Here is a 229021-nt window from a genome sequence, read left to right on the forward strand (position 1 = left end):
CACCTCGCCGTCGAGGGCGCACGCCTGATCGCGGCCGGGGAGGCGGACCGCGGGATCTTCGTGTGCGGCACAGGGATGGGCGTGGCGATCGCCGCCAACAAGGTGCCGGGGGTCAGGGCCAGCACCGCGCACGACTCCTACTCGGTTGAGCGTCTGGTGAAGTCCAACAACGGCCAGGTGCTGTGTCTCGGGGAGCGGGTCATCGGACGCGAGTTGGCGTTGAAGTTGGTGTCGGAGTTCCTCGGCCACGTCTTCGACCCGGAGTCGCCGTCCAACGCGAAGGTGCACGTCATCGAGGCCTACGAAGAGGAAGAGAAGGAGTCATGACCGCGACGCACGACGTCCGGCGCGATTTCGGCCTGCCCATCGCGCCCAGCAGGGGCCGGTGGCGGCCGCTGGGGATCCGCGACGTCGACATCACGGGCGGATTCTGGGCTGACCGGCAGTCGCTGAATGCCTTCACGCGAGGTTGTAGCCGCCGTAGGCGTTGTAGGACTGCCACGTGGTGGTGGAGGCCTGGAAGAACACCTCTGAGGTGCTGGCGTCGTCACGCACGATGAAGGGGATGTGGCTGGCGAGATCTCCGCCAACGTCCTCGCGGGTGGGCCGGGCGATGTAGATGCCGGACACTGCGTCGGCCGGCACCGCCCACGACGCCGATGGGCTCCAGTTCCCACAGTCGAGCAGGTTTTCGGGGGCGGGTTCGGCCAGCTGGCATTCGGGCTGGTTGACCAGGGTGGGGTTGTCGAGGGTGGCCACCTTCCGGGCACCGTCCCCGTCGTACCAGCCCAGCCGGTAGATGTCGATGCGGTAGTCGGTGGAGGGCGTGTCGATCTTGAAGCCGACGGTGCCGCCCACGTTGACGCTGATGTCGGTGGCGAAGCCCTAGATGGTGTCTGACCCGTACCCGTCGACGTCCCACTCAGTGGCGGGACTGCCGGGGAGTTGGTTCTCCGCGACGATCTGGTCGCCCGGCGCAGCCACCACCGGGCTCGGCGGGGCCGCCCAGAGCTGGGCCATCAGCACGGTGGCGATTCCAATCGCGATCCTGCGGCTGTGCCGTACGGGACGAGGATGTGTGGGCGTTGACATCGGTGTCTCCCTCAGAGGTGCCCCGCGTTTGCGAACCTTCACCGCAGGTCAGCCGGGAGCGCAATCATGACACAGGAAACTCGTGTTTTGGGTTGGAGTGAAAGTATTTTTCTCCCGTGAAATGGCTGTGGCTAGCGATGGAAGTGGAACGTGCCCTGTCAGTGGCGCATTGCCGGGGTTTCAGGAGAAGCAAACTACCGCGTCGTGGTTTCTTGGCTCAGGCCGCGGGAGGGTCAGATGACGGCGACTGCCGGGCCGCGGGATCCCTAGGATGGTCCGGTACCCCTTCGAGAGTGAGGCGCCATCCATGGCCACGACCATCCATCTGCGGGCCGACGGTGTCTCGCTCGTGCTGACCACCGACGGCGGGCTGCCTGAAGTAAGGCACTGGGGGACCGACATCGGCGAGGTCACGGCAGCGGATATGCAGGCCATGCTCGGCGCCGCCGGCTACGCGGCCGAGCACAACGCCATCCTGGCGCCGCTGCGCGTCGGGCTGGTACCGGAGGCGCGTTATGGCTGGATGGGCACGCCCGGACTGGTCGGCTCCCGGGACGGCCGCGCGTGGACGCCGGCCTGGGAACTCACGTCGATCACCTTGGCCGGCGCCGACGTGGAAGACGGCTTCACTGCAGCCGGCCCCGGCGCGGTGGTTTTCACCGCCACGGCACCGGACGCGGAGTTGACGCTGACACTGCGGGTAGAACTACTGCCTGAGGGGCTCGTCCGGGCACAGGCCACCGTCGGCAACACCGGTGAGGACGCCTTCACCGTCGACCAGCTCAATCTCGCGCTGCCCATCCCCAACCGCGCCGCTGAGGTGCTCGATTTCGGCGGCCGTTGGGCGTCCGAACGAGTGCCCCAGCGCTTCGACCTCACCATCGGCACCCACCGCCGGGAAGGGCGCCGCGGGCGCACCGGGCACGACGCCGCCTACATCCTGCACGTGGGCGAGCGTGGTTTCGGCTACGACGGCGGCGAGATCTGGGCCGTCCACACCGCCTGGAGCGGCAACCACGTCCATTACGTCGAGCGCGTCATGCCGGGCGTCCAGGTGGTGGGCGGCGGCGAACTGCTGCTGCCCGGCGAGGGTCGCCTCACGGCGGGGGAGAGCTACACGTCTCCCTGGGTCTACTTCAACCACGCGGCCGGTCTCGATGCGCAGGCCTGGCGCTTCCACCGGTACCTCCGTTCGCTCCCGGTCCATCCGGACAGCCCCCGGCCGGTCACCCTCAACTCGTGGGAGGCCGTCTACTTCAACCACGACGCCGGGCACCTGCGGCGGCTCGTCGACCGGGCCGCCGACGTCGGCGTCGAGCGCTTCGTCCTCGACGACGGCTGGTTCGGTGCCAGGCGCGACGACACCGCGGGCCTCGGCGACTGGGTGGTCAGCGCCGACGCCTACCCCGAAGGGCTCCATCCCCTGGTGGACCACGTGCGGGAACGCGGCATGCAGTTCGGCCTCTGGTTCGAGCCGGAGATGGTCAACCCGGATTCCGACGTGGCGCGTGCCCATCCCGAGTGGATCCTCCAGCCCGCGGGTCGCCTCCCCGGTCAGTGGCGCAACCAGCAGGTGCTGAACCTCGCCGTCGACGACGCCTACCGCCACGTCCGTGACCAGGTCTCGGCCGTCCTCGCCGAGTACGCGGTCGACTACGTGAAGTGGGACCACAACCGCGATCTCGTCGACGCAGGCTCGGCCGTGGACGCCGGGCGGCCGGGCGTCTCCGCGCAGACCCGCGCGTTCTACCGACTGCTCGACGAACTGCGGGAACTGCATCCGGACACGGAGTTTGAGTCGTGCAGCTCCGGCGGCGCCCGCATCGACCTCGAGGTGCTGCAGCGCGTCGAGCGGGTCTGGGTCTCCGACAACATCGATCCCCACTCGCGCCAGCGCATGCTCTGGTGGACCGGCCAACTCCTGCCGCTCGAACTGATGGGCAGCCACATCGCGTCCGGCCAGTCACACACCACGGGCCGCAGCCACAGCATCGAGTTCCGCGCCGCTACCGCGCTCTTCGGCCACCTGGGTATCGAATGGGACCTCACGCAGGCCACCGGGGAGGAGCTCGGGGCGCTGCAGCTCATCATCGGCTTCTACAAGCAGGTACGTGAACTGCTCCACACCGGCCGCCTGGTCCGCGTCGACATGGGCAGCCCCCACCTCTTCCTGAAGGGTGTGGTCACCCCGGCGCGGGCGCTGTTCTCCCTCGCCGTGATCGACGAGCCGATGATGCCGGAGCTCGGCGAGATCCGGCTCCCAGGGCTGGAGCCGGACTCCCGGTACACGGTGTCCCTGGCCGGGCTGGGCCACGAGCTGGGCGTCATGACGGGCCGCCAGTTGGCGAGCGTCGGCATCCGGCTGGCCGGCCGCTTCCCCGAGGTGGCACTGCTGATCGACGTCGAGCGGGTGTGAGGGAGCCCACCGCACTGTGGGGGGACAGGGCGATGGGCTCGTTCAGGGAGAGGTGCCTCAGGCACCCACGACGCGGGTCGCGCCCGCGAACGGCATGGAGTTGAGGGAGGCCACCCGAACGCCGGTGCTCGGGTTGGCCGCGTCGACGATCTGTCCGTTGCCGATGTAGATGCCCACGTGGCTGATCGGACTGTAGTAGAACACCAGGTCGCCCGGCTGGAGTTCACTCTTGGCCACCCGCTTCCCCACGGAGATCTGCGCACTCGAGGTGCGCGGAAGCGTCACGCCCACCTGCTGGTAGGCCCAGGAGGTCAGGCCGGAGCAGTCGAACGTGGACGGACCCGCGTTCCCGTACCGGTAGGCGGAGCCCACCTTGGTCAGCGCCGCCTTGGCCGCCTGCTGGCCGACGGTGACGTCGGGGAGGGGTTTCTCGACGGGCACCCAGCTGAGCGCCGGGGCCGGAGCCGGAATCCTGGTCACCGCGGGCACGCTCGCCGTGGAGAACTGCACGATGTTGTTGATGACCCAGGCCTTCGCTGAGGTGTAGGTGCCCGTGGCCGTCTCGATGGTGGTGGTCACAGCGTAGGAGCGGCAGGCCCCGCGTCCGGTGGCGGCGGTGTCACACTCGGTCTTCCAGCGGCGGCCGTCCTTGCCCACCCAGTCGCCGGCGTTGGCGAGCGGGTTGCTGCCCCAGGAGGCGCGGTCTGACGGGAGGTAGGTGAGCGTGTTGAAGACCCAGCCGTCGTGCGTGACGAACCGGCCCTGGTGGTTCACGACGCTCGTGGCCCAGATGTCGGTGCTGCATCGCACGACCTCCGGGGAATACATTTCACAGTTGGTGCGCCAGTAGCGGCCGTTGACCAGGTGGTGACCGGGCTGCGTGTAGACGCTGCCGCCGGCCGCCTGTGCGTCGCCTCCGTAGGCCACGCTCAGCGTCACGGCCATGACGGCCGCGACCAGGAGGTGGATCGCTCGCTTCAACATATGGGGGGTGCCTTCCGAATGAGTGACCCGGAGATATTAGGCACCCGAACCTGAGAAATCCAAATCTGGTTCTCAGGAACATCTGTTTCATCGAAGAAGTAGCTGCTCGTCAGAGCCTGTTCAACTGGCTTTCACTGAAGAACTCTCAGGACTGCGTTCAGCACGAGGGGTTTCGCGCATCACTGCTGAGTGGCCCCGTCCCCGGCGTACGATGTCACATGGAGTCCTACTGGTTTGCAACTCACCCTCCGAAGACTGATTTCACCGCTGCGTTCAGCGCCGGCGCCCACTACGACGTCGTCGTCGCCGGGGCCGGTCTCACCGGCCTCACCACCGCACTCCTCCTCGCCCGCACCGGGCTGACGGTCGCCGTCGTGGAAGCACGCAGCGTCGGGGCCGTCACCACCGGAAACACCACGGCGAAACTGTCCCTGCTGCAGGGCTTGTCCCTCAGCGGCATCCGTTCACATCAGAGTGAGAAGGTGCTACGCGCCTACGTCGAGGGTCAGCGCGAAGGCCAGGCGTGGCTGGTGCGCTTCCTGGAGACCGAGGGCGTCGAGTTCCAACGCCGCACGGCCTACACCTACGCCACCACCTCCGACGGCGCGGGCAAACTGCGCAAGGAACTGGAGGCCTGTCAGGCCGCCGGCCTGGAGGAGGTCGTCTGGACGGACCAGACCGAGCTCCCGTTCGCCACCACCGGAGCCCTCACGATGCTGGACCAGGCGCAGATCCACCCCCTCACCGTCCTCGACGCACTCGCGGGTCAACTGCTCGCCCACAACGGCGTCGTGTTCGAGAACACGCGGTTGCTGAACGCTGAGGGCGATTCACCAGTGAGGGTCACCACCAACCGCGGTGAACTGACGGCCGGCCGGGTGGTGCTGGCCACCGGCACCCCGCAGCTCGACAGGGGCGGCTACTTCGCCAAGCTGGTGCCCTCGCGCTCCTACGCCACCGCGCACCGCGTCTCGAGCGGGCAGATCCCGCAGGGCATGTACCTCAGCGCCGACAGCCCCACCCACTCGCTGCGCACCCTCGACGACGGCCCGGAGCAGCTTCTGATGGTGGGCGGTCATGGCCACACCGTCGGCCGCGCAGATTCGGAGGCGGCCGCGCTGCAGAGCCTCGTCGCTTGGGCCGACTCGGTCTTCCCCGGCGTGGAGATGACCCACTCCTGGTCAGCACAGGATTACACCACCGTGGACCGGGTGCCGTATGTGGGGAAGCTGCCCGGCGGGCACGGCGACATCTTCGTGGCCACCGGCTACAACAAGTGGGGCATGACCAACGCTGTGGCGGCCGCGCTGAACCTGAGCGCCCAACTGCTGGGCGGTTCCATGCCCTGGGCAGAGACGCTCACGGACCGCGGCACCTCCGCCAGCGCCGTCGGCGAGGCGCTGAGCGCCAACGTGAAGGTGGCCGGGCACCTCGCCAAGGACTGGCTCCGCGGCGAACTCAGCTCGCTGCCCGACGACCCGCCCGCCGAGGGCAAGGGCGTCGTGGGCCGGCTGGACGGGAAGCCTGTGGCGGCCAGCACCGTCGGTGGTGTCACCTGCCGGGTCTCCGGGGTGTGCACGCACCTGGGGGGCGTCGTGCGTTGGAACGACGCGGAGAAGTCCTGGGACTGCCCCCTGCACGGGTCGAGGTTCGCGGCAGACGGCACCGTGCTCGAGGGCCCCGCGCTGAAGGACCTGGGGAAGGCCTAGGCTTCGCCCGGCTCCGCGCGGGGCGCTGCGCGCATCTTTTCGGCGGACGGCACGACGGGCACCTCGACAGCTTCGGGGTGTCCGTTCTCGTCGTGGCCCTTCCCGAACGGGAGGAGGTGCATGATCGCCACGAGGATGGCGCCGGCGATGATGCCGATGACTGCAGAGAAGAAGGTGTTGATCAGCCAGCCGAGGAGGCCCCCGCCGACGGCCGCCTCGAGGTCGTGCACGAAGTTGTAGATGGGGTGGAACCCGAGGTCGTGCATGCCGACGAGCAGGATGTGGCCGCCCACCCACAGCATCGCGGCGATCCCGACGGTGGACAGCACGCTGAGCACCACCGGCATGGCCTTGACCAGGCCCTCTCCGAGGCGCTTCGAGTTGGGCTTCGCGGCGAGGTGGAGGCCCAGGTCGTCCATCTTGACGATGATGGCCACCACGCCGTACACCAGCACGGTGATGGCCAGCGCCACCGCCACCATGGAGGCGGCGCGCATCCAGAAGCCGAGATCCGTCACCTCGTTGAGTGAGATCACCATGATCTCCGCCGACAGGATGAAGTCGGTGCGGATGGCCCCGCTGACCATCGTCTTCTCGTGGTCGGCGCCCTTGACCAGCGCCGGGGCCTTCTTCGCCTTGGAGTGGCCGGTCACCGATTCCCAGATCTTCTCCACGCCCTCGTAGGAGAGGTAGAGGCCGCCCAGCATCAGCAGCGGTGTCAGGGCCCAGTTCGCGAACTGGCTGAGCAACAGGATGGCGGGGAGGATGAAGACCAGCTTGTTGACGATGGAGCCCTTGGCGATCCGCCAGATCACCGGCAGTTCCCGATCAGGGGAGAAGCCCTGGACGTAGCGGGGGGTGACCGCCGTGTCGTCGACCACGACGCCCACCGCTTTGCTCGACGCCTTGGCGGCGGCCGCGGCCACGTCGTCGACGGAGGCGGCCGCAGCACGCGCGATCGCGGCGATGTCGTCCAGGAGGGCTGCGAGTCCGCCGGCCATGGGTGCTCCTACTTTCGGGGTCAGTGACACCGCATTCTAGGCGGGTCAGTGTGTCAGCAGCGAGATCCAGCGCTGCAGGGTGGGCTCGAGGCGGCCGTGGATGCGTAAGGTGGCGACGTCGTCGCCGCGGGTGCTGCCGTCGTTGGCGATGATGACCTCCTTGCCCTCGCGGGCGGCCCGGCGGGCGAACCGAAGGCCGCTCATCACGGTGAGGCTGGAGCCCAGCACGAGCAGCACGTCGGACTCGTCGAGCAGCGCGTGGGCGGCGGCCACGGTGTCGCGGTGGGCGTTCTCGCCGAAGAAGACGACGTCCGGCTTCAGCATGCCGCCGCAGGCCGGGCACCCCGGGTAGACGAAGTCCTGGGTGCGGTCCACCTCGGCGTCGCCGTCCGGGGCGGCCGCCGCGTCGGAGGCGAGTTGCTCGAGGTGGGCGGCGAACGAGGGGTTGAGCTGGAGGAACCGCTGCTGCAGCTCGTGGCGGCTGATCTGCCGTCCGCACTCGAGGCAGAGGACCTGCGCAAGGTTGCCGTGCAGGTCGAGGACGGGGTGCGAGCCGGCTTTCTGGTGCAGGCCGTCGACGTTCTGCGTCACCACCCCGGTGAGCGGGGTGAGCCGGCCCATCCGGGTGAGCAGATGGTGTGCCTCGTTGGGCTCCGCTGAGGCGAACGAATGCCAGCCGACGGTGGAGCGCGCCCAGTAGCGACGCCTGCTGAGATCTGAGCCCACGAATTCCTGGAACATCATGGGGGAGCGGGACACCGCGTCGCGGCCGCGGTAATCCGGCAACCCGGATGCGGTGGACATGCCCGCCCCCGTCAGCACCATGGTGGGACGCCCGCGGAACAGGTCCACGGCGGCCCGCAGGTCGTCGTCGTGCGACTGGCGCCCGAAGCTCCCCGTGCCCGGGCCCCAGGCGCCCGTGTTCGGGAGCACGACGGGACCGTCAACCGCGGTGCGGAACCAGCCACCCACATCGCGAGGAGTCATGGCTCAACGATAGTGGCCGACCCGCAACGTGCGGGCCGGCCACCATGGCTCAGAGTGGCGTCGGTTGACGTCACAGGGGGTTGCGGTCGTCAGAACGCACGTCCTCCACGGAGCGCTGCGTCTGACCCTTCACCTCATCGACGGCGTGCTGGGCATCGTCCTTCACGTGGCCGGTGCCCTCCTGAGCCGCCTCCTTCACGGAGTCGGCGGCCAGCTGCGCGGACGGTTTCAGGTTGTCCATGGCGTCCTGCGCCATCACCTTCGCCTCGTCCATGAGCGGCTGGGCCTTCTCCTTGGCCTGGCTGGCGAGCTCCTGCTCCGTGCGGCTGGACGGGATCAGCCCGCCGATGAGCGCGCCCAGCCCGAAGGCGATCAGCCCCGCGGAGATGGGGTTGCCCTGCGTGGAGCGCCGCACCTTGTGCGGGGCCTCCTGCACCTTGTGCGTGGCGTCGTCGACGGCGTGGGCCATCGTGTCGCGGGCGTCACCCACGCGGTCCTTGGCGTCGCCCATCATGCCCTCGTCGTACGGGTCGTAGGGAGAGCCGAACACGCGCTCCTTGAGGCCGCGGGCGCTGCCCTTGACCTTGTCCATCTGGCGCTGCGCCACCCGTGTCGGGTTGGCGGAGTCTGCCAGTGCGTTCACGTTGTTGCTGAGGTCGGTGCGGGTCCGCTCGATGTCGCGACGGATCTCTTCGGGGTTGTCTGTCATCGGTTCTTCTCCTCATGGCCGGTTGCGGCGGCGGGAATCTTGCTGACGGTCTCAGTGGTCTTCGGCAGACCCTTCATCTTGGTGAACTCGGACTTGCCGGTCATGGCCAGGATGAGGGCGATCACGAGATAGATCACGCCCACGATCAGGCCGGACCAACCCAGTGCCGGCTCCGCGTAGCTGCCGATGAGGATGGCGATGCCCCACCACGCGGCCAGCGACAGGAACAACAGACCGAGGTAGCCGGTGACGGCGGCACCCGAGAAGAAGCCTGCGCCCTTCCCGGCGCGGGTCGCCGACTGCTTGAGTTCGACCTTGGCCAGTTCCACTTCCTGACGGATCAGGGTCGAGGCGTTGTCCAGCGCGTCGCTGGCGATCTCGCCCAACGACCGCGGGTCCGCGTCTCGGCGGTACTGGCCGGCTTCGTCAAAGGCTGTCGCGGGCGCGTGGTCACCAGGCTGCGGAGCGATGTCGTCCGCATGGTGCACGCGCTGCGCCTGTTCGGGGGTGTGACTCATAGGTTCCCCTGCCACGGGTTGGGCTGCGCCCCCGGCCCGGTGGACAGGGTTGGGGGCACTTCGCGGCCGTAATCGGACGTCAGGGGCGTCTCGGCCGGAGTGGTCAGGGCATAGCCCTGGGCGTCACTGCGCGGATAGTAGCCGCTGGTGTCGCTGGCGAGCCGGGGCACGTCGTCATCCGAAGCCGCGTCCTTGAGTCCGCGGGAAAGGCGTCCGACGACGAGGCCGGCCCCGGCCGCGATGGCCAGGAACGTCCACGGGTTGCGCGACGCGTAGCGGCGCACGCTCGTCATGACCTGGTCGGGATCGTTCTCCCGGAGCCACGACGAGGCACGGCGTCCCCAGTCGTGCGCGTCACCCGCGAAGTGGGTGATCGGGCCGTCGGTCTGGGTGTTCGCCGACATCACACCGAGTTCCTCGGTGAGCGCGTCGACCGTGTCGGCCAGCTTGGCCTGGAGCGTGTTCGCCTGGGACCGGAGTTCACCGACACCCTCGTCAAGAAGGCGTCTGCCCTGGAACTTGGCCTCCTGGGCGACCTGCCCTGCTTCGAACTTGGCGGTGTCGAGGACGTCGCGCCCGGCTTCCGCGGCCGTGTCCTTGACGTCGCGGGCAGGGCCCTTCAACGAGTCTGCGGCCTGTTCGGTACGTCCTGGCGTTGTGGCGTCGGCGTCGAACCCGCGGTACCCGGAGTCAACCGGGACCTGGGGCTCGGTGGGGCGAGGCTCGAAATCGTGGGAGGACATAGGTGGGACTCCTCTCGTAGTGGTGCGCGGCTGAAGAGCCGTACAACGACGCTAGTTCGCTGGGGCTTCGACTGACAGGCCCCTAAAGGTGTGAATTCAGGGGTGGGGTGGGAGTAAAATCGCGCCCGCCTCTTCTCACCAAGTCGGCCCGATGCAGATATCTCCCAAGGGGTCGTCTATTTTTCTCCTATGAGTGCTGAGACAACCAGGCCCAGGAAGTTCTCCTTCGGGCTGCTGCCCCAGATCGTCGCCGCCATCGTGCTCGGCGTGCTGCTGGGCACCGTGCTGCCTGACTGGGTGACGCGCATCTTCGTGACGTTCAACGGACTGTTCGGACAGTTCCTCGGATTCGCCATCCCGCTGATCATTCTCGGCCTCATCGCCCCCGCGATCGCCGATCTCGGCCGCGGTGCCGGTAAGTGGCTGGCGATCACGGCCGGTCTGGCCTACCTCTCCACCATTCTCGCCGGCCTGATGGGCTACGGCGCCTCCATGCTGGTGCTGCCCAGGGTGCTGCCGGCCGACGGCGCGCAGTCCCTCACCAACCCGGAGGAGTCACTGCTCGCTCCCTTCTTCGAGCTGCCCATCCCGCCGCTCTTCGGCGTGACCACGGCCGTCGTGCTCGCCTTCGTGGTGGGCATCGCGCTCACCGTCGTGGAGGGCGGCGCACTGCTGCGCGGTTTCCGCGAACTGCGTGACCTGGTCAACTGGGTGATCGCCAAGATCATCATCCCGCTGCTGCCCATCTACATCTTCGGCATTTTCCTCAACATGACGCAGGGCGGCCAGGTGGCCACCGTCATCGTCACGTTCCTCGGCGTCGTGGTGTTCGTGTTCATCCTCACCTGGATCATGCTCGTGCTGCAGTTCCTGGTGGCCGGCGCCGTCGTCGGCCGCAACCCCTTCCGGATGCTGCTCAATATGCTGCCCGCGTACGCGACCGCCCTGGGCACCTCCTCGTCGGCCGCCACCATCCCGGTGACGCTGCGCTCCACGCTGAAGAACGGCGTGTCCCAGCCGGTGGCGGCCTTCGCCGTGCCGCTGTGCGCCACCATCCACCTGGCCGGCTCCATGATCAAGATCACCTGCTTCTCGATCGCCGTCATGATGCTGTCCGGCAGCGCCATCCAGCCCGGTCTGATGATCGCGTTCATCTTCATGCTCGGCGTCATGATGGTGGCAGCACCCGGCGTGCCGGGTGGCGCGATCATGACGGCTGTCGGCCTGCTGTCGTCGATGCTGGGCTTCACCGACGCCCAGGTCGGCCTCATGATCGCCACCTACATCGCCATCGACTCGTTCGGCACCGCCACCAACGTCACGGGCGACGGCGCCATCGCCGCCATCATCGACAAGTGGGTCCGCTCCTCCAAGAGCCAGGAACAGCTCGCCGACGAGTCGGCGGCCAAGGCGGACGCCGAGGCGGTAGACGCGCTGGCCAGCTGAGCCTGACGCCGACGGCGAACGTCGCTTCCGTCAATCCGCCGGTGTGGTGAGATGGAGCCATGACGACACACGTTGATTTCTGGTTCGACCCCGTCTGCCCCTGGGCCTGGATGACCTCCCGCTGGATGCTCGAGGTGGAGAAGGTCCGTGACGTGAAGACCACCTTCCACGTCATGAGCCTCTCCGTCCTCAACGACGGTCGCGACCTACCTTCCGATTACCAGGAGCTCATGGACAAGGCCTGGGTGTCGGCTCGCGCGGCGCTGCTCGTGGAACAGCGCCACGGCTCTGAGAAGCTGCTCGAGTTCTACACGGAGATCGGCACCCGCTTCCACCTCAACGATGAGGAGCGCTCCCCAGAAACCGTCAGGGCGGCGCTCGCCGCCGTCGGGGCTGACGCCGACATCGTCGACATCGCCCAGACCCGCGACATCGACGACGACCTGCGCCGTTCGCACCACGAGGGCATGGACCCGGTGGGCGACGAGGTGGGCACCCCGGTGCTGCGCGTCAACGGCATGAGCCTGTTCGGCCCGGTCATCTCGCCCGCGCCGAAGGGCGAGGAGGCGGGGGACCTGTTCGACGGTTTCGTGAAGGTCACCGCCTACCCCGGGTTCTTCGAACTGAAGCGCACCCGCACCGTCGGGCCCATCTTCGACTGAACCCGGGCCCGTTAGGGGCGACCCCGGAGTCGGCGGGCACAACCGCGTCACTATCTTATGGTTCATGACTTCGGTTCTCGTCGGGTACGCCACCCGCACCGCCTCCGCCCGCGACGTCGCACTCACCGTCGCAGATGTCCTTCGTGAGGGCGGCCACGACGTGCGCGTGGCCGACCTCAAGGACAAGCCCGCCGTCGACGGGGCCGGTCTCGTGATCTTCGGCAGTGGCATCAACGCCAACAACTGGTACTCCGAGGCAACGACGTGGGCCGCCTCCCATGCCGAGGCCCTGAAAGGCACCAGGGTGGCGGTGTTCAACACCTGCCTCAGCGCCCAGCACCCGGCCGCGCGTGACCAGTCCCTTGCGTACAACGCGCCGATGGTGGAACTGACGGGTGCGGAGGCCAGCGAGTCTTTCGCGGGGCGTTACGTCCCCGGGAAGGTGGGCTTCTTCCGCCGCCTGTTGATGAAGTCGATGAAGCACGGCGAGCAGGACCACTTCGACCCCGCCGCCGTGCGGGCCTGGGCGGTGACGCTCACCCCCTAGCCGCGGCGTCGAGGAACGCTGCCCAGCCCTCCGTCGTGCTGAGGCGTTGCGTGATGCCGAACTCCTGCTGCAGGGCGCGGGCGGCGTCGCGGGTGGTGGCGTCGAAGTCGCCGTGGTCGGGCACGTCCCGGCCGAAGACCCAGCGCAGCACGCCCTGCACGAGCGTCACGTGCGTGCGGGAGCCCTCGTTGAAGCCGAACGGTTCGTAGCCGCTGACGCCGTTGTCGACGTGGATGTGATTGTGGTGCTGCTCGTTGTAGCGGTAGGTGAGCGTGTAGTTGAAGTGCTTCGCCAACGACGCCGCCAACCGCCAGTACAGGCCGAGCCTCGTCGGGTCCTCCCCGTAGCGGTCGTAGCGGCAGGAGACCTCGGTGCCGTCCTCATGGGTGAGGACGCCGAAGTCGAACGCCCGGCCCGCGGCGTGCCAGGACCCGCACTTGTCGACGTGGGCACCGTAGGTGGACACCGCCGCCAGCGCGCCGAGCCCGCTGACCGCCACCCAGTCGTCGGCCCAGCCCTGCAGCTGCTCGACGAACCGCGGGTCCGCGTTGAAGCTCTGCGGGGTGCCGGTGATCTCGTAGCGCAGGGGCGCTCCGCCGAGCGTGTCGAAGGCGGTCAGCGACTCAGGCGAGCGGCAGGCCACCGGCCCGTCCAGGGGCACGTCGAAGCCGGGGTCGAACCGCCCGCACGCGGCCAAGGGCAGCACCGCGGCGCCGAGGAGCAGCGCGCGGCGGGATGTCATGGCAGCCAGCGTAGATCCGGCGCCAAGCCCCCGCCATCCGCCGGAAGTGCCGGCCGACCCTGACGTGCCTCAGGTGGCCCGTCGCGCCACGCGGAACCACCGGTAACCGTAGCCGTCGAGCGCCACCTCCAACGCGCCGCCCTCGTGGTGGATCACGGCCTCGCCGTCCAGCAGGTCCTCCACCACGTCGTCGTCCCCGAACACGTCCGTGAGGGAGACGACGGTGCCGTCGGAGGAGAAGTTGTGGAGAGCCACGACGGAGGAGTCGTCCAACTGCAGGCGGTGCGCAAGCACGGAGGGGGTATTGTGCTCCAGCACGCTGAAGTCGCCCCAGCCCATCTCGGGCCGCCGTCGACACACGCCGATCAGGGTGCGGATGAAGGACCACAGCGAGCTGGGATCGTGCTCCTGGTCTGCGACGTTGACGTGGTCGGGGCCGAAGCCGTCCGCCACGGGCCGCTGGATGAGCTTGCCGGGGGGAGCGCTGGAGAAACCTCCGTTGCGGCCGCTGTCCCACTGCATGGGCGTGCGCACGGACATGCGCCCCTCGGCCGAGAGGTCCTCGCCCATGCCGATCTCCTCGCCGTAGTACAGCGTGGGGGAGCCGGGCAGCGAGAACATCAGCGAGTAGGCCATCCGGACGCGGCGGGGGTCTCCGGCGAACATGGGTGGGAGCCGGCGCTTGAGGCCGCGGTTGTAGACCTGCATCTCCTCCTCGGGGCCGAAGGCCTCGAAGACCTCCTGGCGCTCTTGGTCAGTGAGCTTGTCGAGGGTGAGTTCGTCGTGGTTGCGCAGGAACGTGGCCCACTGGCAGGTGGGGTGGATCTCGGGGCGGTCCAACAGCGCCTTGATGAGCGGCGCCGGGTCCTCGCGGGCGAAGGACAGGTAGCAGGCCTGCATGGCGATGAAGTCGAACATCATGTGGAGCTCGTCGCCGCGGTCCTCACCGAAGTACTTCAGCTGCTCCTCGTGCGGCACGTTGACCTCGCCGAGCAGCATGGCGTCGCCCTTGCGGCGGCCCAGGAAGTCGCGGATGCCGCGGATCACGTCGTGCGGGTCCGTGTACTGGGTGGGCGTCGTCGTGGTCTCGGAGTTCTGCAGCAGGAAGGGCACGGCGTCGACGCGGAAGCCGTCGATGCCCAGTTCCAGCCAGAAGCCGACGGTGCGCAGGAGCTCGTCCATCACCTTCGGGTTGGCCACGTTGAGGTCCGGCTGGTGGCTGTAGAAGTGGTGGAGGTACCAGGTGCCGGTGCGCTCGTCCTTCGTCCAGATGCCGTCCTCCTCGCCGGGAAACACGACTTCGGCCGACGTGTCGCCCGGGTCGTCGTCACGCCAGATGTAGTAGTCGCGGAACTTGTTGGTGGTGCTCCGACGCGACGCGACGAACCAGGGGTGCTGGTCCGAGGTGTGGTTGATGATGAGGTCTGCGATGACCCGGATGCCGCGGCTGTGGGCGGTGCGGATGACCTCCAGCAACTCGCCGTGATTGCCCAGGCGTGGGTCGACGCCGTAGAAGTCCTTGATGTCGTAGCCGTCGTCGCGGTCCGGGCTGGGGTAGAACGGCATCAGCCACAGGGTGTTGACCCCGAGTTGGGCGAGGTAGTCGATGCGCTGGGAGAGCCCGGCGAGGTCGCCCACGCCGTCACCGTCGCTGTCCAGATAGGTCTCGATGTCCAGGCAGTAGATGATGGCGCTCTTCCACCACAGGTCGCTCGTATCGGTAATCCTCATGGGTCCATCGAAGCCAGGTCAGGCGAACTCTGGCAAGACCCGTGAGCCGAACTCCTCGATGAAAGGCTGCTGGTGCTGGCCCACGAAGTGGAGGTAGATGTCGTCGAATCCGAGTGCTGCGTACTCCTGAATCCAGGCCACGTGCTGGGCCGGGTCGTCGGAGATGCGCACCGCACGGCGGACCTCGTCGACGGTGATGTGGGACGCCGCCACGTCGAAACCCTCCACGGTGGCGATGTCCCAGGTCAGGGGTGCGCCCACCGCGTTGCCCGCCCACTGCTCGTGGGCGATGTGCTCCGCCCTCTCCAAGCTGGGGGCCCAGCTGAGGTGCAGCTGGAGCGCGAGTCGGCCCCTCCCGCCGGCGCCCCGGTAGGCGTCGATGACCCGGCGGAGGGAGTCGTGGTCCTGGTTCACCGTGATGAGGCCGTCGGCCCACTGCGCGATGCGCGCGGCCGATTCAGCCGAGACGGCCGGGCCGATGAGCAGCGGCCGTTCCTCAGGCCGGTCCCAGATGCGCGCGCAGTTCACGGTGACCAGGCCGTCGTGGGAGACCTCCTCACCGTCGAGCAGGCGGCTGATGATGCCGACGCATTCGTCGAGGCGTTGTTCGCGAACCTCCTTGCGCGGCCAGACGTCGCCGGTGATGTTCTCGTTCATCGCCTCGCCGCTGGCGAGCGCCGTCCAGAAGCGGCCCGGGAACATGGACGCCAACGTGCCGATCTTCTGCGCCATGACGGCCGGGTGGTAGCGCTGGCCCGGGGCGGTGACGCAGCCGAACGTGAGCCCGGTGGTGGCGAGCGCCGCGCCCAGCCAGCTCCACGTGTAGCCGGAGTGGCCCTGCGCCGTGGACCACGGCACGAAGTGGTCTGAGCACATGGCCATCTGGAACCCGGCCTGTTCTGCGAGTTGAACGTCGGTCAGGAGCTGGCCGGGGGCGATCTGCTCGTGGGAGGCGTGGAAGCCGAGTCGCGTCATGGCCTCTAGTCCAGCCCATCCGGGGCCAGGGCGCAACGGTTTCGGCTACTTCAGGAGTGCCTCGCGGAGGGTGTCGAGGCCCACGGAGCCGAGGTCCAGGGCCCTGCGGTGGAACGACTTCACGTCGAACGCGTCGCCTCCCCGGGCCGCTGCCTCGTCGCGCGCCTGCTCCCACAGCCGCTGGCCCACCTTGTAGGACGGCGCCTGTCCGGGCCAGCCGAGGTAGCGGTCCAGTTCGAAGCGCAGGAACTCTTCGGCCATGTTGGCGTTGGCCTTGAAGAACTCCCAGGCCTTGGGCTCGTTCCAGGTGCCGCCGCCCCATTCCTCCGGCGCTTCCTTGCCCAGGTGGACGCCGATGTCGAGGACGACGCGGGCAGCGCGCATGCGCTGGGCGTCGAGCATGCCCATCCGGTCTCCGGGGTCGTCGAGGTAGCCGAGGTCCGCCATCAGGCGCTCCGCGTAGAGGGCCCAGCCCTCGCCGTGACCCGAGACCCAGCACGCGAGCCGGCGCCAGTGGTTGAGGAGCGCGGAGCGGTAGATCGTCTGGCCCAGCTGGAGGTGATGGCCCGGGACGCCCTCGTGGTAGACGGTGGTCTTCTCGCGCCAGGTGCCGAAGCGCTCGACGCCCTCGGGCACCGACCACCACATGCGGCCGGGGCGGGAGAAGTCGTCGGAGGGGGCGGTGTAGTAGATGGCACCGGTGTTGCTGGGGGCGATCATGCACTCAAGCCGGCGCACCGGGGCGGGGATGTCGAAGTGGACGTCCGCCAGTTCGGCGACCGCCTGGTCCGAGGTCTCCTGCATCCAGCGCTGGAGGGCGTCCACGCCGTGGAGCTGGCGGTTGACGTCGTCGTCGAGGCGCGCCATGGCCTCCTCCGGTGAGGTGCCCTCGCCGTAGAGCTGGAGGGCGACGTCGTCCTGCTCGGCGACGATGCGGTGGAGCTCTTCGCGGCCCCACTCGTAGGTCTCGTCGAGGTCGACGCGGGCGCCCAGGAAGTAGCGCGAGAACCGCTCGTAGCGCTCCCGGCCCACGGCGTCGTCCTTCGGGGCGCGGGGGGCGAGCTCACGCAGCGCCTCGGCGAGCCGGCCGTAGGCCCCGCGGGCGACATCAGCGCTACGGAGCAGCGAGGCGGAGGCGGCGTCCGGCACCTGCGCGCCCTCGGCGAAACGGGTCCAGAAAGAACCGCCGCCGGCGAGCTCCTCTGCCTGCTTGACGCCCAGCTCGATCTGGCGGAGCGCAGGGAACGGGCCGTCGGCGTGGGTAGCCGCGTGGCGGAGCGATTCGATGTAGCCGTCCACCGCTGTCGGCACGGTGGCCATGCGCTGGTCGATGACCTCCCACTGTTCGAGGGTGTCCGTGGGCATCAGGTCGAAGATGTCGCGGATGCCCTGCAGCGGCGAGGCGAGGTTGTTGAGCGTGGCGTAGCTCTCGCCGGCGTCGTGGAGTTCGAGTTCGAGGCCGAGCCGCTCGTTCATGGCGGCGGCGGTGACCTCGTCGATCGCATCCTGCGGGGCGGTCTGACGCACCTTCGCGAGCGTGGCGCGCGTGGCGTCGGCGAGGGCGTCGAGGCCGGCCGGGGAGAAATCATCGAGGAGATGGTCCTGGCCGGGGATGCCCCAGTTCGTCGCGGCGATGGGGGAGAGCTTGGCCAAGGTCTCGACGTAGTCGTCGGCGATCTGGTCCAGGGGCGAGCTTGGTCGCGCGGGCGTTTCTGTCATGGATCCGACGCTAGCACCGGCCTCTGACCGCCCGGCGGGGGATCCTCACGGCTCAGGCGTCGGTGAGCATGTCCTTGACGAGCGGGACCACCTCGGTGCCGTAGAGCTCGATGGAGCGCAGGATCGCCTCGTGGGAGAGACGGCCGGCGGACACCTTGAGCTGGTAGCGGGTGGCGTCGAGTGCCTTCATGCCGTCGGCGATCTTGCGGGCCACGGTCTCCGGAGAACCCACCGCCATGGAGCCGTGGGCGGCCTCGTGCTCGAAGTGTTCCCGGCCCATCTGGCCCCAACCGCGCTCACCGCCGATGCGGCGGCTCTGCTCGAGCCACGCGGGGTAGAGCTGCTCCAGAGCCTCCTCGTCCGTCGGCGCCACGTGACCGTACGTGTGGTAGCCCACGGGCTGCGGCGCCTTACCCAGTTCCTCGAGGGCCCGACGGTGCAGTTCGGCGAACGGCGCGAACCGGGCGGTGGGACCGCCGATGATGGCCAGCATGAGCGGCAGGCCGTGCGACGCGGCACGCACCACGGACTGGGGGCTGCCTCCCACGGCGACCCACGTCTTGAGCGGCCCGTCGGCCAGGGTGGGGAAGAGCTCGACGTCCTTGAGGTTCTGGGTGAGCTTGCCCTGCCACGTGTTGATGCCGCCTTGGACGAGTTGGGCGAAGAGGGCGAGCTTCTCCTCGAAGAGCTCCTCGTAGTCGGCCAGATTGTAGCCGAACAGGGGGAACGACTCGGTGAAGGAACCGCGCCCCACCACGATCTCGGCCCGGCCGGAGCTGATGGCGTCCAGGGTGGCGAAGCGCTCGAACACGCGCACCGGGTCGTCGGAACTGAGGACCGTGACGGCGGAGGCCAGCTTGATGTGCTGGGTGCGGGCGGCGATGGCCGCGAGCACCATCTCCGGCGAGGACACGGCGAAGTCGTCGCGGTGGTGCTCGCCGATGCCGATGGCGTCCAGGCCCACCTGGTCGGCGAGGATCCCCTCATCGACGACGTTGCGCACGACCTGGTCGTGCGGCAGCAGCGTGCCGTCGGGCGCTGCGGTGACGTCGCCGAAGGTGTCGATGCCGAATTCAAGCGTTTCGAGGTCCATGCCCACTCCAACAATGTTTAGGGTTCAACTATTCCCGGAGTCTAGCCGATCAAGCGCCGGTGACCTTGGTGGGCACCCTGGACTCCTTTAGACTCGGCGCTGGCGACCCGCCCCGGACGACGGATCAGTACCCGGTGAAGACAAGACTGGCCCCCTCGCGTGAGGGCAGTGCAGAAGGAGTTGTGTCTTCATGGATTGGGTCATCCTGCTCGCCTCCGGTGTGATGGAGGCCGTCTGGGCCACCGCGCTCGGCCGCTCGAACGGGCTCCGGCGCCCCCTGCCCACCATGGTCTTCGTGGTGGCGTCGGTCCTCAGTCTCATTGGCCTCGGGGTGGCGCTCGACACGCTGCCGACGGGCACGGCCTATGCCGTCTGGACCGCCACCGGCGCTTCGCTCACCGTGATCTGGGCGATGGCCACGGGCGCGGAGCCGGCCAACGTCAAGAAGGTCCTCCTGCTGGTGGGCATCGTGACGTGCGTCGTGGGCCTGAAGGTGGTGGCGTGATGCGGCTGCCGCAGTCCTGGGCCTGGCCCGTCCTCCTGGTCAGCGCCGTCCTCGAGGCGGTGTGGGCCAACGCGCTGTCGGCTAGCGAGGGTTTCGCGAGGCTCGGGCCCACCGTCGTGTTCCTCGTGGCGGTGGCACTGTCCACTGTCGGCCTCGGGTTGGCGATGAAACACATCCCTACGGGGACGGCCTATGCGGTGTGGACCAGCCTCGGGGCGGTGCTCACCGTGACCTACGCCACCCTGACCGGCCAGGAGGAGATGTCCTGGCTGAAGGCGCTGTTCCTGGCCGGCATCGTCGCGTGCGTGGTGGGCCTGAAGCGGATGGATCGGGACAGCCCTCACTGAGGAGATCCTCGCCGCCGGCCGATGGGCACTGCGCCGGGCTGGCATTCTTGGAAGCCCAGTCACTGAGAAGGCACCCATGAAGCGACGCACGTTCCTCACTGTTGCCGCAGGCAGCACCGTGGTCTCGTGCGCGCCCGGCTCCCATCAGGAACCGACTGCCAGCTCCCAGCCTGTTGCCGTCGCGGACCCTGACATCGCGTCGCTCGGCGACGTCACGTTGACCGTGTGGGACCAGGAGGTCCGCGGGGGTCAGAACGCCACGATGGAGGCCTTGAACCAGGGCTTCCAGGACGCGTTCCCCAACGTGACGATCCGGCGACTGTCGCAGTCCTTCGACGACCTCCGCAAGCAGGTCACACTCGCGCTCTCCGGCAACGATGTGCCCGACGTGATGCAGGTCAACAACGCCCGGGCCGACATGGGGGCCTTCGTCCGTGCGGGTCAGATCCTCGACCTCTCCGGGTTCGCGGCCGCCTACGGCTGGGACGACCGGTTCGCCGGCTCGGTGCTGGGCAAGATGCGCTACTCACCGGATGCGGTCAGTTTCGGGGAGGGGAACCTCTACGGAGTGCCGCAGACGGGGGAGATCGTCGGGTTGTACTACCGGCAGGCGACCCTGGACAGGCTCGGCGGCGAGGCCCCCGGAACGTGGGAGGGCTACTTCGCCCTGCTCGACGCGGCGCGCGGCGACGGGCTGCAGCCGATGGTGCTCGGCAACCTGGACAAGTGGCCCGCCCTCCATGTGTTCGGGCCGCTCCAGGCCGCCTACGTGCCCACGGACGACATCATCAAGCTCGGCATGGGCAACTCGGGGGCCAGTTGGACCAGCGCCGCGAACCTCGAGGCGCTCACGAAGTTCGCCGCCTGGGGTGCGGAGGACTACCTGGGTGACTCTCCCAACGGCACGGACTACGACTCGGCCTGGCTCCACTTCGCCGAGGGCAAGGCGGCCTTCCTGCCGGCCGGGAGTTGGCTCGCCACCGACCTGCAGGATGCCGTGGGCGAGGGACTGCGCTTCATGGCTCCGCCCATGGGCCTCGACGGTGCGCTGGCCACCACCGGGGGTACCGGCATCCCGTGGTCCATCCCGTCGAGGGCGGCCCATCCGGAGGTCGCGGCCGCCTATCTGGACTTCATCACCAACGAAGGGGCCATGGAGACGGTCGCGGCCAACGGCGGGCTCCCCGTGCTGCGGGCAGGCGAGCTGGCGCCGGAGACCGGGGTGCTGCACGACGTCTTCGTGGAATTTGAGGCCGTGTCGCAGCGGGGCACGCTGTTGCCCTATCTGGACTACGCGACGCCCAGCTTCGGCGACACCGCGGGCGCGGCGTTCCAGGAACTGATCGGCGGCCAGAAGGACCCCGAAGCGGTGGCCGAGGTGCTCCAGGCCGACTACGCGGCCTTCGTCAGCTGAACAGAGCCGTGATCAGGGGCGCCGCGGTGGTGCCGCCGCTGTCGCCGACCTCCACGAACGCCGACACCGCCACCTTGTCGTTGTAGGCGATCATCCACGCGTGCGTCTGCTGGTTGCCCGTCGGTCCCCACTGGGCGGTGCCCGTCTTGGCGCCGATCATCTTGCCCTTCAGGGACTGCGCGGTGCCGGTGTCCACCGTCGCCTTCATCATGGCCTGGAGGCTCTGCGCCTCGGCGGCCGCCAGCGGAGCGGCCGTCGGCGACGCCTGGTGGCCCTTGACCAGCCACGGCACGACGGTGCGGCCGGCGCCCACGGAAGCGGCCACCGCCGCCATGCCCAACGGCGACATCGTGATCTGGCCCTGGCCGATCATCGACGCGGCCCGGTCGATCCGGTTGCTCGGCGCCACTGTGCCGAAGTTCGACGTGAACCCGGCGTCGTAATCGGTGCCCACGCCCAGCGAACCGGCGGCAGCGGCCAGCTGGTCCGAGGTGACGGTGTCTGCGCCCGCGACGAACGCCGTGTTGCACGAGTACTTGAAGGCATCCGTGAGCGTGATGGCGCCGGTGTGGCTGTAGCCGGTGTAGTTACCGAAGGTGTAGGTGTCGATGGCGAGCGTGGGCGGGCACTGCACCGTCGACGACGGCGACAGCCCGTGCCGCAGCATCGCCAGCGACGAGACGACCTTGAACGTGGAACCGGGAGCGAACTTGCCGAACGTGGCGTGCGGATAGGTGCCACCCGACGGCGACTGGGCCGCCGCGAGCAACCCACCGTCGGCCAGGTTGATCACCACGAGCGACGCGAGACCGGGCTGCGCCGCGAGGACCGCTTCGGCCTTTGTCTGCAGGTCACGGTCCATGCTGAGGTCGATGCCTTCGCTGACGGATTCGTCCTGGAGGAACAGCGGGCGAGGTTCCATGGGGGTGGGCGACGGCGACGCGCCCTCCTCCGCCGCCCTGGACACCAGGTCCACCCGGATCAGGGGCACTCCGCGGAGCTGCTCGTCGTAGCGCAGCTGCAGGCCGGAGATGCCCACGCGGTCGTTGACGGTGAGCTTGCCGCCGGACTTCTCGATCATCTCCGCGGTGGGTTCCCCGATCGCGCCCAGGATGGGCGCCGCGAACGTCGAGCTGGGGCCCAGCACCGCACGGATCTCGCGCACGTGCCGGCCCGGCACATCGGCGACCCCGGCGGGGATCTCCGACTGGGGCAGCGTCTTGGCGATCACGAACGCCCGCGGCCCGCCGCCCAGCACCTTGGCCGTGAAGGCCTCCGCGTCGGCGCCCAGGAGGGTGGCCAGCTGGGCGGCGGAGGTGGCCCATTCGGCTTCGGCCAGCGCGGCCTTGTCGATGCCCACCTCGTAGAGCGCGCGCTCCTCCACCAGCGCAAGGCCGGTGTTGTCGTTGATCGGCCCGCGCTTGGCCTCCTCCTGCGTGAAGCGCAACCGCGTCGACCCCGTCAGCTCAGGGTGCGCCAACGTCGGCGACCACTCAAGCACCCACTGGTCGTCGCGGAGCGTGAACGCGGCGGGCGTGGCGTAGGTCCAGCCGTCCACGCCGAGCGGGTACGTCACCGTCAAGGTGCCGACGGCGCCCTCACCCTGGTAGGTCAGCTCGCCCGGTTCGAACGTGGGGTAGATGCCATCCATGCCGGCGAAGATCGTTTCGAGTTCGGCCTGCGCCGCGGCGTTGCTGGCCGACATCGTGAGCTTGGAGACATCCCTGGCAGTCAGGGCCGCGGCCACTTCCGCCAGGACGGAATCTGCGGCCGGCACGTCACCGGCTGGGCTTGCGGCCGTCGGCGACTCCTGCGGCTGGGGCGAGTCACCGTCGGCGCCCGGGGCGCAGCCCGAGGCGAGTAGGACGGCGGTCAGTGCCGCGGCCAGTAGTCGACGCATCAGGGACCTCCTCTTCGGCGCCACCCCAGGCTACCCAAGGGTGACGACAGCCCTCGCAGAACGCGCGGTGGCTTCCGGCGTTTCCGGGCTGGCGGTGCCGGACGGTAGACTTGATGAGTCATCGACGTTGGCCCTGAAGGGTACCGATGGCAGAAACCCCGCTTTCTCGCCAGTCAGGAGCTTTTGCGTGTCGACAAACGTGCCCCTCTGGGTCTGGGCGATCACTCTGGTCGCCATTCTGGCCCTTCTCGCGTTCGACTTCTTCTTCCACGTGCGGCAGGCGCACGAACCCACCCTGCGTGAGGCCACCATCTGGTCGGCCTTCTACGTGGGGGTGGCGATCCTCTTCGGTGTCATCCTGCTGATCTTCGGTGGCACCACCATGGGCGTGGAGTACTTCTCCGGCTATCTGCTGGAAAAGGCGTTGTCAGTTGACAACCTCTTCGTCTTCCTGGTGATCATCTCCAGCTTCGCCGTGCCTCGCGCGGACCAGCAGAAGGTGCTGCTGTTCGGCATCGTCTTCGCGCTGATCGCCCGCTCGGCCTTCATCTTCGCCGGCAAGGCGATGATCGACAACTTCACCTGGACCTTCTACCTCTTCGGCCTGATCCTCATCGTGACGGCTGGCAAGCTGCTGGCGCCGGAGAAGGAAGACTCGGAGGCGGACAACTTCATCATCCGCCTCGCCAAGCGCTTCCTCCACACCACGGACCACTACGACGGCGACAGGCTCTTCACCATGGAGAACGGCCGCCGGGTCCTCACCCCCATGCTGCTCGTGATGGTGGCCATCGGCGGCACGGACATCCTGTTCGCGCTCGACTCCATCCCCGCCATCTACGCGGTCACCACCAACGTGTACATCGTGTTCGCCGCCACCGCGTTCTCGCTGATGGGTCTGCGTCAGCTGTACTTCCTGATCGACGGGCTCCTGGACCGCCTCGTCTACCTGAAGTACGGCCTGTCGATCATCCTCGGCTTCATCGGCGTCAAGCTGGTGCTCGAGGCGCTGCACACCAACGCGCTGTTCTTCATCAACGACGGTGAGCCTGTCAACGTGTTCACGTTCGACGCGTACACCTCACTGCCCGTCATCATCGGCGTGCTGACGCTCACGGTCGTGGCGTCGCTGGTCTCGCCCAAGGGCAAGCTCATGGCCGCCGTCCGCCGTGTGGACCGCCTGGCCCACGGCTACCTGAGCCACGACTACCAGGGCGAGCCGGGCGAGCGCACCGCCAAGTACGAGGAGATGCTGACAGCGCAGAACGCCCTCATGCGCTTCGACCGCGAGAAGGTCGAGGCCATGATGGAAGAGGTCGGTGCCAACTGGTCCGTCGAGAAGGCGGAGCGCGCGCACGCCGAGGCCGGCGACTACTGACGTGCAGCTGATCAGCGCCCTCAGGCGACTCTGGCGCCACGCAGCCTTCCGTCGGCTGCTGACCCTGCGGATCCTGAGCCAGGCTGCTGACGGCACACTCCAGGTGGGGATGGCCAGCTACATCCTGTTCTCCCCACAGTCGCAGGCCAGCGCCTGGGCGATCGCGGGGGTGCTGGCGCTCACCCTGCTGCCGTTCACCGTGATCGGCCCGTTCGTGTCGCCGCTGCTGGACCGCTGGTCGCGACGCAACGTCGCCCTCTACTCGGACCTCACCCGGGCGGTCCTCGCCGCCACCATCGGCGTGATCATCGCCACGGGGGCCACGACGGGGGGCTGGGCCGTCGTGCTGTTCGGCGCCCTGCTGGTCGCGATGAGCATCAACCGGTTCATGCTGGCCGGGCTGTCGGCCGGGCTGCAGCACACCGTCGAGCAGGACGAGTACCTCACGGCGTCGTCGATCGTGCCGACGGTGGGACCCATCGGGGTCGTCATCGGCGCGGTCGCCGGCTTCGCCGCCCGGTTCGCGCTCGGCGACGCGCTGGGGGCCAACAGGGCCGATGCCATGGTGTTCGGGTTGTCGGCGGTGATGTTCGTCGGCTCGGTGCTGGTGTGCCGCGGCTTCCACCGCGACGCCCTTGGCCCCGGCCCCGTTGACCCAGCCGCTGGCGGCGTGGGTTCCACCGCCGTCAGGCGTGGTTCGACCACGGAGGTGGTGGCTGGCCTGGCAGATGCCGCCCGCCATCTGCGCACCCGTCCCGTCGCGCTCCTGGCGCTGCTGTTGATGGCCGCCACACGGCTGCTGTTCGGCCTGCTCAGCGTCGCGGTCATCCTCGCCGCCAGGCACCTGTGGCACCCTTCGGGCCGCCCGGAACTGGCGCTCGCCGACCTGACGGTCTGGGGCCTGGCCACCGGCGCCGGCTTCATCCTGTCCGCACCCGTGGTGCCCGTCATGGTGCGGTGGCTGGGGCTGCGTCGCACCTCGACCGCGGTGCTCCTGCTCGGCACGGCCACCTCGGCGGCGTTGGCCATCAGCTCCGCGAAGCCCGTGGTCTTCGTGGCCAGCTTCTTCGTCGGCCTCGCCGTCCAGGCGTTCAAGGTCTGTGTGGACACCATCGTCCAGTCGCACGTGGAAGAGCAGTACAAGGGTCGCGTCTTCACCTTCTACGACATGCTCTTCAACGCCGCGTTCGTCACCGCTGGGGTCGTGGCGGCCTTCGTGCTGCCCACCACGGGGCTGTCGACGGCGGCCTTCGTCGGCATCGGGGTGGGGTACATGGTCTGCGCCGGCGTGCTGTTCGGCGCAGGGGCCCGTCTGGGGCACGCCACGTTCGAACGCGGCACGGAAGACCTCACCCGCGCGTCCTGAACGCCGGTGTCAGTCGGTCGCCTCGGCCCACAGCTCGCGGCGACGCGCGGCCTGCCGACGGTCCACCGCCCCCACCACGACGCAGGCCAGGGTGATCAACCCGACGAGCCACAACAGTTTGCGCATCATGGCCGCCAATCTACCCGCTTGGCCGCATCGGTGATGGTTCAATTTCTCCCAACTCTCTCGTTGCGTTAGAGTTCACGGGCCGATGATCGTCGGCGATCACCTCAGAAGGAGCAGTATGGCTGAGCCGAGTGCGTCGACCCCTGTGCAGGACCGCTTCCCTTACGTCCCCGAGGCCGGTGAACGCGAGACGTCGACCTGGGCTGCGCTTCGCACCCCGCGACGGCTCAAGGTGGAGGTGCTCGCGGGCCTGGTGGTTGCGCTGGCGCTCATTCCCGAGGCCATCTCCTTCTCGATCATCGCCGGTGTCGACCCGCGGGTTGGTCTCTTCTCGAGCTTCGTGATGGCAGTGACCATCGCGATCGTGGGTGGGCGCCCCGCCATGATCTCGGCGGCGACCGGCGCCATCGCGCTGGTGATTGCGCCCGTGGCCCGTGATTACGGGATGGACTACTTCATCGCCACCGTGATCCTCGCCGGTGTCCTTCAGATCGTCCTGTCGCTGATCGGTGTCTCGAAGCTCATGCGCTTCGTGCCGCGCATGGTGATGGTGGGCTTCGTCAACGCACTGGCCATCCTGATCTTCCTGGCTCAACTGCCCCAGCTGCTGGGGGTGCCGTGGCTCGTCTACCCGATGGTGGCGTTGGGCCTACTCATCATGATCCTGCTCCCTCGTGTGACCACCGCAGTGCCGGCGCCCCTGGTGGCCATCGTGGTGATCACGGTGCTGGTCGTCGCCTCCGGATGGGACCTGCCGTCGGTGTCGGACCAGGGCGAGCTCCCCAGTTCCCTGCCGGAGCTGTTCCTGCCCCAAGTGCCGCTGACGCTGGAGACCCTGCAGATCATCGGCCCCTACGCACTGGCCATGGCTCTCGTCGGCATCCTCGAATCACTCATGACGGCGAAGCTGGTCGACGGCATCACCGACACCCACTCCAACAAGACTCGTGAAGGCTGGGGCCAGGGTGTGGCCAACATCGCCTCCGGCTTCTTCGGCGGCATGGGTGGCTGCGCGATGATCGGGCAGACCATGATCAACGTCAAGGTGTCCGGGGCCCGTACCCGCATCTCCACGTTCCTCGCAGGCGTGTTCCTGCTGATCCTCGTCGTGGGATTCGGCCCCGCCGTCGGGATGATCCCCATGGCTGCGCTGGTCGCGGTGATGATCATGGTCTCAGTGGCCACCTTGGACTGGCACAGCGTCCGGCCTTCCACGCTGCGCCGGATGCCCCACAGCGAGAACATCGTCATGTTCGTCACCGTGGTCATTACAGTGGCGACCCACAACCTCGCTTATGGCGTCATCGCAGGCGTCAACATGGCGATCATCGTCTTCGCCCGGCGGGTGGCCAGGTTCGCCTCCGTCGAGAAGGTGACCGAGACGGATGTTGACGGTGACGGCACCGTCGACGTGCGCGTCTACAAGGTCACCGGCGAAATGTTCTTCGCCACGAGCAACGACCTCGTCTACCAGTTCGACTACGCGGGGGACCCTGAGCGGGTGGTCATCGACTTCTCCGAGAGCCATATCTGGGATGCGTCCACCGTCGCCGCGCTCGACGCCGTGCAGACGAAATATGCCCGCAAGGGAAAGACCGTCGAGATCATCGGGCTCAACCGCTCGTCGGCGGCCCGACTCGGCAGGCTCAGCGGCCAGCTGGGCGACGCGCACTGAGCGCGCTCGGGCACACTGGAGGGATGAATGCTCATGCCCCCTTCGTCCCGACGATGCAGATCGGCGCCGTTGCTGAACGCGTCGGCCTGTCCATCCGGACGCTGCGGCACTACCACGATGTTGACCTGGTGCGCCCCAGTGGCCGGAGCGAGGGGGGCTTCCGCCTCTACACCGAGAGCGACGTGGAACGGCTGCTCCTCATCAGGCGGATGAAGCCGCTCGGCTTCAGCCTGGAGGAAATGGGCCAACTGCTCACCACCGCCGACGAGCACCGCGTCCGGCCCACCGGTGACACCTCGGCCGCGCTGCGTGAGTTCCTGGAGGTCGCCTCCGCGCGGCGCCGGGAGTTGCTGGAGCAGGTGGGCAAGGCGGACGAGTTCATCGATCAGCTGCGCTCGCTCGGAGGCGATCTGTCGATTGACGGCCAGGCCTAGGCCGGGAGCCCTACCAGCCGCGGGCGATCCAGTCAGCGAGCTGCGGGCGCTCGGCCCCGATGGTGGTGGAGGTCCCGTGCCCGGTGTGGACCACCGTCTCGTCGGGGAGCGTGAAGAGCCGCTCGGAGATGGACCCGATGATCTGCTCGAAGCCGGAATAGCCCCAGCGCGTGGCGCCCGGGCCGCCCTCGAAGAGGGTGTCGCCGGTGAAGACGCAGCCGAGATCCTCCGCCACCAGAGACACCGCCCCGGGCGTGTGGCCCGGGGTGTGGCGCACCTCCAGCTCGGTCCCCGCGACGGCGAGGCGCTCGCCGTCGAGCAGCGGGCTGAAGTCGGCGCCCGGGTGCTCCTGGTCCCAGAGGAACCTGTCGGCCTCGTGGAGCCGGATGGGCGGGCTGCCCACCAGGGGTGCCAAGTCCAGCACCGCACCGATGTGGTCCCAGTGCCCGTGTGTCAGCACGATCTGCGTGACGCGCCGCCCGCCCACGAGTTCGACGACGGCCGACGCGTCGTGGGCCGGGTCGATGACGATGGCCTCGGTGCCGTCGCCCACCAGCCACACGTTGTTCTCGAAGCCCTGGCCGGAGGCGGTCACCAGATGTTCGACGCGGGCGCTCACGCCCCGGTCCCGATCGGCTCGACGAAGGCCTGCGAGGCGAGGGTGATGAGCCGCTTGGATTCCTCGTTGTAGCCGATCTGGCGGGGGGAGTAGTGCAGTGTCTCGAGGATCTCCAGCGCATCGGCGACAGGGACGGTGAACCGCACGCCGGCGCGGGCGGCGGCCTGCTCGGCGACCTCCAGGTACATGGGCAGCAGCCCGGCGCGGGTGGCGCGCAGCCGCTCGCCGAACTCGGGCACCCGCGCGGCCCGCAGCGACAGTTCCACCTCTGTGGCATGCAGTGCGGGGGACAGGTGCGCCACGTCGAGGATGGCGGTGACGATGCTATCCGCCGGGATCTCGTCGGGCATGGTGGCCAGCGCGTCCCGGATCCGGGCCGACGACTCCTCGGCCACGGTCTGGGCGATCTCGATGCAGAGGTCGTCCTTGCTGGAGAAGTTCGAGTAGAAGGCCCCGCGTGTGAAGCCGGCCGCCTCACACACCTGCTCGACGCTGGTGGCGTCAATGCCACGGGTGCCGAACTCGCTGATGCCGGCCTCGACGAGGCGGGCGCGCGTGGCCCGTCGTCGGGCTGTGTCCAAGACCGTCATGTTGCTCACTTTCGCGACGGGTACAGGAATGTATTGAAATCGGTACACCGATGTATCCTGATGCCGGTACACCAGAGGATAGGGCAATCTCATGTCAGCTTGGCTTTACGCCGTCGGCAAATGGTGCTTCCGGCGCCGCCTCACCGTGCTCGCCATCTGGCTGGCGGTCCTCCTGGGCCTGGGCGGCGCGGCCGCGGCCTGGTCAGGGAGCTTCAACAACGACTTCGACATCCCCTCCTCCAACTCCCAGGAGGCGTTGGAGAAGCTGAGGATGACGTTCCCGCAGGGTGCCGCCTTGTCGGCCATGGCGGTGATCGTGCTCCCCGAGGGCGAGTCGGTCGAGACCTACCGGCCCCAGATCGAGGACGCTGTCGCCAGCTTCGCCGCGCTCGACGAGGTGGAGGCCGACGGCGCCACCTCGCCCTGGAACGAGTTCGTGGACGGACTCGTCTCCGACGACGAACGCGCGGCGCTGATCCAGCTGAGCCTCGGGTTCTCCGGAGTGACCCCGACCGCCGACGACCTGGCGCCCATCACCGAGGTGGCCGACGCCCTGCAGACGGAGCTGCCGCCGGGCAGCGAGGTCGCGATGGGCGGCGAGGCCTACAACATCGAACTGCCCGCGCTGAGCCTCATCGAGATCATCGGCCTGGTGGTGGCCCTCATCGTCCTCACCGTGGTGCTGGGATCCCTCGTTGCTGCGGGACTGCCGCTGCTGACCGCCATCATGGGGGTCGGCATCACCACGGCGCTGATGTTCCTGCTGACGTCGGTCTTCGCCATCAACTCCACCACGCCCATCCTCTCCGTGATGCTCGGCCTCGCCGTCGGCATCGACTACGCCCTCTTCATCCTGTCGCGGCACCGCGACCAGTTGCGCCAGGGCCTCGAGCCGCAGGAGTCGGCCGGCCGCGCCGTCGGCACCTCCGGGTCGGCCGTCGTGTTCGCCGGTCTCACCGTCTTCATCGCGCTGCTCGGCCTGTCCGTCGCCAACATCCCGTTCCTCACCGTGATGGGCATCTTCGCTGCGCTCGGCGTGGCCCTGGCCGTCGCCGTCGCGCTGACCCTGCTGCCCGCGCTGATGGGGTTCATGGGCGAGAAGATGCGCCCCCGGGAACGCGCGCCGAAGGCCAGGAAGAAGTCCCGTTCCGGGACGGGTGCCTTCGCCTGGTGGGTGGGCGTCACCACCAAGCACCCGGTGGCCACCATCATCAGCGTCGTCGTGCTGCTCGGTGCGTTGACGATCCCGACGGTAGGGCTGCAGGTGTCGCTGCCCAACGCCGGCCAGCAGCGCGCGGAACAGCCCGCGCGGATCGCCTACGACCTCATGGCGGAGCACTTCGGCGAGGGCGTCAACGGCCCGCTCGTCGTGACCGCCGACATCATCGGCTCGACGGACCCCCTCGGCGTCATGGCCGACCTCAAGGCCGACATCGAGCGGATGGACGGCGTCGCCTCCGTGCCGCTGTCCACCCCCAACCCCAACGCCGACACGGGCCTCATCCAGGTGGTTCCCACCACCGGCCCGGACGACCCCGCGACCGCCGTCCTCGCCCGCGCGCTGATGGACCGACACGACGAGTGGCTGGCCGAGTACGACGTCAACACCAACGTCACCGGCATGACCGCCGTCCAGATCGACATCAGCGACAAGCTCACCCAGGCGCTGCTGCCGTTCGGGCTGCTGGTGGTCGGCCTGTCGCTGGTCCTCCTGGCCGCCGTGTTCCGCTCGGTGTGGGTGCCGGTGAAGGCGACGGTGGGCTACCTCCTCAGCGTCGGCGCGGCGTTCGGTGCCACCACTCTGGTGTTCAACCACGGCTGGCTGAAGGAGCTGGTCAACCTCGAGCGCGGCATGCCGGTCATCTCGTTCCTGCCCCTCCTGCTGATGGGCATCCTGTTCGGCCTCGCCATGGACTACGAGGTGTTCCTCGTCAGCCGGATCCGTGAGGAGTACGTGCACGGCAAGAGCGCGCTCGACGCCATCCGCAGCGGCTTCGTCGCCTCAGGGCCGGTCGTGGCCGCTGCGGCCGTGATCATGTTCGCCGTGTTCGCGTTCTTCGTCCCCGAAGGCATGGGGCCGATCAAATCGATCGCGTTCGCGCTGGCCGTGGGCGTCGCTGTGGACGCGTTCCTGGTCCGTATGACGCTGGTGCCGGCCGTGATGACGCTGCTCGGCGACCGCGCCTGGTGGCTGCCCGCGTGGCTGAACCGCCTGCTGCCCACCTTCGACGTGGAGGGCGAGGTGCTCTCCAAGGAGATGGCGCTCAAGGAATGGCCCGGCGACGGGTCGGCGCTGCACGCCGAAGACCTTGAGGTGGAGGGCATCGTCGAGCCCCTCACCCTGTGGCTGATGCCCGGCCAGGTGGCCGGTGTCGTCGGCCCCGTCGGCGCCCGCACCGGCGCCCTCCTGGCGCTGGGCGGCAGGCTCCAGACCACCGGTGGCCGAGCCCGGGTGGCCGGCGCGTTGCTGCCCGAAGGGGCAGGCCGGGCCCGCCGTCGGGTGACCTACCTCGACCTCGCCCATGTCGAGGACGTGGCCGCCGCGCTGGAGAGCACCCGTCCGGCCACCGTCGTGATCGTCGACTCCGTCGACGTGGTGACCCCGGGCGCCGCGCGGGACGCCCTCGACCAGCTCATCCAGAACACCCGTGCGCGGGGCGCCGTCCTCCTGGGCGCCGCCAGCGCGGAGCACCTCATCGACCTGACCCCCGACGGCGTGCTGAACGTCGCCACCCCCCTGCACGAGGAGACAAGGGCATGAGAAACACCCGCCCCACCCCTGCACAGATCGTCGCGATGGCCCTTGTGCCGCTGCTGGCCGCAGGCCTGATGCTGGGCCTGATCGGCCGTGGCGGCGAGAGCCGCATCGAGGCCGCCGTCGTGAATCTCGACCAGGCGGTCACCGTCGGCGACCAGTACATCCCCATGGGCCGCCAGCTCACGGCGGCCATGGTGGAGCGCGAAGGCGACAACATCAGTTGGACCCTCGCGGATGCGCCCAGCGCCACCGAGGGCCTCAGGTCCGGCCGGTTCTCCGCCGTCGTGACCATCCCGGAGAACTTCTCCGCCAACGCCACGTCCTGGTCCGAGAACGACGCGGCCAAGGCCGAGCAGGCTGGCATCCAGGTGGCGGTCAGCGACAACGCGCCGGTCACGGACGCCCAGGTGGCCGAGCAGATCGCCCGCATGGCCACCGACACCATCAACGCGCAGCTCACGGAGGGGTACCTCGACGGCATCTACGTGGGCTTCAACACCGTGGGCGAGCAGTTCGGCACCATCGTCGACGGCGTCTCCGAGTTGGAGGACGGCGCATCGCAGCTGTCCGACGGCGCGCAGCAGTCGGCCGACGGCGCCGCCCAGCTCAACGACGGCATGACGCTTCTCAAGGACAACGGCGGCAGGCTGGCCGACGGTGGCTCGCAGCTCGCGGAGGGCGTGGGTGACCTCGCCGTGGGCGTCGGCGCCCTGAACACAGGCGCCGGCCAGCTCGCCTCCGGTGCCGACCAGCTGGCCGACGGCGTGGACCAGTTCGCCGGTCAGGCGCCCCGCCTCGTCGACGGCGCCGAGCAGTTGGCAGACGGCGTCGAGCAGTTCTCCGGACAGACTCCGGCCCTCGTCGACGGCGTGACGCAACTGGCGGACCAGGGCGGGCAGTTGCTCGCCGGGCTCCCCGAGTTCGCCGAGGGTTCCGCCGCAGTGGTCGGCGGCGTCGACCAGCTCAGCGACGGCCTCAGCCAGATCATCACCGGCATCGAGAACCAGCCGGTCGACACCTCGGAGCTCGATCTGTTGGCCCAGGGCGCCCGCGCCACCGCCGACGGCGCTGCCGGGCTCAGCGGCGGCCTCACCCAGGCGGACCAGGCCCTGCAGGGCTACGCCTCCGGCGCCCTGCCCCTGCCCGCCGAGGTGGCCGCCGTGGCAGACCAGATCGCGCAGGCCTTCACGTGCCCCGTGGCGGATCCGGCGGCCACGTGCGAGATGCTCCGCCAGACGTTCGCGGCCGGCGCTGCCGCCGGCGTGCAGGGCGGGTTCCAGGCCGGCACCGGCGCCGGTTCGGCCGCGCTCAACACGCCAGACCCGCAGAGCGGGCTGTCGCTGGTGGGCGGCGCGGGACAACTCGCCGGCGGCGCCGACGCGCTGGCTGACGGGGTCGACACCCTTGTCGCCGAACTGCCGACGCAGACCGCCGAGCAGATGGCCGTCCTCAGCGGCGCCCTGACACAGGTGCGTGACGGCGCTGACCAGATCGTCAGCGAGGCCCAGCCCCTCGTCGACAACGCCCCCCTCATCTCGGACGGCGCCACCCAGCTCGGCGGCGGCCTCCAGCAGCTCAAGAGCCAGGTTGGCGCGCTGCCGGCCGGCGTCACTCAGTTGGCCGACGGCGCCCGCAGCCTGGCAGACGGCATCGCCCAACTCCCGGCCGGTGTCCAGCAGCTGCAGACCGGTGCCCGCGGCCTGGCCGACGGGGCCTCGGGCCTCGCCGGCGGCGTGGGGCAGCTCGACTCGGGCGCCCAGCAGCTGCAGACCGGCGCTGAAGAGTACGTCTCGGGCGTCGGCCAGTACACCACCGGCGTGCGCTCGGCAGCCGAGGGCACCGACGCGCTCAGCGGCGGGCTCAGCCAGCTGTCGTCCGGCGCCGGCCAGCTCTCTGACGGTCTCGAGCTGTTCAACACCGAGCTGACGAAGGGCGCCGAGGAGCTGCCCAGCTACTCGGCCGAGGACCGCAAGCAACTGTCCAGCGTCGCCGCGTCGCCGGTGGCCGAGGAGAAGGATTTGATCACGCCCACGGAGGTGGGTTCCACGGCGCTGCTGATCGTGGCCGGGCTGTGGCTCGGCGCCCTGGCGGCGTTCGCCTTCTGGCGTCCCGTGCCGCGCAACGTCGTCAGCTCTCGTGCAGCGAGCATCGTGCTCTGGGGCCGGACGGTGTGGCTGCCTCTGGTGCTCGTCGTCGGCCAAGGCCTCGTGCTGGGACTCATCGGTTCGGTCGTGCTGGGCCTGGGCGTGGGCACGGCCGCGGTCCTCGTGTTGCTGATGATGCTGTTGGGCGGTTCGTTCGCGTTGGTCAACCACGCCCTGGCCGGTTGGCTGGGCAACATCGGGCGGCTGATCTCGGGGCTGCTGCTCGCGGTGACGGTGGGCCTCGGCCTCTCCTCGGCCGTCGGCTGGCTCTCGCCGATCGGCGCGGTGTCGCCGCTCCAGAACGGTTTCGAGCTGGTCCGCACCCACATGGCGGACGGCACCGGCGAGGTGGGCCTGGCCTCCTTCGCGCTCCTGCTAGGCGTCGTCGCCCTCACCTTCTCGGTGACGGCGATCGCCGCCAAGCGTCGTCTGACCCCCGCGCAGTTCCGGGCGGCCCACGCCGGCTGATACTCCAACCCGGTGGGCGTACGGGCCCCCGCCACCGGCGGATCAACGGTGTGTGACGTGACCCGAACGGCTGGTTAACTTGGCAACGGTCTATGCCCGGAGGAGATGGCCATGGGTGACGCTGACAAGGCGTGGGAGCAGCTGATGAAGCGGGCCGCCGAGGGCGGTTTCGCCGGGCTGCGCGCAGATTCAGACGACGAGATCGACGACTCAGACCTGGGCGAAGCGCCCATCAACCCCAACTCCACCGGAGCCAAGGGCAAGAAAGGCGCCGGCGGCCAGGCGATGATGCCGCCCATGATGGGTGGCCCCGGCGGCGCGGGCCGCCCCGGCGCACCCGGTGGCGTGGCCCCCGGAGACATGGCGGGCGCCATGGGTGGCGGGATGATGCGAGGCGCCCCCGGCGCGGCCGGAGCCGGCATGCCCAGTGGTGCCACGTCCATGGGCGGCGGCCTCGCCGGAGGCGGCGCGGGCGCCCCCGCAATGGGCGGTGGGCCCGGTGGTCCGGGTGGCCCCATGGCAGCGGGCCTCGGCCCGGACGGGACCGGCCCCGGAGACCCCGGCCACGTCCTGCGGCCCGGTGACCCGGGCTATGTGCCCCGTCCGGGTGATCCGGGCTATGTTCCCGGCCCCGGGGAGCCTGGCTACGTGCCGGGGCCCGGGGAGCCCGGCTATTCTCCCCGCCCCGGGGAGTCCGGCTATTCTCCCCGCCCCGGGGAGTCCGGCTATTCGCTGCGTCCGGGTGATCCGGGCTACGTGCCGCGCCCGGGCGATGAGGGCTACGTGCCGCGTCCGGGGGATCAGGGCTACGTGCCGCGTCCGGGGGATCAGGGCTACGTGCCGCGTCCGGGCGATGAGGGCTACGTGCCGCGTCCCGGTGATCCGGGCTACGTCCCCCCGTCGCCGGGTTCAGAGGCCCCCTCGCCTTACCAGCCGCCTGGCTATCAACCACCCTCCTACCCGACGCCGTCATCGCCGCCCGCGTACCAGCAGCCCGGCGCCGAGGGTTCTGGGCAGTACACGTCACCCAGTTACCCGACGGGCCCAGGGTCGTACTCACCGTCGGGCGGTGGATCGGGCGGCGGCGGGAGCACCGGTGACTATCAGGTGGATCCGGCCCAGCTGGAGGCTGCAGCCCAGGAATGGGAGGAGCTGTCCGGCGAGATGGAGTCTGTGACGTCGACCCCCGTCCCCACCGAATTCGGTCTTGTGCCGGACCTCGGTGTGAACTCCCTGACGTCGTCCACCACTGACTGGTCCTCCGGGGCGGGCGGCGAGTACAACACGATCTCGGCGATGCTGCGGGCCTCGGCCAGCGACTACCGGGGCACGGAGCAGGCCAATGCCCAGCAGGCGAAGGGGATGATCTGATGATTCTGCCGATCGATCTCGTTGACGGGTTGTTCATCAAATTCGGCGGCCAGCCGAGCGGATTCACCTTGACCGAAGCGGAGGGCGTGGGGGCCCACCGGCTCGGGCCGGCCGCGGATGCGCTCAAGGCTGCCGTCGACGCCGCGGTGGAGGCGGATCGGAAGGACTCCGTGAACTGGTGGGACGAGTTCCTGTCGTTCGTGGAGCACGGCCTCTTCGGCTACCAGCAGGACCGCCGCGAGTTTGAGGCGAAGGGCGAGAAGATCATCCGGGATCTTCAGCGCGAGGTGGAGGCCGTTCGCGAGCAGATGACGGTCGTCCGAACGGAGGTGGGGCATGTCCCCGGCGACCTTGAGGCTGATGCGAGACGGTGGCGCACCAAAGCCGAACAGGTGTCACAGGTGCGCAGCAGGATCACCGCACTGCGACAGATCCCCGGTTGGATCAGCGGCGCCAGCAGCAGTTACACGGCGCGCAGCATCGTGCAGGACGGCGCGACGGAGGAACTGCGGGGGTTGGCCACCAGCATGGCCAATGCGATCAGCCAGCTCGCGCTGTTCAACCGGGCCCTCCTCCTCGTGATGGAGCGGGAGATCAAGGCCACCACCCAGGCTGTCCAGAGCCTGCAACCTGGCGCCAAGGGCTATCACTACCGACGGGTTGCCAACGCGCTCGATCTTCTGAGGGCGTTGCGGACGAACCTGCAGGACGCCCAGTTCGGACGCCCTGTCCGAGACAGCGCCGATGCGCTTGCCGGCAAGGTGACGGAATGCCTCTCGGCTCCTCAGCTGCTTGAGCCTGGCACGTGGCCCACAGGCGGTGGGCAGGCCTCTGTCCCGCCGGCCCCCACGGACTCGGTGCCGGATCCGGATGAGGCAGAATCACGGGTGGACGATCCGGCCGGCGCCCAGCAGCCCGGCGGAACCAACGACGGGGTGAAGAGGTAAGGAATGCGTGGAGCCGTTTCGATGGGATTGCGGTCCCTGGCCGCCTGCAGTGTCACGCTGTTGATCCTGAGCACCGGCTGCACCCCGGACGGCCCGGCACCCGCCAGCCCTGCAGGGACTGTGGAGGCGTCGACAGATGCTCCCTCGGCGACCCGGTCGTCCAGTGACCCGGCGGCCACTGGGTCGGTGCAGCTGGAGGAGTTGGGCGAAGACGATTACCCCACGACCGTCGGGGGTTTCACCCTGAACTGGCTGCTCGGACAGCCGGTGTACGACGCCGGAAAATCGGATCGGATCGTTGTAGCGCCCTGGGCATGGAGTGAGCGGGCGGCTGAGTGGAGCGAGGGCCTCGCGAATGGGCAGACAGAACTGCGCCCCGGTGTCTGGTGTTACGAGGCGAATGACGCGCAATGGTGCGTTGGGAACTCGGAGAGCGGTCGCCTCTTCCTCAACCGGGACATGTTTGACACCTTGACGCTGGAAGAACTCGCTGCCTGGACCGAGAGCTTCGTGGCGGAGGTTCCCTGACGTGACCGACTTCGACGACGACCTGGACCCGCTCGCGCCGCCACCCTACGGCGGCGATGAACCCGAGGAAGAGGCAATCGACGAATCTGACGGCGGGTTCTCAGACCGCGAAGGCATTGTGCGCCTCTGGTCTGAGCACGGCCGCCTCACCAAAGTGCGGCTTAGCCCCGTCTGGTTCCACAAGGTGCCGGACGCCGCGGCGTTGGAGGCCAGGTTCCGCGAGGCGCTGATGCTGTCGACCCTCCAGCTGGCGGTACCGCCAGAACCCGGCGCGGCTCCCGAAGAGCCCGAACTGCCCCGTGAAGTGCACGAGCGTCTGCGCGACCTGCCCGCGCTCAGCCGTCGGTCACTGGTGTTGTTCGACCGCGTCGGCCGGGATCTCGACGCGCGGCATGCCGCAGCCCTGGCTGCGACCAGGGAGACGGAACCAGGGGCGCCGGCCAGGGGCCGCTCGAAGGGCGTCACCGTCATCCTCAACGGCGACGGTGCGGCGGAACGCATCGTGTTCGATCCGAAGTGGCTCGACGATGCCCAGGTGGGGTCGATCTGTACCCACATCATGCTGGCGGCCGAACGGGCCTATGCACGCCACGATGAGGTCGAACGGGCGCCCTCTGGGCTGGATGAACTGGACCAGGAAAGAGACGTGTTGAGGACGGCCCTCCTCACCATGCTCAAACCCCGCGACAGTCGGCCCTGACAGGGCCATCTGCCTCTTCCCCATCGGCATCGACAGCGTTTCATCACGCAGTTATGTGCACCGGTGTCTAGCCGTTCTGCACAGGTGTGCATGGCTGTTGCAATGACGTGCAACTTGCTCTTTGCTGGGGTCAAACGCGTCTACGGAAGACGTCTATCTGACACTGCAGTCAGGAATGGAGAAATCATGGGAACCATCTTCCTCTCTGAGGCCGTCGGCTCGATGCTGCTGCTGCTACTCGGTGGTGGCGTGGTGGCAAACGCATTGCTCGCCAAGACGAAGGGCAACGGCCAGGGCTTCCTCTTCATCAACTGGGGCTGGGGTCTTGCGGTGTTCGCGGGCGTCCTCGCCTCCTACGCATCCGGTGGCCACATCAACCCCGCCGTCACCGTCGGCCTGCTCGTCAACGGCGCCGAGGAGATGGGTGGCGAACCCGTCTCCGTCGGCCTGGTGCTGGTGTACTTCGCCGGCCAGCTCGTCGGCGCCATGGCCGGCGCCGGCCTCGTGTGGCTGACGTACAAGCAGCACTTCGACACCGACACCGATCCCAACCTCAAGCTGGCCGTCTTCTCGACCGCACCTGAGATCCGCAACCCGATCTGGAACCTCATCACTGAGGCCATCGGCACCTTCGTGCTCGTGTTCGTCGTCATCGCGGCCGGCAAGTTCACCGAGGCGGGCGGCGAAGGCCCGGCCAACCTCGGCTGGCTCGGCGCCCTCGGCGTGGCACTGCTCGTCGTCGGTATCGGCATCAGCCTCGGTGGCCCCACCGGTTACGCCATCAACCCCACCCGTGACCTCGGCCCCCGCATCATGCACGCCATCCTGCCCATCCCCGGCAAGCGCGACTCCGACTGGAGCTACGCCTGGGTCCCGGTGGTCGGCCCCCTGATCGGTGGCGCCCTCGCGGGTCTGCTCGCGCTGGTCCTACTCCCGCCGGTCGCCTGATCGCATCCATCCACCCTCACTGACGAGAAGGACTGAAGACACATGACTGACAAGTACGTACTTGCCATCGACCAGGGCACGACGAGTTCCCGTGCCATCGTTTTCGACCACAAGGGCACCATCGTGTCGGTCGGCCAGAAGGAACACGAGCAGATCTTCCCCCGCGCCGGCTGGGTCGAGCACGACCCGCAGGAGATCTGGCGCAACGTGCGCACCGTCGTGGCGGAGGCACTGAGCCAGGCCGAGCTGAACCAGAAGGACATCGCGGCCGTCGGCATCACCAACCAGCGCGAGACCACCGTCGTGTGGGACAAGAACACCGGCGAGCCTGCCTACAACGCCATCGTGTGGCAGGACACCCGCACCGCGAAGATCGTCGACGAACTGGGCGGCGCCGAAGGCCAGAACAAGTACAAGGCCCGCGTCGGCCTGCCGCTTGCCACCTACTTCTGTGGACCCAAGGTGAAGTGGATCCTCGACAACGTCGACGGCGCCCGCGAACGTGCGGAGGCCGGTGACCTGATCATGGGCACCATGGATTCCTGGGTGCTGTGGAATATGACCGGTGGCACCGACGGCGGCGTGCACGTCACGGACGTCACCAACGCCTCCCGCACCATGCTGATGGACTTGAAGACCCTCAGCTGGGACGAGGAGATCGCGGCCGACATGACCATTCCCCTGTCGATGCTGCCCGAGATCCGCAGCTCCGCAGAGGTCTACGGCGAGGGCCGCGAGACGGGCATGCTGGCCGGCGTCCCGATCGCCGGCATCCTGGGCGACCAGCAGGCCGCCACGTTCGGCCAGGCCTGCTTCGAGGTGGGCATGGCGAAGAACACCTACGGCACCGGTAACTTTATGCTGATCAACACGGGCACCGAGGTCGTCCCGTCGGAGAACGGCCTGCTGACCACCGTCTGCTACAAGATCGGCGACAAGGACGCCATCTACGCCCTCGAGGGCTCGATCGCCGTGACCGGCTCGCTGGTTCAGTGGCTGCGCGACAACCTGGGCATCATCTCGTCGGCTCCCGAGATTGAGAAGCTGGCCGCCTCGGTCGAAGACAACGGCGGCGCGTACTTCGTGCCGGCGTTCTCCGGCCTGTTCGCCCCCTACTGGAAGTCCGACGCCCGCGGCGCGCTCGTCGGCCTCACCCGCTACGTGAACAAGGGCCACATCGCCCGCGCCGTCCTGGAGGCCACCGCCTACCAGACGCGCGAGGTGCTCGACGCCATGGAAGCAGACTCGGGCGTGAAGCTCGCAGAGCTCAAGGTGGACGGCGGCATGACGGCCAACGAAACCCTCATGCAGTTCCAGGCCGACATGCTCGGTGTCGACGTGGTGCGCCCCGTCGTCGCAGAGACCACGGCGCTGGGCGCTGCCTACGCGGCTGGGATCGCCGTCGGCTACTGGGAGGGCGAGCAGGACGTCATCGACAACTGGGCCGAGGACAAGCGCTGGACCCCGTCGATGGACGAAGCCGAGTGTGATCGCAAGTTCCGCCTGTGGAAGAAGGCCGTGACCCGCACGTTCGAGTGGGTCGACGAAGATGTGAAGGAGTGATCCTTCCGGCTGTGCTTTCATAGCTGGGTCCCGCTGCGTCGCAGGGCTTCCGTGAAGGAGGCCCTGCGACGTTGCATTTCCCCCGGCTCCCGGCCCCGGCGGCGGAGTGAAGTTGTGCACCAAGTCCGCTGCACAACTCAACAACGCCGCCCCCGGCCCACGTGGCACCGCATACCGGCTCGACGGCGGAGTGAAGTTGTGCACCAAGTCCGCTGCACAACTTCACTCTGCCCCCTCGGGAAGTAGCCTTGGCGCATGGCTGAGCCGGTGATCCTCAAGATCGATGGACCCTACGGCGAGCGGGAGCTGAAACTCTCTTCGCCAGACAAGGTGCTGTGGCCCGACGACGGGGCAGGCGCCGTGACCAAGCGCGGCCTCGCCGACTACCTGCTGGCCGTCTCCGACGCCTTCCTGCACCTGAACGGGCGCCGGCCGATGACGCTGCAGCGGTTCCCTGAGGGGATCGAGGGCGAGGAGTTCTTCTCCAAGCGGCCACCGAGGGGTGCGCCGGACTTCCTCCGCACCGTGATGTGCACCTACCCGTCGGGCCGACGGCACGAGCAGCTCCTCTTCGACGAGCCGGCGGACCTCGCCTGGGCCGCGCAGATGGGCACCATCACGTTCCACCCCTGGCCTGTGCGTGAGGACGACGTCGACAACCCCGACGAGCTGCGCATCGACCTCGACCCCCAGCCGGGGACCGACTTCAAGGACGCCGTCAAGGCCGCCCACGTGCTCCGCGAGGTGATGGCAGAGGTGGGCCTCAAGGCCTACGCCAAGACCTCCGGCAACCGCGGCGTGCACGTCTTCGCCCGCATCAGGCCCACCCACGAGTTCCAGCACGTGCGCCACGGCGTGATCGGCATCGCCCGCGAGCTCGAGCGCCGCATGCCGGTCCTGGTCACCACCAGCTGGTGGAAGGAGGAGCGCGGCCAGCGCGTCTTCGTCGACTTCAACCAGGCCAACCGCGACCGCACCATCGCCGCCGCCTACTCTCCGCGCCCCCTTCCCGGTGCCCCGGTGTCGATGCCGGTGCGCTGGGAGGACCTCGACGACGTGGAGCCGCGCCAGTTCACCGTCCACACGGCGCCGGGCATCGTGGCGGAGCGCGGCTGCGCCTGGGCCGACATCGACGACGAGGCGGGCACCATCGACGGCGCCCTGGCCCTGTGGGAGAAGGACCTCGAGCGGGGCCTGGGCGAGCTCAACTTCCCGCCCGACTACCCCAAGATGCCCGGCGAACCGCCTCGGGTGCCCCCGTCGAAGCGCCGCGAGGACAAGGCCGACGACGACTACCTCGCGCCCAAGGCCGAGCGCGACGCCGAGTGGGGCACCGCCGTCGTGCCGCCGTTCGGGCCGATGCTGGCCAAGCCGGTCAAGAAGCTGCCGAAGGGTGAGTACCTGTTCGAGCCCAAGTGGGACGGCTTCCGCTCGATCATCTGGCGCTCCGGCGACAACGTGGAGATCGGCAGCCGCAACGAGCGCCCGATGACCCGATACTTCCCTGAGCTGGTCGGGGCCATCATCGACAACTTCCCGGACCACTCGGTGATTGACGGTGAGATCATCATGATCGACCCCGAGACCGGGGACCGCCTCAACTTTGACGCCCTGCAGCAGCGCATCCATCCTGCCGCCTCGCGCATCGAGAAGCTGTCGAAGCTCATGCCCGCCAGCTTCGTCGCGTTCGACGTGCTGGCCCTCGGCATGGACAACTACACCGAGAAGCCGTTCAAGGAGCGCCGCAAGGCGCTGGAGAAGGCGCTGAAGAAGGCGAAGCCGCCGATCTACCTGACCCAGGCCACCAGCGACGAGCCGACCGCGATGGAGTGGTTCGAACAGTTCGAGGGTGCAGGCCTCGACGGCGTGATCGCCAAGCCGTTGGACGAGGTGTACCAGGAGGACAAGCGCGTCTTGTACAAGCTCAAGCACGAGCGCACCGCCGACTGCGTCGTGGCCGGCTACCGCCTCTACAAGGGCGAGACCGAAGCGGTCGGCTCGCTGCTGTTGGGCCTGTACACCGACGACGGGGTGCTCAACTCGGTGGGCGTGATCGGGTCGTTCCCGATGGAGCGGCGGCGTGAGCTGTTCGAGGAACTCCAGCCCCTCGTCGACGAATCCGATGCGCACCCATGGGCGGAGATCGCCGCTGCGCAGCGCACGCCGACCTCTGCGCAGCATTCGCGGTGGAACGCGAAGAAGGACCTGTCGTTCGTGCCGCTGCGGCCGGAACGGGTGGTGGAGGTGAAGTACGACCACATGGAGGGGGACCGGTTCCGGCACACGGCGCAGTTCGTGCGGTGGCGCGACGACCGGGAGCCGGAGTCGTGTACCTACGACCAGCTTGAGGAGCCGCTCAGCTACGACCTCGACAAGGTGCTCGGGGCCGGCTGACCTTCCCGGTTACTGCAACGTGACCTCGGCTACCTCGGCGCGGAACCCGCCCTCGACGGCCGGCAATTCAGTGAAGTACACCAGCACCCACTGGCTCTCCACAGGCTCCGGGAGGGTGATGGTGGCCGTGCCGTTGGCGGCCGGGTCTGCCCCGACGATCTCCCAGTCGGCCTCGGTGCGCATCGATGGGGTCTCGCCCTTCGGCACCCGGATCTCCACCGAGGTGGCGCCCACCAGCGTGAGGGTGACGCTGCTCACCGTGCGCGGCTCGCTCAGGTCCAGCACCAAGCCCACGCCGGGCTTCAGCCCGCCGAGTTTGGGGTTGCGGAGGTAGCGCATGGTCTGCCAGGTGGTGGCCGGGTCGCCGTCGATGACATTGGCGGCCCGGTCCGGCACTTCCTCGTTGTTGCCGCCGTCGGTCTCCGGGTCGAAGTCGGTCACCTCTGCCACGGTGATGGGCCCGGACGCGACGGTGTTCTCGCCGTTGCCGGGTGTCGTCTCGCCGGGCGAGACCGGAATGGCGCTGGTCCCGCCGGGGGTGGTGGGGTTCGCCGGCTGCGGATCGTTGCCGCCGAAGAGGCTGAAGACCAGTGCGATGGCGAGCCCGATGACGGCCAGCGCCAGCAGGATCCACCAGAGGCGACCGTTGCGGCTGGGGCGTGCGCCCTCCCCGACGGGCGCCTCGTCCTGGCGCGGCTCCCGGCCGAAGCCGAAGAGCGAGTCGTCGTCCGCCGCGACCGGGAGCGTCACGGTGGGTGGCGCGGCCACGGCGTCGTCGGAGCGGCGGATGACCTCCGTCTCGCGGAACAGGGCGGGGCGGGGCGGGACGTCGTCGAGGCCATGCCACGAGCGCACCCGCTGCTCCAGGTCCAGGGACGCGTCCGCGTTGCCGAGCACCTCGTCGAGGGCGGCGACGAGCTGGGAGGCGCTGAGGATGCGCGGGACGCTCAGGTCGCCGCGCTCCGTGAGCGTGGCGGAGCAGATCCGGTCGAGGGCGGGCGAAATGCCCACCTGCACCGTGTGGGCGGGGGCGGTCTCGCCGGCGATGATGGGGGCCGCCGGCAGGTCCCAGGCAGCCCCGCCAGGCCAGTGGCGCACCAGGGTGGCGTACAGCAGGCTGCCGAGGGCGACGACGTCGGCCCGCTCCCGCGTGGACCAGGCCGTGTCTTCCGCGTCGCCGCGGGCCAGCGTGGCCTCGATCCCGAAGCCCACCAGCCGCACCGCGCCGGAGGTGGTGATGATGACGTTGTCCGGGGTGATCTGCTCGTGGAACAGGCCCTGCGCATGCACGCCGACCAGCGCATCTGCCAGTTCGCGAACGATGTAGGCGGCCTCGATGGCGCTCAGCGGGCCCTTCGATAGCAGGTCCGTCAGCGAGCGCCCCACGGCGTACTCGGCCACCACGTATGCGCCGATGCCCTGGTCGCGGTCCACCGTCTCGTCCGCGTCGAGCACGCGCAGGAAGCGCGAATCGGTGGCGGCGGCGCCCTTGCGCGCGGCCCGGAGCAACTCGGGGCTGCGGGGGTCGCCGGGGGCGAGCACGTGCACGACGACATCGCGCGACAGCACCTGGTCGTGCGCCCGCCACGTCTCGGCGCCATGCCGCTCGGCGAGTTGCTGGACGAGCTCGTAGCGCGTGTTGAGCAGCGTGCCGACGCTGGCGATCTGCCCCCGCTGCTCCTCGCGGAAGAGGCCCTCCAGGTCCAGCGGACCGGTGGGGTCGTCGTCGATGTCGGGTTCGGGCCGACGGTCCATGGCGATGTCCTCATCTTCAGCTCCGGCGGCGACCTCGTTGTCGACGGGCCAGGCGGGGTGGGCATCGAACGTGCGCTGCACGATCGGTGGACGGTTACGGATGATGGTGGGCGGCCCCGAGTCGAAGTCGAGCGGGCCGGTGATGGCGGTCATGACGAGCGCCTCGTCGTCGCGGTCGTCCCTGTCATCACGGTCGCCGCGCGGCGCGTCCGTGGTGGGCTGGGCCGCGGGGGTGGCTGGGCCGCGGCGGCCGAAGCGGCTGCTCAGCAGGGTGGAGAGGCTGGTCAGCTCGCGCACCTTCAGCAGCTTGCCGATGGCGACGAAACTGCCGAGGATCAGCAGCCCGCCCAGCGCCAGCGCCACGACGTTGCCCAGGAACTGGGAATCGATCAGGCGGGTCAGCCAGCCGGCCAGGAAGTAGGCCGGCACGCCGCCGACGGCCGAGGCCAGCAGCAGCCGGAGGATGTGCATCCCGATGGCCCCGCCGTCGATGCCCGGCACCCGCCGCTTCAGCAGCCGCCAGGACACCAGCACGCCGGCCAGGTAGGCGACCGAGTAGGCCAGCGCGAGCGCGGTGGCCACCCACGAGGACGGCTCGTCCATCCAGGCCTGCGCGGCTGAGACCAGGCCGATGGCGCCCGCCATGTTCAGCCCCGCGATGAGGACCTGCACGAGGAACGGGGTGCGGGTGTCCTCCAGCGCGTAGAAGGTGCGCAGCGTCACGAACTGGACGGTGAACGGGATGAGCCCGAGAGCGAAAGCCATCAGGGCCCAGGCCACCAGGTCTGAGCTGGAGCGGCCGGCGCCCTGCCCGAAGAGGATCCCGGTGGTGGGTTGCGCCAGCGCGAGGAACACGACGGCGGCCGGGACGATCACGATCAGCGCGAGCCGCACCGTCTTCATGAACTCCTGGCTGACGCCTTCCGTGTCGCCTGAGGCCGCCAGGCGGGAGGCGCTGGGCAGCATGGCGGTGGCCAGCGACACCGTGATCAGCGAGTGGGGGAGGATCCACAGCAGGTGGGCGTTGGCGTAGGCGACGACGCCGGCGCCCTCGCCGGTGGCCGTGGCCGAGGTGGCGAGGCGTTGCACGACGACCAGCGCGAGCTGGTTCACGGCCACGAAGCCGATCGTCCACTTCGTGAGCGAGAAGGTGTGGCCGAGGCCGGTGCCCTTGAGGTCGAAGCGGGGCCTCAGCTTGAAGCCCACCTTCCTGACGTACGGCAGCAGCACGAGGGTCTGCACGGCGATCCCCGCCGTCGACCCGATGCCCAGCAGAAGGATCTGCGGTGTGGTGAACGCCTGGCTGTGGTCCTGCTGGTTGCCCCAGACCACCAGGTAGGTGCTGAGCACGACGATGGCCACCACGTTGTTGGCGATGGGGGCCCACATCATGGGGCCGAACTTGTCGCGTGCGTTGAGGATCTGGCCCAGCAGGAAGAACGCGCCGTAGAAGAAGATCTGGGGCAGCGTCAGGAACATCAGCGCGATGAGGGAGCCGTACTGCGCCGCGAGTCCGGGGTCGCGCCAGGAGCCGGAGGTGTAGATCCGGGCGACGATCGGCGCACCGATGGTGACCAGCACCGCGACGGCGGTGATGATCAGCATGAACGCCGTCATGATGCGGTTGGTGTAGGCCTCCCCGCCGTCCTCGTCCTTCTTGATGGCGCGCACGATCTGCGGCACGAGCACCGTGTTGAGGGCGCCGCCGGCGAAGAGGATGTAGAGGGAGTTGGGCACCATGTCCGCGAGGCCGTAGATGTCGGCCTGACGGGTGGCGGTACCGAGGATGAACGCGAGCAGGGCGACGCGGACGACGCCCAGGACGCGCGAGATCAGAGTCCCCGACGCCATCACCGCACTCGCGGAGACCAACCTCTTCGTACTGCTGACCTGACTCACTCGCTCCCCTTCGGCGGAAGGCCTTGATCCGCCCGCGCGCGTTCGCGGCGGACGGCGGCGATGCGCCACGCGGTGCCTCCCAGCACCACTGCACCCGATACGACGATGATGATCCAGCCGACGCGCCCAAGATCGGTGGCCGTGATTTCGATGGGCGGTCCCTCGGAGAGGACCTGGCCCTCTGCGGTCACCAACCGGGGCCGCACCAGGGCGACACCGTTGGCGGCGGCCTCCGGCGTGATCGTGATGGTGGCGGTGCCCCGTGCGGGCACCTCGACCGCCTTGACGCCCGGCACGCTGATGCGCTGCGGGGCGTCGGAACTGAACTCGACCCCGACGACGATGGGGATGTCCAGTTCGTTGCTGAGCGTGGCGGGGAACTCATTGACGCGCGCCCCCATCACGTAGTTGGCGGCGGCCCGCAGGGTGACGCGGGAGAGGTCCACCTCCGCCGGCGACGCGGCGTTGAGGTAGTCGACGGCGGCGGCCTCCGTCGGGAACCCCTTCGAGTAGACGGTGGCCCCCACGGCGGCCAGGTCGTAGGCCTCCGCGCTGGGGGTGAGGTCCGCCATCAGCGAGGCGTTGCCCGTCTGCTCATCCAGCGCCGCGACCAGTTCCTGGTAGGCCGCCGGCGTCTGGGCGTCGGCCCAGCGCAGCGGCTCCGCGGGGGTGGTGGTGGCGGGGACGTGCTCGCGGTAGGGCGCGAGCTCGTTGTCGATGGCGGCGGCCTCCGGGGTGTCGATCACGTACAACGGCGGGCGGGGCGCGAGCAGCTCGTCGGCGATCTTGCGGGCCAACTGCACGCCGGCCGGCAGGGCGGTGACCGCGCCCTGCGGGGCTGCGGTGAGCACGCGGGGCGGGCCGACGCTGGCGCCGGTGGCGTTGCGGATCACCACGGTGCTGAATTCGCCCAGTTTGCTGACCAGATCCGTGTTGGCGCCCTCGTCGAGGACGGCCACCGACGGCAGATCGAGGAGGTCCTGGGGCGTGGCCTCGCGCGCCCAGGCCAGCACACGCGGCAGCTGGCCGGTCGCGTCGACGCGTACCAGATCCGGGTTGGCGAACGGGAGACGCCACAGACGGCCGTCGTCGGCCAGGGCGTCGACCCGCTCGACCCAGCGCAGGGCCACCCCGTTGGCGGGTCGTGCCTCACCGGCGACCGTGTGCTCGGCGCTGAGCCACTGCACGGCCTGGTAGAGCGCCGGGTCCACGGCGCTGATGACGCCGGGTCGTTCGGCGGAGCTGAGGAGGGTCTCGAGGCGGCCGCTGAGCTGCTCCGTGAGCGAGTCGTCGAGGAACGAGCCGTCCGGCAGCCACGAGGGGGTGCCCGCCAACACCACGAGGGCGCTGGAGCCCACCGGCTGCTGCGTGGCGGGGGTGACGACCTGGGCGCGGCCGACCACCATGTTCTCGGCGTCGTCGGGAATGCCGCGCACCTGGACGCCCAGGAGGTAGACCGCGTCGTCGCGACCGAGGGGGACCTGCGAGGGGCCCTCGGCGACGAGCTCGGCGACGGTGGCGCGGACGGTGAAGTTGGCGCGCTCGCCGGGGCCGAACGGCTCGTCGCGGGTCAGGATGTCGAGGTTTCCGGCGGCCTCTTCGAACAACCGGTTGCCGACGGGCAGGTTCGCGGTGATGGAGGTCAGCTCATCGGTGGTGAGGATGGGCACCGGGGCGCGCCAGAAGTGCACGTTGACGTAGCGGATGGGGGTGGTGGAGACGTTCGTCAGCCGCCCCTGGATCTCGACGACCTGCTCGGGATTGTCCAGATTGAGCGTGGGGGTGGAGATGGAGGTGATCTCCACATCGAGGTATTCGGAGGCTGCGTTCGCCGTCGACGGGGTGCCGACGAGGCCCATCGCCAACAGCATCGCTGCCAGCAGGGCACGCAGCAACCGACCGACCATCACCGTCTCATGGTAGACGGGCCGCGGGAAGATTGAGTTGCGCGCGCTCCCGGAGGGCGGATCCGGCGCGGCCATCGACGTGCGCGGCGGCGGCCGCCAGGGCGTGCCGCAGCCACCGCCTCGGCTCATCCGAGGCGAGCCGGCCCCAGGCGAGGCCGGCCACGAAGGAGTCGCCTGCCATCACGGACTGGATGGGTCGCTCGACGGGCAGTGAGCCGTACTCCGCGGCTCCGTGCGGGTCCTGGACATAGGCCACACCGCGCGCGCCCAGCGACACCATCGGTAACCGAACCCCCGCGCGGCGGAGGACCTCCAGCGCGACGGCGACCCGATCCTCCTGCGGTGCGGCCGCGACCTCCGGGATGGCCAGGATCTCGTCGTCGTTGGGCTTGAAGGCCAGCACGCCTGGCACGTCGAGAGCGGCGACGAGGGCGTCCTTCTGCGCATCGACCACCACCTCCGCGCCGCGTTCCAGCACCGCGCGTGCCACGTCGGCCCACGTCGTGGCGGGCAGGCCGGTGGGGGTGGATCCGTTGAGGGTGACGATGTCGCCCGGCTGCACATCCGCCAGCAGGGCGTCGGCGAGGGGGCGGACGTCTGCCGGTCCGGAGAGGGTGAAGCCCTGCGCGACGAAGTGTGCCGCCACCTTCTCGCCCGCGGCGTCGATGAGGGTGAGGTTGTGCCTGGTCGCGCCCGGCACGGTGACGAGCCGGTGCGCGATTCCCTCCGCCGTGAGCCGGCCCGAGTAGTCCTTCTCATCATCGGTCCCGACGAGGGCGTAGGCGACCGTGGGCACGCCCAACGCGACGGCGGCCCGGGCGCAGCTGATGCCCTTCCCGGAGCAGACGCTGCTGAAGGCGTGCATCGGGGCGACGCCGCCCCAGACGGGGTCGCCGACGGTGAAGTAGTCGTCGTAGCCCGTGTTGAGGGTGACAGTGCGCAGAGTCCGCATGCCCACAACCTACTCACGGCAGGACATTGGCGTCGCAGGATTGCCTGCGTCGCCTGTCAGGCCGGCGCTGGGGCAGGGCAGCTGTCCGTCGTCGTAGAGTTCAGCTGTGCGCAGCATCATTCGGATCATGGCTACGGCCAGGGAATTGTGGCCCCTCTACGTCAGCATCGTCCTGGGGGCCATCCTGGTGTCGGCCACCGCGCTGCTCACGCCGTTCGTGATCGGCCGGGCCACCGACACCGTCGTCAGCATCGCCTCGGGCGACGGCGGTAACTGGACGGACCTCATCTGGTACGCCGTCGTGCTGCTGGTGATCGCGCTGGCCAACTCGCTGCTGACCAACATCGCCGGCTACTTCGGCGACCAGATGTCGGTGAAGCTGCGCGCCATCCTGTCGGGTCGCTACTTCCACAAGCTCCTGCGCCTGCCGCAGCGCTACTACGACAACGAACTGACCGGCAAGATCGTCAGCCGGCTGAACCGGTCCATCACCTCGATCACCGACTTCCTACAGACCTTCGCCAACAGCTTCTTCCCCACCGTCGTCACGTTGCTCGCGGTGCTGGTCATCACGGCGTTCTACTCGCCGTGGCTCTCGCTGCTGCTGATCATCATCTACCCGACGTTCGTGTGGCTGACCGCCATCACGTCGCGCCGGTGGATGGTGTGGGAGAAGCAGAAGAACGACCACTACGACATCGCCGGCGGCCGCTTCGCCGAGGTCATCGGCCAGATGCGCGTGGTCAAGTCCTTCGTCGCCGAGAAGCGCGAGCTCAAGGGGTTCAACGAGCACTACGACAACACGCTCACCCTCACGAGGTCCCAGTCGGCGTTCTGGCACCGGATGGACTTCTGGCGCCGGGCGGCGCTCGACCTGGTGTTCTTCGGCGTCTACGCCATCATCTTCGTGCAGGCGGCGCGCGGCGACTACACCGTGGGCGCGATGGTGCTGCTCATCCAGCTCACCGCCATGGCCCGCCAGCCCGTCACCTCCATGAGCTACTGGGTGGACCTCACCCAGCGCGCCGTGGTCGGGAGCGAGGAGTACTTCAACGTGATGGCGGAGATCGATGAGCCCAACAACGCGCTGGAGGCGGAACCCACCGCGGAGGTGAAGTGGACCGACGAGGACCCGGTCATCGCGTTCGACGACGTCGACTTCGGCTACGACGACGGTGACGGCGGCAGCGACAACCTGGTGCTGCGCGGCATCGACCTGGCCGTCAACCGCGGGGAACGCGTGGCCTTCGTCGGCGAATCCGGCGGCGGCAAGACCACGCTGGTCAACCTCATCATGAAGCTGTACCCGGCCACCCGGGGCGAGATCCGGGTGCATGGCCAGTCCGTCCGCGACGTGCCGACGGTGGCGCTGCGCAAGGCGATCGGCGTGGTCTTCCAGGACGCGAACCTGTTCAGCGGCACCATCCGCGAGAACATGGAGTACGGCCGCCCCGGAGCCACCGACCAGGAACTCACCGTCGCGGCGCAGCGGGCCAACGCGCTGGATTTCATCTCCCGCCTGCCCAACGGTTTCGACACCGAGATCGGCGAGCGGGGCATCAAGCTGTCCGGCGGCCAGAAGCAGCGGCTGTCCGTGGCGCGGGCGCTGCTGAAGGACGCCCCCATCCTGATCCTCGACGAGGCCACCAGCTCGCTCGACACCAAGGCCGAGCGGGCCGTCCAGGCCGGGCTCGAGCAACTCATGGTGGGCAGGACCACGCTGATCATCGCGCACCGCCTCTCCACCATCGCGTCGGTGGACCGCATCGTGACGCTCCGCGAGGGCCGCATCGACGAGGTGGGCTCTCCCGCCGAGTTGGCGCGCTCCGGAGGCATCTACGCAGAGCTCCTCGCGCTGCAGGGCTCGGAGAGCAAGGCGGACAAGGCACGCCTGCTCGCGTATGAGATCACGCAGTAAAACGCACCGGCGACTTCTGACTCAGCCCGTGGCGCCGGACCTGTCCAGCAGCGCGTCGATGTCGCGGATCACGATGCCCCGGCGGCCGTGGAGGCCGAGCACACCGTCGTCGACGAGCTTGCGCAACTGACGGCTGAGCGTCTCCGGAGTGGTACCCAGGTGCGAGGCCACGTCCTTCTTGGCCATCGGCAGTTCCACCTCTGCCCCCTCCGGAGTGGAGGTGGAGGGCAGATCCAGCAGGTAGCTGGCCAGGCGCGCGCCGACGTCGGTGCCGCTCATGGCGGCGAGCATGCGCTCGGCGTTGGCCAGCCGCTCTGACTGGACCTGCAACATCCGCACGGCGATGCCGGGATAGCGGGCCACCAGGGCGGCGAGGTCGTCGTTGTCGAAGGTGCACATCGACGCCTCGGTGTCGGCGTAGGCGTAGTGGGTGGGGCGACGGCCCAGGACGAAGGCGTCCTCCCCGAGCACGTCCCCCACGCTGAGCACCCGCACGACGTGTTCGCGGCCGCCCTCCGACAGGTGCACCACCCGGACCCGGCCGGAATGCACCACGAAGAGGCGGCGGCTGCGGTCCCCGGCGGCCACCACCTGGTCGCCGGCGTCGAAGTGCAGCGGTCGGGCGAACCCCGCCACCTCCAGCTGCTGGGTGTGGTCGAGGCCCTTGAAGATCGGCACGAGGGAAACGCAGGTATCGCCGGTTGACATGGCTCAAGTATGCACCTGCTCGGTCCGTTCCTGCTTGACGTAGGTCAAGGACTCGGTGGCGGTTCCGGCGTAGCTTCGACTCATCGGCAACAACGCCGGAATGAATAGAAGGAACCGACATGACCACGCAGACCACCACCCGCACCATCCTCCGCGCCGAGGGCTTCAGCTGCCCCTCCTGCGTCGCCAAGATCGAGAAGGCCGTCGGCCAGCTCCCCGGCGTCGCCCTCGTGAAGGTCCACTTCGCCTCCTCGCGGATCGAGGTCGACCACGACGTCGAGGCCACCAGCGTCGACGACCTGGTCGCCGCCGTCGCCAAGGTTGGCTACACCGCCCGTCCGTCGGCTTTCTGAGGGGTTAGGTAGCCATGCATGCCCGTCTTCATCGCTGGGCGATCCCCGCCGTTTCCGGCGCCCTGATCGTCGTGGCACTGGTCCTCGGCCAGGTCGCTCCGTCCGTCGGCGAGTACTTCATGCTCGCCGCGGCGGTGGTGGCCGGCGCCCCCGTCGTCAAGAAGGCCTGGCTCGCCCTGCGGGTCAAGGTCATCGGCATCGACCTGCTGGTGGCCGTCGCGGCCATCGGCGCGATCGCCATCGCCAACTACTGGGAGGCCGCAGCCGTCACGTTCCTCTTCGCGTTGGGTCACGCCCTCGAGAACGCCACCCTCGCCAAGACCCGCTCCGCGCTGGCCGAACTCGTCGCGCTGGCACCCACCACCGCCACGGTGATCCGCGACGGCGAGCAGGTCGAGGTGCCCGCCCATACCGTCGAAGTCGGTGAAACGGTCATCGTCAAGAACGGTGGGCGGGTACCCGTCGACGCCGACGTGGTCAGCGGCCAGGCCGCCGTCGACGAGGCCGCCATCACCGGCGAGTCCATCCCGGTCGAGAAGTCGGCCGGCTCAGAGGTGTACGCCGGCACCATCGTCGCCGACGGCTTCCTCACCCTCAGCGCCACCGGCGTGGGCGCCGACACCACCCTGGCCCGCATCGTCCACCGCGTCGAGGAGGCCCAGGACGCCAAGGCCCGCACCCAGCAGTTCATGGAGCGGTTCTCCAAGTGGTACACCCCCGGCATCATCGCGCTGGCCGTCGTCGTGGGGCTCCTCACGATGGACCTCGAACTGGCGCTCACCCTGCTCGTCATCGGCTGCCCCGGCGCGCTGGTGATCTCCGTGCCCGTCGCCCTCGTGGCCGGCATCGGCCGCGCGGCCCGCGACGGCATCCTCATCAAGGGTGGCGAGTTCCTCGAGACCGCGGCCAAGATCGACGTGGTGGCGCTGGACAAGACCGGCACCATCACCCGCGGCGAGCCGCGGCTCACCGACATCATGAGCCGGACTCTTGGCGACGATGAGGTCCTCCGGTGGGCCGCCCAGGCCGAGGCGGGCTCCGAGCATCCCCTCGCCGTGCCCGTCCTCGACGAGGCCCGCGAGCGCGGGATCACCGTCCCTGCCGTCCCGGAGCACGTCCGCTCCGTGCCCGGCCACGGCGTGGTCGCGATGGTGCAGGGCCGCGAGGTCGCCGTCGGCAACCTGGCGCTCATGGAGGAGATCGGCGCGGAGTTGAGCTTCGCCCGGTCTGTCGTCGAGGAGTTGTCGTCAGCTGGCCAGACGCCGCTGGTCGTCGCTCTGGACGGCAACGTGATCGGGGCGCTCGGGGTCGCCGACACCGTCCGCGAGGAGGCCGCCGAACTCGTCGCCTCCCTGCACGCCGCCGGCGTCAAGCGCGTCCTGATGCTCACCGGCGACAACCAGCGGGTCGCTGATTCCGTCGCCGCCCAGGTGGGGATCGACGACGCCCGCGCGTCGCTGCTGCCCGAGGACAAGCTGGAGGTCATCCGCCAGCTCCAGGCCGAGGGCCACACCGTGGCCATGGTGGGCGACGGCGTCAACGACGCCCCCGCGCTCGCGCTGGCCGACGTCGGCATCGCGATGGGCGCCGCCGGCTCGCCGGTGGCCGTGGAGACCGCCGACATCGCGCTGATGACGAGCCGCCTCAGCCGCATCCCGGACGCGATCTCGCTGGCCAAGCGCACGGCCGGGGTCATGCGGGCCAACATCGTCATCGCCCTGATCACGGTGGGCACCCTGCTGGCCGGCGTCCTGTTCGGTGGTGTCACCATGGCGATCGGCATGCTCGTCCACGAGGCGTCCGTGCTGGTGGTCATCATCAATGCGATGCGCCTCCTGCGCCGCAGGAGCAGCGCCTCGCAGCCCCGGCTGCGCTCCCGGGTGGGCGACCGGCAGCTCGCCACGGAGCGGAAGCCTGAGCTGGTTCGCTGAGGCTTCCTGTCGAACCTGTGCGGCGTCCTGCCGCACAGGTTCGATCTGCTTCTCCCCGAGCGGCCCACGCGTCGATAGCATCGATCGGCAACAGAGCTGAAGGGGATCCGCATGCCGTGGTTGGAGATCGTCGGGTGGCTGGGCTCCATCCTGGTGGTGTGGTCGCTGACGCTCGGGCGGGTGCTGCGGTTCCGCTGGATGAACCTCACCGGGTCCGTCATCGCGGCCGTCTACAACGGGATCATCGAGGTGTGGCCGTTCATGGCGATGAACGCCGTCATCGTGCTGATCAACATCTACTGGCTCAGCCGCCTCTACCGCGAGCGGCACGACGCCGCCGTCTACGAGGTGGTCCCGGTCAGCCCGAACGACGCGTACCTGGCGCGGGTGCTCAGCGTGCACGCCGACGACATCGCGGCCACCCACACGGGCTTCCGGCCCGAACTCCTCAACCGGGGGGACCGCCACGCCTGGTTGGTGGTGCGCGGCGACGAGACGGTCGGGGTCACCGTGGTGCGTGACGCCGGCAACGGTGAGGGCATCGTCGAACTGGACTGGGTCAGCCCCCGCTTCCGCGACTTCACCCCCGGCGAGTTCGTGCACCGTCGCTCCGGCATCTTCGAGGAACTCGGCCTGGAACGGGTGGTGGTGGAGCGACCGGAGAAGCACCTGACGGAGTACCTCAGCCGGGTGGGCTTCGCTCCCGAGGGCGACCGCTGGGTGCGCGACGTGTGACACCGTTGCGCCACGCAACGATTTCGGACTGGAGTGGGCCGGGCGTACATTGGGCGGTTGTGACCAAACAGCCAACCCCCTTTGAATTCGCGACCATCCGGTGGGCATATTTCGGTCTCGTGGTCGGCATGTTCAGCGCCTCGATCTCGCAGACGATCGTCGGCCCCGCCATCCCGCGCATCGTCGCAGACCTCGGCGGCCTCGCCTGGTATTCGTGGCTCTCCACGATCGTGATGCTGGTCAGCGCCGTGGTCACCCCCATCTCGGGCAAGCTGTCCGACATCTTCGGCCGCCGTCGCTTCTACATCATCGGTCTGCTGCTGTTCATGCTTGGCTCCGTGCTCTCCGGCATGGCGTTCAGCTTCTGGTTCCTCATCGTCGCCCGCACCGTCCAGGGCATCGGCATGGGCATCCTCATGCCGCTGTCGCAGACCATCCTCGGCGTGCTGATCCCGCCGCGGCAACGCGGCAAGTACCAGGGCTACATGGGTGCGGTCATGGGCGCGTCGCAGGTGGCCGGCCCGCTGCTGGGCGGCTGGATCACCGACGTGTCGAGCTGGCGGTGGCTGTTCTACATCTCGATGCCCGTGGGCCTGCTCGCGCTGCTGATCATCCTGCGGCACCTGCACATCCCCGAGGAATCGGTGCGCGGGAAGATCGACCACGCGGGCATCTCCACCATGACCATCGGTGTGTCGGCGGCGCTGCTGGGCATCAGCCTGGGCGGGCAGAACGGCTGGGGGGAGCCGCAGGTCATCGTGCTGCTGTTGGTGGGTGTCGTCTTCAGCGTCGCGTTCGTCTGGGTGGAGCACCGGGCCGAGGAGCCCATCGTGCCGATGCACCTGTTCCGCAACAAGATCTTCACGTTCTCCACGGTGGGCGCGTTCTTCATGAACATGGCCATGATGGCGGTGCTGATCTACGTCCCGGTCTACGCCCAGGGCGTGCTGGAGGTCTCCGCCACGGAATCGGGGCTCATCCTGATCCCGATGAACGTGGTGCTGTTCGCCATGGGCATCGTCGTGGGCCAGCTCACCAGCCGCACCGGTCGCTACAAGGAGTTCGCCGTCTCCGGCGCCGTGGTGCAGGTGATCGGCGCGCTGTTGATGTTGCGGCTTGGCGAGGATTCCAGCCGTCTGGAACTGGTGGCCTCCACCGCGGTGCTGGGCTTCGGCTACGGCATGGCGTTCCAGATCTACGTGCTCGCGGTGCAGAACGCGGTGCAGCGGCGCGACCTGGGGGTGGCCACCTCCGCCCTCCAGTTCTTCCGCAACATCGGCAACACGCTGGGCACTGCCATCGCCGGCACCATCATGACCACGCACCTCATGAGCGGCATCGAGGAGCGCCTGACCCCCGAGTTGGAGGCGCGGGTGCCCACTGGCGGCCTCAACCCCAACGCGGTGCTGCATCCCGTTGACGTGCTCTACCTGCCTGAACCGCTGGCCGACCTCCTCCGCTCATCGCTGGGCGACGCCATGCAGGCGGTGTTCCTCATCCTGCCCGTGCTCACGCTGCTGTCGCTGGTGGGAACGATGTTCATCAAGGCCGTCCCCTTGCGTGACACGCTCGCCCAGCCGGAGGAGCGCGGACGCGAACTGCTCGACGCCACCGCCATGTCGGCACCGGACCAGGAGCGCGTGCGGCTCACGCCTGAGGACTCCCACGCCCGGAGCAAGGAGCGCATCCTGGGCGCCCACCTCGTGCTGCTCGCGGAACAGGTGCGCGACGACAACCCCATCCTCCGCGACGCCGTGGCCGAGTTCGGCGGCGGCGACCTGGGCAGGGGCCTGCAGATGCTGCGCTCCACCGGCACGATGCTGCTGACCGAGGACCCGGACCTGATCGACGAGCACGAGGCGTTCGCCGTCGAGATGTCGAAGCGTGGCCGCAGGGAGCGGATGCTGAGCGAGCAGATGACGGCGCGCCTCGACGCGGTGGCCGAGTTGGTGGCCCACCGGCCGACGGGGGACGTGACGCGCCCGCGGATCGACACCGCCGAGGGCATCGACGGCGCCGGGTTGCGTCGGGCCGTGATGATGCTCGACAGCGCGCTGGTGGCGGATATCGCCACCCGCCGCTGGGACCGACCGTGAGCAATTGGATGGGGTCACGGCGCGACACGCCGCGCGAGTTCAGGGGGTGAGTGCAACAGATCTGAAGGGGATGTGTTGTGTCGGTCGCGGAGAAGCGTGGGGTTGCCCTTGCCGGGTTGGCTGAGGGGCTCAGTGCGCGAGAAGTCGCACGGGGGTTGGGTATCTCGCCTGGGATGGTGTGGAGGTGGGCCAAACTCGAGGGTGTGAAGTTGCAGCATGGGCGGCTCGGGGGTGTGCCCGAGCTGCGGCCGCGGGCGGCGCGGGAGCCGCGTCGGGTGCCCGAGGGGGACTGGGTCGATTGCAATGGCAGGCTGACTCAGGCGGGTCGGATGGTGATCGCGATCCGGCTGAGCGAGGGACGTGGTGACACGTGGATCGCTGCCGAGTTGGGGGTGGCCCGTTCGACGGTGTGGCGGGAGCGTCAACGCGGATCCGTTGAGGGTAAGTACCGGTGGCGTCCCGCGCAGACACGTGCCGACCAGGCCCGGAAACGGCCGAAGCCTGGGAAACTGGCCCCTGGTAGCGCGGTGCGTGCTGAGGTGGTCGAGCGGTTGAAGCGGCGTGATTCTCCCGAGCAGATCTCGGGCCGGTTGAAACTCGAATTCCCTGACCGGGAGGACATGTGGGTGAGTCACGAGACGATCTACCAGGCGCTCTACATCCAGACCGCCGGGTCACTGCGTCACGAATTGACGGTTGACAAGGCGTTACGTCAGGGCCGCAGCAAACGTCGACCGAGATCGAAGCTGCCTGCTAAACCCCGGGGCTGGATCGGGGAGGACGCGGTCCTGGCGAAACGTCCCGAGGAGGCTGACGACAAGCGGGTGCCAGGCCACTGGGAAGGTGACCTGATCATCGGGTCGGATCTACGCTCCGCGCTGGTCACCCTCGATGAGCGTCACACGAAGTACACGATGATGCGGCGGGTCTGTGTCCATGACACCTTCACCGTCACCGACATCCTCACGATCATGGCCCGAGAGTTACCCGCTTCGCTGTGGCGCTCGTTGACCTGGGACCAGGGCGTAGAGATGGCCGCCCATCACCGATTCACCGACGAGACCTCCTGCAAGGTGTACTTCTGTGATCCCCACTCCCCGTGGCAGCGTCCCACCAACGAAAACAGCAACGGACTCAAGCGTCAGTACTTCCCCAAGGGCACCGACTTCACCCGTGTCACCGACGCAGAAGTCGCCGCGGCCGAGTACGAACTCAACACCCGCCCCCGGAAGGGCTTGGATTACGAGACCCCTGCTGAGAAACTGGCCAAACTAGTTGGTGTTGCACCCACCGATTGAATCCGCCCCGGGAAATGCGGCCTGATCAGGCGGCGACCCCATCCAATTGCTCACGGATGGTCAGCGCGGCGACCCGCCCCGCCCGGGTGGCGCCGATCGTCGAGGCCGAAGGGCCGTAACCCACGAAGTGGATCCGGCCGTCGACGGCCGACGTGGTGAAGGTGTGCGGATCCCGTGGCGCGAGCAGTTCGATGCCGCCCTCCGGGGAGCGCAGCCGCATCGGCGCCAGGTGGCCGATGCTGGGCCGGAAGCCCGTGGCCCACAGCAGGACGTCGGCCGGCTGGAACGATCCGTCGGCGAAGCGCACGCCGTCGGGCTCGATGCGGGTGAACATGGGCCGACGGGCGGCGTAGACGCCCAGGTCGGCCGCCTTCTGCTCCTGAGGACGCAACATCAGGCCCGTCACGCTGACCACTGACTCCGGCGGCAGACCCCGCTTGACGCGCTCCTCGACGAGCGCGACGGCCTCGCGCCCGGCGTCGGGATCGAACTCGGTGCTGCGCCACACGGGCGGCCGGCGGGTGACCCAGGTGAGGTCCGCCCGCCCCGCGAGCTCGCCGAGGAACTGCACGGCCGAGGCGCCGCCGCCGACGACGACCACCTTCTTGCCCGCCAGCGCGGCCGGCCCGGGGTAGTGGGCGGTGTGGAACTGCTCGCCGCGGAAGGTGTCGGCACCGGGGTAGTACGGGATGAACGGCGTGTCCCAGGTGCCGGTGGCGTTGATCAGGGACCCGGCACGCCAGGTGCCGCGGGTGGTGTGGACCAGCAGGTCGCGGGTGCCGGGGTCCGACTCCACGCGGCTGACGCGCACCGGCCGCTGGACGGGCAGGTTGAAGCGCCGCTCGTAGTCAGCGAAGTATTCGGGCACCTCGACGTTGGCCCGGGCCGCGCTGTCCCAGGCCGGCACGTCGGTGCCCGGGAGGTCTGCAACGCCGTGCACGTCGAGCATGGTGAGCGAGTCCCAACGGTGCTGCCAGGCGCCTCCGGGTGCCGGGTTGGCGTCGAGGACGACGAAGTCGATGCCGAGGCGTTGCAGGTGGTGGGCCGCGGACAGCCCTGCCTGTCCGGCCCCGATCACGACGGTGTCGACGTTCATGTCAGGTACAACCATACTTGAACATTCAATATTCCGCGTCGGGGTGCGGGTCAAGGCAGAGTGAAGTCAAGGCAGAGTGAAGTTGTGCAGGAAGTCCGCTGCACAACTTCACTCTGCCTGAGCCTGGGCCTCGATGACCTCGAGGATCGCCGGGCGCAGCTCTGCGGGCGTGATCACGCGGTCCACGGAGCCCACCTCGACGGCCCGGTGGATGGAGTGCACACCGTCGAACTCGGCCGCGATCTCGGAGATCTTCTCGGCCCGCACCGCGGCCCGGGCGTCGGCGAGTTCCAGCTGCAGCGGGGCCCGGTCCTGCGGCGCCGCCTCCTGCAGGCGGTTCTCGAGCTCCCGGACCCGGGCGTCGGCCGCCGTGCGCTTCGCGACGTCGCCCGCGAAGACGACCGCCGCGGCAGGTGCGCCGCCCAGCACCGAGGCGTAGGAGCCCTCGATGGCCAGCACGGTCATGTTCTCGTTGAGTTGCTTGGAGAACACGACGAACGCGCCGCCGTGGTAGCGCGAGATCACCACGAAGACGATGGGTCCGTCGAAGTTGACGATGGCCCGGCCGATCTCCGCGCCGTACTCGAGCTGCAGGTTGCGCATCGACTCCGGCGAGCCGTCGAAGCCGGACAGGTTCGCCAGCACCACGAGCGGACGGTTGCCCGACGCGGCGTTGATGGCGCGGGCCGCCTTCTTCGACGAGCGCGGGAACAGCGTGCCGGCGGTGAAGGTGTCCGGGCCGTCGGTGGGCGGGAAGCCCGCGCGCAGGACCGGCTTGGACTCGATGCCCAGCACGCTCACCGAATGGCCGCCGATCCGGGCGTCCACCACGACGGCGGTCTCGGCGTCGGCCATCCCGGCCCAGCGCTCGACCCGCGGGTGGTCCTGGTCGCACACGGCGGCGATGACCGAGCGGATGTCGAACGGCTTCTTCCTGTCCGGGTTGTGCTCGCGGGAGAAGATCTGGCCCACCGTCGCGAAATCGGAGCCGTCGCACTGGTGGGGGAAGTCCGAGATGTCGCGGCTGCCCGGGTCTGAGGTTTCGGCCCGACGCGGCCCCGTCTCGCCGGGGGCGACGTAGGTGTGGTCGTAGTGCGACATCAGGATGCCCATGGCGGCGCCCAGGTTCGGCGCCCAGTACTGGGCCTGGCCGTTGGGGCCCATCACGCGGTCGTAGCCGCCGATGCCGAAGTTGTCCTCCGCGGAGACGCCGCCGGAGAAGTCCAGCGACTGCTTGCCGGTGAGCACCATCGCCGAATCCGGCGTCATGACGAGGATGCCCTTGGTGTGCATCAGCATGGTGGCCTCAGCGTTCCAGTACGGTTGGGCGCCCACGTTGATCCCGGCGACCACGACGTTGATCTCGCCGCCCGCCTGCGTGAACTCCACGATCCGGCGCAGCGCGGCGGCCACCCAGTCCATGTTCTCGGTGCCCGACTCCATGGAGATGCGGGCGCCGGAAGACAGCGTGAACCACTCGACGGGGACGCCCATCTCCTCGGCCAGGTTGATGGCGGCGATGATGCGTGCGCACTCGGGCTCGGCGACTGCGCCCAGACCCTTCGTCGGGTCGCCGGACAGCACGATGCGGGTCATGCCCTCCGGGTGCAGCGCGGTGAGGGTGGTGACGCGGGCGCAGATGATGCCGGCCTTGTTGCGGCCGGGCTCGCGGTCCACCTCCACCAGCCGACCGTCGGCGTCCAGGTCCAGCTCGACGAGGGAGCCGCCCTCGCCGGCCAGGCTGGCCGACAGTTCGTACGGGTACACCAGCCCGCGACGGCGTGCGCGGAGCACCTTGCCCGCGTAGTCGTCGAGGGGCTTGAGCGGCTCGGACGGCGGTGCCGTCACCGAGGTCGTGACCCCGGAGCCGGGCTTGGCGTGAAAGCGGACGGCCAGGGGCTGCAGCTCCTCGGCGCCCTCACCGTCGCGGGTCAGGAAGCGGGCGTGGCAGAGCACCTCTTCGATGCCGGCGCCGTCGGACAGCGGGGTGATGCGGTCCTGCAGGGGCTTGATGTCGTTGACGGTGAGGTCGACGGGCGGCCACACGTAGACCCACACGTGGTTCATGTCGAGCTTCGACCCGGCCGAGCCCCGTGCGGAGCGGGTGCGGCGGATCGCCTCGAGGCAGTTGGAGACCGCCCGCTCGGCGTGCGGCAGGCCGATGAGCCGGCCGGCGTCGTCGCGAACCACGCCGAGCTGGCGCACCTGGGCGATGGCCACCAGGCGGCGGTCGTCCGGGTTGGACTTGGCCACCGCTTCGTAGAGCAGCACATCCGCAGGGGCGGGGAGCCGCGTCGTGTCGAACTCGCGGAGGCGCCACAGGTCGAGGCGGCGGCCGGTCATGGGGTGGAGGGCGCGGACGTTGGTGTTCTCGCGGAGGGTGCGCACGCCGTCGATGTCGTCGAAGGTGAATGCGCGGTACTCGACGGTGCCGTCGGCCAGGCAGACGCCCACCGCCACACGCTGGGTGGCCGGATCCCAGGCCCAGGTGTTGAGGAGCTCGGCCAGCTCGACGCCGATGCCCTCTTCGTCGGGGGTCTCCGGCCAGGCGACGTAGAGCTCGGCCACAGCGTCGTAGCCTTCGGGGCGGGCCGCGAACTGCTCGTTGACCAGGCGCTCCAGGGCGCCGTCGGTCAGTTCGTCACGGGTGCCGACGGTGGTGACGAAGCGGCGGGGGCGCCCTTCGAGCAGGTAGTCGGCGATGACGACGGAGCGTCCGTCGACGGCGAAGCGGCGGATGTTGCTGAGGTCGTAGTCCGCGTAGTACTTCTGCAGTAGCACCTCCAGCATGGGTTCGTGGGCGGGCACGCCCTGCGCGAGCCTGGTGGCGAGGTAGTTCGCCGTCCACTCGTGCACGCCGGCGAGCTTGGCGACGCGCTCCTCGTAGTCGACGGCCTCAGGGTTGGCGACGAGCGCCTCCAGCTCGGCGCCGAAGCCGGCCAGGACGGAGGCCCGCTCAGCGTCGACCTGCGGTTGGTCGAACCAGCGGAACCTGACCGAGCGGGCCATGTCGCCGATGACGGGGAAGCGCAGCTGGGTGGCGCGCAGGAGGCGCTCGAGGTCGGCGCGGGCGGAGGCCGCCCTGTCGGCGTCGGGCGCGGGCTCGTCGATCCAGCGGTCGAGGATGCCCAACACGATGGGGACGTCGGCGGCCTGACGCTTCTGCGCCAGGAAGACGCGGAACACGGCCTGCTCCAGTGCGGGGAGGCGGTCCAGGGAGTCGACGCCGTAGTGGCTGAGCACGCGGCCGAGGCGATTGATGAACTGGCCGGGGAGGCCGGCGCGCTCCGCGTCGAGGGTGGTGAGGTAGCGGTGGAAGTGTTCGCGGTCCGAGTGGACGCGCAGTTCCGTGTTGTCCTGTTCGCCGACGGGGCGGTTGCGCGACAGCTCGGCGAGGTCGGCGAACAGCGCGATGAGTTCGATCTCGCCGGGGAGGGTGTCGATGCCCTGCGCGCGGGCCTCGTCGCGGGCGGCCAGGTAGGCCTTGAGCGTCTTGGCGGCCGGGTCGACGTCGTAGCCCATGAGGACGGCCGAGAGTTCGGCGCGCAGCTGCGCCAGCCGCGTGGCCGCGTCGACTTCCTGCGCCTCGGGGAGGTCGACGGCGTTGGTCTCGTCGACGGCCACGCCGCCGTTGCCGTTGCCGAGGGGCTCCAGGCGCACCAGCGGCGCCATCGACTCCACCTGCGAGCCGGTCATCACGTGCAGCTCCTTCACCCGGGCCGCGAACGGGGCGGGGATGACGGTCTCCATCTTCATGGACTCGAGCACGACGACAGGGGCGCCGGCCTCCACCTCGCTGCCGACGGACACGGGGGTGGCGACCACCAGGGCCGGGGCGGGGGAGCGGAGCACGCCGCCCTCGTCGCGGGAGACGCGGTGGGTGACGCCGTCGACCTCGATCAGGTGCACGGGGCCGTGCGTGGCCGTCACCAGGCGGAAGCGCTCTCCGTTGACGGTGATGCGGCCGTGTACCTCGTCGAGCTTCTCGACGGCGACATCCGCGGTGTTGCCGTCCACGGTCACGCGGTAGCGGCCGGGGCCGGTGGCGTAGGCGGTCACGGAGTGGACGACGCCGCGCAGCTTCAGGTCGACGGTGAGGCCGGACTTGTGTTGCGTCTGGGGGCGGCCGCCGTGGGCGGTGGTGAGCAGTCGCTCGGTCTCGACGTGGACGTTGTCGTCGTAGCCCTCGATGGCCGCGGCCACCAGCGCGATGCCGGCGTGCTCGTCGGCGACGAGGCCACCCTCGGCGCGCACCCGGTCGATCCAGCCGGTGTCCGCCCACGCGACGGCGGCGGCGCGCCGGCCGGAGGCCTCGGCGCCCGTGACCTCGGGCTGGGCGAGGAGTTCCAGGATGAAGCTCTTGTTGGTGGCGCCACCCTCGATGACGACGGTGGTCTCTGCCATGGCGCGGCGCAGGCGACCCAGCGCTTCGGTGCGGGTGCGGCCGTAGGCGATGATCTTGGCGATCATGGAGTCGAAGTCGGCGGGGATGGAGTCGCCCTCGGCGACGCCGGTGTCGACGCGGATGCCGGGCCCGGCGGGGAGGTCCAGGCGGGTGATGAGGCCGGGCGAGGGCGCGAAGTCGCGGTCAGGGTCCTCGGCGTTGAGGCGGGCCTCCACGGCGTGGCCGAACTCGACGGGCTTGCCTTCGAGCTTGTCGCCGGCGGCGATGCGGATCTGGGCCTTGACCAGGTCGAAGTCGTTGGTCTCCTCGGTGATGGGGTGCTCCACCTGGAGGCGGGTGTTCACCTCGAGGAACGCGAACTGACGCTCGCCCGGGTGGTAGAGGAATTCGACGGTGCCGGCGCCCTTGTACCCCACCGCGAGCGCGAGGCGTTCGGCGGAGGCCTTGATCTCGTCGTTCTGCTCGGGCGTCAGCAGCGGCGAGGCGGACTCCTCGATGACCTTCTGGTTGCGGCGCTGCACCGTGCAGTCGCGCACGCCGACGGCCCAGGCGGTGTCGCCGTCGGAGATGAGCTGCACCTCGACGTGGCGGGCGCCGGTGACGAGCTTCTCGAGGAAGACGACGCCGGAGCCGAAGGCGCGCTGCGCCTCGTCGCGGGTGCGCTGGTAGGCGTCGGCGAGGTCTTCGGCGGAGTCGACGCGACGGATGCCGCGGCCGCCACCGCCGGCGGTCGCCTTGAGCATGAGGGGATAGCCGACGGCGTCTGCGGCGGCCAGCGCGTCGTCGAGGGTGTCGACCCCGCCGCGCGACCACGGCGCCACGGGGACGCCGACCTCTTCGGCGATCAACTTCGAGCCGATCTTGTCGCCGAGTTTGCGCATGGCGTCGCCCGAGGGGCCGATGAACGTGATGCCGAGCGACTCGACGAGGTCCGCGAAGGCGGGGTCCTCGGCGACGAAGCCCCAGCCCACCCACACCGCGTCGGCGCGGGCCTCGGTCAGCACGCGGCCGAGCAGGTCGTGGTTCAGATAGGGGCGCTCCGACGCCGGCCCGAGCGGGTAGGCCTCGTCGGCCTCGCGGGCGAACATCGCCGAGCGCTCCGCGTCGGTGTAGAGCGCGACGGTGACGATGGGCTTCCGGTCCGGATGTTCCGCATTGAGATCGCGCACGGCGTGGATGAGCCGCATGGCGGCCTCTCCACGGTTGACGATGGCGATGCGTCGAAACATTCGAACCTCCTGGCACGACAACAGCCCCCGGTTGGGGGTTGGCGACAATCTGTCAGGTTAACGGCTCGTTTGGAAAACGACATGGCCATCTTGTCAGGGAATTTTCGGGCGCTCCACGCGCAAACCAAATCTCGACGCACAACTTTGTTCGAACCCGACAGCAGCGGCCGATGGGCATGGGGTATGGGGCCACCTCGTGCGGAGGCGTTCGAAGATCCCGCCGCACTTCACCTGGCTCACTCGGCCGCCCCGGGTCGGGCCCGGTAGCTGTCCTTCAGGCGGCCCCGCCCCCTCGGATCGGGGAGGAAACCGGTTGCCCGGCACCTGGCCCACCATGCGCGATGCCAGCGACTCGAGGCTGGACGTGCACGTCTACTTCTGCAACGACGCCCGCGGACACGCTCCCACGACGCCGTGCGACTGCTGAGCAGGCTCACACCTGAACAACCGGGGGACTTTGTCCAAGGTTTCGCCAATAAAGACCCGTTCGTGCCCTAGGCTTCCGACATCATGGCCTCGCGGTCATCCGCATCCCAGACGGAATCCAGGTGGTGGGCAGAGTGAGCCTCGTCAACAACAATCCCGATCTACAGCCGTCGAAAGCTGAACTGGTCATCTCCAAAGGATGGGTCCAGGGCATCGCCCTGGTCTTCGTCTTCGGTTTCTTCGTGATGGGCTTCCTCGCCTACCGCACCTACACCGACGGCATGCCCCTCCCGCAACAGGTGGTGAGCGAGTCAGGGGAGGTGGTGTTCACCGAAGAGGAGATCACCTCCGGTCAACAGATCTTCCTCCGACGGGGGCTCCAGCAGTACGGCTCCATCATGGGCCACGGCGCGTACCTCGGCCCCGACTACACGGCCGAGTACCTGCGCCTCTCCACCGAGCACGTCACCGAACAACTGCGTGACGGCGGCGTGCAGGATCCTTCGGCGGCCACCGTCGAGCACATGCGGGAGAACCGCTACGACGAGAGCACCGGCGTGCTGGTCTTCACTCCCGAGCAGATCAGCGCCTTCGAGATGCTCAAGCAGCACTACGCAGACTTCTTCGGCACCGATTCCACCAAGTACGGCTTGATCCCCTCGGCGATCACGGACCCGGACCAGATCCACGATCTCACCGCCTTCTTCGGCTGGACGGCCTGGGCCAGTTCCGCGGACCGCCCGGGGCACGACTACTCCTACTCGAACAACTGGCCGCCGGAGCCCCGCGTCGACAACCGCCCGACGGCGGACATCCTCGTCTGGTCGGCCATGTCGCTGATCGCACTGCTCGCGGGCCTCGGCGCACTGTTCGCCCTGTACGGCAGGTGGAGCAAGAAGATCGGCTGGCAGTCGAGCGAGACACCCACCTTGTCGTTCCTGCAGCCCGGCAAGGTGGGCATCACGAAGGCCCAGAAGGCCACCGGTTGGTTCTTCTTCGTCGTGTCACTGCTCTTCCTGGCGCAGGCGACACTCGGCGCCGCCGTCGAGCACTACCGCGCGGAGATCGACAGCTTCTTCGGTATCGACCTGGCCCGCATCCTCCCGTTCAACCTCGCCCGCACCTGGCACCTGCAGTTGTCGCTGCTGTGGACGGCCGCCGCCTTCCTGGCCGCCGCCATCTTCCTGGCACCGATCATCTCCGGCCGCGAACCGAAGCGTCAGCACTGGCTGGCCTACGGCCTCCTCGGCGCGCTCACCGTGGTGGTGCTCGGCATGCTGGGTGGCACGGCGATCAGCACGTTCGGCCCCGAATGGGCAGAGGGCTCGATCTTCTTCGACCAGCAGTGGGAGTATCTGGACCTGCCGAGGTTCTGGCAGATCCTGCTGGTGATCGGGCTCTTCATCTGGATCATCATCATCTACCGCGCCATCCGCTCGCGGCTGCGCTCCGAGTCGAAGTTCAACATGCCGTGGCTGTTCTTCTACTCGGGCCTGGCCATCCCGGCCTTCTACGCCGTCGGGCTCCTCGCCACCAACGGCACGCACCTCACCGTCGCCGAATTCTGGCGCTTCTGGGTGGTGCACCTGTGGGTGGAGGACTTCCTCGAGTTGTTCACCACCGTGATGGTTGCCTACATCTTCGTGATGCTGGGTGTGGTGCGGCGCAAGATCGCCATCCAGATCATCTTCCTCGACGTCATCCTCTACTCGCTCGGCGGCGTGATCGGCACCATGCACCACCTGTACTTCTCGGGCACCCCCGTGGAGCACATGGCGCTGGGCGCGTTCTTCTCCGCCCTCGAGGTCATTCCCCTGACGTTCCTGACGGTGGAGGCCTGGGCCTTCCTGCAGTTGGGTTCGAAGCAGGAGTCGCGCAGCAGCGCGCCCTTCCCGCACCGGTGGGCCGTCATGTTCCTGGTGGCCGTGGGCTTCTGGAACTTCGTGGGCGCCGGCGTGTTCGGCTTCCTGATCAACCTGCCGATCGTTTCGTACTACCAGATCGGAACCGCGCTCACGGCCAACCATGCGCACGGCTCGATGATGGGCGTCTACGGCATGCTCGCCGTCGGCATGGCGCTCTTCGCGCTGCGCTACATCATCAAGCCGGAGAAGTGGTCGGACCGGATGGCGAAGATCTCGTTCTGGTGCCTCAACATCGGCCTGGCCTGGATGGTGTTCGCGACGCTGCTGCCGCTGGGCGTGCTGCAGCTGTGGCACTCGGTCAACGAGGGCTACTACGAGGCCCGGACGCTGGGCTACATCGCCGAGCCCGGCAACGTCATCCTCGAATGGCTGCGCATGCCCGGTGACGTGGTGTTCCTCGTCGGCGGCATCCTGCCGTTCGTGTGGCTCGCCTGGTGCGGTATCCGCCACGCGATCCCCGCCACCGTCACCGTCATGGAGCCCGAGACGCTCTTCGTCATCGAGCACGACGAGGCCAAGGAGGACCGCACCGGTCTGCCGGTTCAGGCCGGCGTCGTCGCCGACGAGCTGCCGCCCAGCCGCAGTCGCTACGCCTCGGACAGGCGGGTTCCTCCCGAGAATGAGGACCTGTCATGATCGACATCGAGATCGCCGCCTGGCTGGGCGCGGGCTACGGGCTGGTGCTCCTGCTGGTCGCCTACGGCATCGACTCGTTCGCCAGGCGGGCGCAGAGCCGCACGCAGGACGACCGCAACGGCGGTTTCGTCTACCACAAGAGTCACGACGCGTGGCTCTGCCCGGAGGACCAGTGGCTGTACCCGCGGTCCTTCGACCCGGACAACCGCGTGATGCGCTACCGGGGCAGCCCGCTGGTCTGTAACTCGTGCCCCGTCAAGGACAGTTGCACCGAATCCGACGACGGGCGCGAGATGCGCCGGTCGGTGGACCCCTGGCCCTCGTCGGAATCCGCGCGTTTCCACCGCGGCATCGCCTGCTCCGTGACGGTGCTGGCTGTCGTGTGGCCGGCCGTGACGGCGCTGGTGGTGGAGAACTGGACCAGCCAGGTGCTGGCCCTCGTCGCCGCGGTGTTGATCGCCGCGGGGTCGGTGCCGCTCTGGCTCTTCCTGCGCCACACCCCGGCAGACCCCCTGGGCGCGGTCGTCAGGACCGCGGACCAGACCCAGCGGGACCGCGAGGCTGCGGCCGCAGCCCTGGCCCGCCAACGCAGCAGCTACGCATCAGACAGGAGAGCTGACCATGCCAACTGAGGTCGTTCTGGCAATTCTCGCGTTCCTCCTTGTGGTCGCGTTCCTCATCTCTTCCTTCCGGATCGTCCGGGAGTACGAACGGGTGGTGGCCTTCCGCATCGGGCGGTTGCGCGGCGCCCTCGGCCCCGGCCTGGTGTTCCGCCTGCCGTTCCTCGACAAGCTGGTCCGGGTGGACCTGCGGACGGTCACCCTGACCATTCCTCCGCAGGAGGTCATCACCAGGGACAACGTCACGGCCCGCGTCAACGCCGTGGTGATGTTCCGGGTGACAGATCCGGTGCTGTCGGTGATGTCCGTGGAGAACCACGCCGTCGCCACCTCGCAGTTCGCGCAGACGACGCTGCGCTCGGTCGTCGGCCGGGCGGAACTCGACACGCTGCTCGCCCACCGGGCAGACCTCAACGAGGACCTGGCCCACTCGATCGCCACTCAGACGAAGGAGTGGGGCGTCGAGGCGTCGGTGGTGGAGATCAAGGACGTGGAGATCCCGGAGATGATGCAGCGGGCGATGGCCCGGGAGGCCGAGGCCGAGCGCGAGCGTCGCGCCAAGGTGATCAGCGCCCGGGGCGAACTCCAGGCGTCGGTGGAACTGCGCGACGCCGCCCTCACGCTCAGCGAGGCGCCCGCCTCGCTCCAGCTCCGTTACCTGCAGACCCTGCTGGAACTCGGCGCGGACCAGAACTCCACCGTCGTCTTCCCGCTGCCGATGGACATCGTCGGCCCGCTCGTACAGGCCGTGAAGAAATTCAACGGAGACGACGACGCCACCCCGCCGGCCCGCAAGCCGGGCCTGGCCGTCGTCGACCGCCCCTTGGAAGGATGATCCCGATGACAGATCTCGATCCCGTCGTGACCGGGCGGCCCGTCCGCCTGGTGCCCACCGCGCCCGGCTTCTGGATGCTCACGCTCGGCGTGTGCATCGCCGCCCTGGCCCCGCTGCTCGGCTTCCTGCTCGGCGTCATGCGCCAGCGCCCGCAGGAGGACGTGCTTTTCAGCCCGCTCTACATCGGCCTGTTCGTCGGCGTACTCGTGGGCGGTGCTGGGGTGGTCCTGGCCGTCCTGGGCGGCATCCGCCTGTGGCGCCACCTGCGTCACGCTCGGAACCTCGAGGACGAAGCCACAGAAGCGGTAGCGTGAGCGCCGTGAGCATCCTCGACGACGCGGCCCAGGCGACCTCCGCGCCCCCCGCAACCCGGTTCCGTTCGAACGGCGCGCCGGACCGGTTCATGCGCCGTCTCCTCGGCGTGACCGAGGCGGACACGGCTTCGGGCGCCGGAGCGCACGCCGCGTTCCGCGTGTCCGTGATGTTCTCCGGGGTGCGCTGCCTGATCACCTACCTGCTGATCCCGGTGCTCGTGCCGGTGCTCAGCCTGGCGGGCTGGGTGGCGGCCCCCATCGGCATCGCCCTGTGCGTCTACGCGGTGGTCAACGGAATCGTCAGCATGAAGCGGTTCTGGCGCTCCGACCACCGTCAGCGCTGGATGTACACCGGCTTCATGGCGGTGGTGTTCGTGGTGCTGGGCGTGGCACTCGTATCTGATCTCAGCCGATTGGGAGGCATGTCGTGAGCACCGAGAACCGGGAACAGTTCGACGTCGAGAAGTACCAGGCGGAGCACAAGCAGCCCAGCGAGGCGGAGAGCGCCATCCTGACGATCCTGCTGTTCGTCTCCATGGTGGTCTTCGCCGTGGGCTGCACGATGTTCGGCTGGTTCCAGTAGGTCGCCGCAGGCGGGTGCTCCACGTTCACCTGCTCACGGCCAGATGTCGATCTCGCATCCCTTGTCGACGAGCGGCTTCAGCTGCGCCAGGTTGGAGATGGACGGGTTCCCGGCCAACCAGAGCTGCTGCAGCGACGTGAGGCCCTTCAGGGGGGCCACGTCCCCCAGGTAGTTCTCCCTCAGGTACAGCATCTCCAGCTTGGTCAACCCGGCGAGGGGGCTGATGTCGTCGATGAAGTTGTCGCTGAGGTTTAGCCACGTGAGTTTGGTCAGCCCGCGCAGTGGCGTCAGGTCGTCCACCGAGTTCGTCTCGAGGTTGACCTGGGTGAGGTTCGTCAGCCCGCGCAGCGGCGAGAGGTCCTGGATGTCGTAGTTGTGGCCCAGCCCGAGCGTCCACAGGTTTCGCATCCCCGCCACGGGGGAGAGGTCTGTGACGAGGTTGTCGCCGACGTCCAACGTCCAGAGGTTACGCCCGGCGAGGGGCCGGAGATCCTCGATGAGGTTGTCATAGGCCTTCAGGTGTTCGAGGTTGCGGACGCCGGCGAGCGGGGTCAGGTCGTCGACGAGGTTGTGGGTGATGTCCAGTTGGCTGAGCGTCGGGTGGTTGGCAAGAGGGCTCAGGTCGGTGATCTCGTTGTCCAGCAGCTGGAGCCCAGTCAGCCCGGCCAGCCGCTGGATACCCTCCAGGGTTTTCACCCCCTTGGCGTCGCAGATCACCATCGACGTTGAGCTGATGGCCCACTGCGCCTTGACGCAGGAGCGAAGAGCGGGGTCCTTGATGAAGTCGAACGTGGGCGCAGCGGGTTTCGGGGCGCTGAAACGGACCATGTTGTTCAGCAGCCACTGCGTGCGCCACTCGTAGCCGACGGCGGTCTTCGCGATGACGCTCGCCTCGATGTAGGAGCGGCACCCGCCCTGACCGGTCGCGGCGGTGTCGCACTCGGTGCGCCACTTTCGGCCGTCCGTAGAAGTCCACGTCGCGGTGCCGCCGACCTTCCCGTTGGCGGCGATCGGGTTGCCCGCCCACAGCGAACGCGGGGAGGCCTTGTAGGTGAGGTTGTTGAACGCCCAGCCGTTAACCGGAACGAACCGGCCGGCCTCGAACTTCACCACTGTCGCCTGGATCTCCGTGCGGCAACGCTCGGTGGAGGAATAGGGCTCGCAAGCGGTGTGCCAGACCCGGCCGTTCACGGTGTGCGTCCCGGGCGTGATGTAGACGTCGACGCTTGCCTTCGCCGGTGTTGAGCCCATCACGAGGCCCGCGGCGGCAAGAACGATGCTGGCCGTGAGTGCGCCGAGCCTACGTAACCCAGTGGTGGTGCTCATGGTCCCCCCTTGTGCGGAGTCCGACCGTCGAAGCCCGCGTGCGAGGTATTAGATCACGCCATGACTAGCGGTGGGAGCGCGGGGCGGCGAAGTGAACGACCGGCTGGGTAGCTGAGGGGCCCGTTGTCGCCTTGGGATAACGCGCCGATCTCGCTCCAGGAGCGAGATCGAGACGATTTCCCAAGGTGAGAATCCATCACCTGTTCAGCGCAGCGTCAGCGAGCGTGCCCGCTGCGCGACCCGCCCGTCGCCGAGTTCGCCCTGACGGGCCGGTCGGCCGCGGTAGGCCTCGATCAGGGCCGCCACCACCCGGGGGTCGGAGTCGATCTGGCTCACGCCCACCTGGAGTTGGGTCTTGTCGGTGGGGATCAGCAAGCGGGCGCCCTTGATCTCCGGCGCGCCGCTGAGCTGGGCCCACGGCACGCGGGTCTCCTTGCCCATGCTCGCGACGGTGGTTACATGGCTGGGTGAGAGCACCAGACCGGGCGGGTTCCGGTACGCGAACCAGCCGTCGGCGATGCCCCACCCGACGATCAGCGCCAGCATGACGGCGAAGCTCATGCCGCCGTCGTCCGTGAGGTAGCCGGTCAGGCGCAGGGTGATGTCGACGAGCACCACGATGCCGGCGAGGCCGGTCAGCAGCAGCGGAATGAGCCGCGACGACGGCGCCGGGCCGATCCGCGTCACGCCGTCGCCCAGCGAGAGGCGCAGGGTGCCCGAGCGACCGCGCCGGTTGAGGTACTGGGAGATGAGGATCGCCGAGAGCGCCAGGGTGATGGCCAGCGACGAGGTGACCAGCCAGGGCATCGCGTAGACGATGGCCAGCACCAGCGCCACGACCGCGAAGATCGGGAACAGGACGGTGCCCACCAACGCGGAACCGGGGAAGAGCGGCTCCTTCGGCGCATCGACTTCGATGACGGTGCGGGTCTCGTCCATGAGGTCCTCCGGGGTTGTGACTCCCTGCATCCTAGGGCCGCGCAGCGCGGGGGCAGACGCAGGACCGGCCCGCAGCGCGCTGGGGGACGCGCCGGGACCGGCCTGATCAGGGAGCGATGCGGGCTCAGTCGTCGTCGTGGTCGTCGTCCCGGTCGTCGTCCCGGTCATCGTCCCGGTCGTCGTCGTGGTCGTCGTCCCAGTCATCGTCGTCCCAGTCATCGTCGTGGTCGTCGTCCCGGTCATCGTCGTCGTTGTAGACCGGGGTGGAGGTGGTCTTCTTGACGGTGGCGGCCTTCGTCTTTGCGGGGGCGGCGACGGACGTCTTGGCCGGGGCGGGGGCCATGCCCGGAGCGGGGGTGGGCGAACTGTCGACGGTGGACGACAGCCCCTGCTCGTCGTCGCAGGTGTAATCGTTGTCGACGTCGTCGCACTGGTCTGTGCCGGTGATCACGATGGTCTCGGTGGCGGTTGGGGCGGGTGTGGTGGGGTCCGCGTCTGGGCTGGCGCATCGTCATCCACGTCGTCGTCATCGTCGTCATCGGTGGTCGGGGCCGGTGCCGGCCTGACCGGGGGCGCGGGCTTGACGGGCTGCGGAGCCACGGTCGTCCGGGTGGGCGCGGGAGTCGTCGTCGCGGGAGTCGTCGACGCCGTGGGGCGTCGGGCTGACCTCCGGTGTCGCAGTGGCCGCGTCGACGGTGGGGCTGGGCGTCGGCGAAGGGCTGGGAGTCGTCGTCGAGCTGCCCGGGGACGGCACGGCGGTGACCACGATGGCCGGCTCCGCCGGCGGTTGCGCGAGGGGCGCAGCGAGCGCGACCACCAGCCAGCCCACGAGCAGACCGGCCACGACGGCCGCGGCCACCAGCCCGGCCGTCACCCCGCGCTTCCTGTCCATGCACTTGCCTCCTGCCTCTAGTGAAGGGTGCCAGGATGAAGGGGAGCGGAACGGCAGATGAGAAGACTCTCATCTGCCGTTGTGGCTGCGGTCCTCAGCGGCTGCGGCTCAGAGCCCTTCGCGCTTCGGGATGGTGAGCACCAGGGGCTTGTTGACCTCGGCGAAGAAGTCGTTGCCCTTGTCGTCGACCACGATGAACGCCGGGAAGTCCTGCACGTCGATCTTCCAGATCGCCTCCATGCCGAGCTCTTCGTACTCGACGACCTCGACGTGCTTGATGCAGTCCTGTGCCAGCCGGGCGGCGGGGCCGCCGATCGAGCCCAGGTAGAAGCCGCCGTGCGTGTCGCATGCGTCGGTGACGGCCTGCGAGCGGTTGCCCTTGGCGAGCATCACCATCGAGCCGCCGGCGGCCTGGAACTGGTCGACGTAGGAGTCCATCCGCCCGGCGGTGGTGGGCCCGAACGAGCCCGACGCCATGCCGGTGGGGGTCTTCGCCGGACCGGCGTAGTAGACGGGGTGGTCCTTCAGGTACTGCGGCATCTCCTCGCCCGCGTCGAGGCGTTCCTTGATCTTGGCGTGGGCGATGTCGCGTGCGACGATCAGCGGGCCGGTCAGCGACAGGCGGGTCTTCACGGGGTGCTTGGACAGCTCGGCCAGCACGTCTGTCATGGGCCGGTTCAGGTCGATGCGCACGACGGCGCCCTTCCCCGTGCCGGTCACTCCGTCGGTCTCAGCGTCGAGATCCTCATCGACGTGGTCCGGCATGAAGCGGGCGGGTTCGGTCTCGAGCTGCTCGATGAACACGCCCTCAGGCGTGATCTTGCCGAGGCACTGCCGGTCGGCGGAGCACGACACCGCGATCGCCACTGGGAGCGACGCGCCGTGGCGCGGCAGGCGGATGACCCGCACGTCGTGGCAGAAGTACTTGCCGCCGAACTGGGCGCCGATGCCCATCTTGCGCGTGAGCTCCAGCACCTCCTGCTCGAGTTCGACGTCGCGGAAGCCGTGCGCTGAGATGGAGCCCGTCGTCGGGAGGGTGTCGAGGTACTTGGCGGAGGCGTACTTGGCGGTCTTCATCGCGAACTCGGCCGAGGTGCCGCCGACGACGATCGCCAGGTGGTACGGCGGGCAGGCCGCGGTGCCGAGCGAGCGCAGCTTCTCCTCGAGGAACTTCATCATCGAGTCGGGGTTCAGGATGGCCTTGGTCTCCTGGTAGAGGTAGCTCTTGTTCGCGGAGCCGCCACCTTTGGCCATGAAGAGGAACTTGTATCCGGTCTCGTGCCCGGGCGCGGTGTCGGCGTAGAGCTCGATCTGCGCGGGCAGGTTGCTGCCGGTGTTGCGCTCCTCCCACATGGTGATGGGCGCGTTCTGGGAGTAGCGCAGGTTCAGCTTGGTGTAGGCGTTGTAGACGCCCAGCGACAGCGGCTTCTCGTCGGTGCCCTCGGTCAGCACCTGCTGGCCACGCTTGCCCATGATGATCGCGGTGCCGGTGTCCTGGCACATGGGAAGGATGCCGCCGGCGGCGATGTTGGCGTTCTTGAGCAGGTCGAGCGCCACGAACTTGTCGTTGGCGGAGGCCTCCGGGTCGTCCATGATGGTGCGCAGCTGCTGCAGGTGGGCCGGTCGCAGGTAGTGCGCGATGTCGTGCATCGCCGTCTCTGCGAGCAGCGTCAGTGCTTCCGGGGCGACCTTCAGGAACTGGCGTCCCTCGGGTCCCTCGACCACCTCGACACCCTCATGGGTGAGGAGACGGTAGGGGGTGTCGTCGCCCCCGATGGGCAGCATGTCTGCGTAGCGAAACTCCGGCATCGGACCTCCTTGTAAAGCAATCGATTCAGTCTCCCACGCACGATTGCGTGGGTTAGCGTGGGGGCATGTTGTCACTGAGCGGGAAGCGTGCCCTCGTCACCGGCGCCAGCAAGGGCATCGGGTTCGCGACGGCGAAGTTGTTGCGCCACATGGGTGCCGAGGTGACCATCGCCGCGCGCACCGAAGAGGACCTGCGGGTGGCTGCTGACCAGATCGGCGCCCGCTGGGTGGTGGCGGACGTCTCCACGATCGACGGTGTGCGCGCCGCCGTCGAGGCCGCCGGGGAGGTCGACATCCTGGTGTCGAACGCCGGCGGACCCCCGCCCGGCCTGCCGTCGGAGGTCACCGACGAGGGGTGGCACGCGGGTTTCGAGACCACCTTCATGTCGACGGCCCGGCTCGTCGACGCGGTGCTGCCGGGCATGCGCTCCCACGGCTGGGGCAGGGTCATCGCGATCACGTCGCTGACGGTGGGTCGCCCGTCGCTGACGCTGCCGGTGAGCAACGCCATGCGGGCGGCGGTCACCAACCATCTGCGCACACTGGCGCTCGAGGTGGGCGCCGACGGGGTGACCTGCAACACGGTGGCGCCCGGGTACACGGCCACGGACCGGCTCAAGCGGCTGCACACTGATCCCGAGGCGGCGGACGAGATCCGGCACAAGATCCCGGCGCGTCGCTTCGGCGAGCCCGAGGAGGTCGCGGCGGCGGTGGCGTTCCTCGCCTCCGAGGAGGCGGCCTACATCACCGGCCAGGAGATCCTGGTCGACGGTGGCTACTCCATCTGACGGCGGGCGGATCGGCGAGTCTAGGCTGAGGGGATGGACGAGCACCTGACAGAGCGCCAGAAGGCAGCGCGCATCCGCGCGGAGCTGAACGCGAGCCACGCCCGCAATGAGGCCGCCCGCGCAAAGGTGCTCATCGACGAGTTCCTCGTCGCTGCCCGGGAACAAGGTCTGGCGCCCCGCCCGCTGAAGGCCGTCACGCTGGACGGGCACACCGTCAAGACGGACAAGACCGGCTGGTACCTGCGCACCAACCACTCCGTCGCCGTCGACACCGAGGGCAACTACTACTCGCTCACGGTTCCCGGAGGGTTGATGTCGCGGTTCACGGGCGTGAAGTTGCAGCCGCAGTTGGCGCCGCTGGTCATCGGCCGCGGCGGCCGCGACGGTGAGACGGGCGACCTCAAGGAGTTCCTCGCCTGGGTGCTCGACGGCCACATCCCGCAGGCCTGACCGCGCGTCGTCGCCCCGCCGTCGTCGCCCCGCCACCGCGCTGGGCAGAGTGAAGTTGTGCACCAAGTCCGCTGCACAACTCAACAACGCTTGGGTGGGTCCGGCAGCCCGTAAGCTCGACGGCGTGACGAAGCGGATCTGGTGGGGCACCTGGCCCGGCGCGCTGGCGCTCGGGCTCCTGTCGCTGCTGCTGGTGCTGCCCGGGGCGCTCGCCGGGCTGCTGACGCTGCTGATCCCTGACACGGGCGGCGCCGGCGTGGACTTCGCCGTGGAAGAGGTGCCGCTCTGGCACCGCGTCTTCGGGATCATCTCCCTCGCCGCGGCCGTGGTGTTGCCGTTCCTGACGGTGCGTTGGGCCCGCCGCACCTGGCTCGGCTACGTCCTGCTCGCGCTGGGCCTGAGCTTCGTCTTCGGCGCCATCGGGCTGGGTCTCTTCGGCGTTGTCTGACGCAGCCCGGCGTGAGGGACAATGGACGCATGGGTTTGCTGGATTTCCTGGGGAAGCGCTCCGACGACGGGCTGAGCATCGATGAGACGCTGCTGGCACTGAGCAGGGGTGCCGTCCTGATCGACGTGCGCACCAAGGTCGAATACGAGGCGGGTCACGCACCCGGCGCGCGCCCGGTGGACACCGGGGCCCTCCACGACAACCCGGTGGACGCCATCCACGGCGACGACCCGCTGGCGGAGCGCGATGCGGCCATCATTGTCATGTGCGACACGGGGCTGCGTTCCTCCTTCATGGCCGCCCTGCTCCGTGAGAAGGGCCTCCTGGCCGAATCCGTGAGCGGTGGGTTGCGCGCCTGGGCGAAGGACGGCAACCCCGTGCTGCCCGGTCCGTACCGGGGCCGGCGATGAAGCGGCTGGTGGGGCTCCTGGCCGGCGCGGCCGCGGGCACCCTCGTGTCCGCCGGGGCGGCGTCGTACCTGATGGGCCGGCGCGAGATCGTCCGCCACGTCAACGACTACCGCATCCACTGGGGCGAGTCCCGCGACGGCGGCGAGGACGCCCTGCGCTACGTGGCGCTCGGCGACTCCGCGGCCCAGGGCGTGGGGGCATCCCAGGTGGACCACGGCTATGTGCCGCGGATCGGGCGCAAGCTCGCCGAGGTGACCGGCCGCGAGGTGCTGATCACCAACCTGTCGGTGAGCGGCGCGACCAGCGCCGACGTCGTGCGCGACCAGCTGCCGCAGTTCCGCGACCTCCCCTTCACCCCGGATCTGGTGACCCTCGACATCGGCGGCAACGACGTCGTGTTCCCCGGCCATTCGCCCGCGTCCTTCGAGGCGAACATGGACGTGGTCCTCGCGGCGCTGCCGGAGGGTTCCTTCGTCGCCGACGTGCCGTGGTTCATGGTTCCGGTGTTGGGCCGCCAGTCGCAGAAGATGGCCGCCGTCGCGTCGATCCTCATCGAGCGCCACAAGCACCACCTGGTGCCGCTGCACCGCGCCACCCGCGAGGCGGGAACCTGGCGCTACCACCGCTACACCGCGGGGGACTGGTTCCACCCCAACGACCTCGGCTACGAGGGGTGGGCCGACGCCTACTGGACCGCCATCGAGGCCAGCGGGGTCGTCGAGAGGCTGCTGCCGACGGATTGAGCGGTCGTTCCCGCCGCGTCGGGCGGTTTGGGATCGGCAGCCCGCAGCCGGTAGTCTGGCTCCTTGGCTGACCCCAGGTCAGTTTTGCCCTCCTGCCGCGGGACAGACTCGCGGCCGTTAGTCCGAAGGAGGTGGGGCTGAAGCATGCGCAAGTACGAGGTTATGGTGCTCATCGACTCAGATGTCGACGAGCGTCAGGTCCCCGCGCTGGTCGAGAAGCATCTCGAAGTCATCACCAAGGGTGGTGGCACCGTCGACAACCAGGACATCTGGGGACGTCGTCGGCTCGCATACGACATCAACAAGAAGTCCGAGGCTATTTACGCCGTCCTGCAGGTGACTGCGGATCCGGCGACCGTTGCTGAGATGGATCGCCTGATGACCATCGACGAGCGGGTTGTGCGCACCAAGGTGCTGCGCCGCGAGGACTGAGTTTTCCACAGCAAAAATACTGAGTGGAAAATTGTCGGCGCCACCGGCCAAAGTGGTAGACAGATAGATTTTCACTCAGACCTCGACGGCAAGGCCCAGGCTGCGTCGTCACCAAGTCCGAACTTATCGGAGGCATCAGAAACATGGCAGGCGAAACCCAGATCACGGTGATCGGAAACCTCACCGCAGATCCCGAGCTCCGCTTCACGCCCAACGGCGCAGCGGTGGCCAACTTCAGGATTGCGTCGACACCCCGTGTGCTCGACCGTCAGTCCAACGAGTGGCGGGACGGCGAGGCGTTGTTCCTCAGCTGCTCCGTGTGGCGCCAGTACGCCGAGAATGTGGCCGAAACCCTTCGCAAGGGTATGCAGGTCATCATTCAGGGCCGTCTGAAGTCGCGTACGTATGACGACCGTGAGGGAGTCAAGCGCACCGTCTTCGAGATCGATGTCGACGAGGTCGGACCCACCCTCCGCTTCTCAACCGCAACCGTCACCCGCTCCGGCAGTGGTGGCGGCGGCGGTGGTGGCCAGTGGCAGGGTAACCAGGGTGGTGGCAACACCGGTGGTGGTCAGGGTAGCCCGCAGGGCGATCCGTGGGCCAGCTCCGGCAACGCCGGAGGCGGCAATCGCGGCGGGAATGACCCGTGGGCGCAGTCGCAGCCGGAAGAGCCCCCGTTCTGATCCATCGCTTATCTAGCTCCCATGGGCTAGCTGGCACATTCCGTCGCAAGACGGGCTTTCAGTAATAGAAGGAGAGCACCACAATGGCCGGTCCACAGCGCAAGTCTGTGAACAAGAAGAAGATCATGCCGGTGAAGACGACCCGCGTCGCCAACATCGACTACAAGGACATCAACACGCTCAAGAAGTTCATCTCTGAGCGTGGCAAGATCCGTGCCCGTCGCGTCACTGGCCTTTCGGTCCAGGACCAGCGCAAGATCGCCATCGCCGTGAAGAACGCGCGCGAAGTCGCTCTGCTGCCGTACGCGTCGACCGCCCGCTGATCGGAAGGGATGAAGACACCATGATGAAGCTCATTCTGACCAGCACCGTTGACAAGCTCGGCATCGCCGGCGACGTCGTCGAGGTCAAGGACGGCTACGGCCGTAACTTCCTCCTGCCTCAGGGCAGGGCCATCCGCTGGACCCGCGGAACCGAGAAGCAGATCGACGGCATCAAGCGGGCGCGCGACGCCCGTGAGGTGCGCGGCGTCGAGCACGCTCAGCAACTGCGCACGCAGCTCGAGGACCTCAAGGTCACCGTCGCTGCCCGCGCTTCGGAGGCGGGCCACCTGTTCGGTTCCGTCACCGCTGCTGACCTGGTTCAGGCCGTCAAGAAGGCCGGTGGCCCCACCGTCGACAAGCGCACCGCTTCGTTCCCGAAGCCGGTGAAGTCGGTCGGCAGCCACACCGCAGCCATCAAGCTGCACCAGGCCGTCACCGCGTACGTCCCGTTCGAGGTCGTCGCCCAGTGATCGTCTGATCGCAACCTGCAAGAGCCCCGGCTTCGGCCGGGGCTCTTGTCATTTCTTGGCTGAGTCAGTCGACGGGTGACTGGAGCCAGTCGTCAATCTCCGCCAGCCAGCGGCGCTTGTCGTCGGCCGGGGCGAAGCTGGCGTTGACCGACGAGCGCGCCAGCCTGGCCAGGGCCGCGTCGTCGAGTCCGTGGACCTCACGCGCTGTGACGTACTGGTCCGTGAGCCTGGACAGGAACAGCAGCGGGTCGTCGGCACCGAGAGCGATATCGGCCCCGGCGTCGAGGAGTGCGCGGAGGGGCACCTCGTCCGGCTCGCGGTAGACGCCCAGCTGTACGTTCGACGCCGGACACACTTCGAAGGTGATGCCCCGGTCGACCATCCGGCTCAGCAGATCGGGGTTCTCGACGGCGCGGACGCCGTGCCCGATGCGGGCTGGCTGCAGGTGCTCCACGACCTGCTCGAGGTGGTCCGCCCCGCGCAGCTCGCCGCCGTGCGGCACCCCCGGCAGGCCGGCGCGCCGGGCGATCCGGAACGCGCCCTCCCACTCGTGGGTGCGGCCCTCGCGCTCGTTGTTGTTGAGCCCGAACGCGCACACCTCCCCGGCGCCCTGGCCGGCGTGCCGCGCGGCGATCCGCGCGAGGGTGCGGGCGTCCAGCGGGTGCCGGATGCGCGAGGCGGCCACCACCACCCCGATCTGCACGCCGGAGCTGGCGGAGGCGAGCCGAGCCTCGTCGCACACGATCTCCAGCGCCTCCTGCAGCCCTCCGACGGAGGAGGCGTACGACGTGGGGTCCACCTGCAACTCCAGCCGGCGCGAGCCCTCGGCGGCGTCCTCAGCTGCGGCGTTGCGGACCACCGCGCGGAGCGCCTCCTCACCCCGGACGGCGGCGCGGGCCACGTCGTAGAGGTGTTGGAAGCGGTTCCAGCCCCGCCTGTCGTAGGGCACGTCCAGGGCTACGCCGTCGATGAGGGTGGGAGGCAGGTCCATGTCGCGGGCCTCCGCCAACTGCCGGAGGGCGGGCACACTCAGGGACCCGGTGAAGTGGAGATGCAGATGTGCCTTGGGCAGCGCGGCCAGATCCCGCGTCGGTTTCGGCTCCTGCAACATGTGCCGATGGTAGTGAATCAATCCCGTGGGGCAAAGACGCATCTCCGCCTGTAGCCTTGACGCTCATGAGCGCCCGATTCCTCACCACATGGCCGTGCCAGGACGCCTGCGGCACGATCAAGACCGACGAACTGGTCGAAGGCGCACCGGTCTACCGGTGCCCGGGGTGCGACACCACGTGGATCGAACTCAACGAGCGGACCGAGGTCGCCGCCCAGCCGGGGGCAGGGCTCCGTCCCGAGCAACACCGCTGACGGCGACGGACCCCAGCACGACCGGGTTGGCCTGATCAGAAGACGCCACTGACCGCCCCCGGCACGGGCAGCTTATGACCGGGTCTGGGTCGAACCCCTGACCTGGATCGTCGGCGCGGCCACTACTACCTCCCGTGGCTCTTCACCGCCCAGGAGGTCGAGCAGCAGAGTGGTGGCTTCCGCGCCCAGACCGGCCGGATCGTAGGCCAGCGAAGTGATCGGTGGGGAGGTCACCCGGCACAACGCGGAGTCCTCGAACGACACGATGGCCACGTCGTCCGGGATCCGCACGCCCATGGCATTGATCGCGCCAAGGCCGCCCAGCATCAGGCCCTCGTTGTCATAGATGATGGCCGTGGGTGGATTGTCGGCCATGAGTAACTGGTGCGTGATGGCCTGGCCGGCGTTGATGGTGCCCGGGTTGGTCTCGCTCCGCAAGGTCTCGATGCCCAGTTCCCGGCACGACTCGGCAAAGGCGGCGGACCGTTTGAGGGTGTGGATCAGGTTCGTGGGAGCCGGGATGTGCGTGACGCGCCGGTGCCCCTGAGCTGCGAGGTGGCCCACGATGAAGCGCATGGCCGCGGCGTCGTCGACACGTACGTTGGGCAGTTCGTTGCCAGGAAGCGAGCCGATCAACACGGCGGGCATCGTCAGTTCTTCCAGGATGGCCGGCCGGGGGTCGTCCATCACGGGGTCTGTGAGGATCACACCGTCGACACGGCGCTCGAAGTGCCAACGGCGGTAGGTTTCGAGTTCCTCCTCGGGGGAAACGATGAACTGGAGCACCAAGGCCAACCCGTGCGCGGTCAGCACTTCCTCGATCCCGGCTATGAGGTGCATCAGGAACCGCTCGCCCGTGGACTCACCAGTGGGTCGTGGCAGCACCATGCCAACTGCCTGCGCTCGCCCCGCGGACAGCGCCGCGGCGGCGACGCTCCGGTGCCAGCCGATCTCCTGGGCGACCTGCAGCACGCGGGCCCGCGTCGACTCGGAGACGCCTGGGCGGTTGTTCAGAGCAAACGAGACCGCGGTAGGCGAGACGCCCGCGATGCGGGAGATGTCCTTGATGGTCGGGCGGGGCATGTCCTCATCCTTCCATCGTTCACCCCCCGGAATGCGCACCGGCCGGTGGGAACGAAGAGACACGCAGCCGGAACGCGCATTATCGGCACCCCCGGTACGGTGAGGGTGACGAAGGGGGCTCGCCTGTGAGCGCAACCACTGGAAACCAGGACCCGGTCCAGCAGGACGGCGCCGATGCCACCGCGCCGTGGCGCTCGCTGGTCATCGGTGCCGCAGCGTTGCTGCTGGCGCTCCTGCCGCACCTGGCCATGGCGGTGAGTGAGGCCGTCCGTGGCGCCTCTGCGGGCGGGCCGTTCCGGCTGGCCTTGAACCTGTTCAGCTACTACAACTCGGTCTCGGTCGTCGTCATGGCCGCTGCCTTCACCGCGCTCGGCCTGAGGATCTGGCGCGCCAAGCGAGGGCCGGTCGCGGCTGGCCCGGCGGCGTTCGTCGCGACGGTGGGCATGGCCCTGCTCGTGGTGGTCAGCTTCGTCGACCTCTCCGGGAACGCCCTCAGCCCCAGCCCGCCAGCCGTGCTCGTGATGACCATCGCCGTCGTCGCCGCCTACTCCGGCTACGCGGTGCTGGCCTACTGGCTGCTCATGCGAGGCCCCATCGCCTTCACCGTCGGATTGGGTCTGCTCTACCTCCCGACGGTCTACTGGCTCACCGGGCTGATGTCCGCGGTGGTGGGCCAGGCGGGTTCAGCGGCCATCGTCTACGTGCCCTATGTGGTGGCCGCCGGCCTCGGCCTCGGGCTCGGCCTCCTCGGGTGGGACACTCCACGCCGGATCCTCGCCTGGCTCGCGGTGCTACTCATCGTCACCGTGGGCGTGGCCGGTCATGTCGTCCTCGACGCGGCGCTCACCACGGGGGGCTTCGAGCAGACGTGGGCGACGTTCTGGATTGTGCTGCAGGGCTCGCTCATTTCCGCGGGGATCGCCCTGATCGTGGGCGTCCTCGTGCGCCTCATCGACACCCGCCGCGGAGCCAGGTCCGCAGCTTCCGCCGGCTGAAGGCCACCGTCGACAGATTCGGGGGCCGGTGTGGATCATCCACACCGGCCCCCGTTCAGTTGCATTGCGTCAGACGGCAGCGAACCCGTTGGGGTTGTCGTGCTGCCAGCGGTAGGTGTCGGCGCAGGCGTCGGCCACGGTCTTCTCCGCGTGCCAGCCCAGTTCGTTGTGCGCCTTGTCGACGTTGGCGTAGCTCTCGGCGACATCGCCCGGGCGGCGGGCCACGATCTCGTACGGGATCTCCTGGCTGGCTGCGGCCTCGAACGCGTGCACGATCTCCAGAACCGAGGACGGTTGGCCGGTGCCGAGGTTCCAGACGTGGTAGCCGGTGTGGTCGCCGAGGTAGTTCAGCGCGGCGAGGTGACCGGCGGCCAGGTCGACCACGTGGATGTAGTCCCTGCGACCGGTGCCGTCCGGGGTAGCGTAGTCGTCGCCGAAGATCATCAGCTTCTCGCGGCGACCGGCGGCCACCTGCGCCACGAACGGCAGCAGGTTGTTCGGGATGCCCTTGGGGTCTTCGCCGATGCGGCCGGATTCGTGGGCACCGATGGGGTTGAAGTACCGCAGGATGGCCACCGAGAGCTCGGGGTTGGCGGCCGAGGCGTCCTCGAGGATCTGCTCGAGCATGTGCTTGGTGCGGCCGTACGGGTTGGTGGCGCCGGTGGGCGCGTCCTCGGTGAACGGGGGCTCCGACTCCTCGCCGTAGACGGTGGCGGAGCTGGAGAAGACGATGCGGTTGCAGCCGTGCTTGGCCATGGTCTCCACCAGCGTGATCGTGGAGCCGATGTTCTCGCGGTAGTACGTCAGCGGGATCTGTGTGGATTCGCCCACGGCCTTCCAGCCGGCGAAATGGATCACGGAATCGGGTCGGAAGTCGGCGAAGGCCTTGTCGAGAGCCGCCGCGTCGCGCACATTGGCCTCGACGAACTGGGCTTCGCGCCCGGCGAGGTCTGCGACGCGGCGCAGCGACTCCTCGGAGCTGTTGGACAGGTCGTCGACGACCAGGACGTCGTGACCATCCTGAAGAAGGGCAAGTGTGGTGTGGGAGCCGATGTAGCCGGCGCCACCGGTGACGAGCACGCGCATGGGTGGGGTTCCTCCTCGGGTTCAGCCCCAACTCTAGACCTGTGCAGCGGACGCTGAGCGGTGCGGGTCTCCGCTTGAGCGAATCGCTCAGCCCGCGTCAGCACTCGATGAAGGCGACCGCGAGGCCGCCCTCCGAGGTCTCCTTGTACTTGCTGAGCATGTCGCGCCCGGTATCGCGCATGGTGCGGATGGCCTGGTCGAGCGTCACGCGGTGCCGCCCGTCCCCGTTGAGCGCCAGCTGCGCCGCGTTGATGGCCTTGACCGACGCCATGGCGTTGCGTTCGATGCAGGGCACCTGCACCAGCCCGCCGATGGGGTCACAGGTCAGCCCGAGGTTGTGTTCGAGCCCGATCTCCGCTGCGTTCTCCACCTGGGCAGGCGAGCCGCCCATCACCTGGGCCAGGCCGGCGGCTGCCATCGCGCAAGCGGATCCAACCTCACCCTGGCACCCCACTTCGGCGCCGGAGATGGAGGCGTTCATCTTCAGCAGCACCCCGACGGCGGTGGCCGCCAGCAGGAAATCCACCACGTCCTCGTCCCGGGCGCCGGCCTGGAACTTCATGTAGTACTGCAGCACCGCGGGGATGATGCCGGCGGCGCCGTTCGTCGGTGCCGTCACGACGCAGCCGCCGGCCGCGTTCTCCTCGTTGACCGCCAGCGCGTAGAGGTTGACCCAGTCCATGGCTGAGAAGGTGCGGGTGATCAGGTTGGGGGCGTCGTCGCGGGAGACGAGGTGGCGGTACAGGTCCGGCGCCCGCCGCGGGACGCGCAGCCCGCCCGGGAGGAAGCCCTCCTGCAGCACGCCGCGCTCGATGCAGCCGCGCATGACGGACCAGATCTCCATCAGCGCGGCCCTGGTCTCCTCTTCCGGACGCCAGGCCAGTTCGTTGCGGGCCACCAACTCGGCGACATTCAGGTCGTGCAGCGAGCACAACGCCAGCAGCTCCTCCGAGGTGCTGAACGGGAACTCGACGGTGACGTCCGCCACCCCGGTCTCACCGGCCTCGGCCTGCGCCTCGTCGACGACGAACCCGCCGCCGATGGAGTAGAACGTGTTGGTCATCAGATCCGCACCGTCGTCGCCGAGGGCGGTGACCGTCAGGGCGTTCGGGTGCCAGGGTTTGGATTCGCGGTGGAACAGCAGATCGGTGGACCAGTCGAACGGCAGCCGGCGCTCCTTGAACATCAGTCCGTCGCCGTGCACCACGGCGTCCACGGCCGCCTTCATCTCGTCCGGATCAACCCGCTGGGGCTGGAATCCGAGCAGCCCGGCGACGACGGCGCGGTCCGTCCCGTGCCCCAGCCCCGTGGCCGCGAGCGAGCCGTAGAGGTCGACGCGGACCCTGGCCACGTCGTCGACCACGGGGCTGGCGAGGAGTTGGGTGCGGAAGAGCGCGCCGGCTCGCATGGGGCCCATCGTGTGGGACGACGAGGGACCCACCCCGATCTTGAACAGGTCAAGCGCGCTGATCGCCATGTACCGACGATACCCTCAGCGCGCGCCTCCGTAGGCGGGGCGGGACGGCAGGGTGGCGCGGATCCGGAGGGGACGACCCCGCTCGATGTGCAGCCGCAGCCCGTCGTGCACCATGAACCAGGCCAGCACCCCGATGACGGCCATGCCCGTGGCCAGGGAGGCCGCCAGCACCGACGCCCGGGGACCGAGCACCTCGCCGAGCCAGCCGATCAGCGGCGCACCCAGCGGGGTGCCGCCGGCGAAGATCGCGACGTAGACCGCCATGACGCGCCCGCGGTACTCAGGCGCGGTGGACAACTGGACCGCCGCGTTCGCCGTCGTCATCACCGTGAGGGCGAAGAAGCCCGAGGGGATCAGGAGCAGCGCGTAGACGGTGTAGTTGGGCGCGAACGTCAGGGCAAAGGTGCTCACCGCGAAGCCGGTCAGGGCCATCAGCACGGTGCGCAGCGACGGGTTCGCCCGCCGCGTGGCGCCGAGTGCCCCGGCGAGCGTGCCGATGGCCATGATCGTGCCGAGCAGGCCGAACTCGCGGGCTCCCGCGTGGAACACCTCTGTGGCCATGGTGGCGTTGAAGATCTGGAAGTTCATGCCGAACGTGCCCAGCATGAAGACCACCACCAGTAGCACGATGATGTCCGGCCGGCCGCCCAGGTACCGCAGGCCGTCCATGGCGGCGCCACGCGCCTTCACCATGGGCGCGGGGTGCAGTTCGTCTGCGCGCATCAACCCCAGCGAGGCGATGAAGGCGAAGAAGCTGAGCCCGTTGATCAGCAGCGTGGGACCCACGCCGACGGCGGCCACCAGGACGCCGGCCAGGCCGGGGCCGATGAGCCGCGCCCCGTTGAACGAGGTCGAGTTGAGCCCCACCGCATTGGGTAGCAGTGTGAGCGGCACCATCTCCGACACGAACGACTGCCGCGCGGGGTTGTCGAACGCGGTGATGGCACCGGTGATCAGCGCGAAGACGTAGACGTGCCAGAGCTGCACCGTGCCCGTCGCCACCAGGCCCCACAGGGCCAGCGCGGTGGCCGCGAGCGCCAGCTGTGAGATGACGAGCACCTTGCGCTTGTCGAAGCGGTCCACCACCGCCCCTGCGTAGGGGGCGAGCAGCGGAATGGCGAGGAACTGCAGCGCCGTGACGATGCCCAGCGCGGTGCTGGAGTTGTCCGTCAGCTCGGTCAGTACCAGCCAGTCCTGCCCGATGCGCTGGATCCAGGTGCCCAGGTTGCTGACCAGCGCCCCGACGAAGAAGAAGCGGTAGTTGCGCACCGCGAACGAGGCGAACGTGCGCCAGCGTGTGGTGATCTCAGGCATGCGACACCTCCAGAAGGAGGTCGGCGGCCTTCCTCAAGAGCGCCAGCTTGTCGTCGTCGAGGGAATCGATGTGGGTGAGCATCCAGAGGTCGCGGTGCGCGATCGTCTCCTGGACCACCTCGTCACCGGCCTTCGTCGAATGGATGAGCACCTGGCGCCCGTCGTGGGGGTGCGGCCGCTTCTCCACGAGGCCGCGCTCGCAGAGGGCGTTCAGCGTGCGGGTCATCGACGGCGTGCTGACGCGGTCGTCCTCTGCCAGCTGGGTGGGGGTCTGGGGGCCGACGCGATTGACGCGGGCCAACACCGAGAAGAGGTGGGGAGGCAGCTCGCTGGTGGACTCGAACCGGACACGGCGCGCGATGCGCTGGCAGGCGAGTCGGAGGTCGTTGGCGAGGGCGGGCTTATCGAGGGGCGCGGTCGCGGTGCCGGCCGAGGTGGAGGCGGTATTCGTCACGGGTTCCTTTCGTGGACCGGAAGTTACCCTAGCTCATTACCCCAGCTAATCAAAATATCGGGGATGGGGAGTCCACAGAATGAACGAACTGGCGGTCCCGCGCTCTTTTCGAGCGCGGAACCGCCAGCTGATGGTGCGGTGGAAGTGGCCGGCGTCAGGCCGACTTGTCCTCAGCATCCGGCGCGGGCTGGTGCGACCAGCTCGGCGGCTCGTCGCCGCCCGCCTCCTCGTCGGCCTCCGCTAAGGCGGCCGTCTCGTGGACGGTTCCCTGCGCATGGTGCGTGGGGGCGTAGACGACATAGAGCTGCAGGGGCTCCTGGCCCGTGTTCAGGACGTCGTGCCACGTGCCGGCGGGCACCTGGATGGACCAGCCGTCCTCGACCTCCTGCTCGAAGTCCAGGTTGTCCTTGGACGGGCCCATCACGCACTTGCCCTCACCCGCATCGATGCGCAGGAACTGGTCTGTCTCGGGGTGCATCTCCAGGCCGATGGATTCTCCCACCGGGATGGACATGAGGGTTACCTGGAAGTACTTCCCCGTCCAGGCGACCGTGCGGTAGTTGGTGTTTTCCCGCGTGGCGGTTTCGATGTCGAACGCGTTGGGCTGAGGCCCGTTGTCGGTGATCTTCATGATTTCCTCCTACCCGCACACATTAGCGGCGCCGGGTGACAGCCGGCGGCGGTGCGGGCGAAGACCACCCTTGGGGCTGGGGTCCACGCGCCCGTGCGCCGCCCGCAGCCACGTAGGCTGGAGAGATGAACCCGATCGCCAGCTTCCGGTCACTCCTGGGGCGCACCCTGCGTTCGCGGGTCGCGGGAGAAGACGCCGACGCCAAGGCCGCCCTCATCTGGGGCGCCGAGGGCGATCGGTGGCGCGGCCGCGACGACGTCATTTGGCACGTCAACGGCGACGCCGCGATGTACGCCGGCGGCATCAGGGCGCTGCTGCTGCAGGCGCTGCACCCGGCCGCCATGGCTGGGGTCGCCGGGCATTCCGGCTACCGCTCGGACCCGTGGGGTCGCCTCCAGCGCACCTCCGAGTTCATCGCGATGACCACTTACGGACCCATCCCGTCCGCCCAGGCGCTCATCGACCGGATCCGCACAGTGCACGAACGCGTCCGCGGCAAGACGGACGACGGCACGCCCTACCGGGCCTCGGACCCCCACCTGCTCGAGTGGGTCCACATCGCGGAGACACAGAGCTTCCTGGCCAGCTTCCAGCACTTCGGCGACCGGCGCCTCACCCAGCAGGAGACCGACGAATACGTCGCGCAGGCGGCCCCCGTCGGCGAGATGCTCGGCGCCGTCAGCCTGCCGCGAACGGAAGCTGAGTTGCTTGCCGCCATCGAGAAGTACCGGCCCGAGCTGCGCGCTTCTCCGCCCGCCCTCGACACCGTCGACTTCCTGCTCAAGAACCCGCCCGTGCCCTGGCCCGCCCGCCCCGGCTACTGGATGCTGGCAGCCGGTGCCATCTCGACCCTGCCCCCATGGGCGCGTCGCGAACTGCGGCTCCCCGCGGGCCGGTGGTTCGACGTGTTGTTCGGTCAGCCCCTCGGCCGCTTCTCGACGACGATCGTGCGCTGGGCGCTCACTCCCGAAGCCCGTCGCGACCGGTTGGGGGCGCCGCCCCGCGCTTCAGCCTCCTGAGCCCCCTAGGAGCGAGCGAAGCTAGCGAAGGGCGCGGCCAGGATCTCCCGGACCACGGCCGCCGGGTCGTCAGCACCCATCACTGCGCGCACCACGGCGACTCCCGCCACCCCCGCCTCGGCGAGTGCCCGCGCATCCGCCGCCTGCACATCGCCGATCGCGACGACTGGTAGCCGGGTCGCGGAGACCATCGCCGGGTAGCCCGCGAGACCCAGGGGCTCGCGCCCCGAGTCCTTCGTCGGGGTGCGCCTGAACGGCCCGCACCCGACGTAGTCGATCACCCCGGCGAGCTCGTCCGCAGCGCGCACGAGTTCCAGCGTGCCGGTCGTCAGGCCGATGACCGCCGCCGGCCCGAGCAGTTCACGCGCGGCCACCGCCGGCAGGTCGTCCTGCCCCAGGTGCACCCCCTGCACCCACTCAGGCGACTCCCTCAGCGCGGCCAGCGCCACGTCGACCCTGTCGTTGACCACCACCTTCGACGACGGGTTGGCCTCGTGCACCGCCCGCCCCACGTCGAGCGTCAGGCGCAGCAGCTCCCGCGCGGAGAGGTGCTTCTCCCGCACCTGGATCACGCCGGCGCCGGCCCCGGCCGCCGCGGCGGCCGTCGCCACCACGTCCGGTCCGTTCCCGGAGGTGATCACATAGCAACGAAGGTCGATCATTCTGCTGCCCTTTCATCCGCTGCCGACGCGTCCAGGGTGGCGAGCGCGTCCACCAGCGCCACCTTGAACGACCCCGGCCCCGAAGCGACGGCCGCCGCGTCCTCGGCGGCCAGACACAGCCAGGCCGTCGCCGCGTGGGCCGCGTCGAACGGGTCAGCCACCGCGGCGCACGCCGCGATGAGCGCGCCCAGCGTGCAGCCGGTTCCGGTGACCCGGGTCAACAGCGCGTGCCCGGCGGTGACGCCGATCCTGCGCTCACCGTCGGTGATGAGGTCGCGCGCTCCCGACACCGCGACGACGGCGTGGGAGGCCCGAGCCAACAGGGTCGCCGCTTGCGCAGCCTGCTCAGGCGTGTGCGCGGTGTCGGCGCCCCGCCCCGTCACCCCGGTGCCCGCGATGTTCAGGATCTCCGAGGCGTTGCCGCGGACCACGGCCGGCGCCTCGGACAGCAACCGGCGGGCCAGCGGCGTGCGGACCGGCGCGATCCCCACCGCCGTCGGGTCCAATACCCAGGGAGTGCCCAGCGAGTGGGCCCTGGCGACGGTGGCGGGGATGCCCGCCATACCGTCGGAGGAGAGGGTGCCGAGGTTGATCAGCAGCGCGTCGGCCACCTCCACCATCGACGGCGCCTCCTCCGACGTCTCGGTCATCATGGGCCGCGCGCCCGCGGCGAGCAGGGCGTCGGCGACGAAGTTCATCGACACCGCCGCACTCAGGCAGTGCACCAGCGGCGCCCGTTCGCGCACGGCCGTGATGACGTCGGCGATCATGCGGCCACCTGACGGGAGGCGACAGCCTCGAGGTCGTCTGTGAGTTCCCGCGGCCGCAGGGCCGGGCCCACCGCACCGCACACCGCGACGAGAGCGCCGCCCAACACCATGAGGCCCACGACGGCGGCGTCGCGCCCGAACCAGCCCTCCAGCGTGGGCAGGTAGAAGGGGTACAGGGCCGGGATGACGATGGACAGGCTGTAGGCCGTGCCGTAACCCGTGGCCCGCACGGCAGTGGGGAAGCGCTCCGACAGGTACGCGCCCACTGGGCCGTAGGCAGTGACGGTCAGCACCTGCAGGGCGACGGCGCACACGGCGATCAGCCACACGGCCGGGCCGCTCATGATCGCCAGCCACAACAGCGGCGCCGACACCGCCGCGAGCACTCCCCAGATGACGAAGAACCGCCGACGGCCCAGCACGGTGGAAAGGTGCCCCGTGACACCCATCACGATGGCCTGACCGACGGCGGCGCACCCCATCACCAGGCTCACGCTCGTGGGCGCCAGCCCCACGTCGGTGCCCAGCCGGGGCGTCAGCATGATCACGGTGGTGTTGGTCAGGAACCACAAACCGCTCATCAGGCCGAACATCTGCCAGAACGCCGGTGCGTAGGCGCCGGTCAGCACTTCCAGCAGCCCGAGCCTGCGCCCCGTGGCGCGGCTGCGGTGGAACACCGGCGCGTCCGTGACGTGTCGCCCGTAGTAGATCAGCATCCCCACCGACGCCAGACCGCCCGCCGCGAAGGAGGCCCGCCAGCCCCAGGCCGCGTAGTCCTCGGCCCCGAGCGCCACCAGCAGGATGCCCGTGGCGAACGCGATGGTGGCCTGCGCCCACGGCGCCATCGACATGATCAGGCCGGAGAACAGGCCGCGGCGCCTCGGCTTCGACCACTCCATCGCGAGCGGGATCGCCGCTGAGTACTCCCCGGCGATGAAGATGCCGCCGAGGAAGCGCAGCGCGATGACGATCATGATCGCCGCGCCTCCGATCGACTCGTGTGTGGGGACGGCCGCGATGCCGAACGTGCACGCCGCGGTGCCGGCGATGGCGACCTTCGTCGTCGTGGTGCGGCCGAGGTGGTCGGCGATCTGGCCGAAGACCATGCCCCCGATGGGGCGGCCGAGCAGCATCGCCATCACGACGATGGCGCCGGTGGTGGCCGCGGCATGCGGCCCCGCGAGCACGGTCAGGGCCGGGGCCAGCGCGACGAGTGGCAGGAAGATGTGCAGTTGGTCGACGTAGTTGCCCAGGACGCCGCCGCGGAGCGCAGCCTTTCCCTCGGGAGGCAGCGTCCGCGGGGGCGCGGTGGTGGGCATTGCAAGGGTGTGTGACATGGTTCACTTCCTTCGCCGGCATGACCCGGACAGGTTCGGACGGTCCGGGCCGCATCAGCCCCATCTCAGCCCTCTGCCGAGGGCACCCGCGTGGATGGCAGCACCCTAGCCCACCGTCGGTCCGCGCTAAAGGGGGTAGCCGGACGTGGAACGCCGCCGTAGCGTTGGTGGACCGAGCAGGAGGTGGGGATGAGCCCCAAGGCATGGAGCGCCAAGCGCGAACGGCAGTACGAGCACATCAAGGAGGGCCTCGAGGAGCGCGGCGAGGACGAGGACACGGCTGAGGAGATCGCCGCCCGCACAGTGAACAAGGAGCGCGCTCGGGCAGGCGAGGCGAAGGAATCCAGCAGGTTGTCCCGCGAGGACATCTCGTCAGGCCGACGCGGTGGCCTCCGCTCCCACAATGGGCCGGGTGGCCGTACCCGGGACCAGCTCTATGAAGAGGCCAAGCGCAAGAACGTCGAGGGCCGCTCGAAGATGAACAAGGCGGAGCTGGAGAAGGCAGTCGACAAGAAGTGAATCAGCCGGCGTCGCGGACGTCCGCGATGACCTTCTCGCCGAAGTCTGCGCGGTTGAGCAGCGTGATGATCCTGCGGGCCGCCTCGTCTGGCGATGACAGACGACCCTCGTCCTTCAGTGCCTGGAACTGGTCTCGCGCCGGGAAGTCCGTGCCGCGGATGGCTTCCTGCATCTGGGTGTCCACCACCCCCGGGGCGATGGAGGCCACGCGCACGCCCTCGAGGTTCTCCTCGGCGAGCGCCACGGCGTGCATGTCGACGGCGGCCTTGCCCGCGCAGTAGGTGCTCCACGTGGTGTGGGGGCGGCGCGCCGCCCCGCTGCTGATGTGCACCACGCGCAGAGGCGCCCCAGCGGTGCGCAGCCTCACCACGGCGTCGGTCAGGATGATGGGAGCGGTCACGTTGACGTTGACCGACCGCTCGATCTCCGCCGGGTCCAGCGTGCCCACGAAGCCGATGGGCGACACCGCCCCCGCGTTGTTGATCAGGATGATGTCCGAGGCGCCCGCCAGGAACTCCGCGAGTGCGCCGGATTCCAGCCACGCGGCCAGTTCCGACGCCGACCCCAGGTCCACCTGGGCGCCGGCAGAGCGCGACACGCCGAGGACGGCCCAGCCGTCGGCCTCCAACTGCGAGGCGAGCGCGGCACCGAGGCCCTTGCTGTGGCCGGTGACGATGGCTTTTCTGGTCATGGGGTTCCTTTCTGGCAGGTCTCTCGTCGCCACCGTACCGGGCCTCCCCGAGGCCCATTGACCGGGCGATTAGGATCAGCGCATGACCCGACTGGATGCCTGGCTGTGGGCGGTGCGCGTGTACAAGACCCGCTCGCTCGCAACCTCGGCCGTGCGCGGCGGGCACGTGAGGGTGAACGACCTGCTGCCCAAGGCGTCGCAGCATGTGGTGGCGGGCCAGGTCATCCGGGTGCGTAAGGACCAGGACGAGAAGATCCTCGAGGTGGTGGACCCCGGTCTGGCCAAGCGGGTCAGCGCGCCGCTGGCGCAGGCCGCCTACATCGACCGGACGCCCGAGAAGCCGCCACCCATCCCGGAGATGGTGGGCCGCGTGGCGGTGCGCGACCGCGGAGCCGGCCGCCCGACCAAGCGTGAACGCCGGGCGATCGAGCAGCTCCGCGGCCACTAGAGTCGGCTAGGCGCCGGCCAGCAACGCCTCCTCGGCCTGCTTGGTCCAGACGCCGTTGTTCAGCTTCGCGGCGACATGCGGAAGCTTCTCCGGCATGTCCACCAGACGCGTCAGCTCGAGGTCGTGCAGCATCGGGTACACCATGATCTTGCCGCCGCTGGTGCGGTTCATCACCGAGTCGATCGCGTCCTGGAAACCCTTCATGCCGGTCACGGCGTCCAGGCTGATGTGGGTGTCGATGATGCCTTCCTCGATCTTGCGCAGCACGGTGCGCATGTCCGAGACATCCGAGCCTGAGGTGCCCAGCATGAAGATGCGGCGCTCGACGATGCCCTGGAGGTCGAAGTCGCCCAGGGTGCCGGCGGGGATGCCCGCGAAGGCGTTGAGGATCGCCCCTTCGCCGGCGAGGTCCACGGCCTGGCTGACCAGTGCCGGGACGGGCACCATGCACGCGATGTGCGTGAAACCGTGCTGCAGTTCCTCGTCGCCGGTGTTGACGTAGGTGATCGGCACGCTGCGGCCGGCGGCGATGGGATCGACGGTGCGCGACAGGTGCGTCAGCCGGTCGTCGCTGAGGTCTGTGCCGGTGACGCGGATGCCCTCCACCCCGGAGGTGACGGCGCGGATGGTGTGCATCATGCCCATGGGGCCCGCTGCGCCGATGATGGCGACGTTGTCGCCGGCGCGCAGTTCGCCGTTGGCCGGCACCCAGGCGTAGCCGTCGGCCGGGTCGTCGCCGGTGGTGCCGACGAAGCGGATGAAGTCGTAGTGCACGCGGCCGATGTCGAGGGCCACCTTGCGGCCGATCGTCCCGCCGCCGAGGACCAGGCAGTAGGTGGCGCGCGTGCCGAGCAGCGGCGCCGTGGCCTCGATGACCTCAGGGTCTGAGCCGTAGTAGATGATGTCGTCGAACACCTGGCCCTCGAGTGAGGCGACCTCGCCCGGAGTCACGGAGACGGTCTCGGCCGGGGCGTGCGCCGAGGTGAGCGCGTCCAGCCCGGTGGGCTCGCCGTCGCTCACGACCAGGAGGCGACCACCGTCCTTGAGATGGTCGCGCTCTGCCCACGCGTAGGAGCCTTCGACGGTGGCCCAGGGCTCGATGAGACCCACCGCGGCCGCGGACGGGCCGTCGGAGACGTGGATCAGGAACTCCTCACCGTTGGGCGCCACGACGCAGCGCTCGTCGATCAGGGCGTACTCCTGCAGGGCGCCGTCGAAGTTGTACCCGAAGGCGCCGTTCGACTTGGCGGTGCGCAGGTGCTTCCAGTCGGCCTGCACGAGCACTCGATCGCCCACGGCGAAGTGCGTGACCTGGTCGCCGACCTTGACGATGCGGCCCACGGGCTCGTGCCCCGGGACCACCGGAGCGGCGCCGGGGTGGTACGACGGGATCTCCGGCAGCGCGTCGAGGTCGATGCCCTTGACCACCTCGGCCTTGCGGGGGTGGGAGTCGAAGGCGTGGAGCAGTTTGGTGTCGGAGAAGCAGATGCCGCACGCCTCCACTTGGAGGAGCATCTGATGCGGGCCGACCTCGTCGACGGGCTTCTCGGTGTTCAGCACGATCTCGTCGACGCCGACGAACTGGATGGCATGCTGCAGGGCGGGAATCTGGGTCACGAGGGACACCCTTTCTCTGAGTGCTACGGATCAAATCTAGGCGCGTTGCCGTCCGAAGGAAGGCTGTCCGCGCGAACTGGGCATATGCTCACCAAGGTGCTCACCCCCACGCCGAACGACCTCGACCTCGTCGTGCGTGCCGCCTGGCTCTACTACGAGGACGACCTCACGCAGGCGCAGGTGGCCAAGCGGCTGTTCGTTTCGCGCCAGACCGTCGGCCGGCTGCTCGAAGCGGCCCGCCAGCACGGGATCGTGCGCATCGAGATGGACTCGCAGTACCTCGCCGCCATGCAGCTGGCCACCAGGCTGAAAGAGGCCTCTGGGCTGACCGACGTCATCGTGGTCCCCACCGCTGAGGGCAGGCTCTCGCGCGAGCGCACCAACGAGCGCGTCGCCGCCGCGCTGGCCGCCTACGCCAGGCGACACCTGCACCCCGGCGCCGTCGTCGGCGTCTCCTGGGGTGATTCGGTGGCCCGTGCACTGGTCGAGCTGTCCGAGGAGTCGCTCGACGGTGTGCAGTTCGTCGCCTGCGCCGGTGAGCTGAGCGGGATCGACGACGTGCTCACCCGCTCCCCGGGGGTGCTGCGCCGGCTGCGCACCGTGCCCGCCCCGCTGCTGGTCTCGAGCGCCGAGATGGCCAGCGCGCTGGCCGACGAGCAGGCTGTCCGTGAGGTGTTGGACCTGGCCCGGTCCGCCGTCGTGACGCTGACGGGGATGGGGTCGGCGACGCCCGGCGGCTCGGCTGTCCTGGCCGGCGTGACCACCGACGAGGAGGTGGCAGAGTTCGCCGCGCGTGGAGCGGTGGGCGACATGCTGGGGGAGTGGTACGACGCGGAGGGCCGGGTGGTCGCCACCCCGTGGTCCGAGCGGCGCATCGGGCTGGGGTTGGACGAGTTGCGGGAGATGAGCAACGTCGTCGGGGTCGCCGGCGGTGTGGAGAAGGTGGGCGCCATCCGCGGTGCCATCCATGGCCGGCTCATCACTGCCCTCGTCACCGACGAGCCCACCGCTCAGGCGCTCCTGGCCGGCTGAGTACCCGGGCCGGTTACCGCAACTCGACGAAGCTGAACATCCCGGCGGCGGCGTTTCGCGTCAGCTTCCCGCCGGCGTCCTTCTCCACGATCACGATGCGCTGCGACGCGGGCAGCACCATCCGGCCGCCCGGGGCGAGCTGCGCCTCCAGGTCCTCCGGCACGCTTCCGCCGTCGGCCGACACCAGGATCCGGTCGTAGGGAGCCGATTCGGGCCAGCCCAACACGCCCTCCTCCGCCTCCTCGAACCGCGCCCACGGGAACCGGTTGTCCATGTGCAGGCGACCCATCTGCACCAGCTCAGGCACGATGTCCACGCCGACGACCGACCCGCTCTCACCCACCAGGTAGGCGAGCAGGGCGGTGGTCCAGCCGGAGCCGCTGCCCACGTCGAGCACCTTGTCTCCGGGTTGCGGGTCCAGGTGTTCCAGCATGTAGCGGACCGTCCAGGGTTGCGAGTTGGTCGCGTCGTGACCGATCGCCAGGGCCCTGTCCAGATCAGCGAAGGGCTTGACCTTCGGTGGTAGGAAGTCGGCGCGCGCCACCACGTCGAATGCGTCGTCGAGCTTCGTCATGTCTCCAGTCTGCCCCGTCGCGCTGCGCGGGGGGTGACAAAGACTGGGGCGCCGCACGTGGTGTGCGGCGCCCCGTGGCAACTCCTGCAGGAGGGATCAGCCCTCGCTGCCCTCCTCGACAACTTCCGAGCGGATCTCGCGTTGGCCGCCGGAATGGGCGACGGACACCTTGCGCGGCTTCGACTCCTCAGCCACCGGCAGCACCACGGTGAGGACGCCGTCGGTGTAGTCGGCCTCGATCTTGCCGGCGTCGATGCCGCGCCCCAACATCAACTGGCGGGCGAACGTCCCGGTGGCGCGCTCCCGCGTCAGCCACTGGGTGTCCTCCGCGGCCTTGCTCTGGCGCTCGGCGCGGATGGTGAGCGTGCGGTCGTCGATGTCGATGTCGATGCTCGACGGGTCAACGCCAGGCAGGTCGATCTCGGCCACGAAGTGATCGGCCGAACGATAGACATCCATGTTCATGCCCGGCTGGGAGGTGGAGCGCTGCTCGAACAGGCGCTCCATGTCGCGGAACGGATCAAACGTGCGTGCCATGGTTTCCCTTTCTCTGTGTGCAGCTCGGGGTTGAGCCTCTTGGACTCAAGTTTAATCCGAGACGGCGGCGAGTCAAGCCCGAGTTGAGTGAACCACGCTCAACTTCGTTTTCTGCCGATCGGCCGACTGTCGCCCGTCGGTCGCCGCGTTACGCTGGGTTGGTGACTGGAGCGACGCGCCGCAGGGGGTGGCGGGCAGGCCTGTGGGTGCTGCTGGCCGTGGCACTGACCGTGGGCGGGGGCTACCTGGTCTGGTCAGGGCTCCGGGAGCGTCCACCGGAGGAGACCCCGGAACCCAGTCAGCAGTTCTCCATGAGCGCCGAGGAGGCCATCGCGGCCAGACCGTCGGCTGCCCCCGACGTCGAGCCGCTCGTGATCGAGGAGGAGGCCAAGGAGGAACTCGGGCCCTTCGTGCGCACCGAGCCTGTCGAGGAACCCCCTGCCGACGGCGATGATGGTGGCGGAAGTTTCGTCAGCCGGCTCCAGATTCCCTCGATCTACGTGGACGCCGGCATCGTGAATCAGGGCGTCTCCGCGGACAACGCCATGACGTTGCCGCGCAACCTCTCCAAGGTGGGTCTGCTCAACACCGTCCAGCCGCTGCGGGCCGGCTCCGGATCCACCCTCCTGGCCGGACATGTCGTCTACAACGGGGACCGCGGCGCGCTCTACTACCTGGGTGAGGTCAGGCCGGGCGCCAGCATCAGCACCTGGGACGACCGGGGCCGGCGGCAGGACTGGGTGGTCAGCGGCGTGCACCTGTACCGCCAGACCGAACTCCCGGACGGGCTCTTCGCAACAGACGGCGAACGCCGGCTCCACCTCGTGACGTGCGGTGGGGATTTCATCCGGACGAGCCGCGGCTGGATCTACTCGGACAACATCGTCGTGACTGCCGTCCCGGTGTCGTAGCCAGGCGTAACTCCGTGAAGTAGCGGAAGCGAGCGCGACGTCTGTTTCCGGCCATGGCCCTTCTGTGTCCGCCAAACCCTTGATCAATGCGCTGACCAGCTGCTCAATACTTCGCAGGCACGTAAGGAATTGCCTGAAAGTTCATTACTAAAAGGTGGCGACAAACGCCCCCGGCGTGGCATATGGTGCTGAACAAGGGTTTAAAGGGGGGCACCGTCCATCGTGGGGGACATCTACTGACACAACGGTCATTCCCTGATGTACGACACACGCCTCCCGGGCCGATCCCGGGGCAGCTGCGGCGCCGATTGCCGCGGCCCCCGCAGACCGAAGTGGGGAAGATTGATGTCTGGGCAGTCGCACACATTAGGCCATGTTCCATGGCGAAGCCGCACGTGGAGAGTGGTCTCCACCTGGTCCGCGTTCATCCTCGTACTCCCGCTGATGGGAATGCTCGGAGCGCAGGCCGATACTGACGCAACGGGGGAGGTGACCTCCGCCGTCGCTGCGATGGCCGAGGAATCCCCCACCGTGACCCTGACGGAGGCTGCGCCGGAGGAGACTCCAGCCGCGCCGGAACCGTCAGTGAGTGAAGAGGCGCCGCCGCTCGAAGAGCCAGCGCCACCGCAGGCAGAGGAGCCGGTGCCCGTTGAGGTGGTTGAGGAGACCGCGCCCGAACCAGAGCCGGCTCCCGCACCGGCGCCGGAACCGGTGAGCGAAGAGCCGGCCCCCGTGGTCGAGGAAGCGGCGCCCGTTGAAGAAGCGCCGGCTCCCGCCGAAGAGGCCGCACCGGAAGAGCCCGTGAAGGAAGAGGCGGCCCCGTCGGTCGCCGTTGCTCCTGAGGGCGAGCTTCCCGCGCTCGACGAAACCGCACCGCTCGCCGCCCCGGAAGCCGAGATCGGCGTCCTGGCCACCGACGACTGCAACAGGGACGCTGTGACGCCCATCGATTGGAGCGGTTCGCCGTCGTTCGTCTACGACGCCTGTGGCAACGACACCGACGACGTGTTCGTGCAGGGTTCCCAGGAGCCGGATCCCCCGTCGACCTGGACCCAGGACAACGCCGGTGTGGGTCAGAGCACGGACCTCGTCAGCGCAGCGGTGGACATCGCCTATGTCGACGGTGATCCCATCCTGTACTTCGGATTCAATCGCTACTCGCCCCAGGGCGATGGTGCCTTCTACCTCGAGCTGAACCAGGAGCCGAACATCGTCAACGATCAGGGCGCAGTGGTGCCTGATCGCACGGTGGGCGACCTGCGGTTCGCGTTCACCACGTCCACCGGCGGCGGCTTCTCGAGCGTCACCGTCTACGAGTGGGACGGCGACAGCTGGGTGCAGGTCTCCGTCCCTGATTCGGCCTTCACCTACGAAACCAGTGGCGACACCGCCGAGTTCACGTTCGACCTGACGGCGCTCGTTCCCGACGGCGGCGAGGTCGAGTGTGGCCGCTTGTCGTTCAACTCCCTCTTCCTGCGTTCTACGGCTTCGTCGTCGGCGAACTCCGCGCTGAAGGACTTCCTCACCGGGCCTGTCGATGTCGACGCCTGCCCTGGCCTGGACATCGAGAAGCGTGACATGGACGGCGACCTCGTCGGAGGCGCGACCTTCCGCATCTCGCCTGACCCGCGTGACCGCAGCATCGCCTCGGTGACCGTCACCGACAACGGCGCGGGCGACGACTCCGACACGCTCGGCATCATCCGGTTCGACGAGGCCAAGAACGGCGTGTACACGATCGAAGAGATCACGCCGCCCACCGGCTTCCTGCTGCCCGCCCTGGCGGACCGCACACAGCAGGTCACCGTCGGGTTGACCGACGACGTGAGCGTCGTGTTCGTCGACCCGCAGGTCCCCACCATGACCAAGACCGCCGTCGCCACCTTCCACGAGACCTACGTGTGGGCCATCGAGAAGACCGTCGACGGTGAGACGGAAGTGACCTACCACGTGGGAGGCGAGGCCCCGGTCGTCGCCAACTACGAGGTGGAGGTTTCGCTCGTCGAGGTGCAGCGCTCGGCGTACTCACTGACCGGTGTCATCACCGTCAGCAACCCGGATGTCGAACTGAAGGCATCGTTGACCGACCAGCTGGCTCCGGGGATGGACTGCACCGTCACCGGCGTGGCCGCCGGCACCGGCAATGTCGACCTGCCCATCGGAACCAGCACCTTCAACTACTCGTGCATCAGCAACGGGCAGCTGGGTGACGTTCCGCTGAGCGGCACCAACACCGCCACGCTGAAGGTCAGCAAGGCGGACTGGGCCACCGCGTTCCCGACCGGCGCAGATGATGCCACGGTCACCGCCACGGCCGACTACATGTTCGGCTCGTCGACCAAGACCAACCAGAGCGTGACCGTCACCGACACCTTCAACGGCTCGACCACCACGCTCGGCACCGTCACGGCCAATGACGCCGGCACCGCGGTCACCGCAGTGGGCACCACGGCCACCGCCACGGTGTCCGGGACGACGGCGACGTTCACCTACACCAGGAACCTCGCGCCCAACACCCAGGGCGACGAGTGCGCGGTGTACGACAACACGGCAACCATCACGCAGACCCAGCAGACCTCGGAAACCGAGGCCACGGTCTGTGTGCCGGACATCACGCTGAACAAGACCGCTTCGCCCACCACGTACGACTCGGTCGGCGACGTGATCACCTACACCTTCCTGGCCACCAACACCGGCCAGTCCGTCCTCACGAACGTGACGATCTCTGATCCGCTACCCGGCCTGTCCGCCCTCGTCTGCGTTCCCGCGCAGCCGACGACGCTGGATCCGGGAGAGTCGATGCAGTGCACCGGCACGTACGCGGTGACGCAGGCGGATCTCGACTCGGGCTCGGTCTACAACGTGGCCACCACCACCGGCACCCCGCCGAGCGGCCCGCCGGTGACCGACACCGATGACGAGACGATCACCGGCGACAAGCTCCCGTTGATCGACCTGGTCAAGACGGCGGATGTGGAGAGCTACGACGAGGTGGGCGACGTGATCACCTACACGTTCGTCTCCACCAACACGGGCAACGTGACGCTCACCGATGTGACGATCACGGACCCGCTGCCCGGCCTCTCCGACCTGACGTGTGATCCGGCCCAGCCGGCAACGTTGGCCCCGGGGGAGTCGATGGAATGCACGGCCACCTATGAGGTGACCCAGGCAGACCTCGACAACGGTTCCGTTGACAACACCGCCACCACCGTCGGCACGCCGCCGGAGGGTGAGGATGTCACCGACACCGACGACGAGACGGTTCCGGGTGACCAGAATCCGGCTATCTCGCTCGTGAAGACGGCTGACCGCGAAGAGTACGCCGAAGTTGGCGAGATCATCACCTACACCCTGCTGGCCACCAACACCGGCAACGTCACGCTGACCAACGTGGTCATCGACGACGAAGTGCTCGGCGTCGAAGACGCCTTGTGCGCCGAGTCGTTGGCTCCGGGGGAGGAATGCGTCATCGAGTTGAAGCACGAAGTGACGCAGGCGGATCTCGATGCCGAGTTCATCCACAACATCGCAGTGGTCGAGGGAACGGCGCCGGATGATGAGATCGTGACCGACGAGGACGACGCCCTGGTCGAGGCTCCGGCCCCGTCCGAGCCCGTCCTGACGCCCGGGATCGACCTGGTGAAGCATGCCGACAAGGCTGGCCCCGTCCGCTTCGGCGACCGGATCATGTACAGCTTCACGGTGACCAACACCGGTGAGACGCTGTTGACCGACGTCCGCGTCGATGATCCGAAGCTGAAGGCTGCGGGCATCTCCGTCACCTGCCCGGTGACAGAGCTGGATCCGGGTGAATCCACCACCTGCGCCGCAACTGCGGCCTACGTGGTCACGGCCGCCGACGTGGCGGCGGGCAAGGTTCTCAACCTGGCGACGACGACAGGCCTCACGCCTGACGACAAGCCCGTGACGGATCAGGACGATCACCAGGTGCCGGCAGAGCCCACCCCTGCACCGGCACCGCGCCCCATGGCCCCGGCCCCGAAGCCGATGGTCAGGAGTGGTGATCCCACAGGTACCGGTCCCGATTCCGGGCTGGTGCTCACCGGTGTGGCGCTCCTCGCGCTGGCCGGCGGTGCCGCGGCGATGGCAGGCAAGAAGCGTCGCCGTAGCTGAGGCGTGACCTCCGGACAGGGCCAGTCCCCCGTCCCCGTCCGGAGGGCTGCCGGGTCCGGCCTCGACTGGATCGAACAGGGCCGCCCCTGCGTCAAATGACGCAGGGGCGGTTCACTGACAAAAGTCACGGCGGGAGGCGACAAAAGTAACTTACGTTACGTAAATGCGTTGCTTAATTCGGAGATGCCTGTCGGCTGAACGGATGACAGCATCGTGCAGCTCGAATGCAGTTTCTTTCTCCGATGGCGGGCGCAGGGGTACATTCCGCGCTCAGATGGGAGCGATGGCACCCGAGCAGCGGGGGCTTACGGATCTTGTGAAAGTCCTGAGTGACGGGGAAAAATAGAAACTTCCTTACGTTGCCTCCGAGACAGAAACGCAAAGGTGCCCTACAGTGCCTTCTAAGGGGTAACAAGGGGGGAACCTTTCGACCTCGGGGGACGGTTGTGTGGAACTGGTTGTCGCCAGTTCCGCCGCTGCTTTTCCTCTGGCTTCGAGATGACCTCCCTCGGCCATCCCCGGGGAAGCAGAAGGCGCGCAGAGCCGCTGCTCCCCAGGAGATCCGAAAGAGGAAGTCACATGCCTGGGCAGTCGCACACCACAAGTCATCATTCGTGGCGGAGCCGTACGTGGAGGCTTCTCTCCACCTGGTCCGCATTCATCCTGGTGCTCCCACTGATGGGGGTCCTGGGTGCCCAGGCAGATACCGAGAGCACCCAACCCGAATCGCCGGCGGCAATCGCGCTGGCGGAGGGCTCCGTGACCCTCAGCGAAGTGGCGGCGGAGAGCCCGACAACAGTCCAGGTGACGGCGGAGGAGACACCAGCGTCTTCTTCTGCGCCGGAAGCCGCGACGTCGGAGGAGCCGGCCAGCGCCGAACCGGTCCCCGTCGAGGTGGTCGAGGAGACCACGCCGGAGCCCGTGGTGACGGAGGAGCCTGCCCCGGCCACTGAACCCTCTGCTCCCGCTGCGGAGACGGCCGAGCCCGTGACGCAGAAGCCGGCCCAGACGGCCCCCACGAAGGCCGATCCCACGACGGCGCAGCCCGCGGCCTCCGAGCCCGCGGCGCCCGAGGCCCCCCTCCTGCAGGAGGCGCAGGTGGCGCCTGCAGCCGAGATCGGCGTGCTCGCCACCGCGACCTGCATCCGCGACCGGTTCACGCCCATCGCCTGGTCCGGCACTCCCGAGTACGTCGACGACGCCTGTGGCAGTTCGCCGGACAACATGTTCACCCAGGGCTCCAAGGAGGACGGCGCGCTGAGCAGTTGGCAGCAGGAGTTCGGCGGCACCGGTCAGAGCACCGACCTCGTGAGCGCCGGCGTCGACGTGGCGTACGTCAACGGCGACCCCATCCTCTACTTCGGCTTCAACCGCTTCTCCGGCCAGGGCGACGGCGGCTTCTACCTGGAGCTCAACCAGGCGCCCAACACCGTCAACGGCAACGGTACGCCCATCCCCAACCGCACTGTCGGCGACCTGCGCTTCGCGTTCACCACGTCCACCAACGGAGGCTTCTCCCAGCCCGTCGTCTACGAGTGGAACGGCTCCTCGTGGGTCCAGATCACCGTCCCGAGCAGCGCCTTCACATACAACACCTCGGGCGACACTGCCGAGTTCACCTTCAACCTGAGCGCGCTGGTCCCAGGCGGGGGCGAGGTCGAGTGCGGGCGCCTGGCGTTCAACTCGATGTACCTGCGTTCCACGGCCTCGGCCAGCCTAGGCTCCGCTCTGAAGGACTTCCTGACCGGCGCCATCGACGTCAACCCGTGCCCGAGCTTCCAGATCGAGAAGCGCGACATGGACGGTGACCCCATCGGGGGCGCCACCTTCCGGATCTCGCCGGATCCGCGCAACCGCAGCGTCGCGTCCGTGACCATCACCGACAACGGCGCGGGCGACGACTCCGCCACCGCCGGCATCATCAAGTTCAACGAGGCCAAGAACGGTCAGTACACCGTCGAGGAGATCACGCCGCCCACCGGTTACCTGCTCCCCGCAGCGGCAGACCGCATCAAGACTGCAACGGTCACGCTCAGCGACGGCGCCACCTTGCAGTTCGCAGATCCGCAGGTGCCGACCGTGTCCAAGACCGCCGTCGCCACGTTCACAGAGACCTACGTCTGGGCCATCGAGAAGACCATCGACGGCGTCAAGGAGGTCACCTACCACGTCGACGGCACCGCTCCAGTGGTCGCCGGCTACGACGTCGACGTCTCGCTGGCCGGAGTGCAGCGCTCCAACTACTCGCTGACCGGCGTCATCACCGTCAACAACCCCGATGTCGCCATGAAGGTCGCTCTCACCGATCAGCTGGCCCCGGGGATGGACTGCACCGTCGCCGGCGTGGCCGAAGGCACCGGCAACCTCGACCTGCCCATCGGAACCACCACGTACAACTACACGTGCACCAGTGACGGGCAGCTGGGCGACATCCCGCTCAGCGGCACCAACACCGCCACCCTCAGGGTGAGCAAGGCCAACTGGGCAACCGCCTACCCCACCGGCTCGGATGACGCCACGACCACCGGCACCGCGAACTATGCGTTCTCGGCCGGCGCCCGCGTCAACCAGTCCATCACCGTCACCGACACCTTCGGCGGCACGACCAGCCCTCTCGGCACCGTCTCCGCGGCAGCCGGCGGCGGCTCGATCACCGCCCCGGACGCCACCGTCGATGGCCTGACGGCCACCTTCAGCTACTCCCGCGACCTCGCGGCCGACGCTGAGGCCGACGCGTGCAAGGTGTACACCAACACCGCCACCATCACGGAGACGCAGCAGACGTCCAGCGCGCAGGCCACCCTCTGCGTGCCGGACATCACCCTCACCAAGACGGCGCTGCCTACCACCTACAGAGCTGTCGGTGACGTCATCACCTACACGCTCGTCGCGACCAACACCGGTCAGTCGACCCTCACGGACGTGACGATCGACGACGCCATGCTCGGCCTCGTGGGCGAGCCCTGCGCCGCAACGCTGGCTCCGGGCGCGTCCTGCACGGTGACCGATACACACACCGTCACCCAGCTCGATCTCGACGCGGGCAGCATCTACAACTCCGCGACCACCACCGGCACCGATCCTTCGGACAACCCGGTGTCGGACGATGACGACGAGACGGTGACCGGAGAACGGTTCCCGGCGATCTCGCTCACCAAGGACGCCGACGTGGCGAGCTACGACGCGGTGGGTGATGTGATCACCTACACCTTCGTGGCCACCAACACCGGCAACGTGACCCTCACGAACGTGACGATCTCCGATCCGCTCCCGGGCCTGTCGGACCTCACGTGTACGCCTGCCCAGCCCACCACGTTGGCTCCGCAAGCGTCCCTGACCTGCACGGCCACCTACTCGGTGACCCAGGACGATCTGGACAACGGTTCGGTGGACAACACCGCCACCACCACCGGCACCCCGCCGGTGGGCGACGATGTGACCGACACCGCTGACGAGACCGTCCCGGCCGATGTAACTCCTGCGATCACGCTGGTCAAGTCGGCTGATCCTGCCACCTACGACGCGGTGGGTGACGTGATCACCTACACCTTCGTGGCGACGAACACCGGCAACGTGACGCTCACTGATGTGACGATCACCGATCCGCTGCCGGGCCTTTCGGCGCTGGTCTGCGCCCCGGTCCAGGGTTCCACCCTGGCGCCGGATGCCACCATGACCTGCACTGCGACCTACACCATCGGTCAGAGCGACCTTGACCGTGGTTCCATCTACAACCTCGCCACCACCACCGGCACGCCGCCGGCGGGTGAGGATGTGACGGCCACGGACGACGAGACGGTCACCGGCGACAAGTTCCCGGCCATCTCGCTCACCAAGGACGCCGATGTGGCGAGCTATGACGCGGTGGGTGATGTGATCACCTACACGTTCGTGGCCACCAACACGGGCAACGTGACGCTCACTGATGTGACGATCTCTGATCCGCTCCCGGGCCTGTCGGACCTCACCTGTACGCCTGCCCAGCCCACCACGTTGGCTCCGCAAGCCTCGATGGAGTGCTCGGCCACCTACTCGGTGACCCAGGCGGATCTTGACGCGGGTTCTGTGGACAACACCGCCACCACCGAGGGCACCCCGCCCGCCGGTGAGCCGGTGACCGACACCGACGACGAGACGGTGCCGGCCAGCCAACTGCCCGATATCGACCTGGTCAAGACGGCGAATGTGGCGAGCTATGACGCGGTGGGTGATGTGATCACCTACACGTTCGTGGCTACCAACACGGGCAACGTGACGCTCACTGATGTGACGATCTCTGATCCGCTCCCGGGCCTCTCGGACCTCACCTGTACGCCTGCCCAGCCCACCACGTTGGCTCCGCAAGCCTCGATGGAGTGCTCGGCCACCTACTCGGTGACCCAGGCGGATCTTGACGCGGGTTCCGTGGACAACACCGCCAACACAGTCGGCACGCCGCCGGAGGGTGAGAATGTCACGGACTCGGATGACGAGACGGTGCCGGCGACGCAGTCGCCCGCGATCGACCTCACCAAGGACGCCGACGTGGCGACCTACGACGCGGTCGGTGACGTGATCATCTACACGTTCGTGGCCACCAACACCGGCAACGTGACGCTCACTGACGTGGTCATCACGGATCCGCTCCCGAACCTCTCGGCACTGACCTGTGACCCGGCGCAGCCGGCCACGCTGGCACCCGGGGAATCGACGGAGTGCTCGGCCACCTACACGGTGACCCAGGCCGACCTGGACAATGGTTCGGTCGACAACACCGCCACCACAGTCGGCACGCCGCCGGAGGGTGAGAATGTCACGGACTCGGATGACGAGACGGTGCCGGCGACGCAGTCGCCCGCGATCTCCCTGACCAAGGACGCCGACGTGGCGACCTACGACGCGGTGGGTGACGTGATCACCTACACGTTCGTGGCCACCAACACCGGCAACGTGACGCTGACCAATGTCACCATCGTCGATCCGCTTCCCGGCATGTCTGAGCTCACCTGCGTCCCGGCCCAGCCGACGACGTTGGCTCCGGGTGCCGCCATGGAGTGCTCGTCCACCTACGCGGTGACCCAGGCCGACCTCGACGGCGGTTCGGTCTACAACCTCGCCACCACCACCGGCACGCCGCCGGTCGGCGACGACGTGACCGACACCGACGACGAGACCGTGACCGCGGCCACCGAGCCGGCGATCATGATCGTGAAGACCGCCGACGTGGCCACCTATGACGCGGTGGGTGATGTGATCACCTACACGTTCGAGGTGACCAACACCGGCAACGTGACGCTCGACGACGTGACCGTTTCCGATCCGCTGCCGGGCCTCTCGGCGCTGGTCTGTACTCCGGTCCAGGGCTCGTCCCTCGCGCCGAACGCGACCATGGAATGCAGCGCAACCTATGCAGTGACGCAGGCTGATCTGGACGCCGGTTCTGTGGACAACACGGCCACCACCGTCGGCACGCCGCCGGTGGGCGAGGATGTCACCGATTCCGATGACGAAACGGTGACCGGCACCCAGCGGCCGGCGATCGAGCTCACCAAGGCCGCCGATCTGGCGACCTACGACGCGGTGGGTGACCTGATCACCTACACCTTCGTGGCTACCAACAGCGGCAACGTGACGCTCACGGACGTGGTTATCACGGATCCGCTCCCGGGTCTCTCGGGCCTCACGTGTGATCCCGCGCAGCCCACCACGCTGGCGCCCGGGGCCTCCATCGAGTGCACGGCGACCTACGCGGTGACCCAGGCTGATCTGGACGCCGGTTCTGTGGACAACACCGCCACCGCCACTGGCACCCCGCCGGTGGGTGACGACGTGACCGACTCGGACGACGAGACGGTGCCGGCGACGCAGTCGCCCGCGATCTCGCTGACCAAGGACGCCGATGTGGCGAGCTACGACGCGGTGGGTGATGTGATCACCTACACGTTCGTGGCCACCAACACCGGCAACGTGACGCTCGCCGACGTGGTCATCACGGATCCCTTGGAGGGTCTCTCGGACCTGACGTGTGACCCGGCCCAGCCGACGACGTTGGCTCCGGGTGCCTCGATGGAGTGCTCGGCCACCTACGCGGTGACCCAAGCTGATCTCGATGCGGGTTCTGTGGACAACACCGCCACCACCGTCGGCACGCCGCCGGTCGGCGACGATGTGACGGACACCGATGACGAGACGGTGCCGGCCAGCCAGCTGCCGGACATCGACCTGGTCAAGACGGCGGATGTGGCGACCTACGTCGCCGTGGGTGATGTGATCACCTACACCTTCGTCGCCACCAACACCGGCAACGTGACGCTCACTGATGTGACGATCACCGATCCGCTGCCCGGTCTGTCGGCGCTGGTCTGTGCGCCGGTCCAGGGCTCCACCCTGGCACCGGATGCCACCATGACCTGCACCGCGGCCTACGCGGCGACGCAGGCTGATCTCGACGCCGGCTCGGTCTACAACCTGGCCACCACCGAGGGCACCCCGCCCGCGGGTGAGCCGGTGACGGCCACGGACGATGAGACAGTCACGGCTGCCGTCGAGCCGGCGATCCTGCTGGTCAAGACGGCTGATGTGGCGAGCTACGCCGCGGTGGGTGATGTGATCACCTACACGTTCGTGGCCACCAACACGGGCAACGTGACGCTCACTGACGTGGTCATCACGGATCCGCTCCCGGGTCTCTCGGCACTGACCTGTGATCCCGCGCAGCCGACGACGCTGGCCCCCGGGGCCTCGCTCGAGTGCTCGGCCACCTACACGGTGACCCAGGCTGACCTCGACGCGGGTTCTGTGGACAACACCGCCACCACCGTCGGCACGCCGCCGGAGGGCGAGAATGTCACGGACTCGGATGACGAGACGGTGCCGGCGACGCAGTCGCCTGCGATCGAGCTGACCAAGGACGCCGACGTCGCGACCTACGACGCGGTCGGTGACGTGATCACCTACACGTTCGTGGCCACCAACACCGGCAACGTGACGCTCACCGACGTGGTCATCACGGATCCGCTGCCGAACCTCTCGGCACTGACCTGTGATCCCGCGCAGCCCACCACGCTGGCGCCCGGGGCCTCGATCGAGTGCTCGGCCACCTACGCGGTGACCCAGGCCGATCTCGACGCGGGTTCTGTGGACAACACCGCCACCACCGTCGGTACGCCGCCGGAGGGCGAGAATGTCACCGACACCGACAATGAGACCGTCCCGGCCACCCAGTCGCCGTCGATCGAGCTGACCAAGGACGCCGACGTGGCGACCTACGACGCGGTGGGTGACGTGATCACCTACACGTTCGTGGCCACCAACACCGGCAACGTGACGCTCACCGACGTGGTCATCACGGATCCGCTGCCGAACCTCTCGGCACTGACCTGTGATCCCGCGCAGCCCACCACGCTGGTGCCCGGGGCCTCGATCGAGTGCTCGGCCACCTACACGGTGACCCAGGCTGACCTGGACGCCGGTTCTGTGGACAACACCGCCACCACCGTCGGCACGCCGCCGGAGGGCGAGAATGTCACGGACTCGGATGACGAGACCGTCCCGGCCACCCAGTCGCCGTCGATCGATCTGGTCAAGACGGCTGATGTTGAGAGCTACGACGCGGTGGGTGATGTGATCACCTACACGTTCGTGGCCACCAACACCGGCAACGTGACGCTCACCGACGTGGTCATCACCGATCCGCTGCCGAACCTCTCGGCACTGACCTGTGATCCCGCGCAGCCCACCACGCTGGCGCCCGGGGCCTCGATCGAGTGCTCGGCCAGCTACACGGTGACCCAGGCTGATCTCGACGCGGGTTCTGTCGACAACACCGCCACCACCGTCGGCACCCCGCCGGTGGGCGACGATGTCACCGACACCGACGATGAGACCGTGCCGGCCACCCAGTCGCCCGCGATCTCCATCGTCAAGTCGGCCGACGTGGCCACCTATGACGCGATCGATGACGTGATCACGTACACGTTCCTGGTGACCAACACCGGCAACGTCACCCTGACTGATGTCCAGGTGACGGATCCGCTCGAGGGCCTTTCGGCGCTGGAGTGCACGCCGGTGATGGGTGCCACCCTGGCTCCGCAGGAGACCATGGAGTGCTCTGCCACCTACAGCGTCACCCAGGCTGATCTCGACGTGGGTTCTGTGGACAACACCGCCACCACCGTCGGCACCCCGCCGGCCGGCGACGACGTGACCGACACCGACGATGAGACCGTGCCCGCCACCCAGACGCCCGCCATCCAGATCGTCAAGTCTGCGGACCTGACGAGCTACGATGCGGCCGGCGACGTGGTCACCTACACGCTGACGGTGACCAACACCGGCAACGTGACGCTGTCCGATGTGACCGTGTCCGACGAGATGCTCGCCGTGGATGCCGCGGCCTGTGCGGCGACCCTGGTTCCGGGAGCAAGCTGTGAACTCAGCTTCGAGTACACCGTGACCCAGGCCGACGTGGATGCGGGCAGCATCTACAACCTGGCGTCGACCACGGGTACGCCTCCCGGCGAGAACCCGCCGGTCACCGATGAGGATGACGAGACCGTGCCCGGGGACCAGTTCCCGGCCATCGAGATCGTCAAGACCGCTGACGTCGAGTCGGTGGACGCTGTCGGTGACGTGGTCACCTACACGCTGACGGTGACCAACACCGGCAACGTGACGCTGACCGACGTGGTCATCTCCGACGAGATGCTGGACATCGAGAACGCGCTCTGCGCCGAATCCCTGGCCCCTGCCGAGCAGTGCTCGGTGGAGCTGGAGCACACGGTGACGCAGGCCGACCTCGACGCCGGCGAGATCGTCAACGTCGCGACGACGACAGGTACGCCTCCTGGCGACAACCCGCCGCCCACCGACGAGGACGACGAGACCGTCGTGGTTGACCAGCTGCCGGCGATCTCGCTCGACAAGTCGGCGGACAAGGTGCAGTACGTGGTCGTGGGTGAGGTCATCACCTACAACCTCCTCGCCACCAACACCGGCAACGTCACGTTGACCGACGTGGTGATCAGCGACGAGATGTTCGACCTGACAGACGTGCTGTGTGCCGAGTCGCTGGCCCCGGGGGAACAGTGCCTGATCGAGCTCAAGCACACCGTCAGCCAGGGCGACATCGATGCGCGGTTCGTGCACAACATCGCGGTCGTCGAGGGCACCGCCCCCAACGGTGACATCGTCACCGACGAGGACGACGTCCTGGTCGAGTCTCCCGAGGTTCTCCCCGGCAGCGGCGACATCGAGATCATCAAGAGCGCCAACGTTGCCGGGCCGGTGCGGCTCGGGGACAAGATCGTCTACAGCTTCAAGGTGACCAACACCGGAGATACGACGCTGACCGACGTCAGTGTCGATGATCCGAAGCTGAAGGCGGCGGGCATCTCGGTGACCTGCCCGGTGACCGAGCTCGCGGCCGGCCAGTCGACCACTTGCACCGCTTCGGCGGCCTACGTGGTCACCGCGGCAGACGTGGCGGCGGGCAAGGTGCTCAACGTCGCGACCGTCACGGCGATCCCGCCGGACGGCAAGCCTGTCACTGACCAGAGCGACCACCAGGTGCCGGCGCGCCCCGCTCCGGCCCCGAAGCCGATCGTCAAGAGTGGCGACCCGACGGGCATGGGGACCGATACCGGCCTCATCCTGACCGGTGTCGCGCTGCTCCTGATGGCCGGTGGAGCTACCGCGATGGCGACGAGGAGCCGTCGGCGTAGCTGAGTTGTGAGTCTCCGGGGCGGGTATCGTCCCCCCATCCCGCCCCGGAGGCCCGCCTGGTTCGCTCACCACGGATCAGAAGGACCGCCCCCGCGCATGATGGCGCGGGGGCGGTTCTGTTGACGGGTCGAATCCGGTGGGTCAGGTGTCGAGGTGCGTCATCGACACGTTGGTCAGGCGCACCTGGGGCATCGTCTCCGCGCCCCGGCGCAACAACTCGGCGACTGCCATCGACGCCACCACATTGGGCGACTGGGCCAACAGGGCGTCGAGATCCGCCCCGGGCGTCTGCTCCCCCTGGTAGCCGATGTCCTCGCCGCGCATCGTGGCGGCGTCCACGCGGTCAGCCAGGTGTTGCCTACCGATCGCCTTCGCGCCCTCCGGGTCCACCACGTCGATGGTGAACTCGAGCCGCATGTGGTGCTTCGTCATGGCGTCCCTCCGGTGCCCGGCTCAGCCGAGCGCGCCGGCCGGCGCCGAGCGTGCGTTGAGGACGCAGCGGCTGGCGGCGTCGGGGATCTCGGTCTCAAGCGTGAAGTCGAGGGTCTCCCCGGCAGGAACAGCCCCTTCCTGGAACACCTTGACCGACAGCGAGCTGCCGCTGCCATCCTTGCCGAGCCAGATGACGGCCACGACGAGGTCTCGGGCTTCGTCGGCGGTGTTGGTGACGGTACCGGAGGCCTTCACGGGGCCGGCCTCGAGGCCGCATTCCTCAAGCTTGACGTCGGAGGCGATGCCCGCCTCCTCGGCGCCGAGTGCTGGGATCTCCTCGCGCTCACCGTGCGCAATGGGCGAGGGTTCCACCGCGGGGGTGGAGCTCTCCATGGGTTCTGCCGACGGCGACTGGCTGTCTGAAGTGACCGCCGTCGTGCTGGTCGCCGACGAATCGGGCGTCGGGCCCTCTTCTGCGGCGCCGGTGCAGCCGGTGAGGATCACACCGGAAAGTGCCACGGCAGCGAGTGTTCTGCGGAAATCCATGTCAGTAGCCCCATCTCATCTTGGTTCCGTTTCGGAATCAGACTACTGCACCTTGTACCCTCGCCGTCGTGGAGAGAACGGTGGCCGTACGGTGAGCATGGTGGCAGGGTTGCGCCGCCTGTTCGCGGACACCAGACCCTTGCGGACACCGGATTTCCGGCGGTTGTGGACGGCGAACATCGTGACCGTCATCGGCGCCCAGCTCACCGTCGTGGCGGTCCCCGCGCAGATCTACTCGATCACCGGATCCTCCGGCATGGTGGGGCTCACGGGCCTGTTCGGGCTCGTGCCGCTGGTGGTGTTCGGGCTCTGGGGTGGTGCCCTGGCGGATCACCTGGACCGGCGGCTCCTGCTGGAGGTCACCACGCTGGGCATGGTCGTCACCTCGGCGCTGTTCTGGCTCCAGGCCTTCCTCGGCGTGGGCAACGTCTGGTTGCTGCTGGTGCTGTTCGCCGTGCAACAGGCGTTCTTCGCGATCAACCAGCCCACCCGCACGGCGATCCTCCCGAAGCTCCTGTCCGAGGACCAGCTACCCGCCGCCAACGCGCTCAACATGACGGTGATGTCGGCCGGCGCGATCGCGGGGCCGCTCGTGGGCGGGGCCCTCATCCCGGTGCTGGGCTACTCCTGGCTGTACTTCGCGGACACCCTCACGCTCTTCGCGACGCTCTATGCGGTGTGGAAGTTGCCCCCGCTGCCCGTCGACAACACCCAGGGCGCCCCCGGGCTGCGCTCCGTCTGGGAGGGCCTGGCCTACCTCACCTGCCACAAGATCCTGTTGCTGAGTTTCCTGGTGGACCTCATCGCGATGGTGTTCGGCATGCCGCGCGCGCTGTTCCCGGAGATCGCGCACGTGGCGTTCGGGGGCCCAACCGAGGGCGGGACGGAGTTCGCGCTGCTGTTCGCCGCCATCCCCGCCGGTGCTGTGCTCGGCGGGGTGTTCGGCGGATGGGTGTCGCGCGTCCAGCGCCAGGGCGCCGCGGTGCTGTGGGCGGTGGCAGTGTGGGGAGTCGCGATGACCGTTGCCGGGTTGGCGGTGGGGCTGGCGCCGTGGGCACCGAAGGCGATGCTGGCCTTCATGTTGGGGGCCCTCGTCGTCGGGGGCGCGGCCGACATGGCCTCGGCCGCCTTCCGGCAGACCATCCTCCTCGCGGCCACGGACGACGCCCGCCGCGGGCGGCTCCAGGGTGTCTTCATCGTGGTGGTGGCCGGTGGGCCCCGCATCGCCGACGTGGTGCACGGCGGCGCCGCGGAGGCCGTCGGCCCGGCCTGGGCCACGAGCGGCGGTGGGCTTCTGGTGCTGGTCGGCCTCGCCGTCGCCGCGCTGCTGTTCCCGGCCTTCCGGCGCTACCGCGCAGGAACGACGACGGGGTGAGACCGGCCACCTCGGCCGGCCCCACCCCGCGGGTCATGCTCAGACGGGGGCGCCGTCGATCACGAGGCGCCAGTTGTCCTGGAAGAACTGGCTCTGGTCGATGACCTGGTTGGCCACCGCCCAGTCGATCAGCAGTTGACGGATCTCCTGCATCTCGTTGTAGACGACCGGGGCCGAAGCGATGTGCGGGAAGTTGCCGCCGCCGCTCCGGCGGTAGTTGTTCACCGCGACGACGAACTGCTGGTCGTCGGCGACGGACACGCCGTCGAGGGTGACGTCCGAGATGCGCGATCCCACCGGCTGGGTGAGGTCGATCTCGTAGTCGACGCCCGAGAGGATGTCGTAGTTGTAGTCCCACACCTGCTGGCCGTCGTGGACGACGGAGGTGTGGAGTTCGGGATCGAACGTGGCGCCAGAGGGCAGCTGCGCGAAGTACTTGGCGGAGAACTCCAGGTAGTCACGGATCTCGGCGCCGGTCATCACGACGGCCTCCAGCGTGTTGTCGTAGATGTAGAGGCCGGCCATGTCGCGGATGGTGACGTCACCTTCAGGGAACACCGCGGTGCGGCTGAACGGGGCCGCGATGCTCAGCACGGGAAGGTCGCCGTGCTCGGTGCCGGCCAGCGCCTGCTGCACGGTCTGCGTCTGCACCATCTGGATGTAGTCGATGATCGCGGTGTCGCGGTAGCGGCTCTCGGTGGCGGGCAGCTCGGCCAGCGAGGTGGCGATCGTGGTGTTCACGTAGTCGACGGTGGTGGTGTGGGCGTCCTCGAGTTCGGCGAGGAATTCCTCGTCCGGGGCGAAGTCGCGGGAGTAGATGGGAGCCGCGTCGGCAGAGACGACGGTCCACTGACCGCGGACCTTCTGCAGGTCGAAGGTCAGGTCGCTGACGCCGGAGGCCCACCAGCGAGGCTGGGTGAGCAGCACGTCGCGGCCGGTGACCTCGTTGGTGATGCGCTGGACCGGGGCGTCGCGGTGCGTGTGCCCGAGCACCATGGCGTCGATGCCCGGCACCTCGCGGGCGATGTCGGCGGCCGGGTTCTCGTCGCCCAGGCCGGTGGCCTCGGTGTCGTAGCTGGACAGCCCGACGCCGGCGTGGCTGAGCACCACGACGATGTCGGCGCCGGCCTCGCGGACCTTCGGCACCCAGTGCTGCGCGGCGTCCACCATGTCGGTGATGCGCACCTCGCCCTCGAGGATGGCCTTGTCCCAGATCATCGAGCCGGGAGTGGTCAGGCCGAGGAAGCCGATGGTGACGGGCTTGTTGTCGCTCACCTTGCGCGTGACCAGCTCGAACGGCTGGTAGGCGGGCTCGCCGGTCTCGGCGTCGACGACGTTGGCGCCCAGCACCGGGTGGGCCGCCTCGTCGATGTAGGCGTCCAGCAGGTCGAGGCCGTAGTTGAACTCGTGGTTGCCCAGGTTTTGCGCGTCGTAGCCGATGTGATTGAACGCCTCCGCCATGGGGTGCGTGTCGCCCGTGACGGTGATGGGCTCCTGCTTGGCGTAGTACGTGGTCAGGGGGGTGCCCTGGAGGAAGTCTCCGTTGTCGACGACGAACACGGAGTCCGCACCGCGCTCCTCGCGCACAGACTCCACGATGCTCGAGACCTGCGCGAGGCCGATCTCGTGGCCCGCCCGCTCGATGTAGGGCTGGTTCGAGAAGTAGTTCCAGTTCTGCACGTTGCCGTGCACGTCCGAGGTGGCGAGGACGGTGACCTGGGTGGTCTGCTCGCTGCGCGGATTGGGTGCGGCCGTGGCGGGCGTCACGAGCGTGACGCCGAGCGCGACGGCGGCCGCGAGCGCGATGGGAGTGCGCATGCTTCTCCTTGTGAGACAGGGGTTGGGACCCTCGCAGCGTAAGCTCGCCCAGGCTCACTTCCCGGCCTCGTCAGCGGGAATTCATCCACCCTTCACGCCCTCGTTCCCTGGGTGCGGGCGGTGTCGTCCTCCGGGTGCCCGGCGAGCCTCTTCTCCAGCCGCTCGCGCCACCGTGGGGGCAGCAGTTCGGAGCGCAGGAGGCGGCGGGCGCCGTCGAGATCCTTCTTGTCGCGGTTCATGACGCGGGCCACCTCGGCGACGGTGGGCTCCGCGGGGCGTTCCAGGAGTTCGACGGCATCGCCGGCAGCCACGATCCCGGGCTCCAAGACCCGGATGTACCACCCGGACCAGCCGGTTTCCTGCACCTGCAGCACGAGGTCCTTGACGCCCCAGCGTTGCGCCAGCTTCCAGCAGGGGGAGCGCGGCTGGCTCACCTGCACGACGGCGCCGCCGAGGCGCCACGTCTCGCCCAGCACGACGGTGGTCTCGTCGGGGCCTGCGCCGCTGAGGTCGCCGAGGGTGACGTTCTCGAAGAAGCCGCCGTCGGGCAGGGTGAGGCCCTGTTCGGCGGCCCACCGGGGATAGTGGTGGCCGGCGTAGAGGAGCGCGGCCTTCTCCGGGCCGCCGTGCACCGCGGTGTCCGCCTGCTCGTCGCCGTCGAAGCCCAGCGGGCCGAGGTGGACCGGGCCGTCGGCCTGGCGCTTCACGGCGCCGCTGCGCACCTCGCGGCCGTCCCAGACGTGGGTCTGCGCGCGGCCCACCCGCACGGCGTTGACTCGGGCGAGGAGATCCATGCCCTCACGATAGGCGCGCCGTAGCCCTTCGGGTCATGTTGGCTGCAGACGATCGACGCTTCCTGGGCCGCGCCGTCGAACTGGCGGAGGCCGCGCTCGTGCGGGCGCTGCACCGGCGCCGGGTGCGTTCCTGAGTTTTATTCCGCGGGCAGGGGTTTTCCGCCCTCAGCAGACGGGCTAGGACAGGCGCGGTCCGTCCGCTTAGGCTCCACGTCCATGAGCATCATCGGATTCCCTGACCCGGTCAATGAGAAGGCGGCGCGCGTCGTCGCCGCCGGTGTCTGTGCGTCGGCCGTGCTGGTGCTCGCCACCGGTTGGCAGTGGCTCGTCCCGTTCATGGCCGTGGGCTTCCTGCTCCGCGTGCTGTCCGGTCCGCGCTTCAGCCCCCTCGGGCTCCTCGCCACCAAGGTGGTCGCGCCGAGGCTGGGGGAGCCGGTGCTGGTGTCTGGGCCGCCGAAGCGCTTCGCGCAGGGCATCGGGCTGGCCGTCACCACCGTCGCCTCCCTGCTCGGCCCCGCGCTCGGATTGGCGCCGGCCGCGTCGGTGCTCATCGGGGTGCTGGTGCTGTTCGCCTTCCTGGAATCCGTCCTCGGCTTCTGCGCCGGCTGCTGGCTGTACGGCCAGCTGATCCGGGCCGGCGTGGTGCGCCAGGACAGCTGCACGAGTTGCGCCGACATCTGGGCGCCGCGTCAGGCCTGATCACACGGGCGCCGCCGGGGGAAGCCCCTCGGGCGCGGCCCCGAAAGTCGCCTGGTACCACCGCACATAGGCCTGCACCGCCGTCGGGAGCGTGGCGAAGATGCGGTCGTCGCCCACCCTGTCGATGAAGCCTGTGCGCTCCAGCTGATCCCGCGTCTCCTGCTTCACGCGCGCCATCGCGAACGAGATGCCCCGGGCCTCGAGGTTCTCGCGGAGGAGCTCGAGGGTGTCGACGGCGGTGAGATCCCATTCGGTGTTGGCCTCCGCGTTGAGCAGGAACCAGTTCACCGGCTGTTCCGCCGTCTCGACCGCGTTCTCCGCGCGGGCGAGGAAATTGTCGGCGTTGGCGAAGAACAGCGGCGAGTCGTAGCGGTAGACCACCAGGCCGGGCACCTGCCGGGTGTCGGGGTAGTCGTCCACGTCGTGCATCCCGGGCAGCTTGGGCACGTAGCCCAGCACGCCGTCGTGGGGACGCGAGATGCGGCGGATCAGGTCGAGGATCGACAGCCCGATGGCGATGCCGATGCCGATCAGGATGCCGGTGACCAGCACGGCCGCGATCGTGACCAGCATCAGGATGAGCTCGCTGGTGCGGAAGCGGGCGATGCGACGCATCTCCGGGAGGTCGACGAGGCGGGTGGCGGCGTACATGACCAGCGCGCCCAGCCCCGCCGTCGGGAAGGAGGCGAGCACCGAGCCGGCGAACAGCAGCACCGCCACCACGCTGGCGAGCGCGACGAGCGAGTGGAGTTGGGTGCGCGAGCCGGCGGAGTCGCCGAGGACCGTGCGCGAGTTGCTCGACGAGACGGGGAAGCCCTGGAGGAATCCGGTCAGCACGTTGGCGGTGCCGAGGGCGAGGAGTTCCTGGGAGGCGTCGACGCGCTCCCGGCGCTTCACCGCGAAGGCCCGGGCGGTGAGCACGTTGTCGGTGTAGCCCACCACGGCGATGCCCAGAGCGAAGGGGAAGAGCGCCCAGACGGAGAGGTCGCCGAGCGCGGGCACCCGGGGAGCGGGCAGGCCGCTGGGGACCGGGCCGATGGTCTCGAGGCCGAAGCGCTGCAGGTTGAAGAACGCGACGGCGGCCGCGCCGAGGAGCAGCGCGATGAGGGGGCCGGGGGCGGTGGGGAAGAACCTGCGGGCGAGGAACAGCAGCACGAGCAGGACGAGGGCCAGGGCCGCCGTCGGGAGATGGGCCTGCGGCAGTTGGGTGAGGAAGGACCAGGCCTCGTCGACGGGCCGCTCGCCGGAGACGTCCAGCTTGGTGACCTTGCCGAGTTGGCTGAGGATCATCAACACGCCGATGCCGGCCATGTAGCCCACCAGAACCGGCCGGGAGAGGAGGTCGGCGAGGAAGCCCAGCCTCAGCAGCCAGCCCGCGAGGCAGACCAGACCGACCGCGATGGCGAGGATCGCGGCCACGTCCGCGTGCCGTTCAGGGCCCACGGCACCCACGAGGGCGGCGATCCCGGCGGCCGTCATCAACGCCGTCGACGCCTCCGGGCCGATGGACAGCTGGCGGGAGGTGCCGAGGGCGGCGTAGACCGCCAGCGGGATGAGGATCGCCCAGAGCCCCGCGACGGTGGGCAGTCCCACGATGGCTGCGTAGGCCATCACCTGGGGGACGAGGTAGGCGGCCACTGTGATGCCGGCGACGAGGTCGCCTCTCAGCCACCGCCGCTCGTAGCGGCGCAGCACCGCGACACCGGGGAGGAACCTCTCGCAGCCACGCCGCGTGTCGCCCATGGCCGGAATCTACCGCTAGGGACGCCAGCCTTCGGGCGGATCCTCGCCGACGACACCGTCGACGGCTTCGCGGAGGAGATCGGCGTGCCCCGTGTGGCGGGAGTACTCCTCGACGAGGTCGTGCAGCATGCGGCGCAGCGTCATCTCCACGCCCCAGACCCGGCCGAGGTGGACGCTCTGGTCGAGGTCGCCGTCGAGGAGGAGGTCCGCTATCTTCTGGCGGGAGCGGGCGACGGCGGCGTCGTAGTTGGCGTAGAGCTCCTCGGGGGAGTCATCGGCGGCGGAGGTGAACGGCCAGTTGCGCTCCTCCTCGCTGGACAAGTCCAGCGACGCCCACGGTTCACCCGGGTGGCTGCCGTCGATCGCCCAGGTGAACTTGGTGGCCTCCACCTGGGTGAGGTGCTTGATCAGGCCGCCCAGCGTGAGGATGGAGGCGCCGATCCTGGTGTTGAGGGCCGCGGAATCCAGGCCGTCGACCTTCCACCGGAACGTCCAGCGCATGCGGTCGAGCGAGCCGAGGAGCTGCTCGACATCGGTGCCCGCCAGAGGCGGTTCCCAGGGGGTGAGGTCTTCGTCGGCCATGACAGCAGCCTAAGCCGCACGCGGTGCCGGCGGTAGGCCCTGAGGGGTATCCCCGGGCAGGAAAGGCCTGCCCGGGGATAGGGGGTCAGGCGGACATGTTGCTTCCGGATTCCAGCAGGCTCTTGAGGTCCGAGAGCACCCACGGCCAGCCGCCGCCGCCCTGAGCGGGGTCGTGCCCGCCGGCGAACTCGGCGCCGGTGCCGGGTGCCGCGCTCAGGTCGTGCGTGAGGACCACCTTGGTGAGGCCGCCCGGGTACTCGGTGAGTTCCCAGGTGAGGCGGGTGGGCTCCAGGTCCTGGTGCCAGGTGGGCTGCCAGGTGAGTTCGAGGCGGTTCGGCGCGTCGACGCTGATGACCTCACCCTCGACGGCGACCTCGCCCATGCCCATGGCCTTCATCTCGTCGGTGGAGAGGTTGCGGTAGCGGCCGCCGGTTGTGAGATCGACGTCGACGTCGCCGCCGTAGCCCCATTTGCGCGTGTACTCCGGAGTGGTGATGGCCTCCCAGACGGTGGCCTTCGGGGCCTTGATGTAGATGGTGTAGACCTGCAGGTCGCTCATGATTCGTCCTCTGGTTCGAGTCGGTGCTTGAGGTGGAAGAGGCCCGCGGCGATCTCCGCGCGGCCGGTGTACTTGCCGATCCACCGGTTGTGGATCTGCTGGATGGGCACGGGGTTGAGGAAGTGCAGCTTCTGGCGTCCCCGCCGGACGGGGGTGACGAGATTGGCGGCTTCGAGGACGCGGAGATGCTTGGCGACTCCGAAGCGCGTCATCTCGACGTGCTCGTTGACGACTTCTTCGAGCTCACCGAGCGGGCGGCCGTCCCGCTCGAAGAGGGCGTCAAGGAGGAGCCGGCGGATGGGATCCGCCAACGCCTTGAACACCAGGTCGTCGTCCATACCGGAACATTAGGTGACTAGTTGGTCACCTGTCAATGGTCCTCCAGGACGTGGCGGGGAGGCGCGGGTTGCGCCACTCGCGGTAGCGGGCGACCACCTCGTAGACCATGGTGCGGAGCTTCCACCGCCAGCGCTCGAGGGGCCGGAAGTCGTCGGCCGGGGTGAGCCTCGCGGCCATCGCCGGGTCCTGGCGCAGCAGGAACTGGCGGGCGCGCCAGGCGTGCATGGGGTCCGACACCAGACGGATCACGTCGTGGTGGCCCACCAGGGGTGCGGAGAACTGCAGGTTCTGCCACGTGCTCAGGGCTTCCTCCTCCAGCACGATGAGGCTGCCGGGGATGCCCTGGGACTGTGCGTAGGCCGCCATGGCCGAGGCTTCGCTGGTCCCCGTCTTCGCCGTCGTGCCGGTGAAGACCACCATCGTGACGCGGGGATTCATGGTGCGCACGGCGATGTCGACGCGCCACCGTTGCAGCGGGTGGAGGGAGCCGTCGGGGTGGGTGGGGCAACCGAGCACGATGAGGGCCTCGGTGGTGTTCGGGCCGGTGCGTGGCCGGCCGTAGTTGCGGGTGCTGGCCCAGCAGTGGGCCACCTCGGGTAGCGCCACCAGGGCTGTGCCCATGCCAACTGCCACCGACACCCATCGCTTCATGCGGCAAGCCTAGGCCGGTGCAGCCTGGCCCAGCGGACGGAGCGGCCGTGGGCCCGCGCCCAGCCGAGGGGGCTGCCGTCGAGGGCGGTCTCGGTGGCGAACCACTCGTAGAGCCGGTCGATCGGCTCCGATTCCAGGAATCGGCTGCCCCTCATGTCGCCCTGCTCAATCCAGCGTCGCCGGGCCGGGGTTCTGCCAGTGGCGGTGCAGCAGGGCGATCTGTTCCGGCAGGATGCGGGAGACCGAGAGCTCGGGCAGCGCGTCGACGGCGAACCAGCCGATCTCGCTGGTCTCGTCGCTGGTGTAGGCCAGGTCGACGGGGGCGAGGGCCTCACAGACGAACAGCATCTTGTAGCAGTGGTGGTCCAGCGGCGGCTGGTGCCCCCAGACCTCGCGGTCCAGGACGGCGGCCAGGTGCCCGGCCCGCACGGCGACGCCGGCCTCCTCGAAGACCTCGCGCTCGATGGAACCGCGCGGCGTCTCACCCACGTCGCACCACCCGCCGGGGAGCGTCCAGAGGTCGTCGTCGAGGATCTCGCGGACCAGCAGGACGCGGCCCTCGTCGTCGAACACCGCGCCGCGCACGTCGATCTTCGGCGTGGTGTAGCCGGCCGTCGAAGCCACTTCCCGGTCGAACGGCGGGAGTTCATCCCGCGACACCATCTGCAGGAGGTCGCGGCCGATCTCCGCCACCCGATGGAACCGCCCGATGTCGAACTCGTCCGTGCAGTAGGCCAGTGCGCTCTCCGAGATGGCGGTGAGCTCCATAGCGATGCGGTGCAGGTCCTGGGACGCCGTGTTCATGCTTCCGACCGTAGCGGGTTGTGTGTCCGCCTCGACGTGGGGCTACAGGCCAAGGTCGATGGCCTGGCTGGTCATCCTGTCGTGAGTCAGCGAATGATCAGAGATCGGGTTCCTCCTGGGCGATGCGGTCCTCGATGGTCTCCTCACCGGGCTCATCCAGGTGCAGGGCGTCGTCGACAGGACGCTCCAGGTTGTCGGGAGTCATGTCGGCCGCGTCCTCACCTTCGTCGATGAGATCCTGGGTGCTGAGATCCTCACGGATCACCTCGCGGTGCTCGCGCGCCGCGTCGTCGATCCGCTGCGCGAGCAGTTCGTTGTCCTGATCGGGGTCTACGAAGTTCTCTGGGGCCATGTCATCAGTGCTCATGCTCCACCCTGACAAGGGGCGTTGACTGGTCGCATCCCCCTTGGGGGTAGAGGTGCACCGGGCTGGACGCGTTGGCTGGAATTTCGAGGGAGATTCCTGCCACATCGCCCATATACAGCGGGATGTGGCAGGAACCTCCCTCCAGTTTCAGGCAGCTACCAGCTCGTCGATCTGGTTGACCGCCTGAGTGGCGCCCTCCTCCATGCCCATGTCCAGCACGGTCTGCAGATCCTCGGCCGACTGGTAGACGGTGGTGGCCACCAGCCGCGACCCGCCCTCGGTGGACTCGAAGCGGAAGGTGTTCTCGCCCACCGGAAGGTTCTCCTGCGGGGTGAAATCCTCCTTGGCGAAGCCATCCAGGAAGCGGAAGCTCTGGCCGTCGTCGACTTCCTTGATGTCCCAGTAGCCGTGGAAACGCTCGCCCTCAGGGCTGGTCATGTAGTAGTTCATGCGGCCGCCGGGCGTGAGGCTGTGATCGACGAACGTGGCGGGGTATCCGGGCGGGCCCCAGACCCGCTCGAGCTGGCGAGGATCTGCGTAGATCTGCCAGAGCCGTTCGACGGGTGCGGCGAACTCGGCGGTGAGCGTCAGGCTGTGTTCGTCGAGATTACGGGAGATGTCGGTGACAGGCATGGTGTCCTCCTCTGGGACGGTCAGTGGGTGCCTGGGGATTCACGCAGGAGGTCGTCGATCCGCGCCACGCGTCCGCGCCAGATGTCCTCCAGCTCGTCGAGCATGGAGGCGACTGATCTCACTGCCTCGAAGTCGCCGCTTGCGAGGGCCTCGCGCCCTTGGCGGCGCTTGGTGATGAGGCCCGCGCGTTCAAGCACGGCGACGTGTTTCTGGACGGCGGCGAAGCTCATGTCGTACTTCGCTGCCAGGACGGAGACGGAGTGCTCACCGGCGAGGACGCGGCGCAGGATGTCGCGCCGGGTCCGATCCGAGAGCGCGTGGAACAGCGCATCTGCGCGATCCTCGTCCGTCTCAGCCATGACACCAATCTACAACCATCTGGTTGTATGTCAAGAGCGAAATGGACGGGGACTGATTTCGGTGCCGCTGCATCCGGACCCTCAGCAGATGACAGGCTGGGCCCATGGAGAGTCGCCACCTCAGCCGCGTCATCAAGGCTTCGCCGGAGAGCGTCTACGAGTTCGCCGCGGACTTGGACCAGTTGCCGCTCTGGGCGGCGGGCCTGGCCGAGGCGGAGGTCGAGCGGCAGGCGGGCACTGTCGTCGTCGATTCGCCCATGGGTCGCGTCGAGGTGCAGTTCGTGGCCAGGAACGAGTACGGCGTGCTGGACCACGACGTGACGCTGCCGTCAGGGGAGGTGGTCCACAACCCGCTGAGGGTGCTGGCCCACCCGGATGGGGCGGAGGTCGTCTTCACCGTGCGGCAACTGGATCTCAGCGACGAGGAGTTCGAGCGCGACTGCCAGATGGTGGCCGATGACCTCACCAGGCTTAAGGAGATCGTCGAGGGCCCCGCGGCTCGTCGGGGCTAGGGTTCACGGCTGATCGGCGACCTTCTCGAGGGCGAAGAAGAGGAACGAGACGAAGCGACGGGGAATCGGCCTGCCGTCCGGCTGACGCAGGAGTTCCTCCGGCGTGTCGTCGGAGACGGGCGGTTCGCTGATGGAGGTGATGCGGAAACCTGCCGTCGTGAAGTCCTCGACCATGGCGTGCAGCGGCCGGTGCCAGGTCATGAGGATGGCCGGCGTCCCGGCCAGTTCCACCTCCATCGGCCATTCGACGATCGGGAAATACCTGCCCTCGTCGAGGGCGTACGCCAGGGGGTGGTTGACCGACAGCAGGAGCCGCCCTCCGGGCTTGAGGACCCGTCGGAATTCTTGGAGGGGCTCGGCCCAGTCGCGCAGATAGTGGAGCGCCAGGGAGCAGACGATGTCGTCGAACTCCTCGTCCTGGTACGGCAGGGGTTCGCCCAGATCCGCCTGCCGGAGGTCCGCCTTCGGCCCGAACCGACGGCGCGCGAGTTCAAGCATGCCGGCGCTCGCGTCGAACCCGGCGACCTCGGCCCCGCGCTCGCGCAGCGCCGCGAAGAGCGGGCCGGCGCCGCAGCCCGCGTCGAGGATGCGGCGGCCGCGCACGTCGCCGGCGAGGCCCAACATCGCGGGGCGCTCGTAGTACGCGTTGAGCAGGCTGGCCTCGTTCTCTTCGGCGTAGGCGGCGGCGAAGTCGTCGTAGCCGCTCACTGTTCTCCCCTGAGGACGTGTTGGGCGCAGGTGGGGGCCCAGCGGGCGAGGAGGCGTCTGTCCCCTTCGCTGAGCGTCTGGATGGAAGGCATGGGACCACCCTGCCATGGCGTCGGGTCTCAACGCTGCGGGACCATCCGCTCCGCGTATCTGGATATCCGGATGTATGAATATGATGTGTCCGTGAAACGTCACGACATCGCCTTCCCCCCGGCCGCCAACCAACTCGACGTCGCCGCGGGACTCTTCCGCGCGATGGCGGACCCGACGCGGCTGCTGCTGATGGTGGCGCTCCTCCCGGCTGAGTTGAGTGTGGGCGAACTGGTGGAGATGTGCAGTCGACCCCAGAGCACGGTGAGCCGGCAGCTGGCCGTACTTCGACAGGCCGGCCTGCTGACGGCGCGCCGGGACGGCGCCCACGTCCACTACCGCCTCACCAATATCCACGTCGCGGACATGCTGACCCAGGCGCTGGGCCACGCCGAGCACCTCGCCGGCAACCTGCCGCACGGCCACGCGAGTGAGTGAGGCATGAGCTCCAGCATGGTGACGGTGCTCCGCAATCCGCGGTTCGCGAGGTTCTACGGGGCGCAGTCGGTGAGTCAGCTGGGCGACGCCATCCTGTGGGTGGCCCTGGCCCTGGTCGCGGTGGAACTCGAGGGTCCGGCGCAGGCGCCGGTGGTGGTGGCCATCGCGTTGACCCTGCGCGTGGCGGCCTTCGTCGCGCTCGGCCCGGTGGCTGGAGTGGTCGCCGACCGCGTCGACCGAAGACTCCTGCTGGCCGGCTGCCACGTGGGCCGGATGGTGGCGGTCGGCCTCATGTTCTGGGTCACGGCGCCGTGGCAGGTCTACGTCCTGATGGTGGTGGCCAACGGGTTCACCGCCTTCTTCACGCCGGCGAACCAGGCGACGGTGCCTCTCGTCGCCGGACCCCTGCATGCGCGTGCGGCCTTCGCCCTCTCTGCGGCGACCACAGAGGTGTTCGGCATCGTCGGCCCGGGACTCGGCGGCCTGGCGGCGCTGGGCCTGGGTGGGCGCTCCCTGTTCCTGGTGATCGGTGGCCTCTTCGGGCTCGCGGCCCTCCTCGTCCTCACGTTGGGGCCGATCAGGGTCAAGGACCACGAGGTGTCAACAACCACGTGGACCGATGTGCGCGACGGCACCTCCCGGCTGTGGCGCGACGGGCACATCCGGTTCGCGCTGCTCGCGGAGCTGGTCGCGGCGATCTCCGGTGCCCTCGTTCTGACCGTCACGGTCGCCCGCGTCCAGGACGGTCTGGGGCTCACCGACGCGCACTTCGGATGGGTCATGGCGGCCTACGGGCTTGGAGCGACGCTTGCCTCGCTGGCCGTCGCGCACCTCGTCAGGGTTTCGCTGGTGCGCTGGATCGCCGTCGGCGCCGTGCTGACCTCCGTCGCGGTGCTGCCCGCCGACCTGACGCCCTACGCGGGGCTGGTCGCGCTCTGGGCGTTGGCCGGCGTCGGCCAGAACTGGGTGAACCTGCCCACCGAGACCCTCATCGCCGAGCGCACGCCGGCGTCGGCCCAGGGGCGGGTCTATGGCGCCCACTTCGCCTGGAGCCACCTGTGGTGGGGGCTCACCTACCCCCTCGCGGGAGCGCTGGCCGCCCTGTTCGTCGGCCGCACCTTCCTCGCCGGTGGTCTGATCGCGGTGGCCGTTGCCGCGGTTGTCCTGCTGGCTCACCGGCGCATCCTGCGGCGAGACTCCTGACGCCTCCCGACCCCGCGGTGGAGGTGGCTAGCGTCCTCGTGGCGCTGCTGGAAAAGTGACCGGTTAAGGTGTCGGCATGTCTCGCGTCGTGTTCATGTGTGGGCCCGCCGGGTCCGGTAAGTCCACCGTCGCGCGTGAGCTCGAGGCCGACGGCATGGCGCGGCTCTCGTTCGACCAGGAAGCCTGGGACCGCGGGCTGCGAACGATGCCGCTGCCGCGGAACGACCACGCCGACATCGACGCCCATCTCCGACGGCGACTCCTGCAGCTCGTCGCCCACGGGCGCGACGTCGTGTTGGACTTCTCGTTCTGGTCCAGGGACATGCGCGACGACTGGCGGCGACTGCTGGCTCCCCACGGGGTCGTGCCGGAGGTCGTCTACCTGGCTACGGACCGGCAGACCTGCCTCGACCGCATCCGGGCGAGGGCACTGGCCCACGGCGACGATTTCGCGTTGGCACCTGAGGTCGCGGCGCAGTATTTCGATCACTTCCAACCGCCGACCGCAGACGAAGGTCCGTTGACCATCCGACGCTGAGCGGGTGCGGCTAGGGCTGTGCCGGGGCGGTTTCCTCGTGGGTGGTGACCCAGAAACGGCCCGCGACGACCAGGCCCAGCACCAACAGCGCCGAGGTCAGCAGGAACGGCCAGTCGCGGTCCATGCTCGACAGCCAACCGCTGATCCAGCCGAACGGTGCGGTGACCAGCATCACGGCGGTGCGCTGGATCGCCATCACGCGGGAGCGTTCGTGCCGGTCGACGTGCAGCGCGACCAGCGACTCCGCCAGCATGAACAGGATCCCGGCGCCGAACGCGTCGAGCAGCAGGCACACGGCCAGCAGCGCATACGTGGATGCGACGGCCGCCCCGTCCGGGGAGGGGATGCCCACGAGCAGGAACTGGCCAGCGAGGTACACCACGAAGCCGATGAGGGTGGGCGACCTGAGGTGCTTGGCGTGCGTGAGTCGCGGGATGATCGTGAAGAAGAACAGCACCGACAGCAGCGAGCGGACCATCGGGAAGAAGGGCAGCAGCGCGTCGGGGACGCCCAGTTCCTTGTTGATGACCACCTGCCAGAACGTGCCGTTGACCAGCGTGACCGCACCCACGATGGCCGCCACGCACAACGAGCAGATGGTGCCCTTGGAGCGCAGGATCAGGCCGAGCACGCCGCGGTATTCGGAGAGCAGCTTCCACATGCTGACGCCCTGGGTCTGCTGCATGCGGACGCGGCCCGTCGCGGTCTCCGTCGTGGAGCGGTAGAGGAGCCAGACCTTGAGCGCCATGATCACGAACGCGTTGAGGTAGAGGATCCGCACGGCGTGTTCCATGCCCAGGTTCGCCACGAGGAGGGCGGCGATGGGCGCGAAGAGCGCGGAGAACTCGGCGGCGACCTTGACGAGCGAGTAGACCTTGGGGATTTCGGCACGGTCCACGTCCTCGACGAGCAGGCAGTCCCACGAGTTCTGGGTGACCTGCCAGGCGCCGTTGATGATGGAGGCGATCAGGAACCACCAGAAGTTCTGCGCGAGCGCCCACACCAGGCAGGGGATCACCCAGGCGATGATGTCGAAGACGGCGGTGGTCATGCGTCGGCCCAGCTTGTCGGTGATGACGCCGCTGAGGAGGCCGAACACCACCTGGGAGAGCATCGAGATGGTGGCGAGCAGGCCGATCTGCGCGTCGTGCACGCCCAGCGCCAGCATGTACACCGACGCGTAGGGCAGCACCAGCATCATCGACAGGCCCCACATGGGCTCGGTGTACACCGAGGCGCGGCCGTTGCCGCGGAGCCCGAGGAGGGTCGCGATCAGGGGGTTGCGGGGGCGGCGATGCACCGCCCAAGTCAACTCCAGCGTCGGGGGAATGTCCAACCTTGGGCCCGGCGTCGTGCCGCCGCTCGCTCGGGCCCGGCGGCGCCCCCTGCGATCAGTCGGCGCGGAGCGCGTAGAGCACATCGAAGCGCTCCAGCACCACCGGCATGTCCGGCGTGAACGGGTGGCTGCCGTCGTCTGCCGCCCGGGCGAGGTCCTCGTGGGTCTGGCGCCAGCCCGCCAACGGCGCCTCGTCGGGCAGCAGCCCCTCGTCGACCTGGTCGAACGGCAGCACCTGTACGTCGGTGGTCATGATGAGCGCGCGGGGCTGCTCGCTGCCGTCCAGGATGATGCTGAGGTCGCCCTTCCCCGGCAGTTGCGCTCCCTCGGCCTCGTACTGCCACAGGAGGCTGGTGTTCGTCGTCTTCGCGCCGACGGCGACCTCGTGGGCCATCCGGTCTGCGGTCTCGGCATCCTCGCCGAAGGCCCAGGCCGCGGGCGGCACCGTGCCGGAGACCCGTGGGCCGATCCATTCCTGGATGGGGTTGAGTTGGGCCCCCTGGCGCGCCCGTTCCCAGAACTCGTTGACGTCCATGGGGCCAGGGTACGTGCCTGTTGCGCCTGGGGGGGGATCAGTGCGCGACCGCCTGGCTGAACGGGTTTGCGCCGCTGGATGGTGGCGGATCTGACACCGTCTGCGGTGTCACTTCTGACACAACGACGATGGCTCGAACGTTGTGCCAGATATGGTCCGTCTCACATCGACCGCTGAGCGCTGGCTCTGCAACGTGCGGTGCGGTCAGGGCCCCACCGCCCCCATGATCGCCACGCGTGCCTTAATCGCGGCTCGTGATCCACTTCGGGTCGGGACCGATGGCCGCCAACTCGTCAGCGAAGAAGGGCGGGTACATGACCGCCTTCACCCCGTACTGGCTGATCGGGATCCACTCATGCCACTCGATGTCGCCGAGCCTGGTCAGGCTCGGTTCAGTGCTGAGCTTCATGCTCGCGTCGTACTTCATGAGGAAGTAGAACGCCAGCTCATGACATTGACGCCCGTCGAGGGCGGCGGTCTCGGTGTCGCGGAAGAAGTTCTCGTGGATGAACGCCAAACGGTCCACTTCCATGCGGACCCCGGTCTCTTCGAGGACTTCCCGCTGCACCGCTTCCACGGCGCTCTCCCCGTGGTGGACCCCGCCGCCGATGGAGTAGTAGTAGGAGTTGCTCTGGTTGCGCGCCATCAGTACGTGGCCGTCGTGCAGGATGACGGCTGCCGCGCGGTAGCGGAACCAGAGCCCGTCGTCGTCGTAACCGCAGTCACGGATGTCCTCGCTCACGATCGGAACCTACCACCCGAGTCGCCGGCGGGGCCCGTGCGTGCGCTCGACGATGGCCCGGTGAAGCCCGTGAGCGCTGGATCATCATCGACGACCCTCTTGGCGGTACTTTGACAGTGCTCACAGCATCTCGACGACCAGTTGAGCCATCCCGAGAGGAAACCTTGTGACCAAGAAGCCTTCCGTCATCTTCGTCTGCGTCCACAACGCAGGCCGCTCCCAGATGGGCGCGGCGTACGCCCAGCACCTCTCCCGCGGCGCCGTCGAGGTCCGCTCCGCCGGATCCGCCCCCGCGGACTCCATCAACCCGGCCGTGCGCGATGCCATGTTGGAGGAGGGGATCGACATCTCGCAGGAGAAACCCAAGGTCCTCACCGACGAGGCCGTGGAGGCCTCGGATGTCGTCATCACCATGGGCTGCGGCGACGCGTGCCCTTTCTATCCGGGCAAGACGTACCTGGACTGGACGCTCGATGACCCGGCCGGGCAGGGCGTCGACTCCGTGCGCCCCATCCGCGACGACATCCGCCGCCGCATCACCGAGTTGCTCACCGAGTTGGGCGTCGAAGTGCATCCCACACCGGCCGAAGTCGCCTGACTTCTGGGCCGCACACCTGCGATGCGGACGACCGGAGAGGAGTGGACCCTCGGGCCGTGCTTCACCCTGGACTTCTGCGCTCGGCAATTTGTAGATCGGGATGCTCCGGGGGTGATCCGTAAAAGTAGGGCGTGGCTCTTGCGGCGCTGTGTTGGCGGCGCCAGGTTCCCACATGCTTGGATCCCGGATGGAGTTCAGGGATGGCCGTGATGTTTCGCGCTCATGCCGAGAGTCGTGCGTTCGGCTCACAGCAACCGCGGGCGCTGAGGTGTACATTTCAGCCAATCTAGCGGCTACCATGGGTGGCATGACTGAGATGACTGTGAGCGACGCTCGGGCCCGCCTTGCCGATGTCGTGGACACGGCCCGCGTGGGACACGACCCGGTGTACCTGACCCGTCGGGGCCAGCGGGTGGCGGCGGTCATCGACGCCGACGATCTGGATCGGCTGATTGCGGCCGCGGAAGACCTGGCTGATCTCGAGGCAGCTCGTGTGGCGCGTGACGAGATCGCTGATGGTGAGTCGGCGATCCCCTGGGAGCAGGTCAGGGCCGACCTCGGCCTGGCATGAGCTATCGGATCGAGGTCGCGCCCGCTGCGGTTCGACAACTACGCAAGCTGGACAGGGTCGCCCAGCGACGAGTCCAGGCGGCCATCGAACTGCTCGCCAGCGAACCGCGCCCGGGCGGTGCCAAGAAGCTGGTTGGCGGCGACGGTGAGTGGCGTGTCCGGACTGGTGACTATCGGATCGTGTACGAGATCCACGACAACGTGCTGCTCGTCCTTGTGGTTGCCGTCGGCCACCGCCGCGACATCTACGAACGCCGGTAGACAACGCGCTGTCATGCCGCGGTGTGCGAGGGTAGCCTTCGGCATCGGTGTCCCCGGGCACGACCGCCCTCAATTCCCACGGCCTGCGCGGTCGATCCTGCCGATGAGCGACTGTTCGCGGTCACGCCACCGACGAGGCCTGTTCTCATCCGCGAGACGAATTGGCACTATCCCGACAATGGAAAAAGTCACCATCGGGCACATGCGCACAGGTCGTGGATCCTGCGTGTTCGCCGCTCGCGGCTCACGCCTGACGCGTGGATGCACGTCGGATCGGTAGCATCGCCGCATGGACAGCGTCGGTGTCGGCCCTGCAGCGGTGTGGCCCAGACGGACTCGTGGAGCAGAAGTGCCTCCGACACCGGAAGGGCGCGCCGAGAACACAGTTGGAAACCCGCCGGGTGGCGTCTGCAAGACCTCTTTTGGAGGGCCCATGGGTGGGGCCTCGGCGTACTCACCTCGGCATATCGGACCCCGAAACGTCGTGGCGGACGCGTTGGGGCGCGGGCTTTGGGTCGCACTTCAGCCTCCAGCTTCGCTATCTCAACGGGGCGCGCCATTGAATACATGGAGTCCCTGGCCGAGGTGTTCCTCGAGGATGGCCGAGCGATGACTGGCGCAGTCGCTGGCGCGTACAGGAAGCATTCATTCACTCAGGCCGAGCGGTTCGCCGTATTCAACACGCACGGGGACAGGTGTTACCTCGGTGGTGAGGTTCTCACTCACACCACCTTCGAGGTGGACCACATCTTGCCCGAGTCGCTGCTGCAAACTTCGCACGAACTGCAGGAAGTGTTAGCCGGCTTTGGATTGCCTGCCGACTTCGACCTCAACGATTACGGGAATTGGTTGCCAGCTTGTCGTCCTTGCAACGGTCGAAAGCGGAAGCACGTGTTTCGGCCGACGCCCATGAGTCAGATGATGATCGACCGCGCCCGATCGAAGGCAGAGGCTGCCCGAGAGCGAGCCCAAAGGGCGGTGACCGAGAAGGACCTAGCCGAGGCACTAGCCAAGCTAGCTATGGCTTAGGAGATGAACGATCTGCCTGATGGCTACGAGGAGCTTGCCGTGGCGGTGACGATCCTGGCCCAGGCACACGAGTCGGGCAGTTTCCCCGATGCCTACCGTGATCTGGCCAGCATGGCGCATGAGATCGTGAGGGTCCCCGAGAACTTCGAGGTGTGGGCGGCGCCTGTAATCGACGACTACGTGGCCGAGCACGCTGCCTGCACCGATCAAGAGGCCAGCGACGATGCCGCCGCTGGCTTCGAACCGTCGCGACGACTGCACCTGACTCCCACCCGGTCGGTCCCCCTCCTTGAGGTGCTCCGCGATGATGGGATAACAGCGACTGCGCGCGGGCCCTATGGGGTTAGCGGGGGGCCAAGTCTTCAGTCGTACTCGGGTCTTGGAGCGCGCTGCTGGTCTTGCGGCCACCCATTCTGGAATGGGACTCGATGCGTCGTCTGCGGCGCCCAAAACGACGGTGATTAGGCCGCAGGGCAGGCGACAGGACGCAGCATCCGTGAGTAAGTGGACGATTGGTCGCGAGGTTTTGCGAGAGGGCCCCGGGATGCAACCCTGCATCGAGAGAGAACACACCAGCTAGATTCAATCGGAGGTGGTGCCGAATGGCTGACCTGTCTAATGCCCGCGTGCGAGCGTCCTACGCAATGGCCAGTCAAGATGGAGTGTGGGTGTCGCGGCTCGTGAAGTCGACCGGGGCCGCCGGACCTGCTGCGCGCGGCTACCTCCCGCTGTTGACCATGCACCACGTCATTCGGATCGTCCACGAGGTCAGAAGGCTACTCCGGGCGCCCGAGCCTTTCGGCACCCCGGCCCACGCTGTCCGGCTCAGCCAGGAGCTCGTGGACGACGGGACCGCACGCACGCGGGCGAAGTTGTTGGACGACAAGAAGAAGACCGCCGCTCGAGTCTTCTCCGACGTGGACGCCACCAACCAAGACGCCTACGACTTCTTCCTGCAGCCGCGGTTCAAGTTCCTGCTCCCCTCCGCCAAGGACTTGGGCATCGTTCGGGTGAACGGGTTCGTCGCCTCCAGCACCACCGGGATCAGCTACCGGTCGACGGTGGCACCCGACACGGCAGGCTCGGACGTGCTGGCCCGGTCCAGCAGGTGGGGCAACGACATCAGGGTCCTGCTGGCGGCGGCCCCCGACATCACGCCACAAACTGATGGGTTGTTCAACTTCTCTGGGCTGTCCGTCACCAGCACCGACTACAAGTTCAAGGATTTCTTGGCCGACCGCTACGGCGCCCTCACTGCGAGCCAGAAGCTGACGCTCCTGCTGATCGAGGGCGACATGAACACGAGCCTGCACTACTTGCCCCTGGCAGAGGCCGGTAGCCAAGAGCCGGTCTTCCGCATGCGCCTTGCGGACCTCGTCCATGACCTGTCGTCACTGTCCAAGATGGTGGACGCCGCCCAGCCCGGGGAGTTCGACCCTGTGCTTCCCGTCCTTCGGTCGGACGCGGCCCAGCGCGTGATTGACCCGAAAGCTCGACTGGTAAGGAACCTCGCCGTCCACTACGCGCTCACCGACCCCAACATTCATTTGCGGCCCGACCGATCGATGTTCGGCCTCGTTGAGGCCGTCTACCCCGGGATGACGTGGGAGCAGCTGAACGCCGACATGCTGGAAGTCACACAGAAGCTCGGCACCGCGCTGGCTGGGTGGTGATGCGCGTCGTTGACGAGTCCACCCGGCCGGCCGCATAGCCGAAGTCCCGATGCGCACGGCCCGCTCATGCCGCGGTCGGGGTGGCCGCATGCGGGCCGGAGCGAGCGCTCAGCGCCCAGCTACTCGAAGAAGTCTTCGTCTAGTTCCACTGAGTGGTAGGTGTTTGTGACTTGGACACCCACCTCGTAGCGGATCATCAGCGAAGCGAGTCTGTCCCCATCGATGAGGATGAGGCGCATCGGAGTGCGATCGGCGTAGTCGATTGCCTCCCGCGTGAATCGGGACGTAGTGATGAAGACTCCAGCGTCGCCCTTTCCGCTGAGGGCACCCACGAACCCCTGAAGTGCGGGTCGGCCGATGGAGCTATCGGCGGCATACCGCTTGGCTTGGACGTAGACGCGGTTGATTCCGAGCGCGTCGGAGTCAATGATCCCGTCGATCCCTTCGTCACCGGATGTTCGGGTCACCTGCGCGCGACCCTCAGCTCCGCCGTATCCCATCGCTACCAGGAGTCTCACCACCGCCCGCTCGAAGAACTCTGGGGCACCCTCGCGGAGCCGGTCCAAGAGATCGGCCGAAACTGCGTTCTCTACCCGTCTGATTCCCTGCTCGATCTGCTCGATTGGGTCGAGTCCGCCGGGTTCATCTGCCACGGCCTGTGTCGCGGGTCCTGAGCGTACGGAAGCCGTGTAGGGCCGAATCCCCGACTCGTGGTCGTCCGCGAAGGCCCTGAAGTCCCGTTCGCTGAGTGGCCCGGAAGTCTGGACCAGAACTCGACGGCCAGCATCGGTGATCACATAGTGCCCCCGCTTCGGCCGGTTGAGGGCTCCGACGTTTGCAAGGAAGGACAGCGCCCAACCGATCCGGTTCGCGTACATGGGTTGGCCGCTCGAGAGCATCTCCGCGATCTGGTCCGGCCCCAGCTTTGCTTCTGCGGCAGCTAGGGCGTTCAACTCCTGCCGCCCGCGGACCTGTCCATCCTGAAGCGCAACCAGACAGAAACGGAGGAACCCCTCCCACGTTGGCATCCGGCTCATTCCGGCCTCTTTCTGAACTCCTGGACCTGGCTCCCGCTTCACGATACTGGTCTATGAGGCGGTCCTGCGCGGCAACTAGTTGTGATGTCCAGGGACGTTGTTGCGTGAATTGCGTGTGAGCTGTTGACGGGTGAAGGGTGGTGGCCAGCGCCCTGCCGAGAACGGCAGGGCGGGCGCTGGCACTGCGATGAGTACAAAGGCGCACGCTCACCCTTGAGTATGCGCCCTCACCGTGCCAGCAACCCTATGGTCAGAACTTGCTCATTTCAAGACGTCCCGCCATCGCACACCAGGGCGCCAGCCCCCTCAGGCGGGGAGCCGAGTCGGTGGTGCAGGAGCATGCTGCGGCGGCGATCTATACACCACTGCCTCTGAGCACACGTCCGCACCACGCTTCGCGCACTCCCCGCGTAGTCATGTGGGTATCCCCTGGTCGCAAGTCATCGGCGAGGTTGCTGGGCGACGTCCTAATAGATGTCGGGAACGCCATCCGCGTCCTCGTCGATGGCTTCCGCCAGAGCGATCCGACGATATTGGCGGTTACGGGCGATAAGAACGGCAGACGCCAGCAGAAAGCTTCGACAGAAAACTTGGTTTTATCGGGGCATTTGTGGTCGGGCTGACCGCGTCTGGCCCATACCCGCCGCATGTAATCGAGCATGACGTGCTGGCGTTCGGCCTGCTGTCTGGTTCTTATCATGGCGACGCCATGAACTTCCCCGCGAGCTCGCCATTCACGCGAGCTACGGATGCCACCCCAGCGCCTATAAAGGAGGGCGAGGGTCCGTCGAGTCAGGCCCGGTTCCTGGTCGAGCTCGCGGCAATCGCTGTCAGCTCTCCCCTCGACCGGGCGCCCGTTTTGCGGAGCAGATTCGACACGTGGAACTTGACGGTGTTGTCGCTGATTCCCAGTTGATCCGCGATTGCACGATTGCGAGCTCCCGATGCCACCAGGCGGAGCACATCGCGCTCCCGCGGGCTGAAGTTCACCGAGTCCTCGAGCGGCTCTGCTTCTGCCGGAGGGTCGAGCGGGAGCCGGATGTCGAGGGATGTCCCCCAGCCTGTCGTCGACGACACCTCCAGGTCGCCGTCGAGAGTAGCGACACGTTCGGCGATGGGCCTGAGCGCGTCGTCGTGGGCGCTGATCTCGCCCTGACCGTCGTCGCGGATGCCGATGAGCAGGTTGAGGCCGTCGCAATCCCACTGGATGCGCACCCGTTTCGCCTCCTCCTGGTCGACAAGCGCGAGCACCGCGCTGCGAACGATCGCGCGAGCCGCATGAGCCACCTCCCCTGGCAGCGCCCGCCCACCGGTCGGCGGTTCGACGAACTGCACGTCCAGGCCGCCGAAGCGCGCGAGCGGACGAAGGTCGGTACGGAGCCGCGCGAATGCCCCGTCCACCGGCTCGAGCATGGTGCCCAGCTGCTGGTCGGTCGTGCTGCGCAGCTCGATCAGGGCAGCGGATGCCAGATCGAGCGCCGTCGCGCGGCTTGCGCGGTCCTCCAGTCGCGTCGAACGAAGGACCGCGAGAATCGACTCGAGCGTCACAGCATGCCGATCAGCCTGTTCGGCCATCGCCTGCGCGTGCTCGACCTGAAGCCTGCGAGAGACCGGACCGAGCTCGTTGTTGTTGCCCACCGCTTCAACCTACCCGGCCAACCTGTACCTACCGCAATGGGTAGGTCCACTCCACCGCCGGGCGGGCGCGTCGCTGCCGCAACCCGGCGACCATGGATATATGACTGCTGTGGACCCTGACGTATCGACACCCTCGCCACCCGGCGTGACGGCATCCCTCTCCCTCATCCTGGAGGAAGTCAGGGCGACGACCGACGCGGTGATGACACACCGAGCGGACGACCTCGACAACCTCGCCGAAACCCTCGCGAATGCCCGGCGGATCTTCGTGCTCGGGGCGGGCCGTTCCGGCATCGCCCTGCAGATGACTGCCATGCGCCTCATGCACCTCGGCCTGACCGTGCACGTCGTCGGCGACGTGACCACGCCGGCGATCGGCCCCGGCGACGTGCTGCTGACGGCAAGCGGCTCAGGAACGACGACATCGATCGTTCGTGGGGCGGATGCCGCGGTGAAGGCTGGCGCGAAGGTCGCCGTCATCACGACAGCCGCGGCGTCGCCGTTGGCTGCGCTCGCCACCGCCGTGGTGGTCGTGCCGGCCGCGGGAAAGCTGGACCGTTCCGGCACCGTTTCTGCGCAGTACGCGGGCGGTCTGTTCGAGCAGACCGTCATGCTGCTCGGCGACGCTCTGTTCCACAGCCTCTGGCTGCGTTCGGGGCAGAGCGCAGACGAGCTCTGGCCCCGGCACTCGAATCTTGAATGACACCACCTCCTCGTATACGCGGAGGCTCGCACCACAACCAGAAAGAAACACTATGAAGTTGCAGTTCGCCATGGACACCCTGACCACCGAAGCAGCGCTCGAGCTCGCCGCTGCCGCCGCGCCACATGTCGACATCCTCGAACTCGGCACGCCGCTGATCAAGAGCGCGGGCCTGTCGGCGATCACCGCCGTGAAGGCTGCGCACCCGGACAAGATCGTGTTTGCCGACCTCAAGACGATGGATGCCGGCGAGCTCGAGGCCGACATCGCGTTCACCGCGGGCGCTGACCTCGTCACCGTTCTCGGCGTCGCCGGAGACAGCACCATCGCCGGAGCGGTGAAGGCCGCGAAGAAGCACGGTAAAGGCATCGTCGTCGACCTGATCGGTGTTACCGACAAGCCCGCCCGTGCCCGCGAGGTCGTCGCCCTCGGCGCCGAGTTCGTCGAAATGCACGCCGGACTCGATGAGCAGGCGGAAGAAGGCTTCACCTTCGCCACTCTCCTGCGTGACGGAGAAGCTTCCGGTTCGCCGTTCTCGGTCGCCGGTGGTATCAATGCGAGCACCATCGCCTCCGTCCAGGCATCCGGCGCGCAGGTCGCCGTCGCTGGCGGAGCCATCTACGGCGCACCAGACGTCGGCGCCGCTGCCGCCGAATTGCGCGCCGCGATCGCCTAGCCCGAGTCGATGTCCGCATGGGGTCGCGGAACACCCGCGAACCCATGCGGCCTTCGATTGCACCCTGACTGACCACCGTGACCAGCCGCCCTACGCGTCTGTCTCGGTGACACGAGAGGATCAGACGGATACGCGGATGTCGTGGATGCTCTGGAGAGACAGCGCGTTCGATACCACCAGGGTGTCTCCCTCGCGCAGTCCTTCAGGCAGGCGGCTAGTTGGGGCCGGTCATCCTTGGCGCCGGAGGCGTGGTCCTCATAGATCCGCTCGGGGTCCACGCCGGCCGCGAGCATCGCGTCGCGTTGCAGATCCGTAGTCTGTGACCCATCGGCCTTCGAGACCCGCACTTACCCGACCAGCATTCCAACCGACCTCCATCACGTATACGGTCGTTTACGTGATGCGCCCGAGGAATAGCTGTCGGCGCACCTGTGACTTTTGCCAAATGGTGGCGGGAGTCTTTCGACTTCTTATGGCGGTGTCGAGGTCGATCGCTGTGTCATATGCCGAACCTCTACTGACGCGGCTGGCGAGTGTTGATGTTTGGTGATCGGCGTCGGGTTGGGTTCTTCTAAAGGAGACGCCCGTCCGTTCCTGAACGGGGTACCGGCGGCCCCGCTTGATAGCGGCCGGATCTGCCAAACGTCCGGCGCAGCGTTGATCCTGATTTCGCCGAGTCGATCTACCGCCGTCAGGCAAGGCTGACCGGGCCGTAGAGACTCGAAAAGGACGACGTCGTGATCGACGACCATCGGCGTGGATGACCAGAGCGACCAGGTCGTCGCGCGGGCGGGTCCTGCTCAATCTCGTGTAGGTGCGCGTAGAAACGTTCCCCAACCGTTATCGACATAACGCCCGTCGGAGGCGACAGGGCGGGACGGCGCCATCACAAACAAACGGCGGGTACCCGGCGAACCGTGGGCAGAATAGACTGGTTTCGCTCGTCGGTGTACAGTACAGGACAAGGTTCCCGACGGCGGCGTACTGCCGACCGGGTGCCATGCCGCCGCAAAGTCAAGAAGTCCGTTCATGGTGACCAAAGCTCTCCTCGTGCGTCTCGAAGCCCTGCCGGGCAAGGAGACCGAACTCGCAGACTTCCTCACCGGGGCGCGGTCGATCGTGATGGAAGAGCCAGGCACTGTCGCCTGGTTCGCGATCCGGTTTGGCCCCTCTACCTTTGGCGTGTTCGACGTGTTCCCCGACGACGAGGCCAGAGACGCCCACCTCGCCGGAGGTGTCGGCCAGGCGCTCGGACCCAACACCGGCGTGCTCTTCTCCGAACCGCAGATCGAGAAGATCGACCTTCTCGCCGACAAGCTCCCGGCGTAGCCGCCACCGCAACCGTGAGATCTCTCTGCCCATCCATTTCAGCTGACGAGAACAGCAAACATTTGGCGGAACCAACACGACCGTAAGCCACTGTTCTCGGCGACCGGATTCCGAATGCAGCGAGTCTCGAACCGATGCGGCGCACGGCGCACAGTCCTAGACTGAGCGCCGTGTCGACCCGTGAAGACACACCGACCCCTCGCGAGAGCGCGGTCCTCGCCGCGGTCGAGCGGCGACTGAGCAACCCCGAGATCGCCGCGGAGTTGTTCATCTCGGTGCGCACCGTCGAGAGCCATATCGCGAGCCTGAAACGCAAGCTCGGCGCCGGGAGCCGGTCCGACCTGATGGCGGCGGCCGGGCGAGCCGAAGCGGCGCCGATGCGCCTCTCGGGCTCGCACCCGTCGCCCGGTGAGGTGGAGCTCGCGGCCGAGGTCTGCGCGCGTCTCGACGGGCTGCCGCTCGCGATCGAACTCGCGGCGGCCGTCGCCCGCCACCTGTCGCTCGCCTCGCGCCTCGAGCGCGACTTCGCGACCCTCGATCGCGAGGTACCCGAGGGCCGGCACCGCACCCTCGAGACGGCGTTCGAGTGGACCTGGGACCTCCTCACCGACGAGGAGCGCGAGGTGCTCTGCCGGCTCGGCGCGCTGCCGCGCACGTTCGACGTCGACCTCGCTGCTGCAGTGACGCATCCGGGTGCCGAAGGGGTCGTGCTGCGCCTGCTCGACCACTCGTTGATCGTGCCCGCGGGCGGACACCCGAGGCGGTTCCGCCTGCTCGCCGTCACGCGCGAGTTCGTGCGCTCGCGCACCGAGCCGGAGGTCATCCATGAGGTGCTGCGACAGCACGCCGAGTTCCTCGACGAGAGCGTGCTCGTGTTCGTCGCGACGGCCCGCACCGACAGCAGCCTCGAGGCCATGCACAGGTCGGAGACACTGTGCCCAGAGGTCAACGCCGCCCTGCGCTGGGCGCTCGCGGCGCGGCATCCGGCTGCGGTCTCGCTCGCGAACTCGCTCTCGATCGGCGTCGAGCAGTTCGGATCGGACGCCGACAGCATCCGCACGCTCGCGATGGCGGCGTCGGTCGTCGTACACGACGATCGCCTCGAGGTCGTCGCCGACGTCGAGGGCCGCGGCGAGGTGCAACGCGTCGAGCGATCGCATCGACGGCGGAGTGGGGTGGGCATCTCTGGCCATGCTGTCTCCCAGTTCGATGGGCGGACCATCCAGTCCGATCTTCCATCTTACGTCGATTCGGTCTATCCTCAGATATACAAGCCTATACAGGTATAGACAGGAGACATGTATGTTGATTGGAATTGGCTGCGACCCGAACGCAACAACCCTCAAGGATGCCGTCGCTGATTACCTTCGCGAGCTCGGCCACGAGGTTCGCGATTTCGGCTCCGACGACCCCCTATATCCGAAGACGGCCATTGCGGTGGCGGAAAGCGTCGCGGCGAAGGAGGTCGAGCGTGGTGTCGTGATGTGCGGCACCGGCATCGGCGTCTCCATCTCGGCGAATAAGGTTCCCGGCGCATACTGCGCCCTGCTCACGGATGCGTACCAGGCCGAGCGTGCACAGCTAAGCAACGACGCCAACATGGTCGCTTTCGGAGCTCAGGTCACCGGCGTCGAGTCGGTCAAGCGACTCGTTCGGGAGTACCTGTCGGTGTCGTACGTGGAGAACGAGCGGAGTGCGCCGAAGCTCGCCGCTCTGTACGACTACGAAACCGAGAACACTCGCGTATGAATGCCATCCCGCTGCAGATCGAGGCGGAGCTCGCACGCCTCAACGTCCTGCGGATGGTGCGGGCAGGCGGTTCTGGCCACCTCGGCGGGGCGCTCTCGTGCATCGACATCGTGACCGCCTTGTATTTCGCGACCATGCGCGTCAACCCGCAAGCCGCGAAGGACCCGAATCGCGACCGGTTCCTGCTGTCCGCGGGCCACAAAGCAATGGCGCAGTACGCAGTTCTCGGGCGTCGCGGTTACTTCGAGGAGGCGCTGTTCGACACGTACGGCTCTGTCGGCAGCAAACTCGGCGGTCACCCCGACCTTCACAAGCTTCCGGGCATCGAAGCGAATACGGGTGCCCTGGGTCACGGGCTGTCGATTGCTGCAGGGATGGCACTGGGCCTCCGTGCCGCGAGCAACGGAGGACGGGTTTTCACCATCCTTGGGGACGGTGAGCTCCCCGAGGGGGCGAACTGGGAAGGGGCGTCGATTGCTGCGCACCACCGACTCGACAACCTCGTCGCTTTCGTCGATGTCAACGATCTGCAGATTTCCGGGCCGACCGCTGAAGTCATGAACATGGAGCCGATTGCCGACAAGTTCGCGGCGTTCGGGTGGAATACCGTCACCATCGACGGGAACGATATCGATGCCGTCCTCGACGCTGTCAGCGTTGCGGATGGCGAAAAGGGCCGGCCGACCGTTGTCGTTGCTCGCACGACGAAGGCGAAGGGCATCAGCTTCCTGGAGGGAACCCTTGCCTCGCACTACTGGAAGCCGACGGTCGAGGAGCTCGACCGAGCCGAACGTGAAGTGCACGCCCGCATCGACAACCTGCGCGAATGGAACGACCATGGCTGCTGAGACGCTTACTCTTATTGATCCGCGAAAGACCTTCGGGCAAGCAGTGACCGACCTCGCTGCGGACGATGACCGTGTCGTCGTCCTCTCCGCCGACAGCGGGCTGTCGTCGGGGTTCGGCTCATTCCGCGAGCGCTTCCCCGACCGCTACTATGAGTTCGGCATTCAGGAGCACGGAACGACGGGCGTCGCCGCAGGTCTCGCGTCGACCGGCAAGATCCCCGTCTTCGCGGCCATCGCAGCGTTTGTCACCAACCGGAACTACGAAGCATTCCGCAATGACATCGCGTACATGGGTCAGAACGTCAAGATCGTCGGTCGCAACGGAGGGATCACTTACTCCGACCTCGGGCCCACACACTACTCCCTCGAAGACTATGCAATCATCCGCATGCTTCCCGGTGTCGTCGTCCTCTCACCCCAGGACCCCGGAGAGATCCGGGAGGCAGCGAAGGCGATGATTGAGCACGACGGGCCCGTGTACATGCGCATCGGGGGCCCATCGATCCCCGATCTGTTCCCACAGGCACCGTTCACCATCGGGGAAGGGCGGATGATTCGGGAAGGGTCTCGCGCAACGGTCGTCACGACGGGGACCATCACCCCGGAGGTCGTGGTCGCGGTGCAACGGCTCGCGGACGACGGCATCGATGTGGACCTCATCGGGATGCCAACTGTCGAACCTGTTGACGCGGCGCTTATCCGCGCGTCCGCTCATCGCACCGGACGCGTCATCACCGTCGAGGAGCACTACACCCGCGGCGGTCTCTCCGCGGCCGTTGGCGAGGCTCTGGCATCCTCGGGAATTCCCGTGCACGCCATCGGGTTGCCGCATGAGCACATCGTCACCGGTACGTACTCAGGACTGCTTGCTCGATACGCGCTTGACGCCGCGGGACTGGACGAGCGCATTCGGCTGCTCGTCCGCTAGCTAGGCGGACCCGCTGTGGTGGACCCCGAGTCATCCACCACGGCGGGTTCACTCACGCTTGTAATCGAACTTCAGCCGCACCGTATCGCCGCGGAAGACGATGGTCGAGTACTCAAAGGCCGTCCCTGCCGGGTTCGTGATGACATCCGTCAACAGCAGTGCCGGGTCGCCCTTGCGCAGCTCCAGCAGCTTGGCGTCGGTTCCTTCGACGGCGATGACTTCCAGATCTTCGGAGACGCTCTTCATCGACAGATTGAATTTGTCTTCGAGAACCACGCACAGCTGCTCGTTGACGACATCCAGCTGATCCAGTCCCGGCGCGAGGCTCGCTGGCACGAAGGAGCGGTGGACGCTCAGAGGCTTCCCGTCTACCGTCCGCAGTCGTATGATGGCGATGACCTCGGCGCCCGCCGGCAGATTCAGGTGCTCACGCACTCTCGTCGGCGCGGGAACGCGCTCCGTAGAAATCAACGTCGTCGCGATGTCGTACCCGAGCACTTCGAGCTGCTCACGGATTCCTTTGTATGCAGGAGAGACCGCGTTGATCTTTTGCGGGGCGACGAACGTGCCCTTGCCGGCAACGCGGATGAGCAGACCATCACCCGCCAGTTTGTTGAGCACACCACGAATCGTCATGCGGCTCAGGCTGTACTCCCGGTTCAGCTCGTTCTCCGACGGGATGCGCTGCTCGGGTGCCCACTCACCACTGGCGATCTTCGCGTGAAAGATGTCCTCCAGCTGCTGATAGATCGGTGTCGCTGAGTCGCGCTCAATCACGTCCGTCATCTTTATGCCTCCAAAACTTTCCACATGATCTTACCTAGCCTCGATCGTTCATGGCGGAGTGAGCGACGCGTGCTGCAGATAGGCCGGAGTGCCTTCTGACTACGGGATACTTGGACATGTGACTGTTCAAAACCCCTGAAGCGGAAGGCGCTCCGTAGGTGAAGCGTACTTCGTGGTCCACCGGTATGTCCGTGACCGGCGATGGCGGCGCGGTGATCGCCCACGCCGGCAGCATCGGGCTGAGGATGCTGGCCGAGAACACCGGCCTGACCGGAGCCCTGTCGACGGCGATGGCCCGGCGTTCGTTCATCCCCTCGGTGCATGACCGTGGCCAGGTACTGACCGATGTCGCGGTGCTACTCGCCGACGGCGGCGAGGCGATCTCCGACATCGACGTCCTGCGCCACCAGAGGCAGATCTTGGGGCCGGTCGCGTCTGCTCCGACGGTGTGGCGTGCGTTGGATGAGGTCACCGACGCCAGGCGGAGGAAGATCGCCACGGCCCGGGCCCGGGTCCGGCGCCACCGCCGGAACCTGTTGATCCGCTGCGACGGTGCCGGCGCCTCTCACCAGTTGCTGGACTGGCTCCATGCGCAAGGCCAAGTCAGAGGCCGCAGCCTGGACTACAGCGTGGGGTTCACCATCGGGGAGAACGTGCGCCACGCCATCACCGAACTGCCCGTCGGGTCCTGGTCTCCGGCGCTGAAGGCCGATGGTCAGGTCCGAGAGGGCGGGGAAGTCGCTGAGATCACGGGACTGCTCAATCTCGATGGCTGGCCGACAGGGATGAGGGTGATCCTGCGCCGGGAACGCCCGCATCCGGGGGCTCAACTGTCGCTGTTCGAAGCCCACGACGGGTGGCGGTATCAAGCGTTCGCCACCAACACCACCAGCGGCACCCTGCAGTTCCTCCAGGCCCGGCATCGGGCCCATGCCCGGGTCGAGGACCGGATCCGACACGCGAAAGACTCCGGCCTGGGCAGGTTCCCGTCCCGTGAGTTCGGCATCAACCAGACCTGGCTGCAGTTGACGATGATCGCCGCCGATCTGGTCGCCTGGCTCAAGATGCTGGCCCTCGACGGTGACCTCGCGAAAGCCGAACCAAAGGCACTCAGGTATCGGCTGCTGCATGTCCCGGCCCGACTCGTCTATGGCGCTCGCCGGCGACGGTTGCGTCTACCCAAGACCTGGCCCTGGGTCGAGCAACTCGTGGCCGCGTTCGCCCGGATCGCCGCGATCCCACCACCTGCCTGACCCCACCAGCCCATCACTACCCGAGGAAACCTGGAGAACCGCAGCCCGGCAGCGTCAGCCGGCCAACAATCACGCCCTCACTTGGCCCCGTGTTCAGATCGGGCCCCGACAGCCCGGCTGGCAGCTCTCAAGCCGCCTCATGAAAGACGGAGGCTAGTCCGTCTTGTATAGAGTTGTATAGCCATGTACTCTGGACCAAAAGGACCGGAACGAAAGATGTTCTGGCCGGAGCTCGCTGAGGCAGAGCCTGACACAAGGAAGTGAGATCGGACTATGGCCGTATCAACTCGTCGTCTCACGACGGGAGCGCGGAAGCACGGATACGCGGTTCCCGCTGTGAACGTCTTCGACGAGATCAGCATGCGCGCGGTCATCGCCGCAGCCGAGGAGAAGGACTCGCCTCTGATTGTCCAGATCTCGACAAAGACTGTTCGCACCTCGGGGACCGCTTTCATCACGAGCCTTTTCCAGGCGCTCACGCGGCACACATCCGTGCCGGTCGCGCTCCACTTGGATCACTGCCCGGACCGTTCTGTCCTCTCTGACGTCATTGCCGCCGGGTGGTCATCGGTTCTCTTCGATGCTTCTGACCGTGATCTTGCTGACGCAGAGCGTGAGACGACGGAAGTCGTCAAGGAGGCTCACGCAGCGGGCGTCGACGTCGAATCCGAGATCGAGAACATCCTCGGGGTCGAAGACGGAGTCGGCAGCGACGAAGCCCACCACGCGTATACCGTCGACCAGCTCGCAGCCATCGCGGAGCGCACCGGTGCTGACCTGCTCGCCCCGCAGTTGGGCACGAGCCACGGCCTGTTCACGTCCAAGCCGACCCTTCTCCCTGAGCGCGCCCGCGAACTCGCGCACCTCACGGACAAGGGAATTGTTCTTCACGGGGGAACCGGCCTTGAGCCGGCCGACTTCCGCGCCTTCATCGACAATGGCGTCTCCAAGATCAACATCTCCACAGCCGTCAAGCACGCGTACATGCAGGCATCGGCGGAGCATCTCGATTGGGCGCGCGCCAACAACCATTGGGATCCGCCGAAGTTGGTGACTGCCATCGGTGATGCTGTCACCAGCGTCATCGGTGACCACATCGAATGGTTCGGCTCCGATGGCACGGCAGCCAAGGCGAAGGCCGCCAAGCCGTGACTCGCGCCTTGATCTTCGACTGCGACGGAGTGCTCGCAGACACCGAGCGCGACGGTCATCTGCCTGCGTTCAACGACACCTTCGCGCATTTCGATCTTCCCGTGCGTTGGTCCGAAGAGGACTATGCCGAGAAGGTGCGAATTGGCGGCGGTAAGGAGCGTCTCGCCTCGCTTCTCACCAGCGACTTCGTTGCATCGGCGAACCTGCCCACCGATGAGGCTGCGCAGATCGACCTCGTCAAGCAGTGGCATCGGTTCAAGACTGACCGCTACACGGCGAAGGTTCGAGCCGGCGAGATGCCGGGGCGGCCCGGAATCGCCCGAATCGTTAATGCCGCCCATGACGCAGGATGGCTGCTCGCCGTCGCATCCACGTCCGCCGAAGAATCGGTGCGCGCTGTGCTGGAACATGCGGTCGGCGTGGACGCGGCCTCCTGGTTCCGTGTCTACGCAGGAGATGTCGTCCCAGCGAAGAAGCCGGCACCGGACATCTACCTGCTCGCTCTGCGGGACTTGAGAATCGACGCAACGGACGCCGTCGTCGTCGAGGACAGTCAGAACGGGCTACGCGCCGCGGCTGCGGCAGGGATCGCCACCGTCGTGACGGTGTCCAGTTATACCGCCGATGAGGACTTCACCGAGGCGGCACTGGTCGTTGACAGCCTGGGCGACCAGCCGCAGACGCCAGCACACTTCCTTTCCAACCCGCGCGGCGTCGAGGAGACCGGCCAGGTCACTCTCGACACCCTCACCGCCCTCACCATCCGATAACCGAAGCCGAGGAACATCATGAGCAGCACCTTTAGCCAGGCGGGCGTCGCCCGCGTCGAGAGCGTCATCAAGCTCATCGCACAGACGTGCGTCGACAACGAGAAGTACTTCAGCGACCTGGACGCCGTCGCCGGCGACGGTGACTTCGGATACTCGCTCGCTCGCGGGTTCGAGAACGTCATCGCCGAGTGGGATGAGTACGACCGGTCGGTTCTCAGCACCTTCATTCAGAAGGTCGCGACAACGATGTCCGGCCGCATCGGCGGTACGTCCGGCCCGATCTGGGGCACCGCGTTCCTGCGCGCTGCGATCTCCGTGAAGGACAAGAACGACATCACCCAGGCCGATGTGGTCGCGATGCTCCGCTCAGCCATCGAGGGCATCATGAAGCGAGGTGGCGCATCCCTGGGAGACAAGACGCTGCTCGACGCTCTGGTCCCGCTCACCGACGCCATCGAGGCGGACCTCGGTAAGGGTCTGGACGGCAAGGCCGTGGCTCAGCACGCCGCTGAGGCCGCGCGCGCCGCCGCCGAAGAGACCGCGAAGCTCGAGGCACACCGCGGCCGAGCGTCCTACGTAGGTGAGCGCAGCATTGGCTCCCCTGACCCCGGCGCCATCGCGATAGCGGTGCTCAGCGAGCGCGTCGCCGAGGCCTGGTAACGACTTACCCTCCCTCCATTACCCATCCAACACAAAGAAGTGAGGACACAATGAAGAAGTTCATCAACGACCCGAAGGCGTTCGTCCCGGAGATGCTGAAGGGCCTGGCCCTGGCGAACCCCGACACGCTCACGTACGACCCGAAGTACAACCTCATCGTCCGCGCCGATGCGCCCAACAACGACAAGGTCTCTATCATCCAGGGCTCCGGCTCCGGCCACGAGCCCGCACACGTGATGATTGTCGGCAAGGGCATGCTGGACGCCGCCTGCCCCGGTGACGTGTTCGCCGCCCCGCCCACCGATTTCGTCGTCGAGGCCGCACGCCGCGTCAAGAGCGACAAGGGTGTGCTGCTGCTGGTGAACAACTACACCGGCGACAAGATGGCATTCGAAATGGCAGAAGAACTCGCTGCCGCAGAGGGCATCAAGGTGCGCACCCTCTTCATCGACGACGACGTCGCGGTGAAGGACTCGCTGTACACCATCGGTCGCCGCGGCGTCGCCGGCAACTTCTTCGTCATCAAGGCCGTCGGCGCTGCCGCTGAGGCCGGCAAGGACCTCGACGAGATCGTCCGGATCGGCGAGAAGGTCAACGCCGTCACCCGCACCATGGGCGTGGCGCTCACCGCCTGCACCCCGCCCGCCAAGGGCGAGCCGCTGTTCGAGATCGGCGACGACGAGATCGAAGTCGGCATCGGTATCCACGGTGAGCCCGGCCGTGCACGTCAGAAGTGGGTCCCGGCGAACGAGATCGTCGACCTGCTTCTGGAGCCCATCGTGAGCGACATCCCCTACAGCAGCGGCGATGACGTCGCGCTGATGGTGAACGGCCTCGGTGGCACCCCCATCAGCGAGCTGTACCTTCTGTACGGCATCGCACACGAGAAGCTCGCGGCCCAGGGAATCACCCCAACCCGTAGCTATGTCGGCGAGTACTGCACCTCGCTGGACATGGCGGGCGCGTCCATCACGCTTGTCAAGCTTGACGACGAGATTCGCGAACTTCTCGAGGCTCCCGCGGAGATCCCGATCCGCACCTTCTGAGGAGCCCCCCGCTGTTCGGCGTAGGTCACGCTGCGCCGCACAGTCCCGTACCGAGCGCGCCCGGGTAGACCGCGATTGACCTTCCACCTTCTACCCGGGCGCCGCCCCCTCGCACCACCATCTGTGACCACGCGCACCCGAGCGCGTGGTGTGACCTGCGCGGACGCAGACGTCCGCGGAAAGGTAACACCATGGACCTCGGATTGATCTTCCTCTCCGAAACGGTCGGAACGGCCCTGCTACTTCTGCTGGGTTGCGGAGTCGTCGCCAACGTCTCCCTCATCAAGAGCAAGGGTCTCGGATCAGGATTCCTCGCGGTCAGCATCGGTTGGGTCTCGCCGTCTTCGCTGGAGTCACGGCATCGTACTCCTCGGGCTCGCACCTCAACCCGGCCGTCAGCATCGCCCTGCTGATCCTCGGAAACATCACATTCGTGCAGTTCCTCGTCTACATTGCCGCTCAGCTCGTCGGTGCCATGCTCGGAGCGCTCCTGGTCTGGATCACATACCGGCGCCACTTCGACGAAGAGCCCGACCCCGCCACGAAGCTCGGCGTCTTCTCGACCGGTCCTGCCATCCGTGCCTACGGCTCCAACCTCGTCACGGAGGTCATCGGAACGTTCGTCCTCGTGTTCGGCATCCTCGCCTTCACCAATGGAGGCACCCCCGCGGAACTCGGCGCCCTGCCCGTCGCCTTCCTGGTCATCGGTATCGGTATCAGCCTCGGCGGCCCCACCGGTTACGCCATCAACCCCGCGCGCGACCTCGGGCCTCGCATCATTCCCGCCATCCTCCCCATCAAGGGCAAGGGCACCTCCGACTGGGCGTACTCCTGGGTGCCCGTGGCCGGCCCGCTCATCGGAGGCGCGCTCGCCGCCGCGCTCTCCATCGCACTGCTTCCCGTCGCCTGACGGGAACTTTCAACCCCTCGGCCGGCCCATGTCTGTCAGGCCTTCATCGGGGCCGGCCGAGGCTCCACCCCAGTCGTCGCTCACGCGACGCCTAACACCCGCAACAACTGACCTTCAATGAAGAGGAGACACCATGTCGAACCCCAAGATCCAGGACACCATCACCCTTGAGGACGCTCGCCGCGTCATCGATGCCGCCATCGCGCGCGCTGAGGAGATCGGACAGCCCCAGGACATCGCCGTCGTGGACGCCGGAGGCAACCTCAAGGCACACGTGCGGATGGATACTGCGAACATCGGCAGCATCCACATCGCCATCAACAAGGCGTACACGTCCATCGCTTTCCAGACCCAGACCAAGGACCTCACCGAGGCAACGCGCCCGACGGGCGACCTGTACGGACTCAACGACGCTCACGGTGGCCGTATCGTCGTGTTCCCCGGGGGCATTCCGCTGGTCCGCGACGGCGTCATCGTCGGAGCCATCGGAGTGTCCACCGGTAGCATCGAGGAAGACCAGACTGTGGCTGAGGCCGGAGCCGCCGCACTCTGACTTCGGACCGCACGAGCTGGCGCCGATCCCTGTTGAGCGGTGTCCGATCTCACGAGAACCTCAACTCCACCCAGCCGTCAGCACAAGACGGCCAGCAACGCTAGCTCGAAGTGAGGATATGTCGTCGAGCATTGGCAACGACCTGGGGCTTGACTGGGGCTTCATGGAGTCGGTGATCCAGGGACTCACGCTCGAAGAGGCGACGGTTCATCACCACCTTCAATCCCGCGAGGGCGAGGCGCGGTAGTGGCGGTCTTGCTGCGGCCCCTCGGAGGCCACAGCCGGGGTGCGGTTACGGGGCCCTAGAATGCTAACGAGCCTAGATGTTCACCCCGGATAGGTTGGGTACGCGCGCGGCTGGGGGATGTCCCTTGAGCGCGGTGTGGCCTCGGTGGTGATTGTAATGGTGCAGCCATTGGTCGAAGGCGGCGACTCGCTGGGTTTCGGAGGTGTAGGGCTGGGCATAGGCCCATTCCTCGAGCATGATGCGGTTGAACCGTTCGACTTTGCCGTTGGTTTGGGGTCGGTAGGGGCGGGTGCGTTTGTGTGTGATGTCGTCGCCGAGAGCCTTTTTGAAGGCGTTGGAGCGGTAGCAGGCGCCGTTGTCAGTCAAGACTCGTGTCACGGTGATCCCGGCGGCGTTGAAGAAGGCGTTGGCGCGTTGCCAGAACCCGGCGGTGGTTTCCTTCTTCTCGTCGGTCAGGATTTCGCTGTAGGCCAAGCGGGAGTGGTCGTCGACGGCGTTGTGGAGGTCACATGCCTCTCGGCCTCGGACTCCATTGAGACGTACAGGTTGTCGCCCTTTGACAGGAACTGGTGCAGCCGGAAGGCAAGGAGTGGCCGACCAGTGTCGAGGAGCAGCTCGGTGCGGGTGTCGACGGGGAGCTCGCCGAGCTTGGTGACGACGGGGCCTTCGTCGCCGTCGTAGACGTGCAGTTCGAACTCCTCGCCGCAGTCAATGAGCTCGTGGGTGGTGGAGGGGCCGTCGGCGGAGATGCGACGGATGGCGTAGCGGGTGATGGTCATGGTTGCTCCTGGCGGTTGTTGGTGGATCAGGGATTGCGGGGTCGGTTCTCTGGCGTGGTGAGTGTGAGGCGCTCCTCGAACTCTGGATTCCAGGAGTCGGTGAGGCGTTCGGACGTGAGCACGTGGTCAGCGGGCCAGCCGGCGCTGGCCCATGCTCGTGCGGCTTCGACGGTGCCGCCGTACTCCAGCCACACCGGCATGAGCCCCATCGGCCACGCCTTCGGCCACTCCTTCTCGGTGGCTGCCCGCTCCTGCTTCTCGGCGTGGGTGAGCAGCTTCCGAAGCTGGGCGAGATGGCCTTCGTGCCCGTCGTCTCCGCCCATGGCGTCCCAGTCCCGGATGAGCCAGTAGGCGCTCCAGAGATCGGCCTCCCGCTCGTGGTTGTCGGGCTCCTGCTCCACGAGCTCCTTCACCTTGCGCATCACGTGGCGCTCGCCCGGCTTCGTGCCCAGCAGGTTGCGGGCCCCGTCGATGAGGGTGGCATCACGTTCCTGCCTGGTGATGGCGGCACGCAGCTGCGTGGGTGTGGGGGTGTCATACGCAGCACTGACGGCATCGACCACGCCGTCGGGAATGTCGACGGCGGCGATGCGCTCCGGTTGGCCGGTGGCCTCGCGGATCACCGCCGCCGCCCGCTCTATCTCTTGGGCCCAGCGCTCCTGGCTGGTGGGGGCGCGCTGGTCGTCAGCTGGCGGCTCGACGTTGCCGAGCATCGCGGCGTGCACGTGATCCCAACGCAGCCAACCCCGCCAACCAGAGGGACAAGGCGAGCCCGATCCCAGCGGACCAGGCACGCAGGATTCGGCGATCGAACCGGTCGGCGAGCACGCCACGGGCAGAAAGCCGACGACGCCGCCCACCAACTGCACAGCCCCCACCGTGCCAGCGACGGTGGGTGAGCCGGTGACGATCAACGTCAGCATGGCGAAGCTGCCCAGGCCGAGCCCGAGTTGCTGGGCCGTATCGCCCGCCAGCCACAGGAGGTAGGTGCCTCGGGGGGCATGCCAGGGCCACGGACATCTCCACAGAGTTGGGCGAGCCGGTCAACTCGATCAGCTTCCATCTGCGCACCCTCGCGGATGTGGGGATCCTGGTCGAGGCGCCCGAACTGGCCCGCGATGCGCGGGAGCGGGTGTGGAAGCTGGGCCGGCCCGACATCAACGCAGACCTGGGCCTCCTCAAGGACGATGCGGCCTACCGCACGGCCACGGCCGCGTCGCTCGGCCTGATCCATTCAGAGGTGCAGCAGGCGATCATCGAGGCCATGGCCGACGGCTCGGAGGCGCTCGCCCACTCCGAGGCCACCTCCCTGCAACTGACCCGGCATCAGGCGCGGGCGCTGGCCGCGCGCCTCCACGGCATCGTGCAGGAGTTCGAGGAGGATCCGGAGGCGGCCTCCGCGGGGGTCGAGACGCAGGAGGATCCGTCCGAGCGATCCGCGGCCATCTACACGGGGCTGGTCGCGCTCGCGCCGCTGCGCCGTCGGCCCGACGCCCACCAGTAGGCAGCCCACGACTGGCGGAATCGCGCCACTGGTCCCGTCCACCAAAGAGCCGCCCACCAGCGGAAGAATTTGAACGAGCAAAATCGTTGTAGAACCGTGACCCAATCTGAACACTGTTCGGCAACGACTTGTGGCACGGTTAAATCGGCGTGATCGAACCGCGACCGATGTTGGGCTCGGGCCGATCATCCGAGGCCCCGATGCAGGGGCACGAGTACCGGATCACCTGAGGAGTGACTTGATTCACATGAAGAACATGAAGCGCACCATCGCGCTGGCAGCCGCTGCGACGCTTGCCGTCGGCAGCCTGGCCGCCTGCGGCAACGACGAGGGCAGCGGAGACGGCGAAGGCTCCGTGTACTTCCTCAACTGGAAGCCCGAATCCGAGGAGACCTTCGGCGAGATCGCCGAGAAGTACACCGAGGAGACCGGCGTCGAGGTCAAGGTCGTCACCGCCGCTTCCGGCACCTACGAGCAGACGCTCCAGGCCGAGATGACGAAGTCCGACGCCCCCACCCTGTTCCAGATCAACGGCCCCGTCGGCCTCGTGAGCTGGCAGAACTACGCCGCCGATCTCACCGAGACGGACTTCGCCAAGGACCTCAGCGATCCGGGGCTCGCGCTCAAGGGTGAGGACGGCAAGGTCTACGGCGTGCCGCTGGCCGTCGAGGGCTTCGGCATCATCTACAACGACGCGATCATGCGTGACTACTTCGCCGTGGACGGGGCCAAGGCCGCCTCCATGGACGAGATCAACAACTTCGCGAAGCTGAAGGAAGTCACCGACGACATGCAGGCCCGCAAGGCGGACCTCGGCCTCGACGGCGTGTTCGCCTCGACGTCGCTGGCCACCGGTGAGGCCTGGCGTTGGCAGACCCACCTGTTCAACACCCCGCTGTACTACGAGTACGAGGCCGACGGCATCACCGATGCCGAGGAGCTGAAGTTCTCGTTCAACGAGGAGTTCAAGAACATCTTCGACCTGTACCTGACCAACTCCACCGTCGAGCAGACCCTGGCCCCGTCGAAGACGGTCACGGACTCGATGGCCGAGTTCGCCACCGGCAAGGCCGCCATGGTCCAGAACGGCAACTGGGCGTGGAGCCAGATCAGCGAGGTCGAGGGCAACTCGGTTGCTGAGGAGGACATCAAGTTCCTCCCCATCTACGTCGGCCACGAGGGCGAGGAGAAGATGGGCATCAACGTTGGCACCGAGGCCTTCATGGCCGTCAACAAGGAGGCCAGCGAGGCTGACCAGCAGGCCACCATCGACTTCATCAACTGGCTGTTCACCGACGAGGACGGCATGAAGTACGTCACCGAGGACCTGGGTTTCATCGCCCCGTTCAAGACCTTCGGCGACAACACGCCCTCTGATCCCCTGGCCAAGGAGATCAACCGCTACATCACCAACGACGACCTGACGGCCGTGCCGTGGGTCTTCACCACCATGCCGTCGGCCAAGTTCAAGGACGACTTCGCGCAGATGCTCGCCCAGTACGCCTCCGGCAACCTGGAGTGGGACGCCGTGGTGTCGGGCGTCGTCGACAACTGGGCCACCGAGAAGGCCGCCGTCGGCGGCAACTGATCGCGCCCACCAGCGTGTGGGGCGGGCCGTTGATCGGCCCGCCCCATCGCCCCGTTCACCGGCAGTGACGCCGACGGGGACATAGGGAGTCATCACATGCAGAGATCACTGAAGAAGTACTTTCCGCTGTTCGTGTTGCCAACGTCGGCCGCATTCCTGATCGCGTTCCTGGCACCGTTCTTCATCGGCCTGTACCTGTCGTTCACCAAGTTCACCACCATCACCAACGCCGAATGGGTGGGGCTGCAGAACTACCAGCGGGCGCTGGACCCCAACGACGGGTTCCTCGGCTCGTTCTGGTTCACCATCCTGGTCGTCGTCGCGTCGGTGATCACGGTCAACCTGTTCGCCTTCACCATCGCGAAGCTGCTGACGCAGAAGCTGCGCGGCACCAACATCTTCCGCACCATCTACTTCATGCCCAACCTCATCGGCGGCATCGTGCTGGGCTACACCTGGCAGTCGATGATCAACGCGGTGCTGGCCAACTACGGCACCACGTTGGTGGCTGATTGGAAGTACGGCTACATCGGCCTGATCATCCTGGTGAACTGGCAGCAGGTGGGCTACATGATGGTCATCTACATCGCAGGCCTGCAGAACGTGCCGACCGAGCTCAACGAGGCCGCCGCCATCGACGGCGCGGGCAGGTGGCAGACCCTGCGCAACGTCACGATCCCGATGATCATGCCGACCATCACGATCTGCCTGTTCCTCACGTTGTCGAGCTCGTTCAAGATGTTCGACCAGAACCTCGCCCTGACCGACGGCGCGCCCATGGACCGCACCCAGATGGTGGCGCTCAACATCGTCAAGACGATGTTCTCCCAGATCGGTAGGCAGGGCGTCGGCCAGGCCAAGGCGGTCCTGTTCGTCATCGTCGTCGTGGCGATCGCGCTGATCCAGTTGCGCGCCACCCGGAGCAGGGAGGTCGAGGCGTGAGCGCTCCGTCCATTGCAGAAAACGCCGCGGCCGTCGGTGGCCCCGTCATCGCCGCCCCGCAGGAGAAGCGTCCAGGGCGCCCCGGCCGCACCGTCGGCCTGGCCGCCATCTACGTGCTGCTGGTGGCGCTGGTCGTGGTGTTCCTCGGCCCCATCGTGTTCATCGTCCTGAACTCCTTCAAACAGAAGTTCTCCATCAGCTCGGATCCGTTCGCGGTGCCGGTCGGCGACATGTGGGCGGGCTTCTCGAACTACATCACCGGCCTGACGAAGCAGAACTTCCTCGAGGCCATCGGCTGGTCGTTCTTCATCACCGTCGCCTCCGTCGGCGTCATCGTGTTCTTCTGCGCGATGATGGCCTACTACATCACCCGCATCAAGACGTGGTGGACGACGGCGCTGTACTACCTGCTGGTGTTCTCCATGGTCATCCCGTTCCAGATGGTGATGTTCCCGACGGTGAAGCTGGCCGACATGCTGAGCCTGTCCAATCCGTTGGGCATGGTGGTGCTGTACCTGGGCTTCGGCGCGGGCCTGTCGGTGTTCATCTTCTCCGGCTTCGTGAAGTCCATCCCGCTCGAGATCGAGGAGGCCGCCTACATCGACGGCTGCTCGCCCGTGCAGACCTACTTCCAGGTGGTCTTCCCCATCCTGAAGCCGGTCTCGATCACGGTGGCGATCCTCAACGCCATGTGGGTGTGGAACGACTACCTGCTGCCCTACCTGGTCATCGGCCTGTCGACGCGCTTCAAGACCATCCCCGTGGTGGTGCAGCAGTTCGTCGGCTCCAACGGCAACCGTGACATGGGCACCATGATGGCCATGCTGGTGCTGGCGGTGATCCCGATCGTGATCTTCTACCTGTTCGCGCAGAAGCACATCATCGAAGGCGTGGTTGCCGGCTCCGTCAAGGGATGATGTCTAGGAGATGAATCCTGACTCGAAGGTGATGCAGGCGTTGGCCCTCGCCGCGGACGTGGTGCTGGTCAACGTCCTGCTCATCCTCACCTCGCTGCCCGTGGTCACGGCCGGGGCGGCGCTGGCCGCGTCCCACGCCACGTTGCTCGAACTGATCAACGACGAGGGCTCAGGCGTGGTGCGCACGTACTTGCGCCACTTCCGAGCGAGCTGGAAGGCCGCCACCCTGGGCTGGTTCATCGTCCTGGGTGCCGGCCTTCTGCTCGCCTGGGAGTTCTGGGCGCTCGGCCGGATGGACGGCTGGGGCGCGCTGGCCGCCCAGACCGGCGTGATCGTCGGGGTCCTCCTGCTGGCGATCTGGGCGGTGTGGTTCTTCCCGCTGGCCGGCAAGGCCCTGCCCTTCCGACGAGCAGGCAAGCTCGCCGCGCTGCTCGGTGTGGGCCACCTGCCGCGCACGGCACTGGCGCTGGTCTTCCTCACCATCCCCGCCCTGCTGCTCTACCTCGACCCGTCGATCTGGACCATCTGGCTGGCCGCGATGGCCATCCTCGGCTTCGCCCTGCCGCTGTACCTGGTGATCCTCGTGATCCGCGGTCCCCTCTCTCGCGTCGCCTGAGCCGACAGCCCACAGCTCGGAGGGTGCTGAATTGTGGCCGTTTCCTGAGCACTGGCGCCCAGTTCACCCAGCGACTTCCTTCCAGCCTTCGACGACTGGCCGCGAGCAGAGGAGGCCTCCCTCGCTCTGGCAATGCTTGCCAATCCGCGGCGGGATGGGAAACCGGGCTGGGCAAGCCAAGCGCAGGTCGACCTGGGACTTCCCATGGCACGTGTCAGCTCATCACTCACACTCCTCGAAGAGGGCCACCTGGGTGCCGACCTGGAGGCCAGAGTCCGAGCGTTGAAAAGCCTGGCGCTCGACTTGGGCATCGACTTCCAATCGCGGCGACGCATCCTGACAGGACTCCGCCGACCGCCACGCCTCGACGTGGGAACCATGGGGCGTCCCATAGCCCTCGGCTGGCTATGGGTCTACCTCACCTGGGGACGCATTGTTCCTACTGGGCCCGGCTGGATCAACATCGATCACGTGATGCCCACCCTGGCGGTCAAGGACGCCCACGCGTCCATGAGCTTGGAACAGCGCATCCGGCTCGCCGAGCAGGCAGACCAAATGTGGGCCTACATCTCAGCTGCCGATGAGGACACACCCACCAGCTACACCTGCGACGCGAGGCTGAGGAATGCCTACGGTGGCTAAGCTCCCACCAGATTGGACCTTGCCCGTGGCTCCAACTCCCGTCCCCGGCGAATCATGGAGGTCCTTCCTCCGGCGCTCAGCCACGCTCAACGACACCACCGCTGGCAAGCTCGTTGAGGCCTGTGGGATCACTGCCGACGACGTCGCCAACCAAGCACAGCGCCGTGCGGCAGCCCAGCTTGTAGGACTCGATGAGCTGCAGGTTCGAGCCATGACTCTCACCAGTTGGGCCGGGATCGCCTTCAGCGAGGAGCCCCGCCCCACGCCAAACCGACAGGGACCCGCGTGGACTTGGCTCGCCCCAACCTTCGGGTGCGCAGCCTGTGCAACTCATGGGGTCGAACTACTCGAGTGGCGCCTGCCATGGATCACCGCCTGCTCCGTCCACAACACCCTTCTCGGCTCTGGGATAGAGCCCAGTCTGGCTACGAGAGAGGTTCTGCAGCTCGATGCCCAACATCGGAGTGTGCTTCGCTCGAGAATCGCCAGCGAGCACTTCGCCATTTGGCGAGATGCGGTGCGCCTCGCCGTCGGCCTCCGCCGCTGTCCCCCTACCCGAAGCAGTGCAGCGGCTTCCGAGCGTGCGATGCTCCTGTCGGTCGCCGCTCCCTTGGCCAGTGCCAAGTCGGCTGAAGCGCGAGAGAGCCTGCTGTCCGCGTGGTGTGCCGAGGCCGGTGTACGAATTGTCTGGGATGGTCTGCGGCGTCAACTGGGGAGTCGAGCCCTGCTCAACTCTGTCGATGGCTTGGCAGCTCGAGCTTGGTTCAAGCGGCGGGAACCCGCGGGAGTGGGTTGTTGATCGGAGAGGAAGGCTCGTACTCCTGGCCTCGGATCCACGCGCTGCCAGCGGTCAGGCCCGTTTAGCGGTCCACTGCTGCCCATCGGCGACACTCGCGCACTACGGGGCATCCCTCGCAGAACAGGAGAGCGGGCGCTGAGGCCCTAGCAGCACTTTCGGCGCTCGGCCTTGGTGAACAGCCGTTCCGCTTCAGACCAGCCTGTTTCTGGTTTGGCGCAGTTCCCGTGTATGACAAGAACAGCGGCCAGGTGGGTGGCGATCTTCAGCCTGATGTTCCGACCGGTCTGATCGGCGCGCCACTTCTCTCGGTTGGCTCGGAGTCGTCGGCGGGGACTCATCGTGTGTCCTGGGGCATCTCTGACTCCATGCCGAGAGCTTCTCCGGAGAGCGCGATTGAGCGTGAATGACACTCCTACTTTGAACCTATCTTAGATAGAAGCCCATTTATCCAATCTAGGCTGCGGCTCGACAGCGGGCGCCGGCCGGGCCAGCAGCTGGTGGCCGAATTACATGGGGGTAACTTATCGACAGCTGGGGACAACCTTGTGGATAAGTCTGTGTAGAGGATGTGGACGACCGCTCGAATAAGTGGATAGTCGGGCCCGGCGAGACTGCATCCGCTGGCAACAAAGGTCCGTTGGAGGTGACCGCATCCAGGCGACTCTTGTTTTCGAGTCGCTCTGATGGTCTCCGCTATGCACCGGTAGGTCGTCTCGCGCGCGAGCAGCACGGCGGGGCCGGTGCACCAAAGTTGCCCACTACAGGTTCCGTCCCATGCAGCATCCCAGTTCGGGTACGGGGCATGATTACCCCATGAAGCGCATCGGGTTCCTCTCCTTCGGCCACTGGACACCGCACCCGCAGTCAGCCGCGCAGTCGGCCTCCGACGTGCTGCTCCAGTCCATCGACCTCGCTGTCACCGTCGAGGAACTGGGCGCCGACGGCGCCTACTTCCGGGTGCACCACTTCGCCAGGCAGCTGTCCTCGCCGTTCCCCATGCTCGCCGCGATCGGCGCGAAGACCAGCCGCATCGAGATCGGCACCGGCGTCATCGACATGCGCTACGAGAACCCCCTCTACATGGCGGAAGATGCGGGGGCCGCAGACCTCATCTCAGGCGGCAGGCTCCAGCTCGGCATCAGCCGCGGATCGCCGGAGCAGGTGCTCGACGGCTACCGCCTCTTCGACCACGTCCCCCGCGAGGGTGAAACCGACGCCGACATGGCCCGCCGGCACACCACGCGCCTCCTGGAGGTCCTCTCCGGCGAGGGCTTCGCCGAGCCCAACCCACGCCCCATGTTCGCCAACCCGCCCGGGCTGCTGCGGATCGAGCCGCACTCGGAAGGGCTCCGTGAGCGCATCTGGTGGGGCGCCGGCTCCCGCGCCACCGCCGAGTGGGCGGCGGAACTCGGCATGAACCTGATGAGTTCGACGCTGGTGACCGAAGCCACCGGCCAGCCATTCGACGAACTCCAGGCCGAGCAGATCCAGGTCTTCCGCGACGCGTGGGCCGAGGCCGGCCACCAGCGCGAGGGGCGCGTTTCGGTCAGCCGCAGCATCTTCCCGCTGGTCACCCAGGAGGACCAGAACTACTTCGCGCTCGAACGGCGCAGCCGAGACCAGATCGGGATGATCGACGGTGGCCGCGCCACCTTCGGCAAGACCTACGCGGCCGAACCCGAGGTGCTGGTGGAGCAGTTGGCGCAGGACGCCGCGATCGCCGCGGCCGACACCGTCCTGCTGGCCGTGCCCAACCAGTTGGGCGTCGACTACTGCGCCCATGTCGTCGGGTCGGTGCTGGACGTGGCCCGGGAGCTGGGCTGGCGCTGAGCATGGGCACGTTCACGTCGTGGACACCTCGGGTCAGTAGGGTGACTCCGCCCACCTGACTGAGGAGACCCACCGGATGCTGTTGCGCAGCGAGCTCGCCCCACCGCCCCGAACCCTCGTCGAGATCTTCCGCGAGACGGTGGCGCTGTACCCGGACGAGCCCGCACTGGACAACGGCGCCGCATCGCTGACCTATGCCGAGTTCGACGAGGCCGCCAATGCCGTGGCCGACGACCTCGCCGCCCGGGGCGTCGGCATCGGCGACAAAGTGGGCGTGCGCATCGCCTCCGGCACGCTCGATCTGTACATCGCCATCATGGGCATCCTCGTCGCCGGCGCGGCCTATGTGCCGGTCGACGCCGACGACCCTGACGAGCGGGCCCACACCGTCTTCGACGAGGCGCACGTGGCCGCCGTCCTCAGCGACGGCCTGGTCGTGCGACCCGCCGCCTGGCTGGCCTCCCGCGCAGAAGCACCGTCAGCAGGCGACCCCGGCCTCACCGACGACGCCTGGGTGATCTTCACCTCAGGCTCCACCGGCAAGCCCAAGGGTGTCGCGGTCACCCACCGGAGCGCCGCCGGTTTCGTCGACGCCGAATCCAGGCTGTTCCTCGTCGACGACCCCATCAACGCCGGCGACCGCGTCATGGCCGGACTCTCCGTCGCCTTCGACGCCTCGTGCGAGGAGATGTGGCTGGCCTGGCGCTACGGCGCCTGCCTCGTGCCCGCGCCGCGGTCGCTCGTCAAGAGCGGCATGGACCTCGGGCCGTGGCTCGAGGCCAACCGGCTCACCGTCGTCTCCACCGTTCCGACGCTGCTGTTGCTCTGGCCCGCGGAGGCGCTCGCCGGGGTCCGCCTGCTCATCCTCGGCGGCGAAGCCTGCCCGCCGGAGATCGGGCTGCGCTTCGCCACCCCCACCCGTGAGGTGTGGAACACCTACGGTCCCACCGAGGCGACAGTGGTGGCGTGCGCCGCACAAGTCCTCCCCAACGAGCCGGTCCGCATCGGCCTCCCCCTCGACGGTTGGGATCTGGCCGTCGTCGACCCCGACGGGCACCAGGTGGAGGAGGGGGAGCTGGGCGAGCTCATCATCGGCGGCATCGGCCTGGCCCGCTACCTCGACCCGGCCAAGGACGCGGAGAAGTATGCGCCCATGCCCACGCTCGGCTGGGACCGCGCCTACCGCAGCGGCGACCTCGTCCGCTTCGACCCCGCAGGCCTCCTCTTCCAGGGCCGGGCCGACGACCAGGTGAAGGTCGGCGGCCGTCGCATCGAGCTGGGCGAGATCGACTCGGCCCTCCTGGACCTGCCGGATGTCACGGCCGCGGCCTCGGCGGTCCGCAAGACGGACTCGGGGAACACGCTGCTCGTCGGCTACGTCACGGTCACCCCCGCCTTCACGCTCAGCGACGCGATGGAACAGCTACGCGCCGGCCTGCCCGCCGCCATGGTGCCGCGGCTCGCCGTCGTCGACGACCTGCCGACGCGGACCTCGGGCAAGATCGACCGCGACGCGCTCCCGTGGCCCCTGCCCAGCTCGCCCGACGACCAACTCGCCCTCGCCGGCACCCAGGCCTGGCTGCGCGACCTCTGGCAGGACGTGCTCGGGGCGGCTGTCGCCTCCGTCGACGACGACTTCTTCACCTTGGGCGGTGGCAGCCTCACCGCGGCCCAGATGGTGGCACGGGTCCGCGAGCGGCAGCCCGAGGTGACGGTGGCTGACATCTACGACCACCCCACGCTGGCAGGCCTCGCGGCCTACGTCGACGCGATGGAGGCCCCGCGCTCCCGGCTCAACGCCAACGTGCGCCCCGTCCCGCGCAAGACCCAGATGGGGCAGATCATCGCGCTGCTGCCGCTGCGGACGCTCGCCGGGCTGCGCTGGCTGACCTATGTCGCTCTGGGGGCCAACATCGGCGCGCTCCTCGGGCTGGACTGGGTGCCCACCGCCCCCTGGCTTCTGGTGCTGCTCGGCTGGCTGCTGTTCATCTTCGCGCCGGGGCGGATGCTGCTGGCCGCGGGAGCGGTGCGGGTGGTGCTCGCCGGCATCGGCCCGGGTGCCTACCCCCGCGGCGGCAAGACCCACCTGCGCCTGTGGCTCGCGGAGCGCATCGCGGACGAGTTGGGCGCCGCCAGCGTGGCCGGAGCGCCGCTGATGAAGTGGTACGCCCGCCTGCTGGGCGCCGACATCGGCCGCGACGTGGACCTGCACACCGTCCCGCCCGTCACCGGCATGCTCACGCTCGGCAACGGCTGCTCGTTGGAGCCGGAAGTGGACCTCACCGGCCACTGGCTCGACGGCGACACCCTCCACCTCGGCCCCGTCGTCGTCGAGGCCAGGGCCGTGGTGCGCGCCCGCAGCACCCTGGTGGCCGGCGCCGTGGTCGGCCGGGGCGCGGAGGTCGCGCCCGGCTCCACCGTCACCGGGCACGTCCCCGACGGCGAGTTCTGGTCCGGCGCGCCGGCCCAGCACGTCGGCGCCAACCGAGGCCCCTGGGACGAGAAGCTGCCCTCGCGCAGACCTGCCTGGCAGGCGGCGTACGCGGCCATGAGCCACGTCATCTCCCTCATCCCCGTGCTCGGTGTGCTCGTCGGGTTGGCCGTGGTGTGGCCCGCGCTTTCGGGGGCCCAATCCCTGGCCCAGGCGCTGGGCCGGGCCCTCGCCTGGCTGCCGCTGTCCGTGACCGCAAGCCTCGCCGTGGTGGCGCTGGTCATCCTGGGCCTCGTGCGCCTCCTGGGTCGCGGCCAGCGCCCCGGCCACTTCCCCACCGAGAGCGGGCCGGCCTGGCGCGCCTGGGCCATCTTCCGCATCCTCGACGAAGCCCGCACCTGGCTGTTCGGTCTCTATGCCTCCACCTGGACCCCTGCCTGGCTGCGCGCGCTCGGCGCGAAGATCGGGCCGGGCGTCGAGGCGTCCACCGTGCTGCTGCAGCCCAGGCTGACCACCGTCGCCGAGGGCGCCTTCCTCGCCGACGACACCCTGCTCGGCTGCTACGAGCTGGGCGGCGGCTGGCTCCGCATCGATAACGTGAAGATCGGCCGCCGGGCCTTCCTCGGCAACTCCGGCATGGCCGCGCCGGGCCGCCGGGTACCCAAGGGGTCGCTGGTGGCTGTGTTGTCCGCCGCGCCACGGCGACAACTGGCCAAGCGCGGCACCTCCTACATCGGCAGCCCACCGTCGAAGCTGCGCCGCGACACCGGCGCCGGTGACGAGAGCCGCACCTTCGAGCCGCCCACCGCGGTGAAGGTTCAGCGCGCGTTGGTGGAACTGTGCCGGCTCACTGCCTCCTGGTTCGACGCCGGGTTGAGGCTCCTTGCCGTTGCCGCCCTGCTCACGTTGGCGTCGACGCACTGGCTGCTGGCCGTTGCCCTGTCGGGTGTCGTGCTGGCGGCCACCGGTGTCGTCGGTGTGGCCATCGCCACCGGTGTGAAGTGGGCGCTCGTCGGCAAGGTCACCAAGGCCGAGCACCCACTGTGGAGCTCGTTCGTGTGGCGCAATGAACTCGCCGACGCCTTCGTCGAGCAGATCGCCGCCCCGTGGTTCGCGCGCGTGGTCACGGGTACCCCGCTGCTCGGTCTGTGGTTCCGGGCCATGGGCGCCCGGATCGGGTCCGGTGTCTGGTGCGAGACCTACTGGCTGCCGGAACCGGATCTCATCGAACTCCGCGACGGGGTCAGCGTCAACCGTGGCTGCGTGGTGCAGACCCACCTGTTCCACGACCGGGTGCTGAGCCTGGATCTCGTCACGATGCGGGCCGGATCCACCCTGGGGCCCAACGGGGTGATCCTGCCGGCGGCCGTGATCGGGCGGTTCGCGACGATCGGGCCCGGCTCCCTGGTGATGCGCGGCGAGTCCGTCCCCGACGGCACGCGGTGGATCGGCAACCCGATCGCGCCGTGGATCGAGGACGAGGACGTGCCGGTCGCCGCGTCGAGCGTGACAGGATAGGCCCCGATGAAACCCGCCGATTACGCATTCGGGCACGGGGATGAGCGTTTCGACGTCACCCACTACAGCCTGGACCTCGCCTGCAACGTGACCACCAACCGCCTCACGGCGAAGGCCGAACTGACGTGTGTGGCGCTGGCCGACCTCACGGACGTGCAGCTCGATCTCCACTCGCTCAAGGCCGACAAGGTGCTGGTCGACGGTGCCGCCCCGGCCAAGGTGACGCACAAGGGCGCGCGGCTGACGGTGAAGCTGGCCAAGCCCGTGAAGGCGGGGCGCCCGTTCGCCGTCTCGGTGAAGTACTCGGGCAAACCCAAGCCGGTGCCCGGCCTGTTCGGCGGCGCGGGCTGGGAGGAGCTGACCGACGGCACCCTGGTGTCGTCGCAGCCGTACGGGGCGCCGTCGTGGTTCCCGTGCAACGATCGGCCGACGAACAAGGCCAGCTACCGGGTGGCCGTGAAGTACGCCGGGTCGTACTGGGCCTCCGGTAACGGCACCGTGGTCGAGCACGTCGCGCGCGGTGGTCAGCACCAGTGGGTCTTCGACCAGCCGGAGCCGATGCCCACCTACCTCGCGGCGCTGCACATCGGCGTTGGGGTGTCGCGACCCGTCGCGTCCGGGGCGAGCGTGCCCGTGGAGATCGTGCATCCGCCCCTCGTCAACGTGGGCGTGGGCAGCGCCTTCGAGCGGCAGGGCGAGATGGTCACGGTGTTCGAGGAGATGTTCGGTCCCTATCCGTTCGGCGGGTACCGGGCCGTGGTCACCGAGGACGCGCTCGAGATCCCCCTCGAGGCGCAGGGCATGAGCATCTTCGGCGCCAATCACGCGGCTGCCGGCTGGGCCAATGAGCGGCTCGTCGCCCACGAGTTGGCGCACCAGTGGTTCGGCAACAGCGTCACCGTCGGCAACTGGAGCGACATCTGGCTGCACGAGGGTTTCGCCTGCTACGCCGAATGGCTGTGGTCCGAGGCCTCCGGCGGGCGGCACTCGGCGTCGCACGCCCAGGAGCACTGGCGGCGGTTGGCGGCCCTGGCGGTGCCCGGCCCGCTCGTGGACCCGGGGCCGGCGCGCATGTTCGACGACTGGATCTACAAGCGCGGCGCCCTCACCCTGCACGCCCTCCGGACGGAGATGGGGGAGGAGCGGTTCTTCACCGTGTTGAGGCAGTGGAACGTGCGACACCGGTTCGGCGTCGTGTCGACGGACGATTTCATCGCCCTGGCGGAAGAGGTGGCCCAGCAGAAGCTGACCGCGCTCTTCGACGCCTGGCTGTTCAGCAAGAAGTTGCCGGCCCCGCAATGACCGCCAGCGCCGCCTGGTAGCCCTCGACCGGCAGGTCGGTCAGGGTCACGGGCGGCCGTCCAGGGGCGACGGCGGCCCCACCCAGATCCTGGACGGATGACGGCTCCACGTGGAGCCCGCAGCCCCAGGCCTTGAGCGCGGCCTCCTTCCGCACCCAGGCAGCCGTGCGGGCCGCGGCATCCGGGTAGGGGGCTTCGATGCGGTGGCGCAGCACGCGGTCCAACGCCGGGTCCGCGGCCGCCTCAGCTGCCTCGATGTCCACCCCGAGCGCAGCGGCGCGGCCGAAGGCGACGAGTACCACACCGTCGGCCCTGGAGAGGCTGACGGCGAGCGGAAGGGTCTCGCCGTGAAGGGTCAGCGTGGGAACGCCGTGGGCAGCACTCCCGCAATGATGGCACCGGTGGCTTACGCGGAGATCGGCCGGATCGAGGCGACGGGCCTCCGCCACCGCCTTGATGAGCAGGTCGTGGGCATCGCCATCCCCGTGAGCGACCCGGATGGTGGTCTCGCCGACGGTCAGGGACATGTGCGCAGCCTACGGGAGCCGATTCATCACTGCCTGCATGGAAACCGTGGGCCTGTGGCGTATAGATGGACATGGAGGCAGTGATGACCCGGTTCGAGTCCGCGACGGCGGGATTCGATCAGTACGTCGAGCAACGTGCTGGCGAGCTCTACTGGTCTGCCTGGCTGCTGACCGGTGACCACCAGCACGCCGAGGACCTCGTGCAGACCGCGCTGTCGAAGACCTACCAGCGCTACGCCACCTTCGATAGCAACCGCCACTTCGAGAGCTACGTCCGCACCACCATGTACCGCACGTTCGTGTCATGGTGGCGACGGCGGAGTTGGCGCTCCGAACTGCCCACCGAGGAGGCTCCCGAACGGGGTGCGCCCGACGAGATCGCCGACCCGGATCTGCATCGCGCCCTGGCGAACCTCCCGCGCCTCCAACGAACGGTGCTCGTGCTGCGCTACTTCGACGACCTGCCCATCCGTCAGGTGGCCGAAGTGCTGCGTCTCCCCGAGGGCACCGTCGCCTCCCACGCCTCGCGCGGCCTCGCCGCCCTGCGCCGGTCGCCGCACCTGAAGGACTGAGACATGAACGAGAACGAACTCTCCGACGCGATGCGCCGCTCGCTACCGCCTCGCCCCAACGCGAAGGGCTGGGCCGACGGCGCCCGCCGCAAGGCGCGCAGCCGCCGCGTCGCCGCCGCAGCCGCGGCGGTGGTGGCCGTGACGGCTCTCGCCGTCCCGCTGGTGACTCAGCTGTCGGGCGACCCCCGCGACATCGTCGCCTCGCCGGCCCCCACCACCGCGCCGCCCGAGCCCTCCGCGGCATGGATCCCGGAGGCCTGCGGCCTGACCGGCGCCGAACCGCTCGTCGACGGCGACCTCCCGGCCGACGCGGCCCGCCTCTGGCTGTGCGGCGCCCCCGCCAGCGACAGCTACCCGGTCGCCTTCGTCGGCGCCAGTGAACCCCTCGAGGGGCAGCGCGTGGCCGAGGCGCTGGACAGCTTCAACGCCCTGGCGCGCTCCGAGGGCGTCCTCGACTGCATGGGTGGCTTCCACCTGCCGTTCACCGCGGTGGCCGAGTATCCCGACGGCACCCTCAGGGGCGTCCGCATGGGTGGCTGCGGCGAACTGGTGGACGCCGTCGACTACACGGGCGGGTTCCGCGAGGGTGGCGACGCGTACCTCGCTACGCTCGAGAAGCTCTGGGCCGCCCAGCGCGACGACAAGGCCACGGCGTGGAACGGCATCGACGTCTCATGCACCGGGACGAGCCAGTCGCTGTGGTCCGAGGTGGACCCGGCACGCCTGACCCGCGCGTTGGCCTGCGTCGACGGGATACCCGTGGAACTCCCCGCGGACATCACCGACGACATGCTCGCCTCCGTCGCTGCCGACTTCACCTCCGACGGTCGGCAGCCGCTGATCTTCGGCGCGCCGGAGTTCGTGCTGCTGACCGCCGCCGGCGACCCCGTCGCCCTGCTCCGGTGGGGCGACGGGTTGGCGTGGCACCACGACTCCGCCTACCGCACCTGGACCATGCCGGAAGCGCTGCGCCAGCGCATCGATGACTTCCTCGCCCAGCTGCCGGGGCCAACCGCCCAGCCCACCGTCGACCCCACCTCCGCGCCCCTCCCCGAGGAGCCCCTGGAGGGTTTGCTGCCGCAGGTGTGCGCCGACGTCGTGGGCGGCGTCCTGTCGCCCGACACGCTCGGGCCCACCGACATCCTGCCCGGCGGCGTGCAGCGGGCCTGGTTCTGCGGCGACCCCCGTGGCTTCGGCGGCGTTGGCCCCGTCGAGCCGTTGACGACGCAGCCCGACCGGATCGTTGAGGCGATCAACGGGCTGCCGGTCTCGACTGCCGACGCCTGCACGGAGGTGGGCGGCCCCACCTACCACGTGGTGCTCGACTACGCCGACGGCGAGCGTCGCGTCATCGCCATGGAGACCGTCAACTGCCAGTTTGTGGCGGGCACCCGCGAGGGCGGGGGCCAACTGGTCGACGACGTCCTGGCCCTGTGGCAGGCGCAGCGAGAGGCCACGCCGCAGCCCTTCACCGACGAGGTGGCCCTCTGCTCGCCCTACGACGAGAACGGCTACGCGCCGCGGCTGGATTCGGTGCTGCCCGTGCAGCGGGCCGAGCTGACCACGGGCGTGGCGTGCGGCCTCCCCAAGGGCACAGAGGGCTTCGACGTGGCGCCCCGCGAGGTGGCGTTGCCGCCCGAGCTGGTGTTGGCCATGGGGCAGAGCCGGCTGGACCCCATCGACCCGCTCCAGCCCCAGCACGCGGGCTGGCCCACGGGGCTCCCGAGGCTCATCATGCTGAACCAGTTCGGTGACCCGCTCAGCGGCAACGTCGGGCCGAACGCCGCCGCGGTGACGTTCATCAACGAGGTCACCGGCGAGCAGGGCGTCTGGACGCCGACCGAGGTGGAGCGCTCCCAACTCCTCGAGGTTCTCGCCACCATGCGCACTGAGGGCTGACCCGCGTCGCCCGCCTGCTAACCCCCCAGCAGGCGGGCGACACCGGCCGCGACGGCGCCGACGACCACCACCACCAGGTACGGGGCCTTCAGCCGCAGCGCGACGGCGGCCGCCAGCAGGGCCACGACCCGCGCGTCGAGCCGCACCTCCTGGCCCGTGACGAACGTGTTCGCGGCCACCAGGCTGGCCAACAGCCCGACGGTGACGCCGTGGCTGAGCGGCAGCACCCACGGGTTCTCCAACCACCGCTCGGGCACGAGGTAGCCCACGAACTTCGTGCCGAACGCGATCAGGCAGGCCACCAGAATCCAGATCCACAGGCTCATTGCGCGTTGACCCTCCTGGTCTGCAGCACCGTCACCACGATGGCCACCACTGCGGCGAGGATGATCGGAATACCCCCGGGAACCACGGGTGCCACCGTGACGGTCACCACGGCGGCCAGCACCGCGATCACGATGGGGTCGCGGCCCTTCAGCCGGGGCCACAGGAGGCCGAGGAACGCGGCGACGGCGGCTCCGTCGAGGCCCCACACCTTGGGGTCGCCCAAGGCGTTACCTGCCAGCGCGCCCAGGAGCGTGAAGAGGTTCCACAGCACGAACACCCCCAGGCCCGCGGCCCAGAAGCCGCGCCGCTCCTCGTCGCTGTCCTTGGTGCCGGACGCCACCGCGATGGACTCGTCGATGGTCACTTGGGCCGCGGCAACCTTCCGCCAGCCGTGCGGGCGCAGCATCGCGTTGGCCGTCACGCCGTAGACCGCGTTGCGGACCCCCACCAGTGAGGCCGCGGTGGTGGCCGCCCCGAGTGAACCGCCGCCGCCCAGCACCCCGATGAAGGCGAACTGGGAGCCACCGGTGAACATCAGCAGGCTCAGCGCGCAGGCCTGCCACACCGACAGGCCGGCCACCACCGCCAGGGCGCCGAAGGAGATGCCGTACAGCCCGGTGGCCAGCCCAACGGACAGCCCGCGCTTCTGCGCGGGAGTCAGGGCCTTCACTCGTACTGCTCGCTCAACTCGACGACGGGCAGGCGCATGGTGAAGCGCGCGCCGCCGTCGGGATCGTTGCTGGCCTTCACCGTGCCGCCGTGGGCCTCAACGGTGTGGGCCACGATGGACAGGCCCAGGCCGGTGCCGGGGGTGTTGCGCGCCTTGTCCGAGCGGTAGAACCGGTCGAAGATGTTGGGCAGGTCCTCTTCCTCGATGCCCGGCCCCTGGTCGATGATCGTCAGCGTCCCGTCCATCAGGAACACCCGGATGGTGGCCTCCGACGGGGAGAACTTCACGGCGTTGTCGAGCAGGTTCGTGATGGCGCGCTCCAGTGTGGAGGCGTCGCCCATCACGGGGGTGGATTCGAGCGCGACGTCGAAGTGCAGGTTGGGGCCCCGTCGCGCCGCCCGCGCGAGCGCGGACTCCGTGACCTCTGCCATGTCCAGCAGCTCGTGGTGTCGCTGCAGGTGGTCGTCGCGGGTGAGCGCGACGAGGTCGCCGACGAGGGCGGAGAACTCGCCCAGCTGGGCGGCCACGTCGCCGAGCACCTCGGAGCGGGCGCCCTCTGGCAACATGCCCGTGTTGTCGTCGGCCAGGAGTAGCTCGACGTTGGTGCGCATCGACGTGAGCGGGGTGCGCAGCTCGTGCCCGGCGTCGGCGATCAGCTGGCGCTGCTGCTCCCGTGACTGCTGGAGCGACCGCAGCATGGTGTTGAAGGAGATGGTGAGTTCGCCCAGGTCGTCGCGTCCGTAGATGCGGATGGGGTTCAGCTGATCGGTCTGGGTGACGGACTTCACCGCCCGCGAGAGCCGGCGCACCGGTGCCAACACAGCCCGGGCGGCCCACAGCGCGGCGGCGGTGGTGGTCAGGATGCCGAGCATGCCGGCGACGAACTGCACCACCCACAGCGAGCCGAGCGTGGCCTCGAGGGCCGTCAGCGGGCGCGCGTACATGACGGCGTAATACTCGCCCTCCACCCGCATCGGCACCGACACCATGCGGTAGGTCTGCCCCTCGAACTCGACGCTGCGCGCTGACGAACCGGAGTTCAGGCGCGCGATCGCGATCTCCTCCGGGCCTGCGTACAGCGTCTCGCGCTGGCCCGACACCTGGCTGATCGTGCCCCTCGCGGAGACCACGCCCAGCAGGCCGCCGGAGGAACCGAGTGAATCGGGCGACAGGCCGCCCAGGGTCGCCACGTCGAGCGACACCGTGCTGGAGGCGTTCTGCGCCACCTGCACGAGTTCCTCGTCAAGCTGTTCCAGCAGGGACCACCGGGTGGTGACGAAGGAGGCGCCGCCCACCACGAGCACCGACGCGGCCACGCACACGGCGGTCAGCAGCGCCAGGCGCCACTGGAGCGACTGGCCGCTGACGAGACGACCGATCCCGCGTCGGAGACGGATCCACCAACTCCAGATCACGGGGGCGTTTCACGGAGGACGTAACCGATCCCGCGCACCGTGTGAATGAGGCGCGACCTGCCGCCGGCCTCAGTCTTACGGCGCAGGTAGCCGATATACACCTCGAGCGAGTTCGCCGTCGTTGGGAACTCGAAGCCCCAGACCTCGTTGAGCAGCGTGTTGCGCTCCATCACCCGGCGGGGGTTCTCCATGAACACCTGCAGCAGCGCGAACTCTGTGCGCGTCAGCGAGATGTTCTGTCCGTCGCGCGTCACCTCCCGGTGCTGCGTGTCGAGCGTGACGTCCTGGAACGTCAGGACCTTTGATTCAGCTTCGGTGGCGGGCTTCGAGCGCCGGGTGAGCGCCCGGAGGCGGGCGAGGAGCTCGTCGAGCGCGAAGGGCTTGACCATGTAGTCGTCGGCGCCGGCGTCCAGGCCGTCGACGCGGTCGCCCACGGCGTCGCGCGCCGTCAGGATGAGGATGGGGATGTCGTTGCCGCCCTGTCGCAGCATGCGGGTGGTTTCCAGCCCGTCGAGCCGGGGCATCATGACATCCATGATGATCGCGTCTGGCTGCCAGTTCACGAGCCTCGCGAGGGCTTCGACGCCGTCAGCGGCCGTCTGCACCTCGTCACCGGAGTAGGTCAGGGAACGTGCCAGGGAATCGCGGACGGCCTGATCGTCGTCAACCACCAAGATCTGCATAGCCCCACCCTGTCATCTTCGCCGGACGAGATGTCATCCTACCTGCGTCTCTGATTCAACCATGCACCGGCGACGCGCGCCTGCCAGGTCGTCGTCTGGCCCGTTCAGCGATGGCGACATCGCCGGACGGCGTCCGCGCCGGGCATGGGCCGGGCATATTCTGTGAGCTTCCGAACTCAGCGAAAGGCGACACCATGAGCCTGCTCGGCCGCTCCTTCCTCAAGGAACTCGATTTCACCGCCGACGAGTGGCGCTCCCTCCTGGAGCTCTCCGGCGAGCTGAAGGCCGCCCGTCGTGAGCGCCGCGAGGAGCAACGCCTGGTGGGCAAGCAGGTCGCGCTGCTGTTCGAGAAGACCTCCACCCGCACGCGCTGCGCCTTCGAGGTGGCGATGGCGGACCAGGGCGGCACCACCACCTACCTCGATCCCTCCGGGTCCCAGATCGGCCACAAGGAGTCGGCCGCCGACACCGCCCGCGTCCTGGGCCGGTGGTACGACGGCATCGAGTACCGGGGCTCCGGCCAGGCCGTCGTCGAGACCCTGGCGGAGCACGCCGGTGTGCCGGTCTACAACGGACTCACCGACGACTGGCACCCCACGCAGATGCTCGCCGACCAGCTCACCATGATGGAGCACGCCGGGAGGCCCCTCAATGAGATCTCGTTCGCCTTCCTCGGCGACGCGCGCAACAACGTCGGCAACTCGCTCCTGATCAGCGGCGCCCTCATGGGCATGGACGTGCGGATGATCGCCCCGGCGCAGCAGCAGAACGCCGAGGGGGTGGTCGCCGAGGCGCGCCGCCTCGCGGAGGCCAGCGGGGGGCGCATCACGATCACCGACGACACGGACGCCGTCGAGGGCTCAGACTTCCTCTACACCGACGTGTGGGTCTCGCTCGGTGAACCCAAGGAGGTCTGGGCCGAGCGCATCGACCTGCTGCGCGGCTACCAGATCAACGCGGAGCTCATGGCCAAGGCCGGGCCCGGCGCGAAGTTCATGCACTGCCTCCCCGCGTTCCACGACCTCAACACGACGGTGGGGCAGGACCTCTTCAACCAGTTCGGCCTCACGGGTGTCGAGGTGACCGACGAGGTGTTCGAGTCGCCGGCCAGCGTCGTCTTCGACCAGGCCGAGAACCGCATGCACACCATCAAGGCGGTGCTGGTCGCCACGCTCGCGGGCTGACCGGCGCCACGGCACGGCAAAGGGCCGGGCTTCCACTGGGGAAGCCCGGCCCTTGCCGGTTTCAACCGATCAGTTCTTGGCGAACATCACGATGTTGTTGAACACCCATTCGTTGCTCTGCGAGAAGACATAGCCGCTCTTCTCGCCGGCGACGGCCTTGTAGACGGTCGCCATGGCGTACGAGCGGCAACCGTCGCGACCGGTGGCGGCCGTGCCGCACTCGGTCTTCCACTGACGTCCGTCGGTGGCGGTCCACGAGCCTGTGTTCGCCAGCGGGTTGTTGCCCCACAGCGAGCGCTTGGCCGGCAGGTAGGTCAGGTTGTTGAACGCCCAGCCGTTGGTCTGGACGAACTTGCCGTCGACGATCTTGATGGTGCTGGCCCAGATCTCGGTGCGGCAACGCTCGGTCTGCGAGTAGGGCTCGCAGGTGGTGCGCCACAGGCGACCGTTGAGGTTGTGCTCGCCCGCGAGGGTGTACGGGGCGGTCCGCTTGAACTCGGGGGCCGGCGTCGGCGTGGGAGTCGGCGTCGGTGTGGGCGTCGGTTCAGGCTTCGCCTTCAGTTCCACCGTGACCGGGAAATCGATGATCGTCCCGGAGTCGAGCACGACGAACGTGAGGACCTGCGCACCGGCCGGAGCCTCGGTGCCGACGGGGAGCGTGACCGTGATGGTGGCCACGCCGTCGGTGACGGTTCCGGAGCCGACCTCGACGTCGCCGATGAAGGCGACGATCTCGGTGTTGGCCAGATCAGGCGACACCGGGAGGGCGACGCCGTCCTTCACGAGGGCCTCGAGGTACATGTCCAGCGTCTGCTGGGCGACGCCCCCCTCGAGCGGCAGGCCGAAGGTGAAGGTCAGGCCCGCGCCACCCTCGACGAGGACGTTGGTGGCCGGGAGCTGGGCGGAGACGCCGCGCTTCGAGTAGTCGGGCGACAGCGATTCGTGTGAGCCCACCCAGGTGACCCATGCCTCGAGGTCGGCCCAACCGGTGTCGGCGGTGTTGATGCCCTTGCCGAGTTCGCGGAAGTTATCGCCTCCGGCGATGAGGAACGAGGCGCCGCCGACGGTGTAGAGCTTGTCCATGTCGATGGCCTGGCCGTTGACGCTGATCGAGGTGATGCGATCGCCCTCAGGCAGCGACTCGTCATAGGTGTAGGACACGTTGTCCGAGAGGCCGAGCTGCAGGAACGGGCGCGACGGGACCTCACCGGCCGTGTTGCGCTGCCACTGCTGCTCGAGCACCGTCTTGAACTGCGCGCCGGTGATCTGCGTGGTGAACAGCGAGTTGGCGAAGGGCAGCGTCAGAGCAGCCTCGCGGTAGGTGATGTCGCCTGCGTTGAACGAATCGCGCGTACCACCGGGGTTCTGGATGCCGATGAAGTTGTCGGCATCAGCATCGCCCAGGACCTCGAAGAACATCTGCGCCACGAGGTTGTTCATGGGGGACTCGGTGTCGCGCTTGTCGGCGTTGCCGGTGGGCGTCGAGATGGCCTCGTCGGCGAAACCGATGACCTGCTGGCCCTCTTCCGCAGCGAACGCGTTGGCCGCGGTCACGATCGCGTTGATCGCGGTGATCGCCGGGGTGGTACCGGCGACGGCCGGTGGCGACACCATGGTCACCGTGGTGTCGCAGAGGCCACCGGTGTCCGAGTCGACGGAGAGGTCCAGCTGCGCGAGGGGGCTGCCGTAGGAGGCGGCCTGGATGACGGGGACACCGCCGGTGGTCACCCAGTTGTACAGCTGGTGGGTGTGGGCGTTGAAGATGGCCGCGACGCGCGGGTCCACGTCGTTGTAGATGGCGTCGAAGGTCTCCGAGTTGGCGGCATTCTCGGCGGCGCTCAGCGAGCCGTTGGCCGCGCCCTCGTGGAAGGATGCGATGACGATGTCGGCCTCGCCGTTGGCGCTATCGCCGTCGAGCAGCTCAGCGGTGACGCGGTTGACGGCCTCGACCGGATCGCCGAACTCGAGGTCGGCGATGCCGGACGGGTCCACCAGCGACGGGGTGTCTGCGGTGACAGCGCCCACGACGGCGATGGTGACGCCGCCCTTCTCGAAGGTCTCGTACGCCTTCAACGGAGCGGCGACGGTGGTCGTGCCCGCGGCGTAGACGTTGGCGCCGAGGTAGTCGAAGTTCGAACCGGAGTCGACGCGGCCGGACAGGTCGGCCCAGCCCTTGTCGAACTCGTGGTTGCCGACGGTGCTCACGTCGAGGCCGATGGCGTTGAGGATGTCCAGGGTGGGCTTGTCGTCGGCGATCATCGACTCGAAGAGCGAGGCGCCGATGTTGTCGCCGCTGCTCAGGAGCAGCACGTTGTCAACGCCAACGGTGGCGCGCGCGTCCTCGACGGGGGTGAACAGCTTCGCTGCTGCTCCGATACGGCCGTGGAAATCGTTGAACCCGAATACGCTGACGGTGTCGGTGGGCGCGACGCACGCGCTGATGGCGGCGTCCGCGGGTGTGGAGGTGGCGAAAGCTAGTCCGCTCGCCACCAACACGGTGGCGGCGAACGACGCAGTCGCTCGTGTGAAGGTGTTGGTCATGTCTCTCCGATGCTGTGGGCATTAAGACCGCCACCCCCCGGGTGGCTAGTTGTCACTCTTGAGCCTTGTCACAGGAAGGTCAAGCCCGTAACCGATTGTTAACGTTCCCTTCACTACAAAGTCACCCGTAAGGGGTCGTGGCGCGTCGCTTGTGAGGTTCCCACAACAGATAGGGGCAAGCTGTGGAGCCGGGGGCAACGGAGGGGCGACGGGAGCCTAAGCTACGCTGGCGTAAGTTACGGTTACGTAGGTTGAGACCGGAAGGAGGCCGCGTGCGCGGTCAGAGCCACGACATGGTGCAGTTGCTCACCCCCGACGGGCAACGGGTACACAATGACGACTTCGAATTCAGCGGGAGCATCGACGACCTCGTCGGCTACCTCCGCGACATGATCCTCGCCCGGCGCTTCGACGCCGAGGCCACGGCCCTCCAGCGTCATGGCGAACTGGGCATGTGGCCGCCCCTCCTCGGCCAGGAGGCCGCGCAGGTGGGCTCGGCACACGCGGTGCGCCCCGCCGACGTGGTGTTCCCCAGCTACCGCGAGCACGCCGTCGCGATGGTGCTCGGCGTACCGATGACCAACTTCCTGCGCCTCTTCCGCGGCACGGACCACGGTAACTGGGACAACCTCGAGAAGTTCCGCAACTACCAGATCGTCATCGGCTGCCAGACGCTGCACGCCACCGGCTACGCGATGGGCCTGCAGTTCGACGGCGCGGTCGGCCCGGACGCCGACGAGCCAGCCGCCGTCATCGCCTACCACGGCGACGGTGCCTCCAGCCAGGGCGACGTCAACGAGGCCTACGTCTTCGCCGCGTCCTACAACGCGCCGGTGGTCTTCTTCTGCCAGAACAACCAGTGGGCCATCTCCGAGCCCATCGCGCTGCAGAGCCGGATCCCGCTGTACGAACGCGCCCGCGGCTTCGGCTTCCCCGGCGTGCAGGTGGACGGCAACGACGTGCTCGCCGTGAAGGCCGTCACGGACTGGGCCCTGGAGCGCGCCCGCAACGGCGAGGGCCCCACGTTCATCGAGGCGTTCACCTACCGCATGGGCGCCCACACCACCTCCGACGACCCGACGAAGTACCGCACGGGCGCGGAGGAGGAGGAGTGGAAGGGCCGCGACCCCATCTCGCGCCTCACCACCTACCTGCGCAACGAGGGCGCCATCGACGACGAGTGGTTCGCGCAGATGGACGACGAGGCCAGGCAGTTCGGCGTCGACCTCCGGGCCAGCATCACCACGTTCGAGTCGGTGACCATGGACAGCGTGTTCGCCAACGTCTACGCGGAGCCCTCCGTCGCGCTCGAGGCGCAGCGCCGCGAGTACCACAACTACGTCGCCGCCGGGGAGGACGCATGACCGAGACACTCACCATGGCGAAGGCCCTCAACCGGGGCCTCCGACGGGCCCTCCAGGCAGACCCGAAGGTGCTGCTCGCTGGCGAGGACATCGGCAAGCTCGGCGGCGTGTTCCGCATCACGGAGAACCTGCAGGCCGAGTTCGGTGAGAACCGGGTGATCGATTCCCCGCTCGCCGAATCCGGCATCGTCGGCACCGCCGTGGGCCTGGCGATGCGCGGCTACCGCCCCGTCGTCGAGATGCAGTTCGAGGGGTTCGTGTTCCCCGCGTTCGCCCAGATCGTCACCCAGGTGGCCCGGCTCCACGCCCGCACGGGCGGCCAGACCCGGATGCCGATGGTGATCCGGATGCCGTACGGCGGCGGGGTGGGCGCCATCGAGCACCACTCGGAGTCGCCCGAGGCGTACTTCGCGCACACGCCTGGCCTCAAGGTGGTCACCTGCTCGAACTCGAACGACGCCTACTGGATGATCCAGCAGGCCATCCAGTCCGACGACCCGGTGGTCTTCTTCGAGCCCAAGCGCCGCTACCACACCAAGAGCGTGGTCAACTTCGCGTCGCGCCCGGAGCCGATGCACCAGGCCTCCATCACCCGCTACGGCACCGACGCGACGCTGCTCTGCTACGGCCCCATGGTGAAGACCTGCCTCGACGCGGCCGCCGTCGCCGCAGAGGAGGGCACCTCGCTGGAGGTGGTGGACCTGCGCAGCCTCAGCCCCGTGGACTGGGTCACGATCATGTCGTCGGTGCGCCGCACCAAGCGCGCCATCGTGGTGCACGAGGCCCCGCTGAGCCTGGGCCTCGGCGCTGAGATCGCAGCCCGCCTCCACCAGGACCTGTTCTACGTGATGGAATCGCCTGTACTGCGGGTGACCGGCTACGACACGCCCTACCCGCCGTCGCGGGTGGAGGAGGAGTTCCTCCCCTCCGTGGACCGCATCCTCGACGCCGTCGACCAGTCCCTCGCATTCTGAGCCCGAAGGAGCACCCATGTTGCGCCAGTACCTGCTTCCCGATCCGGGCGAGGGCCTGCTCGAGGCCGAGATCGTCGCGTGGCGCGTCGCCGTCGGTGACGTGATCGAGGTCAACGACGTCCTCGTCGAGATCGAGACCGCCAAGTCGCTCGTCGAGCTGCCGTCCCCCTACGCGGGCACCGTCACCGCGCTGCTCGTCGCCGAGGGCACCACGGTGGACATCGGCACCCCGGTCGTTGAGATCGAGGACGGCGCGCCCGCTGAGGCCACGCCCGCCGTCCCGCCGCAGGACGATGCCGACGACGCCGACGAGGCACCAGGCCCCAACCTGGTGGGATACGGCGCGTCCGACACGCCGTCGACACGCCGTCGTCGTCGCCACCAGAGCAGCCCCTCCGAGGTCAACCAGACCAGCGAGGCGCTCTCGGCTGCCTACGGCCAGCACGAGCCCGGCCGTCGCCCCGACGAGGTGCACCCGGCCGAGGCCGTGCACGCGCAGGCCACCGGCGATCCGTTGCCCACGCCGGGCACCGCCCCGTCGGAATCCACCCTGGTGCTGGCGTCGGACCCAGGCGATTCCAAGGCCAAGCCGCCGGTGCGCAAGTACGCCAAGGACCTGGGCGTGGACCTGAGCACCGTGGTGGGCACCGGCCCCGACGGCACCGTGACCCGACGCGACGTCGAGGCCGCCGCCGCCTTCAGCTACCTGGACGAACAGCCCCGGCAGGGCCGGATCATCAACGACCAGGCCAGCTTCCAGGGCACACCCCGCGACTCGCACACCGCCAACGGCGGCGGCTTCGGGCCGACGGAGGGGCTCGGCGGCTTCGACCCGTTCCAGGGTCGCTCGGAGCGGCGGGTCCCCATCAAGGGCGTGCGCAAGGTGACGGCGGAGAACATGGTCCGCTCGGTGAGCACCAAGGTGCACGTCACCGAATGGATCACCGTCGACGTCACCGGCATGATGGATTTCGTCGAGACGCTCAAGGAGCGGCGCGAGTTCGCCGGGCTGAGGGTGTCGCCGCTGTTGGTCTACGCGAAGGCCATCTGCCTGGCGCTCGGCCGCAACCCGGACCTCAACACGAGCTGGGACGCCGACACCCACGAGATCGTCTACCACGCCGACGTGAACCTCGGCATCGCCGCGGCCACGCCGCGCGGGCTGATGGTGCCCAACATCAAGGGTGCGCAGCGGCTGGGCCTGCTGCAGCTGTGCCAGGCCATCAACCAGCTGGTGCAGGTCTCCCGCGAGGGCAAACTCCAGCCCGGCGACTACGCCCGCGGCACCTTCACCATCACCAACGTCGGCGTCTTCGGCATCGACGCGGGCACGCCCATCATCAACGGCAACGAATCGGCCATCTTCTGCATGGGCGCCATCCAGCGCCGGCCGTGGGTGGTGGGCGAGGGCCACAACGAGCGCGTGGAGCCGCGGTGGGTCACCACCCTGGCCGTCGCCTTCGACCACCGGATCATCGACGGTGAGCAGGGCTCGCGGTTCCTGCACGACGTGGCGTCGATCCTCGCCGAACCGGCCCTGGCGTTGCTCTACTGACACCGTGCGCCGGACAGGCAGAAGGGGCGGAAGCGTTGCGCTTCCGCCCCTTCTCCGTGGTGCCACTCAGACCTGGGGGGTCTCCTCCGCCGGGGCGGCTTCCGTGGTGTCCTGCCTGCTCAGCAGGCCTGCGGCGGCGACGCCGACCTCGAGCACGGCGCGCAGCATCATGATGCCGAACACCGCCAGGCCGGCCGTGCCGAAGAGGGTGATGAAGAGGTCCAGCGGGTACTCCACGACGTAGCTGAAGGACTCGATCAGCTGGAACAGCCACCACACGGCGATGCCGATGGTGCCCACCAGGAAGATCAGGCCGGCGGAGCCGGGCAGCGACGCGCGCTTGAACCCGAAGTCGAAGGGGCTGGGTTTCTTCTCCGCGGGGAGGGGCGCGGGCCCACCCTGCCACTGGCCGGTGTAGCCGGTGCCGGCCGGGTAGTTGCCCTGCTGCTGGTCCCAGTTCTGCTGCGTCTGCTGGTCCCAGTTCTGCTGCTGGGTCTGCTGCTGCTGCCAGGCTTGCTGCTGGTCCCAGCCCTGCTGCTGGTTCCAGTCCTGCTGGTTCCAGTCCTGGACGGGCTGCTGCTGCGGCTGGGCCTGGTGCCAGTCTCCCGCGCTGGGCTGCGGCTGGGCCTGGTGCCAGTCTCCCGCGCCGGGCTGCGGCTGCGCCTGTTGCCAGTCCTGACCGACGGCGGGCTGCTGCGGCTGCCCCCACTCGGTGGCGGAGGTCTGGCCCTGCTGTGTCCAGTCAGCCTGCTGCTGCGCCCAGTCGTGCTGGGTGGTGGGCTGTTCTGCTGCGCCACTTTCCGGCTTCTGGGGCGGGTAGTCGCCGCCCTGGCCGGTGTTCCACTGTTGGTTAGACATGCAATGAAGTCTGCCACGACCCCGGACCAGCGTCGCGGACGTCATCCGTGCCTGTGCGCGCGCCGTCTCCGGCGTGCGCAATAGTTGACCCATGGCGTCTCCCACCACATTCCGGGTCGACCTCGACGCGATCCACGCAAACCTGGCCACCGTGCGCGAACTGAGCGGCGACCGCGCGATCCTCGCCGCGGTCAAGGCCAACGCCTACGGACACGGGCTGGTGCCGGTGGCGCGCAGCATCCAGGAGCGCGGCTCGGCGGAGTGGCTGGGCGTGGCCCTGACGGCGGAGGCCGAGGAGCTCCGGGCGGCCGGCGTGACGCTGCCCATCCTGAAGTTCACCCCCACCTTCGCCGACGAGTTGCCCGCCGCGCTGCGCGCCGCCGTCACCCTGTCCGTCGGCACGGTTGAGGGGATCGACGAGGCGGCCGCGGCCGCCAAGGCCGGCCGGCTGGTGGCGGACGTGCACCTCAAGATCGACACCGGCATGCGCAGGGTTGGCGCCGAGCCCCGGGACGCCGTCGAGCTGGCGCGCCGTATCGCGGATTCCGGGAGCCTGCACCTGGGCGGCGTCTTCACGCACCTGCCCGTCAGCGACGTGTCCGCGGGTGACGACTTCACCCGCTCAGAACTGGCCCTCTTCGACGAGGTGGTCGCCCAGATCGAGGGGGCGGTGGCTCCCGTCGAGTGGGTGCACGCGGCGAACTCGGGGGCGGTGCTCGGGCACGACCTCGGCCGCACCACGATGGTGCGGCCCGGCATCATGATCTACGGCTCGTACCCGGACGTCGAGACTCCGCCCAGCCGCGAGCTGCGCGACGTGGGCACCTGGGTCTCCCGGGTGAACTTCGTCAAGCGTGTCGCTGCCGGGGAATCGGTGGGGTACGGCCGCACGTGGACGGCGCCGCGCGACACGTGGATCGCCACCGTCGCCGTCGGGTACGGAGACGGCTACTCGCGCCTCCTGTCCTCCCGCGGACGGATGCTCATCGACGGTCGTTCCTACCCGGTCGTGGGGCGGGTGTGCATGGACCAGACGATGCTCGACCTGGGCCCGGAGGACCCCTCCGTGCGCGTCGGCGACGAGGTGGTGCTCATGGGCACCAGCGGCACCGAGCGGCTGGGCGTCGAGGAGGTCGCCGAACTCATGGACACCATCACCTATGAGGTGACGTGCCTGATTGCGGCGCGCGTGCCCAGGGAGTACTTCGGCTAACCCGTTTCGACGATGCCGCCGCTGAGCTTCCGGCGCCGGCTGGGGAGTTCTGTGAGGGCGTGCATCGCGATCGTCCGGGTGGACCACCCGTCGACGGCGGCACCGACGCCACCGCCCACGAGCGGGATGCGCTTGCCCACCCAGACCCCCAGGCGCTTGCCGGTCATCTGGTTCATCGCACGGTCGAGGAGGGCCTTGGAGATCTGGTTGTCGAGTTTCGCGTCGAAGACGGGGGCGGTGGCCACCGTGGCGGGGGAGGACGGGATGATGCCCTTCTCCAACAGGTCTGCGTTCCCGCCGGGGCCCAGCATGACCATCAGGATGGCGGTGCGCACCCGGGGGTCGTCGAGTTCGTAGCCGCGCAGGTGCGCGATGGCCGCCACGAGCCGCGCCTGCAGGAACGAGGCCGCCGCGATGTTGGCGGGGATCGTCACCAGCGACACGAAGAAGCCGCCCCAGTTGGTGGCGAACCCCTGGCCGCCGGCCATGGCGATATGGGTGTTGACGAGGCTGCGGATCGCCGCCTCGGAGTCGCCCTGCCGCAGGAGGGTCTGCTTGGCGGAGTGCTTGGCGCCGGGCAGTTTGCCCTTGCCCCGGATGGCGAGGTCGAGCAGTTGGTGGAAGACATCGGCGGTCAGGCCCTCAGCCACGGCCACGGCATCGCTTGGTTGCATCATGGAGGCCTCCTTATGGCATTCAGCTTGCCACGCGTGCCAAGCCGAGTCGATAGCCCGCCGGACGAACCAGGGACGAACCGGGGGTGCACCGGAGGGGGCGCAATCTGGACCGGCACCTGCAAGACTGGAGTGATGTTGGGCGTCACGTTCGGCCGGCCAGATGAGTGGCCGAGCCAGGATCTCATCGGCTGGTCCGAGGAGTTCAGTGCTGCCCTGGCGCTGGAGGCCTACCGCTGCGGCGTCTTCCCCATGCCGTTGGGCACCGGCGACCAGGAAATGGGCTGGTGGTCGCCGATGCGCCGCGGCATCCTGCCGGTGGAGGGCCTGCACGTCACGCGCTCCCTGCGGAAGAACGCCAAGCGGTACGTCACCACGGTGGATTCGGACCCCGACGCGGTGCTCGCCCGGTGCGCGGACCCGTCGCGGCCGCACGGCTGGATCGACAGCCGCATCAGTACCGCCTACCGCGAACTGTTCGACGCCGGATGGGTGCACACCGTGGAGGTGTGGACCGACGACGGCGCCCTCGTCGGCGGCCTCTACGGCGTGCACGTGGGCGCGATGTTCGCGGGGGAGTCGATGTTCCACGACCCCGTGCGGGGCCGGGACGCTTCGAAGGTGGCCCTGATCCGCCTGGTTACCCAGCTGCGCGCCGTCGGGGTCGGGATCCTCGACGTACAGTGGCTCACCGAGCACCTCGGCTCACTGGGGGCCTACGAGATCCCCCGCAACGACTACCTGCGCAAGCTCGCACCCGCCATGGCCTATCCCAGCCTCGAATGGGACAACCTGGGCCCCGTCGCCGGCGAAGACCTGCTCCGCGCCTTCGACGACGGCGCACGGGCGGCACTGCAACTGAGAGGGGAGCGTCGTGCCTGAACTACCAGAGGTGGCGGCCCTGGCCGCCGCGCTCGACGAGAAACTGCGGGAACGCATCATCACCGAGGGCCACCTCGTGAGCTTCTCCGCGCTGAAGACCTTCCGCATCGGCCTCGACGCGCTGGCCGGCCTCGAGGTCACCGGGGTGACGCGGCACGGCAAGTTCGTCGACATCGACGCCCAGGGCATCCACCTCATCTTCCACCTGGCCCGAGCCGGCTGGCTCACCTGGCACGACGTGGCCCCCACCGTCCCCGCCCGTCGTGGCAAGTCCGGGCTCGCGCTGCGGATGGTGCTGGACGACGGGTCCGGTTTCAGCATCACGGAGGCCGGCACGCAGAAGGGACTGGCCATCTATGTGGTGGAGGACCCGGCTGAGGTGCCCGGCATCGCCGCGCTGGGCCCGGATCCGCTCGCGCCCGAGTTCACGTCGGAGGACTTCCGCGCGGTGCTCACCCGCGCCGGCCGCTCCCAGTTGAAGGGCGTGCTGCGCGACCAGAAGGTGCTGGCCGGCATCGGCAACGCGTACTCCGACGAAATCCTGCACGCCGCGAAACTGAGCCCGTTCAAGGCCGCCAACTCCCTGTCACCCGAGGAGGCCGACGACCTCTTCGCCCACGTCCACGAGGTGCTCCGGGAGGCGCTCGCCTCTGCTGTCGGCACCCCCATCGCCGAACTCAAGGACGCCAAACGCGCCGGCAGGCGCGTCCACGGACGCACCGGCGAGGCGTGTGATGTCTGCGGCAGCACCATCGCGGAGATCTCCTTCGCAGACTCGTCCCTGCAGTACTGTCCCGGCTGCCAAACAGGCGGCAAACCCCTGGCCGATCGACGTATGTCGCGGCTACTGAAGTAGGAGCCCAATGCTCGAACACGCCATCTGGTGGCACGTCTATCCCCTCGGCGCCACCGGCGCCCCCATCCGCACGGAGCACGGGGCGCCCGCGCCCAGACTCCGCAAGCTCGACGCGTGGCTGGACTACGCCGTCGAACTCGGCTGCAACGGGCTGCTGCTCGGGCCGGTCTTCCAGTCCGTGTCGCACGGCTACGACACCCTGGACCACTACCGGATCGACGCCCGGCTCGGCGACGACGCCGACTTCGACCACCTCGTCGAGCAGTCCCGCGCCCGAGGGATGCACATCGTCCTCGACGGCGTGTTCAACCACGTGGCCAGGGAGCACCGCCTCGTCGGCGAACGCCCTGAACTGGTCAGGTGGGAGGGCGACCGGCCGAAGGGGTGGGAGGGGCATGACGCCCTCGTCGAACTGGACCACGGCAACCCGGAAGTGCTCGACCTCGTCGTCGACATCATGCTGCACTGGCTGCGGCGTGGCATTGCGGGCTGGCGACTGGATGTCGCCTATGCGGTGCCCACGTCGTTCTGGCGCGCGGCCGCCGAACGGGTCCGCGCGGAGTTCCCAGACGCCGTCTTCATCGGCGAGGTCATCCACGGCGACTACCTCGGCTTCATCGGGGAGTCCACCCTCACCACGCTCACGCAGTACGAGCTGTGGAAGGGGATCTGGAGCTCCCTCACGGATGTGAACGGGTGGGAGTTGGCGCACGCCATCGAACGGCACGCGGTCTTCGCCGAGCGCTTCCTCCCCAACACATTCCTCGGCAACCACGACGTCACCCGCATCGCCACCCGGGTGCCGAGGGCCACGACGGTGGTGCCCTACCTGCTGATGACCCTGCCCGGCGCGCCCAGCATCTACTACGGCGACGAGCAGGGTTTCACGGGCACCAAGACCGAGACCTGGCACGGCGACGACGAGATCCGCCCGCCCCTCCCGGACAGCCCCGCCGGGCTGTCCAGCCTGGGTGCCCACGTCTGGCGCCACTACCGTGCGGCCGTGGCGCTGCGCCGCAGGCATCCGTGGCTGGCCACGGGCTCTGTCGAGGTGCTGGACAAGTCCAACGAGCACCTCACCTACCGCGTGTACGACGGGGGTCGCGCGCTCACCGTCGACCTCGACCTGGCCACGCCCGGCGTCCGGGTCACCGGAGAGGGCGAACACCTCCACATCGCCTCCGACGCCTAGCGGTGGCCCTACCATGACCAGATGGGTAAGCGTCAGATGGTCGAAGACACCGCAGCAGAGGTCGAGCGGCACCCCGTTGCCGTGATGGCCGCCTCAGTGGGGCAGGTCGTCAACGGGATCGTGCACATCATCATCGGCCTGATCGCCGTCGGTATCGCGCTCGGGAGCGGCGGGTCCGCAGATCAGAGCGGCGCCATGCGTGCCATCGACGCCTCTCCGGTGGGGTCGATCGCGCTGTGGGTGGCAGGCATCGCCATGTTCGCCCTGGCTCTCCACTCCTTCGCGGAGGCGGCCACCTCCGTCCGGCGCGAACCCTGGCAGGCCGCGCGCGCCGCAGGCCGGGGCATCGCGCATGTCGCCGTCGGTAGCGTCGCCGTCGTCTACGCCACGGGCGGCAGCGCCGACGGCGAGGAATCCACCGATTCGTTCAGCGCCACCATGATGCAGTCGACGTGGGGTTCCTGGCTGCTCGCCGTCATCGGCCTGGTGATCCTCGCCATCGGCGTGGGCATGTTCATCAGCGGCCTGCGCAAGTCCTTCCTCGAGCACGTGGACGTCACCGGGCGCACCCGCCGCGTGTTCACCGCGCTCGGGATGACCGGATACCTGGCCAAGGGGGTGGCGGTCGGCGTCGTGGGCATCCTGTTCGTGGTGGCGGTCCTGAGCCGCGACGCCGATGAGGCGGGCGGGCTCGACGGGGCGCTGAAGAAACTCACGGAACTGCCCTATGGCTCAGCGCTACTGATCGTCATCGCCGTGGGCGTCATCGCCTACGGCATCTTCTGCTTCGCCCGGGCCAGCGCCCTCGCCAACACCCGCCGCCGCGGCTGAGCGGTTCCGGGCATGCAAAAAGGGCCCGGCGAGCCGGGCCCTTTTTCCATCGGGGTCAGCCCCAGATGCCGGCGTTGCGCTTCTCAGTGGCGTTGTAGCCGTCGGCGATGTTGCCGAGGAGCACGGGCATGCGCTGCACGATGTCCTGCTGGCGCTTGGCCGACTGATCCCACTGGATCTGCACTTCCTGGTAGGAGTTGCGGGCGTTGTCATCCCACTGGCCGAGGGACGACGACAGCTCGCCCTTCAGGTCCTCGAGGAGGCTGGTGAGTTCGCGGTGCGCGGCCGAGAGGTTGCTGATACCTTCCTGCAGGCCGGCAACGGAGTAAATGGTTGAGTCGCTCATGAAAATCTCTCCTGGTCAGTTCTGGTCAGCGGCCGTCAGCCGATGAGTCCGGCGATCTGGTTGGCGGTGGCCTGGTTCTCTTCTTCACGCACGCCGTACTCGCGCAGCGTTTCGACCAGCTGGCCGTGGATCTTGTCGAGACCGGCCTTGACCTTCTCGAACTCCGTGTCGAACTGGCGGTAGCCGTTCTGGAAAGCGGTGGACGCATTGCCGTGCCAGCGCGAGGCGAGGTCGCTCATCTGGCCCTGGAGGCGGTTCTGCAGGTTGTGGATCTGCTGGTGCTTGGCCTCAATCTGCTGCGTCGCCTTCTGCATGGCAGCGCGGTCTACGGACTTGTCGCTCATGATTCATTCCCTTCGACGTCGAGCCACTGTGGCCCTGTAAGAGCCACAGGGGAAGTTCCTCGTGGCTGCGGTGGTGTCTCCCGAAACCCTAGGCTGCGGAGAGGGTCACTTGGCGCGGCCCGAGACACATTCAAGTAGGGATACCTATTCCCGGTGGGTGACGGGATGGGGGACCTCATCCTGCGGGCTCAACATGGTCGCGCCCGAGGGCCACCCCGCTGGGCAGCCCCGAACGGATCAGGTTCAGCAAGCCCCCCGTGACAGGCAGCGGCGTGGCCTCGCCGTAGCCCAGTGCCTGGCGTGCCCCTATCGTCGGGATGCCGTAGCCCCGGCCGTTGAGCAGCAGGGTGGCGGCGGCCTCGTCGGTGCCGGCCTCGCCGTTGCGCAGTAGCGCGCCCTTCAGCGGCGGCAGGTCGATGTGGTCGATGTACTTGCCGGTGGGGGCGCCCAGCTGGCGTTGGTCGAGCGCGGGTGTGGTCTGGCCCATCGACACCGACACCCTGTCCGGCGTCTCCGCGCTGAAGGTGGCACACACGGAGGCGTCCCGGCCGCTCTCGTAGCCGGGCGGGGCCTTCGGCTGGTACATCGGGATGCCGCCCTCGGTGATCGACTCGAGGTCTTCGATCAGGTAACCCGACAGGTCACGCTCTGAGATGGCGCCCACCTCTTGGGTGAAGTCCCTGTTCTTCTCGTGGAACAGCAGCTTCGCCTCCAGGTAGGAGATCTGGGCCAGGCCGTCGTTCAGCTGGACGAAGTAGCGCACCGGGTTGCTCCCGGTGACCGCCACCACGTCGCCGATGGTCTTGCCCTGGTAGGCCTTCACCGGGGTGTCGCCGTAGCCCGTGATCTGCGGTGGGTTGATCGGTGCCCCCATCGGCAGCGCATAGATCCAGGAGTTGCCCGGCTCCACCTCGGGCACGTCGAAGGAGACGACGCCCCCGCTGCCCCGCGCGCTGTACAACTCGTGGCTCTGGCCGCCCGAGACGAGGTACCGGGTGCCCTCGCTGGCCTTGGCGATGAAGCTGTAATCCATGCTGGAGGCCTCCGTCGCCCCGAACTGGAGGGTGAGGTAGCGGCCGCGACCCATGGGTTCGGTGGAACACAGGCGCAACGGGAACGACGCCAGGTCCTTGGCCGCGGGTAGCTGCGGGGGAGCGCCGGGGATGCCCTGGCGCTGCTGCATCTCCGTGCCGACGAGCGCCTCGGTCTTCACGTCGATGATCCGCGGCGGGCCGCCGGGGTCGTCGCCGGCCGCGAGCAGCCGGGCCGTCGCCACGTCGGTCACGGGGATGACGAGCTTGTTCGTGTGCGCGAAGAGCTGGCCCGACTGGACGTCGTTGAGGATGACGTTGTCCTGGTCGCGCCACGATTCGTTGGTCACACCACCGCGCAACAGCCCGATCAGCGCGGTGCCGGCCAGCAGGACCACGCCCAGGAGGACGGAGACGAACGTCGCGGTGCTCACCCGCCTGAGCGGTGGCGTGGGGTCATCGGGGTCGCGGTCCACGAAGGCCGCGATCATGCGGCGCGAGGTGAAGGCGTGCGCCTTCAGAAGGTCCTTGCGAGTCGCCATCGATGTCCTGCGTGTGTCCGGGCCGGGGGTCGGGGGCAACTGTAGCCGCCGTCGGGCGCATGCCGGCGGTGTGCAGCGGCGGGCGTGGACCGCTGCACGTCCTAGAGTGGGCGCTCGGAGGAGGTCAGATGCTGCGGAGGACCAACGGCTACGCGCTGCAACGGCGGGCGCGCTCGACGCGATTCCTGCCCATGGTCGTCGCCTGGCAGATCGTGCTGGTGATCGTGGCCCTGCTGGTCGTCCAGCGCTCCGCGTGGGCGTTGGCCACGGCCGGTGCCGTGCTGCTCGTCGCCATCCTGATGAGCCTCCCCGTCAATGGGCGCTCGATCCCGGCCACGCTGAAGCTGCGCTCCGCGTTCCGGCAGAGGGCGCGGCGGTGGGTGGAGCACCCCGAGCATGCGTCCGGGCTGGTCCCGCTCGCGCAGTGGCTGCCCGGCCTCGAACTCACCCAGATCAAGGACGCCCACGACGGCGACATCGGCGTCACCGCGGACGGCGGATCCTGGTCCGGCATCCTCGAGGTCACGGCAGACCACACCCTGTTCACGGACCGCGGCGCCGAACTCGACCTCGACGCGCTCGGCGCGCTCACCCGGCAGGACGACGTCGCCTTCGCCGGCGTCCAGGTCGTCACCCTGACGGTTCCTGCGCCGTCAGGGGCGATGCTGCCGGCGGGGTCACCCGCGCTGGAGGCCTACCGCGAGATCATCCCCGGCACCCCGCCACCGGCATTGCGCCGCACCTGGGTGGCGCTCCGCCTCGACCCGCGGCTCTGCCTGGAGGCGGTCGGCCGACGGGGCGACGGCCAGACCGGCGTGTTCGCCACCCTGCGCTTCGGGCTCCACCGCGCCCAGGCGCTCCTGAAGCGGCAGGGCATGCTCACCGCTCCACTGGACCCCCACGGGATCTCCGACGTGCTGACGCTCACCTCCGGAGCCTCTCCCGCGCCCGCGGAGCCGCGCAGCCGCGAGGAGTGGTCGGCCTGGTTCGGCGACGGCCTCGTGCATGAGACCCGCGCCCTGGGCGGATTCGGGGCCTCGCCCAGCGCCGCCTACCAGCGGGTGCTGGACGTGGTGGCGAAGGCGCCGGCCATGATGGCCGTCACCTCGTTCACCGTCAGCCCCGGCCGCCCGCCGGAGGGCGCGGTGCGCCTCGTGACGGCCAGCCTCGAACAGGCCATCGCCGCAGACGACTTCATGGTGTCCAAGCTCGACGGCGTAGTGAAGCTCGCCCCGCTGGGCGGCGTGCAGGTCCCCGGTCTGCTGGCCACCGTCCCCCTCGGAAGGCGGATCGACGAGTGAGCGAGATCTCGTTCCAGGCGCTCGCGCCGGAGAAGGCCATCGAACAGCAGTTGCCCACGATGTCGACGGGGCCCTCAGGGATGCTGCTCGGCTCCGGCCCCGGCGGGCCGGTGACCATGCGCCTGTTCCGCCCGGAGCCCACCCGCCTGTACCTGGCCGTGCCGGAATACCTGCGGTGGCTCGTGGCGTTCCGCGCCATGTGCATCGGCGCGCACCTGTCCGTGATCGCGGCGGACCACCGTCGCTGGCTCACGTTGGCGGACACCGTCCGGGCCTGCGGGGGCACGATCGACGTGTTGAACACCCCGGAGAACCTGCCGGGACAGGGTCGCCCCTTCCGACCGAGCCTGATCATCGACGAGACGGGTGCCGTGGGCACCACCGCGCGGTTGGGTGCCTGGCAGGCCGTCGCCATCGTCGGCGACCCGTCGTCGCCCAAGGCCATCGCGGACCTGCGGGTGTGCGAGACGGCGATGGTGTCGCCGCTGGGCCCCAAGAGCGGGGAGAACCTCCGCCGCGCCTATGCGTTGCAGTCCGGCCAGGTGAAGGCCGTGACGGACCTCGACGAGTCCGAGGTGGTGCTGGCGTCGGTGCGCCGCGTCGTGAAGGTCCGCGTGCCACCCTCGCCGACGGAGTACCGCCTGCTGTTCCAGTCCGCCCTCGCCTGAGCGGGCCGTCGGGGCGTCAGAGCAGCGTGTTGAAGTAGGCGTACAGGTTCAGCACGCCCAGCAGGGCCGGCACGATGCCGATGATCGCGAGCCACTCCAGCACGTCGCCCCACCGGCCCCAGGTGGGGGCCATGATGCGCTGGTACCACGAGGCGGAGTAGTGGGCGAAGACGTAGGTGAGCGCCAGGGCGACGGCGAAGAGTGTGACCATGCCGCCCAGCGACTGCACCGGGCCTGTGGCGATGGCGTACAGGCCGATGACGACGGTGATCGCGCCGCCGAGCAGCAGCGCGAGCCGCTGGGTGAAGCCGACGAACGCGCGGGCGCGCAGCAGGTAGGCGAACCCGATGCACAGCATCAGCAGCGTGGACCAGATCGTGCCCTGGCTGATCACCACGAAGGCGGCGAGGACGGCGACCACCGACATGGCGGCCAGCATCGCGCCCAGCAGCCTGTCGGCGAACAGTGCCCGCTTGACGATGTCGGACTGCACGGGGGTCTCGTCCGCCAGGATGCCCTCCGTGGTGGTGGGCAGGTTCGGCAGGGCCACGCCCGCGATCCGGTAGGACAACGGCGGCAGGTAGGCCGTCACGAACGAGGACACGGTCACCACGATGGCCGCCACCTCCACGTCGTGGCCTGGGAACAGCAGCATGAAGCTCGAACCGACGACGATGAGCAGTGCGGCCAGTGCAGCGCTGAACAGCGGCATGGGCTGCACGTTCGCGGCCAGCGCGCAGACGGCGGAGGCGATCAGCACGAGGCTCGCGGCCAGGATGATGCGCACCGCGAGCGGCACGATCCCGGACATGGGGTCCGGCAGGAACCAGCCGGCGATGCCGGCCAGCGCCACGCTGCCCCAGGCCAGGGCCGCGGCGGTGCGCCGTTCACCGGCGGCACGGGCCAACGCGATGGCACCGATCGCCGCGGCGAAGCTCAGGAAGCCGGTGACCCCGACGGCCAGTGCCATGGGCAGCCGGAGCGACGGGTCGAAGCGGGCCTCGGCCAGGTCGATGGGCTTCTGGCCGAGGATGACCAGCAGCGGGATGCCGATGAGGGCCAGCAACATCAACGTGATGCCCATGCGCTGGGAGTGCTTCGCCTGCCAGGAGGGGCGGGAGTTGGTGGCGCCGGCTACGGCGTCCACGACATCGTCGAACGCGGCGTCGGGAATGGCGCTCTCGCGCTGGCGCAGGTGGAGCGTCTCCCCGTCGCGGATCCCCAGCTTGTGCACCGGCGTGTAGAGGTCGAACGGGTCTGACCCGAAGCGCTGCAGCACCCAGGCGTGCACCGCGTCCGTGGGGTTGTTCGACTCCAGGCCGGAGAACCGCAGGATGCTCGGGAGCAGTTCGCTGAGGGACACGGAACCGGGCAGTGCGAGGTCGACGCGACGGCTGCTGGAGATAACCGTGACGCGCGACAGATCTTCCTCGGCCGTGGTGTTCACGTCGGATACCTTAACCGGCCGGGGGCGCACGGGCGCCGGCTTGCCCCTGGAGTCCATTAAGTTAGGCGCTCATGGGCCAGATCACGTTCCACCGGCCGAAGCGCGTGTCGCCCCCGGCGATGCCGCGCGGAGACCTGTTGCTGGAGTCACCGCCGGAGATCCCCCCTCCGGCGGCGTCGAAGCCGTTCGGCAACCTCCTGCGCATGCTCCCGATGGTCGCGGGTGGCCTCGCGATGGGCCTGATGATGTTCAACATGGGCGGCGTGGGCGGCGGCCGCGGCGCGCTCGGCGGCGTGATCGGCGGCCTCTACGCCGTCTCGATGATGGGCATGATGCTGTCCCAGGTGGGCCGGCAGAACGACGACCAGTCGGCGCAGCTGGACGCCAACCGCCGCGACTACTTCCGCTACCTGGCCCAGGTGCGCAGGAACTTCGCGAAGACGGCCGACGAGCAGCGGGAATCCGTGGCCTACCGCCACCCGTCGCCGGATTCGCTGTGGACCATCGTGGGCGGCATGCGCATGTGGGAGCGGCGCCCGGACGCGGAGGACTTCGGCTCGGTCCGGGTCTCCGTCGGACGGCAGCAGTCGGCCAAGCGGATCACGCCGCCGGAGTCGCAGCCCATCGAGGACCTCGAGCCGCTCACCACCGGAGCGCTGCGTCGGTTCATCCGCACGCACCGTGTGGTCCAGTCCGTGCCCCTCGCGGTGGACCTGCGCGGCTTCCGCGCGGTCCAACTCGTGGGCGACGAGGAGGACTGCCGGGCGCTGGCCAGGGCCATGGTGGCCCAGTTGGTGGCCTGGCACGCGCCCTCCGACGTGTCGCTCATGGTGGCGGCTGACCCGGCCCACCAGGCCTCCTGGCAGTGGGTGAAGTGGCTGCCGCACCTCCAGCACCCCACCGAGGCTGACGGCGTGGGCCCCGTCCGGATGTTCGCCACCGCGGCCGGCGAGCTCTCCCAGATGGCCACCTCGGCGCAGAACGGCGACAACCCTCCGTCGCTGGCGGTCATCGTCTCCGACGGCGTGGAGGGCGTGGCGTCGCAGCAGTTCGTCACCCCGGACACCAAGGCCGTCACCATCGAGGTCACCGGCAACCGTGAAGTGCCCCGGTCCCTGGAACTGGGCGTCGCGGTGTTCGAGGTGCGCGGCGACACCGTCGTGCTGCACCGCCGCACCACCCGCACGCCGCACGCCCAGACGCCGTTCGGGCGGCCGGACAACGTGCCCGTCGTCTACTGTGAGATGCTCGCCCGCGCGATGGCGCCCTACCGGATGCCGGAGCTCGCCGCTGGGCAGGCCGCCGACGACGGGCCCGCCGAGGTCGTCTTCGCGCCGCCGAAGGACTACCCCGCAATGCTGGGGGTGGGCGATCCGCTCACGCTCGATCCCCGCGTCTCGTGGCGCCCGCGGCCCCTGCGCCAGCACCTGCGCATCCCGTTCGGCACCGCCGACGACGGCAGCGCCGTCGAGCTCGACATCAAGGAGTCGGCGCAGGGCGGCATGGGGCCGCACGGTATCTGCATCGGCGCCACGGGCTCCGGCAAGTCCGAGTTCCTGCGCACGCTGGTGCTGGGCCTGGCGATGACCCACTCCACCGAGCAGTTGAACTTCATTCTGGTCGACTTCAAGGGCGGCGCGACGTTCCTCGGCCTCGAACACCTGCCCCACGTCTCTGCGGTGATCACCAACCTGGAGGGTGAGCTCGGCCTGGTGGACCGCATGCAGGACGCCATCAGCGGCGAACTCGACAGGCGCATGGAACTGCTGCGGGCGGCGGGCAACTTCAAGAACCGTGAAGACTACGAGGCCGCCCGGCAGAACGGGGCGGACATGCCGCCGATGCCGAGCCTCTTCATCGTCGTGGACGAGTTCTCCGAGCTGCTGTCGGCCCGCCCCGAGTTCATCGACCTGTTCGTGCAGATCGGCCGGGTCGGCCGGTCCATAGCGGTGCACCAGCTCCTCGCGTCGCAGCGGCTCGAGGAGAACAAGTTGCGCGGCCTGGACACCTTCCTCAGCTACCGCATCGCGCTGCGCACGTTCTCGCCCGCGGAGTCGCGCACCGTCATCGGCGTGCCGGACGCCTACGAGCTCCCGACGCCGCCCGGCAACGGCTACCTCAAGTACGACACCACCGGTATGACCCGCTTCAAGGCGGCCTACGTCTCCGGTCCCTGGCACGGCAACGCAGACCCGGTGGCGACGCCGCTGCAGCACAGCCCCCTCGACGACCTCGTGATCGAACCACGCTCCTGGACGCCCCCCGTGCTCGAGTTCACCGCTGACTACGTGATGCCCGTGACGCCCCCCGCGCCGGAACCGGCTGTGGCGCCGGCGCGTCCCGCGGCCCCGGCGGAGGACCCCGTCGAGGATGAGGACGACGACGAGACGCTGCTCAGCATCGCGGTGGGCCGCTTGAAGGGCCACGGCTGGCCCGCGCACAAGGTGTGGCTGCCGCCGCTCGACGTGCCGCCGGCCATGGACCAGCTGCTGGGTGGGCTGGCCGAGGTCGAGGGCCGGGGCCTGCAGGTGGCGGACCCGCAGCGGCGGGCGAGGCTCCAGGCCGCCGTCGGGCTCATCGACCGGCCGCGTCAGCAGCGGCGCGACCCCTGGTGGATCGACTTCTCCGGCTCGGGCGGCAACCTCGGGGTCGCCGGCGGGCCGCAGTCCGGCAAGTCGATGGCGCTGCGTGGCGCCATCGCGGGCCTGTCTCTGACGCACACGCCGGAGGAGGTGGGGTTCTACATCCTGGACTTCGGCGGTGGGGCGCTCACCTCGATGCGTGACCTGGCGCACATCGGCTCGGTCACCGGCCGGCTGGACGTCGACCGCGTCCGGCGCACCGTCGCGGAACTGATGTCGCTGCGCTCGGCTCGCGAGGCGCAGTTCGGCGAACTGGGCATCGACTCGATGACCACCTACCGCCAGGGTCGCCGCGACGGTTCCATCCCCGCAGACCGGTTCCCGACGGATGTGTTCCTCGTCGTGGACGGCTGGGCAACGCTGAAGACCGAGTTCGAGAACCTCGAACCGCAGGTCCAGACGCTCGCCAACAGTGGCCTCGGCTTCGGCATCCACGTGTGGGTGAGCGCCACGAAGTGGATGGAGGTGCGGGCGGCGACGAAGGACGCGCTGCAGTCCAAGATCGAACTCAAGTTGGGCGACGCCTTCGACTCCGAGGTGGACCGGAAGCTGCAGGGCGCGATCCCCACGGGCCGGCCGGGCCGCTCCATCACCGCAGGCGGGCTGCACGCGCTCGTCGGCCTGCCGCGAGTCGACTCGGTGGAGGACGCCGACGACGTGGCCACCGGGCAGCGCCAGTTCATCGAGGCGGTGAACCAGGCCTGGAAGGGGCCGCGCGCCGCCGAGGTGCGGATGTTGCCGGAGAGCTTGGAGATCGAGGAACTGCCCGCGATCGGCCACGACCCGGCGGACCGCCGGATCCCGTTCGCCATCGACGAGTTGGAGCTCTCGCCGGTCTTCCTGGAGACGATGACCGAGCCGCACCTGGTGGCCTTCGGCGCCCCGGAATCCGGCAAGTCGAACCTGCTGCGCCTCATCCTGAAGGGCATCACCACGCGCTTCACGCCGCAGGAAGCCAAGATCATGATCGTCGACTACCGCCGCTCGCTGCTGGGCGAGGTGGAGACGCCGCACCTCATCGGCTACTACCCGTCGGCCTCCGCGGCCACGCCCATGCTGCAGCAGACCGCGGAGGCGGTCCGCGCGCGGCTCCCAGGGCCGGACGTGACGCAACAGCAGCTGCGCGACCGCTCCTGGTGGACCGGCGCCGAGGTGTTCCTGATCGTCGACGACTACGAACTGGTCGCCACCCAGTCCGGCAACCCGATGGCGGTGTTCTCGGACCTGATCAACCAGGCGGGCGACATCGGCCTGCACATCATCATGACCAGGGCCTTCGGCGGCGCGAGCCGTGCCGTGTTCGGTGACCCGTTGATCACGAAGATGAAGGACGCAGTCAACCCGGCGCTGATCCTCAGCGGCAACAAGGAGGAGGGCAAGCTCTACGGCGACGTGCAGGGCTCGCCCATGCCTCCCGGCCGCGGCACGTTGGTCACCCGCACCTTCAAGGGCCTCATCCAGACGGCGCACCTGCCCCGATCCGAGTCCTGAGGCACCGGGCGGGGGTCAGCGGGCCTGGCGGCGGGCCGCGGCGGGGATCGCGATGGCGGCCACCACTCCCAGCCCCACCATCAGCACCGCCCCGACGGCGACCCCCAGGCCCAACACGGGCATGCGGGCGTCGACGGGCTCGGGTTCCGGCGTCGGTGCCGGCGGGGGGACGAACTCAGCGGCCTCGCTCGACATGGGCGCGGGGCGGGTGTCCAGCACCGCGCGCAGGGGGTTGACGATGCCCCAGCCCAGCTGGGCGTCGGGCGCGGTGGCCGGGGGCGGGTCCGCCGTCAGCTGCAACCGGGTGAGGAGCTCCGCGGCGGAGGCCCGCTCGCGACCCGTCGCCGCGTCGTACTCGAGCATCAACGCGATGACGCCGCTGACGATCGGCGCGGCGAACGACGTGCCCGTGTCCAGGTGGAAGGCCTGGTTCGCCGTCGTCGCGTTGCGGTCGTCCTGCGAGGGGGCCAGCCCGACGATGCCGGCGCCGGGGGCGCCGATCTCGACGCGAGACCAGGCGTAGGACTGGGGATGCGCCGATTCCTGCTCCGTGCTCATCCCGACGGAGATCACGCCGGGGAACGAAGCGGGAAAGAGCGGGCCGACGTTCTGGTCGCCATTGCCTGCCGCGGCCACCACGACGATGCCGGCGCTCAGCGCCCGGTGGATGGCAGCCTCGAACTCATCGAAGAAGGGGACGTCGCGCTGCACGGTGAGCGAGAGGTTGATGATGTCGACCTGGGCGTCGACGGCGGCGTTGACGGCGCGCACCGCAGGCTCCAGTGATTCCGGGGCAGGCGCCTGCTGCCCCTCGTCGGGCTGCACCGCGGACTGGGCCAGCGCCCGGTAGGCGAGCACCTCCACGTCCGGGGCGATGCCGGCGAAGTTCGTCAGTGGATGAACCGTGCTGCCGTCCGGCCGCAGCCCCGCCGCCAGCAACGAGGTGACGAACGTGCCGTGCAGGCAGTCCACCTTCACCTTCTTGTCGCGTTCGTCGTCGGAGACGCCGACGAAGTCGAAGCCCTGGACCTGGTCCGGATCGAAGTACAGGCTGCCGGCCGTGCTCACGCCGGTGTCGATCACGGCCACCGTCACGCCCTTGCCGGTGGCGAGGCGCCAGACCTCATCCATGTTGAGGCGCTGCAGATGCCAGGCGTCGAGCAGTTGTCCCTCAGGGGTGGGCTGGTTGATCTCGCAGCGGGTGGGCCGGAAGACGTCGACCTCCTCGGCGGATGCCCCGACGGTGGCGTTGGACAGCAGGATGCCCGCCGTCATCGCGGCCGCGGTGGCGCGCCAGAGGTATCGCTTCACGCGGGTCAGGGTAGTCGCCGGCGGGGCCAGCGCGAATCTGGCGGCGCCATTTCCGGAACGCGTTGGCGGGCGCGGGCGCGGAAGGGGGAGGATGGGGACGTGCTCGGATACTTCGGTCCCGCAGGGACGTTCACCCACCAGGCGTTGCGCATGATCACCGACGAAGAGGCGGTGGCGTTCTCGAGCGTGCGCGAGGCCCTGGATGCGGTGCGCCACGGTGAGGTCAGCGGCGCCGTCGTGCCCATCGAGAACTCCGTCGAGGGCGGGGTGTCGGCCACGCTCGACGAGCTCATCGCCGGCGAGCCGCTCGCCATCCGTGCCGAGATCGTGATCCCCGTCGAGTTCGGGCTCTACGCCCGTGAAGGCACCCAGCTCGCCGACGTGCGGCAGGTGCTGACCCACGGGCACGCGGCGGCGCAGTGTCGCCGGTGGTTGGCGGAGAAGGTGCCCCGGGCGCAGGTCACGGAGGCAGGCTCGACGGCTGGTGCGGCTGCGGAGGTCGCGCGCCCGGAGTCACGCTACGACGCGGCCGTCTGCGCACGGGTGGCCGGCGACACCTACGGCCTGACCGAACTGGCCTACGCCATCGAGGACAACCCGGGCGCGGTGACCCGCTTCGTCGAGGTGGGGAAGGCCGGGCCGGTCGCCCGGCGCACGGGCGCCGACAAGACCACGCTGGTCGCCTACATGCGCGAGGACCACTCGGGTGCCCTGCTGGAGATCCTCGAGCAGTTCGCCGTGCGCGGGGTGAACCTGACCCGGATCGAGTCGCGCCCGACGAAGACCACGCTGGGGTCCTACTGCTTCTCGATCGACGTCGAGGGGCACCTGCACGACAAGCGCGTGGGCGAGGCCCTCGAAGGCCTGCACCGCGTCTGCCCCCGCGTCCACTTCCTGGGTTCCTACCCCCGGGCCGATGAGTCGCGGCCGAAGGTGGGCGACGGTTTCACCGATGACTCGTACGACGCGGCCGCGGCCTGGGTGGAGAGCCTCGGCCTGCCGTTCTTGCCCTGAGCCAGGCGCCCGGCGCCTGGTCGAAGGGGCCTAGGCCGACACGACCCGCGCAACGCCGGGCAGGACCTCGAACCGGATGGCGCTGACGGCGCCGATGACGTCGCCATCGACCTGGTAGGGCACCGGACGGTCACAGTTGACGACCACGTCGCGCGCCACCCGCCGGTCGACGAACGGCTCGCGCCTGGTGCGCAGCAGCACGCCCGCCATCATGCGCAGCACGTCGCGTGAGTGACGCGGCGAGGCGACCAGCAGGTTGAGCAGCCCGTCGGAGGCGTCCGCGTGGGGGAGCAGCCGCACTCCGGCACGGAGCTCGCCCAGGTTCCCCACCTGGACGAGCGAGGCGTCGCGCAGCAGCACCTCGCCGTCGACGGCGATCCTGCTGGGCACCGGCCGCGCCTTCACGTGGCGCAGCCCGGCGAGCACGTAGCCCAGTTGTCCCAGCCGCTTGAGCCGGGCCGTGGCGTCGGTCACGACGGCGGCGTCCGCGCCCAGCCCCGCCATCACCGCGGCGTAGCCCTGGGCGTCGGTGTCCAGATTCGTGTAGCGCAGAAGGTCGAATGGGCGGGGCGTGCCGTCGAGCGCCTTCACCAGCGCAGGGCGCAGCCGCAGCGGGAGCCGGAGGTTACGCGCCAGGAGGTTCCCCGTGCCGGAGGGCAACAGCCCGACGGGGACGTCTGTGCGGCGCAGCGCAGCGAGCACCATCCGCACGGTGCCGTCGCCGCCGGCCACGAGCACCCGGTCGACGCCGGCTTCGAGGGCTGCTCTGGCCTGCCCGGCGCCCGGGTCCTCAGGCGTCGTCAGCAGGTACCGGGCAGCAGGCAGGCCGCGGGCGCTGAGTTCGCCGTCGATGATCGCGCGGAAACGCTCACCCCGGCGCACCGAGGCGGGATTGACGACGACCGCGACCCGCATCTACGCCCGCCGCGGCCGCTTGACGAAGAACCAGGGCAGCATGGCGGCCGCCAGGACGAACGCGGTGACGGCCCAGGCCCAGCCGAAGCCGAGGATGTCGGCGATGGCCCCGGCCAGCAGGGTGCCGGCGATGGAGCCGAGGTCTGTGGCCATGGAGTAGGTCGAGAGCGCCTGGCCGCCGTTGCGGTTCGACCCGATGAGATCTGCCAGCAGCGCCTGGGAGGCGGGGGCGATGAACGCCGCGCCGGCGCCGGCCGCTGCCGAGAGGATGAAGAACCAGGTGAGGGTGTCGAACCAGCCGAACGGGAGCGTGACAAGGGCGGAGAGGCCGAGGCCGACAACCAGGAACGGGCGCCTGCCCAGCCTGTCGATCAGCCGCCCCGTGGCCTGTTGGGTGATCGCGTTGCCGACGGCGAACAGCGTCAGCGCGATGCCCGCGGCAGCCGCGCCGATGGTGGGGACCGCCGCCGCCATCAGGGGGAGCAGCGCGATTCTCACGCCGAAGTTGGCCCAGCCGTGGGCGAAGCCGGTCACCAGCAGCGCCCGGTAGTACGGCAGGGCCATGGCCTCGCTGAGCGTCATTCTCGGCTGCGCCTGCCCCGGCACCTCGGGCGCGCCGGTGTCGCGGCGCAGGAACACCATCACCACGAGCACCGAGGCGAAGACGGCAGCGGCGTAGAGGAAGAACGGCACGCGGAGGCCCAGGCCGGACAGGGCGGAGCCGAGGATGGGGCCGAAGATGTTGCCCAGCAGGAAGGCCGAGCCGTACAGCGACGACGTGTGGCCGCGCTGCCCGGGGGGCGACAGCCGCACCAGTAGGCCCATCGACGACACCGTGAACATGACCGAGCCGATGCCGCCGATCCCGCGGAACAACAGCAGGGTCCAGTAGTCGGGCGCCAGGCCGCTGAGGGCGCTGGAGAGCGCGACGATGCTCAGGCCTAGCAGGTAGATGCGGCGTTCGCCGAACTTCCCGATGAGGGCGCCGCCCGCAGGGGCGAAGATGAGGCGCACGAACGCGAACACCGACACGATCGCGGAGGCGGCCATCACGCCCACGTCGAAGGACTTGGCGAACTGGGGCAGGATCGGCGCGACGATGCCGAACCCGAGCGCGATGAGGAACGCGGCTGCCACCAGCACCCAGATCTCCGCCGGGATGGGCTCCCTACGTGTCGCCTTAGCCACTCTTCGCCTCTCCTATGGGGGCCACGAACTGACCACGTTCACCCTATCCCCGGGGGGAAGTGCCACGCCCTGCCTTACCGGGCTGGGAGAGGAACCCGAGTTGGGCACCTCGCCCGCGTCCCGGGGGGAGGCCGGTGCTCGCTAGAGTTGGGCGCATGATTGATCCCAAGTGGCTTCGCGTCGATCCCGATCGCGTCCGACGCTCCCAGGCCCTGCGCGGCGCCTCGGTCGAGCTCGTCGACGACCTCATCGCGGCAGACGAGTCCCGGCGCTCCTCGATCGCGTCGTTCGAGACGCTGCGGGCTGAGCAGAAGGCCATCGGCAAGGACGTCGCCAAGGCCAAGGGCGAGGAGAAGGCGGCGCTGATCGCGCGCACCCAGCAGTTGGCCGCAGACGTCAAGCGCGCCCAGGCCGACGCCGACGAGGCGGGCAACCGCTTCGACGAGCTGATGAAGCAGGTGGGCAACCTCGTGATCGACGGCGTGCCCGAGGGCGGCGAGGACGAGGGCGTGATCATCGAGACCGTCGGCACCCCGCGCGACTTCGCGGCTGAAGGCTTCGAGGCCCGCGATCACCTGGAGCTGGGCGAGCTGCACGGCGCCATCGACATGGAGCGCGGCGCCAAGATCTCCGGTTCGCGCTTCTATGTGCTGACGGGCTTCGGCGCGCAGCTCGAGATCGCGCTGCTGAACCTGGCGATGAGCAAGGCCGCTGAGTGGGGCTTCACACCGATGATCCCGCCCGCGTTGGTGCGCCCGTCGGCGATGGAGGGCACCGGCTTCCTTGGCCAGGCCGCCCAGGACGTCTACCACCTGCCCGCCGACGACCTGTACCTCGTGGGCACCTCCGAGGTGGCGCTCGCCGCCTACCACTCCGACGAGATCCTCGACGCGGGCACGCTGCCGCGCCGCTACGTCGCCTACTCCCCGTGCTTCCGTCGCGAGGCCGGCTCGCACGGCAAGGACACCCGCGGCATCTTCCGCGTGCACTGGTTCGACAAGGTCGAGATGTTCGTCCACTGCGACCCGGCTGATGCGGAGGAATGGCACCAGAAGCTTCTCGGTTACGAGAAGGATTTCCTCAACGCCCTCGAGGTGCCGTTCCAGGTGCTCGATGTCGCCTCGGGAGACCTCGGCCTGAGCGCGGCCAGGAAGTTCGACTGCTACGCCTGGCTGCCCACCCAGAAGCGGTACCGCGAGGTCACCTCCACCTCCAACTGCACGGAGTTCCAGGCCCGCCGGCTCGGCATCCGTGGCCGGTTCGAGGACGGCGTGCGCCCCGTCGCCACCCTCAACGGCACCCTCTGCGCCATGACCCGCATCATCATCATGCTGCTCGAGAATCACCAGCAGGCCGACGGCTCCATCCATGTGCCGGAAGCGCTGCGCCCGTACCTCGGCGGCCGTGACCTGATCACCCCGCCTGCTTCCTGAGGATCATGGGCTGTATTCGCGGTTCACAAGCGGATGAAGCGCGTCGTCTGCCTGCTCTCTACCGTTGGTTGACCCAACGGTGGCATGCTTGGTCTGGTAACAGATCAAGCAACCAGGCGTCCCTGAGGGCAGGGAAGAGAGGCAACGCCATGGAATTCACACCACAACTTGTTGCGCTGGACATCGACGGCACGCTCGTCGATGCGTTCGGCGTCATGCCGGACGAGGTGCGCGCTGCGGTGCGCAGGGCCGTCAACGCGGGGGTCACCGTCGTTCTTTCCACGGGTCGCTCGTGGCTGGCCACGCAACCCATCGCCGATGAGATCGGACTGCCGGAGGGCTGGCACGTGTCGGCCAACGGCGCGATGATGGTCACCTATCCCGAGCTCGAGATCCGGCACGAGACGCGCTTCGACCCCACCGACGTCATCCGTCAGGTCACCGAGATCGCACCCCGTGCCCGCATCGCCGTCCAGGACGGGCTCCACTGGCGGGTGAGCCAGGAGTTCCCGCCCGGAGAACTGCTCGGCAACGTCGAGGTCGTCCCCGTGGAGGACCTGGCCAAGGAGGAGGTGTCCCGCGTCATCGTGCGCGACCCGGACACCACCGAAGAGGCGTTCAGTCAAATGGTGGGGCGGCTCGGGCTCCAGGAGGTGGCCTACTTCGTGGGCTGGTCCGCCTGGCTGGACATCGCCCCGAAGGGCATCGACAAGGCGTTCGGCCTGGCGATGGTGTGCCGGGAACTCGGCATCGAGCAGAAGGACGTGCTGGCCATCGGCGACGGCCGAAACGACATCGAGATGCTCGAGTGGGCCGGCCGTGGCGTTGCCATGGGTGACGCCCCCGACGAGGTGCTGGCCGCCGCAGACGCGGTCACTGGCAGCTTCGCCGACCTCGGCGTCGTCGAGGAACTGAACCTGTGGTTCCCCGCATTGGAGGCCGAAGGCGCTGCCTGACACCGTGTGAGCAGAGAGAAAGGGCCACCCTTGGGGGAGAGGGTGGCCCTTTCAGCTTGCGGGGGGTGGTCAGGCAGCGGCGACCCGGCGGGTACCGCGCTTGACGTCGTTGGCGACGGCCACGACCTGGGCCGGCGTCGGGGTCTTCTTCTGGACGGGGCGGGCGACGCCGCCTTCCGCCTCGATGCGGCGGAGGTGCCGCTTGACCGTGGAGACGGAGCAGCCGACCTTGGCCGCGATGACGCTCAGCGGTTGATCCGGGTTGGCGGCGCGCATGCGGTGGATCTCGTAGCGGTCGAACTGGCGGCCGGAGTTGACGCCCGCGAAGGTGTCGAAGTCTTCAGGAGTGACCGTGATGCCCAGCCGGGCGCGGATCTCCTGGCGCTGGCGACGCGTGGTGCCGGCGACGAAGCCGGAGACGTCGAACTTCACGACGGCGTCCGTCAGGCACTGGGCCATGAGCGGGCAGCCGGCACACATCTTTTCGGCCTGCGAACGGAGCATCTGCTGCTCACGGCGCTCGCCGCGCGACGTCGGGGCAGTGCCGTCGTCGAGGAGCGGGTGCAGGAACACATTCGAGTAGGCGACGCAGGCGGTCGTCGGTTCAGTCATGTCAGCCCTTCCGTAGATCCCCTTGTGGAGTGCTGGTTCAAGACTGTCGCTAAAACGCGGGCCATGGGTGCTCACGACATGGGGAGATCTACCCGACTTCTCTGGGTACTGGGCCTAGGCCGCTCTGAGTATCTGGGCTCAGGGATGGTGTATCGGCCGCATCCTCGAGGCTGGACGACGCGGGGGAGAGGCGCCGGGCGGGGCGGTGAAGGCCGAGTGAGTACTCACTAGGATGTGCCCGTGTCCACAGAGTCTGCCATCCGCCCCGGTCCACTTTGGCGCCGGGTGGCGGTAATGGGCCTGATCCTGGCGGATCTCGCCATCCTCTCCAGGGTCTGGTGGATGACGGGACGTGGCCTCGACCTCACCGACGAGGGCATGTACCTCAATTGGATGACCTCCCCGTGGGACTGGCCCTGGGCCAGCACGCAGTTCGCGTTCTTCTTCCATCCGCTGTGGAGTCTGGCGGGCCAGGACCTGGTGCTCGTTCGCCGGTGGACGGTGCTGCTGCTCCTGCAGGTGGGCGTGGGGTTCTTCGCCGCCGTGGTCCGGCGGGCCTTCGCGCTTTCCCGGGGGAGCAGTGTGGCGTGGGGAGCGCTGCTGACGCCGACGGTCCTGCTGGCTGTGGGATCGCAGTCGGTGTTCTTCACCCCCAGCTACAACCTGTTGGGCCTCATCGGTCTGCTCGTGTCCGGGGCGGCGCTCGCCGGCATCCTGCTGCCCGCCCCCACGCCGACCCGGCGTCCGGTGCTGGGGGTCTGGCCCTGGGCGGCACTGGGCGTCGGCGGTGTGGTCTGCTTCGCCTCCCGTCCCACGGCCGGTGCGCTCCTCCTGGTGCTGGTGCTCATCGCGCTCGTCGTGGCAGGCCAATGGAGCTGGCGCGGGCTCGGCGTGGCGGCAGGCGTCGCCCTGACCGCGTTCCTGATCATGACCCTCCTGATCGACGGCGGCCCCGTCCGTTTCCTGGAGCGCGTCCTCGAAGGGCTGGAGCTGTACAGCATCCAGACCCAGCGCGGTGCCCTGGACGCCGTGGTCAACACCTTCACCGAGGATATCCGGTGGGAACGGGCGGACGTCCTCTGGGGTCTGCTGCTCGGGCTGCTGCTGGCGATCGCCATGGTGCTTCGCCGGGCCGGCCGGTACGCGCCCCACTGCCTGGCCGGGCTCGCCGCGCTCCTGGGCGCGGCGACGGTCTGGGCCATGGCCGACGGGTCCACCCCCCTCACTGGCCGGGTCCTCCGCTCGGCAACGGTGGCCCTCCTCCTCTGGGCGGGCGGCACCGTCGCCTCCCTGGTGACTGCCCGAAGGCTTCGCCGCCCTGTGCTGGCCGCCGTCGGCGCACTTCTGCTGCTGCCCTACGTCTACGCCTTCGGTACGCACTACAGCACCGTCGCACTGGCCGGCTCCGCGGCCTTCTGCTGGCTAGCCAGCTCACTGGTCGCGCTGGGGGCGGCCAGGAAGAGCCGGGCCGCGCTCCCCGCCGTCGCAGGAGTCTGGCTGCTCGCGACGGCGTTGTGCCTGAATGCCGCATCGGGCGCCGCGCCCCGGCAGGAGCCGCTCGCCGCCCAGGACGTCGCCGTCGACCTGGCCGGTAAGGCACTGGTCGACCTTTCGCCGGACATGGCGCGGTACCTCGGTGCGGTGGCAGACGGCGTGGCCGCTGAAGGGTTCGTGGCCGGCACTCCGGTGCTCGACCTGACGGGCGAGTCTCCGGGTCTCGTCTACCATCTGCGGGCCCGGGCCACGGCGGACTCCTGGGTGATCGGCAGATATCCCGGATCCCGTGACCGGCTCGCCCGCGAACTGACGCTCCACACCGATTGCGACCTCATCGGCGGTTCCTGGCTGCTCGTCAGCCCCGACGGGGCGCGTCGCATCGACCCCGAGGTGCTGGGTGAGGCCGGTCTCCAGTTCCCGGACGACTACCGCCTGGCCCTGAGAGAGACGGCTCCCGCCCGCTCAGGCGGCTACGGCCTCGAGGTGTGGGCACCGGTGGACGGGGCTGCGCTCAGCGAGCGCTGCTCCGCTCTGCGATAGCGCGCAACTCCGCCGGTGGGGTGAAACCGTGGTCGCCCAGTTCGCGGATGAGTTCGATCAGCCGCAGGGTCGATGAGCGGCGCATGAAGGGTTCCGCCCGGCCCGGCTCTGGGTGCTGCCGCGGTTGGTAGGTCGCCAGGAACTCCCTGATGGATTCGACGTCGTCGCGCACCCAGTAAACGCCCTCAACCCCGCGGAGCATCTCCCACATGGCCGTCCCCTCGAGCAGGTCACGGTGCAGGACGAGCACGTCGAGGCCGAGCGCCAGGTAGTCGAACATCTTGGTGGGGGTCTCGATGCCGGAGTCGCCGATGAAGGTGACGCCGCAGTCCGTGGTCGAGAGCAGGCGCAGGGCCTCCTCGCGTGGCACCCGCGGGTGGCGCACGACGTGGGCGCCGAAGTCGTGCGTCACGGGAGCGCCGATCTGGTGGAACTCCGCATCGGTGCCGGCGATCGCCTCGAGCAGCCTGTCAGGTGGGGTGATCTTGTAGATCTGCCCCGCGTGCGAGAAACGCACGGGGGACCCGGGCTGGCGGTCGACGACAGGCGGCGCGGGCACGCGTTCATCGAATCCGTTGGGCACGATCTCGATGCGGGTCTGGGCGCTGCCTCGCACGGTGACGTCCTTGCAGCCCTGGTTCACCACGGTGACGATATCGGCGTCGAGGTTCCAGCCGGCCTCGAGGTACTCAGCGTCCTTCTTCGCCTCTGCGCCCCATGTGTGGCGGGGGTTGCCGACGAATGGATCCCGGTAGTCCAGGATCACCCGCGCGGTCCAGCGTCGCCGGGCGTAGGACGCGAAATCGAAGTAGGGGTAGGGATTGCCCGAGAGGATCACGACGTCGTACTCGTCGTCGCGCTTGTCGAAATAGCGCTCCAGCGCCCAGTTCCAGAAGCCCGCCACCTGCCTGCTGTACGGGTAGGGCCGGGCGACCCCGTCAGCGAGCAGCGTGGTGGCGGCCGGGCTGAGCGGCGAACCGTTGAACACGAGGTTGCCCGTCCAGAGATCGGGGACGCGGTGCACGTGCTCCGGCGCGTCAGGCCAGGGAGTGGCCACTGCATAGTCGACGGTGACCGCACCGTCGGAGAGCATCTCCATCTGCTCGAACCAGTAGTTGACGCGCTGCACTCCCACCGTGGGCGAGGGGCCACCGTAGTATGCCACCAGCAACACCCGGGTGACCCCGTCGAGCGCCTTCGTGTTCGGCACCGGGTGTTCCCTCGCCAGGTCGACCAGCGGGGTGGGTTCCAGATGCTGCACGGGAGCCGGCCAGGAGCGCGTGAAGGCCTCGGCGACGGCCGGGTCCGGAACGTAGAACCCCTTGGCAGCGGTCATGAGGGCGATGGCCTGTGGCGTGAGGACGGGCTGCCCGGTGAGCAGCACGCCGAAGGGCCAATCCCGGGATCCGGCCGCCCACAGCGCGAGTTCCGTGAGCCAGTCATTCGGCGCGACCACCGGCATGGGGCGCGGCACGTGCTGCGACAGCCAGTTGAGGACGTAGTTCCACACAGGGGTGGATTCCGCATCAAGTGAGCCGTTGGCGATGCTCATGGTGGGCTGCGGGATGCCGCACAGCACGGGGTTGCCCGTCAGGCGGATGACCTGCGGGTTGTCCGGGTGGCGCGACACGACCCGCCAGCCACGGGCCAGCGACTGCTCGGCCACCGTCGGGTCATCGGTGAAGACCACAGGGGAATAGAGCGTCATGTGAACGTCCTGATCAGGTCGAGTTCGCGGTTGATCGTCGCCTCGACCCCACACTGGCGCTCCACCCTCGCGGCCGCATTACGCGACAGTTCGGGCAGCACCTCCGGGTGCTCGACGAGGTACCAGATGGCCTCGGCGAAGGCCCGGGGGTCGTCCGGCCGGGGCAGCAGGCTGCAGGTGGCGTCGGTGTACTCGGGGATGGCCGCGACGGGGTTGGTGATCGTCACCATGCCGCTGGCCATCGCCTCGCCCAGCATCACGCCCTGGGTGTCGTAGCGCGACGGGCAGAGGAAGATGCCGTGGTCGTAGTGCAGCGCGGCCATCTCGGAGGGGCTGGAGTAGCGGTTCTCGACGGTGACGTTGGGAAGACCGTGCAGCGGGGCGACCTTGCGCTGGAACAGCCGGCCGAAGCCCCGTACCGTGAACTGCAGGTCGAAGAAGCCCGGCCTGGCCTTGAGCAGGCCGATCGCGTTGATGGCGATGTCGTTGCCGTAGTTGCGTTGCTCGAAGCTGCGCATCAGGAGGATGCGGTTGGCCTCGTGCGGCTGCCTCTCGCGGGCCCTGAAGTGAGCCGTGTCGATGTGGTTCGGGATGACGTGGGAGTTGACGGCCTCCGCGCCGACGTCCCACTGCGAGTTCTGTCGCTGCATCTCCGAGACGAACACGATCGCGGCATCCCCACAGGAGAACAGGCTGCGGGCCGCGTCGAACCGGACGCGGTTGAGTTCGTCCAGGGTGGCTCGCCGGAGCGCGAGTTCGGCGGTGGTGAAGTTGCCAGCCAGGCGCCGGTAGTCGCGCACCTCGTAGCCGTGGTACCAGACGATGAGGCGCAGGCCCGGGAGCCGTTCGGTGAGCATTCCCGACACGGTGGGCGACGGGGAGTGGGCGAGCACCGGCACGCCGCGACGCTGCAGCACGTCCAGCGCCGACGGGAGGTCGTCGGTGTGGGTGACGAAGATTTCGGTGGCGGAATCGCGCGCCCGCAGCACGCGGGAGCCCTCGCCCGAAGTGTCGATCACGGCACCCCTGAGGCCGGCCGCCACGTAGGCGTGCACCCGGGAGCGGATGAACTCTCCGCCGTGGCGCCAGGCACGCGGATACGTGGGGGCGACGACGACGAAGTCGAGGTCCTCGGCGAGCAGTTCCTCCCAGTGCGTGGGCTCAGCCATTCCCACGCCCGAGCGCCTTCTTGGCCAGGACTCGGATGGGGCGCTGCAACTGCTTCTTCAACCGCTCGATGTGGCGCTTCTGGGCTGCGATGACCTCAGCCGATTCCTTCTGAGAAGCCTCGGCCGCGGCGAGCTGGTCGCGCAGTGCGTCATGGGCGATGTCGCGCTCAACGAGTCGCTCAGCCATGACACGCGCGTCATCCCGGGCCGATTCGAGCTCGGCCACGAGCGTCGTCATCTCCGCGCGGACGACCTCGAGGTCTGCGGCAAGGGCTTTCCGCAGCCTCTCGTTGTCCTGGGCTGCCTGTTGAAAAGTCACGTCGTCCGGGTCCACGCTCGGCACCTTACCAGCGAGCCGTCCAGGGCAGAGATGGCGATCAGTGGGGTCAGTCGGTACCGGTGTCCATCGAGGAGCGCTCCACGGCCTCGTCGACATCCGAGGGCCCGGTGGCGCCCAACTCAGCGATGGCCGCTGCGCCGCCGCGCTCCAACTGCCCGATGAGCGCCGCGTGCCCGGCCAGCAGGGTGCCCTGCTGGGCGTACAGCTCGAGCTTCTCGCGGGAATCCGCGATGTCGAGGTTGCGCATGGTGAGCTGGCCGATGCGGTCCGTGGGGCCGAACGCGGCGTCCTCCACGCGCTCCATCGAGAGCTTGTGGGGCTGGTAGCTGAGGTGCGGGCCGCGGGTGTCGAGGATGGTGTAGTCGTCGCCGCGGCGCAGGCGCAGGTCCACCTCGCCGGTCACGGCGGAGGCGACCCAGCGCTGGATGGATTCGCGCAGCATCAGCGACTGCGGGTCCAGCCAACGGCCCTCGTACAGCAGGCGGCCGAGCTTGAGGCCCTGCGCCTGGTAGTTCGCGAGGGTGTCCTCGTTGTGGATGGCCGAGAGGAGGCGCTCGTAGGCGATCCAGAGGAGCGCCATGCCCGGCGCCTCGTAGATGCCGCGCGACTTGGCCTCGATGATGCGGTTCTCGATCTGGTCGCTCATGCCGAGTCCGTGGCGACCGCCGATGGCGTTGGCCTCCATGACCAGCGAGACCGAGTCGTCGAAGCGGACGCCGTTGATGGCGACGGGGCGACCGAGCTCAAAGCGGACCGTCACGTCCTCGGTGTCGATGCCCACCGACGGGTCCCAGTACTTCACGCCCATGATGGGCTCAACGGTTTCGAGTGAGACGTTGAGGTCCTCCAAGGTCTTGGCCTCATGCGTGGCGCCCCAGATGTTGGCGTCGGTGGAGTAGGCCTTCTCCTTGGGGTCGCGGTACGGAAGGTCGCGTTCCGTGAGCCAGGCGCTCATCTCCGCGCGGCCGCCCAACTGCCGCACGAACTCTTCGTCGAGCCACGGCTTGTAGATGCGCAGTTGCGGGTTGGCCATGAGGCCGTAGCGGTAGAACCGCTCGATGTCGTTGCCCTTGTAGGTGGAGCCGTCGCCCCAGATGAAGACGTTGTCCTCGGCCATGGCGCGCACCAGGAGCGTGCCTGTGACGGCGCGCCCGATCGGCGTGGTGTTGAAGTACGCCTTGCCGGCGGAGCGGATGTGGAACGCGCCACACGCCAGGGCGGACAGGCCCTCCTCGACGAGCTGCGGCTTGCAGTCGATCAGCCGCGAGATCTCGGCGCCGTACTCCACCGCGCGCCCGGGAACGGAGTCGATGTCCGGCTCGTCGTACTGGCCGATGTCTGCGGTGTAGGTGCAGGGCACGGCGCCCGCCTCGCGCATCCACGCGACGGCGACGGAGGTGTCGAGGCCGCCGGAGAACGCGATACCGACGCGCTCGCCGACGGGCAGGGAGGTGAGTACTTTAGTCACGGCGCCACTGTAGCCGCAGGGATCACGCTCTCTATACGCTGTCCGACCTTGCGGGCATGCCGGATCCACGTCGCGGAATCTGCCACCATGCGCACCACTGCTGACCGCTGTGCGCCGAAGCGGTGTGCGCCGCGGCAGAAGGTAGGATGCACGCCTAGTACCGTCGGCAGGCTGGAGGCCAGGCATGCAGCGACCCCATGCTGTGATCGCGCTACCCAACAACATCGAAATCGACGCACGCGCGCAGCGCAATGCGTTGGCGCTGGTTGCTGCGGGTTATCGCGTCACCATGGTCGGCTTCGGCACCGGCATCCCCAACGAGGGGGTGATTGCGGGCATCCCGTACATCCTCTGCCAGGCCAGGCCGAAGAGCGGTGGGCCGGCGCCCGCCGTGGGGCCAAAGCCGCCGTCGATCCTCTACCGCATCGTCCGCAAGGCGTTCCACCTCGTGCTGCACCGCCGTCCTCCGCAGAAGGTGGCCAAGGCCATCGCCCGCGTCGAGGAGACAGCCGGAGCCGTGGTCAAGCAGGCCAACAAGCGCGTGCTGCGCCCGGCGCAGGGGCTGGTCAACAAGACGGCCCAGAAGGTCAATGCGCCCAAGCCTGACCCCGACGCGCCGTTCGACTGGCGCTCCGCGCTACCGCACGTGCCGGTGATGACCGATGCGCTGCGCGACGTGATCGCCGGGCTGGAGCCCGACCTCATCGTGACCGACGTCCACCTGCTCCCCATGGGCGCCGAGGTGGCGGAGATCCAGCGGTCCAAGGGCAGGCAGATGGGGCTCCTCTACGACGCCCGCGAGTACGTCTACGGCCTGGCCAGCGACGACCAGAACGTCACGAAAGGCTTCCCCGCGCTCGAAACCGAGGCGATGCCCAAGGTCGACGCCACGGTCACCGTCTGCCAGCCCATCGCGGACTTCCTGGCCAGGCAGTACTCCCTGAGCGAAGTGCCCCCGCTGGTGCCCAACGCGCCTATCGGAAACCTGCCGGAGACCGGCCGCACGCTCACCATCCGCGACTTCCTCAAGATCGACGACGAGGCGCCGCTGCTCGTCTACGCGGGCGGGCTCAGCTACCACCGCGGTGTCCACGACGCCGTCGTGGCGCTGAAGGACCTGCCAGGCGTGCACCTGGCGATCGGCGCCCGACGCGAAAGCTCCTACACCGACGAGCTCGAAGCGATCGCCACCACCCACGGCGTGCGCGACCGGGTGCACTTCGTGCCCTTCGCCCCCACCCACGAGGTGGCCGAATACCTGGCCTCCGCCACGGCCGCCGTCATGCCGTTCCTGCCCGTGGGCAACCACAACTGGGCAGCGCCGAACAAGTACTTCGAATCCGTCCAGGCACGCCTGCCCATCCTGACCTCGAACATGGACTGGCTCTCTGAACGTGTCACCACGCTGGGGATCGGCGAGGTGTTCCTGCACTCCAACCCGCCCTCGCTGGCCGAGGCGGCGAAGAAGCTGCTCGGGAACCTGGGCCAGTACCGGGCCAAGCTCACCGATGAACTCGTGGCGGAACACACGTTCGAGCACTTCGAGCACGTGATCGTCGACGTGGCCAAGCAGATCACGGACCCGAAGCTCCTGCCGGGCCTCGAGCCCACCAAGCTGCACGACAACCTGGCGGCCATCCGCAGCGACATGCTCCGGCAGCGTGCCACCCTCGCTGATTCGAAGCTGTTCGAGCCCAGGCCGTGGATCCGGATCGGCTGCGCCAACACCGGCGGCCTGCCCCAGCTCTGGGCCAAGGCGCTCATGCGTGAGTACCCGCAGGCCATCGCTGAGTCGGTGTGGCGGCACCGCGAGCAGTCGCTGACGTTCCCCGTCGACGAGACGGTCACCTACGGCCAGTGGGTCTCACCCGCCTGGCAGAAGCAGCTCCAGGCCAAGCTCGAGGACCGCGTCACCCACGTCCTCACGGAATCGGGCCGCTCGGTCATCGGCGCCAAGTTCGGTGCGCACTTCTACGACGAGGTGGGGTGGTTCGCGCGCAAGGGCATCCGCCAGGGCCTCGTCTTCCACGGCTCCGACATCCGCAACCCGCGCATCCACGCCTCACTCGAGCCGGATTCGCCGTTCAAGGACCCTACCGAGGAACTGACGGCCATCCTGCAGCGTCAGGTGGAGGACCTCACGCCGCACGTGCTGAGCTTCGACGGCCCCGTCTTCGTCACCACCAACGACCTCCTCGACTACCTGCCGCAGGCCACCTGGCTGCCCGTCGTCGTCGACACCGACGAATGGCGGACCTCCATGTCGCCCCTGGCCCACGGCGGTCTCCCCATCGTGTTCCACGTGCCTTCACGCCGCTCCATCAAGGGCTCTGAGGACGTCGACGCGGTGTGCCGCGAACTCGAAGCCGAAGGCCTCATCGTCTACCGGGGCCTCAATGAACTGAGCCGCGACGAGATGCGCGAGCAGATGCTCACCGCCGACATCGTCATCGACCAGATCCGGCTCGGCGACTACGGCATCACCGCCGTCGAGGCCATGTCCGGGAGCCGGGTGGTCATCGGCCACGTGGCAGACCGCGTGCGGCAGCGCATCCAGGACGACGTCCCCATCGTCGAAGCCACGTCGCAGACGCTGCGCAGCGTGCTGCTCGACGTTGCGGCGGACCCGGCCAGGGCCGCGGTGCTCGGCAGCCGGGGCCGCGAGTACGCCAAGCGGTGGCACGACGGGCGGCACAGCGCCCACGTGCTCGCAGAGTTCATGGGACTGGGCGAGCCGGCCCGTTGATGAAGATCCTCATGCTGGTGGCCACCTCGGTGGCCACGGACACCCGGGTGCTGCGGGAAGCCCGCACCCTCGTCGACGCCGGGCACACCGTGCACATCATCGGGCGCTCCGTCCCCGACGACTTCGTGCCGGGGCCGGGCATCACGGTGTCGTCGGTGGGCACGTCGTCGGTGTTCCGCGGGGAGGGCCAGCCGTCGCTGGCGGGGAAGAAACTGCCTCCCCACCTGCGCTTCGCCCGGTGGCTGCTGCTGCCGGAGCACCGCCGTTCATCCTTCGGCCGGTGGGCTGCAGGTGCGGTCAAGGATGCACAGCAGCGCGACTTCGACGTGGTGCACGCCCACGACTTCACGGCACTCGCCGCCGGCGACCAACTCGCCCGCGAACGAAAGGTGCCCCTGGTCTACGACTCGCACGAACTGTGGACGGGCCTCCCGCGCGAGTTCCGGCCCACCCCCCTGGCCGACGCCCGCGAGAAGCGCGTCGAGGGCGAGTGTGGCTCCCGCGCCTCCGCCATCATCACCGTCGGCGACGGTGTCGCCGATGCGCTGCAGGGTGTCCACGGCTGGCAGGACGTCACGGTGGTGCGCAACACCTTCCCGTTGCGCGACGGCCACCCCGCCGTCCCGGAGACGCCGACAGGCCTCGTGTACGCGGGCCGGATCGCCGCCTACCGCGAACTCGAGACCATCGCGGCGGCCAGCAAGCTCGTGGATCTGCCCATCACCATGTGCGGCCCGGCGGATCAGACCTGGCTCACGTCGTTCGATCCTGGCCGGGTCACCGTCCTGGGTGCACTACCGCTCGACGAGGCTTCTGCCCTGATGTCGGCCGCCGGCCTGTCCCTGGTGACCCACTCCGACAAGTGGGTCAACCATCGCCTCGCCCTGCCCAACAAGCTGTTCCACGCCGTCAGCCTCGGGTTGCCGGTGGTGGCCACCGACATCGGTGAACTGGCCAAGGTGGTGCGCGAGCACGACCTCGGCACCCTCTACACACCAGGCGACCCCGAGAGCCTCGCCCGCGCAATCAGGGAGGCCGTTGCTGATTTCCGGCGCTACGTGTGTAATGTCGAGGCGGCACGTCCCGCCTTGTGTTGGGATGCCGACGCCGCCCGCCTGCGGGCCGTCTACGAGAAGCTGGCATCCGCGCACGCGGATCACCGGGGAGAAGGTTAAGTGGCCAACACTGCTGAGACGTCCACGCGGCGCGTCTATACACCGCACAAAGCGGGCATCCCCAACCTCCGGGCGTACTTCACGGAATTGTGGCACCGCCTCGATTTCGCGAAGGAGATGAGTGACACCAACATCCGCGCCGGGAACACCAACACGTTCCTCGGCCAGGCCTGGCTGGTGCTCAACCCGCTCCTGCTCGCGGCTGTCTACTTCCTCCTGGTGATGATCATCGGGGGCGGCAGCCAGCTCGACGCCAACGGCGTCCCGCGGGCCGACTTCCCGCAGATCGCCGGCGGCCTCTTCCTCTTCTTCCTGATCTCGGGGATCGTGCAGGCCTGCGCCACCTCGGTGACCAACGCCGGCTCGCTCATCCTCAACATGAACTTCCCGAAGCAGTTGCTGATCTTCGCCAACACCTACCTGGCGCTGCGCCGGTTCGTGCCGACGATGATCGTCTACGCCGTGATCCACGTCGTCTTCGGCAAACCCATCGCCTGGACCCTGCTGTGGGTCCCGCTCGTGGTGTTGCTCGCCGCGCTCATCGGCATGGGGCTCGGCTCTATCGTGGCCACCTGGCACGTCTACTTCCGCGACACCGCGAACTTCCTGCCGTACATCATCCGCATCTGGCTGTATGCCTCGCCGGTGCTGTACACGGGCGAGCAGTTCCTCACCAACCCCATCGGCAAGCGCACGGGCGAGTGGATCCTGTTCAACCCGGTCTTCGGCATCCTCGGCATGTGGAGCGACGCCCTGCACGGCCACAACCCGCCGTGGTACTACGTGGCCACGGCAGTCGCCTGGGCGCTGGCCCTCAGCATCGGCGGCATCCTGTACTTCATCTCTAGGGAGCGTGATTTCGCTGTCCGCCTCTGACGAATCCCAGTACCTGGAGCGCCAGCCCGGAGCACCCGAGCCGGAGGTCCACTCCTCCGTCGCGCCCCCCACGTCCGACGAGGGCGCAGCCATCGTCATCGACGACCTGCACATCACCTACAAGGTGTTCATGGAGCGCAAGAACACGCTCAAGAACGCCATGGTCAAGCGCCTGCGCGGCCAGCAGGTCAACTACCGGGAGGTGCGCGCCCTCCGCGGCGTCACCTTCAACGTGCCGAAAGGCCAGTGCACCGGCGTCATCGGTGCCAACGGCGCCGGCAAGTCGACGCTCATGCGCGCTGTGGCAGGCATCCTGCCGCCGTCGCAGGGCCGCATCGAGATCGACGGCAAGGTTTCCACGCTGCTCGCGCTCGGCGTCGGGTTCAACTCGGCCCTGACCGGTCGCGAGAACGTCGTCCTGGGCGGCCTGGCCGCAGGCCTGACGCGCCAGCAGGTCACGGAGCGCTTCGAGGAAATCGCTGAGTTCGCGGATCTGGGCGACTTCATCGACATGCCGATGCGCACCTACTCCTCGGGCATGTTCTCCCGGCTGGCGTTCTCCGTCGCCGTGCACATGGACCCGGACATCCTGATCATCGACGAGGCGCTCTCGGCCGGCGACGCGAAGTTCAAGGACCGCGCCAACCAGAAGATGGCCGAGCTCATGGACCACGCCGGCACGATGCTGCTGGTGTCGCACGCGCTGGGCACCATCCAGGAACTCTCCGACGAGGTGGTCTGGCTGCACAAGGGCAAGCTCATCCGCCGGGGCGACCCGAAGGAAGTGTGCCAGGCCTATCTGGACTTCCTGAAGGTTGGCGACGACTCCATCGTCATGGAGGACTTCTGACCCCCAGAGTGGCGATCGTCACGACGGGGCACGACGTCGCCGACGCCCGCCTGCACCGCACCGTGGCAGCGCTGCAACGCGCCGGCTGCCGGGTGCGCGTGCGCGGGCTGTCCTCCACAGGGGCAGGCGCCCGGCCAACGGGGAAGGTGCACCGCGGCCTCCGCGCTCTGCTGTGGCCCTGGCAGGCCCGCTGCGACGTGCTGATCACCATCGACCCCGACACCGCGCTCTCAGCCTGGGTGTCGTCGCGGGTGCTGCGACGTGCCTGGGTGGCCGACGTCCACGAGGATTACCGCGAGCTGCTGCGCGACAGGGCCTGGGTGCCCAAGCCGCTGCTCGCCGTGCTGCGCGGCGCCGTGTCCCTCCTCAACCGGATCATCACCCGGGCAGACCTGGTGCTGGTCGCCGACGACCACGTGCCGCCGCGCCACGCTCCCCGTCGTTTCGTGATGCGCAACGTCCCGGACGTGACGTTGCTGCCCCCGATGCCGTCGGCTCCCGGTGACAGCGCCTTGGGCTACCGCCGGGCGGTCTACATCGGCGACAACCGCACCACCAGGGGCCTCCGCGACATGGTCGAGGCGGTCGCGGCCACCGTCGACGACCCGACGCCCTGGCACCTCGACCTCGTCGGCCCCGTGGCCGCAGCGGACCGCGCCTGGCTCGACGAGCGGCTCACCCGCCGGGATGCGCGCACCGTCACCTGGCACGACCGGCAACCCCCTGCGGAATCCTGGCGCATCGCCGCCGGCGCCGACGTCGGCCTGTGCCTCCTCGCCGACACCCCGGCCTTCCGCGACGCCATGCCGTCGAAGGTGTACGAGTACCTCGCCATGGGCATGCCCACAATCGCCACGCCGCTGCCCCGCGTGCGGAAACTGGTCGAGGGAACCGGCGCCGGAGTGATCGTCGACGGCGTGCCCGCCACCGTCGAGGCCCTCCGCAGGTTCGCCGCCGAGGCCGACCACCGGGCGGCGCTCGTCGCGAATGCCCGCGCCGCGGGCGAGGAACTCCGCCAGCGGCCCAGCCCCTACGACGAGGCCGCGGGGCGCATCGGCAAGCTCGCGGGCATACTGACGCCATGACCCGGCCACGTTTCCCCAGGGTCGTCTACGGCACCGGCCAGGAGCCGGACGCGCGGTTCACGCTGGCCAACGAACGCACGTTCCTCGCCTGGATCCGCACCTCCCTCGCCCTCCTGGCCGGCGGCATCGCGCTGGAGGTGCTGGGGCCGGACATCCACAGCGGCCTCCGCATGGCGGCCTCCATCGTGCTGCTCGTCGCAGGCACGGCCGCCGCACCGATGGCCTGGTGGAGCTGGGCGCGCTACGAGAAGGCCCTCCGCAGTGCGCAGCCGTTGCCGACGGCGTTCTTCGCCCTGCCTGTGGCCATCATCGTCGCGCTGGTGGGTGTGCTGATCCTGGCCGGCCTCCTCCTGGCATGAGCGTCTACGACCCCGGTCTCCAGCCGGAACGCACCGGGTTGGCCTGGCAGCGGACGTCCCTGGCCCTCGGCCTCGGCGCCCTGGTCTACGCCCGCATCGCGGCCCAGACCGTGGGCGTATGGGCGTGGCTGTTGGGCGGGGCCGGCATCCTCACCGCACTGGTGCTGGGGGCGGCCTCGCGTCGGCGGTACCGGTACACCCACCGGTCGCTGACCTCCGGCGTGGTGAAGCTGCCCGACGGGGTCCTGCCGGCCGCGCTGGCCCTCGCCGTCGCCACTGGGGGGCTCATCGTGCTCGCGTTGACCCTCGTCGGCCCGGCGGCCCGCTAGTGGCGCACCGGGGCCGCGGCCCACTGGGCGCGGCCCGATGTCCGGCCCTGACGTGCTTTCTGTATGCTCGCTTGCAGCGATATTCGAAGGGACCCAAGCATGGTTCGCATTGTTGATTCGGCGGACGTCTCACCCGACGCCACCATCGGAGAAGGCTCTTCCATCTGGCACCTGGCCCAGGTGCGTGAGAAGGCCGTCCTCGGTGAGAACTGCATCGTCGGACGCGGCGCCTACGTCGGCACCGGCGTGCAGATGGGTGACAACTGCAAGCTTCAGAACTACGCCCTGGTCTACGAGCCGGCCGTGCTGGAGGACGGGGTCTTCGTCGGTCCCGCGGTCGTGTTCACCAACGACTACTACCCGCGCGCCATCGACCCCGAAGGCAAGCTCAAGCGCGGCGACGACTGGGAGCCGGTGGGCGTGACCTGCAGGCAGGGCTCCTCCATCGGAGCGCGCGCGGTGTGCGTCGCGCCCGTCACCATCGGCCGCTGGGCCATGGTTGCGGCAGGTGCAGTCGTCGTGAAGGACGTACCGGATTTCGCGCTCGTGGCCGGTGTCCCGGCCAAGCGCATCCGTTGGGTGGGCCGCGCAGGCGTGCCGCTCGAGCAAGGTGACGCCGAAGGCCTGTGGGTGTGCCCCCAGACCGGCGACAAGTATCAAGAACAAGACGACAACACTCTCGTGGAGGTTTCTCAGTGAACGACTTCATCCCACCGGCCAAGCCGATCATCGGCGATGAGGAGCGCGAGGCGGTCGACCGCGTGCTGCGCTCGGGCATGCTCGCCCAGGGCCCTGAGGTCAAGGCCTTCGAAGAGGAGTTCTCGGCCCACTTCGCTCTGGGCCGTGCCTGTGTGGCGGTCAACTCCGGCACGTCGGGTCTGCACCTGGGCCTGCTGAGCTCGGGCATCGGCCCCGGCGACGAGGTCATCGTCCCGTCGTTCACCTTCGCCGCGACGGCCAACTCGGTCGCACTGACCGGCGCCACCCCGGTGTTCGCCGACATCGCGCTGGATGATTTCACGCTGGACCCCGCGTCGGTGGAGGCCTCCATCACGGAGCGCACCAAGGCGATCATGCCGGTGCACCTCTACGGTCACCCCGCGAAGATGGTCGAACTGCAGGCCATCGCCGACAAGCACGGCCTGATGCTGTTCGAGGATGCCGCGCAGGCGCACGGCGCCTCGCTCAACGGCACGCCGGTGGGTGCGTTCGGCACGTTCGGCATGTTCTCGCTATACCCCACCAAGAACATGACCTCCGGTGAGGGTGGCATGGTTTCGGCGGCCAACGACGAGGTTGAGCGCAACCTGCGTCTCTACCGCAACCAGGGCATGCTGCAGCAGTACCACAACGAGGTTGTGGGCCTGAACAACCGCATGACCGACATCCACGCCGCCATCGGCCGCGTCCAGCTGACGAAGGTCGGCGCCTGGACTGAGCAGCGGCAGAGCAACGCCGCGTTCCTGTCGTCGAACCTGGAGGGTGTTGTCGTTCCCCCGGTGCTCGACGGTGCGGTGCACGTGTACCACCAGTACACGGTGCGCGTGGCCGAGGGCCGCGACGCCCTGGCGAAGGCGCTGAAGGACGAGTACAACGTGGGCTCGGGCATGTTCTACCCCGTGCCGAACCACCGCCTCAAGCCGTTCCAGGCCGACGTCGAGCTGCCCAACACCGAGCAGGCCGCCGTGGAGTGCCTCTCGCTGCCCGTGCACCCGTCGCTGTCGCAGGAAGACCTCGAGCGCATCGTCACCGCCGTCAACACTCTCGCCAAGGCCGGTGCATGACAGTGGCGAACCTTCGAGCGGGCCTGATCGGCCTGGGCTCCATGGGCCGTCACCACGCCCGCAACCTGCGCTCCATCGACGGTGTCGACCTGGTGGCAGTGGCGGATCCGGCGGGGGACCCGTTCTCCGTCGCCGGTGACCTGGAGGTGCTGCCCGGCATCGACGCGCTGATCGAGCAGAAGCTCGACTACGTCGTGGTGGCCACCCCCACCCGGTACCACGAGGAGATCGGCCTGGCGCTGGCGGAGGCCGGCGTGCATGCGCTGGTGGAGAAGCCGCTGGCGGCAGACACCGGTGCCGCGAAGCGTCTCGCTGAGGCGTTCGCTGCCAAGGGTCTGATCGGCGCCACGGGCCACATCGAGCGGTACAACCCTGCCCTGCAGGAGCTGCGCAAGCGGCTCGAGCGCGGCGACCTGGGCGACCTGTACCAGATCTGCACCCGCCGTCAGGGCCCGTTCCCGGCCCGGATCGCCGATGTCGGCGTCGTCAAGGACCTGGCGTCCCACGACATCGACCTCACCGCCTGGGTGACCCAGCGCAAGTACGAACTGGTCGCCGCCCGCACCATGAGCAAGACCGGCCGCGAGTACGAGGACATGGTTTCGGCCACCTGCCAGCTCGAGGGCGGTCTCATGTCGAACCACCTGGTCAACTGGCTGACGCCCACCAAGGAACGCCTGACGATCGTCACCGGCGAGAAGGGCATGTTCGTTGCGGACACCCTGACCGCCGACCTGACGTTCTACGCCAACGGCAACGTCCAGACCACCTGGGCCGACATCGCGCAGTTCCGCGGTGTCTCCGAAGGCGACGTCACCCGCTACGCCATCGCGAAGCCGGAGCCGCTGCGCACCGAGCACGAGCAGTTCCGCGACGCCGTGCTGGGCAAGGAAGCCGACATCGTGACGATGGAGCAGGGCGCCCGCGTCGTCGAGGTGTGCGAGGCCATGATCGAGTCCGCCAAGACGGGCCAGTTCATCACCGTCTCGTAACGGGACAGGCATCGGCAGAGGGTGGTCGCGGGACGTCGCCGCGGCCACCCTCAGTCGTCTACCGGGACGAGGGCCACGTGGTCAGGGAGCCCGTAGTAGATGTGCAGCGTGGGCAGGTAGCCGGACACGAACGCGCGAGGGTAGGTCATCTCCGGGTGGGGCAGTCGGTGCGGCACCTCGACCTCAACGGGTGCGTCCGCGTCGACGGCGGCCTCGATCGGCCCGACGATGCGACCCTCCACGAAGCGTTCGTTCTCCCGCACGCCGCGCAGGGTCGCGTCGAACCAGACGGCCGACGGTACCACCAGCAGCAGCGCGAGGCCGCCGGCGACCCGACGGTTGGCCCGCCGTCCGACCGTGAGGCGGGCCAGCGCCGCCGCCACGGTGAGCGCCAGCAGCGCGAGCGGCATCAGGTGGACCCGCGTGTTGGCGACCCCGGACGCGAAGACGAACACGCAGGACCCCGCGAAGCCCAGCCAGGCGAGGGCGGTGGCGGTGCCCAGCCGTCGGGCCGAGAGCGTCAGCGCGACGCCGACCGCAGCCATCGCCAGGACCATCAGGGCGAACACCACCGCCATCAGCGGCAGCCGGCCACTCGGGAACTCCTCGAGCGACAGTGAGGGCACACGCGTGCGGAACATGCCGGCGACCACGAAGAACGCCGCGGCGATCGCCGCCGCGCCGGCCAGGACCCACCTCCCCCACCGGGGCGGTTCCTGACGCATCGCGGTGGCTGCCAGCAGCGCCACGACGGCGAACCACAGCGGCCATCCCCGCGTGAGCAGCATCGACGCCGAGACCGACGTGCCGTGGAGGACGCGCTCCACCACCGTCGCCTCACCCACGACCCGCCCCGAGCGGAGCCAGAGCCCGGGCGAGGACATGTGCACGACGAAGGCCACCACCGCACAGGCCACGAGGAACCAGGACTTGGCGCCCAGGCGTAGCCGGCCGAGGGCCACCACCCCCACGGCGACGGCCAGGCTGGCGGTCGAGGAGACCTCCTGCATGGCGTCGGCCAGGAGGATCGCCACACCGGCGAGGGCGACGGTGGGCCAACCCACCGTCGAACCGGCGAGCAGCCGCTGGTGGACGCCGATGGCCAGCGCCAGCAGCCCCAGCGGGGCCACGTAGTTGACCGCGCCGGCAGCCCAGAAGATGCCGTCGCCGAACATGCCCGGCGCCAGCCAGCAGACCACCGGGAGGATGCCCAGCCCGACGGCGAGGGTCCAGCCCTGCCGGGCTGGGTGGCGGCCGACGGCGGCCCAGCTCAGCCCGAGGCCCGTGGCGGTCAGCATGAATGGCGCGAACAGCGGGTAGAACCACTCGCCGGGGCGGAGCAGCAGCCGGAGGACCGCGTCCGAGAGTCGCCCGTTGCGTCGCGCCCAGTCGTCGACCAGGGAGTCCCACCAGTAGTCGGCCGTGAACGTGCCACGCGGGTGGCCCGGGTCCGCGAGGAAGGCGTAGTCGTCGCCCGCCAGGAACCAGTGCTGGAAGAGCCATCCCCAGGCGGCCACGCTGAGGAGGGCGATGCCGACGATCACGAGTCGTCCACCCCACCGCACGTCCCGCTGCACGGTTTGCGAAGTCATGCCAGGCCCCCTCTGGTCGCTACCCCCGCAGGCTAACCCATCGAGGGCCCGCCGACGTTCCGCACGATGCCCTCGCGTCGCCGCACCCCACCCCGTGGCGAGGGTGGGGTAGCCGTGTCGCAGGGCGTCGAGGCCGGCCAACCGCGCGGCGGGCTGTATGGTGTGGCGGAACATGGCTGGTCGGGGCAGTCGAGAGGAACGGGGGGCCGCGGTGGCGGGGATCTTCATGTCGGGCGGATGCGTGATTCGCGACACCTTCGAGCAGTTGAAGCATGAACACGAGTTGACGGGGTACGTGGCTCGCCAGTCGCTCATCAGCGCGGCGTCGGCCCCGACTGCGCTGGGCACGGACTTCGAGCCCAAGGGCTTCGAGGACCGGCAGGTGCTCGGCGACCTCACGTCGTCGCTGTTCGGCCGGATCGAGGAGGTGCACGCCACCACCGACCTCCTGGTGCTCGACCTGCTCGTCGAACGGCTCGGTGTCGTCGCACTGCCCGACGGCACCCACGTGACCCGCACCCCGCACCTGAACCGAACCGGCATCCTCGGCGACCTCTTCGCCTCCTCCCCGATGATCAAGCTGGGCACCCGGGAACACTTCGACCTCTGGCGCCCGGCCGCCCAACAACTGGTGGACCTGCTGAGGTCCTTGGGGATGCTCGAGCGCACGATGCTCCTGGAGACTCCCTTCGCGACCAGGACGACTGCGGGCACCGAGGTGAAGCCGTACGCGGGCTGGACCCCGGAGGTGGTCGTGGCCAAGTACTCCCTCTACTACGGGTTCCTACGTGACGCCGGGATGCCCAGCGTCCGCATACCGAACGAGCTGGTCCTCTCTGACGACGACCACAAGTGGGGCGCATCACCGTTCCACTACGCCCCGCAGGCGTACGAGTGGGTGCGCGACACCATCTTGTCGAAGCTGCCGCCCCGCTTCACGCCGACCCACCACAGGCCACGCAGCGCGTCACGCTTGTTCTCCGCGAGCGTCTGAGCGCGCTTGCTGTCGCTCTTCGACGCGGTCAAGGCAGTCAGGAACCGCTCAAACCGCCGCTCCGAGACCGGCTCAGCGATCAACTCACGCACCTGAGCGCTAAACGCATCGCCAGCGCTGAGCACCAGCTGCAGCGCCTCACGCACGTCACCGAGCCTGCCCAGCGACTTCGACGAATGCCGCACCCTGACCGAGTTGACGAAGCTGCCGAGCGCCACGCTGAGCGTGTTGCCGCACACCACGACCCGAGTCCCCACCCCGTAGGTGGTGGCAAGAGAACCATCCATCGACGTCGCCGCCGTCAGGAACGGCCGGTGCTCCACACCCTCCACCAACTGGGTCGCCTCGGTTTCGACCTGCACCCAACCCTGAGCGCCGCCACGCAGCAAACCGGCCGAACCAACCTGCAAATCATCATCATCAAGGATCGCCTCGACGTTCTGCACCAGCCACTCGTCATAGCCATGCACCTGATAGCCGAACTTGACCACGCGTCCAACGCACATCAGTCTCGGTTTGAGCATGCCGACCTTTGATCCCGACGTCGGTCTCGCCAGGCGGTGCGCGATCCGCACGCACGGACGTGGCACCCACCGCTCGGTAGCCAACAGCTAGCCGCGCCGTTGGCGCGACTCTTCTTGCACAGCGAGCGGTTGGAGCCAGGCACTCGGAAAGCTCATTGCCATTCAGCTCGCGCGCGGCTGTCAGCTCCAAGGCTGATCCGCGAGCCACGCCCGCAGCTTCTCACCCTCCTCGTCACTCTCCAACCGAGCACCCAACTCCTCGAGCGTCGGGATGATTTCGGAGTTCGGAATTACCCACTCCCGTAGGTACGTGTCGGCTTCGGGTGGCCCCGTAAAACTCAAGACCCACTCAACTGGGACGTCACTTCTCCGTGGTTTAGTGCGCCACCAAGGCAGCGAGCCAAGTATCGGTGATGCCACGACGCCCCATCCGGACATCTCGCCCCTTGTGCACTCGCCGAAGTAGAACCCCACGTTGTTCGGATCGAAGCCTGCTCCGGAAGAATTCGCACTCTCCTTGTGCCGACTCACCGTCGAGTTACCCTGACGTGCACATTGGTCCCCTTACCGGTGAAGTTGACGTAGTATCCAGTGTAGTGCGGGTTACTCTTCCAAGTCGCGGTGCGATAACCGCGCCCGTTCGACTTGTTGTAGCGTAGGGTGAACCTTTGAGTAACTGTCTTCCCGTGTTTGTTCTTCGATACCCACGGCTGGAAGCGTTTAACCGTGGCTCCCTTGCCGACCCATCGCTTCCCGGCAGCGTTGGCGATCCGTCGCGTTGTTGTGATGTTCTTCTGCCCAGCTTCCACGGCCTTGAGGAGCCTTGTGACCTTCGCTGCCTTCAGTAGCTTCGCGGCGCGAACGGCCCGCACTGCCCAAGCAGCGGCCCCCAAACCTGGTACGAAACCAGCAACAGTCAGGGCAATGTCCCACTTGTGCTTCCACAGGAACTTTCCTGCCTTGCGCCAGAACCCGGCTTCTCCAGTCGTGTCTGAGTTGTTGATGGGATCGTTGGGGTATGCGTAGGGGGTGTCGTTGCCTCCGTAGATGGGGTCGATGCTGGTGAACAGGCCTGTTGCGCGGTTGTAGAGGCGTGCTCCCATGAGAAGCAGCCCGGCGTTGGTGGTGGTGCGTTGTTTGGCTCCGAGCCAGCCGTAGCCGTTGCCGGCTGTGCCGCTGGTTGCTGCGGGTTGTGCGGTTTGGGGTTGGCCGTATTCGGTGTAGCGGGTCCAGGAGTCGAGCCCGTCAGCAACGTCGTCGGGGTTGTTGAGACTGATGGTGGAGGAGACGTCGCCGCGTGGGGTGACCAGGGCGAGCTCGCCGCGGGTTCCGGTGTCATCGATGATGATCGACATCGAGAGGTCTCCGGCGACGAGGTCGCTGTAGACGGTGGTGGAGGTGGTTCCGTCACCGGTTGCGGTGATCCACGCCGGGTTGTCCGAGTCGTCGCTGTAGTGGTTGACCACTTGCTGACCGGCCGCGCCGGTGGTGGTGGTCTGGGTGGCGCGACGGCCGGATACGTCGAGACCATAGGTCAGGGTGATGTCGCCCTGGCTGATGGTCTTGGCTTCTTCGGTGTCGTAGTAGCCGAGCGTGATGTTCCCGGCGGCGGGGTTGGGTGCGTCGGCGGCTGGGATGCTGGTTTGGCGTCCCAGTTCGTCGTAGACATACGCACTGGTCCCGTCCGAGGCCGCGACCGGGCGATCTGCCGCGTCGTAGGTCCACGCCGATGTGCTGGTCGGAGTGGTGGTGGCACAGTCGGTCCCGGTGTCGCTGACCGCTGTGGTCAGCTCGGTGCGATTGCCTCGGTTGTCGAAGCTGTAGCTCCGAATGGTGCAGGCATCTGCGCCTCCTACGACGGGTCGGTCTTGGACCTGGGTGAGGCGCCCGGCTCCGTCGTAGGTGTAGGTCGTGTCGGCGGGAACGGCCGTGAATCCGGTCTCCGCGCCGGTGAAGGCTGCCCCTTCGGGGTTCCACTCCTGGACGATTTGGCCTTTGGCGTTGGCCCGCATGGACCATGCTAGCCACGGCTGTTCCTCGGTGGCACCGGTCTCGGGGTCGATGACGACCTGCCCCAGGTATTGCTGGGAGATGAGCTCACCGGCCAGATCGTAGACAGACTCGCGGGTGATTGCTCCGGGCAGCTTCTCCTTGACCAGTTGGCCTTGGGCGTCGTAGGCCGCGGTGGCGGTGGTGACATAGCTGCCGACAGTGGTCACGGTCTTGGTGAGAAGTCCTCGATTCTCGGTTGCCCCATTGGCGTCTGGTCCGTCATAGGTGTTGACGGTGACGCTGGTGGGGGTGGTGACCTTGGCCACCTCACCGTAGCTGTTGTATTCGGTGGTGGTGGTCTCAGCGACCCCACCCGCCGGCTTGATGGTGTAGGTCAGCTGCCGACCCCACGTGTCGTAGGTCATCTCAGTGCTACCCGCGCTCGACCTGGTGCCAGCGACCTTGCCGGTGGCAGTGTAGGTGGTCGTCACGGCCGGGACCGGCGTCGACGATGCCAGGCCTGTCACTGTGGTGGTGACGGTGACCGGGCGGGTCTTCGCGTCGAAGGTGGTGGTCTCCGTGCGGGCCACCCCCCCGGAGGCGTCGATCTGTGTCGCTGTGGTGCCGTGCCATTGGTAGTCGCGGTAGGTGGTCACCGGCGTCGTCTGGCCTGCGGGTTGGGAGGCCGGTCCTTCTGTGCAGATGTATCCGGCCCAGGTGGGCTGATTGCTGCAGGCTGGGTCCACACTGTTCGTCCCGGCGCTCCAGAACACGGTGCGGCGGGTTCCCGGATCGGTGCTGCCGGCTCCGGGTTGACGCTGCTCGATGATGCGCGCCTGCGCGTCGTAGCGGGTCTTTGTCACGATGTCACCAGCGTCGACGGTGCCGTCGTCGTTGATGTCGGTGGTGGTGGAGGTGGCTTGTCGCAGGTCCCAGCCTGTCTTGTCGCCGGTTTCGAGGGCGTCGTAGCCGGTCCAGGTCGTTGACAGGGTCTCCACGACAGTGCCATCAGGACGCTCCGCGGTGATCACCGACTTGGTTTCCAGGTCGAACCCGCCGGTGCCGGGGGCTTCGGTGTAGCTGGTGGAGATGTGGCGGCGCAGCATCTCTTCCGATGCGGCACCTTCGGCCTGGATCATGGTGGCCGGGGTGAAGATGTCGGTGATGCGGGTGCGTGCTGTTGCCAGCACGGTGGTCCCGTCCCGGCCGATCACGTCAGCGTCGTTGTAGACGTTCTTGGTGGCGGCCATCTCCGGATCGGAGTAGACGCTGTCAGCGGCCCGGATCGCAGCTGTAGCGCGCGCGTCCCAGGTCAGGGTGACGTTGTCAGAGGCGTCGTAGACATTAGCCGTGAGCTGCCACTCGCCGGCGCCGTAGGAGGCTTCGTGGATGGTATAGCCCTCGGCGTCGGTGAGCCACAGGTTGGCGCGCTGCCACTTGGCGGAGTCGGTGGCGGCGGGGGCGGAGGTGATGGGTTGGTCCACCCCGAACACGGCGAACCCTGTGGTTGCACGCTTGGTCAGTGGGTAGTCGGCGAACTGCGTCAGGTTCAGTCCTGGGATGTTGGCCGGGGTCTGGTTGTAGATGATCGCGGCCAGTTGTGCGGTGCCGCCGCCTGCCTGGGCCGGGATGGTACGGGTGACCGTGGACAGCTTCCCGCCGCTGGTATCGGCGAGGTAGGTGTAGTTGATCTTCTCCTCCCCTGGCGGGGTGATCGAGGCCAGTTTCGGCTGGACCGTGGTGGTCGACGACCAGGTGTAGCTGGTGGTCAACCCGGAGATCTCATCCTTCTGACTAATCAGGCGTCCGTAGGAGTCGTAGGTGTAGCTCGACAGGGTCCTGTCGGCGTCGGTGTTGACCTGCGCCTTGATCGTGCTCAGCCGCTGCGCACCATTGATCGTGGTGTAGCCCAGCTTCAGGACCCGACAACCAGCCGTCGGGGTGCCTGGTTCGCAACTGGTGGTCACGCCTTCGGGCTGCGGAGCGATGATCGAGGTGACCAGCCCGGCGCTATTGTACCGGTAGGAAGTCTTCTCCCCGGTAACCGAATCGGTGACGCTGTCGGTCTGGTACTCGGCCTCCATCGTGGCCGTCGGGGCAGTAACCCGCTTGAACAGCGTCGAGAAGCCTTCCTTATCGGTGGCGGTGACCTGCGTGGAAGCGACTGTCAGAATCAGGCCAGATGCCTCGGCATCGGCACCGATCGGCAGATACGTCCCGGTCGGGATGGTGGCCGTCGTGCGAACCACGGCCCCGTCAGGGGCGAACGGCAGCACTGTGCCTTCGCTGTCGACCAGAACCAGGGTGCCGTCGACCATGGTGTTATCGACCAGCTCCATCTCGGTAACGCCGAGGGGGCCGCCGTCAAGGGACGCGATCCAACCGGGACCAAACACGCTCTGCGCTACGCCGCTGTCGCCCGCCCACGTCGAATGGGTCCTCGAGACCGACAACTCCCCGCCCGGGGTAGTCAACTCCGCATCGGTCTCGGTGGCCTGGAACTCGCCGGTCCACAACGCCACCTGGCCACCGGTCACGTCCTCGACAGGGAAGCCGGCGCCGAATGCGTGCGGGACCCGCACGATCTGACGGCTGGCGGTGTACAACGCGTTGGTGCCGTACAGGAACTTCGCCCGGATCTCCAACACCACCGAGGTACGCGTCGGCAAATTGTTGTCCTCAACAATCGCGGCGGTATCAAACGCAGCGGTCAGGGTCGACGCGGACGTCGACGCCGTAACGGTAGCGTCGAGATCCTTCCAGGCCGTGGTGCCCTGCACCTTCCACTGCAGATTCCCTGTGACAGCCGGTCCGGTGCCTTGCGGTGCGCCGGTGGCCTTGACGTTGACGGTGCCGTGGGTGGTCATCGTCTTGGTCGGCGTCACCAGAGTGGGGCCGCCGTAACCGAACGAGTACGTCTTGGTCGCGGTTCGCCCCACGGGCGACTTCGCGGTCGCCTCGATCGAGTGCCCGCCCGCCTTCGCAGGAACCGTCAACGTCGTAATGGTCTTGTTGGCCGTCAACTGGGTAAACGTACTGGTCGTCGCCGTGCCACCGTTGACCTTGTACGTCACCGACGTCGGAGCCGACGCGGACGCCGAACCCGGGGTCGCAACGATCGTGCACGTCTCCGACGTCGTCGGCACCGTCGACGCCCACGACCCATTCGGACTCTTCGTACACGTGATCGTCGGAGCTGGCGGATACACCGCAGAATACCGAATCTCGGTCGCCTGGCCCCACCCCGACCACGAGTACCCGTCATAAGCCGTGGCCCGGACCCAGATACTCGTGTTGGCCGACAGCGACGGCACACTCTTACACGACACCGTGCTACCCGAAGCCGCAGACGCCCGACACAGCTCAGCCACCGGATCAGTAGCCGTCGCCGACGTGAACCGCGACATCACCGCAGTGACAGTGTCAGCATCAGAATCCTTCACCGGAACCGTGATCGTCGGGGTCGCGGTGTTGGTGAACTTCTTCGTTCCCTCCGAGGTCGTACCGCTGACC

At 68.4% G+C, this 229021-nt stretch carries 202 protein-coding genes, 4 pseudogenes and 2 riboswitches (2 of these 208 cut by a window edge); of the genes and pseudogenes, 117 read left to right on the forward strand and 89 right to left on the reverse strand.

Annotation, left to right across the window (positions count from 1 at the left end):
- Nucleotides 1-327, forward strand: the 3' portion of a protein-coding gene (locus ACX1DX_RS10785; protein ID WP_459396609.1) for a ribose-5-phosphate isomerase. It extends 144 nt beyond the left edge of the window; 327 of the gene's 471 nt are visible here — the last part of the coding sequence; the start codon falls outside the window, past its left edge; it ends in the stop codon at nucleotides 325-327.
- A 132-nt stretch (nucleotides 328-459) separates the two neighbouring features.
- Here the strand turns inward: ACX1DX_RS10785 and ACX1DX_RS10790 are convergent, their stop codons facing one another.
- Nucleotides 460-858 (reverse strand): N,N-dimethylformamidase beta subunit family domain-containing protein, encoded by a 399-nt coding sequence (locus ACX1DX_RS10790; protein WP_459396610.1) that lies wholly within the window; start codon nucleotides 856-858, stop codon nucleotides 460-462.
- A gap of 27 nt (nucleotides 859-885) precedes the next feature.
- Nucleotides 886-1026 carry a hypothetical protein gene (locus ACX1DX_RS10795; protein ID WP_459396611.1) on the reverse strand — a complete coding sequence of 47 codons (141 nt, stop codon included), beginning with the start codon at nucleotides 1024-1026 and terminating at the stop codon, nucleotides 886-888.
- 373 nt (nucleotides 1027-1399) lie between these two features.
- On the opposite strand from ACX1DX_RS10795, the gene ACX1DX_RS10800 reads away from it, so the two are divergent.
- A complete protein-coding gene (locus ACX1DX_RS10800; RefSeq protein ID WP_459396612.1) occupies nucleotides 1400-3508 on the forward strand; it encodes an alpha-galactosidase in 2109 nt (702 codons plus the stop codon).
- A 57-nt stretch (nucleotides 3509-3565) separates the two neighbouring features.
- Here ACX1DX_RS10800 and ACX1DX_RS10805 read toward each other — a convergent pair whose 3' ends face one another.
- Nucleotides 3566-4492 carry a C40 family peptidase gene (locus ACX1DX_RS10805; RefSeq protein ID WP_459396613.1) on the reverse strand — a complete coding sequence of 309 codons (927 nt, stop codon included), beginning with the start codon at nucleotides 4490-4492 and terminating at the stop codon, nucleotides 3566-3568.
- Between the two features lie 218 nt (nucleotides 4493-4710).
- Between ACX1DX_RS10805 and ACX1DX_RS10810 the strand changes: the two genes are divergently transcribed.
- The gene (locus ACX1DX_RS10810; RefSeq protein ID WP_459396614.1) at nucleotides 4711-6201 is read left to right on the forward strand and encodes an FAD-dependent oxidoreductase; all 1491 of its coding nucleotides are present in this window, start codon (nucleotides 4711-4713) and stop codon (nucleotides 6199-6201) included.
- Here ACX1DX_RS10810 and ACX1DX_RS10815 read toward each other — a convergent pair.
- The 5 genes from ACX1DX_RS10815 to ACX1DX_RS10835 all read right to left on the reverse strand — a co-directional run bounded on the left by ACX1DX_RS10815 (nucleotide 6198) and on the right by ACX1DX_RS10835 (nucleotide 10159).
- Complete coding sequence (locus ACX1DX_RS10815; protein WP_182763060.1) at nucleotides 6198-7202, reverse strand: DUF808 domain-containing protein; 1005 nt, start codon at nucleotides 7200-7202, stop codon at nucleotides 6198-6200. The two genes, ACX1DX_RS10810 and ACX1DX_RS10815, sit on opposite strands and share 4 nt — an antisense overlap.
- 45 nt (nucleotides 7203-7247) lie before the next feature.
- Nucleotides 7248-8189, reverse strand: a complete 942-nt coding sequence (locus ACX1DX_RS10820; protein WP_459396615.1) for an NAD-dependent protein deacetylase — start codon at nucleotides 8187-8189, stop codon at nucleotides 7248-7250.
- Nucleotides 8190-8259: 70 nt separating this feature from the next.
- Nucleotides 8260-8898 (reverse strand): DUF3618 domain-containing protein, encoded by a 639-nt coding sequence (locus ACX1DX_RS10825; RefSeq protein ID WP_459396616.1) that lies wholly within the window; start codon nucleotides 8896-8898, stop codon nucleotides 8260-8262.
- The gene (locus ACX1DX_RS10830) at nucleotides 8895-9416 is read right to left on the reverse strand and encodes a phage holin family protein (RefSeq protein WP_182763057.1); all 522 of its coding nucleotides are present in this window, start codon (nucleotides 9414-9416) and stop codon (nucleotides 8895-8897) included. The genes ACX1DX_RS10825 and ACX1DX_RS10830 overlap by 4 nt, the downstream gene beginning before the upstream one ends.
- A complete protein-coding gene (locus ACX1DX_RS10835; RefSeq protein WP_459396617.1) occupies nucleotides 9413-10159 on the reverse strand; it encodes a hypothetical protein in 747 nt (248 codons plus the stop codon). Before ACX1DX_RS10835 ends, ACX1DX_RS10830 begins: the two co-directional genes overlap by 4 nt.
- Before the next feature lie 189 nt (nucleotides 10160-10348).
- On the opposite strand from ACX1DX_RS10835, the gene ACX1DX_RS10840 reads away from it, so the two are divergent.
- From ACX1DX_RS10840 to ACX1DX_RS10850, 3 genes are all read left to right on the forward strand, one after another.
- Nucleotides 10349-11605, forward strand: coding sequence for a dicarboxylate/amino acid:cation symporter (locus tag ACX1DX_RS10840; protein WP_459396618.1), 1257 nt, complete (start codon nucleotides 10349-10351; stop codon nucleotides 11603-11605).
- 59 nt (nucleotides 11606-11664) lie between these two features.
- Nucleotides 11665-12267: a DsbA family protein gene (locus ACX1DX_RS10845; protein ID WP_076062140.1), complete on the forward strand. Its 603-nt coding sequence runs from the start codon at nucleotides 11665-11667 to the stop codon at nucleotides 12265-12267.
- 64 nt (nucleotides 12268-12331) lie between these two features.
- A complete protein-coding gene (locus ACX1DX_RS10850) occupies nucleotides 12332-12814 on the forward strand; it encodes a flavodoxin domain-containing protein (protein WP_459396619.1) in 483 nt (160 codons plus the stop codon).
- Here ACX1DX_RS10850 and ACX1DX_RS10855 read toward each other — a convergent pair.
- The 5 genes from ACX1DX_RS10855 to ACX1DX_RS10875 form a co-directional block, all read right to left on the reverse strand.
- The gene (locus tag ACX1DX_RS10855; RefSeq protein ID WP_459396620.1) at nucleotides 12804-13556 is read right to left on the reverse strand and encodes an extensin family protein; all 753 of its coding nucleotides are present in this window, start codon (nucleotides 13554-13556) and stop codon (nucleotides 12804-12806) included. The genes ACX1DX_RS10850 and ACX1DX_RS10855 overlap by 11 nt on opposite strands.
- Before the next feature lie 69 nt (nucleotides 13557-13625).
- Entirely contained in the window at nucleotides 13626-15287 is a 1662-nt protein-coding gene (locus ACX1DX_RS10860) for an alpha-amylase family protein (RefSeq protein WP_182766866.1), read from the reverse strand.
- Nucleotides 15288-15305: 18 nt separating this feature from the next.
- Nucleotides 15306-16262, reverse strand: coding sequence for a TIGR03885 family FMN-dependent LLM class oxidoreductase (locus ACX1DX_RS10865; RefSeq protein ID WP_459396621.1), 957 nt, complete (start codon nucleotides 16260-16262; stop codon nucleotides 15306-15308).
- 45 nt (nucleotides 16263-16307) lie between these two features.
- Nucleotides 16308-17981, reverse strand: coding sequence for a DUF885 domain-containing protein (locus ACX1DX_RS10870; protein ID WP_459396622.1), 1674 nt, complete (start codon nucleotides 17979-17981; stop codon nucleotides 16308-16310).
- Between the two features lie 52 nt (nucleotides 17982-18033).
- Complete coding sequence (locus tag ACX1DX_RS10875; RefSeq protein WP_459396623.1) at nucleotides 18034-19074, reverse strand: LLM class flavin-dependent oxidoreductase; 1041 nt, start codon at nucleotides 19072-19074, stop codon at nucleotides 18034-18036.
- Nucleotides 19075-19170: 96 nt separating this feature from the next.
- A riboswitch (guanidine-III (ykkC-III) riboswitch) is annotated at nucleotides 19171-19229 on the forward strand.
- A gap of 35 nt (nucleotides 19230-19264) precedes the next feature.
- Between ACX1DX_RS10875 and ACX1DX_RS10880 the strand changes: the two genes are divergently transcribed.
- The 3 genes from ACX1DX_RS10880 (at nucleotide 19265) to ACX1DX_RS10890 (ending at nucleotide 21340) form a co-directional block, all read left to right on the forward strand.
- Complete coding sequence (locus ACX1DX_RS10880) at nucleotides 19265-19579, forward strand: DMT family transporter (protein ID WP_182763048.1); 315 nt, start codon at nucleotides 19265-19267, stop codon at nucleotides 19577-19579.
- On the forward strand, nucleotides 19579-19926 hold the full coding sequence (locus tag ACX1DX_RS10885; protein ID WP_182763047.1) for a DMT family transporter: 348 nt from the start codon (nucleotides 19579-19581) through the stop codon (nucleotides 19924-19926). Before ACX1DX_RS10880 ends, ACX1DX_RS10885 begins: the two co-directional genes overlap by 1 nt.
- A 76-nt stretch (nucleotides 19927-20002) precedes the next feature.
- Complete coding sequence (locus ACX1DX_RS10890; protein ID WP_459396624.1) at nucleotides 20003-21340, forward strand: ABC transporter substrate-binding protein; 1338 nt, start codon at nucleotides 20003-20005, stop codon at nucleotides 21338-21340.
- Here ACX1DX_RS10890 and ACX1DX_RS10895 read toward each other — a convergent pair.
- A complete protein-coding gene (locus ACX1DX_RS10895; RefSeq protein ID WP_245244048.1) occupies nucleotides 21333-23240 on the reverse strand; it encodes a penicillin-binding transpeptidase domain-containing protein in 1908 nt (635 codons plus the stop codon). The two genes, ACX1DX_RS10890 and ACX1DX_RS10895, sit on opposite strands and share 8 nt — an antisense overlap.
- A 187-nt stretch (nucleotides 23241-23427) precedes the next feature.
- Here ACX1DX_RS10895 and ACX1DX_RS10900 point away from each other — a divergent pair, with 187 nt between their 5' ends.
- From ACX1DX_RS10900 to ACX1DX_RS10915, 4 genes are all read left to right on the forward strand, one after another.
- On the forward strand, nucleotides 23428-24618 hold the full coding sequence (locus ACX1DX_RS10900) for a TerC family protein (RefSeq protein ID WP_459396625.1): 1191 nt from the start codon (nucleotides 23428-23430) through the stop codon (nucleotides 24616-24618).
- 1 nt (nucleotide 24619) lies between these two features.
- Nucleotides 24620-25984, forward strand: coding sequence for an MFS transporter (locus ACX1DX_RS10905; RefSeq protein ID WP_459396626.1), 1365 nt, complete (start codon nucleotides 24620-24622; stop codon nucleotides 25982-25984).
- Between the two features lie 244 nt (nucleotides 25985-26228).
- Nucleotides 26229-27785 (forward strand): SulP family inorganic anion transporter, encoded by a 1557-nt coding sequence (locus tag ACX1DX_RS10910; protein ID WP_459396627.1) that lies wholly within the window; start codon nucleotides 26229-26231, stop codon nucleotides 27783-27785.
- A 23-nt stretch (nucleotides 27786-27808) separates the two neighbouring features.
- Complete coding sequence (locus ACX1DX_RS10915; RefSeq protein WP_459396628.1) at nucleotides 27809-28219, forward strand: MerR family transcriptional regulator; 411 nt, start codon at nucleotides 27809-27811, stop codon at nucleotides 28217-28219.
- 10 nt (nucleotides 28220-28229) lie between these two features.
- Here ACX1DX_RS10915 and ACX1DX_RS10920 read toward each other — a convergent pair whose 3' ends face one another.
- Together ACX1DX_RS10920 and ACX1DX_RS10925 are read right to left on the reverse strand one after the other, a co-directional pair.
- Nucleotides 28230-28838: an MBL fold metallo-hydrolase gene (locus ACX1DX_RS10920; protein WP_459396629.1), complete on the reverse strand. Its 609-nt coding sequence runs from the start codon at nucleotides 28836-28838 to the stop codon at nucleotides 28230-28232.
- The gene (locus ACX1DX_RS10925) at nucleotides 28835-29428 is read right to left on the reverse strand and encodes a TetR/AcrR family transcriptional regulator (protein WP_459396630.1); all 594 of its coding nucleotides are present in this window, start codon (nucleotides 29426-29428) and stop codon (nucleotides 28835-28837) included. Before ACX1DX_RS10925 ends, ACX1DX_RS10920 begins: the two co-directional genes overlap by 4 nt.
- A gap of 91 nt (nucleotides 29429-29519) precedes the next feature.
- Between ACX1DX_RS10925 and ACX1DX_RS10930 the strand changes: the two genes are divergently transcribed.
- The 9 genes from ACX1DX_RS10930 to ACX1DX_RS10970 all read left to right on the forward strand — a co-directional run bounded on the left by ACX1DX_RS10930 (nucleotide 29520) and on the right by ACX1DX_RS10970 (nucleotide 43249).
- Entirely contained in the window at nucleotides 29520-32189 is a 2670-nt protein-coding gene (locus tag ACX1DX_RS10930) for an MMPL family transporter (protein ID WP_459396631.1), read from the forward strand.
- Nucleotides 32186-34798 (forward strand): hypothetical protein, encoded by a 2613-nt coding sequence (locus ACX1DX_RS10935; protein WP_459396632.1) that lies wholly within the window; start codon nucleotides 32186-32188, stop codon nucleotides 34796-34798. The genes ACX1DX_RS10930 and ACX1DX_RS10935 overlap by 4 nt, the downstream gene beginning before the upstream one ends.
- A 111-nt stretch (nucleotides 34799-34909) precedes the next feature.
- Nucleotides 34910-36169 carry a WXG100 family type VII secretion target gene (locus tag ACX1DX_RS10940; RefSeq protein WP_459396633.1) on the forward strand — a complete coding sequence of 420 codons (1260 nt, stop codon included), beginning with the start codon at nucleotides 34910-34912 and terminating at the stop codon, nucleotides 36167-36169.
- Nucleotides 36169-37116, forward strand: coding sequence for a hypothetical protein (locus ACX1DX_RS10945; RefSeq protein ID WP_459396634.1), 948 nt, complete (start codon nucleotides 36169-36171; stop codon nucleotides 37114-37116). The genes ACX1DX_RS10940 and ACX1DX_RS10945 overlap by 1 nt, the downstream gene beginning before the upstream one ends.
- Nucleotides 37117-37302: 186 nt before the next feature.
- On the forward strand, nucleotides 37303-37644 hold the full coding sequence (locus ACX1DX_RS10950; RefSeq protein ID WP_459396635.1) for a hypothetical protein: 342 nt from the start codon (nucleotides 37303-37305) through the stop codon (nucleotides 37642-37644).
- Between the two features lies 1 nt (nucleotide 37645).
- Nucleotides 37646-38344, forward strand: coding sequence for a hypothetical protein (locus tag ACX1DX_RS10955; RefSeq protein ID WP_459396636.1), 699 nt, complete (start codon nucleotides 37646-37648; stop codon nucleotides 38342-38344).
- Between the two features lie 186 nt (nucleotides 38345-38530).
- Nucleotides 38531-39292: an MIP/aquaporin family protein gene (locus ACX1DX_RS10960; protein ID WP_459396637.1), complete on the forward strand. Its 762-nt coding sequence runs from the start codon at nucleotides 38531-38533 to the stop codon at nucleotides 39290-39292.
- A gap of 42 nt (nucleotides 39293-39334) precedes the next feature.
- Complete coding sequence (glpK, locus tag ACX1DX_RS10965) at nucleotides 39335-40855, forward strand: glycerol kinase GlpK (protein WP_459396638.1); 1521 nt, start codon at nucleotides 39335-39337, stop codon at nucleotides 40853-40855.
- Nucleotides 40856-41110: 255 nt separating this feature from the next.
- Nucleotides 41111-43249: an ATP-dependent DNA ligase gene (locus tag ACX1DX_RS10970; RefSeq protein WP_459396639.1), complete on the forward strand. Its 2139-nt coding sequence runs from the start codon at nucleotides 41111-41113 to the stop codon at nucleotides 43247-43249.
- 9 nt (nucleotides 43250-43258) lie between these two features.
- Here ACX1DX_RS10970 and murJ read toward each other — a convergent pair whose 3' ends face one another.
- Genes murJ through ACX1DX_RS10985 form a run of 3 tightly spaced genes read right to left on the reverse strand, consistent with a single transcriptional unit; the run spans nucleotide 43259 to nucleotide 49762 of the window.
- Entirely contained in the window at nucleotides 43259-46972 is a 3714-nt protein-coding gene (gene murJ, locus ACX1DX_RS10975; protein ID WP_459396640.1) for a murein biosynthesis integral membrane protein MurJ, read from the reverse strand.
- Nucleotides 46900-48810 carry a DUF6049 family protein gene (locus ACX1DX_RS10980; protein ID WP_459398211.1) on the reverse strand — a complete coding sequence of 637 codons (1911 nt, stop codon included), beginning with the start codon at nucleotides 48808-48810 and terminating at the stop codon, nucleotides 46900-46902. The genes murJ and ACX1DX_RS10980 overlap by 73 nt, the downstream gene beginning before the upstream one ends.
- 7 nt (nucleotides 48811-48817) lie before the next feature.
- A complete protein-coding gene (locus ACX1DX_RS10985; RefSeq protein ID WP_459396641.1) occupies nucleotides 48818-49762 on the reverse strand; it encodes a 1-phosphofructokinase family hexose kinase in 945 nt (314 codons plus the stop codon).
- Between the two features lie 106 nt (nucleotides 49763-49868).
- Here ACX1DX_RS10985 and ACX1DX_RS10990 point away from each other — a divergent pair, with 106 nt between their 5' ends.
- On the forward strand, nucleotides 49869-51680 hold the full coding sequence (locus ACX1DX_RS10990) for an ABC transporter ATP-binding protein (protein WP_459396642.1): 1812 nt from the start codon (nucleotides 49869-49871) through the stop codon (nucleotides 51678-51680).
- Between the two features lie 21 nt (nucleotides 51681-51701).
- On the opposite strand, the gene ACX1DX_RS10995 is transcribed toward ACX1DX_RS10990, so the two are convergent.
- On the reverse strand, nucleotides 51702-52388 hold the full coding sequence (locus tag ACX1DX_RS10995; protein ID WP_459396643.1) for a Crp/Fnr family transcriptional regulator: 687 nt from the start codon (nucleotides 52386-52388) through the stop codon (nucleotides 51702-51704).
- Nucleotides 52389-52507: 119 nt separating this feature from the next.
- Between ACX1DX_RS10995 and ACX1DX_RS11000 the strand changes: the two genes are divergently transcribed.
- From ACX1DX_RS11000 to ACX1DX_RS11020, 5 genes are all read left to right on the forward strand, one after another.
- Nucleotides 52508-52741 (forward strand): heavy-metal-associated domain-containing protein, encoded by a 234-nt coding sequence (locus ACX1DX_RS11000; protein WP_459396644.1) that lies wholly within the window; start codon nucleotides 52508-52510, stop codon nucleotides 52739-52741.
- A 14-nt stretch (nucleotides 52742-52755) separates the two neighbouring features.
- Nucleotides 52756-54672, forward strand: a complete 1917-nt coding sequence (locus ACX1DX_RS11005; protein WP_459396645.1) for a heavy metal translocating P-type ATPase — start codon at nucleotides 52756-52758, stop codon at nucleotides 54670-54672.
- Nucleotides 54673-54783: 111 nt separating this feature from the next.
- Entirely contained in the window at nucleotides 54784-55407 is a 624-nt protein-coding gene (locus ACX1DX_RS11010) for a hypothetical protein (RefSeq protein ID WP_459396646.1), read from the forward strand.
- A gap of 119 nt (nucleotides 55408-55526) precedes the next feature.
- Nucleotides 55527-57503 (forward strand): MDR family MFS transporter, encoded by a 1977-nt coding sequence (locus ACX1DX_RS11015; protein ID WP_459398212.1) that lies wholly within the window; start codon nucleotides 55527-55529, stop codon nucleotides 57501-57503.
- 329 nt (nucleotides 57504-57832) lie between these two features.
- Nucleotides 57833-58801: an IS30 family transposase gene (locus ACX1DX_RS11020; protein WP_386086559.1), complete on the forward strand. Its 969-nt coding sequence runs from the start codon at nucleotides 57833-57835 to the stop codon at nucleotides 58799-58801.
- Between the two features lie 25 nt (nucleotides 58802-58826).
- Here ACX1DX_RS11020 and ACX1DX_RS11025 read toward each other — a convergent pair whose 3' ends face one another.
- Both ACX1DX_RS11025 and ACX1DX_RS11030 read right to left on the reverse strand, forming a co-directional pair.
- Nucleotides 58827-59897, reverse strand: a complete 1071-nt coding sequence (locus tag ACX1DX_RS11025) for an FAD-dependent oxidoreductase (RefSeq protein WP_459396647.1) — start codon at nucleotides 59895-59897, stop codon at nucleotides 58827-58829.
- Between the two features lie 108 nt (nucleotides 59898-60005).
- Complete coding sequence (locus tag ACX1DX_RS11030; RefSeq protein WP_459396648.1) at nucleotides 60006-65531, reverse strand: ATP-binding protein; 5526 nt, start codon at nucleotides 65529-65531, stop codon at nucleotides 60006-60008.
- Nucleotides 65532-66202: 671 nt separating this feature from the next.
- Between ACX1DX_RS11030 and ACX1DX_RS11035 the strand changes: the two are divergent.
- From ACX1DX_RS11035 to ACX1DX_RS11060, 6 genes and pseudogenes are all read left to right on the forward strand, one after another.
- A pseudogene (locus tag ACX1DX_RS11035) lies at nucleotides 66203-68386 on the forward strand (nitric-oxide reductase large subunit); the annotation flags it as partial.
- A 128-nt stretch (nucleotides 68387-68514) separates the two neighbouring features.
- On the forward strand, nucleotides 68515-69150 hold the full coding sequence (locus ACX1DX_RS11040; RefSeq protein ID WP_459396649.1) for a hypothetical protein: 636 nt from the start codon (nucleotides 68515-68517) through the stop codon (nucleotides 69148-69150).
- A complete protein-coding gene (locus tag ACX1DX_RS11045; protein ID WP_459396650.1) occupies nucleotides 69140-69973 on the forward strand; it encodes an SPFH domain-containing protein in 834 nt (277 codons plus the stop codon). The genes ACX1DX_RS11040 and ACX1DX_RS11045 overlap by 11 nt, the downstream gene beginning before the upstream one ends.
- A 5-nt stretch (nucleotides 69974-69978) precedes the next feature.
- Nucleotides 69979-70287, forward strand: coding sequence for a hypothetical protein (locus ACX1DX_RS11050; protein ID WP_459396651.1), 309 nt, complete (start codon nucleotides 69979-69981; stop codon nucleotides 70285-70287).
- Nucleotides 70288-70292: 5 nt separating this feature from the next.
- Nucleotides 70293-70718 (forward strand): hypothetical protein, encoded by a 426-nt coding sequence (locus ACX1DX_RS11055; protein WP_459396652.1) that lies wholly within the window; start codon nucleotides 70293-70295, stop codon nucleotides 70716-70718.
- A complete protein-coding gene (locus ACX1DX_RS11060) occupies nucleotides 70715-70870 on the forward strand; it encodes a hypothetical protein (protein WP_459396653.1) in 156 nt (51 codons plus the stop codon). Before ACX1DX_RS11055 ends, ACX1DX_RS11060 begins: the two co-directional genes overlap by 4 nt.
- Nucleotides 70871-70903: 33 nt before the next feature.
- Here the strand turns inward: ACX1DX_RS11060 and ACX1DX_RS11065 are convergent, their stop codons facing one another.
- The 5 genes from ACX1DX_RS11065 to ACX1DX_RS11085 form a co-directional block, all read right to left on the reverse strand.
- Nucleotides 70904-72196 (reverse strand): leucine-rich repeat domain-containing protein, encoded by a 1293-nt coding sequence (locus ACX1DX_RS11065; RefSeq protein ID WP_459396654.1) that lies wholly within the window; start codon nucleotides 72194-72196, stop codon nucleotides 70904-70906.
- Between the two features lie 204 nt (nucleotides 72197-72400).
- On the reverse strand, nucleotides 72401-73135 hold the full coding sequence (locus ACX1DX_RS11070) for a hypothetical protein (protein WP_459396655.1): 735 nt from the start codon (nucleotides 73133-73135) through the stop codon (nucleotides 72401-72403).
- A 124-nt stretch (nucleotides 73136-73259) separates the two neighbouring features.
- Complete coding sequence (locus tag ACX1DX_RS11075) at nucleotides 73260-73586, reverse strand: hypothetical protein (protein WP_459396656.1); 327 nt, start codon at nucleotides 73584-73586, stop codon at nucleotides 73260-73262.
- A gap of 84 nt (nucleotides 73587-73670) precedes the next feature.
- Nucleotides 73671-74027 carry a hypothetical protein gene (locus ACX1DX_RS11080; protein WP_459396657.1) on the reverse strand — a complete coding sequence of 119 codons (357 nt, stop codon included), beginning with the start codon at nucleotides 74025-74027 and terminating at the stop codon, nucleotides 73671-73673.
- 108 nt (nucleotides 74028-74135) lie between these two features.
- Entirely contained in the window at nucleotides 74136-75836 is a 1701-nt protein-coding gene (locus ACX1DX_RS11085) for a fumarate hydratase (protein WP_459396658.1), read from the reverse strand.
- Nucleotides 75837-75901: 65 nt separating this feature from the next.
- Here ACX1DX_RS11085 and ACX1DX_RS11090 point away from each other — a divergent pair, with 65 nt between their 5' ends.
- From ACX1DX_RS11090 to rplI, 9 genes are all read left to right on the forward strand, one after another.
- Complete coding sequence (locus tag ACX1DX_RS11090; protein WP_076063434.1) at nucleotides 75902-76624, forward strand: SDR family oxidoreductase; 723 nt, start codon at nucleotides 75902-75904, stop codon at nucleotides 76622-76624.
- Nucleotides 76625-76657: 33 nt separating this feature from the next.
- Entirely contained in the window at nucleotides 76658-77074 is a 417-nt protein-coding gene (locus ACX1DX_RS11095; RefSeq protein ID WP_076063433.1) for a hypothetical protein, read from the forward strand.
- A gap of 124 nt (nucleotides 77075-77198) precedes the next feature.
- Nucleotides 77199-77522: a hypothetical protein gene (locus tag ACX1DX_RS11100; protein WP_143571039.1), complete on the forward strand. Its 324-nt coding sequence runs from the start codon at nucleotides 77199-77201 to the stop codon at nucleotides 77520-77522.
- A 29-nt stretch (nucleotides 77523-77551) separates the two neighbouring features.
- The gene (locus ACX1DX_RS11105; protein WP_076063429.1) at nucleotides 77552-77932 is read left to right on the forward strand and encodes a rhodanese-like domain-containing protein; all 381 of its coding nucleotides are present in this window, start codon (nucleotides 77552-77554) and stop codon (nucleotides 77930-77932) included.
- Nucleotides 77929-78675, forward strand: coding sequence for an SGNH/GDSL hydrolase family protein (locus ACX1DX_RS11110; protein WP_459396659.1), 747 nt, complete (start codon nucleotides 77929-77931; stop codon nucleotides 78673-78675). The genes ACX1DX_RS11105 and ACX1DX_RS11110 overlap by 4 nt, the downstream gene beginning before the upstream one ends.
- Before the next feature lie 144 nt (nucleotides 78676-78819).
- On the forward strand, nucleotides 78820-79107 hold the full coding sequence (gene rpsF, locus ACX1DX_RS11115; RefSeq protein ID WP_076063424.1) for a 30S ribosomal protein S6: 288 nt from the start codon (nucleotides 78820-78822) through the stop codon (nucleotides 79105-79107).
- Between the two features lie 143 nt (nucleotides 79108-79250).
- Nucleotides 79251-79790: a single-stranded DNA-binding protein gene (locus tag ACX1DX_RS11120; RefSeq protein ID WP_076063422.1), complete on the forward strand. Its 540-nt coding sequence runs from the start codon at nucleotides 79251-79253 to the stop codon at nucleotides 79788-79790.
- Between the two features lie 83 nt (nucleotides 79791-79873).
- Entirely contained in the window at nucleotides 79874-80113 is a 240-nt protein-coding gene (rpsR, locus tag ACX1DX_RS11125; protein WP_076063420.1) for a 30S ribosomal protein S18, read from the forward strand.
- A 23-nt stretch (nucleotides 80114-80136) separates the two neighbouring features.
- Nucleotides 80137-80583 (forward strand): 50S ribosomal protein L9, encoded by a 447-nt coding sequence (rplI, locus tag ACX1DX_RS11130; RefSeq protein ID WP_076063453.1) that lies wholly within the window; start codon nucleotides 80137-80139, stop codon nucleotides 80581-80583.
- Nucleotides 80584-80647: 64 nt separating this feature from the next.
- Here rplI and ACX1DX_RS11135 read toward each other — a convergent pair whose 3' ends face one another.
- Nucleotides 80648-81694, reverse strand: coding sequence for an adenosine deaminase (locus ACX1DX_RS11135; protein ID WP_459396660.1), 1047 nt, complete (start codon nucleotides 81692-81694; stop codon nucleotides 80648-80650).
- A gap of 65 nt (nucleotides 81695-81759) precedes the next feature.
- Here ACX1DX_RS11135 and ACX1DX_RS11140 point away from each other — a divergent pair, with 65 nt between their 5' ends.
- Nucleotides 81760-81948, forward strand: a complete 189-nt coding sequence (locus ACX1DX_RS11140) for a hypothetical protein (protein ID WP_076063416.1) — start codon at nucleotides 81760-81762, stop codon at nucleotides 81946-81948.
- 72 nt (nucleotides 81949-82020) lie between these two features.
- On the opposite strand, the gene ACX1DX_RS11145 is transcribed toward ACX1DX_RS11140, so the two are convergent.
- Entirely contained in the window at nucleotides 82021-83031 is a 1011-nt protein-coding gene (locus ACX1DX_RS11145; protein WP_076063414.1) for a LacI family DNA-binding transcriptional regulator, read from the reverse strand.
- A 125-nt stretch (nucleotides 83032-83156) separates the two neighbouring features.
- On the opposite strand from ACX1DX_RS11145, the gene ACX1DX_RS11150 reads away from it, so the two are divergent.
- The gene (locus tag ACX1DX_RS11150) at nucleotides 83157-84026 is read left to right on the forward strand and encodes a hypothetical protein (protein WP_459396661.1); all 870 of its coding nucleotides are present in this window, start codon (nucleotides 83157-83159) and stop codon (nucleotides 84024-84026) included.
- Between the two features lie 69 nt (nucleotides 84027-84095).
- Here the strand turns inward: ACX1DX_RS11150 and galE are convergent, their stop codons facing one another.
- From galE to ACX1DX_RS11175, 5 genes are all read right to left on the reverse strand, one after another.
- Entirely contained in the window at nucleotides 84096-85112 is a 1017-nt protein-coding gene (gene galE / locus ACX1DX_RS11155; protein ID WP_459396662.1) for a UDP-glucose 4-epimerase GalE, read from the reverse strand.
- Between the two features lie 97 nt (nucleotides 85113-85209).
- The gene (locus ACX1DX_RS11160) at nucleotides 85210-86589 is read right to left on the reverse strand and encodes an L-serine ammonia-lyase (RefSeq protein WP_459396663.1); all 1380 of its coding nucleotides are present in this window, start codon (nucleotides 86587-86589) and stop codon (nucleotides 85210-85212) included.
- A 15-nt stretch (nucleotides 86590-86604) separates the two neighbouring features.
- Nucleotides 86605-87903, reverse strand: coding sequence for an MFS transporter (locus ACX1DX_RS11165; protein WP_076063405.1), 1299 nt, complete (start codon nucleotides 87901-87903; stop codon nucleotides 86605-86607).
- Nucleotides 87896-88357, reverse strand: coding sequence for a MarR family winged helix-turn-helix transcriptional regulator (locus ACX1DX_RS11170; RefSeq protein ID WP_459396664.1), 462 nt, complete (start codon nucleotides 88355-88357; stop codon nucleotides 87896-87898). Before ACX1DX_RS11170 ends, ACX1DX_RS11165 begins: the two co-directional genes overlap by 8 nt.
- A 154-nt stretch (nucleotides 88358-88511) precedes the next feature.
- Nucleotides 88512-88988, reverse strand: coding sequence for a cupin domain-containing protein (locus tag ACX1DX_RS11175; protein ID WP_076063400.1), 477 nt, complete (start codon nucleotides 88986-88988; stop codon nucleotides 88512-88514).
- Between the two features lie 125 nt (nucleotides 88989-89113).
- Here ACX1DX_RS11175 and ACX1DX_RS11180 point away from each other — a divergent pair, with 125 nt between their 5' ends.
- Nucleotides 89114-90007 (forward strand): oxygenase MpaB family protein, encoded by an 894-nt coding sequence (locus ACX1DX_RS11180; protein WP_459396665.1) that lies wholly within the window; start codon nucleotides 89114-89116, stop codon nucleotides 90005-90007.
- 5 nt (nucleotides 90008-90012) lie between these two features.
- Here the strand turns inward: ACX1DX_RS11180 and ACX1DX_RS11185 are convergent, their stop codons facing one another.
- From ACX1DX_RS11185 to ACX1DX_RS11195, 3 genes are all read right to left on the reverse strand, one after another.
- Complete coding sequence (locus ACX1DX_RS11185; protein ID WP_459396666.1) at nucleotides 90013-90669, reverse strand: thiamine phosphate synthase; 657 nt, start codon at nucleotides 90667-90669, stop codon at nucleotides 90013-90015.
- Nucleotides 90666-91439 (reverse strand): hydroxyethylthiazole kinase, encoded by a 774-nt coding sequence (gene thiM / locus ACX1DX_RS11190; RefSeq protein WP_459396667.1) that lies wholly within the window; start codon nucleotides 91437-91439, stop codon nucleotides 90666-90668. The genes ACX1DX_RS11185 and thiM overlap by 4 nt, the downstream gene beginning before the upstream one ends.
- Entirely contained in the window at nucleotides 91436-92776 is a 1341-nt protein-coding gene (locus tag ACX1DX_RS11195) for an MFS transporter (RefSeq protein WP_459396668.1), read from the reverse strand. The genes thiM and ACX1DX_RS11195 overlap by 4 nt, the downstream gene beginning before the upstream one ends.
- Nucleotides 92767-92876, reverse strand: a riboswitch (TPP riboswitch). (Overlaps the previous gene by 10 nt.)
- Before the next feature lie 89 nt (nucleotides 92877-92965).
- Here ACX1DX_RS11195 and ACX1DX_RS11200 point away from each other — a divergent pair.
- Nucleotides 92966-93295, forward strand: a complete 330-nt coding sequence (locus ACX1DX_RS11200) for a plasmid stabilization protein (protein ID WP_459396669.1) — start codon at nucleotides 92966-92968, stop codon at nucleotides 93293-93295.
- A 1-nt stretch (nucleotide 93296) separates the two neighbouring features.
- Here the strand turns inward: ACX1DX_RS11200 and ACX1DX_RS11205 are convergent, their stop codons facing one another.
- The gene (locus ACX1DX_RS11205; protein WP_459396670.1) at nucleotides 93297-93986 is read right to left on the reverse strand and encodes an SDR family NAD(P)-dependent oxidoreductase; all 690 of its coding nucleotides are present in this window, start codon (nucleotides 93984-93986) and stop codon (nucleotides 93297-93299) included.
- Nucleotides 93987-94068: 82 nt separating this feature from the next.
- Between ACX1DX_RS11205 and hslR the strand changes: the two genes are divergently transcribed.
- Nucleotides 94069-94434, forward strand: coding sequence for an Hsp15 family ribosome-associated heat shock protein (gene hslR / locus ACX1DX_RS11210; RefSeq protein ID WP_182762975.1), 366 nt, complete (start codon nucleotides 94069-94071; stop codon nucleotides 94432-94434).
- Between the two features lie 6 nt (nucleotides 94435-94440).
- On the opposite strand, the gene ACX1DX_RS11215 is transcribed toward hslR, so the two are convergent.
- Nucleotides 94441-96051, reverse strand: coding sequence for an alcohol dehydrogenase catalytic domain-containing protein (locus ACX1DX_RS11215; RefSeq protein ID WP_459396671.1), 1611 nt, complete (start codon nucleotides 96049-96051; stop codon nucleotides 94441-94443).
- A gap of 84 nt (nucleotides 96052-96135) precedes the next feature.
- On the opposite strand from ACX1DX_RS11215, the gene ACX1DX_RS11220 reads away from it, so the two are divergent.
- Nucleotides 96136-97083: a sugar-binding transcriptional regulator gene (locus ACX1DX_RS11220; RefSeq protein ID WP_459396672.1), complete on the forward strand. Its 948-nt coding sequence runs from the start codon at nucleotides 96136-96138 to the stop codon at nucleotides 97081-97083.
- A gap of 13 nt (nucleotides 97084-97096) precedes the next feature.
- On the opposite strand, the gene ACX1DX_RS11225 is transcribed toward ACX1DX_RS11220, so the two are convergent.
- On the reverse strand, nucleotides 97097-97657 hold the full coding sequence (locus tag ACX1DX_RS11225; RefSeq protein WP_459396673.1) for a protein-L-isoaspartate O-methyltransferase family protein: 561 nt from the start codon (nucleotides 97655-97657) through the stop codon (nucleotides 97097-97099).
- 96 nt (nucleotides 97658-97753) lie between these two features.
- Nucleotides 97754-98194, reverse strand: a complete 441-nt coding sequence (locus ACX1DX_RS11230) for an Hsp20/alpha crystallin family protein (protein WP_459396674.1) — start codon at nucleotides 98192-98194, stop codon at nucleotides 97754-97756.
- A 161-nt stretch (nucleotides 98195-98355) separates the two neighbouring features.
- On the opposite strand from ACX1DX_RS11230, the gene ACX1DX_RS11235 reads away from it, so the two are divergent.
- The 3 genes from ACX1DX_RS11235 (at nucleotide 98356) to ACX1DX_RS11245 (ending at nucleotide 112947) form a co-directional block, all read left to right on the forward strand.
- A complete protein-coding gene (locus ACX1DX_RS11235) occupies nucleotides 98356-99105 on the forward strand; it encodes a class F sortase (RefSeq protein ID WP_459396675.1) in 750 nt (249 codons plus the stop codon).
- Nucleotides 99106-99507: 402 nt separating this feature from the next.
- On the forward strand, nucleotides 99508-103242 hold the full coding sequence (locus tag ACX1DX_RS11240) for a CLIPPER-2 domain-containing protein (RefSeq protein ID WP_459396676.1): 3735 nt from the start codon (nucleotides 99508-99510) through the stop codon (nucleotides 103240-103242).
- A 759-nt stretch (nucleotides 103243-104001) separates the two neighbouring features.
- The gene (locus ACX1DX_RS11245) at nucleotides 104002-112947 is read left to right on the forward strand and encodes a CLIPPER-2 domain-containing protein (protein WP_459396677.1); all 8946 of its coding nucleotides are present in this window, start codon (nucleotides 104002-104004) and stop codon (nucleotides 112945-112947) included.
- Between the two features lie 138 nt (nucleotides 112948-113085).
- Here ACX1DX_RS11245 and ACX1DX_RS11250 read toward each other — a convergent pair whose 3' ends face one another.
- Complete coding sequence (locus ACX1DX_RS11250) at nucleotides 113086-113376, reverse strand: hypothetical protein (protein ID WP_182767020.1); 291 nt, start codon at nucleotides 113374-113376, stop codon at nucleotides 113086-113088.
- A gap of 21 nt (nucleotides 113377-113397) precedes the next feature.
- Nucleotides 113398-113895 (reverse strand): hypothetical protein, encoded by a 498-nt coding sequence (locus ACX1DX_RS11255; protein ID WP_459396678.1) that lies wholly within the window; start codon nucleotides 113893-113895, stop codon nucleotides 113398-113400.
- Nucleotides 113896-114019: 124 nt separating this feature from the next.
- Between ACX1DX_RS11255 and ACX1DX_RS11260 the strand changes: the two genes are divergently transcribed.
- On the forward strand, nucleotides 114020-115297 hold the full coding sequence (locus tag ACX1DX_RS11260; RefSeq protein ID WP_459398213.1) for an MFS transporter: 1278 nt from the start codon (nucleotides 114020-114022) through the stop codon (nucleotides 115295-115297).
- Between the two features lie 39 nt (nucleotides 115298-115336).
- Here the strand turns inward: ACX1DX_RS11260 and ACX1DX_RS11265 are convergent, their stop codons facing one another.
- Entirely contained in the window at nucleotides 115337-117115 is a 1779-nt protein-coding gene (locus ACX1DX_RS11265; RefSeq protein ID WP_459396679.1) for a bifunctional metallophosphatase/5'-nucleotidase, read from the reverse strand.
- Nucleotides 117116-117207: 92 nt separating this feature from the next.
- Nucleotides 117208-117909 carry an MOSC domain-containing protein gene (locus tag ACX1DX_RS11270; RefSeq protein ID WP_459396680.1) on the reverse strand — a complete coding sequence of 234 codons (702 nt, stop codon included), beginning with the start codon at nucleotides 117907-117909 and terminating at the stop codon, nucleotides 117208-117210.
- Between the two features lie 216 nt (nucleotides 117910-118125).
- On the opposite strand from ACX1DX_RS11270, the gene ACX1DX_RS11275 reads away from it, so the two are divergent.
- Nucleotides 118126-118608, forward strand: coding sequence for a DUF4395 domain-containing protein (locus tag ACX1DX_RS11275; RefSeq protein ID WP_076063356.1), 483 nt, complete (start codon nucleotides 118126-118128; stop codon nucleotides 118606-118608).
- On the opposite strand, the gene sulP is transcribed toward ACX1DX_RS11275, so the two are convergent.
- The 10 genes from sulP to ACX1DX_RS11325 form a co-directional block, all read right to left on the reverse strand.
- Complete coding sequence (gene sulP, locus ACX1DX_RS11280; protein WP_459396681.1) at nucleotides 118609-120351, reverse strand: SulP family inorganic anion transporter; 1743 nt, start codon at nucleotides 120349-120351, stop codon at nucleotides 118609-118611.
- 15 nt (nucleotides 120352-120366) lie between these two features.
- Nucleotides 120367-120933: a mycothiol transferase gene (locus ACX1DX_RS11285; protein WP_459396682.1), complete on the reverse strand. Its 567-nt coding sequence runs from the start codon at nucleotides 120931-120933 to the stop codon at nucleotides 120367-120369.
- Between the two features lie 85 nt (nucleotides 120934-121018).
- Nucleotides 121019-121492, reverse strand: coding sequence for an SRPBCC domain-containing protein (locus ACX1DX_RS11290; RefSeq protein ID WP_076063350.1), 474 nt, complete (start codon nucleotides 121490-121492; stop codon nucleotides 121019-121021).
- Nucleotides 121489-121830: an ArsR/SmtB family transcription factor gene (locus ACX1DX_RS11295; protein ID WP_459396683.1), complete on the reverse strand. Its 342-nt coding sequence runs from the start codon at nucleotides 121828-121830 to the stop codon at nucleotides 121489-121491. Before ACX1DX_RS11295 ends, ACX1DX_RS11290 begins: the two co-directional genes overlap by 4 nt.
- Before the next feature lie 25 nt (nucleotides 121831-121855).
- Nucleotides 121856-122482: a YdcF family protein gene (locus tag ACX1DX_RS11300; protein ID WP_459396684.1), complete on the reverse strand. Its 627-nt coding sequence runs from the start codon at nucleotides 122480-122482 to the stop codon at nucleotides 121856-121858.
- Nucleotides 122479-122637 carry a hypothetical protein gene (locus tag ACX1DX_RS11305; RefSeq protein ID WP_158069085.1) on the reverse strand — a complete coding sequence of 53 codons (159 nt, stop codon included), beginning with the start codon at nucleotides 122635-122637 and terminating at the stop codon, nucleotides 122479-122481. Before ACX1DX_RS11305 ends, ACX1DX_RS11300 begins: the two co-directional genes overlap by 4 nt.
- 10 nt (nucleotides 122638-122647) lie before the next feature.
- A complete protein-coding gene (locus ACX1DX_RS11310) occupies nucleotides 122648-123286 on the reverse strand; it encodes an NUDIX hydrolase N-terminal domain-containing protein (protein ID WP_459396685.1) in 639 nt (212 codons plus the stop codon).
- Nucleotides 123287-123383: 97 nt separating this feature from the next.
- Nucleotides 123384-123653 carry a hypothetical protein gene (locus ACX1DX_RS11315; protein ID WP_076063342.1) on the reverse strand — a complete coding sequence of 90 codons (270 nt, stop codon included), beginning with the start codon at nucleotides 123651-123653 and terminating at the stop codon, nucleotides 123384-123386.
- Between the two features lie 147 nt (nucleotides 123654-123800).
- Nucleotides 123801-124286 carry an SRPBCC family protein gene (locus tag ACX1DX_RS11320; RefSeq protein ID WP_459396686.1) on the reverse strand — a complete coding sequence of 162 codons (486 nt, stop codon included), beginning with the start codon at nucleotides 124284-124286 and terminating at the stop codon, nucleotides 123801-123803.
- Between the two features lie 20 nt (nucleotides 124287-124306).
- Nucleotides 124307-124645: an ArsR/SmtB family transcription factor gene (locus tag ACX1DX_RS11325; RefSeq protein ID WP_076063338.1), complete on the reverse strand. Its 339-nt coding sequence runs from the start codon at nucleotides 124643-124645 to the stop codon at nucleotides 124307-124309.
- A 104-nt stretch (nucleotides 124646-124749) separates the two neighbouring features.
- On the opposite strand from ACX1DX_RS11325, the gene ACX1DX_RS11330 reads away from it, so the two are divergent.
- Nucleotides 124750-125157 (forward strand): SRPBCC family protein, encoded by a 408-nt coding sequence (locus ACX1DX_RS11330; RefSeq protein WP_459396687.1) that lies wholly within the window; start codon nucleotides 124750-124752, stop codon nucleotides 125155-125157.
- A gap of 3 nt (nucleotides 125158-125160) precedes the next feature.
- On the opposite strand, the gene ACX1DX_RS11335 is transcribed toward ACX1DX_RS11330, so the two are convergent.
- A complete protein-coding gene (locus tag ACX1DX_RS11335; protein ID WP_459396688.1) occupies nucleotides 125161-125865 on the reverse strand; it encodes a class I SAM-dependent methyltransferase in 705 nt (234 codons plus the stop codon).
- A gap of 183 nt (nucleotides 125866-126048) precedes the next feature.
- Here ACX1DX_RS11335 and ACX1DX_RS11340 point away from each other — a divergent pair, with 183 nt between their 5' ends.
- The 3 genes from ACX1DX_RS11340 to ACX1DX_RS11350 all read left to right on the forward strand — a co-directional run bounded on the left by ACX1DX_RS11340 (nucleotide 126049) and on the right by ACX1DX_RS11350 (nucleotide 128134).
- Nucleotides 126049-126393 (forward strand): ArsR/SmtB family transcription factor, encoded by a 345-nt coding sequence (locus ACX1DX_RS11340; RefSeq protein ID WP_459396689.1) that lies wholly within the window; start codon nucleotides 126049-126051, stop codon nucleotides 126391-126393.
- Nucleotides 126394-126396: 3 nt separating this feature from the next.
- Nucleotides 126397-127596 (forward strand): MFS transporter, encoded by a 1200-nt coding sequence (locus ACX1DX_RS11345; protein ID WP_459396690.1) that lies wholly within the window; start codon nucleotides 126397-126399, stop codon nucleotides 127594-127596.
- 76 nt (nucleotides 127597-127672) lie between these two features.
- Nucleotides 127673-128134, forward strand: a complete 462-nt coding sequence (locus tag ACX1DX_RS11350; RefSeq protein ID WP_459396691.1) for a P-loop nucleotide/nucleoside kinase family protein — start codon at nucleotides 127673-127675, stop codon at nucleotides 128132-128134.
- 10 nt (nucleotides 128135-128144) lie between these two features.
- Here the strand turns inward: ACX1DX_RS11350 and ACX1DX_RS11355 are convergent, their stop codons facing one another.
- The 3 genes from ACX1DX_RS11355 to ACX1DX_RS11365 all read right to left on the reverse strand — a co-directional run bounded on the left by ACX1DX_RS11355 (nucleotide 128145) and on the right by ACX1DX_RS11365 (nucleotide 130747).
- Nucleotides 128145-129434 (reverse strand): MFS transporter, encoded by a 1290-nt coding sequence (locus tag ACX1DX_RS11355; RefSeq protein ID WP_459396692.1) that lies wholly within the window; start codon nucleotides 129432-129434, stop codon nucleotides 128145-128147.
- A gap of 91 nt (nucleotides 129435-129525) precedes the next feature.
- Nucleotides 129526-130005 (reverse strand): ASCH domain-containing protein, encoded by a 480-nt coding sequence (locus ACX1DX_RS11360; protein WP_459396693.1) that lies wholly within the window; start codon nucleotides 130003-130005, stop codon nucleotides 129526-129528.
- A 241-nt stretch (nucleotides 130006-130246) separates the two neighbouring features.
- Nucleotides 130247-130747, reverse strand: coding sequence for an NUDIX hydrolase (locus ACX1DX_RS11365; RefSeq protein WP_076063322.1), 501 nt, complete (start codon nucleotides 130745-130747; stop codon nucleotides 130247-130249).
- A gap of 166 nt (nucleotides 130748-130913) precedes the next feature.
- Here ACX1DX_RS11365 and ACX1DX_RS11370 point away from each other — a divergent pair, with 166 nt between their 5' ends.
- The 5 genes from ACX1DX_RS11370 (at nucleotide 130914) to ACX1DX_RS11390 (ending at nucleotide 134878) form a co-directional block, all read left to right on the forward strand.
- A complete protein-coding gene (locus ACX1DX_RS11370; protein ID WP_459396694.1) occupies nucleotides 130914-131345 on the forward strand; it encodes an arsenate reductase ArsC in 432 nt (143 codons plus the stop codon).
- 307 nt (nucleotides 131346-131652) lie between these two features.
- The gene (locus tag ACX1DX_RS11375; protein WP_459396695.1) at nucleotides 131653-131916 is read left to right on the forward strand and encodes a type II toxin-antitoxin system Phd/YefM family antitoxin; all 264 of its coding nucleotides are present in this window, start codon (nucleotides 131653-131655) and stop codon (nucleotides 131914-131916) included.
- On the forward strand, nucleotides 131913-132176 hold the full coding sequence (locus ACX1DX_RS11380; protein ID WP_182762948.1) for a type II toxin-antitoxin system RelE family toxin: 264 nt from the start codon (nucleotides 131913-131915) through the stop codon (nucleotides 132174-132176). Before ACX1DX_RS11375 ends, ACX1DX_RS11380 begins: the two co-directional genes overlap by 4 nt.
- Nucleotides 132177-133208: 1032 nt before the next feature.
- On the forward strand, nucleotides 133209-133670 hold the full coding sequence (locus ACX1DX_RS11385) for a hypothetical protein (RefSeq protein ID WP_459396696.1): 462 nt from the start codon (nucleotides 133209-133211) through the stop codon (nucleotides 133668-133670).
- Between the two features lie 266 nt (nucleotides 133671-133936).
- Nucleotides 133937-134878 carry a hypothetical protein gene (locus ACX1DX_RS11390; RefSeq protein WP_459396697.1) on the forward strand — a complete coding sequence of 314 codons (942 nt, stop codon included), beginning with the start codon at nucleotides 133937-133939 and terminating at the stop codon, nucleotides 134876-134878.
- A gap of 119 nt (nucleotides 134879-134997) precedes the next feature.
- Here the strand turns inward: ACX1DX_RS11390 and ACX1DX_RS11395 are convergent, their stop codons facing one another.
- The gene (locus ACX1DX_RS11395) at nucleotides 134998-135915 is read right to left on the reverse strand and encodes a restriction endonuclease (protein WP_459396698.1); all 918 of its coding nucleotides are present in this window, start codon (nucleotides 135913-135915) and stop codon (nucleotides 134998-135000) included.
- Between the two features lie 792 nt (nucleotides 135916-136707).
- The gene (locus ACX1DX_RS11400) at nucleotides 136708-137553 is read right to left on the reverse strand and encodes a helix-turn-helix transcriptional regulator (RefSeq protein WP_459396699.1); all 846 of its coding nucleotides are present in this window, start codon (nucleotides 137551-137553) and stop codon (nucleotides 136708-136710) included.
- A 145-nt stretch (nucleotides 137554-137698) separates the two neighbouring features.
- Here ACX1DX_RS11400 and hxlB point away from each other — a divergent pair, with 145 nt between their 5' ends.
- Entirely contained in the window at nucleotides 137699-138256 is a 558-nt protein-coding gene (gene hxlB / locus ACX1DX_RS11405) for a 6-phospho-3-hexuloisomerase (protein WP_459396700.1), read from the forward strand.
- 52 nt (nucleotides 138257-138308) lie between these two features.
- Entirely contained in the window at nucleotides 138309-138932 is a 624-nt protein-coding gene (gene hxlA, locus ACX1DX_RS11410) for a 3-hexulose-6-phosphate synthase (protein ID WP_459396701.1), read from the forward strand.
- Here the strand turns inward: hxlA and ACX1DX_RS11415 are convergent.
- Complete coding sequence (locus ACX1DX_RS11415) at nucleotides 138929-139279, reverse strand: recombinase family protein (RefSeq protein WP_459396702.1); 351 nt, start codon at nucleotides 139277-139279, stop codon at nucleotides 138929-138931. The two genes, hxlA and ACX1DX_RS11415, sit on opposite strands and share 4 nt — an antisense overlap.
- A gap of 682 nt (nucleotides 139280-139961) precedes the next feature.
- Between ACX1DX_RS11415 and ACX1DX_RS11420 the strand changes: the two genes are divergently transcribed.
- From ACX1DX_RS11420 to ACX1DX_RS11440, 5 genes are all read left to right on the forward strand, one after another.
- Nucleotides 139962-140261, forward strand: a complete 300-nt coding sequence (locus tag ACX1DX_RS11420; RefSeq protein WP_115932646.1) for a putative quinol monooxygenase — start codon at nucleotides 139962-139964, stop codon at nucleotides 140259-140261.
- A 170-nt stretch (nucleotides 140262-140431) separates the two neighbouring features.
- Nucleotides 140432-141550, forward strand: coding sequence for a helix-turn-helix domain-containing protein (locus ACX1DX_RS11425; RefSeq protein WP_459396703.1), 1119 nt, complete (start codon nucleotides 140432-140434; stop codon nucleotides 141548-141550).
- Between the two features lie 13 nt (nucleotides 141551-141563).
- Complete coding sequence (locus ACX1DX_RS11430; RefSeq protein ID WP_345582446.1) at nucleotides 141564-142010, forward strand: RpiB/LacA/LacB family sugar-phosphate isomerase; 447 nt, start codon at nucleotides 141564-141566, stop codon at nucleotides 142008-142010.
- Entirely contained in the window at nucleotides 142007-142858 is an 852-nt protein-coding gene (locus tag ACX1DX_RS11435) for a transketolase (RefSeq protein WP_042540841.1), read from the forward strand. The genes ACX1DX_RS11430 and ACX1DX_RS11435 overlap by 4 nt, the downstream gene beginning before the upstream one ends.
- Nucleotides 142848-143786: a transketolase family protein gene (locus ACX1DX_RS11440; RefSeq protein WP_042540843.1), complete on the forward strand. Its 939-nt coding sequence runs from the start codon at nucleotides 142848-142850 to the stop codon at nucleotides 143784-143786. The genes ACX1DX_RS11435 and ACX1DX_RS11440 overlap by 11 nt, the downstream gene beginning before the upstream one ends.
- A gap of 48 nt (nucleotides 143787-143834) precedes the next feature.
- On the opposite strand, the gene ACX1DX_RS11445 is transcribed toward ACX1DX_RS11440, so the two are convergent.
- Nucleotides 143835-144563: a GntR family transcriptional regulator gene (locus ACX1DX_RS11445; protein WP_292679905.1), complete on the reverse strand. Its 729-nt coding sequence runs from the start codon at nucleotides 144561-144563 to the stop codon at nucleotides 143835-143837.
- A 167-nt stretch (nucleotides 144564-144730) separates the two neighbouring features.
- Here ACX1DX_RS11445 and ACX1DX_RS11450 point away from each other — a divergent pair, with 167 nt between their 5' ends.
- The 8 genes and pseudogenes from ACX1DX_RS11450 to ACX1DX_RS11485 all read left to right on the forward strand — a co-directional run bounded on the left by ACX1DX_RS11450 (nucleotide 144731) and on the right by ACX1DX_RS11485 (nucleotide 151163).
- Nucleotides 144731-145825 carry a transposase gene (locus ACX1DX_RS11450; RefSeq protein WP_459396704.1) on the forward strand — a complete coding sequence of 365 codons (1095 nt, stop codon included), beginning with the start codon at nucleotides 144731-144733 and terminating at the stop codon, nucleotides 145823-145825.
- Between the two features lie 273 nt (nucleotides 145826-146098).
- Nucleotides 146099-146977: a class II fructose-bisphosphate aldolase gene (locus ACX1DX_RS11455; RefSeq protein WP_042540849.1), complete on the forward strand. Its 879-nt coding sequence runs from the start codon at nucleotides 146099-146101 to the stop codon at nucleotides 146975-146977.
- Nucleotides 146926-147747 (forward strand): HAD-IA family hydrolase, encoded by an 822-nt coding sequence (locus ACX1DX_RS11460; protein WP_459396705.1) that lies wholly within the window; start codon nucleotides 146926-146928, stop codon nucleotides 147745-147747. Before ACX1DX_RS11455 ends, ACX1DX_RS11460 begins: the two co-directional genes overlap by 52 nt.
- Before the next feature lie 18 nt (nucleotides 147748-147765).
- Nucleotides 147766-148407 carry a dihydroxyacetone kinase subunit DhaL gene (gene dhaL, locus ACX1DX_RS11465; protein WP_459396706.1) on the forward strand — a complete coding sequence of 214 codons (642 nt, stop codon included), beginning with the start codon at nucleotides 147766-147768 and terminating at the stop codon, nucleotides 148405-148407.
- Between the two features lie 50 nt (nucleotides 148408-148457).
- On the forward strand, nucleotides 148458-149453 hold the full coding sequence (gene dhaK / locus ACX1DX_RS11470; RefSeq protein ID WP_068751136.1) for a dihydroxyacetone kinase subunit DhaK: 996 nt from the start codon (nucleotides 148458-148460) through the stop codon (nucleotides 149451-149453).
- 191 nt (nucleotides 149454-149644) lie between these two features.
- A pseudogene (locus ACX1DX_RS11475) lies at nucleotides 149645-150363 on the forward strand (MIP/aquaporin family protein).
- Nucleotides 150364-150496: 133 nt separating this feature from the next.
- Entirely contained in the window at nucleotides 150497-150916 is a 420-nt protein-coding gene (locus ACX1DX_RS11480) for a GlcG/HbpS family heme-binding protein (RefSeq protein WP_042540859.1), read from the forward strand.
- A gap of 118 nt (nucleotides 150917-151034) precedes the next feature.
- Nucleotides 151035-151163 (forward strand): hypothetical protein, encoded by a 129-nt coding sequence (locus tag ACX1DX_RS11485; RefSeq protein WP_459396707.1) that lies wholly within the window; start codon nucleotides 151035-151037, stop codon nucleotides 151161-151163.
- 72 nt (nucleotides 151164-151235) lie between these two features.
- Here the strand turns inward: ACX1DX_RS11485 and ACX1DX_RS11490 are convergent.
- The 3 genes and pseudogenes from ACX1DX_RS11490 to ACX1DX_RS11500 all read right to left on the reverse strand — a co-directional run.
- A pseudogene (locus ACX1DX_RS11490) lies at nucleotides 151236-151667 on the reverse strand (integrase core domain-containing protein); the annotation flags it as partial.
- Nucleotides 151616-151942 carry a hypothetical protein gene (locus tag ACX1DX_RS11495; protein ID WP_459396708.1) on the reverse strand — a complete coding sequence of 109 codons (327 nt, stop codon included), beginning with the start codon at nucleotides 151940-151942 and terminating at the stop codon, nucleotides 151616-151618. The gene ACX1DX_RS11495 and the pseudogene ACX1DX_RS11490, both read right to left, overlap by 52 nt.
- Nucleotides 151943-151968: 26 nt before the next feature.
- Nucleotides 151969-152865, reverse strand: coding sequence for a hypothetical protein (locus ACX1DX_RS11500; RefSeq protein WP_459396709.1), 897 nt, complete (start codon nucleotides 152863-152865; stop codon nucleotides 151969-151971).
- Nucleotides 152866-153023: 158 nt separating this feature from the next.
- Here ACX1DX_RS11500 and ACX1DX_RS11505 point away from each other — a divergent pair, with 158 nt between their 5' ends.
- The 10 genes from ACX1DX_RS11505 to ACX1DX_RS11550 all read left to right on the forward strand — a co-directional run bounded on the left by ACX1DX_RS11505 (nucleotide 153024) and on the right by ACX1DX_RS11550 (nucleotide 166031).
- Nucleotides 153024-153446 (forward strand): hypothetical protein, encoded by a 423-nt coding sequence (locus ACX1DX_RS11505; RefSeq protein WP_459396710.1) that lies wholly within the window; start codon nucleotides 153024-153026, stop codon nucleotides 153444-153446.
- A gap of 256 nt (nucleotides 153447-153702) precedes the next feature.
- A complete protein-coding gene (locus tag ACX1DX_RS11510) occupies nucleotides 153703-155034 on the forward strand; it encodes an ABC transporter substrate-binding protein (protein ID WP_459396711.1) in 1332 nt (443 codons plus the stop codon).
- Between the two features lie 96 nt (nucleotides 155035-155130).
- Entirely contained in the window at nucleotides 155131-155976 is an 846-nt protein-coding gene (locus ACX1DX_RS11515) for a carbohydrate ABC transporter permease (RefSeq protein ID WP_459396712.1), read from the forward strand.
- Nucleotides 155973-156893 (forward strand): carbohydrate ABC transporter permease, encoded by a 921-nt coding sequence (locus ACX1DX_RS11520; protein WP_459396713.1) that lies wholly within the window; start codon nucleotides 155973-155975, stop codon nucleotides 156891-156893. The genes ACX1DX_RS11515 and ACX1DX_RS11520 overlap by 4 nt, the downstream gene beginning before the upstream one ends.
- Nucleotides 156894-156903: 10 nt before the next feature.
- Nucleotides 156904-157509: a MusI family membrane protein gene (locus ACX1DX_RS11525; protein ID WP_459396714.1), complete on the forward strand. Its 606-nt coding sequence runs from the start codon at nucleotides 156904-156906 to the stop codon at nucleotides 157507-157509.
- Between the two features lie 204 nt (nucleotides 157510-157713).
- Nucleotides 157714-158151, forward strand: a complete 438-nt coding sequence (locus ACX1DX_RS11530) for a hypothetical protein (protein WP_459396715.1) — start codon at nucleotides 157714-157716, stop codon at nucleotides 158149-158151.
- The gene (locus ACX1DX_RS11535; RefSeq protein WP_459396716.1) at nucleotides 158135-158950 is read left to right on the forward strand and encodes a TniQ family protein; all 816 of its coding nucleotides are present in this window, start codon (nucleotides 158135-158137) and stop codon (nucleotides 158948-158950) included. Before ACX1DX_RS11530 ends, ACX1DX_RS11535 begins: the two co-directional genes overlap by 17 nt.
- 813 nt (nucleotides 158951-159763) lie before the next feature.
- Nucleotides 159764-160780, forward strand: a complete 1017-nt coding sequence (locus ACX1DX_RS11540) for an LLM class flavin-dependent oxidoreductase (protein WP_459396717.1) — start codon at nucleotides 159764-159766, stop codon at nucleotides 160778-160780.
- A gap of 76 nt (nucleotides 160781-160856) precedes the next feature.
- The gene (locus tag ACX1DX_RS11545; protein WP_459396718.1) at nucleotides 160857-164729 is read left to right on the forward strand and encodes a Pls/PosA family non-ribosomal peptide synthetase; all 3873 of its coding nucleotides are present in this window, start codon (nucleotides 160857-160859) and stop codon (nucleotides 164727-164729) included.
- A gap of 6 nt (nucleotides 164730-164735) precedes the next feature.
- Nucleotides 164736-166031 carry a M1 family metallopeptidase gene (locus ACX1DX_RS11550; protein WP_459396719.1) on the forward strand — a complete coding sequence of 432 codons (1296 nt, stop codon included), beginning with the start codon at nucleotides 164736-164738 and terminating at the stop codon, nucleotides 166029-166031.
- On the opposite strand, the gene ACX1DX_RS11555 is transcribed toward ACX1DX_RS11550, so the two are convergent.
- The gene (locus ACX1DX_RS11555) at nucleotides 166003-166557 is read right to left on the reverse strand and encodes a 4'-phosphopantetheinyl transferase family protein (RefSeq protein ID WP_459396720.1); all 555 of its coding nucleotides are present in this window, start codon (nucleotides 166555-166557) and stop codon (nucleotides 166003-166005) included. The genes ACX1DX_RS11550 and ACX1DX_RS11555 overlap by 29 nt on opposite strands.
- A gap of 83 nt (nucleotides 166558-166640) precedes the next feature.
- On the opposite strand from ACX1DX_RS11555, the gene ACX1DX_RS11560 reads away from it, so the two are divergent.
- The gene (locus ACX1DX_RS11560) at nucleotides 166641-167129 is read left to right on the forward strand and encodes a SigE family RNA polymerase sigma factor (RefSeq protein WP_459396721.1); all 489 of its coding nucleotides are present in this window, start codon (nucleotides 166641-166643) and stop codon (nucleotides 167127-167129) included.
- 3 nt (nucleotides 167130-167132) lie between these two features.
- Nucleotides 167133-169028, forward strand: coding sequence for a hypothetical protein (locus tag ACX1DX_RS11565; protein WP_459396722.1), 1896 nt, complete (start codon nucleotides 167133-167135; stop codon nucleotides 169026-169028).
- A gap of 17 nt (nucleotides 169029-169045) precedes the next feature.
- On the opposite strand, the gene ACX1DX_RS11570 is transcribed toward ACX1DX_RS11565, so the two are convergent.
- Genes ACX1DX_RS11570 through ACX1DX_RS11585 form a run of 4 tightly spaced genes read right to left on the reverse strand, consistent with a single transcriptional unit; the run spans nucleotide 169046 to nucleotide 172123 of the window.
- Nucleotides 169046-169354 (reverse strand): AzlD domain-containing protein, encoded by a 309-nt coding sequence (locus tag ACX1DX_RS11570; protein WP_076062443.1) that lies wholly within the window; start codon nucleotides 169352-169354, stop codon nucleotides 169046-169048.
- Nucleotides 169351-170025, reverse strand: a complete 675-nt coding sequence (locus ACX1DX_RS11575; protein ID WP_459396723.1) for an AzlC family ABC transporter permease — start codon at nucleotides 170023-170025, stop codon at nucleotides 169351-169353. The genes ACX1DX_RS11570 and ACX1DX_RS11575 overlap by 4 nt, the downstream gene beginning before the upstream one ends.
- Nucleotides 170022-171404 carry a sensor histidine kinase gene (locus ACX1DX_RS11580; RefSeq protein WP_459398214.1) on the reverse strand — a complete coding sequence of 461 codons (1383 nt, stop codon included), beginning with the start codon at nucleotides 171402-171404 and terminating at the stop codon, nucleotides 170022-170024. The genes ACX1DX_RS11575 and ACX1DX_RS11580 overlap by 4 nt, the downstream gene beginning before the upstream one ends.
- 32 nt (nucleotides 171405-171436) lie before the next feature.
- Nucleotides 171437-172123, reverse strand: a complete 687-nt coding sequence (locus tag ACX1DX_RS11585; RefSeq protein WP_182762935.1) for a response regulator transcription factor — start codon at nucleotides 172121-172123, stop codon at nucleotides 171437-171439.
- 194 nt (nucleotides 172124-172317) lie between these two features.
- Here ACX1DX_RS11585 and argF point away from each other — a divergent pair, with 194 nt between their 5' ends.
- Nucleotides 172318-173307 (forward strand): ornithine carbamoyltransferase, encoded by a 990-nt coding sequence (argF, locus tag ACX1DX_RS11590; protein WP_459396724.1) that lies wholly within the window; start codon nucleotides 172318-172320, stop codon nucleotides 173305-173307.
- Between the two features lie 69 nt (nucleotides 173308-173376).
- Here argF and ACX1DX_RS11595 read toward each other — a convergent pair whose 3' ends face one another.
- On the reverse strand, nucleotides 173377-175848 hold the full coding sequence (locus ACX1DX_RS11595) for a bifunctional metallophosphatase/5'-nucleotidase (RefSeq protein WP_459396725.1): 2472 nt from the start codon (nucleotides 175846-175848) through the stop codon (nucleotides 173377-173379).
- A 272-nt stretch (nucleotides 175849-176120) separates the two neighbouring features.
- On the opposite strand from ACX1DX_RS11595, the gene pdhA reads away from it, so the two are divergent.
- From pdhA to ACX1DX_RS11610, 3 genes are read left to right on the forward strand one after another with little or no spacing between them, the layout of a single operon-like run.
- Nucleotides 176121-177212, forward strand: a complete 1092-nt coding sequence (gene pdhA, locus ACX1DX_RS11600) for a pyruvate dehydrogenase (acetyl-transferring) E1 component subunit alpha (RefSeq protein ID WP_459396726.1) — start codon at nucleotides 176121-176123, stop codon at nucleotides 177210-177212.
- A complete protein-coding gene (locus ACX1DX_RS11605; protein WP_076062458.1) occupies nucleotides 177209-178186 on the forward strand; it encodes an alpha-ketoacid dehydrogenase subunit beta in 978 nt (325 codons plus the stop codon). Before pdhA ends, ACX1DX_RS11605 begins: the two co-directional genes overlap by 4 nt.
- Nucleotides 178187-178202: 16 nt before the next feature.
- Nucleotides 178203-179741 carry a dihydrolipoamide acetyltransferase family protein gene (locus ACX1DX_RS11610; RefSeq protein WP_459396727.1) on the forward strand — a complete coding sequence of 513 codons (1539 nt, stop codon included), beginning with the start codon at nucleotides 178203-178205 and terminating at the stop codon, nucleotides 179739-179741.
- Between the two features lie 66 nt (nucleotides 179742-179807).
- Here ACX1DX_RS11610 and ACX1DX_RS11615 read toward each other — a convergent pair whose 3' ends face one another.
- Entirely contained in the window at nucleotides 179808-180599 is a 792-nt protein-coding gene (locus ACX1DX_RS11615; protein WP_459396728.1) for a DUF4282 domain-containing protein, read from the reverse strand.
- A 91-nt stretch (nucleotides 180600-180690) separates the two neighbouring features.
- Here ACX1DX_RS11615 and alr point away from each other — a divergent pair, with 91 nt between their 5' ends.
- A complete protein-coding gene (alr, locus tag ACX1DX_RS11620; protein ID WP_459396729.1) occupies nucleotides 180691-181812 on the forward strand; it encodes an alanine racemase in 1122 nt (373 codons plus the stop codon).
- On the opposite strand, the gene ACX1DX_RS11625 is transcribed toward alr, so the two are convergent.
- A complete protein-coding gene (locus ACX1DX_RS11625) occupies nucleotides 181809-182489 on the reverse strand; it encodes an EcsC family protein (protein ID WP_083665571.1) in 681 nt (226 codons plus the stop codon). The two genes, alr and ACX1DX_RS11625, sit on opposite strands and share 4 nt — an antisense overlap.
- Before the next feature lie 132 nt (nucleotides 182490-182621).
- Between ACX1DX_RS11625 and aat the strand changes: the two genes are divergently transcribed.
- Genes aat through ACX1DX_RS11645 form a run of 4 tightly spaced genes read left to right on the forward strand, consistent with a single transcriptional unit; the run spans nucleotide 182622 to nucleotide 186247 of the window.
- Nucleotides 182622-183368, forward strand: a complete 747-nt coding sequence (gene aat / locus ACX1DX_RS11630) for a leucyl/phenylalanyl-tRNA--protein transferase (protein WP_459396730.1) — start codon at nucleotides 182622-182624, stop codon at nucleotides 183366-183368.
- Entirely contained in the window at nucleotides 183361-184224 is an 864-nt protein-coding gene (locus tag ACX1DX_RS11635) for an Fpg/Nei family DNA glycosylase (protein WP_459396731.1), read from the forward strand. Before aat ends, ACX1DX_RS11635 begins: the two co-directional genes overlap by 8 nt.
- A gap of 7 nt (nucleotides 184225-184231) precedes the next feature.
- The gene (locus ACX1DX_RS11640) at nucleotides 184232-185416 is read left to right on the forward strand and encodes an alpha-amylase family glycosyl hydrolase (protein ID WP_459396732.1); all 1185 of its coding nucleotides are present in this window, start codon (nucleotides 184232-184234) and stop codon (nucleotides 185414-185416) included.
- A gap of 21 nt (nucleotides 185417-185437) precedes the next feature.
- Nucleotides 185438-186247, forward strand: a complete 810-nt coding sequence (locus ACX1DX_RS11645) for a DUF1206 domain-containing protein (RefSeq protein ID WP_459396733.1) — start codon at nucleotides 185438-185440, stop codon at nucleotides 186245-186247.
- A 55-nt stretch (nucleotides 186248-186302) separates the two neighbouring features.
- Here ACX1DX_RS11645 and ACX1DX_RS11650 read toward each other — a convergent pair whose 3' ends face one another.
- The 3 genes from ACX1DX_RS11650 to eccB all read right to left on the reverse strand — a co-directional run bounded on the left by ACX1DX_RS11650 (nucleotide 186303) and on the right by eccB (nucleotide 188510).
- Nucleotides 186303-186593 (reverse strand): WXG100 family type VII secretion target, encoded by a 291-nt coding sequence (locus ACX1DX_RS11650; protein WP_076062476.1) that lies wholly within the window; start codon nucleotides 186591-186593, stop codon nucleotides 186303-186305.
- Between the two features lie 35 nt (nucleotides 186594-186628).
- Nucleotides 186629-186937, reverse strand: coding sequence for a WXG100 family type VII secretion target (locus tag ACX1DX_RS11655; protein WP_076062478.1), 309 nt, complete (start codon nucleotides 186935-186937; stop codon nucleotides 186629-186631).
- Nucleotides 186938-187112: 175 nt separating this feature from the next.
- Nucleotides 187113-188510 (reverse strand): type VII secretion protein EccB, encoded by a 1398-nt coding sequence (gene eccB / locus ACX1DX_RS11660; protein WP_459396734.1) that lies wholly within the window; start codon nucleotides 188508-188510, stop codon nucleotides 187113-187115.
- Nucleotides 188511-188638: 128 nt separating this feature from the next.
- Here eccB and eccE point away from each other — a divergent pair, with 128 nt between their 5' ends.
- Complete coding sequence (gene eccE / locus ACX1DX_RS11665; RefSeq protein ID WP_182762911.1) at nucleotides 188639-189811, forward strand: type VII secretion protein EccE; 1173 nt, start codon at nucleotides 188639-188641, stop codon at nucleotides 189809-189811.
- Nucleotides 189808-190479 carry a hypothetical protein gene (locus tag ACX1DX_RS11670; protein ID WP_459396735.1) on the forward strand — a complete coding sequence of 224 codons (672 nt, stop codon included), beginning with the start codon at nucleotides 189808-189810 and terminating at the stop codon, nucleotides 190477-190479. The genes eccE and ACX1DX_RS11670 overlap by 4 nt, the downstream gene beginning before the upstream one ends.
- Before the next feature lie 16 nt (nucleotides 190480-190495).
- On the opposite strand, the gene eccD is transcribed toward ACX1DX_RS11670, so the two are convergent.
- Nucleotides 190496-191926, reverse strand: coding sequence for a type VII secretion integral membrane protein EccD (gene eccD / locus ACX1DX_RS11675; RefSeq protein ID WP_459396736.1), 1431 nt, complete (start codon nucleotides 191924-191926; stop codon nucleotides 190496-190498).
- A gap of 71 nt (nucleotides 191927-191997) precedes the next feature.
- Between eccD and eccCa the strand changes: the two genes are divergently transcribed.
- Nucleotides 191998-196059, forward strand: coding sequence for a type VII secretion protein EccCa (gene eccCa / locus ACX1DX_RS11680; protein WP_459396737.1), 4062 nt, complete (start codon nucleotides 191998-192000; stop codon nucleotides 196057-196059).
- A 15-nt stretch (nucleotides 196060-196074) separates the two neighbouring features.
- Here the strand turns inward: eccCa and ACX1DX_RS11685 are convergent, their stop codons facing one another.
- A complete protein-coding gene (locus ACX1DX_RS11685) occupies nucleotides 196075-197370 on the reverse strand; it encodes a S8 family serine peptidase (RefSeq protein WP_459396738.1) in 1296 nt (431 codons plus the stop codon).
- Between the two features lie 99 nt (nucleotides 197371-197469).
- Between ACX1DX_RS11685 and pheA the strand changes: the two genes are divergently transcribed.
- The gene (gene pheA, locus ACX1DX_RS11690) at nucleotides 197470-198384 is read left to right on the forward strand and encodes a prephenate dehydratase (protein WP_459396739.1); all 915 of its coding nucleotides are present in this window, start codon (nucleotides 197470-197472) and stop codon (nucleotides 198382-198384) included.
- A 30-nt stretch (nucleotides 198385-198414) separates the two neighbouring features.
- Here the strand turns inward: pheA and ACX1DX_RS11695 are convergent, their stop codons facing one another.
- Both ACX1DX_RS11695 and ACX1DX_RS11700 read right to left on the reverse strand, forming a co-directional pair.
- On the reverse strand, nucleotides 198415-199299 hold the full coding sequence (locus ACX1DX_RS11695; RefSeq protein WP_459396740.1) for a diacylglycerol/lipid kinase family protein: 885 nt from the start codon (nucleotides 199297-199299) through the stop codon (nucleotides 198415-198417).
- Nucleotides 199300-200487, reverse strand: a complete 1188-nt coding sequence (locus tag ACX1DX_RS11700) for an MFS transporter (protein WP_459396741.1) — start codon at nucleotides 200485-200487, stop codon at nucleotides 199300-199302. It lies immediately after the preceding gene.
- A gap of 155 nt (nucleotides 200488-200642) precedes the next feature.
- Between ACX1DX_RS11700 and serS the strand changes: the two genes are divergently transcribed.
- Entirely contained in the window at nucleotides 200643-201920 is a 1278-nt protein-coding gene (serS, locus tag ACX1DX_RS11705) for a serine--tRNA ligase (protein WP_459396742.1), read from the forward strand.
- 149 nt (nucleotides 201921-202069) lie between these two features.
- Nucleotides 202070-202876: an HAD family hydrolase gene (locus ACX1DX_RS11710; protein WP_459396743.1), complete on the forward strand. Its 807-nt coding sequence runs from the start codon at nucleotides 202070-202072 to the stop codon at nucleotides 202874-202876.
- Between the two features lie 69 nt (nucleotides 202877-202945).
- Here the strand turns inward: ACX1DX_RS11710 and ACX1DX_RS11715 are convergent, their stop codons facing one another.
- On the reverse strand, nucleotides 202946-203488 hold the full coding sequence (locus ACX1DX_RS11715; protein WP_459396744.1) for a WhiB family transcriptional regulator: 543 nt from the start codon (nucleotides 203486-203488) through the stop codon (nucleotides 202946-202948).
- A gap of 240 nt (nucleotides 203489-203728) precedes the next feature.
- Here ACX1DX_RS11715 and ACX1DX_RS11720 point away from each other — a divergent pair, with 240 nt between their 5' ends.
- On the forward strand, nucleotides 203729-205525 hold the full coding sequence (locus ACX1DX_RS11720; protein ID WP_459396745.1) for a hypothetical protein: 1797 nt from the start codon (nucleotides 203729-203731) through the stop codon (nucleotides 205523-205525).
- On the opposite strand, the gene ACX1DX_RS11725 is transcribed toward ACX1DX_RS11720, so the two are convergent.
- From ACX1DX_RS11725 to argG, 4 genes are read right to left on the reverse strand one after another with little or no spacing between them, the layout of a single operon-like run.
- Nucleotides 205497-207233 (reverse strand): glycosyltransferase family protein, encoded by a 1737-nt coding sequence (locus tag ACX1DX_RS11725; RefSeq protein WP_459396746.1) that lies wholly within the window; start codon nucleotides 207231-207233, stop codon nucleotides 205497-205499. The genes ACX1DX_RS11720 and ACX1DX_RS11725 overlap by 29 nt on opposite strands.
- Entirely contained in the window at nucleotides 207230-208402 is a 1173-nt protein-coding gene (locus ACX1DX_RS11730; protein ID WP_459398215.1) for a glycosyltransferase family 4 protein, read from the reverse strand. Before ACX1DX_RS11730 ends, ACX1DX_RS11725 begins: the two co-directional genes overlap by 4 nt.
- Nucleotides 208395-208736, reverse strand: a complete 342-nt coding sequence (locus ACX1DX_RS11735; protein WP_182766970.1) for a hypothetical protein — start codon at nucleotides 208734-208736, stop codon at nucleotides 208395-208397. The genes ACX1DX_RS11730 and ACX1DX_RS11735 overlap by 8 nt, the downstream gene beginning before the upstream one ends.
- Nucleotides 208737-208788: 52 nt before the next feature.
- Nucleotides 208789-210210, reverse strand: coding sequence for an argininosuccinate synthase (gene argG, locus ACX1DX_RS11740; protein ID WP_182766969.1), 1422 nt, complete (start codon nucleotides 210208-210210; stop codon nucleotides 208789-208791).
- A gap of 184 nt (nucleotides 210211-210394) precedes the next feature.
- On the opposite strand from argG, the gene ACX1DX_RS11745 reads away from it, so the two are divergent.
- From ACX1DX_RS11745 to ACX1DX_RS11790, 10 genes are all read left to right on the forward strand, one after another.
- On the forward strand, nucleotides 210395-212956 hold the full coding sequence (locus ACX1DX_RS11745; RefSeq protein ID WP_459396747.1) for a glycosyltransferase: 2562 nt from the start codon (nucleotides 210395-210397) through the stop codon (nucleotides 212954-212956).
- The gene (locus ACX1DX_RS11750; RefSeq protein WP_459396748.1) at nucleotides 212956-214131 is read left to right on the forward strand and encodes a glycosyltransferase; all 1176 of its coding nucleotides are present in this window, start codon (nucleotides 212956-212958) and stop codon (nucleotides 214129-214131) included. Before ACX1DX_RS11745 ends, ACX1DX_RS11750 begins: the two co-directional genes overlap by 1 nt.
- Nucleotides 214132-215007: an ABC transporter permease gene (locus ACX1DX_RS11755; RefSeq protein ID WP_459396749.1), complete on the forward strand. Its 876-nt coding sequence runs from the start codon at nucleotides 214132-214134 to the stop codon at nucleotides 215005-215007. It abuts the gene before it with no gap.
- On the forward strand, nucleotides 214985-215857 hold the full coding sequence (locus ACX1DX_RS11760) for an ABC transporter ATP-binding protein (RefSeq protein WP_233120786.1): 873 nt from the start codon (nucleotides 214985-214987) through the stop codon (nucleotides 215855-215857). The genes ACX1DX_RS11755 and ACX1DX_RS11760 overlap by 23 nt, the downstream gene beginning before the upstream one ends.
- Nucleotides 215858-215865: 8 nt before the next feature.
- Complete coding sequence (locus tag ACX1DX_RS11765; protein ID WP_459396750.1) at nucleotides 215866-216942, forward strand: glycosyltransferase; 1077 nt, start codon at nucleotides 215866-215868, stop codon at nucleotides 216940-216942.
- Nucleotides 216939-217301, forward strand: coding sequence for a YidH family protein (locus ACX1DX_RS11770; RefSeq protein ID WP_459396751.1), 363 nt, complete (start codon nucleotides 216939-216941; stop codon nucleotides 217299-217301). Before ACX1DX_RS11765 ends, ACX1DX_RS11770 begins: the two co-directional genes overlap by 4 nt.
- Nucleotides 217298-217630 carry a DUF202 domain-containing protein gene (locus ACX1DX_RS11775; RefSeq protein WP_459396752.1) on the forward strand — a complete coding sequence of 111 codons (333 nt, stop codon included), beginning with the start codon at nucleotides 217298-217300 and terminating at the stop codon, nucleotides 217628-217630. The genes ACX1DX_RS11770 and ACX1DX_RS11775 overlap by 4 nt, the downstream gene beginning before the upstream one ends.
- A gap of 99 nt (nucleotides 217631-217729) precedes the next feature.
- Complete coding sequence (locus ACX1DX_RS11780; RefSeq protein ID WP_076062541.1) at nucleotides 217730-218329, forward strand: N-acetyltransferase; 600 nt, start codon at nucleotides 217730-217732, stop codon at nucleotides 218327-218329.
- Nucleotides 218326-219414 carry a DegT/DnrJ/EryC1/StrS family aminotransferase gene (locus ACX1DX_RS11785; protein ID WP_459396753.1) on the forward strand — a complete coding sequence of 363 codons (1089 nt, stop codon included), beginning with the start codon at nucleotides 218326-218328 and terminating at the stop codon, nucleotides 219412-219414. Before ACX1DX_RS11780 ends, ACX1DX_RS11785 begins: the two co-directional genes overlap by 4 nt.
- A gap of 2 nt (nucleotides 219415-219416) precedes the next feature.
- Nucleotides 219417-220406 carry a Gfo/Idh/MocA family protein gene (locus tag ACX1DX_RS11790; RefSeq protein WP_459398216.1) on the forward strand — a complete coding sequence of 330 codons (990 nt, stop codon included), beginning with the start codon at nucleotides 219417-219419 and terminating at the stop codon, nucleotides 220404-220406.
- Nucleotides 220407-220456: 50 nt separating this feature from the next.
- Here the strand turns inward: ACX1DX_RS11790 and ACX1DX_RS11795 are convergent, their stop codons facing one another.
- A complete protein-coding gene (locus tag ACX1DX_RS11795) occupies nucleotides 220457-221998 on the reverse strand; it encodes a hypothetical protein (RefSeq protein ID WP_459396754.1) in 1542 nt (513 codons plus the stop codon).
- 241 nt (nucleotides 221999-222239) lie between these two features.
- On the opposite strand from ACX1DX_RS11795, the gene ACX1DX_RS11800 reads away from it, so the two are divergent.
- A complete protein-coding gene (locus ACX1DX_RS11800) occupies nucleotides 222240-222992 on the forward strand; it encodes a DUF6270 domain-containing protein (protein WP_459396755.1) in 753 nt (250 codons plus the stop codon).
- A gap of 11 nt (nucleotides 222993-223003) precedes the next feature.
- Here ACX1DX_RS11800 and ACX1DX_RS11805 read toward each other — a convergent pair.
- Together ACX1DX_RS11805 and ACX1DX_RS11810 are read right to left on the reverse strand one after the other, a co-directional pair.
- Nucleotides 223004-223516: pseudogene (locus ACX1DX_RS11805) on the reverse strand (TIGR03299 family phage/plasmid-derived protein); the annotation flags it as partial.
- Nucleotides 223517-224043: 527 nt separating this feature from the next.
- Nucleotides 224044-229021: the 3' portion of an RHS repeat-associated core domain-containing protein gene (locus tag ACX1DX_RS11810; protein ID WP_459396756.1), read on the reverse strand. Its footprint extends 1370 nt past the window's final position; only the last 4978 of its 6348 coding nucleotides appear in the window; its start codon lies off the right edge, out of view — the gene reads right to left on this strand; it ends in the stop codon at nucleotides 224044-224046.

This window comes from Tessaracoccus zhenghani (assembly GCF_054552775.1).

Coding starts and splice junctions, on each gene's coding strand:
- dhaK (WP_068751136.1), top strand. CDS start 148,458: ATGAAGAAGTTCATCAACGACCCGAAGGCGTTCGTCCCGGAGATGCTG.
- ACX1DX_RS10840 (WP_459396618.1), top strand. CDS start 10,349: ATGAGTGCTGAGACAACCAGGCCCAGGAAGTTCTCCTTCGGGCTGCTG.
- ACX1DX_RS11135 (WP_459396660.1), bottom strand. CDS start 81,694: ATGTTGCAGGAGCCGAAACCGACGCGGGATCTGGCCGCGCTGCCCAAG.
- ACX1DX_RS10960 (WP_459396637.1), top strand. CDS start 38,531: ATGGGAACCATCTTCCTCTCTGAGGCCGTCGGCTCGATGCTGCTGCTG.
- ACX1DX_RS10945 (WP_459396634.1), top strand. CDS start 36,169: ATGATTCTGCCGATCGATCTCGTTGACGGGTTGTTCATCAAATTCGGC.
- ACX1DX_RS11650 (WP_076062476.1), bottom strand. CDS start 186,593: ATGAGCGACTCAACCATTTACTCCGTTGCCGGCCTGCAGGAAGGTATC.
- ACX1DX_RS11330 (WP_459396687.1), top strand. CDS start 124,750: ATGGAGAGTCGCCACCTCAGCCGCGTCATCAAGGCTTCGCCGGAGAGC.
- ACX1DX_RS11570 (WP_076062443.1), bottom strand. CDS start 169,354: ATGAGCCTGTGGATCTGGATTCTGGTGGCCTGCCTGATCGCGTTCGGC.
- ACX1DX_RS10940 (WP_459396633.1), top strand. CDS start 34,910: ATGGGTGACGCTGACAAGGCGTGGGAGCAGCTGATGAAGCGGGCCGCC.
- ACX1DX_RS11515 (WP_459396712.1), top strand. CDS start 155,131: ATGCAGAGATCACTGAAGAAGTACTTTCCGCTGTTCGTGTTGCCAACG.
- ACX1DX_RS11165 (WP_076063405.1), bottom strand. CDS start 87,903: ATGCCTGAGATCACCACACGCTGGCGCACGTTCGCCTCGTTCGCGGTG.
- ACX1DX_RS11250 (WP_182767020.1), bottom strand. CDS start 113,376: ATGACGAAGCACCACATGCGGCTCGAGTTCACCATCGACGTGGTGGAC.
- ACX1DX_RS10970 (WP_459396639.1), top strand. CDS start 41,111: ATGGCTGAGCCGGTGATCCTCAAGATCGATGGACCCTACGGCGAGCGG.
- ACX1DX_RS11480 (WP_042540859.1), top strand. CDS start 150,497: ATGTCGAACCCCAAGATCCAGGACACCATCACCCTTGAGGACGCTCGC.
- ACX1DX_RS10980 (WP_459398211.1), bottom strand. CDS start 48,810: ATGGTCGGTCGGTTGCTGCGTGCCCTGCTGGCAGCGATGCTGTTGGCG.
- ACX1DX_RS11360 (WP_459396693.1), bottom strand. CDS start 130,005: ATGGACGTCAACGAGTTCTGGGAACGGGCGCGCCAGGGGGCCCAACTC.
- ACX1DX_RS11095 (WP_076063433.1), top strand. CDS start 76,658: ATGGACGAGCACCTGACAGAGCGCCAGAAGGCAGCGCGCATCCGCGCG.
- ACX1DX_RS11005 (WP_459396645.1), top strand. CDS start 52,756: ATGCATGCCCGTCTTCATCGCTGGGCGATCCCCGCCGTTTCCGGCGCC.
- ACX1DX_RS11225 (WP_459396673.1), bottom strand. CDS start 97,657: ATGACGAAGCTCGACGACGCATTCGACGTGGTGGCGCGCGCCGACTTC.
- ACX1DX_RS10935 (WP_459396632.1), top strand. CDS start 32,186: ATGAGAAACACCCGCCCCACCCCTGCACAGATCGTCGCGATGGCCCTT.
- dhaL (WP_459396706.1), top strand. CDS start 147,766: ATGAGCAGCACCTTTAGCCAGGCGGGCGTCGCCCGCGTCGAGAGCGTC.
- ACX1DX_RS11540 (WP_459396717.1), top strand. CDS start 159,764: ATGAAGCGCATCGGGTTCCTCTCCTTCGGCCACTGGACACCGCACCCG.
- ACX1DX_RS10985 (WP_459396641.1), bottom strand. CDS start 49,762: ATGCGGACTCTGCGCACTGTCACCCTCAACACGGGCTACGACGACTAC.
- ACX1DX_RS11295 (WP_459396683.1), bottom strand. CDS start 121,830: ATGGACGACGACCTGGTGTTCAAGGCGTTGGCGGATCCCATCCGCCGG.
- ACX1DX_RS11040 (WP_459396649.1), top strand. CDS start 68,515: ATGATCGACATCGAGATCGCCGCCTGGCTGGGCGCGGGCTACGGGCTG.
- sulP (WP_459396681.1), bottom strand. CDS start 120,351: ATGGGCGACACGCGGCGTGGCTGCGAGAGGTTCCTCCCCGGTGTCGCG.
- ACX1DX_RS10880 (WP_182763048.1), top strand. CDS start 19,265: ATGGATTGGGTCATCCTGCTCGCCTCCGGTGTGATGGAGGCCGTCTGG.
- ACX1DX_RS11610 (WP_459396727.1), top strand. CDS start 178,203: ATGTTGCGCCAGTACCTGCTTCCCGATCCGGGCGAGGGCCTGCTCGAG.
- eccCa (WP_459396737.1), top strand. CDS start 191,998: ATGGGCCAGATCACGTTCCACCGGCCGAAGCGCGTGTCGCCCCCGGCG.
- ACX1DX_RS11345 (WP_459396690.1), top strand. CDS start 126,397: ATGAGCTCCAGCATGGTGACGGTGCTCCGCAATCCGCGGTTCGCGAGG.
- aat (WP_459396730.1), top strand. CDS start 182,622: ATGTTGGGCGTCACGTTCGGCCGGCCAGATGAGTGGCCGAGCCAGGAT.
- ACX1DX_RS11530 (WP_459396715.1), top strand. CDS start 157,714: ATGGCACGTGTCAGCTCATCACTCACACTCCTCGAAGAGGGCCACCTG.
- ACX1DX_RS11565 (WP_459396722.1), top strand. CDS start 167,133: ATGAACGAGAACGAACTCTCCGACGCGATGCGCCGCTCGCTACCGCCT.
- argF (WP_459396724.1), top strand. CDS start 172,318: ATGAGCCTGCTCGGCCGCTCCTTCCTCAAGGAACTCGATTTCACCGCC.
- ACX1DX_RS10915 (WP_459396628.1), top strand. CDS start 27,809: ATGAATGCTCATGCCCCCTTCGTCCCGACGATGCAGATCGGCGCCGTT.
- ACX1DX_RS11555 (WP_459396720.1), bottom strand. CDS start 166,557: ATGTCCCTGACCGTCGGCGAGACCACCATCCGGGTCGCTCACGGGGAT.
- ACX1DX_RS11025 (WP_459396647.1), bottom strand. CDS start 59,897: ATGAACGTCGACACCGTCGTGATCGGGGCCGGACAGGCAGGGCTGTCC.
- ACX1DX_RS10805 (WP_459396613.1), bottom strand. CDS start 4,492: ATGTTGAAGCGAGCGATCCACCTCCTGGTCGCGGCCGTCATGGCCGTG.
- ACX1DX_RS11535 (WP_459396716.1), top strand. CDS start 158,135: ATGCCTACGGTGGCTAAGCTCCCACCAGATTGGACCTTGCCCGTGGCT.
- ACX1DX_RS11305 (WP_158069085.1), bottom strand. CDS start 122,637: ATGAGGGGCAGCCGATTCCTGGAATCGGAGCCGATCGACCGGCTCTAC.
- ACX1DX_RS11110 (WP_459396659.1), top strand. CDS start 77,929: ATGAAGCGGCTGGTGGGGCTCCTGGCCGGCGCGGCCGCGGGCACCCTC.
- ACX1DX_RS11085 (WP_459396658.1), bottom strand. CDS start 75,836: ATGCCGGAGTTTCGCTACGCAGACATGCTGCCCATCGGGGGCGACGAC.
- ACX1DX_RS11140 (WP_076063416.1), top strand. CDS start 81,760: ATGAGCGCCCGATTCCTCACCACATGGCCGTGCCAGGACGCCTGCGGC.
- ACX1DX_RS11745 (WP_459396747.1), top strand. CDS start 210,395: ATGCAGCGACCCCATGCTGTGATCGCGCTACCCAACAACATCGAAATC.
- ACX1DX_RS10810 (WP_459396614.1), top strand. CDS start 4,711: ATGGAGTCCTACTGGTTTGCAACTCACCCTCCGAAGACTGATTTCACC.
- ACX1DX_RS11550 (WP_459396719.1), top strand. CDS start 164,736: ATGAAACCCGCCGATTACGCATTCGGGCACGGGGATGAGCGTTTCGAC.
- ACX1DX_RS11525 (WP_459396714.1), top strand. CDS start 156,904: ATGAATCCTGACTCGAAGGTGATGCAGGCGTTGGCCCTCGCCGCGGAC.
- ACX1DX_RS11230 (WP_459396674.1), bottom strand. CDS start 98,194: ATGGCACGCACGTTTGATCCGTTCCGCGACATGGAGCGCCTGTTCGAG.
- ACX1DX_RS10890 (WP_459396624.1), top strand. CDS start 20,003: ATGAAGCGACGCACGTTCCTCACTGTTGCCGCAGGCAGCACCGTGGTC.
- ACX1DX_RS11080 (WP_459396657.1), bottom strand. CDS start 74,027: ATGGACAGGAAGCGCGGGGTGACGGCCGGGCTGGTGGCCGCGGCCGTC.
- ACX1DX_RS11045 (WP_459396650.1), top strand. CDS start 69,140: ATGCCAACTGAGGTCGTTCTGGCAATTCTCGCGTTCCTCCTTGTGGTC.
- ACX1DX_RS11485 (WP_459396707.1), top strand. CDS start 151,035: ATGTCGTCGAGCATTGGCAACGACCTGGGGCTTGACTGGGGCTTCATG.
- ACX1DX_RS11270 (WP_459396680.1), bottom strand. CDS start 117,909: ATGGATCTCCTCGCCCGAGTCAACGCCGTGCGGGTGGGCCGCGCGCAG.
- ACX1DX_RS10930 (WP_459396631.1), top strand. CDS start 29,520: ATGTCAGCTTGGCTTTACGCCGTCGGCAAATGGTGCTTCCGGCGCCGC.
- ACX1DX_RS10895 (WP_245244048.1), bottom strand. CDS start 23,240: ATGCGTCGACTACTGGCCGCGGCACTGACCGCCGTCCTACTCGCCTCG.
- ACX1DX_RS11090 (WP_076063434.1), top strand. CDS start 75,902: ATGTTGTCACTGAGCGGGAAGCGTGCCCTCGTCACCGGCGCCAGCAAG.
- ACX1DX_RS11645 (WP_459396733.1), top strand. CDS start 185,438: ATGGGTAAGCGTCAGATGGTCGAAGACACCGCAGCAGAGGTCGAGCGG.
- ACX1DX_RS11420 (WP_115932646.1), top strand. CDS start 139,962: ATGGTGACCAAAGCTCTCCTCGTGCGTCTCGAAGCCCTGCCGGGCAAG.
- ACX1DX_RS11205 (WP_459396670.1), bottom strand. CDS start 93,986: ATGACCAGAAAAGCCATCGTCACCGGCCACAGCAAGGGCCTCGGTGCC.
- serS (WP_459396742.1), top strand. CDS start 200,643: ATGATTGATCCCAAGTGGCTTCGCGTCGATCCCGATCGCGTCCGACGC.
- ACX1DX_RS11500 (WP_459396709.1), bottom strand. CDS start 152,865: ATGCTGACGTTGATCGTCACCGGCTCACCCACCGTCGCTGGCACGGTG.
- galE (WP_459396662.1), bottom strand. CDS start 85,112: ATGCGCGTGCTCGTCACCGGTGGCGCCGGCTACATCGGCTCCCACACC.
- ACX1DX_RS11180 (WP_459396665.1), top strand. CDS start 89,114: ATGAACCCGATCGCCAGCTTCCGGTCACTCCTGGGGCGCACCCTGCGT.
- ACX1DX_RS11070 (WP_459396655.1), bottom strand. CDS start 73,135: ATGGACGAGACCCGCACCGTCATCGAAGTCGATGCGCCGAAGGAGCCG.
- ACX1DX_RS11780 (WP_076062541.1), top strand. CDS start 217,730: ATGGTTCGCATTGTTGATTCGGCGGACGTCTCACCCGACGCCACCATC.
- ACX1DX_RS11175 (WP_076063400.1), bottom strand. CDS start 88,988: ATGAAGATCACCGACAACGGGCCTCAGCCCAACGCGTTCGACATCGAA.
- ACX1DX_RS11430 (WP_345582446.1), top strand. CDS start 141,564: ATGTTGATTGGAATTGGCTGCGACCCGAACGCAACAACCCTCAAGGAT.
- ACX1DX_RS11585 (WP_182762935.1), bottom strand. CDS start 172,123: ATGCAGATCTTGGTGGTTGACGACGATCAGGCCGTCCGCGATTCCCTG.
- ACX1DX_RS11510 (WP_459396711.1), top strand. CDS start 153,703: ATGAAGCGCACCATCGCGCTGGCAGCCGCTGCGACGCTTGCCGTCGGC.
- ACX1DX_RS11030 (WP_459396648.1), bottom strand. CDS start 65,531: ATGTTTCGACGCATCGCCATCGTCAACCGTGGAGAGGCCGCCATGCGG.
- ACX1DX_RS11385 (WP_459396696.1), top strand. CDS start 133,209: ATGAACGATCTGCCTGATGGCTACGAGGAGCTTGCCGTGGCGGTGACG.
- ACX1DX_RS11220 (WP_459396672.1), top strand. CDS start 96,136: ATGCTCACCAAGGTGCTCACCCCCACGCCGAACGACCTCGACCTCGTC.
- ACX1DX_RS10815 (WP_182763060.1), bottom strand. CDS start 7,202: ATGGCCGGCGGACTCGCAGCCCTCCTGGACGACATCGCCGCGATCGCG.
- ACX1DX_RS11595 (WP_459396725.1), bottom strand. CDS start 175,848: ATGACCAACACCTTCACACGAGCGACTGCGTCGTTCGCCGCCACCGTG.
- ACX1DX_RS10925 (WP_459396630.1), bottom strand. CDS start 29,428: ATGACGGTCTTGGACACAGCCCGACGACGGGCCACGCGCGCCCGCCTC.
- ACX1DX_RS11770 (WP_459396751.1), top strand. CDS start 216,939: ATGACCCGGCCACGTTTCCCCAGGGTCGTCTACGGCACCGGCCAGGAG.
- ACX1DX_RS11260 (WP_459398213.1), top strand. CDS start 114,020: ATGGTGGCAGGGTTGCGCCGCCTGTTCGCGGACACCAGACCCTTGCGG.
- ACX1DX_RS10885 (WP_182763047.1), top strand. CDS start 19,579: ATGCGGCTGCCGCAGTCCTGGGCCTGGCCCGTCCTCCTGGTCAGCGCC.
- ACX1DX_RS11545 (WP_459396718.1), top strand. CDS start 160,857: ATGCTGTTGCGCAGCGAGCTCGCCCCACCGCCCCGAACCCTCGTCGAG.
- ACX1DX_RS11065 (WP_459396654.1), bottom strand. CDS start 72,196: ATGAGCACCACCACTGGGTTACGTAGGCTCGGCGCACTCACGGCCAGC.
- ACX1DX_RS11750 (WP_459396748.1), top strand. CDS start 212,956: ATGAAGATCCTCATGCTGGTGGCCACCTCGGTGGCCACGGACACCCGG.
- ACX1DX_RS11460 (WP_459396705.1), top strand. CDS start 146,926: ATGGTTCGGCTCCGATGGCACGGCAGCCAAGGCGAAGGCCGCCAAGCC.
- ACX1DX_RS11290 (WP_076063350.1), bottom strand. CDS start 121,492: ATGAGCGACCTGCAGGTCTACACCATCTACATCAAGGCCCCGAAGGCC.
- ACX1DX_RS11160 (WP_459396663.1), bottom strand. CDS start 86,589: ATGGCGATCAGCGCGCTTGACCTGTTCAAGATCGGGGTGGGTCCCTCG.
- alr (WP_459396729.1), top strand. CDS start 180,691: ATGGCGTCTCCCACCACATTCCGGGTCGACCTCGACGCGATCCACGCA.
- ACX1DX_RS11315 (WP_076063342.1), bottom strand. CDS start 123,653: ATGAGCACTGATGACATGGCCCCAGAGAACTTCGTAGACCCCGATCAG.
- ACX1DX_RS11455 (WP_042540849.1), top strand. CDS start 146,099: ATGGCCGTATCAACTCGTCGTCTCACGACGGGAGCGCGGAAGCACGGA.
- ACX1DX_RS11020 (WP_386086559.1), top strand. CDS start 57,833: ATGGTGATCGCGATCCGGCTGAGCGAGGGACGTGGTGACACGTGGATC.
- eccE (WP_182762911.1), top strand. CDS start 188,639: ATGCTGCGGAGGACCAACGGCTACGCGCTGCAACGGCGGGCGCGCTCG.
- ACX1DX_RS11010 (WP_459396646.1), top strand. CDS start 54,784: ATGCCGTGGTTGGAGATCGTCGGGTGGCTGGGCTCCATCCTGGTGGTG.
- ACX1DX_RS10870 (WP_459396622.1), bottom strand. CDS start 17,981: ATGACAGAAACGCCCGCGCGACCAAGCTCGCCCCTGGACCAGATCGCC.
- hxlA (WP_459396701.1), top strand. CDS start 138,309: ATGAAGTTGCAGTTCGCCATGGACACCCTGACCACCGAAGCAGCGCTC.
- rpsF (WP_076063424.1), top strand. CDS start 78,820: ATGCGCAAGTACGAGGTTATGGTGCTCATCGACTCAGATGTCGACGAG.
- ACX1DX_RS10830 (WP_182763057.1), bottom strand. CDS start 9,416: ATGAGTCACACCCCCGAACAGGCGCAGCGCGTGCACCATGCGGACGAC.
- ACX1DX_RS11200 (WP_459396669.1), top strand. CDS start 92,966: ATGAGCCCCAAGGCATGGAGCGCCAAGCGCGAACGGCAGTACGAGCAC.
- ACX1DX_RS11625 (WP_083665571.1), bottom strand. CDS start 182,489: ATGATGCAACCAAGCGATGCCGTGGCCGTGGCTGAGGGCCTGACCGCC.
- ACX1DX_RS10865 (WP_459396621.1), bottom strand. CDS start 16,262: ATGACGCGACTCGGCTTCCACGCCTCCCACGAGCAGATCGCCCCCGGC.
- ACX1DX_RS11195 (WP_459396668.1), bottom strand. CDS start 92,776: ATGTCACACACCCTTGCAATGCCCACCACCGCGCCCCCGCGGACGCTG.
- ACX1DX_RS11380 (WP_182762948.1), top strand. CDS start 131,913: ATGAGCTATCGGATCGAGGTCGCGCCCGCTGCGGTTCGACAACTACGC.
- ACX1DX_RS11000 (WP_459396644.1), top strand. CDS start 52,508: ATGACCACGCAGACCACCACCCGCACCATCCTCCGCGCCGAGGGCTTC.
- glpK (WP_459396638.1), top strand. CDS start 39,335: ATGACTGACAAGTACGTACTTGCCATCGACCAGGGCACGACGAGTTCC.
- hslR (WP_182762975.1), top strand. CDS start 94,069: ATGACCCGACTGGATGCCTGGCTGTGGGCGGTGCGCGTGTACAAGACC.
- ACX1DX_RS11120 (WP_076063422.1), top strand. CDS start 79,251: ATGGCAGGCGAAACCCAGATCACGGTGATCGGAAACCTCACCGCAGAT.
- ACX1DX_RS11300 (WP_459396684.1), bottom strand. CDS start 122,482: ATGAAGCGATGGGTGTCGGTGGCAGTTGGCATGGGCACAGCCCTGGTG.
- ACX1DX_RS11350 (WP_459396691.1), top strand. CDS start 127,673: ATGTCTCGCGTCGTGTTCATGTGTGGGCCCGCCGGGTCCGGTAAGTCC.
- ACX1DX_RS11275 (WP_076063356.1), top strand. CDS start 118,126: ATGAGCATCATCGGATTCCCTGACCCGGTCAATGAGAAGGCGGCGCGC.
- ACX1DX_RS10825 (WP_459396616.1), bottom strand. CDS start 8,898: ATGACAGACAACCCCGAAGAGATCCGTCGCGACATCGAGCGGACCCGC.
- ACX1DX_RS11395 (WP_459396698.1), bottom strand. CDS start 135,915: ATGAGCCGGATGCCAACGTGGGAGGGGTTCCTCCGTTTCTGTCTGGTT.
- ACX1DX_RS11495 (WP_459396708.1), bottom strand. CDS start 151,942: ATGACCATCACCCGCTACGCCATCCGTCGCATCTCCGCCGACGGCCCC.
- ACX1DX_RS11145 (WP_076063414.1), bottom strand. CDS start 83,031: ATGCCCCGCCCGACCATCAAGGACATCTCCCGCATCGCGGGCGTCTCG.
- ACX1DX_RS11320 (WP_459396686.1), bottom strand. CDS start 124,286: ATGCCTGTCACCGACATCTCCCGTAATCTCGACGAACACAGCCTGACG.
- ACX1DX_RS11605 (WP_076062458.1), top strand. CDS start 177,209: ATGACCGAGACACTCACCATGGCGAAGGCCCTCAACCGGGGCCTCCGA.
- ACX1DX_RS10820 (WP_459396615.1), bottom strand. CDS start 8,189: ATGACTCCTCGCGATGTGGGTGGCTGGTTCCGCACCGCGGTTGACGGT.
- rpsR (WP_076063420.1), top strand. CDS start 79,874: ATGGCCGGTCCACAGCGCAAGTCTGTGAACAAGAAGAAGATCATGCCG.
- ACX1DX_RS11185 (WP_459396666.1), bottom strand. CDS start 90,669: ATGATCGACCTTCGTTGCTATGTGATCACCTCCGGGAACGGACCGGAC.
- ACX1DX_RS11285 (WP_459396682.1), bottom strand. CDS start 120,933: ATGGCCGACGAAGACCTCACCCCCTGGGAACCGCCTCTGGCGGGCACC.
- ACX1DX_RS11615 (WP_459396728.1), bottom strand. CDS start 180,599: ATGTCTAACCAACAGTGGAACACCGGCCAGGGCGGCGACTACCCGCCC.
- ACX1DX_RS11775 (WP_459396752.1), top strand. CDS start 217,298: ATGAGCGTCTACGACCCCGGTCTCCAGCCGGAACGCACCGGGTTGGCC.
- ACX1DX_RS11105 (WP_076063429.1), top strand. CDS start 77,552: ATGGGTTTGCTGGATTTCCTGGGGAAGCGCTCCGACGACGGGCTGAGC.
- ACX1DX_RS11435 (WP_042540841.1), top strand. CDS start 142,007: ATGAATGCCATCCCGCTGCAGATCGAGGCGGAGCTCGCACGCCTCAAC.
- ACX1DX_RS10875 (WP_459396623.1), bottom strand. CDS start 19,074: ATGGACCTCGAAACGCTTGAATTCGGCATCGACACCTTCGGCGACGTC.
- ACX1DX_RS10995 (WP_459396643.1), bottom strand. CDS start 52,388: ATGTCAACCGGCGATACCTGCGTTTCCCTCGTGCCGATCTTCAAGGGC.
- ACX1DX_RS11710 (WP_459396743.1), top strand. CDS start 202,070: ATGGAATTCACACCACAACTTGTTGCGCTGGACATCGACGGCACGCTC.
- ACX1DX_RS10835 (WP_459396617.1), bottom strand. CDS start 10,159: ATGTCCTCCCACGATTTCGAGCCTCGCCCCACCGAGCCCCAGGTCCCG.
- ACX1DX_RS11375 (WP_459396695.1), top strand. CDS start 131,653: ATGACTGAGATGACTGTGAGCGACGCTCGGGCCCGCCTTGCCGATGTC.
- ACX1DX_RS10910 (WP_459396627.1), top strand. CDS start 26,229: ATGGCTGAGCCGAGTGCGTCGACCCCTGTGCAGGACCGCTTCCCTTAC.
- ACX1DX_RS10800 (WP_459396612.1), top strand. CDS start 1,400: ATGGCCACGACCATCCATCTGCGGGCCGACGGTGTCTCGCTCGTGCTG.
- ACX1DX_RS11560 (WP_459396721.1), top strand. CDS start 166,641: ATGACCCGGTTCGAGTCCGCGACGGCGGGATTCGATCAGTACGTCGAG.
- ACX1DX_RS11440 (WP_042540843.1), top strand. CDS start 142,848: ATGGCTGCTGAGACGCTTACTCTTATTGATCCGCGAAAGACCTTCGGG.
- ACX1DX_RS10860 (WP_182766866.1), bottom strand. CDS start 15,287: ATGAGGATTACCGATACGAGCGACCTGTGGTGGAAGAGCGCCATCATC.
- ACX1DX_RS11265 (WP_459396679.1), bottom strand. CDS start 117,115: ATGCGCACTCCCATCGCGCTCGCGGCCGCCGTCGCGCTCGGCGTCACG.
- ACX1DX_RS11715 (WP_459396744.1), bottom strand. CDS start 203,488: ATGACTGAACCGACGACCGCCTGCGTCGCCTACTCGAATGTGTTCCTG.
- ACX1DX_RS10850 (WP_459396619.1), top strand. CDS start 12,332: ATGACTTCGGTTCTCGTCGGGTACGCCACCCGCACCGCCTCCGCCCGC.
- ACX1DX_RS11050 (WP_459396651.1), top strand. CDS start 69,979: ATGACAGATCTCGATCCCGTCGTGACCGGGCGGCCCGTCCGCCTGGTG.
- eccB (WP_459396734.1), bottom strand. CDS start 188,510: ATGGCGACTCGCAAGGACCTTCTGAAGGCGCACGCCTTCACCTCGCGC.
- ACX1DX_RS11310 (WP_459396685.1), bottom strand. CDS start 123,286: ATGAACACGGCGTCCCAGGACCTGCACCGCATCGCTATGGAGCTCACC.
- thiM (WP_459396667.1), bottom strand. CDS start 91,439: ATGATCGCCGACGTCATCACGGCCGTGCGCGAACGGGCGCCGCTGGTG.
- ACX1DX_RS11725 (WP_459396746.1), bottom strand. CDS start 207,233: ATGACGCTCTATTCCCCTGTGGTCTTCACCGATGACCCGACGGTGGCC.
- ACX1DX_RS11695 (WP_459396740.1), bottom strand. CDS start 199,299: ATGCGGGTCGCGGTCGTCGTCAATCCCGCCTCGGTGCGCCGGGGTGAG.
- ACX1DX_RS11640 (WP_459396732.1), top strand. CDS start 184,232: ATGCTCGAACACGCCATCTGGTGGCACGTCTATCCCCTCGGCGCCACC.
- rplI (WP_076063453.1), top strand. CDS start 80,137: ATGAAGCTCATTCTGACCAGCACCGTTGACAAGCTCGGCATCGCCGGC.
- ACX1DX_RS11655 (WP_076062478.1), bottom strand. CDS start 186,937: ATGAGCGACAAGTCCGTAGACCGCGCTGCCATGCAGAAGGCGACGCAG.
- ACX1DX_RS11730 (WP_459398215.1), bottom strand. CDS start 208,402: ATGGCTGAGCCCACGCACTGGGAGGAACTGCTCGCCGAGGACCTCGAC.
- ACX1DX_RS11325 (WP_076063338.1), bottom strand. CDS start 124,645: ATGGCTGAGACGGACGAGGATCGCGCAGATGCGCTGTTCCACGCGCTC.
- ACX1DX_RS10855 (WP_459396620.1), bottom strand. CDS start 13,556: ATGACATCCCGCCGCGCGCTGCTCCTCGGCGCCGCGGTGCTGCCCTTG.
- ACX1DX_RS10845 (WP_076062140.1), top strand. CDS start 11,665: ATGACGACACACGTTGATTTCTGGTTCGACCCCGTCTGCCCCTGGGCC.
- ACX1DX_RS11795 (WP_459396754.1), bottom strand. CDS start 221,998: ATGACTTCGCAAACCGTGCAGCGGGACGTGCGGTGGGGTGGACGACTC.